This window comes from Affinirhizobium capsici (assembly GCF_977018625.1).
On record NZ_CDRNXD010000004.1, the window covers coordinates 627,926 to 854,737 of the forward strand.

218 protein-coding genes, 4 tRNA genes and 1 other RNA gene (2 of these 223 only partly in view) are annotated in these 226,812 nt (G+C 55.9%); 106 read left to right on the forward strand and 117 right to left on the reverse strand.

Annotated features, from left to right (window positions below):
* On the forward strand, positions 1–255 hold the final stretch of the coding sequence (locus tag AC0JZ1_RS06380) for a cytochrome c1 (RefSeq protein ID WP_471881578.1). Its footprint begins 624 nt before the window's first position; 255 of the gene's 879 nt are visible here — the last part of the coding sequence; the start codon falls outside the window, past its left edge; its stop codon occupies positions 253–255.
* A gap of 126 nt (positions 256–381) precedes the next feature.
* Positions 382–924, forward strand: coding sequence for an adenine phosphoribosyltransferase (locus AC0JZ1_RS06385; RefSeq protein ID WP_471881579.1), 543 nt, complete (start codon positions 382–384; stop codon positions 922–924).
* 77 nt (positions 925–1,001) lie between these two features.
* On the opposite strand, the gene AC0JZ1_RS06390 is transcribed toward AC0JZ1_RS06385, so the two are convergent.
* The 3 genes from AC0JZ1_RS06390 to AC0JZ1_RS06400 form a co-directional block, all read right to left on the reverse strand.
* Positions 1,002–1,469: a MaoC family dehydratase gene (locus AC0JZ1_RS06390; RefSeq protein ID WP_471881580.1), complete on the reverse strand. Its 468-nt coding sequence runs from the start codon at positions 1,467–1,469 to the stop codon at positions 1,002–1,004.
* The gene (locus AC0JZ1_RS06395; RefSeq protein WP_471881581.1) at positions 1,466–1,936 is read right to left on the reverse strand and encodes a MaoC family dehydratase; all 471 of its coding nucleotides are present in this window, start codon (positions 1,934–1,936) and stop codon (positions 1,466–1,468) included. The genes AC0JZ1_RS06390 and AC0JZ1_RS06395 overlap by 4 nt, the downstream gene beginning before the upstream one ends.
* Positions 1,937–2,008: 72 nt before the next feature.
* On the reverse strand, positions 2,009–2,917 hold the full coding sequence (locus tag AC0JZ1_RS06400) for a LysR family transcriptional regulator ArgP (RefSeq protein ID WP_471881582.1): 909 nt from the start codon (positions 2,915–2,917) through the stop codon (positions 2,009–2,011).
* 90 nt (positions 2,918–3,007) lie between these two features.
* Here AC0JZ1_RS06400 and AC0JZ1_RS06405 point away from each other — a divergent pair, with 90 nt between their 5' ends.
* Positions 3,008–3,616: a LysE/ArgO family amino acid transporter gene (locus tag AC0JZ1_RS06405; RefSeq protein ID WP_471883374.1), complete on the forward strand. Its 609-nt coding sequence runs from the start codon at positions 3,008–3,010 to the stop codon at positions 3,614–3,616.
* A gap of 57 nt (positions 3,617–3,673) precedes the next feature.
* Here AC0JZ1_RS06405 and ychF read toward each other — a convergent pair whose 3' ends face one another.
* A complete protein-coding gene (gene ychF / locus AC0JZ1_RS06410; protein WP_471881583.1) occupies positions 3,674–4,777 on the reverse strand; it encodes a redox-regulated ATPase YchF in 1,104 nt (367 codons plus the stop codon).
* 201 nt (positions 4,778–4,978) lie between these two features.
* Between ychF and clpS the strand changes: the two genes are divergently transcribed.
* Positions 4,979–5,287 carry an ATP-dependent Clp protease adapter ClpS gene (gene clpS, locus AC0JZ1_RS06415; RefSeq protein ID WP_471881584.1) on the forward strand — a complete coding sequence of 103 codons (309 nt, stop codon included), beginning with the start codon at positions 4,979–4,981 and terminating at the stop codon, positions 5,285–5,287.
* 2 nt (positions 5,288–5,289) lie between these two features.
* Here the strand turns inward: clpS and pth are convergent, their stop codons facing one another.
* The 4 genes from pth to AC0JZ1_RS06435 all read right to left on the reverse strand — a co-directional run bounded on the left by pth (position 5,290) and on the right by AC0JZ1_RS06435 (position 10,100).
* Positions 5,290–6,012, reverse strand: a complete 723-nt coding sequence (gene pth, locus AC0JZ1_RS06420; protein WP_471881585.1) for an aminoacyl-tRNA hydrolase — start codon at positions 6,010–6,012, stop codon at positions 5,290–5,292.
* A 90-nt stretch (positions 6,013–6,102) separates the two neighbouring features.
* Positions 6,103–6,831, reverse strand: a complete 729-nt coding sequence (locus AC0JZ1_RS06425; protein WP_471881586.1) for a substrate-binding periplasmic protein — start codon at positions 6,829–6,831, stop codon at positions 6,103–6,105.
* Positions 6,832–6,866: 35 nt separating this feature from the next.
* Complete coding sequence (locus AC0JZ1_RS06430) at positions 6,867–9,242, reverse strand: putative bifunctional diguanylate cyclase/phosphodiesterase (RefSeq protein ID WP_471881587.1); 2,376 nt, start codon at positions 9,240–9,242, stop codon at positions 6,867–6,869.
* Between the two features lie 246 nt (positions 9,243–9,488).
* Positions 9,489–10,100: a 50S ribosomal protein L25/general stress protein Ctc gene (locus AC0JZ1_RS06435; RefSeq protein WP_471881588.1), complete on the reverse strand. Its 612-nt coding sequence runs from the start codon at positions 10,098–10,100 to the stop codon at positions 9,489–9,491.
* A 274-nt stretch (positions 10,101–10,374) separates the two neighbouring features.
* On the opposite strand from AC0JZ1_RS06435, the gene AC0JZ1_RS06440 reads away from it, so the two are divergent.
* A complete protein-coding gene (locus tag AC0JZ1_RS06440; protein WP_471881589.1) occupies positions 10,375–12,462 on the forward strand; it encodes a putative bifunctional diguanylate cyclase/phosphodiesterase in 2,088 nt (695 codons plus the stop codon).
* Between the two features lie 87 nt (positions 12,463–12,549).
* Here AC0JZ1_RS06440 and AC0JZ1_RS06445 read toward each other — a convergent pair whose 3' ends face one another.
* The 6 genes from AC0JZ1_RS06445 to lgt all read right to left on the reverse strand — a co-directional run bounded on the left by AC0JZ1_RS06445 (position 12,550) and on the right by lgt (position 18,543).
* Positions 12,550–13,482, reverse strand: a complete 933-nt coding sequence (locus AC0JZ1_RS06445) for a ribose-phosphate pyrophosphokinase (protein WP_471881590.1) — start codon at positions 13,480–13,482, stop codon at positions 12,550–12,552.
* A gap of 133 nt (positions 13,483–13,615) precedes the next feature.
* Positions 13,616–14,353: a hypothetical protein gene (locus AC0JZ1_RS06450; protein WP_471881591.1), complete on the reverse strand. Its 738-nt coding sequence runs from the start codon at positions 14,351–14,353 to the stop codon at positions 13,616–13,618.
* A 76-nt stretch (positions 14,354–14,429) separates the two neighbouring features.
* The gene (locus AC0JZ1_RS06455; RefSeq protein WP_471881592.1) at positions 14,430–15,581 is read right to left on the reverse strand and encodes a M24 family metallopeptidase; all 1,152 of its coding nucleotides are present in this window, start codon (positions 15,579–15,581) and stop codon (positions 14,430–14,432) included.
* Between the two features lies 1 nt (position 15,582).
* Entirely contained in the window at positions 15,583–16,374 is a 792-nt protein-coding gene (gene pgeF, locus AC0JZ1_RS06460) for a peptidoglycan editing factor PgeF (protein ID WP_471881593.1), read from the reverse strand.
* Between the two features lie 206 nt (positions 16,375–16,580).
* Positions 16,581–17,681, reverse strand: coding sequence for a class I SAM-dependent methyltransferase (locus AC0JZ1_RS06465; RefSeq protein WP_471881594.1), 1,101 nt, complete (start codon positions 17,679–17,681; stop codon positions 16,581–16,583).
* 19 nt (positions 17,682–17,700) lie between these two features.
* On the reverse strand, positions 17,701–18,543 hold the full coding sequence (gene lgt, locus AC0JZ1_RS06470) for a prolipoprotein diacylglyceryl transferase (protein WP_471881595.1): 843 nt from the start codon (positions 18,541–18,543) through the stop codon (positions 17,701–17,703).
* A gap of 222 nt (positions 18,544–18,765) precedes the next feature.
* Between lgt and AC0JZ1_RS06475 the strand changes: the two genes are divergently transcribed.
* From AC0JZ1_RS06475 to AC0JZ1_RS06490, 4 genes are all read left to right on the forward strand, one after another.
* Positions 18,766–19,026 (forward strand): accessory factor UbiK family protein, encoded by a 261-nt coding sequence (locus tag AC0JZ1_RS06475; RefSeq protein WP_471881596.1) that lies wholly within the window; start codon positions 18,766–18,768, stop codon positions 19,024–19,026.
* A gap of 422 nt (positions 19,027–19,448) precedes the next feature.
* Positions 19,449–19,949, forward strand: a complete 501-nt coding sequence (locus AC0JZ1_RS06480; RefSeq protein WP_471881597.1) for a type III secretion system chaperone family protein — start codon at positions 19,449–19,451, stop codon at positions 19,947–19,949.
* Positions 19,949–20,767 (forward strand): pyrroline-5-carboxylate reductase, encoded by an 819-nt coding sequence (gene proC / locus AC0JZ1_RS06485; protein WP_471881598.1) that lies wholly within the window; start codon positions 19,949–19,951, stop codon positions 20,765–20,767. Before AC0JZ1_RS06480 ends, proC begins: the two co-directional genes overlap by 1 nt.
* A 6-nt stretch (positions 20,768–20,773) precedes the next feature.
* Positions 20,774–21,112 (forward strand): tRNA-binding protein, encoded by a 339-nt coding sequence (locus AC0JZ1_RS06490; RefSeq protein WP_471881599.1) that lies wholly within the window; start codon positions 20,774–20,776, stop codon positions 21,110–21,112.
* 125 nt (positions 21,113–21,237) lie between these two features.
* On the opposite strand, the gene AC0JZ1_RS06495 is transcribed toward AC0JZ1_RS06490, so the two are convergent.
* From AC0JZ1_RS06495 to AC0JZ1_RS06505, 3 genes are all read right to left on the reverse strand, one after another.
* On the reverse strand, positions 21,238–22,539 hold the full coding sequence (locus tag AC0JZ1_RS06495; protein ID WP_471883375.1) for an ATP-binding protein: 1,302 nt from the start codon (positions 22,537–22,539) through the stop codon (positions 21,238–21,240).
* A gap of 157 nt (positions 22,540–22,696) precedes the next feature.
* On the reverse strand, positions 22,697–23,401 hold the full coding sequence (locus AC0JZ1_RS06500; RefSeq protein ID WP_471881600.1) for a response regulator: 705 nt from the start codon (positions 23,399–23,401) through the stop codon (positions 22,697–22,699).
* A gap of 1 nt (position 23,402) precedes the next feature.
* Entirely contained in the window at positions 23,403–23,936 is a 534-nt protein-coding gene (locus AC0JZ1_RS06505; RefSeq protein WP_471881601.1) for a MarR family winged helix-turn-helix transcriptional regulator, read from the reverse strand.
* Positions 23,937–24,207: 271 nt separating this feature from the next.
* Between AC0JZ1_RS06505 and AC0JZ1_RS06510 the strand changes: the two genes are divergently transcribed.
* Positions 24,208–24,399, forward strand: coding sequence for a hypothetical protein (locus AC0JZ1_RS06510; RefSeq protein ID WP_471881602.1), 192 nt, complete (start codon positions 24,208–24,210; stop codon positions 24,397–24,399).
* Between the two features lie 70 nt (positions 24,400–24,469).
* Positions 24,470–25,117 carry an MBL fold metallo-hydrolase gene (locus AC0JZ1_RS06515; protein ID WP_471881603.1) on the forward strand — a complete coding sequence of 216 codons (648 nt, stop codon included), beginning with the start codon at positions 24,470–24,472 and terminating at the stop codon, positions 25,115–25,117.
* Between the two features lie 205 nt (positions 25,118–25,322).
* On the opposite strand, the gene AC0JZ1_RS06520 is transcribed toward AC0JZ1_RS06515, so the two are convergent.
* The 3 genes from AC0JZ1_RS06520 to AC0JZ1_RS06530 form a co-directional block, all read right to left on the reverse strand.
* Positions 25,323–25,538 (reverse strand): cold-shock protein, encoded by a 216-nt coding sequence (locus AC0JZ1_RS06520; protein ID WP_046633016.1) that lies wholly within the window; start codon positions 25,536–25,538, stop codon positions 25,323–25,325.
* A gap of 417 nt (positions 25,539–25,955) precedes the next feature.
* Positions 25,956–26,855, reverse strand: a complete 900-nt coding sequence (locus tag AC0JZ1_RS06525; protein WP_471881604.1) for a DMT family transporter — start codon at positions 26,853–26,855, stop codon at positions 25,956–25,958.
* A gap of 153 nt (positions 26,856–27,008) precedes the next feature.
* Complete coding sequence (locus tag AC0JZ1_RS06530; RefSeq protein ID WP_471881605.1) at positions 27,009–27,335, reverse strand: hypothetical protein; 327 nt, start codon at positions 27,333–27,335, stop codon at positions 27,009–27,011.
* A gap of 309 nt (positions 27,336–27,644) precedes the next feature.
* Here AC0JZ1_RS06530 and AC0JZ1_RS06535 point away from each other — a divergent pair, with 309 nt between their 5' ends.
* A complete protein-coding gene (locus AC0JZ1_RS06535) occupies positions 27,645–28,847 on the forward strand; it encodes a pyridoxal phosphate-dependent aminotransferase (RefSeq protein ID WP_471881606.1) in 1,203 nt (400 codons plus the stop codon).
* 60 nt (positions 28,848–28,907) lie between these two features.
* Here the strand turns inward: AC0JZ1_RS06535 and AC0JZ1_RS06540 are convergent, their stop codons facing one another.
* Together AC0JZ1_RS06540 and AC0JZ1_RS06545 are read right to left on the reverse strand one after the other, a co-directional pair.
* On the reverse strand, positions 28,908–30,134 hold the full coding sequence (locus AC0JZ1_RS06540) for a PQQ-dependent sugar dehydrogenase (RefSeq protein WP_471881607.1): 1,227 nt from the start codon (positions 30,132–30,134) through the stop codon (positions 28,908–28,910).
* 212 nt (positions 30,135–30,346) lie between these two features.
* Entirely contained in the window at positions 30,347–31,486 is a 1,140-nt protein-coding gene (locus AC0JZ1_RS06545; RefSeq protein WP_471881608.1) for a calcium:cation antiporter, read from the reverse strand.
* 161 nt (positions 31,487–31,647) lie between these two features.
* Here AC0JZ1_RS06545 and AC0JZ1_RS06550 point away from each other — a divergent pair, with 161 nt between their 5' ends.
* A complete protein-coding gene (locus tag AC0JZ1_RS06550) occupies positions 31,648–31,896 on the forward strand; it encodes a DUF2188 domain-containing protein (RefSeq protein ID WP_471881609.1) in 249 nt (82 codons plus the stop codon).
* Positions 31,897–32,007: 111 nt separating this feature from the next.
* On the opposite strand, the gene AC0JZ1_RS06555 is transcribed toward AC0JZ1_RS06550, so the two are convergent.
* The 4 genes from AC0JZ1_RS06555 to trxB form a co-directional block, all read right to left on the reverse strand.
* Positions 32,008–33,129 (reverse strand): alkene reductase, encoded by a 1,122-nt coding sequence (locus AC0JZ1_RS06555; RefSeq protein WP_471881610.1) that lies wholly within the window; start codon positions 33,127–33,129, stop codon positions 32,008–32,010.
* A gap of 35 nt (positions 33,130–33,164) precedes the next feature.
* Positions 33,165–33,461 (reverse strand): ArsR/SmtB family transcription factor, encoded by a 297-nt coding sequence (locus AC0JZ1_RS06560; protein WP_471881611.1) that lies wholly within the window; start codon positions 33,459–33,461, stop codon positions 33,165–33,167.
* Between the two features lie 563 nt (positions 33,462–34,024).
* On the reverse strand, positions 34,025–34,927 hold the full coding sequence (locus tag AC0JZ1_RS06565) for a LysR family transcriptional regulator VtlR (RefSeq protein ID WP_471881612.1): 903 nt from the start codon (positions 34,925–34,927) through the stop codon (positions 34,025–34,027).
* A gap of 2 nt (positions 34,928–34,929) precedes the next feature.
* Positions 34,930–35,904, reverse strand: coding sequence for a thioredoxin-disulfide reductase (gene trxB, locus AC0JZ1_RS06570; protein ID WP_471881613.1), 975 nt, complete (start codon positions 35,902–35,904; stop codon positions 34,930–34,932).
* 249 nt (positions 35,905–36,153) lie between these two features.
* On the opposite strand from trxB, the gene AC0JZ1_RS06575 reads away from it, so the two are divergent.
* Complete coding sequence (locus tag AC0JZ1_RS06575) at positions 36,154–36,621, forward strand: Lrp/AsnC family transcriptional regulator (RefSeq protein ID WP_377403643.1); 468 nt, start codon at positions 36,154–36,156, stop codon at positions 36,619–36,621.
* 22 nt (positions 36,622–36,643) lie between these two features.
* Here the strand turns inward: AC0JZ1_RS06575 and AC0JZ1_RS06580 are convergent, their stop codons facing one another.
* Together AC0JZ1_RS06580 and greA are read right to left on the reverse strand one after the other, a co-directional pair.
* Positions 36,644–37,702: a glycosyltransferase family 4 protein gene (locus AC0JZ1_RS06580; RefSeq protein WP_471881614.1), complete on the reverse strand. Its 1,059-nt coding sequence runs from the start codon at positions 37,700–37,702 to the stop codon at positions 36,644–36,646.
* 16 nt (positions 37,703–37,718) lie between these two features.
* Positions 37,719–38,195, reverse strand: a complete 477-nt coding sequence (greA, locus tag AC0JZ1_RS06585; protein ID WP_471881615.1) for a transcription elongation factor GreA — start codon at positions 38,193–38,195, stop codon at positions 37,719–37,721.
* Between the two features lie 242 nt (positions 38,196–38,437).
* Here greA and AC0JZ1_RS06590 point away from each other — a divergent pair, with 242 nt between their 5' ends.
* Together AC0JZ1_RS06590 and AC0JZ1_RS06595 are read left to right on the forward strand one after the other, a co-directional pair.
* Complete coding sequence (locus AC0JZ1_RS06590) at positions 38,438–39,670, forward strand: putative DNA modification/repair radical SAM protein (protein ID WP_471881616.1); 1,233 nt, start codon at positions 38,438–38,440, stop codon at positions 39,668–39,670.
* Positions 39,670–41,130, forward strand: a complete 1,461-nt coding sequence (locus AC0JZ1_RS06595) for a UdgX family uracil-DNA binding protein (RefSeq protein ID WP_471881617.1) — start codon at positions 39,670–39,672, stop codon at positions 41,128–41,130. The genes AC0JZ1_RS06590 and AC0JZ1_RS06595 overlap by 1 nt, the downstream gene beginning before the upstream one ends.
* Before the next feature lie 29 nt (positions 41,131–41,159).
* Here the strand turns inward: AC0JZ1_RS06595 and AC0JZ1_RS06600 are convergent, their stop codons facing one another.
* The gene (locus AC0JZ1_RS06600; protein WP_471881618.1) at positions 41,160–42,368 is read right to left on the reverse strand and encodes a DUF2235 domain-containing protein; all 1,209 of its coding nucleotides are present in this window, start codon (positions 42,366–42,368) and stop codon (positions 41,160–41,162) included.
* A 152-nt stretch (positions 42,369–42,520) separates the two neighbouring features.
* Positions 42,521–46,003 carry a carbamoyl-phosphate synthase large subunit gene (gene carB, locus AC0JZ1_RS06605; RefSeq protein ID WP_471881619.1) on the reverse strand — a complete coding sequence of 1,161 codons (3,483 nt, stop codon included), beginning with the start codon at positions 46,001–46,003 and terminating at the stop codon, positions 42,521–42,523.
* A gap of 260 nt (positions 46,004–46,263) precedes the next feature.
* Here carB and AC0JZ1_RS06610 point away from each other — a divergent pair, with 260 nt between their 5' ends.
* The 3 genes from AC0JZ1_RS06610 (at position 46,264) to AC0JZ1_RS06620 (ending at position 49,802) form a co-directional block, all read left to right on the forward strand.
* Positions 46,264–47,343, forward strand: coding sequence for a phosphatase PAP2 family protein (locus AC0JZ1_RS06610; RefSeq protein ID WP_471881620.1), 1,080 nt, complete (start codon positions 46,264–46,266; stop codon positions 47,341–47,343).
* Positions 47,344–47,359: 16 nt separating this feature from the next.
* Positions 47,360–48,268 carry a KPN_02809 family neutral zinc metallopeptidase gene (gene ypfJ, locus AC0JZ1_RS06615; protein ID WP_471881621.1) on the forward strand — a complete coding sequence of 303 codons (909 nt, stop codon included), beginning with the start codon at positions 47,360–47,362 and terminating at the stop codon, positions 48,266–48,268.
* 145 nt (positions 48,269–48,413) lie between these two features.
* Complete coding sequence (locus AC0JZ1_RS06620; protein ID WP_471881622.1) at positions 48,414–49,802, forward strand: MATE family efflux transporter; 1,389 nt, start codon at positions 48,414–48,416, stop codon at positions 49,800–49,802.
* Between the two features lie 63 nt (positions 49,803–49,865).
* Here AC0JZ1_RS06620 and carA read toward each other — a convergent pair whose 3' ends face one another.
* Positions 49,866–51,071, reverse strand: a complete 1,206-nt coding sequence (carA, locus tag AC0JZ1_RS06625; RefSeq protein ID WP_471881623.1) for a glutamine-hydrolyzing carbamoyl-phosphate synthase small subunit — start codon at positions 51,069–51,071, stop codon at positions 49,866–49,868.
* Positions 51,072–51,375: 304 nt separating this feature from the next.
* On the opposite strand from carA, the gene AC0JZ1_RS06630 reads away from it, so the two are divergent.
* The 6 genes from AC0JZ1_RS06630 to AC0JZ1_RS06655 all read left to right on the forward strand — a co-directional run bounded on the left by AC0JZ1_RS06630 (position 51,376) and on the right by AC0JZ1_RS06655 (position 58,808).
* Positions 51,376–51,828: a GatB/YqeY domain-containing protein gene (locus AC0JZ1_RS06630; protein WP_471881624.1), complete on the forward strand. Its 453-nt coding sequence runs from the start codon at positions 51,376–51,378 to the stop codon at positions 51,826–51,828.
* Between the two features lie 478 nt (positions 51,829–52,306).
* Complete coding sequence (gene dnaG / locus AC0JZ1_RS06635) at positions 52,307–54,325, forward strand: DNA primase (RefSeq protein ID WP_471881625.1); 2,019 nt, start codon at positions 52,307–52,309, stop codon at positions 54,323–54,325.
* Positions 54,326–54,727: 402 nt separating this feature from the next.
* A complete protein-coding gene (rpoD, locus tag AC0JZ1_RS06640) occupies positions 54,728–56,773 on the forward strand; it encodes an RNA polymerase sigma factor RpoD (RefSeq protein ID WP_471881626.1) in 2,046 nt (681 codons plus the stop codon).
* A 122-nt stretch (positions 56,774–56,895) separates the two neighbouring features.
* Positions 56,896–57,930, forward strand: a complete 1,035-nt coding sequence (locus AC0JZ1_RS06645) for a DUF930 domain-containing protein (protein ID WP_471881627.1) — start codon at positions 56,896–56,898, stop codon at positions 57,928–57,930.
* A 13-nt stretch (positions 57,931–57,943) separates the two neighbouring features.
* Positions 57,944–58,366, forward strand: a complete 423-nt coding sequence (locus tag AC0JZ1_RS06650; RefSeq protein ID WP_471881628.1) for a secondary thiamine-phosphate synthase enzyme YjbQ — start codon at positions 57,944–57,946, stop codon at positions 58,364–58,366.
* A gap of 112 nt (positions 58,367–58,478) precedes the next feature.
* Positions 58,479–58,808, forward strand: coding sequence for a hypothetical protein (locus AC0JZ1_RS06655; protein WP_471881629.1), 330 nt, complete (start codon positions 58,479–58,481; stop codon positions 58,806–58,808).
* 118 nt (positions 58,809–58,926) lie between these two features.
* On the opposite strand, the gene AC0JZ1_RS06660 is transcribed toward AC0JZ1_RS06655, so the two are convergent.
* Entirely contained in the window at positions 58,927–59,685 is a 759-nt protein-coding gene (locus tag AC0JZ1_RS06660) for an SIMPL domain-containing protein (RefSeq protein WP_471881630.1), read from the reverse strand.
* 193 nt (positions 59,686–59,878) lie between these two features.
* On the opposite strand from AC0JZ1_RS06660, the gene AC0JZ1_RS06665 reads away from it, so the two are divergent.
* Positions 59,879–59,954 (forward strand) — tRNA-Ile (locus AC0JZ1_RS06665).
* 169 nt (positions 59,955–60,123) lie between these two features.
* Here the strand turns inward: AC0JZ1_RS06665 and AC0JZ1_RS06670 are convergent.
* From AC0JZ1_RS06670 to AC0JZ1_RS06855, 38 genes are all read right to left on the reverse strand, one after another.
* Positions 60,124–60,699 (reverse strand): hypothetical protein, encoded by a 576-nt coding sequence (locus tag AC0JZ1_RS06670; protein ID WP_471881631.1) that lies wholly within the window; start codon positions 60,697–60,699, stop codon positions 60,124–60,126.
* On the reverse strand, positions 60,647–61,495 hold the full coding sequence (locus tag AC0JZ1_RS06675) for a DUF4747 family protein (protein ID WP_471881632.1): 849 nt from the start codon (positions 61,493–61,495) through the stop codon (positions 60,647–60,649). The genes AC0JZ1_RS06670 and AC0JZ1_RS06675 overlap by 53 nt, the downstream gene beginning before the upstream one ends.
* Before the next feature lie 239 nt (positions 61,496–61,734).
* On the reverse strand, positions 61,735–62,649 hold the full coding sequence (locus tag AC0JZ1_RS06680; RefSeq protein WP_471881633.1) for a DNA cytosine methyltransferase: 915 nt from the start codon (positions 62,647–62,649) through the stop codon (positions 61,735–61,737).
* A complete protein-coding gene (locus tag AC0JZ1_RS06685) occupies positions 62,624–62,821 on the reverse strand; it encodes a Com family DNA-binding transcriptional regulator (protein ID WP_471881634.1) in 198 nt (65 codons plus the stop codon). Before AC0JZ1_RS06685 ends, AC0JZ1_RS06680 begins: the two co-directional genes overlap by 26 nt.
* A gap of 146 nt (positions 62,822–62,967) precedes the next feature.
* Positions 62,968–63,522, reverse strand: coding sequence for a hypothetical protein (locus AC0JZ1_RS06690; RefSeq protein ID WP_471881635.1), 555 nt, complete (start codon positions 63,520–63,522; stop codon positions 62,968–62,970).
* A gap of 12 nt (positions 63,523–63,534) precedes the next feature.
* Positions 63,535–64,905 carry a DUF2793 domain-containing protein gene (locus AC0JZ1_RS06695; RefSeq protein WP_471881636.1) on the reverse strand — a complete coding sequence of 457 codons (1,371 nt, stop codon included), beginning with the start codon at positions 64,903–64,905 and terminating at the stop codon, positions 63,535–63,537.
* Positions 64,905–65,501 carry a YmfQ family protein gene (locus AC0JZ1_RS06700; RefSeq protein WP_471881637.1) on the reverse strand — a complete coding sequence of 199 codons (597 nt, stop codon included), beginning with the start codon at positions 65,499–65,501 and terminating at the stop codon, positions 64,905–64,907. The genes AC0JZ1_RS06695 and AC0JZ1_RS06700 overlap by 1 nt, the downstream gene beginning before the upstream one ends.
* A 14-nt stretch (positions 65,502–65,515) precedes the next feature.
* The gene (locus AC0JZ1_RS06705) at positions 65,516–66,667 is read right to left on the reverse strand and encodes a baseplate J/gp47 family protein (RefSeq protein WP_471881638.1); all 1,152 of its coding nucleotides are present in this window, start codon (positions 66,665–66,667) and stop codon (positions 65,516–65,518) included.
* The gene (locus tag AC0JZ1_RS06710; protein ID WP_471881639.1) at positions 66,667–67,128 is read right to left on the reverse strand and encodes a phage GP46 family protein; all 462 of its coding nucleotides are present in this window, start codon (positions 67,126–67,128) and stop codon (positions 66,667–66,669) included. The genes AC0JZ1_RS06705 and AC0JZ1_RS06710 overlap by 1 nt, the downstream gene beginning before the upstream one ends.
* A 53-nt stretch (positions 67,129–67,181) precedes the next feature.
* Positions 67,182–67,697: a phage baseplate assembly protein domain-containing protein gene (locus AC0JZ1_RS06715; protein WP_471881640.1), complete on the reverse strand. Its 516-nt coding sequence runs from the start codon at positions 67,695–67,697 to the stop codon at positions 67,182–67,184.
* A complete protein-coding gene (locus AC0JZ1_RS06720; RefSeq protein WP_471881641.1) occupies positions 67,694–68,899 on the reverse strand; it encodes a phage baseplate assembly protein in 1,206 nt (401 codons plus the stop codon). The genes AC0JZ1_RS06715 and AC0JZ1_RS06720 overlap by 4 nt, the downstream gene beginning before the upstream one ends.
* Complete coding sequence (locus tag AC0JZ1_RS06725) at positions 68,899–70,146, reverse strand: DNA circularization N-terminal domain-containing protein (protein ID WP_471881642.1); 1,248 nt, start codon at positions 70,144–70,146, stop codon at positions 68,899–68,901. Before AC0JZ1_RS06725 ends, AC0JZ1_RS06720 begins: the two co-directional genes overlap by 1 nt.
* Entirely contained in the window at positions 70,146–72,686 is a 2,541-nt protein-coding gene (locus tag AC0JZ1_RS06730; RefSeq protein ID WP_471881643.1) for a phage tail tape measure protein, read from the reverse strand. The genes AC0JZ1_RS06725 and AC0JZ1_RS06730 overlap by 1 nt, the downstream gene beginning before the upstream one ends.
* A gap of 87 nt (positions 72,687–72,773) precedes the next feature.
* Complete coding sequence (locus tag AC0JZ1_RS06735) at positions 72,774–72,911, reverse strand: hypothetical protein (protein WP_471881644.1); 138 nt, start codon at positions 72,909–72,911, stop codon at positions 72,774–72,776.
* Positions 72,911–73,378 carry a hypothetical protein gene (locus tag AC0JZ1_RS06740; protein ID WP_471881645.1) on the reverse strand — a complete coding sequence of 156 codons (468 nt, stop codon included), beginning with the start codon at positions 73,376–73,378 and terminating at the stop codon, positions 72,911–72,913. The genes AC0JZ1_RS06735 and AC0JZ1_RS06740 overlap by 1 nt, the downstream gene beginning before the upstream one ends.
* Positions 73,375–73,740 carry a phage tail tube protein gene (locus AC0JZ1_RS06745; protein ID WP_471881646.1) on the reverse strand — a complete coding sequence of 122 codons (366 nt, stop codon included), beginning with the start codon at positions 73,738–73,740 and terminating at the stop codon, positions 73,375–73,377. Before AC0JZ1_RS06745 ends, AC0JZ1_RS06740 begins: the two co-directional genes overlap by 4 nt.
* A gap of 12 nt (positions 73,741–73,752) precedes the next feature.
* Positions 73,753–75,240, reverse strand: coding sequence for a phage tail sheath subtilisin-like domain-containing protein (locus tag AC0JZ1_RS06750; protein WP_471881647.1), 1,488 nt, complete (start codon positions 75,238–75,240; stop codon positions 73,753–73,755).
* A 2-nt stretch (positions 75,241–75,242) separates the two neighbouring features.
* Complete coding sequence (locus AC0JZ1_RS06755; protein ID WP_471881648.1) at positions 75,243–75,461, reverse strand: DUF2635 domain-containing protein; 219 nt, start codon at positions 75,459–75,461, stop codon at positions 75,243–75,245.
* On the reverse strand, positions 75,458–76,045 hold the full coding sequence (locus tag AC0JZ1_RS06760; RefSeq protein ID WP_471883376.1) for a hypothetical protein: 588 nt from the start codon (positions 76,043–76,045) through the stop codon (positions 75,458–75,460). Before AC0JZ1_RS06760 ends, AC0JZ1_RS06755 begins: the two co-directional genes overlap by 4 nt.
* Entirely contained in the window at positions 76,045–76,479 is a 435-nt protein-coding gene (locus AC0JZ1_RS06765; RefSeq protein ID WP_471881649.1) for a gp436 family protein, read from the reverse strand. Before AC0JZ1_RS06765 ends, AC0JZ1_RS06760 begins: the two co-directional genes overlap by 1 nt.
* A 30-nt stretch (positions 76,480–76,509) precedes the next feature.
* Complete coding sequence (locus AC0JZ1_RS06770) at positions 76,510–76,944, reverse strand: hypothetical protein (protein ID WP_471881650.1); 435 nt, start codon at positions 76,942–76,944, stop codon at positions 76,510–76,512.
* Between the two features lie 127 nt (positions 76,945–77,071).
* Positions 77,072–77,965, reverse strand: a complete 894-nt coding sequence (locus tag AC0JZ1_RS06775) for a Mu-like prophage major head subunit gpT family protein (protein ID WP_471881651.1) — start codon at positions 77,963–77,965, stop codon at positions 77,072–77,074.
* A gap of 11 nt (positions 77,966–77,976) precedes the next feature.
* Positions 77,977–78,372 carry a hypothetical protein gene (locus AC0JZ1_RS06780; protein WP_471881652.1) on the reverse strand — a complete coding sequence of 132 codons (396 nt, stop codon included), beginning with the start codon at positions 78,370–78,372 and terminating at the stop codon, positions 77,977–77,979.
* Between the two features lies 1 nt (position 78,373).
* The gene (locus tag AC0JZ1_RS06785) at positions 78,374–79,408 is read right to left on the reverse strand and encodes a phage protease (RefSeq protein WP_471881653.1); all 1,035 of its coding nucleotides are present in this window, start codon (positions 79,406–79,408) and stop codon (positions 78,374–78,376) included.
* Between the two features lie 63 nt (positions 79,409–79,471).
* Positions 79,472–79,975: a phage virion morphogenesis protein gene (locus tag AC0JZ1_RS06790; RefSeq protein ID WP_471881654.1), complete on the reverse strand. Its 504-nt coding sequence runs from the start codon at positions 79,973–79,975 to the stop codon at positions 79,472–79,474.
* Positions 79,976–80,080: 105 nt separating this feature from the next.
* The gene (locus AC0JZ1_RS06795) at positions 80,081–81,289 is read right to left on the reverse strand and encodes a phage minor head protein (protein ID WP_471881655.1); all 1,209 of its coding nucleotides are present in this window, start codon (positions 81,287–81,289) and stop codon (positions 80,081–80,083) included.
* The gene (locus AC0JZ1_RS06800; protein ID WP_471881656.1) at positions 81,286–82,854 is read right to left on the reverse strand and encodes a DUF935 domain-containing protein; all 1,569 of its coding nucleotides are present in this window, start codon (positions 82,852–82,854) and stop codon (positions 81,286–81,288) included. The genes AC0JZ1_RS06795 and AC0JZ1_RS06800 overlap by 4 nt, the downstream gene beginning before the upstream one ends.
* Entirely contained in the window at positions 82,854–84,527 is a 1,674-nt protein-coding gene (locus AC0JZ1_RS06805; protein WP_471881657.1) for a hypothetical protein, read from the reverse strand. Before AC0JZ1_RS06805 ends, AC0JZ1_RS06800 begins: the two co-directional genes overlap by 1 nt.
* Complete coding sequence (locus AC0JZ1_RS06810; protein WP_471881658.1) at positions 84,520–85,158, reverse strand: phage protein Gp27 family protein; 639 nt, start codon at positions 85,156–85,158, stop codon at positions 84,520–84,522. Before AC0JZ1_RS06810 ends, AC0JZ1_RS06805 begins: the two co-directional genes overlap by 8 nt.
* Positions 85,155–85,475 (reverse strand): VpaChn25_0724 family phage protein, encoded by a 321-nt coding sequence (locus AC0JZ1_RS06815; protein ID WP_471881659.1) that lies wholly within the window; start codon positions 85,473–85,475, stop codon positions 85,155–85,157. Before AC0JZ1_RS06815 ends, AC0JZ1_RS06810 begins: the two co-directional genes overlap by 4 nt.
* The gene (locus AC0JZ1_RS06820; RefSeq protein WP_471881660.1) at positions 85,472–85,807 is read right to left on the reverse strand and encodes a DUF2730 family protein; all 336 of its coding nucleotides are present in this window, start codon (positions 85,805–85,807) and stop codon (positions 85,472–85,474) included. Before AC0JZ1_RS06820 ends, AC0JZ1_RS06815 begins: the two co-directional genes overlap by 4 nt.
* Positions 85,804–86,019 (reverse strand): TraR/DksA C4-type zinc finger protein, encoded by a 216-nt coding sequence (locus AC0JZ1_RS06825; protein ID WP_471881661.1) that lies wholly within the window; start codon positions 86,017–86,019, stop codon positions 85,804–85,806. Before AC0JZ1_RS06825 ends, AC0JZ1_RS06820 begins: the two co-directional genes overlap by 4 nt.
* Positions 86,009–86,197, reverse strand: coding sequence for a hypothetical protein (locus tag AC0JZ1_RS06830; RefSeq protein ID WP_471881662.1), 189 nt, complete (start codon positions 86,195–86,197; stop codon positions 86,009–86,011). Before AC0JZ1_RS06830 ends, AC0JZ1_RS06825 begins: the two co-directional genes overlap by 11 nt.
* A 13-nt stretch (positions 86,198–86,210) precedes the next feature.
* Entirely contained in the window at positions 86,211–86,576 is a 366-nt protein-coding gene (locus AC0JZ1_RS06835; RefSeq protein WP_471881663.1) for a hypothetical protein, read from the reverse strand.
* A complete protein-coding gene (locus AC0JZ1_RS06840) occupies positions 86,573–86,824 on the reverse strand; it encodes an NAD(P)+ transhydrogenase beta chain (RefSeq protein WP_471881664.1) in 252 nt (83 codons plus the stop codon). The genes AC0JZ1_RS06835 and AC0JZ1_RS06840 overlap by 4 nt, the downstream gene beginning before the upstream one ends.
* Positions 86,824–87,330 (reverse strand): M15 family metallopeptidase, encoded by a 507-nt coding sequence (locus AC0JZ1_RS06845; RefSeq protein ID WP_471881665.1) that lies wholly within the window; start codon positions 87,328–87,330, stop codon positions 86,824–86,826. Before AC0JZ1_RS06845 ends, AC0JZ1_RS06840 begins: the two co-directional genes overlap by 1 nt.
* Positions 87,331–87,414: 84 nt before the next feature.
* On the reverse strand, positions 87,415–87,786 hold the full coding sequence (locus AC0JZ1_RS06850) for a hypothetical protein (RefSeq protein WP_471881666.1): 372 nt from the start codon (positions 87,784–87,786) through the stop codon (positions 87,415–87,417).
* A complete protein-coding gene (locus tag AC0JZ1_RS06855) occupies positions 87,783–88,418 on the reverse strand; it encodes a regulatory protein GemA (protein WP_471881667.1) in 636 nt (211 codons plus the stop codon). Before AC0JZ1_RS06855 ends, AC0JZ1_RS06850 begins: the two co-directional genes overlap by 4 nt.
* 71 nt (positions 88,419–88,489) lie before the next feature.
* Here AC0JZ1_RS06855 and AC0JZ1_RS06860 point away from each other — a divergent pair, with 71 nt between their 5' ends.
* Positions 88,490–89,290: a hypothetical protein gene (locus AC0JZ1_RS06860; RefSeq protein ID WP_471881668.1), complete on the forward strand. Its 801-nt coding sequence runs from the start codon at positions 88,490–88,492 to the stop codon at positions 89,288–89,290.
* Positions 89,291–89,401: 111 nt separating this feature from the next.
* Here AC0JZ1_RS06860 and AC0JZ1_RS06865 read toward each other — a convergent pair whose 3' ends face one another.
* The 10 genes from AC0JZ1_RS06865 to AC0JZ1_RS06910 all read right to left on the reverse strand — a co-directional run bounded on the left by AC0JZ1_RS06865 (position 89,402) and on the right by AC0JZ1_RS06910 (position 95,848).
* The gene (locus tag AC0JZ1_RS06865) at positions 89,402–90,058 is read right to left on the reverse strand and encodes a DUF3164 family protein (protein ID WP_471881669.1); all 657 of its coding nucleotides are present in this window, start codon (positions 90,056–90,058) and stop codon (positions 89,402–89,404) included.
* Positions 90,059–90,060: 2 nt separating this feature from the next.
* Positions 90,061–90,300, reverse strand: a complete 240-nt coding sequence (locus AC0JZ1_RS06870; RefSeq protein WP_471881670.1) for a hypothetical protein — start codon at positions 90,298–90,300, stop codon at positions 90,061–90,063.
* Positions 90,297–90,599, reverse strand: a complete 303-nt coding sequence (locus tag AC0JZ1_RS06875) for a hypothetical protein (protein WP_471881671.1) — start codon at positions 90,597–90,599, stop codon at positions 90,297–90,299. Before AC0JZ1_RS06875 ends, AC0JZ1_RS06870 begins: the two co-directional genes overlap by 4 nt.
* Positions 90,596–91,615, reverse strand: a complete 1,020-nt coding sequence (locus AC0JZ1_RS06880; RefSeq protein ID WP_471881672.1) for an AAA family ATPase — start codon at positions 91,613–91,615, stop codon at positions 90,596–90,598. The genes AC0JZ1_RS06875 and AC0JZ1_RS06880 overlap by 4 nt, the downstream gene beginning before the upstream one ends.
* A gap of 116 nt (positions 91,616–91,731) precedes the next feature.
* The gene (locus AC0JZ1_RS06885) at positions 91,732–93,729 is read right to left on the reverse strand and encodes a transposase domain-containing protein (RefSeq protein WP_471881673.1); all 1,998 of its coding nucleotides are present in this window, start codon (positions 93,727–93,729) and stop codon (positions 91,732–91,734) included.
* The gene (locus AC0JZ1_RS06890; RefSeq protein ID WP_471881674.1) at positions 93,729–94,187 is read right to left on the reverse strand and encodes a hypothetical protein; all 459 of its coding nucleotides are present in this window, start codon (positions 94,185–94,187) and stop codon (positions 93,729–93,731) included. The genes AC0JZ1_RS06885 and AC0JZ1_RS06890 overlap by 1 nt, the downstream gene beginning before the upstream one ends.
* Positions 94,187–95,026, reverse strand: a complete 840-nt coding sequence (locus AC0JZ1_RS06895) for a ParB/RepB/Spo0J family partition protein (protein WP_471881675.1) — start codon at positions 95,024–95,026, stop codon at positions 94,187–94,189. Before AC0JZ1_RS06895 ends, AC0JZ1_RS06890 begins: the two co-directional genes overlap by 1 nt.
* Positions 95,026–95,385, reverse strand: a complete 360-nt coding sequence (locus AC0JZ1_RS06900) for a hypothetical protein (protein ID WP_471881676.1) — start codon at positions 95,383–95,385, stop codon at positions 95,026–95,028. The genes AC0JZ1_RS06895 and AC0JZ1_RS06900 overlap by 1 nt, the downstream gene beginning before the upstream one ends.
* The gene (locus AC0JZ1_RS06905; RefSeq protein WP_471881677.1) at positions 95,382–95,510 is read right to left on the reverse strand and encodes a hypothetical protein; all 129 of its coding nucleotides are present in this window, start codon (positions 95,508–95,510) and stop codon (positions 95,382–95,384) included. Before AC0JZ1_RS06905 ends, AC0JZ1_RS06900 begins: the two co-directional genes overlap by 4 nt.
* Positions 95,511–95,512: 2 nt before the next feature.
* Positions 95,513–95,848, reverse strand: a complete 336-nt coding sequence (locus tag AC0JZ1_RS06910) for a helix-turn-helix domain-containing protein (protein WP_471881678.1) — start codon at positions 95,846–95,848, stop codon at positions 95,513–95,515.
* A 137-nt stretch (positions 95,849–95,985) separates the two neighbouring features.
* On the opposite strand from AC0JZ1_RS06910, the gene AC0JZ1_RS06915 reads away from it, so the two are divergent.
* From AC0JZ1_RS06915 to AC0JZ1_RS06925, 3 genes are all read left to right on the forward strand, one after another.
* A complete protein-coding gene (locus tag AC0JZ1_RS06915) occupies positions 95,986–96,666 on the forward strand; it encodes an XRE family transcriptional regulator (protein ID WP_471881679.1) in 681 nt (226 codons plus the stop codon).
* Positions 96,667–96,860: 194 nt separating this feature from the next.
* On the forward strand, positions 96,861–98,687 hold the full coding sequence (locus AC0JZ1_RS06920; protein ID WP_471881680.1) for an AAA family ATPase: 1,827 nt from the start codon (positions 96,861–96,863) through the stop codon (positions 98,685–98,687).
* Positions 98,684–99,757 (forward strand): hypothetical protein, encoded by a 1,074-nt coding sequence (locus AC0JZ1_RS06925; RefSeq protein WP_471881681.1) that lies wholly within the window; start codon positions 98,684–98,686, stop codon positions 99,755–99,757. The genes AC0JZ1_RS06920 and AC0JZ1_RS06925 overlap by 4 nt, the downstream gene beginning before the upstream one ends.
* Positions 99,758–100,673: 916 nt before the next feature.
* Here AC0JZ1_RS06925 and AC0JZ1_RS06930 read toward each other — a convergent pair.
* Positions 100,674–101,363, reverse strand: coding sequence for a hypothetical protein (locus tag AC0JZ1_RS06930; protein WP_471881682.1), 690 nt, complete (start codon positions 101,361–101,363; stop codon positions 100,674–100,676).
* Between the two features lie 385 nt (positions 101,364–101,748).
* On the opposite strand from AC0JZ1_RS06930, the gene AC0JZ1_RS06935 reads away from it, so the two are divergent.
* The gene (locus AC0JZ1_RS06935; RefSeq protein WP_471881683.1) at positions 101,749–102,174 is read left to right on the forward strand and encodes a winged helix-turn-helix transcriptional regulator; all 426 of its coding nucleotides are present in this window, start codon (positions 101,749–101,751) and stop codon (positions 102,172–102,174) included.
* A gap of 140 nt (positions 102,175–102,314) precedes the next feature.
* On the opposite strand, the gene AC0JZ1_RS06940 is transcribed toward AC0JZ1_RS06935, so the two are convergent.
* Positions 102,315–103,259 (reverse strand): aromatic alcohol reductase, encoded by a 945-nt coding sequence (locus AC0JZ1_RS06940; protein WP_471881684.1) that lies wholly within the window; start codon positions 103,257–103,259, stop codon positions 102,315–102,317.
* Positions 103,260–103,794: 535 nt separating this feature from the next.
* On the opposite strand from AC0JZ1_RS06940, the gene AC0JZ1_RS06945 reads away from it, so the two are divergent.
* The gene (locus AC0JZ1_RS06945; RefSeq protein ID WP_471881685.1) at positions 103,795–105,480 is read left to right on the forward strand and encodes a methyl-accepting chemotaxis protein; all 1,686 of its coding nucleotides are present in this window, start codon (positions 103,795–103,797) and stop codon (positions 105,478–105,480) included.
* A gap of 306 nt (positions 105,481–105,786) precedes the next feature.
* Here the strand turns inward: AC0JZ1_RS06945 and AC0JZ1_RS06950 are convergent, their stop codons facing one another.
* On the reverse strand, positions 105,787–105,990 hold the full coding sequence (locus AC0JZ1_RS06950) for a hypothetical protein (RefSeq protein ID WP_471881686.1): 204 nt from the start codon (positions 105,988–105,990) through the stop codon (positions 105,787–105,789).
* A 286-nt stretch (positions 105,991–106,276) separates the two neighbouring features.
* Here AC0JZ1_RS06950 and AC0JZ1_RS06955 point away from each other — a divergent pair, with 286 nt between their 5' ends.
* Entirely contained in the window at positions 106,277–107,092 is an 816-nt protein-coding gene (locus AC0JZ1_RS06955; protein WP_471881687.1) for a polysaccharide deacetylase family protein, read from the forward strand.
* 166 nt (positions 107,093–107,258) lie between these two features.
* Here the strand turns inward: AC0JZ1_RS06955 and AC0JZ1_RS06960 are convergent, their stop codons facing one another.
* Positions 107,259–107,492, reverse strand: coding sequence for a hypothetical protein (locus AC0JZ1_RS06960; protein WP_471881688.1), 234 nt, complete (start codon positions 107,490–107,492; stop codon positions 107,259–107,261).
* A gap of 428 nt (positions 107,493–107,920) precedes the next feature.
* On the opposite strand from AC0JZ1_RS06960, the gene AC0JZ1_RS06965 reads away from it, so the two are divergent.
* From AC0JZ1_RS06965 to AC0JZ1_RS06975, 3 genes are all read left to right on the forward strand, one after another.
* A complete protein-coding gene (locus tag AC0JZ1_RS06965) occupies positions 107,921–108,130 on the forward strand; it encodes a hypothetical protein (RefSeq protein ID WP_471881689.1) in 210 nt (69 codons plus the stop codon).
* Between the two features lie 88 nt (positions 108,131–108,218).
* Complete coding sequence (locus AC0JZ1_RS06970) at positions 108,219–111,101, forward strand: hybrid sensor histidine kinase/response regulator (protein WP_471881690.1); 2,883 nt, start codon at positions 108,219–108,221, stop codon at positions 111,099–111,101.
* Between the two features lie 99 nt (positions 111,102–111,200).
* The gene (locus AC0JZ1_RS06975) at positions 111,201–111,818 is read left to right on the forward strand and encodes a DUF2799 domain-containing protein (protein ID WP_471881691.1); all 618 of its coding nucleotides are present in this window, start codon (positions 111,201–111,203) and stop codon (positions 111,816–111,818) included.
* Between the two features lie 46 nt (positions 111,819–111,864).
* Here AC0JZ1_RS06975 and AC0JZ1_RS06980 read toward each other — a convergent pair whose 3' ends face one another.
* Positions 111,865–113,112: an AGE family epimerase/isomerase gene (locus AC0JZ1_RS06980; RefSeq protein ID WP_471881692.1), complete on the reverse strand. Its 1,248-nt coding sequence runs from the start codon at positions 113,110–113,112 to the stop codon at positions 111,865–111,867.
* A 158-nt stretch (positions 113,113–113,270) separates the two neighbouring features.
* On the opposite strand from AC0JZ1_RS06980, the gene metH reads away from it, so the two are divergent.
* Positions 113,271–117,041, forward strand: coding sequence for a methionine synthase (gene metH / locus AC0JZ1_RS06985; protein ID WP_471881693.1), 3,771 nt, complete (start codon positions 113,271–113,273; stop codon positions 117,039–117,041).
* 264 nt (positions 117,042–117,305) lie between these two features.
* On the opposite strand, the gene AC0JZ1_RS06990 is transcribed toward metH, so the two are convergent.
* From AC0JZ1_RS06990 to AC0JZ1_RS07025, 8 genes are all read right to left on the reverse strand, one after another.
* Positions 117,306–117,602 (reverse strand): HigA family addiction module antitoxin, encoded by a 297-nt coding sequence (locus AC0JZ1_RS06990; protein WP_471881694.1) that lies wholly within the window; start codon positions 117,600–117,602, stop codon positions 117,306–117,308.
* Between the two features lie 20 nt (positions 117,603–117,622).
* The gene (locus AC0JZ1_RS06995) at positions 117,623–117,904 is read right to left on the reverse strand and encodes a type II toxin-antitoxin system RelE/ParE family toxin (RefSeq protein WP_471881695.1); all 282 of its coding nucleotides are present in this window, start codon (positions 117,902–117,904) and stop codon (positions 117,623–117,625) included.
* A gap of 100 nt (positions 117,905–118,004) precedes the next feature.
* Positions 118,005–119,048, reverse strand: coding sequence for a zinc-dependent alcohol dehydrogenase family protein (locus AC0JZ1_RS07000; RefSeq protein WP_471881696.1), 1,044 nt, complete (start codon positions 119,046–119,048; stop codon positions 118,005–118,007).
* Positions 119,049–119,104: 56 nt separating this feature from the next.
* Complete coding sequence (locus AC0JZ1_RS07005) at positions 119,105–120,163, reverse strand: ABC transporter ATP-binding protein (protein WP_471881697.1); 1,059 nt, start codon at positions 120,161–120,163, stop codon at positions 119,105–119,107.
* A gap of 13 nt (positions 120,164–120,176) precedes the next feature.
* A complete protein-coding gene (locus AC0JZ1_RS07010) occupies positions 120,177–120,959 on the reverse strand; it encodes an ABC transporter permease (protein WP_471881698.1) in 783 nt (260 codons plus the stop codon).
* The gene (locus tag AC0JZ1_RS07015; protein WP_471881699.1) at positions 120,956–121,846 is read right to left on the reverse strand and encodes an ABC transporter permease; all 891 of its coding nucleotides are present in this window, start codon (positions 121,844–121,846) and stop codon (positions 120,956–120,958) included. Before AC0JZ1_RS07015 ends, AC0JZ1_RS07010 begins: the two co-directional genes overlap by 4 nt.
* A gap of 99 nt (positions 121,847–121,945) precedes the next feature.
* A complete protein-coding gene (locus AC0JZ1_RS07020) occupies positions 121,946–123,049 on the reverse strand; it encodes an ABC transporter substrate-binding protein (protein WP_471881700.1) in 1,104 nt (367 codons plus the stop codon).
* 143 nt (positions 123,050–123,192) lie between these two features.
* Entirely contained in the window at positions 123,193–124,080 is an 888-nt protein-coding gene (locus AC0JZ1_RS07025) for a MurR/RpiR family transcriptional regulator (protein WP_471881701.1), read from the reverse strand.
* Positions 124,081–124,248: 168 nt separating this feature from the next.
* On the opposite strand from AC0JZ1_RS07025, the gene AC0JZ1_RS07030 reads away from it, so the two are divergent.
* The 6 genes from AC0JZ1_RS07030 (at position 124,249) to AC0JZ1_RS07055 (ending at position 131,749) form a co-directional block, all read left to right on the forward strand.
* A complete protein-coding gene (locus AC0JZ1_RS07030; RefSeq protein WP_471881702.1) occupies positions 124,249–125,019 on the forward strand; it encodes an N-formylglutamate amidohydrolase in 771 nt (256 codons plus the stop codon).
* 105 nt (positions 125,020–125,124) lie between these two features.
* Positions 125,125–126,699, forward strand: coding sequence for an amino acid permease (locus tag AC0JZ1_RS07035; RefSeq protein WP_471881703.1), 1,575 nt, complete (start codon positions 125,125–125,127; stop codon positions 126,697–126,699).
* A gap of 69 nt (positions 126,700–126,768) precedes the next feature.
* The gene (locus AC0JZ1_RS07040) at positions 126,769–128,139 is read left to right on the forward strand and encodes a glutamine synthetase family protein (protein WP_471881704.1); all 1,371 of its coding nucleotides are present in this window, start codon (positions 126,769–126,771) and stop codon (positions 128,137–128,139) included.
* A 103-nt stretch (positions 128,140–128,242) separates the two neighbouring features.
* Positions 128,243–129,622: an aldehyde dehydrogenase family protein gene (locus tag AC0JZ1_RS07045; protein ID WP_471881705.1), complete on the forward strand. Its 1,380-nt coding sequence runs from the start codon at positions 128,243–128,245 to the stop codon at positions 129,620–129,622.
* Positions 129,623–130,774 carry an iron-containing alcohol dehydrogenase gene (locus AC0JZ1_RS07050; protein ID WP_471881706.1) on the forward strand — a complete coding sequence of 384 codons (1,152 nt, stop codon included), beginning with the start codon at positions 129,623–129,625 and terminating at the stop codon, positions 130,772–130,774. It begins immediately after the preceding gene.
* A gap of 258 nt (positions 130,775–131,032) precedes the next feature.
* Complete coding sequence (locus tag AC0JZ1_RS07055) at positions 131,033–131,749, forward strand: AAA family ATPase (RefSeq protein WP_471881707.1); 717 nt, start codon at positions 131,033–131,035, stop codon at positions 131,747–131,749.
* 66 nt (positions 131,750–131,815) lie between these two features.
* Here AC0JZ1_RS07055 and AC0JZ1_RS07060 read toward each other — a convergent pair whose 3' ends face one another.
* Positions 131,816–133,201 (reverse strand): L,D-transpeptidase, encoded by a 1,386-nt coding sequence (locus AC0JZ1_RS07060; RefSeq protein ID WP_471881708.1) that lies wholly within the window; start codon positions 133,199–133,201, stop codon positions 131,816–131,818.
* Between the two features lie 188 nt (positions 133,202–133,389).
* On the opposite strand from AC0JZ1_RS07060, the gene AC0JZ1_RS07065 reads away from it, so the two are divergent.
* From AC0JZ1_RS07065 to AC0JZ1_RS07075, 3 genes are all read left to right on the forward strand, one after another.
* Complete coding sequence (locus tag AC0JZ1_RS07065; protein ID WP_471881709.1) at positions 133,390–134,223, forward strand: DUF4432 family protein; 834 nt, start codon at positions 133,390–133,392, stop codon at positions 134,221–134,223.
* An 85-nt stretch (positions 134,224–134,308) separates the two neighbouring features.
* On the forward strand, positions 134,309–134,647 hold the full coding sequence (locus AC0JZ1_RS07070) for a protein tyrosine phosphatase family protein (RefSeq protein ID WP_471881710.1): 339 nt from the start codon (positions 134,309–134,311) through the stop codon (positions 134,645–134,647).
* Between the two features lie 51 nt (positions 134,648–134,698).
* Complete coding sequence (locus AC0JZ1_RS07075) at positions 134,699–135,040, forward strand: RidA family protein (RefSeq protein ID WP_471881711.1); 342 nt, start codon at positions 134,699–134,701, stop codon at positions 135,038–135,040.
* Between the two features lie 72 nt (positions 135,041–135,112).
* Here the strand turns inward: AC0JZ1_RS07075 and AC0JZ1_RS07080 are convergent, their stop codons facing one another.
* Positions 135,113–135,703: a TetR/AcrR family transcriptional regulator gene (locus tag AC0JZ1_RS07080; RefSeq protein WP_471881712.1), complete on the reverse strand. Its 591-nt coding sequence runs from the start codon at positions 135,701–135,703 to the stop codon at positions 135,113–135,115.
* 112 nt (positions 135,704–135,815) lie between these two features.
* Between AC0JZ1_RS07080 and AC0JZ1_RS07085 the strand changes: the two genes are divergently transcribed.
* Positions 135,816–136,214: a RidA family protein gene (locus tag AC0JZ1_RS07085; protein ID WP_471881713.1), complete on the forward strand. Its 399-nt coding sequence runs from the start codon at positions 135,816–135,818 to the stop codon at positions 136,212–136,214.
* 46 nt (positions 136,215–136,260) lie between these two features.
* Here the strand turns inward: AC0JZ1_RS07085 and AC0JZ1_RS07090 are convergent, their stop codons facing one another.
* The 3 genes from AC0JZ1_RS07090 to AC0JZ1_RS07100 all read right to left on the reverse strand — a co-directional run bounded on the left by AC0JZ1_RS07090 (position 136,261) and on the right by AC0JZ1_RS07100 (position 140,146).
* Positions 136,261–137,910: a thiamine pyrophosphate-binding protein gene (locus tag AC0JZ1_RS07090; RefSeq protein ID WP_471881714.1), complete on the reverse strand. Its 1,650-nt coding sequence runs from the start codon at positions 137,908–137,910 to the stop codon at positions 136,261–136,263.
* Positions 137,907–139,112 (reverse strand): succinate--glutarate CoA-transferase, encoded by a 1,206-nt coding sequence (gene caiB / locus AC0JZ1_RS07095; RefSeq protein WP_471881715.1) that lies wholly within the window; start codon positions 139,110–139,112, stop codon positions 137,907–137,909. Before caiB ends, AC0JZ1_RS07090 begins: the two co-directional genes overlap by 4 nt.
* Before the next feature lie 95 nt (positions 139,113–139,207).
* On the reverse strand, positions 139,208–140,146 hold the full coding sequence (locus tag AC0JZ1_RS07100) for an alpha/beta hydrolase (RefSeq protein WP_471881716.1): 939 nt from the start codon (positions 140,144–140,146) through the stop codon (positions 139,208–139,210).
* Between the two features lie 212 nt (positions 140,147–140,358).
* Between AC0JZ1_RS07100 and ettA the strand changes: the two genes are divergently transcribed.
* From ettA to metF, 3 genes are all read left to right on the forward strand, one after another.
* Positions 140,359–142,008 carry an energy-dependent translational throttle protein EttA gene (gene ettA, locus AC0JZ1_RS07105; RefSeq protein WP_471881717.1) on the forward strand — a complete coding sequence of 550 codons (1,650 nt, stop codon included), beginning with the start codon at positions 140,359–140,361 and terminating at the stop codon, positions 142,006–142,008.
* A 143-nt stretch (positions 142,009–142,151) separates the two neighbouring features.
* Positions 142,152–143,171, forward strand: a complete 1,020-nt coding sequence (locus AC0JZ1_RS07110; protein WP_471881718.1) for an ArsR/SmtB family transcription factor — start codon at positions 142,152–142,154, stop codon at positions 143,169–143,171.
* Positions 143,168–144,073 carry a methylenetetrahydrofolate reductase [NAD(P)H] gene (gene metF / locus AC0JZ1_RS07115; protein WP_471881719.1) on the forward strand — a complete coding sequence of 302 codons (906 nt, stop codon included), beginning with the start codon at positions 143,168–143,170 and terminating at the stop codon, positions 144,071–144,073. The genes AC0JZ1_RS07110 and metF overlap by 4 nt, the downstream gene beginning before the upstream one ends.
* Before the next feature lie 516 nt (positions 144,074–144,589).
* Here metF and AC0JZ1_RS07120 read toward each other — a convergent pair.
* The 4 genes from AC0JZ1_RS07120 to AC0JZ1_RS07135 all read right to left on the reverse strand — a co-directional run bounded on the left by AC0JZ1_RS07120 (position 144,590) and on the right by AC0JZ1_RS07135 (position 148,794).
* A complete protein-coding gene (locus AC0JZ1_RS07120) occupies positions 144,590–145,822 on the reverse strand; it encodes a lytic murein transglycosylase (protein ID WP_471881720.1) in 1,233 nt (410 codons plus the stop codon).
* Positions 145,823–145,952: 130 nt separating this feature from the next.
* Positions 145,953–146,768: a glycoside hydrolase family 25 protein gene (locus AC0JZ1_RS07125; protein WP_471881721.1), complete on the reverse strand. Its 816-nt coding sequence runs from the start codon at positions 146,766–146,768 to the stop codon at positions 145,953–145,955.
* A gap of 113 nt (positions 146,769–146,881) precedes the next feature.
* Complete coding sequence (locus AC0JZ1_RS07130) at positions 146,882–147,550, reverse strand: class I SAM-dependent methyltransferase (RefSeq protein ID WP_471881722.1); 669 nt, start codon at positions 147,548–147,550, stop codon at positions 146,882–146,884.
* Positions 147,547–148,794: a BtaA family protein gene (locus AC0JZ1_RS07135; protein WP_471881723.1), complete on the reverse strand. Its 1,248-nt coding sequence runs from the start codon at positions 148,792–148,794 to the stop codon at positions 147,547–147,549. The genes AC0JZ1_RS07130 and AC0JZ1_RS07135 overlap by 4 nt, the downstream gene beginning before the upstream one ends.
* Positions 148,795–148,944: 150 nt before the next feature.
* Between AC0JZ1_RS07135 and AC0JZ1_RS07140 the strand changes: the two genes are divergently transcribed.
* Complete coding sequence (locus AC0JZ1_RS07140; protein ID WP_471881724.1) at positions 148,945–150,294, forward strand: serine hydrolase domain-containing protein; 1,350 nt, start codon at positions 148,945–148,947, stop codon at positions 150,292–150,294.
* Positions 150,295–150,353: 59 nt separating this feature from the next.
* Here the strand turns inward: AC0JZ1_RS07140 and AC0JZ1_RS07145 are convergent, their stop codons facing one another.
* The 3 genes from AC0JZ1_RS07145 to AC0JZ1_RS07155 all read right to left on the reverse strand — a co-directional run bounded on the left by AC0JZ1_RS07145 (position 150,354) and on the right by AC0JZ1_RS07155 (position 153,447).
* Entirely contained in the window at positions 150,354–151,442 is a 1,089-nt protein-coding gene (locus tag AC0JZ1_RS07145) for a transglycosylase SLT domain-containing protein (protein ID WP_471881725.1), read from the reverse strand.
* A gap of 101 nt (positions 151,443–151,543) precedes the next feature.
* Positions 151,544–152,173 (reverse strand): hypothetical protein, encoded by a 630-nt coding sequence (locus tag AC0JZ1_RS07150; RefSeq protein ID WP_471881726.1) that lies wholly within the window; start codon positions 152,171–152,173, stop codon positions 151,544–151,546.
* A gap of 62 nt (positions 152,174–152,235) precedes the next feature.
* Entirely contained in the window at positions 152,236–153,447 is a 1,212-nt protein-coding gene (locus AC0JZ1_RS07155) for a pyrophosphate--fructose-6-phosphate 1-phosphotransferase (RefSeq protein ID WP_471881727.1), read from the reverse strand.
* 327 nt (positions 153,448–153,774) lie between these two features.
* On the opposite strand from AC0JZ1_RS07155, the gene AC0JZ1_RS07160 reads away from it, so the two are divergent.
* The 16 genes from AC0JZ1_RS07160 to murB all read left to right on the forward strand — a co-directional run bounded on the left by AC0JZ1_RS07160 (position 153,775) and on the right by murB (position 171,433).
* Entirely contained in the window at positions 153,775–154,515 is a 741-nt protein-coding gene (locus tag AC0JZ1_RS07160) for a tellurite resistance TerB family protein (RefSeq protein WP_471881728.1), read from the forward strand.
* The gene (locus AC0JZ1_RS07165) at positions 154,512–155,285 is read left to right on the forward strand and encodes an N-acetylmuramoyl-L-alanine amidase (protein ID WP_471881729.1); all 774 of its coding nucleotides are present in this window, start codon (positions 154,512–154,514) and stop codon (positions 155,283–155,285) included. The genes AC0JZ1_RS07160 and AC0JZ1_RS07165 overlap by 4 nt, the downstream gene beginning before the upstream one ends.
* Positions 155,286–155,404: 119 nt before the next feature.
* Positions 155,405–156,595: an NAD(P)/FAD-dependent oxidoreductase gene (locus AC0JZ1_RS07170; RefSeq protein ID WP_471881730.1), complete on the forward strand. Its 1,191-nt coding sequence runs from the start codon at positions 155,405–155,407 to the stop codon at positions 156,593–156,595.
* 54 nt (positions 156,596–156,649) lie between these two features.
* An RNA gene (gene rnpB / locus AC0JZ1_RS07175) (RNase P RNA component class A) lies at positions 156,650–157,079 on the forward strand.
* A gap of 506 nt (positions 157,080–157,585) precedes the next feature.
* Positions 157,586–158,026, forward strand: a complete 441-nt coding sequence (gene mraZ / locus AC0JZ1_RS07180; protein ID WP_471881731.1) for a division/cell wall cluster transcriptional repressor MraZ — start codon at positions 157,586–157,588, stop codon at positions 158,024–158,026.
* Positions 158,027–158,040: 14 nt separating this feature from the next.
* A complete protein-coding gene (gene rsmH, locus AC0JZ1_RS07185) occupies positions 158,041–159,069 on the forward strand; it encodes a 16S rRNA (cytosine(1402)-N(4))-methyltransferase RsmH (RefSeq protein WP_471881732.1) in 1,029 nt (342 codons plus the stop codon).
* Between the two features lie 2 nt (positions 159,070–159,071).
* Positions 159,072–159,542 (forward strand): cell division protein FtsL, encoded by a 471-nt coding sequence (gene ftsL, locus AC0JZ1_RS07190; protein ID WP_471881733.1) that lies wholly within the window; start codon positions 159,072–159,074, stop codon positions 159,540–159,542.
* Positions 159,542–161,281, forward strand: coding sequence for a peptidoglycan D,D-transpeptidase FtsI family protein (locus AC0JZ1_RS07195; protein ID WP_471881734.1), 1,740 nt, complete (start codon positions 159,542–159,544; stop codon positions 161,279–161,281). Before ftsL ends, AC0JZ1_RS07195 begins: the two co-directional genes overlap by 1 nt.
* A gap of 6 nt (positions 161,282–161,287) precedes the next feature.
* A complete protein-coding gene (locus tag AC0JZ1_RS07200; protein WP_471881735.1) occupies positions 161,288–162,802 on the forward strand; it encodes a UDP-N-acetylmuramoyl-L-alanyl-D-glutamate--2,6-diaminopimelate ligase in 1,515 nt (504 codons plus the stop codon).
* Positions 162,799–164,232 carry a UDP-N-acetylmuramoylalanyl-D-glutamyl-2,6-diaminopimelate--D-alanyl-D-alanine ligase gene (locus AC0JZ1_RS07205; protein ID WP_471881736.1) on the forward strand — a complete coding sequence of 478 codons (1,434 nt, stop codon included), beginning with the start codon at positions 162,799–162,801 and terminating at the stop codon, positions 164,230–164,232. Before AC0JZ1_RS07200 ends, AC0JZ1_RS07205 begins: the two co-directional genes overlap by 4 nt.
* 22 nt (positions 164,233–164,254) lie before the next feature.
* Positions 164,255–165,355: a phospho-N-acetylmuramoyl-pentapeptide-transferase gene (mraY, locus tag AC0JZ1_RS07210; protein ID WP_471881737.1), complete on the forward strand. Its 1,101-nt coding sequence runs from the start codon at positions 164,255–164,257 to the stop codon at positions 165,353–165,355.
* 4 nt (positions 165,356–165,359) lie between these two features.
* Positions 165,360–166,766 carry a UDP-N-acetylmuramoyl-L-alanine--D-glutamate ligase gene (gene murD, locus AC0JZ1_RS07215; RefSeq protein WP_471881738.1) on the forward strand — a complete coding sequence of 469 codons (1,407 nt, stop codon included), beginning with the start codon at positions 165,360–165,362 and terminating at the stop codon, positions 166,764–166,766.
* A 1-nt stretch (position 166,767) separates the two neighbouring features.
* Positions 166,768–167,922: a putative lipid II flippase FtsW gene (gene ftsW, locus AC0JZ1_RS07220; RefSeq protein WP_471881739.1), complete on the forward strand. Its 1,155-nt coding sequence runs from the start codon at positions 166,768–166,770 to the stop codon at positions 167,920–167,922.
* Positions 167,923–167,925: 3 nt separating this feature from the next.
* Positions 167,926–169,050 (forward strand): undecaprenyldiphospho-muramoylpentapeptide beta-N-acetylglucosaminyltransferase, encoded by a 1,125-nt coding sequence (murG, locus tag AC0JZ1_RS07225; RefSeq protein WP_471881740.1) that lies wholly within the window; start codon positions 167,926–167,928, stop codon positions 169,048–169,050.
* On the forward strand, positions 169,047–170,459 hold the full coding sequence (gene murC, locus AC0JZ1_RS07230) for a UDP-N-acetylmuramate--L-alanine ligase (RefSeq protein WP_471881741.1): 1,413 nt from the start codon (positions 169,047–169,049) through the stop codon (positions 170,457–170,459). Before murG ends, murC begins: the two co-directional genes overlap by 4 nt.
* A complete protein-coding gene (gene murB, locus AC0JZ1_RS07235; protein ID WP_471881742.1) occupies positions 170,459–171,433 on the forward strand; it encodes a UDP-N-acetylmuramate dehydrogenase in 975 nt (324 codons plus the stop codon). Before murC ends, murB begins: the two co-directional genes overlap by 1 nt.
* Positions 171,434–171,867: 434 nt before the next feature.
* On the opposite strand, the gene AC0JZ1_RS07240 is transcribed toward murB, so the two are convergent.
* Positions 171,868–173,172, reverse strand: a complete 1,305-nt coding sequence (locus tag AC0JZ1_RS07240; protein ID WP_471881743.1) for an MFS transporter — start codon at positions 173,170–173,172, stop codon at positions 171,868–171,870.
* Between the two features lie 271 nt (positions 173,173–173,443).
* On the opposite strand from AC0JZ1_RS07240, the gene AC0JZ1_RS07245 reads away from it, so the two are divergent.
* The 7 genes from AC0JZ1_RS07245 to recN all read left to right on the forward strand — a co-directional run bounded on the left by AC0JZ1_RS07245 (position 173,444) and on the right by recN (position 182,474).
* Entirely contained in the window at positions 173,444–174,370 is a 927-nt protein-coding gene (locus AC0JZ1_RS07245) for a D-alanine--D-alanine ligase (RefSeq protein WP_471881744.1), read from the forward strand.
* A 17-nt stretch (positions 174,371–174,387) separates the two neighbouring features.
* Positions 174,388–175,287 (forward strand): cell division protein FtsQ/DivIB, encoded by a 900-nt coding sequence (locus AC0JZ1_RS07250; protein WP_471883377.1) that lies wholly within the window; start codon positions 174,388–174,390, stop codon positions 175,285–175,287.
* Positions 175,284–176,615, forward strand: coding sequence for a cell division protein FtsA (ftsA, locus tag AC0JZ1_RS07255; RefSeq protein WP_471881745.1), 1,332 nt, complete (start codon positions 175,284–175,286; stop codon positions 176,613–176,615). Before AC0JZ1_RS07250 ends, ftsA begins: the two co-directional genes overlap by 4 nt.
* Before the next feature lie 86 nt (positions 176,616–176,701).
* The gene (gene ftsZ / locus AC0JZ1_RS07260; RefSeq protein ID WP_471881746.1) at positions 176,702–178,528 is read left to right on the forward strand and encodes a cell division protein FtsZ; all 1,827 of its coding nucleotides are present in this window, start codon (positions 176,702–176,704) and stop codon (positions 178,526–178,528) included.
* 251 nt (positions 178,529–178,779) lie between these two features.
* Positions 178,780–179,733 (forward strand): UDP-3-O-acyl-N-acetylglucosamine deacetylase, encoded by a 954-nt coding sequence (gene lpxC, locus AC0JZ1_RS07265; RefSeq protein WP_471881747.1) that lies wholly within the window; start codon positions 178,780–178,782, stop codon positions 179,731–179,733.
* A gap of 210 nt (positions 179,734–179,943) precedes the next feature.
* Positions 179,944–180,786, forward strand: a complete 843-nt coding sequence (locus AC0JZ1_RS07270; RefSeq protein ID WP_471883378.1) for an outer membrane protein assembly factor BamD — start codon at positions 179,944–179,946, stop codon at positions 180,784–180,786.
* A 17-nt stretch (positions 180,787–180,803) separates the two neighbouring features.
* On the forward strand, positions 180,804–182,474 hold the full coding sequence (recN, locus tag AC0JZ1_RS07275; protein WP_471881748.1) for a DNA repair protein RecN: 1,671 nt from the start codon (positions 180,804–180,806) through the stop codon (positions 182,472–182,474).
* Between the two features lie 2 nt (positions 182,475–182,476).
* Here the strand turns inward: recN and AC0JZ1_RS07280 are convergent, their stop codons facing one another.
* Positions 182,477–183,040, reverse strand: a complete 564-nt coding sequence (locus tag AC0JZ1_RS07280) for a cytochrome b (protein ID WP_471881749.1) — start codon at positions 183,038–183,040, stop codon at positions 182,477–182,479.
* Positions 183,041–183,271: 231 nt separating this feature from the next.
* On the opposite strand from AC0JZ1_RS07280, the gene ligA reads away from it, so the two are divergent.
* A complete protein-coding gene (gene ligA, locus AC0JZ1_RS07285) occupies positions 183,272–185,428 on the forward strand; it encodes an NAD-dependent DNA ligase LigA (protein WP_471881750.1) in 2,157 nt (718 codons plus the stop codon).
* Between the two features lie 34 nt (positions 185,429–185,462).
* Here the strand turns inward: ligA and AC0JZ1_RS07290 are convergent, their stop codons facing one another.
* Positions 185,463–185,996, reverse strand: a complete 534-nt coding sequence (locus AC0JZ1_RS07290) for a GNAT family N-acetyltransferase (RefSeq protein WP_471881751.1) — start codon at positions 185,994–185,996, stop codon at positions 185,463–185,465.
* A gap of 270 nt (positions 185,997–186,266) precedes the next feature.
* Here AC0JZ1_RS07290 and AC0JZ1_RS07295 point away from each other — a divergent pair, with 270 nt between their 5' ends.
* Positions 186,267–186,758, forward strand: coding sequence for a CreA family protein (locus AC0JZ1_RS07295; RefSeq protein WP_471881752.1), 492 nt, complete (start codon positions 186,267–186,269; stop codon positions 186,756–186,758).
* A gap of 15 nt (positions 186,759–186,773) precedes the next feature.
* Here AC0JZ1_RS07295 and AC0JZ1_RS07300 read toward each other — a convergent pair whose 3' ends face one another.
* Genes AC0JZ1_RS07300 through topA form a run of 3 tightly spaced genes read right to left on the reverse strand, consistent with a single transcriptional unit; the run spans position 186,774 to position 192,345 of the window.
* Positions 186,774–187,241: a DUF983 domain-containing protein gene (locus tag AC0JZ1_RS07300; RefSeq protein WP_471881753.1), complete on the reverse strand. Its 468-nt coding sequence runs from the start codon at positions 187,239–187,241 to the stop codon at positions 186,774–186,776.
* A 59-nt stretch (positions 187,242–187,300) separates the two neighbouring features.
* A complete protein-coding gene (rnr, locus tag AC0JZ1_RS07305; protein ID WP_471883379.1) occupies positions 187,301–189,628 on the reverse strand; it encodes a ribonuclease R in 2,328 nt (775 codons plus the stop codon).
* A 29-nt stretch (positions 189,629–189,657) separates the two neighbouring features.
* Positions 189,658–192,345: a type I DNA topoisomerase gene (gene topA, locus AC0JZ1_RS07310; protein ID WP_471881754.1), complete on the reverse strand. Its 2,688-nt coding sequence runs from the start codon at positions 192,343–192,345 to the stop codon at positions 189,658–189,660.
* Positions 192,346–192,492: 147 nt separating this feature from the next.
* Between topA and AC0JZ1_RS07315 the strand changes: the two genes are divergently transcribed.
* Entirely contained in the window at positions 192,493–192,795 is a 303-nt protein-coding gene (locus AC0JZ1_RS07315; protein ID WP_471881755.1) for a hypothetical protein, read from the forward strand.
* Here the strand turns inward: AC0JZ1_RS07315 and dprA are convergent.
* Genes dprA through AC0JZ1_RS07335 form a run of 4 tightly spaced genes read right to left on the reverse strand, consistent with a single transcriptional unit; the run spans position 192,775 to position 196,811 of the window.
* The gene (gene dprA / locus AC0JZ1_RS07320) at positions 192,775–193,926 is read right to left on the reverse strand and encodes a DNA-processing protein DprA (RefSeq protein ID WP_471881756.1); all 1,152 of its coding nucleotides are present in this window, start codon (positions 193,924–193,926) and stop codon (positions 192,775–192,777) included. The two genes, AC0JZ1_RS07315 and dprA, sit on opposite strands and share 21 nt — an antisense overlap.
* Positions 193,927–193,934: 8 nt before the next feature.
* Entirely contained in the window at positions 193,935–194,552 is a 618-nt protein-coding gene (plsY, locus tag AC0JZ1_RS07325; RefSeq protein ID WP_471881757.1) for a glycerol-3-phosphate 1-O-acyltransferase PlsY, read from the reverse strand.
* Positions 194,553–194,565: 13 nt separating this feature from the next.
* On the reverse strand, positions 194,566–195,858 hold the full coding sequence (locus AC0JZ1_RS07330; protein WP_471881758.1) for a dihydroorotase: 1,293 nt from the start codon (positions 195,856–195,858) through the stop codon (positions 194,566–194,568).
* The gene (locus AC0JZ1_RS07335; protein WP_471881759.1) at positions 195,855–196,811 is read right to left on the reverse strand and encodes an aspartate carbamoyltransferase catalytic subunit; all 957 of its coding nucleotides are present in this window, start codon (positions 196,809–196,811) and stop codon (positions 195,855–195,857) included. The genes AC0JZ1_RS07330 and AC0JZ1_RS07335 overlap by 4 nt, the downstream gene beginning before the upstream one ends.
* A 123-nt stretch (positions 196,812–196,934) precedes the next feature.
* Between AC0JZ1_RS07335 and AC0JZ1_RS07340 the strand changes: the two genes are divergently transcribed.
* Together AC0JZ1_RS07340 and AC0JZ1_RS07345 are read left to right on the forward strand one after the other, a co-directional pair.
* Positions 196,935–198,587: an acyl-CoA dehydrogenase family protein gene (locus AC0JZ1_RS07340; protein WP_471881760.1), complete on the forward strand. Its 1,653-nt coding sequence runs from the start codon at positions 196,935–196,937 to the stop codon at positions 198,585–198,587.
* A gap of 300 nt (positions 198,588–198,887) precedes the next feature.
* Entirely contained in the window at positions 198,888–199,214 is a 327-nt protein-coding gene (locus AC0JZ1_RS07345; RefSeq protein WP_471881761.1) for a DUF6105 family protein, read from the forward strand.
* Here the strand turns inward: AC0JZ1_RS07345 and ruvX are convergent.
* Positions 199,157–199,645 (reverse strand): Holliday junction resolvase RuvX, encoded by a 489-nt coding sequence (ruvX, locus tag AC0JZ1_RS07350; protein WP_471881762.1) that lies wholly within the window; start codon positions 199,643–199,645, stop codon positions 199,157–199,159. The two genes, AC0JZ1_RS07345 and ruvX, sit on opposite strands and share 58 nt — an antisense overlap.
* Before the next feature lie 128 nt (positions 199,646–199,773).
* On the opposite strand from ruvX, the gene AC0JZ1_RS07355 reads away from it, so the two are divergent.
* From AC0JZ1_RS07355 to AC0JZ1_RS07420, 14 genes are all read left to right on the forward strand, one after another.
* Complete coding sequence (locus AC0JZ1_RS07355; RefSeq protein ID WP_471881763.1) at positions 199,774–200,478, forward strand: metal-dependent hydrolase; 705 nt, start codon at positions 199,774–199,776, stop codon at positions 200,476–200,478.
* A gap of 117 nt (positions 200,479–200,595) precedes the next feature.
* Positions 200,596–200,883 carry an Asp-tRNA(Asn)/Glu-tRNA(Gln) amidotransferase subunit GatC gene (gene gatC, locus AC0JZ1_RS07360; protein ID WP_471881764.1) on the forward strand — a complete coding sequence of 96 codons (288 nt, stop codon included), beginning with the start codon at positions 200,596–200,598 and terminating at the stop codon, positions 200,881–200,883.
* 60 nt (positions 200,884–200,943) lie between these two features.
* Positions 200,944–202,425, forward strand: coding sequence for an Asp-tRNA(Asn)/Glu-tRNA(Gln) amidotransferase subunit GatA (gene gatA / locus AC0JZ1_RS07365; protein WP_471881765.1), 1,482 nt, complete (start codon positions 200,944–200,946; stop codon positions 202,423–202,425).
* Between the two features lie 160 nt (positions 202,426–202,585).
* Positions 202,586–203,092 (forward strand): GNAT family N-acetyltransferase, encoded by a 507-nt coding sequence (locus AC0JZ1_RS07370; RefSeq protein WP_471881766.1) that lies wholly within the window; start codon positions 202,586–202,588, stop codon positions 203,090–203,092.
* Positions 203,093–203,197: 105 nt separating this feature from the next.
* Positions 203,198–204,700, forward strand: coding sequence for an Asp-tRNA(Asn)/Glu-tRNA(Gln) amidotransferase subunit GatB (gene gatB / locus AC0JZ1_RS07375; protein ID WP_471881767.1), 1,503 nt, complete (start codon positions 203,198–203,200; stop codon positions 204,698–204,700).
* Positions 204,701–204,728: 28 nt separating this feature from the next.
* The gene (locus AC0JZ1_RS07380; protein ID WP_471881768.1) at positions 204,729–205,229 is read left to right on the forward strand and encodes a GNAT family N-acetyltransferase; all 501 of its coding nucleotides are present in this window, start codon (positions 204,729–204,731) and stop codon (positions 205,227–205,229) included.
* 24 nt (positions 205,230–205,253) lie between these two features.
* Positions 205,254–205,721, forward strand: coding sequence for a GNAT family N-acetyltransferase (locus AC0JZ1_RS07385; RefSeq protein WP_471881769.1), 468 nt, complete (start codon positions 205,254–205,256; stop codon positions 205,719–205,721).
* A gap of 98 nt (positions 205,722–205,819) precedes the next feature.
* Complete coding sequence (locus tag AC0JZ1_RS07390) at positions 205,820–206,218, forward strand: NADH:ubiquinone oxidoreductase subunit NDUFA12 (RefSeq protein ID WP_471881770.1); 399 nt, start codon at positions 205,820–205,822, stop codon at positions 206,216–206,218.
* A gap of 142 nt (positions 206,219–206,360) precedes the next feature.
* Complete coding sequence (locus AC0JZ1_RS07395) at positions 206,361–206,726, forward strand: DUF2155 domain-containing protein (RefSeq protein ID WP_471883380.1); 366 nt, start codon at positions 206,361–206,363, stop codon at positions 206,724–206,726.
* Between the two features lie 462 nt (positions 206,727–207,188).
* The gene (locus AC0JZ1_RS07400) at positions 207,189–207,650 is read left to right on the forward strand and encodes a chemotaxis protein CheW (RefSeq protein WP_471881771.1); all 462 of its coding nucleotides are present in this window, start codon (positions 207,189–207,191) and stop codon (positions 207,648–207,650) included.
* A gap of 159 nt (positions 207,651–207,809) precedes the next feature.
* Entirely contained in the window at positions 207,810–208,307 is a 498-nt protein-coding gene (locus AC0JZ1_RS07405) for a putative pterin-binding protein (protein ID WP_471881772.1), read from the forward strand.
* Positions 208,304–210,529, forward strand: coding sequence for an ATP-binding protein (locus tag AC0JZ1_RS07410; RefSeq protein ID WP_471881773.1), 2,226 nt, complete (start codon positions 208,304–208,306; stop codon positions 210,527–210,529). The genes AC0JZ1_RS07405 and AC0JZ1_RS07410 overlap by 4 nt, the downstream gene beginning before the upstream one ends.
* 12 nt (positions 210,530–210,541) lie before the next feature.
* A complete protein-coding gene (locus tag AC0JZ1_RS07415) occupies positions 210,542–211,603 on the forward strand; it encodes an HD domain-containing phosphohydrolase (RefSeq protein WP_471881774.1) in 1,062 nt (353 codons plus the stop codon).
* 69 nt (positions 211,604–211,672) lie between these two features.
* The gene (locus tag AC0JZ1_RS07420) at positions 211,673–212,074 is read left to right on the forward strand and encodes a response regulator (protein ID WP_471881775.1); all 402 of its coding nucleotides are present in this window, start codon (positions 211,673–211,675) and stop codon (positions 212,072–212,074) included.
* A 16-nt stretch (positions 212,075–212,090) separates the two neighbouring features.
* Here AC0JZ1_RS07420 and AC0JZ1_RS07425 read toward each other — a convergent pair whose 3' ends face one another.
* Positions 212,091–212,966, reverse strand: coding sequence for a TrmH family RNA methyltransferase (locus AC0JZ1_RS07425; RefSeq protein WP_471881776.1), 876 nt, complete (start codon positions 212,964–212,966; stop codon positions 212,091–212,093).
* 193 nt (positions 212,967–213,159) lie between these two features.
* Here AC0JZ1_RS07425 and AC0JZ1_RS07430 point away from each other — a divergent pair.
* The 13 genes from AC0JZ1_RS07430 to rpoC form a co-directional block, all read left to right on the forward strand.
* Positions 213,160–213,244 (forward strand) — tRNA-Tyr (locus AC0JZ1_RS07430).
* Positions 213,245–213,271: 27 nt separating this feature from the next.
* Positions 213,272–213,345: transfer RNA gene (locus tag AC0JZ1_RS07435), tRNA-Gly, on the forward strand.
* A gap of 177 nt (positions 213,346–213,522) precedes the next feature.
* Entirely contained in the window at positions 213,523–214,698 is a 1,176-nt protein-coding gene (gene tuf / locus AC0JZ1_RS07440; RefSeq protein WP_471881777.1) for an elongation factor Tu, read from the forward strand.
* 176 nt (positions 214,699–214,874) lie between these two features.
* Positions 214,875–215,648: a glycosyltransferase family 2 protein gene (locus tag AC0JZ1_RS07445; protein WP_471881778.1), complete on the forward strand. Its 774-nt coding sequence runs from the start codon at positions 214,875–214,877 to the stop codon at positions 215,646–215,648.
* 173 nt (positions 215,649–215,821) lie between these two features.
* Positions 215,822–215,897: transfer RNA gene (locus tag AC0JZ1_RS07450), tRNA-Trp, on the forward strand.
* A gap of 185 nt (positions 215,898–216,082) precedes the next feature.
* The gene (secE, locus tag AC0JZ1_RS07455) at positions 216,083–216,283 is read left to right on the forward strand and encodes a preprotein translocase subunit SecE (protein ID WP_471881779.1); all 201 of its coding nucleotides are present in this window, start codon (positions 216,083–216,085) and stop codon (positions 216,281–216,283) included.
* A 16-nt stretch (positions 216,284–216,299) separates the two neighbouring features.
* A complete protein-coding gene (nusG, locus tag AC0JZ1_RS07460) occupies positions 216,300–216,830 on the forward strand; it encodes a transcription termination/antitermination protein NusG (RefSeq protein WP_377400835.1) in 531 nt (176 codons plus the stop codon).
* 134 nt (positions 216,831–216,964) lie between these two features.
* Positions 216,965–217,396, forward strand: coding sequence for a 50S ribosomal protein L11 (rplK, locus tag AC0JZ1_RS07465; protein WP_471881780.1), 432 nt, complete (start codon positions 216,965–216,967; stop codon positions 217,394–217,396).
* A 2-nt stretch (positions 217,397–217,398) separates the two neighbouring features.
* A complete protein-coding gene (rplA, locus tag AC0JZ1_RS07470; protein ID WP_471881781.1) occupies positions 217,399–218,091 on the forward strand; it encodes a 50S ribosomal protein L1 in 693 nt (230 codons plus the stop codon).
* A 349-nt stretch (positions 218,092–218,440) separates the two neighbouring features.
* Positions 218,441–218,959 carry a 50S ribosomal protein L10 gene (rplJ, locus tag AC0JZ1_RS07475; protein ID WP_471883381.1) on the forward strand — a complete coding sequence of 173 codons (519 nt, stop codon included), beginning with the start codon at positions 218,441–218,443 and terminating at the stop codon, positions 218,957–218,959.
* A 60-nt stretch (positions 218,960–219,019) separates the two neighbouring features.
* On the forward strand, positions 219,020–219,397 hold the full coding sequence (gene rplL / locus AC0JZ1_RS07480) for a 50S ribosomal protein L7/L12 (RefSeq protein ID WP_471881782.1): 378 nt from the start codon (positions 219,020–219,022) through the stop codon (positions 219,395–219,397).
* A gap of 256 nt (positions 219,398–219,653) precedes the next feature.
* Positions 219,654–223,793: a DNA-directed RNA polymerase subunit beta gene (gene rpoB / locus AC0JZ1_RS07485; RefSeq protein ID WP_471881783.1), complete on the forward strand. Its 4,140-nt coding sequence runs from the start codon at positions 219,654–219,656 to the stop codon at positions 223,791–223,793.
* A 181-nt stretch (positions 223,794–223,974) separates the two neighbouring features.
* Positions 223,975–226,812 carry the 5' portion of a DNA-directed RNA polymerase subunit beta' gene (gene rpoC, locus AC0JZ1_RS07490; RefSeq protein ID WP_471881784.1) on the forward strand. The gene runs 1,374 nt beyond the window's last position, so 2,838 of the gene's 4,212 nt are visible here — the first part of the coding sequence; the start codon lies at positions 223,975–223,977; its stop codon lies beyond the right edge, outside the window.

A 226,812-nucleotide genomic window follows, 5' to 3' on the forward strand; every position in this document is an offset into this window, starting at 1 on the left:
AACCCTTATTTCGCCAGCGCGATTGCCTTGAAGATGGCGCCGCCTCTTTCGGACGGTCAGGTGACCTACGACGATGGTGCGCCGCAGACGCTCGATCAGTATGCGAAAGACGTTTCCGCATTTTTGATGTGGGCTGCAGAGCCGCATCTGGAAGAGCGCAAGCGTACTGGCTTCATGGTGATGGTGTTTCTCGCTATATTCACAATCCTTGTGTACCTGACGAAAAAGTCGGTTTACGCAAACAAGGAACATTGAGCATAGCGCTCATGATCTGTAGAAAGGCGGCTTCGGGCCGCCTTTTTCAATTGTGTGCCTGTTACCGCCAGAGTGGCGCCGGCTTTCCGATTGCTGCTCCCTCACACCTACACTGCGGAAGCTTCTATGTCAGACATTGCAAAAACCCTTGCCGCGTCCATCCGTGCCATTGAAAACTATCCAAAGCCCGGCATCATCTTTCGCGATATCACCACCATGCTGGGGGATGCGAACGCCTTCCGCACCGCTGTAGACGAGCTTGTTCGCCCTTACGCCGATCTGGCAGTAGATCAGGTGGCTGGTATAGAGGCACGTGGCTTCATTCTGGGTGGCGCCATGGCGCATCAACTGGCGTCAGGCTTCGTGCCTATCCGCAAGAAGGGTAAGTTGCCGCATACCACGGTGCGCGTCGCCTACAGCCTGGAATACGGCGTCGACGAAATGGAGATCCACGTCGATGCCGTGAAGCAGGGCGACAAGGTGATCCTCTGTGACGATCTGATTGCAACGGGTGGCACTGCAGAAGGCGCAGTGAAACTGCTTCGCCAGATGGGTGCGGAAGTCGTCAGTGCCTGTTTTGTGATCGATCTGCCGGAGCTGGGTGGTCGCAAGAAGCTTGAGGCGCTCGGCGTCGAAGTGCGCACACTGGTGGCCTTCGAGGGGCACTGATTGCTGTGCAACTTGACGAAGCACCTCTTCCATCGGCGGAAGGAGGTGCTTCGAGAGAGTGTGCAACAGCGGCAGTCTTATGCGAATTCGAGAACGCCACTTTCAAAGCGAATAACCGTATCGCCGTTCTGATTGATGCCCTCGTTCAATGTGGTATTGAGCCAAGTGCCAGGTCTGGAGGCTAGTTCCCGACTATCCAGAAGGGTCACGAAATAGGTAATGCTGTCGCCTGCGAAGACGGGTCGCAGCCATTGAAGTTTCTTGAAACCGGGTGAGGGGCCAAGGCGTGGCGGTTGCTGGCCCTCTGCCGCCAATCGCTTGCACTCGCCCTTCCAGAAGGACAGAAACATTTTCATCCAGCCAGCACTGGTGTGCCAGCCGGATGCGCACAACGCGCCAAACACATAGTTCTTCGCAGCTTCCGCATCCAGATGGAAGGGTTGCGGGTCATACTTGCTGGCAAACCGAATGATGTCCTCTGCCGCAAATTCCAAAGTGCCGGTCTCGAGGCGTTGGCCGATTGCGTAAAGTTCCGCCATCCTCATTGTGCTGCCTCCTGTACGCTGCGCATCCGAAACATGATGATCTGCTCTGCCATGCACACCGTCTCGCCTTTCTGATTGTCGATTTCGGTGCGCATGCGCACCAAACCGATACCGGGTTTGCTTCGGAGGGAGCGGGCATCCAGAACAATAGCGCGGCCAGAAAGAGTATCTCCCGCGAGAACTGGTTTCTTCCAATCCATGAACTCTACGCCGGGTGCGCCTTGGCAGGTGGAATTGAGAATGAAGCTGTCGATGATCATGCGCATATGCATGGAGGCTGTGTGCCAGCCGGAAGCCGCGAGCCCGCCCAAAATGCTGGCCTTTCCAGCCTCTTCATCAAGGTGCATCGGCTGTGGATCAAACTCGGCTGCAAACTCTATGATCTCATCGGCGGTGACTGTTTTCGGCCCCAGCGGGAACACGCGCTCTGGCGTGAAGTCTTCATAGTGAAGCTTCTCTTCTGCCATTCTCAATTCCTTCATGCCATTCATCATTGCAGCAGTTATGCAATTATTTGGCGCGACGGTCCACGCCAATGCCTATGCTGATGGACCGTTGATGGTGCGAAGTGCGAAGGCGGCAACGCAATCTGTCAGTTTCTTGAGTTGCTGCGCTGCGGAGCTGCGGATCTGCCAGTAAAGCGGCACTTCCACCACATGGTTCGGCGCAAGATCAATCAGCTTGCCCGTGTCGAGATAGGGTCGCAACAGGTATTCCGGGTTCAGGCCCCAGCCAAGGGAAAGAAGGCTGCCATCAATAAAGGCTTGGCTAGACGGAATCCAGTGGCCTGGTAATCTCACCTTTTCTCCGGTTACCTGACGGACCCACTCGTCTTGCAAATTGTCCTTTCGGTTGAAGATTAGCGCCGGGGCTTGCGAGAGGGATTGAGCCGTCGGCCCCGAGGGAAACCAGCGTTTGGCAAATTCCGGCGAGGCCGCGGCGTGGTACCGCATGTGGCCCAGATGCAGGCTACGAAAACCTTGCACAGGTTCAGCACTCGCCGTCACTGCCGCAAGCGCCCGTCCGCTTTTCAAAAGTTCCGCCGTATGTTCCTGATCATCAACCATCAAGTCCAGCAGATGGCCGCTCTCAAGGCAGTAATCACGCACGGCAGGCAGGAACCATGTGGCAAGGCTATCCGCATTGACTGCAATTGGCAGTGTGAGACGCCCCTCGCTCGAACCATTAAGGGGCAGCGCCGGCAGATCACGCGATAGTTCCTCCTCCAAAAGAAGGACATCCTCGACATGCCGAATGATTTTCTGTCCTTCAATGCTCGCCGTGCAGGGCTGGCCGCGAATGATAAGAATGGTTCCAAGCCGTTCTTCAAGGGCTTTGATGCGCTGTGAAATTGCGGATGGCGTGACGCCTAGCACTTGGGATGCTTTCTCAAAGCTCCCCTCACGAATTACGGCGGCCACCGCGCGGAGTGCTGCGTAATCAAACATGATTTAGCTATCCTAATCTTACGTTAGGAAGCTTAACTGGACTAAATTTCCTGTGCAACCTAAGTGTGGTCGCATCGGAAGGGTGGTGTGATGATTTCAGCGGCTTACACAACGGGTTTTAGTGTGGGGTTCAGTCTGATCCTGGCTATTGGCGCTCAAAACGCTTTTGTTCTGCGGCAGGGTTTGCGCAACGAATATGTGCTGGCTGTTGTTGTCACATGTGCGCTGTCCGATGCAGTCCTGATCTTTTTCGGTGTGAGCAGCTTTCGGCAGGTTTTAATGTTCGCCCCCTGGATCGATCCGCTGATGCGCTATGGCGGAGCGGCGTTTCTGGCGTGGTATGGCACGCGTAGCCTCATTTCCGCTGCGCGGCAGGGAGATGGTATGCTGGTGGCGGAAAGCGGGGGCCTGCCGTTTTCCAGCGTCATCGGCACCTGCCTCGCCTTCACCTGGCTCAATCCGCATGTCTATCTGGATACGGTGGTGCTGGTTGGGACCATTTCTACCCGCTTTCCAGGTCAAGAACTGATTTTCGCTGCTGGTGCCAGCACGGCATCCTGCGTTTTCTTCGCCTCACTCGGATATGGTGCGCGGTTGTTGAGGCCGGTTTTTGCCAAACCTCAGGCGTGGCGCGTTCTGGATCTGCTGATCGGCGTCATCATGTGGGCTATTGCCATCAGCCTGTTGTTGCGGCTCTAAACAAAAAAGCCGCCACTGCGGGGCAGGGCGGCTTCATATTAGCAATGGAAATAGTGCTTAGGTGTTGAAGCGGAAGTGGATGACGTCGCCGTCCTGAACCACATATTCCTTGCCTTCATCGCGGCCCTTGCCCGCTTCCTTGGCGCCCACTTCGCCCTTGTAGGCAATGTAGTCATCATAGGAAATGGTGAAGGCGCGGATGAAGCCGCGTTCGAAATCGGTATGAATCACGCCAGCCGCCTGCGGTGCCTTGGTGCCACGAACGATGGTCCAGGCACGGCATTCTTTCGGGCCGACGGTAAAATAAGTGATCAGGTCGAGCAGCTGATAGCCAGCGCGGATCAAGCGGTCGAGACCGGCTTCTTCCAGTTCCAGCGCCGACAGAAACTCACGGGCTTCTTCTTCCGGCAGCTGCGCAACTTCCGCTTCGATGGCCGCGGAAATGACCACGCATTCCGCACCCTGTTCCTTGGCCATGGCGGCAACGGCTTTTGTGTGCTCGTTGCCGGTGGCAGCATCGCCTTCCGCCACGTTGCAAACGTAGAGAACCGGGTGCGAGGTCAAGAGGTTCAAACCCTTCAGGATCTCGATCTCATCAGCAGCCAGCGTCTTCAGCAGCAAGCGGGCGGGCTTGCCTTCGTTCAACAGCTTGATGACGGCTTCCATAACAGGCAGCTGCGCAACGGAATCCTTGTCCTTGCCGGTGGCACGTTTACGCGTCTGTTCCACGCGGCGTTCCAAGCTCTCCAGATCGGCGAGCATAAGCTCGGTCTCGATGGTTTCAGCATCGCCGACCGGGTTGATGCGCCCTTCGACATGCGTGATGTCATCGTCTTCAAAGCAACGTAGAACGTGGACGACAGCATCCACTTCGCGAATATTGGCCAGGAACTTGTTGCCGAGACCTTCACCCTTGGAAGCGCCACGCACCAGGCCTGCAATATCCACGAAGGAAATGCGGGTGGGAATGATTTCCTTGGAGCCGGCAATGGACGCAAGCTTTTGCATGCGCGCGTCAGGCACCGCCACTTCGCCGGTATTCGGCTCAATAGTGCAGAATGGATAATTGGCCGCCTGTGCCGCAGCAGTCTTGGTCAGCGCGTTGAAGAGGGTTGACTTGCCAACATTGGGCAAGCCGACGATGCCGCATTTGAAGCCCATAAGGGTTCACCCGTCCTTGAGTTCGAATTTGTTTCGGCTATGGGGGAAAGAGACCCAAGGGTCAAGGGTGAGCGACAGAATACGCGCAATCACTTGTCGGAAAAGCCTGCATCCTCTATTATATGAGCGCTGGGCAGAGCCCTTCCTGTTCCCCTGATCGTCGAGATTGATCGTGCCGATGGCAGCGCACGGAGATGTGGCATGAGCGAAAACACCACCATCAAGCCGATTGTGAAGTCCAAGCCTAAGCTGGATAGACCCAAACTCTACAAGGTGCTGCTGCATAACGACGACTACACGCCGCGCGAATTCGTGGTGCTGGTTCTCAAGGTCGTATTTCGCATGGGGGCGGATGCCAGCCAGCGGGTCATGATGACAGCCCATCGCATGGGTTCCTGCGTCGTTGTCGTCTGCACCAAGGATGTGGCTGAAACCAAGGTCAAGGAAGCCATGGATCTGGCCAAGGACGCTGAATTTCCGCTTATGTTTACGGCTGAGCCTGAGGAGTGAGCCTACTCCTTACCGCCAAACATCTTTTTAAGCATATCTGCCATGGGTCCGGTTGTCGGCAGCGAGGGCTTGCCCTGGCTCCGTGCTTGCCGAATGTGGGATTGGCCTGACGCGGGCTTGGCGGGCTTAGGTGCTTTTTCGGGTTTATCTGCCGATTTATCGCCGGTTGCCAAGGCAATCTTGTTCATGAATTGCGAATCTTCACCCTTGACCAGCATTTCGGCATTCGCGGCGATGGCATCCAGCAGGGTTTCGAGCCAGCTTGAGTCCGCCTTGGCGAAATCGCCCAGAACGTGGTTATGCACCAACTCCTTTGCGCCAGGGTGGCCGATGCCAAGCCGCAGACGCCGGTAATCCTTGCCGCAGTGGGCATCAAGGGACTTTACGCCATTATGGCCACCATGACCGCCACCGATTTTTATACGTGCCTTGCCGGGTGGCAGGTCCAGCTCGTCATAGATGGCGATGATGTTCTGCGGACCTAGCTTGTAGAAACGCATGGCTTCACCTGCAGATTCACCGGAGAGATTCATGAAGGTTTGCGGTTTCATCAGCAACACCTTCTCACCGGCTAGTTCACCCTCGGAAATTTCCGCCTTGAACTTCTTCGACCAAGGGCCGAAGCTCGGCAGTCGCTGCAGGGAATCGACAGCCATGAAGCCGATATTGTGGCGGTTACCGGAATATTTGCTGCCGGGGTTGCCCAAACCTACGATGATAATCATGCCCAATTCCTAAACTTGATACTGCTTTCCCACTCTGATTGGGGCTGTAAGTCAAGTGGAGGCTGTTATCTGCAAAGGGTCTTTTCCCGTTTATCGACCGGGTAAAAGCCCGTATTTCTGAAATATGGCATCCCTTATTCCCGCGCCGCGTAAGGTATCCAAGGCTGCTTGCATGCGCGCGATGAGCGGTGACGGAATAAGGCGGTTACATGCAATGCCCAGTTGTTCATCGGCGAAGGGCAGGACCTTTTTGAGTTCTGCACCGTCATTCACCAGCTTGTTGAACACGCTTTCCGACATCGGCATCAGGTCTACGCGTGCGGCCAGAAGCTTGTTCAAAGACGTTTCGAATGTGTTGCTAACATCAATTCGCCTAAAGCCCTGTCGCTTGAGAAGGCCTTCGGTAAAATCACCGCGTTGTGTGGCAACGCTAAAGGCCGTCGCCTGTTGAAGAGTTTGCGCATCAATGTTTGCATCTCGACGTGAAACTAGAAAATTCACATCCGCGATCAATGGCGCAACCCACTGAAACCGGTTTTCTCGATCTGTGGTTCGGGCTGTGGCGAAGACGCAATGATTCGGTTGTGTTTCTGCGAGGGCTAGCGCTCGTGCCCAAGGCATCAACTCAATCGTATAGCTTGCCTCCTGCCGCACTTCCCGCATGATCAGCCTGACAACTTCGACGCCAGCGCCAGATGGCTGACCATCCGGAGCAATAAAGCTGTAGGGAGGATAGGGTTCTGTCGCGAAGACGATGTTTATCGCCCAAGCCGGCGTGCTTATCAGAAGTAAAACGCTTGCGAACAGGAACTGCTTCACCCCCACCACTCCCCCTTAAAGCCTGTAGTGAGCCCTCATGCGATTTTGATTTCTGCCGTTTGACGGCTGAACGTCATGTCTTTCATCAGCTCAGGCACGAAGCGCGGCTTGGAGAAAAGATATCCCTGCGCGTAATCGATACCCAGTGTTTGCAGCAATGCGTATTGTTCAGCTGTTTCTACACCTTCTGCCACAACTTTGCAGTTCATTTTATGCGCTATAGCCGTAATGCTTTCCATCAGCATCCGGTTTTTCTGTGCGACACTGATTTGATCCGTCCCTATCGAGCGTACGAAGGACTGATCGATTTTGATGATATCGACCGGAACCCGGCTCAAATAGCTCAGCGATGAATAGCCAGTGCCAAAATCGTCCAAGGCGATCTGACAACCGAATTCATGGATCTGGTCCAAGATCTTTCGGATTTCCGGGTTGTCGTGAAGCAGAACTGCTTCCGTGATTTCGATAACCAACTGATCCGGGCGAAGACCGAAGCGATTAATCTGCGCCGCGATGCGGATTGGAAGCCCGGGTTCAAATTGAAGCGGGGAGAAATTCACCGCTACATAAGTGTGATCCATTTCCGGCAGCTTGGAGATGGCCGCGAGGCTTTTCAGCGCATCCTCCAGGATTTCGTTACCGATCTGGCCGATGACGCCAGTTTCCTCAGCAACCGCGATAAATCCGCCTGGTGGTAACAGGCCTTTTGAAGGATGGCGAAGTCGCATGAGTGCTTCATAGCCACACGGCTTCTGCGTCAAGACATCGATAATTGGTTGGAAATGCGCTTCAAACCATTCATGCTCCAAGGCTTCGGCTATGTCGTTTTCGATTTCCGCTCGCTGGCGCGTTCGGTCCGAGATTGCCTCGTCATAAACGCTCGCTCCATTCTTCCCATCCCGCTTGCGCGCATACATGGCCATGTCAGAGCGCTGCAACAATTGGGCAGCACTGGAGGCATGCCGCGGATAGCTGGCAAGTCCAATGCTGGCGCTCAGGCGCACGTTTGAGCCTTCCACATCGAAAGCGCTCTCGAAGACGCCAACAATTTTTTCGCAGATTTTCGCAGCCCGCTCTTCTGCCTGTGCGCCGGTGATCAGCAGGGCGAATTCATCGCCGCCCAGGCGTGACGCGCAATCTGCGGGGGCGATAAAGGGTTTGATGCGCTCCACGAATTGCCGCAGCACACAATCACCGGCAGCATGACCCAGCGTATCGTTGATGGCCTTGAAGCGGTCGAGGTCGATGAACAGGCAAGCAACCTGGGTTTGATCGTGATCCGCCTGGGCAATCTTCTGATCCAGCATCGCCTCAAAGCCTTGCCGGTTTAGGAGACCTGTCAGATGGTCAGTAATTGCCTGCTGGTGATTGCGCAGTTCAGACTGTTTCAGTTCGGTCACGTCCGTCATGACGCTAAGGGATGTGGGAAGCTCCGCCGAGGATGATTTCAGCAGCGTTTCCATGATCAATACGTCAATGATGCGCCCGTTCGCGCACTGGAATTTCACGGTCACACCGCGTGTCGTGCCTTCATAACCCGGTTGCGCCTTGCGGTTCAGGTAAAGCGGACGATCTTCCTCTACGATGAGATCGACAAAGGGGCGACCGAGAACATTTCGGCGACTATAGCCGCTGGCAAGAAGCCAGTAATCGCTGACCGCCCAGATAAGATCTTCCGCATCCAGCGAAAACAGCATGGCCGGTGTGAGGTTGTAAATTTCCGTCGTCTGCTGGTGAGCGCGCTTCAGTTCCCGTTCTTCGCGGTCGAGCTGCGTCTGCATGTCGTTGAAGCTTTTCGCCAGCCGTCCGATTTCGTCGTTTGACCGCCAGTTCACATGATGGCGCGAGCCGAGGCGGCGCGTTGCTTCCACAGCTGCGGTCAGGCGCAACAAAGGACGAATGACCATCAATCTGTTGCCAATGATGGCTGCGATGAAAACGACAAAGATGGCGACGGCGAAAATGGAAATCAGCGTGATTTCCATTCTGTTCAGCGTCGAGAACAATCCAACCTTGCTATAGTGGATCGTTAGAGTGCCGATAGTTTGAATGCCGTCTGGCCCGCGATACACAATGGGGCGCGCGATCCGCTCAAGATCTTCGCCACTTTCGCGCAAATTGCTTTCGGTGACATCAAATTTGCCCAGCGTGTCGGTAACCCGAACCACGCGGATCGCGCTTTCTGCCACCATGCTCTCGGTGACAAGGCGTATGCTTTCGATATCCAGATCCCAGAGCGGCTTGGAGAGCGCCTGTGAATTGGCTCCGATGAGCACCTGCATGTGATCACGCAGGCTTTCCGCAGCCTGGCGAGAGGACAACGCTAGGAACAGTGTGAACAAAGGAACGACGACAATGAGCAGCGCACCGGAAATAATTGCTATGAAACGACTTTCAACAGACCGTGTCACTGCATCCCCCATATGCCGCTAGCAGAGCGTTGTTGTTCTACCGCTCTTGCCGCAAAGTCACATGGATTAATTAATCCCGTCCTAATCGGGTTCAGACCAATTGAATTGTCCTTGGTTTAAAAACCCGCTCTGCCTCAAAATGAGGTAGAGGCCACCGTCATTTTTAAATAGCGATTAAATAAAGGTAAAAAGAAACCCGCCCTGGAAACCAGAGCGGGCCGTAATCGAGTCGCTAAAGGCAGAAGCTTATTCAGAAGCTTCTGATGCAGCTTCTTCAGTTTCCTCAACGCCAGCAGCCGGTGCTACGATGGAAGCGATGGTGAAGTCGCGATCGGTGATCGTCGGCTCAACACCCTTCGGCAGCTTGACGTTGGAGATGTGGATGGAATCGCCAACCTGGAGACCGCTCAGGTCTACAGTCAGGAATTCCGGAATGTCGTTTGCCGGGCAAGCCAGTTCAACGTGGTGACGAACAACGTTCAGAACGCCGCCGGTCTTGATGGCAGACTTTTCTTCGTTGACGAAGTGAACCGGAACTTCAACCGTGACGCGGCTGTCTGCGGAAACGCGCAGGAAGTCGACATGCATGGTGAAATCGCGAACCGGGTCGCGCTGGTAATCCTTCGGCAGAACCGAAATCTTCTGACCGTTGAGGTCGATCGTCAGCACGGTGGTCATGAAGCCGCCAGCGTGAATACGCTTGGTCACTTCGTTCGTGGACAAAGCGATAGAAATCGGGGCCTGCTTGTCACCGTAGATGACGGCAGGAATCAAACCGTTGCGGCGAAGTTCACGGGAGGACCCCTTACCAGCCCGTTCGCGCGCCTCGGCCTTGAGCTCGTAAGATGCGTGGCTCATGGCATTTCCTTTCGAGGTTGTTGGAGAATCCGTTTTGGCTTTAAGCCTCAAAACGAATTTGAAGGGCATCATCCGATACGCTTCATCCGCGTTGCCTCCAAGGGTGTCTACGCGGACGTGGGCGCTATAGCGCATCGGCAAGAGCAAGGCAAGAAGGCGGCAGCCTATCCATTTCAAGATACGGCGAATTAGCATCCTGTTTACCGCTTAAGCCAAGCAAATCTACACTTTGCTTGTTTAAGCTGATTGGTCTGTTCCGAAGGTGCCTGGCTCGATGCTGACTATTTACCAATGTCTCGTTCAAGATCACGATCTGCGTTACGTCTTTATTGCCGCAGCCGTGTGTCTCATGGGATGCTATCTTACTATGCGGCTGTTTGCCCGTTCATTATCCGCATCGGGACGAAGTGAGAAGCTTGTCTGGAACTGCCTGGCTGGGTTGGTTGGTGGCGGCGTCATATGGACAACACACTTTCTCTCCATGCTCGGTTATGCTCCCGGATATGCATCGGGATATGCCATTGACCTCACGATAATTTCCCTTGGTATCGCAATAGCAAGCTGCGTCTTCGGATTTGCGGTGGCAAGCTTCAGCAACAAAACGCTGCTGGCGGAGGGAGGCGGGCTTATTGTGGGTCTTGGCATTGGTGGCATGCACTATACCGGCATGTCAGCTTTCAATGTGCCTGGTACGCTAGAGTGGAACAGCACGTTTGTTTGGGTTTCTCTATTGCTTGGCGTGGTGTTTGCCATTGTTGCAACCAATCGCGTGATCCGCCCCCTCACGCGCTATTGCCGGCACGGCGGAACTGTAGCCTTCATTCTTGCAATCGTGAGCACTCACTTCACCGGCATGTCGGCGGTCAGTATTACGCTGGATCCCTCAGCGGCATTGTCCTCAATCGCGGCTCCATCCTCGGTGCTGGGCATTAGCGTGCTGGGTGTCATGCTTGTTCTCTTGGCTCTCGCAGCTTGCACTTACGTGCTTGATGCCCATACGACCCAAGCGGCGATTGAAAGGTATCGCCATCTTTCTCTTCATGATCCTTTGACCGGGCTGCCAAACCGGGCTGCCTTCCAGGAGGAGCAGCGCGAACTTGTGAAGAGCAGCTTTTTGAACAGCGGCAAGGTGGCAGTGCTCTCCTTCGATCTTAACCGCTTCAAAGAGATTAACGATGTTCATGGTCATGCGGCAGGTGATGCTGTTTTGCAGGCCATCGGCGGCCGAATTTCATCGATAGTCGGAGCAGGTGAATTTCTGGCCCGCATAGGCGGGGACGAATTCATCGCTTTCAGCCGCAGTTATTTTGGAAGGAATGATGGGCTTTCTCTGGCGCATCGCATTCTGGCAGAAATTGCAAGGCCTATTGAATGGAGCGGCAATCGCTTCCTAGTTTCCTCAAGTGTCGGAATTGCAACTTGGGATAAGCAGAATGGCGAGGCTTTGGAAAACGTGATCGCTCAGGCTGATGTGGCCATGTATCGAGCCAAAGCGACGGGGCCGAACGCAGTGTGTTTTTATGAGGCTTCAATGGATGAGGCTTCGCGACAACGCAACGCACTTGCAATTGATCTGCGGCGCGCACTAAGCGACGACGAACTTGAGATCTATTACCAAGTGCAGCACGATACACAGAGCGGGGAACTGATTGGATTTGAGGCGCTATTGCGCTGGAACCATCCGCTCCAGGGGCGCATTTCGCCTGCGGAGTTTATCCCCATTGCTGAACGCTCCGGCCTGATCATCGAGATTGGTGAATGGGTTCTGAACCATGCGTGTCGCGAAGCTTCGCAGTGGAAGAACCCCTATTCGGTTGCCGTTAACGTCGCTGCTCAGCAGCTGTCAGACGTTAGCTTCCCCTCAAAGGTGAAAGCAATTCTCCAGAGAACCGGACTTGCGCCTCAGAGATTGGAACTGGAAATCACAGAGTCCGGGCTTATCAAAGAGCAGGAGCGCGCTTTGGTCACCATTCGCCAGTTGAAGGAACTCGGCGTGAAAATTGCCATGGACGATTACGGGACCGGCTACTCCTCACTTTCTACCTTGATGAGTTTCCCCTTCGACAAGATCAAGATCGATCGTTCGTTCATAGACAAGGTTCATGCGGACAAGCTATCGGCGGCGATTGTTCGTTCCACCTTGATCCTGGCCCACAGTCTGAACATCCCCGTTCTAGCCGAGGGGGTGGAGACCGAAGAGCATGTAGCGTTTTTGCGCAGCGAAGGCTGCGAGCAGTTGCAAGGTTACTATTTCGGACGTCCGGTGCCACTCGCCGAAATTGATGGTTTTGTGAACGGTATGAGCAGCACGACGGGTTCGGAGGTTTCTGCTTCCAGCAACAGTCTGCGTGATGTCGCCTGATTATTTTCATTGACTGTTGAATCAAAAACCCGCCCTGCTGAAAAATCAGGGCGGGTTTTCTTATTGTTCAATAGCAGCTTTGGAACATCAATCGAATAGGCTGGAAACGGATTCTTCCAGTGCCGTGCGGTTGATTGCTTCGCCAAGCAGGCTGGCTGTCGTCACGACACGAATGTTCGGTGCAGACTGCACTGCCGTTGTTGGCTGGATCGAATCCGTAATCACCAGTTCCCGCAGTTTGGATGCGCTGACACGAGCGACCGCGCCACCGGAGAGAACACCATGGGTGATGTAAGCCGTGACGCTGGTTGCTCCATTCTTTAGCAGGGCTTCCGCCGCATTGCAGAGCGTGCCACCGGAATCCACGATATCGTCGATCAGCAAACAGTCCTTGCCGGTCACATCGCCGATGACGTTCATGACTTCTGATTCACCGGCACGTTCGCGACGCTTGTCCACGATAGCCAGTTGGCAATCGAGCCGCTTTGCCAGCGACCTGGCGCGCACGACGCCACCGACATCCGGAGAAACGACCATGACGTTTTTCAGATCGTAGTGATCTTTGACGTCACGGGCCAGGATTGGCACGGCATAGAGATTATCGGTCGGGATATCGAAGAAGCCCTGGATCTGCCCGGCATGAAGATCAAGGGTCAGAACGCGGTCTGCCCCGGCCTCGGTAATCAGGTTTGCCACGAGCTTTGCCGAAATCGGCGTGCGGGGCCCGGCCTTGCGGTCCTGTCGTGCATAGCCGAAGTAGGGGATGACTGCTGTGATGCGCCGCGCGGAAGAGCGCCGGAATGCATCGATCATGATGAGCAGTTCCATCAGATGATCGTTCGCCGGGAACGAGGTGGATTGAACCACGAATACGTCTTCGCCGCGAACATTTTCCTGGATCTCTACAAAGATTTCCTGGTCCGCGAACCGTCTGACGCTGGCTCTTCCGAGGGGTACATTAAGGTAGGAACAGATCGCGTCGGCCAGATGCCGGTTCGAATTGCCTGCGAAAACCTTCATTTGGGTCCGCCTATTTTGACGCTGGATGCGGGCCTTTTACCGACGCTACTCTCGAATGCAATAGAGTTCCGCCCGATCTGCCTGTTTTTTCTGATAGCTCCATTCGAGGTGGTAAATTTACCTCAACCTTGGGTCAATCATTATTCTGGTTTCGCCACTCAAGATAGCTGTTAATGGTGTTTTGCCCAATGGTTTGCATTAATTCTGCCGGAACCGATGCCCAAGCGTCGCCACCACGAGATGGTGTGGATAACTGCCCCTGAATGCGGTTCAAACGGCTGCCAGCAGGATCGAGCACATCCCAGACATAGACGACCGTGACATTTGAACCGCTTTGAAAGGCAGAGAGATAGCCCTTCAAGATGTGAGCCGCGGTCGTATCCGTGGACGACCTGATGGTCAGCCCTCCGGCGCGGGCCGAATCTCCCAATTGGCGCGAGAGGGGCGTGACGGCTTCAACCGGTGCCCCAATGATGGGGAGAAAACGGATTGTGTCACTGTCCGAAATGGTAGCGGTCTCTGCCGGTTGTGGCGAGGGAGTTGCGGCTGGAGCAGAAGATTGGCCGGGCGGAGGAGGAAGGGGTTCACTCTCAATCGGGGCGTCAGCGCCAGACAAAGCCCTGCTTTGCGCTTCCATTCGATTTTGTGGGCCGGTTCTGTCGGGCTGCGGCGGTGGTGGATAGTAGCCGCGCTGGCTTTCGTTACCAGTATCGCTGCTGGCCAACCGTTGCGCCTCTGCCTGGCTGACCGGGGTGGAAGGGTAAAGCCCGCCGCCAACATCGACTTTCGGCGTCAAAGCATCTGATGTGTTGCAAGCAGAAAGAAGCAGGGCCGCAAGAGGTCCCCATAATTGCAAATGGCGTTCGCCCATTCCTGTCCCCCGCCCATTTTCACTGGAAAGACTAGGGGTCAGGCCTTGCCTGTGTCAACGCGAAACAAATACGCTCTTACCTGATGAGGAGGTCGAGGCTGTGTCGAGACAGGTTGCGGGGTGCATCTTCCGTTGTCAGGTAAGTCTGCCCAAGGGTCATGGCGGCACCAGTATCGCTGTCCATGATGATCATGTGAACGAAGAGCGACATATCCGGCAGGATTTCTTGTTCATTACCCGCATGGAACATCTGATGCTCCATCCATGAGGGTGAGAAGCGAGCACCGAGAGAGTAACCGCAGGCATTCAGGCGGTGACGGGTAAGGCCACGCTCATCTATAATGCGGGCATGGGTATCAAACACTGTACCGAAACTGTTGCCAGGTCGCAGAACCTCTTCAATGGCCAGGAGTGTCTCGCGGCAGGCATTATAAAGCTCCTGATGGCGGCTGGACACCTCGCCGACTATAATGGTGCGCATCATGGCGGCATGATAGTGGGCTGAGACACCTGCCCATTCCAGTGTCAGTTGATCCTGGGCATCCAGTCTGCGGCGGCCAGCCTTGTAACGGCAGAGCAGGGCGTCCGCTCCAGAGCCGATGATGAATTCGTTTGCGGGATAATCGCCGCCACCGGCGAAAACAGCGGCTTGCATACCGGCGAGAATATCCGCCTCATCTGCGCCTGCCTTCGTCAGAGACAAGGCTGCATCCAGTGCGTCATCGGCAAGCTCTGCAGCACGCATGACATGCACAATTTCGGCGGGGCTTTTGCGAAGACGCAACCGGCTGACGATATGGGATGCATCGCTGAGGGAGCCAAAGGACGAAAGTTGATTGTCCAGGAGCTTGGCTATCCGCCCTGTCATGCCGTGCGTATCGTATTCGACGCCAATCTTCGCGCCGAGAAGATCCATATCGCTGAGGAGGTTCTTCAAATCCAGCGTCGGGTCCGCATTCACCCGGTCCACCCAGACATGGATATCTTCCACGATGGATGTATGCCTTGCTTGGCGAAGATCTGCCGAGCGCGTCAGCAGGGAGATGGCACCATCTGCTTTCACGATCATGCACTGAAAGAAGCAGTAACCAAAGGTGTCGTAGCCTGTCAGCCAATACATGCTTTCCTGCGCGAAAAGCAGCAGTGCATCCAGTTTTTCCGCTTTCATCGCTTCCGTCAGGCGCAAAAGGCGATCGGCATATTCGCTTCGTTCAAAATGAAGGGCCATGTCAGGTCTCCATGATTGCGATGGCTGAAATCTGTCGTCCGTAATCCGGTTCGCCCGCATGGGTGGTGCGACGATAGGAGAAAAACCTGGCGCGATCGGGATAGGTATCGATGCTGAGGTTTTCGGCGCGGATACCGGCATCGAGAAGTCGCTTTGTCGTCAGTGATGGCAGATCAAACATGAAATGATCAGCCTTTAGCGAGGGTGTGAAATAGCGCTGATAGTCTTGCGCTTCGCTCAGGAAACGATCTCGATAATCAGGCCCAACTTCGTAGCTTGCCGGCCCAATCGAAGGGCCAAGGGCCGCAACAATATTCTCAAGCTTTGCACCAAGAGAAATCATTGCGCCAATGGTGTTCTCGGCCACGCCGAACAGGGCACCCTTCCAGCCTGCATGGGCAGCGCCGACAACGCCTGCCTGTGGATCGGCAAAGAGGATGGGCCCGCAATCAGCGGCCAAGACGCCGAGGATCAATCCCGGTGTGGCGGTGACCATGGCATCCGCCTGCGGGCGTTCACCATTATACGTGTCATCCATTACAACCACTGTTGGAGAATGGATCTGGTGAACGGTTGCGAGCTTCTCAAGCGGCTGGTTAAACCATTGGGCTACTCTGCGTCGGTTTTCTGCAACGCAAGTCTTGTCGTCATTTGAGCCAAGGCCGACATTCAGGCCAGCATAGATGCCTTGCGACACGCCGCCCTGACGCGTGAAGAAACCATGCTTGATATGCGTGCCGCCAACAGACGACAGCAGGGGGCTCTCAATAGGCGTCGGCAAATCTTGCTGCATGACTATCCGCAATTTGATGAGGGAAAAGTGCCCTAAACCGTTTCAGCGTTTTATCGCCATTCCGAACGCGAAACCGGTTTCTACTTTCGCTGGAATTGCTCTAGTCCGCCAGGCGCGATGAATGATAGCCCGTGTGATCGGGTCATCGGTGCTTCGTTTTTCGCGAATGTGGACCGGCAAATAGCAGCCTGTCAACCGTTTGACGATCAGACCGGCGGACGAAAGGGAGTGAGTGTCACCTTTGGAGACGAGACGGCCATGACCTTGAAAAGCTCGCCCATCTTGCCTTCGCCAGCGCCCGCAAGGCGATCTGCCGCCAGCGCGATGGCACGCTGCTCAGGTTCAGCCTTTCCATTGGCAAGCGCCTCAGCGCGTTGCGAAAGCCCGAGACCGTAAAGGAAATCGCCCTGATGCAGGCATCCATTGATTTGGACGCCCGAGGCACGCGCCACACGAGCAAGATCCTCAAAATCGACGTGGCTGGTGAGGTCCGCTTCACCAGGATGGGCGAGTGGCGGATCATATTCATGGTGCAACACGGCCTGCAGCGTATCACCAAAGCCCGTGACCATATGGCCGTAATCGATGATCAGTGCTGTGCCGCCAGACTGGCGAAGACGCTCGCACAGTGCCTGCATAACAGCTTGCCGCGCAGGCGCGATCTCATAAACCGTTCCGTCCGGTTCGCCGCCGCTGTTTTGCGGCAAGAGAGCGGGATCAATGGTTGCGACGCCGATGCCAAAAGCCAACTCGTCTTCCGCATCCAGTCCCACAAGGCGTTCGCGGAAGCCCTTTGGTGTTTTTACAAACTGGCGAATGGGAATGGCATCGAATAATTCGTTGGCGGCAATCAGTGTGAAGCCATTCGGCACTTCATCAAAGCCGCGATGCCAGCTTACCTTGGACGAGAAGGCTTCGAGCGTCACTCTTTGAACACCGCGCAGCCGGTCGCTGGTTTCCACCAAATGAACACTGAGCGCTTCAAAAAGATCGGGCGCTAAACGGCGGATCACGCGGATCATATCCAGCATCATCGTGCCGCGACCGGGGCCGATCTCAACAAGATTGACCGGCACGGGACTACCGTGTTGCTGCCAGGCATGGACAAGGAATACGCCGACCATTTCACCGAACAACTGGCTAATTTCAGGCGCGGTTATGAAATCGCCGGATTGGCCGAAAGGCTCGCGCGTTCGGTAATAGCCATGCTCAGGATCTGCGAGGCACAGGGCGAAATAGTCCGTTACGCTTAACGGACCGCTCATTCGAATGAGGTTTTTGATTTTCTCCGCAAGTGGCGTGGTCATGGCTTCACCCGTCCTCGCGTCAGATTGCTTCGGTGGCTGTGCGGGCTCTGATGATCGCCCAAACGCCAATCAGGAACATCGGAATGGATAAAACCATGCCCATGGTGAGCCAGCCAAACGCCAGATAGCCGAGCTGGGCATCGGGTTCGCGGAAGAATTCCACAAAGATGCGCGAAAGCGCATAGCCGCACACGAAGACGCCGGAGACGATGCCTGGCTGCCGCAGTGCCTTGACATGATGAGTCATGATGCGCAGCACGAGAAACAAAACGAGGCCTTCCAGCGCCGCTTCATAAAGCTGGCTTGGATGACGGGCAAAGGGGCCGCCAGTGGGGAACACCATGGCCCAGGGCGCATCGGTGACCCGGCCCCAAAGTTCACCATTCACGAAATTGGCGATACGTCCGAAAAACAGGCCAAATGGCGCAACGGCTGCCACAGTATCGAACAGGCTCCATACGGGAATGCTATTGCGGCGCGCAAAGATGATCATGGCAAGCGTGGTGCCGATCAACCCGCCATGGAAGGACATGCCGCCATTCCAGATCTGGATGGCGCGGATCGGGTTTTCGATAATGGCGCCGAGATCATAAAACAGGATGTAGCCTATGCGTCCACCAAGCACGATGCCAGCAGCAACCCAGACGAGAAAATCATCGAGTTTCTCGGTCGACATGGGGGATTGCGCATTCGGCCACAATTCGGCGCGGGCAACCATGCGCTTGGCATAGAACCAGCCCAGCATGATACCGGCGACATAGGCAATACCATACCAGTGAACGGCAAAGGGGCCGATGGAAAAGGCAATCGGATCAATGGCCGGATAGGGCAGGATGGCGAGGAGACCAGGTGCTGAATACAAAGTTGAATATACCTCGGCCGGACGTCTCAATTATGGCCCGGAAGATGACTTTCCGTTCTTGCAGGGTCAAGGTGAATCTCGTCAAACGTAAGGTCATCCTCAAGGAAATGCAGGAATTTCTCATGCACCGGGGCAAAAATCTTGCAAGCTGAGCGCTCAGGGCCTACCTCAGGTGCAGGAAGTTGACGCAGCCCCTTTCGGGCAAGCTGGAGTTTGGAAACAATGACCACTGGCACGAACCGCATACTGGACGAATTCGCACGCCTCATGACCGACGCAGCGGGTGCAGCGCAGAACGTGCGTAAAGAGGCAGAAACCGCCATTCACGCGCAGATGGAGCGGTTCATCAATACGCTTGATGTGGTGAAGCGCGAGGAATTTGAAGCCGTGCGCGAAATGGCCATCAAGGCTCGCGATGAGAACGATGCCCTGAAGGCGCGTATCGATGCGCTGGAAGCAAAACTGGCATCACAACAGGGCTGATAGCTCGCGACACACCTCGAATCCCGAAACGGCGCACCCAATGAACCGGGGATGCGCCGTTTTTGTTATTGACGCCCTGCTGAACCATTAACGCCGCTTAACTAATTTCAGCCTGTGGACACTTGCCAAAAACACAAGCGGCAGAGTCAGTTAATCGTCTTCGCTGAACCCGCGCGGGAGATTGAAATCTGAGTCGTCCCCGCAAAAATAAGGCGAGGGGCTGGTGCTGTGAATCTGTCTCTATACACTGATTTTAAATGATGATTCGAAACGGCGCTCGCAAGGTCCAGACAGGGCACACAGCCTACCTTCGACGCGCTGCGGGGATCATCGAGAGAATGTGTTTCCGGTTCATTGTTTGCGTCGGTTGGTGCGTAGCCCTTGCACAGATCTCGCTTTCATTCCGGTTAAGAAGGTGCCGCATGAGCCTAGTAGAATTGCAGACGGAACGTCATTCAAACCCGGTCGATATGATCGAGTTCGTTGCCGCCTCGAATGACTGGACGTTCGAGCGGTCTGGCGAGGATGAAATCGCCATGACGGTGGAAGGTCACTGGACCGATTACCACGTCTCTTTTTCCTGGATGGAAGAGTTCGAAGCTCTGCATCTGGCCTGCGCCTTCGACCTCAAGGTTCCTGAAGTGCGGGCGAATGAAGTGATAAGGCTTCTTTCGCAGATCAATGGCCAGGTTCTGATGGGGCACTTCGACCTGTGGCGTCAGGAAGATGTGGTGATTTTCCGCCAGTCCCTGCTGCTTTCAGGCGGCGCGGAGCCCACCAACCAGCAGGTGGAAGTGCTGCTATCCAACTCACTGGAAACCTGTGAGACCTATTATCAGGCCTTCCAGTTCGTTGTGTGGTCTGGCCTTGACGCGAAATCGGCTATGGAAGCCGTCTTGTTCGAAACTGTTGGAGAGTGCTGATGCAGCCTGGTGCCGATCGTCCCGTCGTTCTGGTTGGCGCGGGCAATATGGGCGGTGCCATGCTGTTCGGCTGGCTAAAGAGCGGCTTTGAGGCAAGCGCCATTCTGGTCGTTGACCCACAGCCCTCCGAGGCCACTCAAGCCAAGCTTGCGCAATTTGGTGTACGCCACGCGCCGGAGGCGCCTGAGGGCTTGAAGGCTGCCATTCTCTTTCTGGCAGTGAAGCCGCAGGTGATGGACAAGGTGCTTGCGCCGCTAAAGTCCTTGATCGATGAGAACACAGTGGTGGTGTCTGTCGCTGCCGGCAAGACGCTCCGTTTTATGGAAAGCGTGCTGGGGGAAGCGGGCATGGTTCGCGCTATGCCGAATACGCCTGCCACGGTGGGCCGGGGTGTAACCGGGGCTTTCGCCAATGCACGCGTTTCAGAGGCTCAGCGCCAAATCGTGACCAACCTGTTGAAGGTGAGCGGCCCCGTTGAATGGGTGGCGACTGAAGCGGATATTGATGCCGTCACAGCCGTTTCCGGCAGTGGTCCGGCTTATGTGTTTTATCTGGTAGAATGCATGGCTGAAGCTGGACGCAAGCTTGGCTTGCCCGCTGATCTTGCCATGCGGCTGGCGCGGGAAACCGTTGCCGGTGCAGGCGAACTTCTGCATCAATCCAGCGAAGAAGCGGCAAGGCTTCGTCAAAACGTGACTTCACCCGGCGGCACAACCGCAGCTGCGCTTTCGGTTTTGATGGCGGACGATGCGATGCAGCCGCTGTTCGACAGGGCCATTGCCGCAGCGCGGGACCGCGCCGAGGAGTTGGGACGCTAAAAATTTATGGCTGAGATTGTTTGGGACGATTTTGAGAAGGTAGATATCCGCGTCGGTACCATTGTCGAGGTGGAAGATTTTCCGGAAGCGCGAAAGCCTGCCTACAAGCTGCGCATCGACTTTGGGCCTGAGATCGGCGTGAAGCGATCATCGGCGCAGATCACCGTTCATTATACACCGCAAACGCTTCTCGGCAGGCAGGTTTTGGCCGTAGTCAACTTCCCGCCGCGCCAAATCGGTCCAGTCCGCTCTGAGGTTTTGACGCTGGGCTTTGCCGATGAGAACGGCGCGATCGTTCTTGCAGGCGTCGAACGCGGCGTGCCCAATGGCCAGAAAATGATGTAACGTTGTAAGTAGGGCGTCTGCATGTTTGACGGAAATGCGCAGCCGCTCTAACGCTTCGTTTTACCCATTTCTGGACAGAAAACTGGGTTTCACTGTCCTGAAAATGCCTTGACAGTTTGTCCCAATCAGGCTGGCACGCGCACCACCGCTCGCAATCCGCCCATAGGACTATCCGTCAGGGTCACGTTGCCGCCATGGGCACGGGCGATATCCCGCGCGATGGCAAGGCCAAGTCCAGTGCCGGACGCGTTGAGATTTCTAGCCTCATCCAGACGATAAAACGGCTTGAACACGTCCTCTCTGGATTTCTCTGGAATGCCAGGGCCATCATCATCGAACGTCAGTGTCAGCCAGCGGGCACTATGGCGCGCGTCGATACTGAGTTTGTTGGCATATCGCTGGCTGTTGGAGGCCAGATTGCCGACAAGCCGGATGAAGGCGTTGGGCCTTACGGAAAGCAGGTCTTCCCCTTCAATCTTGTAGGCCATCTGCTTGCCATGCAGATCGAAATCAACCTTGATCTTTTCGAGAAGTTCGCTGAGGCGCAGTTCACCAAAATCCTCCTCCGCCTCTCCGCGTGCGAAGGCGAGATAGCCCTCCAGCATGCTCTGCATGTCTTCAACGTCTTCGCTCATGCCCTGAAGGTCAGGGTTGTTGCCCGCCAGTGCCAGTTGCAGCTTGAAACGAGTGAGGATGGTGCGAAGATCGTGACTAATGCCCGCCAGCATCGCCGTGCGTTGCTCGATTTGGCGCTCAATGCGCTCACGCATCTGGATAAAGGCGATACCGGCGCGGCGTATTTCGTCAGCACCCCGCGGAGTAAAGCCCGCATCATTGCCGCGTTGACCCTTGCCAAAGCTTTCGGCCGCATCGGCAAGAGCCAGAATAGGACGGATCTGACCACGCAGGAAGAGAACCGAGATACCGATCAACAGCAGTGACGTGCCGAACATCCACACAAGGAAGATATGCGTGTTGGACGCATAGGTCTGGTTTCGCAGCGCAAACACCCGCAGCACCTTTTTGTCGAGGAGAATGCGGATTTCCACCAGTCGACTGTCACCAACCGTGTCGATCCAGTAGGGCAGGCGGATCTGCTTGTTGATCTGGTCCGCCAGAATATCGTCCAGAATAGAGAAGAATGGCTTGGACCGGGGCGGCGGCAGCTGTGCATCGGGCAGGACCGAAATGTTCAGCGAAAGCTGATCGCGGGCGATGCGCGTAATCTCGGAATAATCGCCATTTGCCGGGGGATAGGTACGAATGATCTCGATGATGGCAGCGATATCCCGGGTCACTCCTTCGGAGAGACGCTCAGTCACATTGCGCCAGTGCCGTTCCATGAAGACAGCCGAAACAACTGTTTGCAGCAAAAGCATGGGAATGATGACAATGAGAACGGAGCGGGTGTAAAGCCCTGTCGGCATACGACGCTTTAGCCACCGCGCCACAATGGCCCAGCCAGGTGGTCTCGCCTTGTGGACCTGCCGGGGAAAGCGGCGCTGTAGGCGCGTTGCGGCGACGACAGTTTTCCCCGCGATGTCTTTAAAGCCAGTCAGATGGCGTTTGAGTGGTGTTTGCAGCTTAATCAATGCTCAACCGATAGCCGATGCCGCGTACAGTCTGGAGATAGATGGGGTTGGCCGGATCGTCCTCGATCTTCCGTCGGAGACGATTGATCTGGACGTCGATAGTGCGCTCACCCACTTCGGCGTCATCGCCAATCAGTTCGTGCCGTGGAATGGTGTCACCTGCACGAAGTGCGAAGAGAAGCATGATTTCCTGTTCGCGGTCGGTCAGGCGTATGGTTTCTGCAGCCTTGCGCAGTTCCTTGCGGGCAATGGAGAAAGTGAAGGGGCCGAACATGACCTGATCGATCTTCGGCGTATCGGCATTCGTGTTTCGTCGCAAAATATTATTGATGCGAAGCACCAGTTCGCGGGGATCGAAGGGCTTGGGAAGATAATCTTCCGCCCCTGCCTCCAACCCCTCAATACGGGATTCGGCTTCAGCGCGTGCAGTCAGCAGAATGATGGGGATCGAGCGCTTTTCCCGCAGGGACTGAGTGAGTGAAATACCGGTTTCGCCAGGCATCATCACATCCAGGATAATCAGGTCGAAATCCAGACCTTCGAGTTTCCGCCGCGCCTCGGCGGCATCGCCAGCCACGGTGACACGGAAACCTTGTTCCATCAGATAGCGATTGAGCAGCGCACGAATGCGTGCGTCATCATCCACCACAAGCAGGTGGGCTGCATCATCGGAAAGGGACACAATACTATTACCCATTTCAATCGACCTCGGTTTCGATCGCTTCCAAACCTGCTTCTCGTCCACGCATTGCCTTCAGGAAGGAAATGACCCCCTCTTTTTGCGCCGGGGTCAGATCATCCATTGCCTTGGATATACGGCAGGACTGCGGCTGCGAGAGTGCCAGCGCCAGTTCCCGCCCTGCGAGTGTGGGATAAAGCCTGCGCTGGCGACGATCTTTCGCGCCAGCCATTTGCCGAATATATCCGCTATCGATCAACTGCTTGAGAACGCGGGCCAGACTTTGCTTCGTAATTTGCAGCGTTTCCAAAAGGTCGGTCACCATCATTCCTGGCTGACGGCATACAAAGTAGACGACACGGTGATGCGCACGGCCCATGCCGATCTTGGACAGGATTGCATCGGGATCGGAAACGAAATCCCGGTATGCGAAAAAGAAGAGTTCGATTGTGGCAAAATCGATCTCCGCCTCATCCACCGCAGGCATGGGGGGCTGAACCTTCGGGGCGGCTTTGCCAGACGAGACCGGTGGCACCTGTCGTAATCCTCTCATGCATTCATCTGCGAGGCGCGCCTTAACCATTGGCGCGGTGCAAAGCAGGTGCTTTGCTCATCTTCTGATAAAGCGCGAAGCTCATGAACAATCAACTGCATTGTGTGCCGAAAGCAACATCCATCCCCATGCAAGGTGCAGACTGTATCGGAACGGTGCAACCTGCACGATCCGTGTGTGAGAATTGCAACATGTTCCTTCCAGGTGAATGCGGATGAGGAACTTTCCGAGGGCAGGGCTCGTTACTGGGCAGACTAAAAGGAGAGCGACCATGACCATGATGACCAGTGATTTTGCCGAAGACCTGCCGGGCCGTGAGCGTTCAGTGGCCTCTGCAAATCCATTGCGTCCGGTTATGATTACTGTTTTTGCAGCAAAGCTTGCCGTGGCCGCCGTTTTGGTGAGCTGTGCCGCTTTCGCGCCGACTGTGTCGGCAGAAACGAGCTATTTCCTCAGCCGCTGATCTTTTTGATGCGCATCGGCTGCATGCCCGTTATACCCGGTTTCGGCTTTCTCGATCTAAGGGTATTTTTATGGGGCAGTTGCAGGCAGGGATTATTCCCGTCACTCCATTTCAGCAAAATTGCACAATCCTGTTCGACACAGACACCAAAGATGCGGTCGTGGTAGACCCAGGCGGCGATGTCGCGCGCATCGTTGAGGTGATCGAGCAACAAGGGCTTTCCGTTCGGGAAATCTGGATCACCCATGGGCATATCGATCACGCCGGCGGTGCAGACGAGTTGCGCGAAAAACTTGGCGTGCCAGTGGTTGGTCCCCACAAAGATGATGCCTTTCTTCTCGACGCGCTGGAAAGCCGGGGCGCTGCCTTTGGCTACGAGGTTCCCGCGAGACGTCTCGTGCCCGACCGTTGGCTGGAAGAGGGCGATGTGGTAACGCTTGGCGACCACAGGTTCGAAATCTTCCATTGCCCAGGCCATGCGCCCGGCCATGTTATTTTCGTCAATCGCGCCATGAACTTTGCCATTCTGGGCGATGTTCTGTTCAATGGTTCAATTGGTCGCACGGACCTGCCCGGCGGCAACCATGAACAGTTGCTCGCCTCCATCCGCGATAAGGTTCTGCCGTTGGGAGATGAGGTGGGCTTTTTGTGCGGCCATGGTCCGGGAAGCCGTATTGGCGATGAGCGGCGCACAAACCCTTTCCTGCAGGGCATCTGATTTAGCTGATAGGGCGGGCGACTAAGCGTGCCGCGATCTTTCAGATTGGCTCATCACGCTTTAAGTCTTTGTTTTCTCGCATGTCGTTTTCGCAAAACCGCGGCACACTTTTGCGCGACAGGATCAAGTTGTTGCCTGAGGCCTGAGCACAAAAAAACCCGGCAGTGATGCCGGGCTTCAACTAGAAGATAAAACCGAAGCGGTTTTAGCCAGAGATCTGCAGGTTTACAGCCTTCGGGCCCTTGCCGCGACGATCCGGTTCCGTGTCGAAGCTGACTTTCTGGTTTTCAGACAGACCGGACAGGCCGGAAGCCTGTACAGCGGAGATGTGGACGAAGATATCGGCGCCGCCGTTATCTGGCTTGATAAAACCAAAGCCCTTGTCCGTATTGAAGAATTTTACAGTGCCAGTCTCGGCCATGCATCAGGTCCTTTTTCCTCTGTCCGTGTTCAGCGGCGGACAGCATATGATAGTGCCCACAAGGGGCTTGGCGGCAGGCATTTCGAAGTTAGAGGAAAGGGGCCCGTATTTACCGCGTTCGATGAGGAATAGTTGTTGAACAACCTGTCCCACATTCTCCCGCCCGGAAGTTTTGGCGCTCCCGAAACGCTTCATTATAGCTCTTCCCATGCTCGTAATTGCCCGAACGGCGACAGATTGCTGTGTTTGTCGTCGGTTGGCAAGAAAAACTTTTCTTCAACCTATTAGTCACAGTTGAACTACAGTGTTTCCACCCGGAAATGCGGGCTTTTCCACCTCAACCTGTGAGAGAATTAAATTTATCTTTACCATCTTCGCGAATAGAGATGTGCCAAAACGGAGCAACCTCTCAGAGAATCAGCTGGTTTGGGCGGTGGGCCGCCGCCGTTTCAACACCTCTGGCACAATCTCCATGACAAGCATCGCTATGAATATCAGCGCGCAACCAAGATAACCTATTGCCGGCAGTGTCTCGCCGAGGAATATCGCGCCAAAGAACGAGCCGAACAGGGCTTCCGAGGACAGGAAGATCGCAGCTTGCGGTGCTGTTGTGTAACGCTGGCCGATGACTTGCAGAACGAAAGCGAGGCCAGAGGAAACAAGGCCGACGTAGAGGATTTCAAACAGCGAATTCTCAATGGCTGTGAAGGAGATTGGCTCTAATGCCGTGCCCATCGCCATGGCGAGCACGGCGCATGTGGCAAACTGTGTTGCGGAAAGAGCAAGCGGCCGGTTCGAGCGACTGACAAAGTGTCCCGCAAGCACAATCTGCATTGCCCAGAAAACGGCGCATAGAATGCTCCATGCATCGCCCTTGGAAATCTGTGTGATGCTACCCCCGCTCAACAGGAAGATGCCGAGGAGAGCAAGAAGCGCGACAGGCCAAATGAGCCAGTGCGGAAGCTTGCGAAACAGCACAACGGAAATGACGGGCACGAAAATCACATAAAGACCCGTCAGGAAACTTGAATTGGTGACCGTCGTTGTTTCAAGACCAATCTGCTGGGTGATCGCGCCCCCGAACAGGGCAAGTCCCACAAGAATAAAAGATCCGAAATCGGATTTGGCCGCTGGCTTCCCGATCCGTTTATGTTCCATCAAGGCAAAGGGAAAAACTGCAAGAGCAGCAATGGCAAAGCGGATGCCGACGAACCAGAATGGCCCAATCGTATCCATCGCCGTTGCTTGCGCGACAAAGCCGCCGCCCCAGATGGCGGCAGCAAGAAGAAGAACGAGATTGGCTTGTACGCGGGTCATGGCGGGCCTGATTGATTAGACCCAGCCACATCATCATTGCAGTCGGACCGGAATACCGGTTGATGCATCGAACTTAACAAATGCCGGGATTTGAGATTGCTAGGCTTTAGCAGTGCCTCAAATCCCTTTCAAGTGCCATTGTTGTACAAACGTTCAACAAGTGCTGCTTTTTGCCGGTTTTGACGATTTGCCTTGTGCCGGCATGCGGAAGCTGACGCGCCAGAAGCCTGCAGCAACGACGGAGGAGAGGGCGATGAAGCCACCGTAAATCAGGCGCGTGTGGCTATCAGCAGGTTCCGCCAGAAGGAGCTGCGGGGTCACCACTTGTGAAATGCCGGGAAGTTCAGAGGCGCTGGCATTGCCCACAACTGCAAATGTGGTGAGAAGCACAGCAAAGAATACCGTCCCGGCTACAAGCAGGCTGCTGCCTGCACGCCGGTTCCGGATTTCGACGGTGTTTTGCTCGTCATCCAGAAACATCTTCACAACTCCTTCCAAGCCCTTTCGATGCCTGTAAAAAAGCGTTTGAAAGCGACGCCAAGGAGACCGGAATAAGGCAGTCGACGGCATTTATTGTGGCAAAATCAAGACATTGGTTAACGGGCCGGAAACCATGATCGTGGGGCGCGCTCAGCTCAGGACAAACCGGGCCCGAATGTATTTCAGTTCATTCTGATTTGTTGGCGTTTCTGCCGTTTGTGCTTGAAACAGCCAGCCAGTTTCTTCATAGAAAGTCTTGGCAAAACCGATCTGGCTTGCCGTTCTCAACAGCCTTAGGATCTACTCATTATGGCCTTCCTTGCCGATGCACTTTCCCGCGTGAAGCCGTCCGCCACTATCGCCGTCTCGCAAAAGGCACGCGAACTCAAAGCTAAAGGCCGCGATGTGATTGGTCTTGGTGCTGGTGAGCCTGATTTCGATACGCCGGATAATGTCAAGCAAGCTGCCATCGACGCGATCAATCGCGGCGAAACCAAGTATACCCCTGTTGCTGGTATTCCGCAGTTGCGTGAAGCGATTGCCGCGAAGTTCAAGCGCGAGAATGGATTGGATTACACCGCCGCCCAAACGATTGTCGGGACGGGTGGAAAGCAGATCCTGTTCAACGCATTCATGGCTACGCTAAACCCAGGCGATGAAGTCGTCATCCCAGCGCCGTATTGGGTTTCCTACCCGGAAATGGTATCGCTGTGCGGTGGTACGCCGGTATTTGTTTCCGCTACGCAGGAAGCGAACTTCAAGCTTCAGGCTGCTGATCTGGAAAAGGCGATTACTCCGAAGACCAAGTGGTTCATCTTCAATTCTCCTTCCAACCCATCTGGCGCTGCTTATACCCATGATGAATTGAAGGCGTTGACCGATGTTCTGCTCAAGCATCCTCATGTCTGGGTGTTGACGGACGACATGTATGAGCACCTGACATTCGGTGACTTCAAGTTCGTGACGCCTGTTCAAGTGGAGCCAAAGCTCTATGACCGTACCTTGACGATGAATGGCGTTTCCAAGGCCTATGCCATGACTGGCTGGCGTATTGGTTACGCGGCAGGCCCGCTGGAGCTGATCAAGGCCATGGACATGATCCAGGGCCAGCAGACGTCGGGCGCTTCCTCCATTGCGCAGTGGGCAGCTGTCGAAGCCTTGAACGGCCCGCAGGATTTTGTGGCCAAGAACAAGAAGATTTTTGAAGGTCGTCGTGATCTGGTCGTATCCATGCTGAACCAGGCCAAGGGCATTTCTTGCCCCAACCCGGAAGGCGCTTTCTACGTCTATCCCTCCTGCGCCGGTCTGATTGGCAAGACGGCTCCATCCGGCAAGGTCATTGAGACGGATGAGGATTTCGTGACTGAACTTCTGGAAACGGAAGGCGTGGCCGTCGTTCATGGCTCGGCATTCGGTCTTGGCCCGAACTTCCGTATTTCCTACGCCACGTCGGAAGAGCAGCTTGAAGAAGCTTGCCGCCGCATTCAGCGCTTCTGCAACAACTGCAAGTAAGCCGGATTTACATCAGACTAAGGGCTCGTCAGCGATGGCGAGCCCTTTTTCTTGCAAAGCTCAGGCCTTTGTCAGCTTTATAATGCTGGATTGGCCGCCGCCGCGTTGTTCCGTCACCGCATAAATCGCTCCATCCAGTCCAACTTTGACGTCGCGGATGCGTGCTTCCAGTGGCACCCGCTCTTCGTATTTCACTTTGTCACCATCCATGTGAAGTACGACAACACCTTGGCTCACAAGGCCACCAATCAAGAAGGTACCTTTCCATTCGGGAATGGCATCTGCGTTGTAAAAGGCCATGCCGGAAGGGGCGATGACGGGGTCCCAATAGTAAAGCGGTTGCTCTGTCTCAGCCATCTGAGTCAAACCTTTGCCGACAGGGTCGCCGCTGTATTCCACGCCGTAGGTGACTTCCGGCCAGCCGTAATTTTTGCCAGCAACAGGGCGGTTCAGCTCATCGCCGCCCTTCGGGCCGTGTTCTACAGTCCAGAGCCTGCCCTGATCATCTACCGTTGCGGATTGCAAGTTGCGATGGCCGAGAGACCAGATTTCCGGTAGGGCATCTTTCTGGTCCACGAAGGGGTTGCCCTCAAATGGCTTTCCATCGCGGGTAATGCGGAAGATTTTGCCAAGCCCGCTGGAAAGCTGCTGTGCTTGCACACGCGGTTCCGTATCGGAGCGCTCACCCACTGTTACGTAAAGCTCGTCATTGGGGCCGAATACGAGACGAGAGCCGAAGTGCTTGTTTCCATCATAGCTTGGCATCTGGCGGAAAATGACGTTGACGTTCTCAAGCTTGCCGCCCCCATTGCCATCGGGCACCAGCTTGGCAGAGGCAACCGAAGTGCCATTTCCATCCTCCCGCTCTTCAGAAAATGAGAAGAAGATCATGCCGGATTGCGCGTAGTCGGGAGCGAGCGCCACATCCAGCAGGCCGCCTTGCCCAGCAGCCAGCACCTTCGGCACGCCTTCCAATGCCGGGCCGGGCTTCCCGTCAGCTGAGATGATGTGCATCTTACCAGCCTTGGCGGTCACCAGCATTCGTCCATCAGGCAAAAACTCCATGGCCCAAAGGTGAGGCAGACCTTCGGCGACGACCTGCTTTGTCACGCTGAGGGGTTGGGACGGTTGCGGGGCTCGGGTCTGGCCTGCAAATGCGGGCGTCTGGTTCGCAGCGTTGGCAGCTTTCGTTTCTGCTGGCTGGCCTTGTGCAAAGGCAACGAGGGGCAGGGCGGCTGCGCCGAGGCTCAAAAACGTGCCAGCGATCAATCGTCTCACATGCTTCATCAGGATCTCCCAAACAGTGGCTCGCAGCAAGCGTGCGGTAACCTCGTTGACCATCGCTCCCACGACGGCATGATCCTGATCTAGGGTCGCTTTGTGCAGACCGCCTCACACGCTTCGTTCAAGTTTGCTTTATCACGTAACTTTATCTTCAAAACTTGATTCAAGCACTTGCCAAGCCGATTCCATATTCCCTGCTAGCCCTTTGAATTCGTTTATAATCCCAGAAACGTCAGCATAATGAAGGTGGCGAACAGCACGAAATGCGTCATGCCCTCAATGGCATTGGTTTCACCATCATTGAGGTTTATGGCCGCTGCGATCAGCGTGATCGTTACCATCACGGTCTGCACAGGCGTCATAGCCATGACGAATGGCTGTCCGGTGTAGAGTGCAATGCTCTCCATGACCGGAACCGTGAGTATGACGGTGGACAGGGATGCGCCCATGGCAATGTTGACCGTTGCCTGCATGCGATCGCGAAGCGCGGCGCGCAGGGCTGTGAGGATTTCCGGTGCGGCGGAAATAGCAGCCACGATAACGGCCATGAGGGCAGGAGGAGCGCCGCTGCCTTCCAATCCGAGGCTGAGGAATGCGGACATGAATTCGGCCAGTACGCCGATCAGCACCACTCCGACCAGAATGATGCTAATTGCGAAGGCCGCAGATTGTTCAGGTTCTTCCTCTGTGTTCGCTGTGCTTGCTGTTCCGGCGGTTGCAGCAGCATTGGGTCCACTGCCTCCTGAAGCCACCGGTTTGGTGCGTGGATAGCTGTAGCTGAAAAAATAGCTGTGCGGCCCCACCTGCATGCGCAGGAATAGGGCATACAGCGCAATCATCGCAAAGATGGTGAAAGCGGAATAATAGTGCCAGCGGTCCATGGGAATAAACTCAGGCACGATCATGGAAATACCCATGGCGGTCAAAATCATGACGCCATAGGTTTTGCCGGAATTATCGTTATATTCCTGCTCTCCGTGGCGCAGGCCACCAAGAAGCGCTGCAAGGCCTAGAATGCCGTTGATATCCAGCATGACCGCCGAATAGATCGTATCGCGCACCAAAGTCGGCGATTCTGAATTGTTCATCAGGATTGCCAGGATAAGCACTTCGACGGCAACTGCGGACAGTGTCAGAATCATTGTGCCATATGGATCGCCAACCTTATGCGCCAGAATTTCTGCCGCGTGTGCCACACGGGTAGATGCCAGAACAATGATCGCAATGAATGCGATGGCGGCTATAATGGCCGCGAACTTGCCCATTTCCAAAATAGAATGTTCGAAGAAGAAGCCGCCAAGTGCAACAATAGCGGCGAGCACAAGAAACTTTTCCTGCTTCAAAAGTGATGGCATTCTAAACTTAGCCCCCGTTGATCGGGAGCTATTTATCGCGCTGTGCTTACGCATCAAGCGCTGGTGCCCACAGTCTTCGCAAGAAGAGGGGAACCGACAGCCGTCTTAACAATTTCCATGACTGAGCCACATAATTCAACAGGACGCACAGGAGGAAATCTATGACCAAGGTTGTTTATCAGGTTGTTGAGCATGACGGTGGATGGGCGTACCGCCTCGGGGATGTCTATTCCGAAACTTTTGCCTCTCATTCCGATGCCCTCCAGGCAGCGCGCATCGTGGCTGCGGAACAGCAGGTGGGCGGTGATCCGGAAGAAATCAGCTGGCAGGATGAAAAGGGCGTTTGGCACGTCGAATATAGCGATGGCGGTGACAGGCCTGAGGCCGAAGTGGAAGATACCGCACGCTAGAGAATTCCAGTGAACTTGCTCGGTGGTTTTCCTTCCGGATATCCGTAGAAATAAATCCGCTGAAAAGCCTGAAGGCCCGCTTTGATGGCGGGCCTTCGCAGATTTAGCCGCTTATTCGGCTGCCGCAAGCGTTGGGTAGTCGGTGTAACCTTCAGCGCCGCCGCCATACAGCGTGCTTTGGTTCACCTCATTCCAGGCCGCGCCATCCTTGATGCGACGGACCAGATCAGGATTGGCGATGAAGGGTTTTCCGAAGGAGACGAGGTCCGCATGGCCTGTTTCCACCGCTTTGGCCGCGCTTTCTGCTGTATAGCCATTGTTCACCATCCAGGCACCCTTGCCCCCGGCATCCATATAGGCAGCCTTGAAGCTGGCGTAATCGAAATGCGCGCCTTCATATTGGTGGTCACGCGGGCCGCCGGTTGCACCTTCAATCACATGGATGAAGGACAGGTTCCGCTTCGCCAGTTCTGCAACGACATAGTTGAAGACGGCCTGTGGATCGGAGTCGCTCACGTCATTGGCAGGCGTGGTTGGCGAAAGGCGGATACCGGTTTTGCCAGCACCAATTTCCTTTGCCACCGCATCCACCACTTCCAACGTCAGACGGGCGCGGTTTTCGATGGAGCCGCCATAGGCGTCTGTGCGCTTGTTGGCCCCGTCCTTCATAAACTGGTCCAGCAGATAGCCATTAGCCGCGTGGATTTCCACGCCATCGAAGCCAGCATCTACTGCATTGCGTGCGGCTTTGCGGAAGTCATCGACAATACCCGGAAGCTCTGCGAGTTCGAGTGCACGGGGCGTGGAAGTTTCGGCAAACCCGCCGGTGCCATCATCGTTGAGAATATATGTCTTGGACTTGGCCACCAAAGCCGATGGGGCAACAGGGGCGCCGCCATTCGGCTGCAGGGATACGTGGGAAATACGACCGACATGCCAAAGCTGTGCGACGATCTTGCCACCGCGTTGGTGCACGGCATCTGTCACCTTTTTCCAGCCAGCCAGCGCCTCTGGTGTGTAGAGGCCGGGAACATCTGCGTAACCTTGGCCTTGATGTGTGATGGCAGTGCCTTCGGATACGATCAGGCCAGCTGTTGCACGCTGTTCGTAGTAGACAACGTTAAGATCATTCGGCACGGCCTTAGGCGAGCGGTTGCGCGTCAAGGGAGCCATGACAATGCGGTTGCTCAGGGAAAGGTCGCCGAAAGTGGCGCTATCAAAAAGAGTAGGCATTTAAAACCTCATGTTTGGGGGAGGGGGGGAGGAACTCACAGTGAGTTCTTGAGGTGATCGATGAAGCGGCCAATCGCCTCTTCATCACGATGGTAAAAGGTCCACTGACCAACCTTGCGGGTTTGAACCAGACCCGCCTTTTCAAGCGTAGCAAGATGGGCGGATACGGTGGATTGGGAGAGGCCGCAGCGCTTCTCAAACTGGTTGGCGCAAATGCCCATTTCCAGCGGATGTGCCTGCGATGAGAAATTTTCCTGCGGTTGGCGCATCCACTCCAGAAACTCGACGCGCATAGGATGGGAGAGCGCTTTCAAGATCTCGTTCCTATCCATGTCGCCTCCTTGCTAACCTTAAATCGCCTATGAACGATATATAGATCGAGAAAATTCGATTTTAAGGAGCAGGTCAAAAAAAAGGACCCGTCGATCCGGGTCCTGAAGATGCGAAGGTTGAGAAACCTCCAGAGGGGAACAGCCAGTGCGCAGAGGAAAATTGAACCAAACACCAGCTATGTCTCAATATGGGAGCCTGTGCCAAAATAGGCAAGGGATCTGGGACAACTCATGGATGAATATTTCTCAACAAGAGAAACAGAAAGTAAAAAAAGAGGGCCGCCGGATTGCTCCAGGGCCCTGTAAAGTGTGAAGGTCAAATAACCTCCAGAGGGGAACAGCTGCTGCGGTGGAACTGGGAGGAAAGCCACCATGTGCATCAGCTGAGTGCGATATGGTGCTTTATTGGGCAGCAAACAATGCTTTTTTGTGCAGGGCAGCCATGTTTTTTCGCAAGGGTAGCAGTATTCGCAAACAAAAATGGCGCTGCCTGCCCGACAACGCCATGAAATTGTTCAACAAATTTTGTTATTGCGCATAGCGGCTTTAGCGGCGAGGCTGTGTCAAAAATTCCAGTTTCGTGCCTTGGCAACAATAAAATCGCGAAAGACCTTCAACTTCGCAGCGTTCTTCATTTCATCGGGGTAGCAGAAATAGGTGTCGAAAGAAGGTATATCTGCGTTGATGGCGAGCTGGATAAGGCCTGGATCTCGCCCGACGATGTAATCTGGCAGCACTGCTATGCCTATGCCAAGCAAGCAGGCCCGCTTGATCGACGTCTGACTGTTGATCTGCAAATGCGGAAGGCGAGGGTTGTCGGATGAACGACCCGCATATTCCAGCCAGTTTACATCCAGCAGGTAGTTCGGTGCAGGCTCACCAAAGGTGATGATGCGATGCGTATCCAAATCCTCAATCGTTTGTGGTTCGCCAAAGCGATTGATGTAGGACGGTGCCGCATAAACATGCATGTGCACCGTGAACAGCTTGCGCTGAATAAGATCTGACTGCTGCGGCTGACGCAGACGGATAGCGCAGTCTGCATGGCGCATGTTCACATCCAACTCCTCATTATCGAGGATGAGCTGGATCGACATTTCCGGGTAAAGCTGGAGGAATTCCTGTACTTTATCCGTCAACCAGCCCTGGCCCAGACCAACCGTTGTGGTAACGCGCAGCTTGCCGCTTGGCTTCTCGGTGGTTTCCGTCAGCTGAACCTTTACGGTTTCAAGCTTGAGCAACACGTCATGTGCTGTGCGGTAGAGCAATTCGCCCTGTTCGGTCAAAATGAGGCCGCGCGCATGGCGATGGAACAGCTTGACGCCGACATCCTGCTCAAGCGCGCTGACCTGACGGCTGATCGCGGACTGGGAGAGGTGCAGCTTATCTGCCGCATGGGTAAATGAGCCAGCCTCAGCCGCTGCGTGGAAAATGCGCAGTTTATCCCAGTCCAAAGGTACGCCCATGATTACTCCGCGGCCTCAGCCATTGGTTGGATGCCGGCAAGAAAACGCTCAGCTTCCAGTGCTGCCATGCAGCCCATGCCAGCCGCCGTAATGGCCTGACGGAACGTATCATCGGTTACGTCACCGGCAGCAAAGACACCTGGAATATTGGTGGCTGTCGAATCCGGCGCAGTCCACAAATAGCCGTTTGATTTCAACTTCAATTGATCTTTGAACAGTTCAACGGCAGGCGCATGCCCGATTGCAACGAAAACGCCATCAATTGTCTGTTCGCTGATCTCACCTGTCTTCGTGTTGCGAAGCCGCACGCCTGATACCGATGGCGGCATAGGCGGCTTGGCCGGTTCGCCGGTGATTTCGGCAATTTCAGTGTTCCACATCACATTCACATTCGGACGTTGGAACAGGCGTTCCTGCAGGATCTTTTCAGAGCGGAAGCCATCGCGGCGATGCACGACGGTGACCGTTTTGGCGATGTTCGACAGGTAGAGCGCTTCTTCCACCGCAGAATTGCCGCCACCGACAACGATGACATCCTTGTTGCGATAGAAGAAGCCATCGCAGGTGGCGCAGGCAGAAACGCCGAAGCCCTGAAAGTGCTGCTCGCTTTCAATGCCAAGCCACTTCGCTTTGGCACCGGTTGCGATCACTAGCGTATCGGTCGTCCATACCTGGCCTGAGTCAGTCTGGATCGTGAAGGGGCGGCTGCCGAGTTTAACTTCGGTGACGAGATCATTGACGATTTCGGTGCCTACGTGTTGAGCCTGCTTGAGCATTTGCTCCATCAGCCATGGCCCTTGAATGGGGTCTGCAAAGCCCGGATAGTTCTCCACATCCGTGGTAATCATCAGCTGACCACCCTGTTCCATACCCGCTATCAGCACTGGCTTCAGCATGGCGCGTGCAGCATAGATTGCGGCTGTGTAGCCAGCGGGGCCGGAACCGATAATAAGAACCTGCGTATGACGGGCAGACATGATGGTAATCCTTCAGGAATTCAGCAGTGATGGCTATATGTAGCCATGGCAATCCGGAGACTGCAAAAAAACTTGCCCTCATTTATGATTGAACCATGCACCAATTCAAGGGCAGCCTTGCGCCAGCGTCACGACTTGGCGCTTTACGCACAATATAAGTAAAGCTTCGGGCCGGTTTTCCGGCGAATTCCTTGCGTTCGCCAGCGCATTGTCTAAAAGGCGAACCAAACGACATTACGGGAGTTTCGCGTGCTGCGAGTCGAACTCGATGCTACCGACATTAAGATCCTGCGCGAATTGCAGCGGGATGGCCGCATGACCAACGTAGAATTGGCTGAGCGCGTGGGTATTTCCGCGCCGCCATGCCTGCGGCGCGTGCGCAAGCTGGAAGAACTGGGCGTAATCGAAGGATATGCGGCCATTTTGAATGGTCCGAAGCTGGGTTATGATCTGGTTGCTTTCTGTCTGGTTGGCTTGAAACATCAATCCGAAGCCAATCTGAAAGCTTTTGCCTCTCTGGCGGAAAGCTGGCCAATCGTGCGCGAAGCATGGATGGTCTCCGGCGACAGCGATTTCCTGCTCCGCTGCACGGCCGAAAACCTCACCAAGTTTCAGGATTTCGTCATCGAAGTTCTGGCGGCCAATGAGCATGTGGATACGGTGCGTACCATGCTGACAATCCGTCAGGTGAAAAAGCTCGGTCTCGTTGAGATTTGAGGAGAGGGGGATCTTTCCCCCTTCAATCGGCTTTTAAAAGTCTGTTGTAAACCTGGCCGATTGCCGTTGCCTCTCGTTCAATAGAGAAGTTTTGGCGCGCGTGGGTGAGGGCGGATGTAGCCGAAGCGCTCAAAAGCCCATCATCCTGGAGATAGGGTTCAGCCGCTTCGACAAACCGATCAACAGAACCGCGACCGACAATTCGGCCTGTTTGACCATCGACGATAAGCTCTGGAAACGCGCCGACATCCGATGCGATGACCGGTATACCGGTTGCCATGGCTTCTAGCGGTGTGAGGCCAAAGCCTTCCCAGCGTTGCGGCGCGATGAAGAGATCGAGCGCACGATACCATTCTGGAATGTTTGTATGTTCGCCGACAAACAGGATGCGCTCGGAAAGACCGGCGGCCTTCACCTTGGCCTTCAATTCCTCTTCGAAAGCGGCATGTTTTGCCGTGGCCCTGCCTGCAATCACTGCCTTCCAGTGCGGATGGGCGGGCAGGAGCCGCAGCATCGTGTCGACAAATATATCGGTGCCTTTTTGATGGCGCACGCGGCCAAAGCAGCCGACATAGTTGAAGGCGGGATCAAGCCCCACCTTCTGTTTCGCTTCCTGCCTATTCAAGGGTGGAGAAAAGCGCTCAAGGTCAATCCCGTGAAGAATGACCGTGCTCTCGCGCTCAAGATAGGTCGCAGTTTTCGCGGAAACTGAAATAACGTGATCCATGCGGGAGATCAGCCATTTCGTCCAGCCGGTGTGGTGCCGCTGCGATGCGGAGGTAAACAACAGACTGAACGGCATGCGCAAGACATCGCGCAAGATGATGCCGGGTAGCATTTCGATGTTTCGCCGCGCATGCCAAACGCGTCTCGCTTCGCCCTCGGGGGGGCGCCAAAGCCTGGGAAGTTCAAGCCAGCCCATGGAGGGCAGGGACGCCGGAAGGCCCGGCCCGAGGGTTGTAACCCTCTGGCCAAGCCGATTTTGGATGGGAACGAGCTGAATGACAGTGGAGGTCACACCGGACAGGCGGCGCTTGAAATGCGGCGCGATGACTGCGACCTGATCGAGACGCGAAGGCACTGTGACCCCTATTATGTCAGCCCCAGGAGATGGCCAGGATTTCGTAGGCCTTCGAGCCGCCAGGCGCGTTGACCTCAATGGAATCGCCTGCTTCCTTGCCAATCAAGGCGCGTGCAATAGGGGAGGAAATGGAGATCTTCCCGCTCTTAACATCGGCTTCCTGATCTCCAACGATCTGGTAGACCTTTTCCTCTTCGGTATCTTCATCGACCAGCTTGACGGTGGCGCCGAACTTGATTTTCGAGCCCGACATCTTCGAAAGGTCGATAACCTCCGCGCGTGTCGTCAGGTCTTCAAGCTCCGTAATGCGGCCCTCATTGTGGCTCTGCGCTTCCTTGGCAGCATGGTACTCGGCGTTTTCCGAAAGGTCGCCATGGGCGCGCGCTTCCGCAATGGCCTCGATGATGCGGGGACGTTCCTCCTGCTGACGCCAGCGCAGTTCCTCCTGCAATTGGGCGAAACCGGATTGCGTCATCGGTACCTTTTCAACCATTTGTCCTTTTCCTCAGTATCATGCCTGCTTGCTGCGGACACAAAAAGAAACAGGTCCCGGAGCGAAACTCCGGAACCATGTGAAAACTCGTTAGCTCCACGACCATAGCAGAGTCGTTGAGCGGATTGCCAGAAAATTCGAAATAGGGCGCTTTGTGAACTTGCACAGGTCAAAGCGAAAAAGCTTTTTCTAATGTTCCCTGGGTTGACTCGGAAGGCTGGAACATATAGTGAACATAACTGATGAAGAAGTCGCTGAAAGAACGTTTGGCAATCCTCTCTGATGCTGCAAAATACGATGCGTCCTGCGCATCCAGCGGCACCACAAAGCGGGATTCAGCCTCAAGTGGGGGCCTTGGTTCAACGGAAGGGTCTGGCATTTGTCATGCCTATGCGCCGGATGGCCGATGCATTTCGCTTCTGAAAATATTGCTGACGAACTTCTGCATCTACGATTGCGCCTATTGCATCAACCGCTCCTCCTCCAATGTGGAGAGGGCGCGGTTTACGCCGGAGGAGGTGATCTGGCTGACAATGGAGTTCTACCGCCGGAACTACATTGAAGGACTTTTCCTCTCCTCCGGCATCATTCGCTCATCCGATCACACTATGGAAGAGATGGTGAAAATTGCGCGTGATTTGCGCACGGTTCATGGGTTTCGCGGTTACATTCATCTCAAGACCATCCCGGAAGCTTCGCCAGCTTTGATTGAGCAGGCGGGTCTTTATGCTGATCGTCTGTCTATCAATATCGAGCTTCCAACTGATTTGGGTATCAGCCAGTTTGCGCCTGAAAAACGGCCCGACGGCATTCGCCGTGCCATGGGCGATTTGCGACTGAAGATTGAAGATGCCTCCGAACCGACCCTGAAGACAAAACGCAAAAAACGCTTCGTGCCTGCAGGTCAGAGCACGCAGATGATTGTGGGTGCTGATGGTGCCAATGACGCCACTATTCTTGGCACGAGTGCGCGCCTTTACGGCAGCTATGGTTTGAAGCGCGTCTATTATTCGGCCTTTAGCCCCATTCCGGATTCGTCAACCAAGTTGCCTTTGATCAAGCCGCCACTGATCCGCGAGCATCGTCTTTATCAGGCGGATTGGCTCTATCGATTTTATGGATTCGATATCGGGGAAATCACCTCTGTCGCGTCTGACGGAAATCTCGATCTTGAGCTTGATCCGAAGCTTGCCTGGGCGCTGGCGAACCGAGACCATTTTCCCGTCAATATCAACCGGGCACCCAAGGAGATGCTGTTGCGGGTGCCGGGACTGGGTACGAAAACGGTCAAATCCATCCTGTCATCGCGTCGTTTCCGCCGTCTGCGATTGGAAGATTTAGGACGGCTTGGCGTCTCCCTCCGCAAGATCCAGCCATTTATCGAAGCCGAAGGCTGGACGCCGAAACGCATGCTGGAGCGTTCCGATCTGCGGCAGATGTTTTCTCCGCAACCTGAACAATTGACCCTTTTCTGATGTTGACGATCAAGCTTCAGGGGCGCGGCGACTTGGAGGAGTGGCGTAGTGCCGCCCGCTCGCTTCTTATGGCCGACATTGCCCCGTCGGGGATCAATTGGAATGTGGAGGCTGATAGCAATCCTGTTCTTGGATTTGGCGAGGATGCTCTTCCCACGCCCAAGCCTGGCGTTCAGCCCATTCACGTTCCACAAGCCTTTGTTGATTTGGCACAGACTGTCCTTTGCCATAGTGATCCAACCCGATTCGCGCTCCTGTATCGGCTGTTATGGCGTATCCGCAGCGAACGTCAGTTGCTTGGGGTGATTTCGGATCCCGATGTGATTGAAGCACGTCAATTGGAAAAGTCCGTGCGACGAGACAGCCACAAAATGAAGGCGTTCGTTCGCTTCAAGGAAGTGCCGTCTCGCGATCCGTTGGGTCAGCGCCGGGCGTTTATCTCTTGGTTCGAGCCAGATCATTTCATCGTGGCTCGGATGGCGCCTTTCTTCAAGCGGCGCTTCTTCGACATGGATTGGGTGATCGCGACGCCGAAGGGCTCTGCCGCCTGGGACGGAGAGGAGCTGACTCTTTCCGATGAACCAGCCGAAAAGCCGGATATCCGGGATGATGCCGATGATCTGTGGCGCATCTATTATGCCAATATCTTCAATCCGGCACGCCTGAAGATCAAGGCAATGACGGCGGAAATGCCGAAGAAGTATTGGAAGAACCTACCCGAGGCAGAACTCATCCCGGATTTGATCGCCAATGCCGAAGCCAAGGTGCGGGAAATGGCGGAGCGGGCTGCGTCTCAACCACCTGCGTTTCACCAACGTTTGCAGGAGAGGCTGGCGGCAGAGGTGCAGGTTGAACAAGCGGTGGAAGCAGGCAGTCTGGCCGCGCTTCGTCATCAGGCACGAAATTGCACACTGTGCGATTTGCATTGCAAGGCGACGCAAACTGTATTTGGCGAAGGGCCGGTAGATGCCTCAGTCATGTTTGTCGGCGAGCAGCCGGGGGACCATGAGGATTTGGCAGGTCGTCCCTTCGTAGGCCCTGCGGGCAAGGTGTTCAATCAGGTGCTTGGCGAAGTGGGGCTGGATCGCGATGCGCTCTACCTCACCAATTCGGTCAAGCACTTTAAATATGAGCCACGGGGAAAAAAGCGCATCCACCAAAAGCCGAACCAGGCTGAGATTCAACAGTGCCGCTGGTGGCTGACGCGTGAGATTGAAATGGTAAAGCCCAAACTGGTGGTGGCCATGGGGGCGACGGCCTATTTTGCGCTAACCGATGGGCGGGAAAAGCTACAGGATGTGCGCAGCCGCTTTTTGCCCATGAGCAGCGGCTGCATGCTGTTCGTCACCGTGCATCCTTCCTATTTACTACGCATCCCGGATGAGAGCCGAAAAGCGGCAGAGCTGGCGCGCTTTGTCGAGGATATGAGCCAGGTCAAGCGCTCTATGCTCTCGTTGTAGAAGATCGATGGGCGGTCACCATACATAGGTCAGGACGTAAAGTTGGGGTTTGTCGGCAGGTTGGGCGGAGAATAGCCGCCAGCTTGTAGCCTTGTTCTGACAGTTTCGTGGATAGCGGCGTCCTGTGCGATCCACCGGTAATCGGAGCGCGGAATATACCATCCGCCTGCCTTTCCTCCATTGCGCCAGGAGCTTTTGGGAATGGGACGAGGAAACCATTCAACGATGGGCCAGATTTTGCGCATCGAATTGTGCAGAGGCGCCAAAGCGTCCGGCTCGACATATTTGCCGCCTGTTTTGCCCATCACGAGGTTGTCGATAGATCGCTGCGAATAGGTGAGGCCGGTCGAGCGCGTCTCATCAATCATCCAGCACAGCGGGATCTTGATCTGTGCACTTTCTCGTTCCGGGTAGCCGCCACCCACATCGCCATGCACGCCTGCAAACCAAACCTCCCTGGCATCCTGCTTCTGGGGCTCCTTGGGTCGAAACGGCCCACCCCAATAGGGTTGATCAAGCGTCCAAAGCTTAGGTTGAAACATGGTGCGGCGCTCATCGATAGCGACCGCATGACGGACGACTTCCACGCTTGGATTGCGATTCGTAAAGGGATGCGTTTTGAATTGAGGGAAGAACTTGCCCGGTTCGATGACAGAAGCCACCGTATCGAAAAGACCGAGCAGCTTGATTGGCGGTCTGTCGTTTCGCAGCGTTCGCTCGTAAAGCCGCATGGTGCGAAACGCAGAAGGTGCTTCTCCACGCACGTCGTCCGATTCCAGCATCTGCTCCTCGTCGGTAATGCCCTTGAATGTGCGATAGGCATAATCGACGAGATTCAGATGTATTTTCTTCGTGAGGCCGAAGGCATGGATAAAGCCAGCCAGAACGCGCGCTGTATAAGCCCCGCGGCTGAAGCCGAAAATGTAGATGCGATCTCGGTTGCGGTGTTTTCCATCTGCTCCCACTGGTCCCGCATCGTAGTTTTCCACCAGCATACGGTAGGCTTCTTTGACGTTCTGATCGAGGCCCCAGCCGGTCGCCAGCCCCCAGACTTCGCTCGCGTGCCGCTGTAGCTTCGACCAGGCATTGGGTGACCCGAAGGTGCCGACGCCCGGATCGTAATAGACCAGTTGAGTTTCGGAACGTTCGAGGCAACCAAACAGGCGCAGTATGTTTGTGCGGTCGGCTGAAATCTCATTGGATGTGCCATCAAATAAAATAACGATGTTCTTTGCCACGAGCTCCTCCAAGACCGCTGTTCTTCGACAGACTGACGTGTTCGCAGGTTGGCTTCAAGCTGTCAGATTTTGGGATGAGACGATTGTCCAAATAGAAATGGCGACCCTGCAGGGGCCGCCATTTTTGATGCGAAACTCGGTGGAGTAGACGATCAGAAGTAGCTTTGCAGTGGCTGGACTTCCAATTGCCCCTTCTTCAGAGCCTCGATGGCTTCGGCAGCCGCCATGGCTCCAGCCATTGTGGTGTAATACGGCACCTTCTGCATCAGTGCTGCGCGACGAAGAGACTTGGAGTCCGAGATCGCCTTGTTGCCATCGGTCGTGTTGATGACCAGCTGAACCTGACGGTTGCGGATGGCATCCTCAATATGCGGACGACCTTCCAGAACCTTGTTCACCTTGACGGCGTCAATCCCGTTTTCAGCCAGATAACGCTGCGTGCCACCGGTGGCGAGAACACGGAAACCGATTTCGACCAGCAGCTTGATGGCTGGAAGAACGCGAGTCTTGTCTTCGTCACGAACGGATACGAATACGGCACCATCACGTGGCAGTTCCACGCCTGCACCGAGCTGGCTCTTGGCGAAGGCAACCGCAAAATTGCGATCCAGACCAATCACTTCTCCGGTGGAGCGCATTTCGGGGCCGAGCAGAGTATCGACACCCGGGAAGCGGGCGAACGGGAAGACCGCTTCCTTGACCGCGATGTGCTTCAAGTTCCGCGGATCCGGCTTTTTGCCGTAGGCGGCGATTGCTGCATCCAGTTTTTCACCGGCCATGACGCGGGCTGCGATCTTGGCAATCGGTGCGCCAATGGTCTTTGCCACGAACGGCACGGTGCGCGAAGCGCGTGGGTTCACTTCCAGAACGTAGATCGTACCATCCTTGATGGCGTACTGAACGTTCATCAGGCCGCCGACATTCAGCGCCTTGGCAAGGGCGGTCGTCTGGCGTTCCAGCTCGTCCACGGTTTCCTTGGATAGCGAGCGGACGGGCAAGGAGCAGGCGCTATCACCGGAATGAATGCCGGCTTCTTCGATATGCTCCATGATGCCAGAAACGAACACGCTTTCACCATCGCAAAGCGCATCCACATCCACTTCGATAGCGTTGGTCAGGTAGCTATCGAACAGAAGTGGGTTCTTGCCGAGCAGGGTGTTGATCTGGCCGGTCTTGTCGTTCGGGTAACGCTGCTTGATGTCTTCCGGCACCAGTTCCGGAACGGTGTCCAGCAGATAGGTCTGCAACATGGTTTCGTTGTGGATGATCTGCATGGCGCGGCCACCCAGAACATAGGATGGGCGCACGACCAGCGGGAAGCCGATTTCAGACGCAACGAGGCGGGCCTGCTCGACGGAATAGGCAATGCCGTTGTTCGGCTGTGCCAGATCGAGCTTCATCAAAAGCTTCTGGAAACGATCACGGTCCTCCGCAAGGTCGATGGCATCAGGTGCCGTACCAAGAATCGGAATGCCATTCTTTTCCAGCGCTTCCGCCAGCTTCAGCGGGGTCTGGCCGCCGAACTGGACGATGACGCCGACGACTTCACCCTTCTCTTGCTCAGCGCGGAGAATTTCGATCACGTCTTCAGCCGTCAGCGGCTCGAAGTAGAGGCGGTCGGAGGTGTCGTAATCCGTTGAAACCGTTTCTGGGTTGCAGTTGATCATGATCGCTTCGAAACCAGCATCCTTCAGCGCGAAAGCGGCATGGCAGCAGCAATAATCGAACTCAATGCCCTGGCCGATACGGTTCGGGCCACCGCCAAGGATAACAACCTTCTTACGGTCGGAGACTTCCGCTTCGGAGCGCGCAGCGCCAACGAAGGGCGTCTCATAGGTCGAGTACATATAGGCGGTTGGCGAGGCAAACTCAGCCGCGCAGGTGTCGATGCGCTTGAATACCGGGCGCACGTTGAGGCTGTTGCGCAGCATTGCAACATCCTTCGGCTTGCCATTGGTGAGCGAAGCCAGACGCGCATCGGAGAAGCCCATGGACTTCAACATACGGAGGTTCTCGGCATCCTGTGGCAGGCCGTGCTCGCGCACGCGGGCTTCCATGTCCACAATCGCCTTGAATTGTGCGATGAACCACGGGTCGATCTTGCACGCTTCGTGAACTTCCGCTTCGCTCAAGCCCAGGCGCAGCGCTTGAACCACCATGCGCAGGCGGTCTGGCGTTGGCGTGCCGATGGCGGCGCGAATGGCATTTTTGTCGTCACCCTGACCGAGACCCGGGATCTCAATTTCATCAAGCCCCGTAAGGCCGGTTTCCATGCCGCGAAGCGCCTTTTGCAGCGATTCTGCAAAGGTACGACCAATCGCCATGACTTCACCGACCGACTTCATGGCTGTGGTGAGTGTCGGTTCTGCACCGGGGAACTTTTCGAAGGCAAAACGCGGGATCTTTGTGACGACGTAATCGATGGAGGGCTCGAAAGATGCCGGAGTTGCGCCGCCGGTGATGTCATTTTCCAGCTCATCCAGCGTATAGCCGATGGCGAGCTTTGCCGCGACCTTGGCAATCGGGAAGCCTGTTGCCTTGGAAGCCAGCGCCGAGGAGCGCGAAACGCGCGGGTTCATTTCGATGACGACGAGGCGTCCGTCCGCTGGGTTTACGGCGAACTGAACGTTGGAGCCGCCGGTTTCAACACCGATCTCGCGCAGAACCGCCAGCGAGGCGTTGCGCATGATCTGATATTCCTTGTCCGTCAGCGTCAGGGCAGGGGCGACGGTGATGGAGTCGCCGGTGTGAACGCCCATCGGATCGATGTTTTCGATGGAGCAGATGATGATGCAGTTATCCGCGCGGTCGCGGATAACTTCCATCTCGTATTCTTTCCAGCCCAGAACTGATTCTTCGATCAGCACTTCGGTGGTTGGAGAGGCATCGAGACCGCCATTGACGATATCGAAGAATTCCGAGCGGTTATAGGCGATGCCACCGCCGGTGCCGCCGAGCGTGAAGGATGGGCGAATGATGGCTGGCAAGCCAACGTGATCGAGTGCTTGCGCGGCAATGGCCATGGCATGGGCCATGTAGCGCTGCTTGCGGTCTGTCTCACCCAGGTTCCACTTGTTTTCCAGCGCATCGAGAGCCTTGTCCAGCTCGTCGCCGGACAGAGTTTCGCGCAGCTTGGCGCGCTCTGCCTCATGCGCCTTGCGGTCCTGTTCCTTGATTTCCGTGGCATTGGCCAGCATGGAGCGTGGCGTTTCAAGGCCGATTTTGGCCATGGCTTCACGGAAAAGCGCGCGGTCTTCGGCCTTGTCGATGGCTTCCGGCTTTGCGCCGATCATTTCCACATTGTAGCGGTCGAGAACGCCCATGCGCTTCAACGAAAGTGCTGTGTTAAGTGCCGTCTGGCCACCCATGGTGGGCAGCAATGCATCCGGCCGCTCCTTGGCGATGATCTTTGCCACGACTTCCGGTGTGATCGGCTCTACATAGGTTGCATCCGCAAGGCCCGGATCGGTCATGATCGTGGCTGGGTTGGAATTGACCAGGATGACGCGGAAGCCTTCTTCCTTGAGCGCCTTACAGGCCTGTGTGCCAGAATAATCGAATTCGCAGGCCTGACCGATAACAATCGGTCCTGCTCCAATGATGAGAATGGACTTAATATCTTGGCGCTTCGGCATCGGCTCAATTCCATAAACAGCTTGCGCGAAAAACCGGCCAAGGTGAGGCAACACCGGCCGGGCGCAATGGATGGGTCTTTTCAGGCTAGAAGCGGCTTATAGGGAATAGTTGCCGCAGAAGGAACCCCAAATCTTTTGAAATTTTGGCCAGATGGATGTGATCCCCAGCTGCATTCGCAATCTTAACACTTTATCCGTTTTTCCCCGGCCTTATACCTCCATTGATTGATTATTGAATGTGTTGGTTGTGAGATTAATCTATGTCATTGCTGATACATGAGGTTGCTTACATTCTGTTGCGGCGGCTTAAATCGGACCGCTGGATTTACGCGTTCATTCTTGGCTACGGGCTGTTTGCGCTTCTCCTCGCCAGCGCGACAGGGCAGAGGGATAAACTCTCTTACGCCATTTATCTGCCGACCTGGCTTTGGTGCTTTACAATCGTAATGCCTATAGCGTTGTTCGGCTTGCAGTTCTGCTACGTGGTTCACCGCTTCGATTACCGGCGAAGGCTGGCCTTCCGCCGCATTTTTGCGCCTCGGCAATGGGCAAACCTGTTTGCGGGCATCCTGCTTGTCAATCTGATGGTCGTTTTTCAAGCATCGTTCACAGGCATCAAGAACCTTCTTCTGGTTTTCGATGGCGGCTTCCAAGGCGATCTCTTCTATGCCGAGATTGACCGAAAGCTGCATTTCGGGATCGATCCATGGCGCATTCTCTACGCCTACGGCCAAAGCGCCGTGGTTCGAAGCGTGGTCGAACTCAATTATAATGCAGTGTGGTTCCTCATCTGTTTTGGCACACTATTCTATGTTGCGACTTGCTTGCGAGAGGCGAGCAAACGCAGCCGCTATATGCTGGAATTCATGATCGTTTGGGTGGTTCTGGGAAATGTGCTGGCGGGGCTATCGCTCTCCGCAGGTCCAGCATTTTATGGGTTCATAACGGGTGATTTTGCGCGTTTTGCCGATCAGATCGCTTTTCTGGCGCAAAGTCGGGGCGCTCATTCCGCCAGTCTCTATCAAGCCTATCTGTGGCAATTGCAAAGCCTGGGCACAACCGGCATGGGTGGCGGCATCGCCGCCTTTCCCAGCGTGCATGTCGGCCTTATCACCATGAATGCACTTTATCTTTTAGAGCATTCGCGAAAATGGGGCGCTGTTGCTGTTGTCTATATGCTCTTCGTGCTGGCAAGCTCTGTTTATCTCGCCTGGCACTATGCTATCGATGGATATGCCGCAATCGTTGTCGTTATGCTCATTCATGGGCTGATGAAATGGCTGTTTTCTCTTTCGGGAACTGCGGAGCCGGGTGCCGCGTTGCAGGCGGTGGCCACATAGCGAGAGGGTAGCTGACATGAGATGGCGCGGTCGCGAACAGTCGGACAATATTGAGGATCGTCGCGGCAGCGGTGGTGGATTTGGCTCCGGTCCGGGTTTTCGCATTCCGATTGGCGGCGGCGGGCGCGGTGGCGGTATCGGTATTGGCGGCCTGATCTTTATTGTCATCGTTTGCTTCATGCTGGGCATTAACCCGCTGACGTTGCTTTCCGGCGGCGATATCAGCGGCGGTGATGGGACGACGACCCGCCAGCAACAGAGCCAGCCTTCTGCCCGCGATGACGAGATGAAAGCCTTCGTCAGCACCGTCCTTGCAGATACGGAAGACACCTGGAACCGGATTTTTCAACAGACTGGTGGCCAGTATCAAGAGCCGAAGCTCGTTCTCTTTTCTGGCCGGATCGATTCGGCTTGTGGCATGGCCTCAGCCGCCACAGGTCCGTTCTACTGTCCGGGCGACCGCAAGGTGTATCTTGATACGAATTTCTTCCAGCAGCTTTCCGGTCAGCTCGGAGCGTCCGGGGATTTCGCTGAAGCCTATGTCATTGCGCATGAAGTGGGCCACCATGTACAGAACCTGATTGGTGTTTTGCCGCGCTTCAACCAGATGCGTCAGGGCATGAGTGAGGCAGATGCCAACCGCATGTCCGTGCGCGTTGAGCTGCAGGCGGATTGCTTTGCCGGTGTCTGGGGTAAATACACGGATCAGAAAGGCATTCTGGAGCAGGGCGATCTGGAGGAGGCGCTCAATGCCGCCCAGCAGATTGGCGATGACACGTTGCAGAAGCGTTCTCAGGGCTATGTCGTGCCGGACAGCTTCAACCATGGCACCTCGGCGCAGCGCGTCAAATGGTTTCGCACTGGCTTCACCAGTGGCAAGATGAAGGCTTGCGACACCTTCTCACCTAACTATCAGCAGCTTTAAGACATTGCCCGCTGTGACGGGTTCTATCAATAAATCTTCTATGTTGCTCATATAACTTGCCTAAAGGGGAAGCGTTCAGTAGTGCTTGATGCGGCCGACTGCCCTTTTTCCGTGCAGCGGCCGTTTTCTTTTCCGGAGCATGGTCATGTCCACCGTCTTTGCATCAACGCAGGCAGCGTCGATATCGAACAATTCGTGGGGCTCCCATGTGAAATCCACGATTGGCCTTGGTATTCCGCTCGTCGGTGCGCAACTGGCGCAGATGGCCATCAACACCACCGATGTGGTGATGGTGGGCTGGCTTGGCACAACCGAGCTCGCCGCTGTTGTCCTTGCAAGCCAGATGTTTTTCGTTGTCTTCATTTTTGGCAGTGGATTTTCCAACGCCGTTGTTCCGCTCGTGGCACAGGCTGTTGGGCGAGGGGATCAGAAGCAGGCTCGCCGTTCTGTCCGCATGGGCATGTGGGTGGTCATTGCTTACGGTATCGTCACGGCTCCCATTCTGTTCTTTTCCCAGACCGTGCTGCTCAAACTGGGACAAGCACCCGATGTTGCCGCCTTGGCGCAATCTTATCTGCGCATTTTACAATGGGGTATTTTTCCGGCGCTCCTGATTATGGTTTTGCGTTCTTTCGTCAGTGCATTGCAGCGTGCGAGCATCGTTCTTTATGTCACGCTCGGCATGTTCGCCTTTAACGCACTCGTGGATTATGGCCTGATCTTCGGTAACTTCGGAATGCCGAAGCTTGGATTGAATGGCGCAGCCATAGCCTCATTGAGCGCCAACCTTATCGGGCTTGGTTTGTTGATCGCCTACATTGAAAGCCGCAAGGAGATGCGAGGCTACGAAATTTTCGTCCGCTTCTGGAGGCCGGACTGGAGCGCTTTCCGTGAGATCTTTACCGTCGGTCTGCCAATCGGTTTCACCATTTTGGCCGAAGCGGGCTTGTTTACGGCCGCGTCCTTGCTGATGGGCATGCTGGGTAAGCTGGAACTTGCAGCCCATGGCATAGCTCTTCAACTGGCTTCCATTGCCTTTATGGTGCCCTTGGGGCTTGCCCAGGTGGCCACTGTGCGCGTGGGGCTTGCCTTTGGTGCTGGCGATCATTTAGGCGTGAAGCGGGCAGCCGCGACAGTTCTAATTGTGGGGCTTGGTTTTTCGATGATCGGCAGCACCATGTTTGCGCTCATGCCAGGCGCGCTCGGGCGTCTGTTTCTGGATACGAGCCTGCCGGATTCGCAAAATGTTCTGGCGCTTGCCGTGCCGCTCATCATGCTGGCGGGTGCCTTCCAGCTATTCGATGGGCTTCAGGCTGTGGCAGCAGGTTTGCTGCGTGGGCTGAAGGATACGCAGGTTCCCATGATCCTTGCCTTGATTGCCTATTGGCCTATCGGCTTCGTGTTTGCCTGGGTTTTTGCATTCCCGCTGGAATGGCGCGGTCCGGGCGTTTGGATCGGCTTCGTAACAGGCCTGTCGGCGGCGGCCATCATGCTGTGCGTTCGGTTCAAAATATTGTTGAACCGCTGGGGATGATTTCTTTCATTCAATGAAAATGGCCCGCACGAAGCGGGCCATTTTCAATTTATCAATCAGCGATCAACGCTCGGCAAGTGCTGGTTCGCCCTTGCGCTCGCGTACCATGTTGATGAAGCGGCGGAACAGATAGTGGCTATCCTGTGGTCCGGGCGAAGCTTCCGGGTGATGCTGTACCGAGAAGACCGGCTTGCCGCTGAGACGCAGGCCGCAATTGCTGCCATCGAACAACGAGACGTGCGTTTCTTCCACATTGGCTGGTAGCGACTTGGAGTCGATAGCAAAGCCGTGGTTCATGGACACGATTTCCACCTTGCCGGTTGTGTAATCCTTCACCGGGTGGTTCGCGCCATGGTGGCCCTGATGCATTTTCTCTGTCGTTGCGCCGAGAGCGAGGCCCAACATCTGGTGGCCGAGGCAGATACCGAAAGTCGGCGTGTCGGTCTCGACGATCTGCTGAATAACAGGAACAGCATATTTGCCGGTTGCGGCAGGATCGCCAGGACCGTTGGAGAGGAACACGCCATCTGGCTTGAGTGCCATGATATCTTCCGCAGAGGTGCTGGCAGGTACAACCGTCACCTTGCAGTCCAACCCGGCAAAGAGGCGCAGGATATTGCGCTTCACACCATAATCCACGCAAACAATGTGGTATTTGGCGTCTTCCGGCTTCAGATCTTCAAAGCCTTCATTCCATACCCAAGGCTTTTGGCCCCATTGCGAAGACTGCCCAGACGTTGCTTCCTTGGCAAGATCAAGACCAAGAAGACCGCTCCAGCTGCGTGCTTCGGCCTTCAGCGCCTCGATATCGAATACGCCGTTTGGATCATGCGCAATGATGGCGTTTGGCGCGCCATGTTCGCGAATCCAGGCGGTAAGGGCGCGGGTATCGACGCCTGACAGGCCGATGATACCGCGAGAGGCCAACCAATCATTCAGGTGCTTGGCAGCGCGATAATTGGACGGTTCGGTAATATCAGCCTTGAAGATGGTGCCCACTGCGCCGCGACGTGCCGCAGGCGTCAGGTCTTCGACATCTTCGTCATTGGTGCCGATATTGCCGATGTGGGGGAATGTAAACGTAACGATCTGGCCGAGGTAGGAAGGATCAGTCAGGATTTCCTGGTAACCGGTCAGTGCTGTGTTAAAGCAGACTTCCGCAGTCACCTTGCCTGTCGCGCCGATCCCGACGCCTTCGATAACCGTCCCATCGGCGAGAACGAGCAGAGCCGTGGGCTTACGGGTCGTCCAGGGTGCAGTTTGAGTCATATCAGTTTGTCTCCGCCCGTTGCCCGGTCGCGTTTCGCAACAGAGCCATGGGGCCATCTATGGTCGCAGAAAAGGGCGCGCGGAAGGTCGCGCCTCGCTTTAAAGTGCAATTGTCGTGCGAGTGCCGGAAAATAAAGTAAGGTATTGCCAAGGTCAATGACGCGATACGCCATTCCATGCCGATTTGAACAGTCTCCATAGAACTATTTGTGCGGCGAATTGATTGCCATTGGGCGCTAGTCTATCAGAGACCCAACGAGACGGCGGGGTTAGCTGTCGATTGGCCCGCTCAAGGAGATGAACGATGATGCGCGATACACTGACAAATGCCATGAAAGAAGCCATGAAGGCGAAGGATAGCCGTCGCCTTTCCACGATCCGCATGGTTCAGAGCGAAATCAAATCTCGCGATATCGCCAATCGTGGCGTCGGCAAGGATGAAGCCAGCGATGAGGACATCCTGCAAATCCTGCAGAAGCTGATCAAGCAGCGCGAAGAATCCGCCAAGATGTATGAAGATGGCGGTCGCGCAGAGCTTGCGCAGCAGGAGCGCGAGGAAATCGAAGTCATCCGTTCTTTCATGCCAGCTCAGATGTCCGATGAAGAAGTTCTCGCCGCAGCCAAGGCCGTGATTGCGGAAATCGGGGCGGAAGGCATGCGCGATATGGGCAAGGTCATTGCCGCTTTGCGCGAACGTTATGCCGGACAAATGGATTTTGGTAAGGCTTCCGGCTTTGTGAAGGACCTGTTGAAGTAACCTCAAGTCAGTCAACATGAATAAGGGGCTGGTACCGGTTCGCGGCGCCAGCCCCTTTGACTTGGAGGTCTTGAATTTCAAGGCAAGCGAGGCAGGGTTTTGGGGGTTACCCTGCCTCTTTGTGCCTGGACATGCGCGAGCGGCTTAGGGATTAACCGCTGCTGGGAAGGCGAGGGAGCGGGGGGCTGCTATCGCCTTCGATTGTCGCGCCTTCCCGATGGAGAGTGGGACGTCGAGAAGACAGGTGCAGAAAATCCCGATTAGTGACGATAATCAAATTACAAAAACATAATTTTTGACACTTCCTGCGTGCCTTAAATTCGTCACAAGCTGAGCCAGAAGTCTCTGGTTAGCCGGAATCTTCCTTAGCGTGCTTGTGGATTGCGGGGGCTGCTGCTCCGCTCGCCTCATCGCTGCTGGCGTCTCAAGCCTTGGCACCTTATATTGTGTGATCGATAAAGAGGTCTTCAGCTCCCCCATGCGCTTTTCCCCCACTTTTCTCGACGAGATACGCGACCGCGTGCCAATTTCGGCCGTTGTGGCGCGGCGTGCGACGTGGGATCGCAAGAAGACCAATGTGGCCCGCGGGGATTACTGGGCTTGCTGCCCTTTTCATGGCGAGAAAAGCCCAAGCTTTCATTGTGAGGACCGGAAAGGCCGTTACCACTGCTTCGGCTGTGGCGTTTCGGGCGACCATTTCCGCTTTCTACAAGAACTGGAGGGGATGAGTTTCCCCGAATCAGTTCAGACCATTGCAGATATGGCGGGCATCGCCATGCCGCAGCCGGATGTGCAGGCTGAAAAGCGGGAAAAGGAACGCGCCACCCTTATCGATGTCATGGAAATGGCGACCCGCTTTTTTCAGGATCAATTGCAAAGTGCCGTCGGTGCAAAGGCAAGGGCTTACCTGCGCGACCGCGGCCTGACGGCCCGGACGATTGAAACCTTTCGGCTGGGTTATGCGCCGGAGAGCCGAAATGCATTGAAGGAGCATTTGGCCTCAAAAGGAATTCCAAAAGATCAGATCGAGGCCTGCGGTCTGGTGGTTCATGGCGAAGGCATTGCCGTCTCCTATGACCGCTTTCGTGATCGCATCATGTTCCCCATCCTGTCTTCGCGGGAAAAGGTCATCGCCTTTGGGGGCCGTGCCATGTCGCCCGATGCTCCAGCGAAGTACCTCAACTCCAATGAGACAGAGCTTTTTCACAAAGGAAATGTTCTTTACAACTTCACCCGTGCCCGTCGTGCGGCCCAAACGGGGGCGCGAGGCCAAGGGGAGCAGGGTGTCATCATTGCCGTCGAAGGCTATATGGATGTCATCGCGCTGCATCAGGCGGGTGTGGAAAATGCCGTTGCACCGCTTGGCACCGCTCTGACGGAAAATCAGCTTGAACTTCTGTGGCGTATGACGCCGGTGCCCGTTCTGTGCTTCGATGGCGATGGCGCAGGTATTCGCGCTGCCCATCGCGCAGCGGATCTGGCGCTTCCGCATTTGAAACCGGGAAAGTCTGTCAATTTCGCGCTCCTGCCGGATGGTAAGGACCCGGACGATCTGGTCCGTCAGGAGGGAAGGGAGCCGTTTGATAGGGTGCTGGCGCAGGCAAAGCCTCTTTCAGACCTCCTCTGGATGCGTGAAGCCGGCTCGGCCAGTTTCGATACGCCGGAAAAAAAGGCAGAGCTTGAGGCGCGGCTGAAACAGATCACCAACGTGATTGCGGATGAAAGCGTGCGACGCCTTTATCAGCAGGAGATGCGCGACAGGCTGAATGCTCTCTTCCGCCCGCAATATGGCGGTGGCAATGGCTTTACGACGCGGGGCGGCAAGCAACAGGGTCGTCGTCAAGGCGGGAGCGGAGATCGTTTCGGTCAATCATCAGGCCCCAATGCCTCGTCACGGGGCTTGAACATTTCAGATCGGTTGGCACGTTCGGGCCTCGTGCGCGGTTACCAGGAACTTCCGGCACTTCGCGAAGTGGTTCTTGCCATCACCATCGTCAATCATCCACAACTGCTGCTGGATGAATATGATGAAATTGCCGCCATTGATTTCGAAAACAAGGATTTGCAGCGCTTCTGGGCAGCCATGCTGCCCGTTGCGGCAACTGCCGGCCCACTTCTTTCCCGTGAATACCTTATGGAACGGCTTGAGGTCCAAGGTTTTGCCTCGCTGGTTGCCATGCTGGATCAACAGGTGCGCAATGCCAGACTGTGGATCGCAACGGATAAGGCGGCCCCTGAGGACGCGCGGGAAGGCTACCGGCAGGCGCTTTCTCTTCATAAACGTACGAAAGCGCTTCGTTTCGAAAAGATGGAGCTGGAGCGAGAAATCGCTGCTGCCACGGAGGCGGGGGATGAGACAAGTATCGAACCTTTGCTCAGAGCCCTATCAGAGGTACAACTAGAAATCGCGAGAATGGAGAATCAGGAGGCGATTATTGATGGATTTGGCGTGATGTCGGGTCGCGTGAAGGGCGCGGCTGTGGGGCACGGAAAATGAAAAGCCTACAAAACAGGGCATTTTGCCCGAAATTCAGGTCTTGCCATATGAAAATTCATCACCACTTAAGCGTCAGCTGCGGTTGTTGAGGAAACACAGCTATCCGACGCTTTTTCCACTTTTAACGCGGCGAAGCCCTGATAAAGGCTTGACGGGGAGGAAAATTGTGGGAATCACCGTCCTATGCATTGATAGGCGGGACGATGCTCATCAACAATGGGATAATGTGCGCTCTTGTCGCCACGTTATCTCGGTGTATGTAGCAGAAGACCGCGTTGGTTAATCGGGAATTAATTGTCCACCCGGTACGTGTTCTGGTGCGATTCGTAGCGCTGCCCAGCTGGCGTTGCGGGCGGCGATAAGGCGAAACGCCGCGAATGACGTCCAAGGAAAGACGAATACATGGCAACAAAAGTCAAAGAAAACGAAGAAGCTGAAAACGAACGCGACGGCGCGAGCGACGGTCCGCTTCTCGATCTTTCCGATGACGCGGTCAAAAAAATGATCAAGCTCGCGAAGAAGCGCGGCTATGTGACCATGGATGAGCTGAACGCGGTCCTGCCTTCCGAGGAAGTGACTTCGGAACAGATCGAAGACACCATGGCCATGCTCTCCGACATGGGCATCAATGTTGTCGAGGAAGACGAAGCTGAAGAGCAGTCTGCCGAAGAAGACAGCGATGACGATAACGAGAGCGAAAGCGGCGAGCTGACAACGACGACCGGAACGGCTGTCGCGACCGCCAAGAAAAAAGAGCCGACTGACCGTACGGACGATCCCGTTCGCATGTACTTGCGCGAAATGGGCTCGGTCGAGCTTCTGTCGCGCGAAGGCGAAATTGCGATTGCCAAGCGCATCGAGGCTGGCCGCGAGACGATGATCGCAGGCCTCTGTGAGAGCCCGCTGACCTTCCAGGCTCTGATCATCTGGCGTGACGAGTTGAACGAAGGCACGACTTTGCTTCGCGAGATCATTGATCTCGAAACGACCTATTCCGGTCCGGAAGCCAAGGCTGCCCCGCAGTTCCAGAGCCCGGAAAAGATCGAGGCAGACCGCAAGGCTGCTGAAGAGAAAGAAAAGACCCGCCGCTCCCGTTCGGCCAATGACGACGACATCACCAATGTCGGCGGCGATATGCCGATGCCGGAAGAGGAAGAGGAGGACGACGATGAGTCGAGCCTGTCTCTTGCTGCCATGGAAGCGGAACTGCGCCCGCAGGTCATGGAAACGCTCGATCTGATTGCCGATACCTACAAGAAGCTGCGCAAGCTTCAGGATCAGCAGGTTGAAGCGCGTTTGTCCTGCACAGGTACACTGTCTTCGGGCCAGGAGCGTCGCTACAAGGAATTGAAGGATCAGTTGATCACGGCGGTCAAGTCGCTGTCACTGAACCAGAACCGCATCGACAGTCTCGTCGAGCAGCTTTACGACATCAACAAGCGCCTCGTTCAGAACGAAGGCCGCCTGTTGCGTCTGGCCGAATCCTACGGCGTGAAGCGTGAAAGCTTCCTGGAGCAGTACCAGGGCGCTGAACTCGATCCACACTGGATGAAATCCATCTCCAACCTCTCAGCGCGTGGTTGGAAGGAATTTGCCAAGTCGGAAAACAATACGATCCGGGAAATCCGTCAGGAGATCCAGAACCTTGCGACGGAAACCGGGATTTCGATCTCTGAATTCCGACGTATCGTGCACATGGTCCAGAAGGGTGAGCGCGAAGCGCGCATCGCCAAGAAGGAGATGGTCGAAGCAAACCTTCGCCTCGTCATTTCCATTGCCAAGAAGTATACGAACCGCGGCCTTCAGTTCCTGGATTTGATTCAGGAAGGCAATATCGGCCTCATGAAGGCGGTTGATAAGTTCGAATATCGCCGCGGCTATAAGTTCTCGACCTATGCGACTTGGTGGATCAGGCAGGCGATCACCCGCTCGATTGCTGACCAGGCCCGTACGATCCGTATTCCGGTGCACATGATCGAAACGATCAACAAGATCGTTCGTACATCGCGCCAGATGCTGCATGAAATTGGTCGCGAACCGACGCCGGAAGAACTGGCCGAAAAGCTGGCCATGCCGCTGGAAAAGGTGCGCAAGGTTCTGAAGATTGCAAAGGAGCCGATCTCCCTCGAAACGCCAGTGGGCGACGAAGAAGATTCGCACCTGGGCGATTTCATCGAAGACAAGAATGCGCTGCTGCCAATCGATGCAGCCATTCAGGCCAACCTTCGCGAAACGACCACCCGCGTTCTGGCTTCGCTGACGCCGCGCGAGGAACGCGTTCTGCGCATGCGTTTCGGCATCGGCATGAACACGGACCACACTTTGGAAGAAGTTGGCCAGCAGTTCTCAGTGACCCGCGAGCGTATTCGCCAGATCGAAGCGAAAGCGCTTCGCAAACTGAAGCATCCAAGCCGCAGCCGCAAACTGCGCAGCTTCCTGGATAGCTAAGAGCTGTCCAGTGAATCGTTTAGAAACCCGGCGGAAGAAATTCCGCCGGGTTTTTTCATGTCGTTGTGATTTGATGGTCTCGCCCTCTCGATCCGGCGTGCCTTTACGCCTACATGTGAGCCATGCAGGATGAGCCTGAGCTTTCGCAAGCAGAGCCTGGAGAGGCACCGCCGCGCACGTTGCGGTTTACCAAAGTTGCAACCATCTCGGTCGCGCTTCACGCTGTCGTGCTTGCGCTTTTGATCTTTGGCCTGCCGCAGTGGCAACTGCCCAAGCCGGAGGAGGAATCGATTTCAGTCGAAGTCGTGCCGCCACCAGAAAAGCCGCCAGAGCCGAAACAGGAGGAGCCGAAGCAGGAGGAGCCACCGCCGCCTCCACCCCCGCCGCCTGCGGAGCAAAAGCCTGAGCCTGAAAAGCCTGAGGCTCCAAAAATGGAAACGCCTGTGCTTAAACCCGCCTTTCAATTTGGCGAAAAAGATGCGGGCCAGGAAAAAACGCCAGAGGGTGACGGCGCAGAAACCGGTGCGCCCAAGCCTGAACCTGCCGAACAGACGCCGCCGGAAGCCGAGCCAGAGGCTCAGCAGGCGCAAGCGACCCCACCACCTGAAATGAAGCCGGAAGAGCGGCCTGAAGAACAGGCTAAGCTGCCAGAGCCGGATATTGCCTTGCCGGAAGTGGCACAGGAAGGGCAGGGTGGCCAAGGGGAGCTTGCGGCCGTTCCAACTCCCAAGCCTCCACCGCCGAAACCGGATCAAGCGAAGGAGGCTGACAGCAAGGAAAGCCCATCCGCGCCCACCCTGCGCGAGGCGAAGAAGATTTATTCCACGGCAGCATCTGGCGAGATGATTGCTATGATGGCCATGGCTGGCGTGCCGAGGGAGCAGCGGGCGTCCCAGTTATGTGCCACCGAGCTGCGTGAGCAATTGAAGCATAACAGCCCACGCTATGCTGCCGAGTATCTGCCGAACATCCGCCTGAGCCAGGGCAATGTCATGGACGTGGGGCTGGCAGCTTTCCGCGCTTCCGGTCTCTGGTACGATATCAGCTTTCGCTGTGAGGTGGATGGAAAGGCAACCAAGGTTACCAAGTTTAGCTACACGGTAGGCAAGCAGGTGCCGAAAAGCGAATGGGCGGAACGACGGTTTCCTCTGCACTGAGAAAGGATCTGACATGCCGCAACAAATGCTGACGATGACAACGCGGGGGCAGGGGCTCTACGAGTTCACGGATAGAGCGGAAGCTTTCGTAAGTCAGTCAGACATTGAGACCGGCTTGCTGACCGTCTTTGTGCGGCACACCTCGTGCTCGCTCATCATTCAGGAAAACGCTGACCCGGATGTGCAGACCGACCTGAAGAACTTCTTTTCAAGGCTGGTGCCGCCAAGCAATGACCCATCAATGCGCTGGATGATTCACACGACTGAGGGGCCGGATGATATGCCCGCGCATATAAAGTCTGCCTTGACGCAGGTATCCCTCGGCATTCCCGTTGTGGGCGGACGGCTTGCGCTTGGCACCTGGCAGGGCCTCTATCTTTTCGAGCACCGGGAGAGAGCGCATCAACGCCAGATCGTGCTTCATCTGTCGAGCTGACATATGCAAACATGAATCTATTCTGAATAACCTATTTTGTGGTCGTTCAGCAAAACTCCCCTAAATCGTGTCATCGCCATATCGGCAAACCTACGAATTTGAGGGACTACCCATGACGACGTTTCTTGCAAAAGCTGGTCTTGCTCTGGCCGTCGCTGCAACAGCAGCCATTGCGCCGCTCGCCAGCGCTTCAGCCTTTGATGATGTACGTGTTCAAGTTCAATATCGTGAAGATCATCGCTGGGGCGGTCCCGACCGCGGCCGCGATCGTGATCGTTGTGCGCCTTGGCTGGCTGAAGAAAAGGCGTCGCGCATGGGCCTTCGTCGCGCACGTGTAATTGACGTCAATCGTCGTGTCGTCGTGGTTGGCGGCTTCGACCGTGGTGGACGTGACCGCATCGTGTTCGCCAATGTTCGCGGCTGCCCGGTTGTGCGTCGCTAACATTTCGATCCTCCACCTCCTTCGCCCGAGGTAGGACAAGGACCGCCGCCGAACCGGAGACATCCGAATTCGGCGGCGGTCTTTTTGCGTGAATGAGTCTGAGTTTATTCCCGAGACATCAAGGCTTGATGTCGAATCGCATGTTGACGACCACCGTGTAGGTGTTCTCGCCGCCAGCCAGAGGCACGCTATCGGCCTCCTTCGCCATCGCCATGCGCATCATGGGCACAGGTTGCGGCTGAAGATTATTCTCCTGAATGGTTAGAATTGGACCCAGAGCCACGCCAGCCGCTTCCGCCAGCGTTTTTGCTTTCTCCATGGCATCTGTCACCGCCTTGCGCCGCGCATCTTGCAGGGCCGCCTTTGGATCGTGGTTGGTGAATGTTATCTGGCCGCCTTGGTTCACGCCGAGCTTCACTGATTTGTCGATCAGGCCGCCGAGCTTTGCCAGATCTCGAACGCGAACTGTGAGGGAATTCGTCACCTGATAGCCGTTGATCTGAGGCTGGGTGTTGCCATCCTTCTGGTTCGTCTGCGGGTCACTGTAGCGAGGGAAGATGGAGAACTCACCCGTTTGCACATCGCGCTCAGCAACGCCATCGGCCTTCACGGCATCCAGAACGCCCCGCATGGCCTCGTTATTTTGTGCAAGAGCATCAGCTGCGGTGTCGGCAACACGCGTAACGGAGAGCGAAACCACCGCCATATCCGGCGCCACCATCGCCGTTCCTTCGCCGTTCACATCGATAGAGCGCGGCTGTGCATGAGGCGGCGGTGGCGGAGCCTGGGCAAAACTGGTTGCCGGGGTGAGGAGACTTGCCGAAAGCAAGAAAGCGGAGAGCGAGACTTTGGATGAACGGATAACTGATATGAGCATTGAGCTTCCTCCGCCTATTGGCATTTGCATGTAGATGGGCATTTCGCCCCTGGGCATTGCAACCCGTTGGGCATAGCTGCCTGTAGATTGTGAAGCCAATACGGCGGCGCTTGAAGCGGAAGAGAAATTACGTTACAGCCCTTCGCGAAGACAGGCGAACCATTGCGCCTCTCTTGCCTCCGTTCAGGAGGTTGGGCCTGTAGCTCAATGGTTAGAGCCGGCGGCTCATAACCGCTTGGTTGGGGGTTCGAGTCCCTCCGGGCCCACCATTTCGTTTAAAATCAATTGTAGCCGGACGCGGATTTCCGGAATTTTGACACTGTTGTAGCCGGACGCGGATTTCCGGAATTTTGACACGCAAAATCGGAATTTTGAAATTTCCGAATTGCATGTCAAGGAAGCCTTGATCTCGATAGTGCAATTTGAAGATCTTCGGTCTCAGTCTTCCGATTGTTCCTGATTCTGCGTTTTCTTGGTGTTCAGCGATCCACCCGCATTGAAGACCTGCGCTGTTCGTAACAGTTGGCCTGCTGTTGCAACACCTACCAGCAATGCATAGCTAAATGAAAAGTACCCTACAGCGGACAACCAGTGGCTTGAATACGCCTTGCAAGCTATCGCCAACAAGATGGCAACTGTTTGAGCTAGGATGAAGTGGAAGAAATTCGCGACCACTTTCAGGAAGAATGAGTCTGGTTGGCCTTGTTGAGTTAGGGCGCGAAAGATGCTGGCATTTGAAAATGCGAGCATTATCGCCATACCTCCCATGGAGAACCCGAGCATGCTCGGGATCGTATCGATAGCTACTTGGGTCCAGGGTTTGCCGTCGGAATCCGTACGAAGCCAAAAACCATTTGTCAGCAGCGTAAAGATTAATGCAAACCAGAGGTACGGTGACCTTAGGAGGGCATTCATGCCCCCGTATAACGTCCAATAAATCCGAAACGTTTTGCCAGTTGGGCTATCTAACAAGCGTTTCTTTTGCGATTCGTAACGCGAGCGCAATGTAGCCACTTACCCCTCCAAGAGTGGAACTGATCACCCGCGGGTAAGCCTTGGTGCTCAGAGAAATTTTCTGACCGTGGGCGTCACGACCATTTCCTTCGACAAAGCCGTTATGCTCCGCAACTTCGGCCTGCATCTTGGTCCGAGCATTTGGCTCTAGACCATTGCCATTTGTGTCCGCGACCAGAATTACATCTTGGCTCCGTGCGCCTTGCGCCACGAGCTCATTCAACACGGCTTCTGGGTCTATATCATCGGCATTGGGTCGAACAATGTGAATTTTAAGCTTTCGCAAGTTGGCAATTTTCCAAATGCGTTGAAGAGCGTCGTCTTCAGGTATCACTGTGACTTCGACACTGCTCTTCAAATTGTTGCCTTGGATATCGGCGGAAAAAAGCATCCGCATAATTTTGGCAGCACGATCAGGTGAAAGCGTTTTGCCGAACTCGTTCCGCACTTCCACAAACATCATGTGGTCCTTTAGCCGGAATGTGTAATTGAAAACTTTCCCGTTGAAACCGACGTTTGATGGCAGTGAAATGCCAAGTTCGTCGAAGTTTACGGGATCCAACTCATCAAGCTTAATTGCGGGTTCCGTTGTGTCAATCTCAACCCAAGTAACCAGTCGACCCTGATAAAAGCCAGTCTCAGCTTCTCTAGGGGGCGAAATAGTCGCGAAGTTAGAACCAAAGTATTTCACTTTCTGATTAGCTGCAGTTTGTAGGAGCTGCAGATAGATGCCTGTCGGATGAGGATTGGCTGCGACATTCAGGATTGCGTACTTTATGGTTGGATCCGTGCTCATGTTGTTCCCCCTTCAGTTGTAGAAGCAAAACATGAGTCGCGTCCTGTAGCCAATACGGGCTTTTGAATTGTCTACGATTCTGGGTAATCAAGTTAACCGTGGTCTGGGTAGTCTCGACACATCGGGCAGCTTGCTATTTCTATTCTCGGCCTAAAGCTCATGTCCCTCGACGACTTCCATCTTTTCGAGGCGGCCTTAAAGCCGCCTCAAAGCCTTCTCGAACACCTTTCGAAGTCCTCTCAAACCCGCTTCACGAAGTGGGCAGCCTTGAGAGTTCGCCACGCATACGCCGCAGCCAGGCTGACCACCCCGTTACCGGCTGCATGGGATCGGTCCACCCAATTGGCCAGCCCATGACCCAATCGGAAAAGTTCGGGTTGAAGGTGAGGGTGCCGGTCGAGGATCGGGGCCCAGCGTTCAAACTGAGATGGAGCGGGTGGGAAGAGGGGAAGCTGAAAGGCTTGGTCGGCGTCGCACCGCAGGCTTTCATCAGCAGCCAGATTTGCGTCCACACCCTTGCTGCCTTCCCAATCCCGAACTGAGATCCGCCCGCATCCGCATCGTCCCGAAACCGCAGCCGGTTGTTCACCAGCTCCAGTTCGATCTTCGTGCAATAGAGGGATTTTGTCGGCGTGGGCCACAATGAAGAGCCGCCGACGCTGGTGGGGTGCGCCAACTTCTGCCGCGCTGAACAAGCCCGCTTTGACGCTAAAGCCCAGTCCTTGAAGCTCCCGGATAACAGTGTCGGCTCCCAAGGACATATGGCCTTCGACGTTTTCGAAGAAGCACCATTCCGGATCGAGTTCCCCGATGATTCGCCGGATATGCGGCCAGAGATGGCGTGGGTCGTGTTCTCCAAGTCTTCGGCCTGAGAAGGAGAATGGCTGGCAGGGATAGCCGCCAGTGAGGATATGAACCTTGCCACGCCAAGGGCGGCCGTCGAAGGTGGTAACATCATCCCAGAGAGGCGCGTGATCCAGGGCCGCGTCAGCCATCCTCGCCACGATGGTGGCTGCAACGAAGGCTTCCCGCTCGACGTAACAAACAGTGCGGTATCCGGGTTCTGCAATGTGGAGGCCGAGCTCCAGTCCGCCAACTCCGGCGCAGAGGGCAATTCCATTGAGGCTATCATTTTTGAAGGTACGTAGAGCCACACAAGTCGGTCCTTTGCGGTCGCTGATCGCGATCGGGTGCGGGCTCCTCGGATGGCCTCAGGTGATTGATGGTGCCACAGCGGCGGCACTTGATTTCGATGGATACGGCAAGGCTGCCGGTTCCGGTTTTGAACAGCAGAGCGCGGCAGCTGCCGCACCTGACTTCCTTCATTGCGCTTGGTCCTCGACTCAGTCACAGAGGCGTCCTCGGCTTTGCCGGGATCGGATGTGACGGTTGTCGGCTTGCGCTGTCGGTGGGTTGGATCTGCAAACTTTGGCCCACCTCGGAGCCCTTGGCTCCGGCATCCGGTAACTGTTTTACATAGCTGGCCAGCTTGCTCCTTCGAATGCGTTTTGCGCTTCTTCAGTCGTTGCCGCCCCATCGATCGCAGCCTTTGTTGCAAGCCGCGTCTTCTCGATCACCGCGCCGATGATCTGCCATTGTGTGAAGGCGGCATTCACGACCTGGGCAACGCCAGCGAGATCCGCTGCGGTTATGCCGACCTCGGCCGACAGAAGAGGATAATCGTCAGCGTCGGGATCTGATGATGCCAGATAACGCTTCGCCTCATCAGACTTTTGCTGATAGGTCATGGCCTGACCGGCACCAGCTGTGATGTACTTCAGGCGCTCGGCCTCTGCGGCTTGATCGATTGACGCCTTGAGTTGCCGCTTCAGCGCATCAAAATTGATGCCTTCGACGATTGGCGGTGAGTAGCTGTTCCCGTTGAATTGCCACCCGGCTTCCACATTGCTCGGGAGCTCCCGAAACTGAGAGGCGACCGCTGGATGAAAAGCGTCTGCTATTGAGACGCCTTCAGGAAGGTCCAGAGTTTCCACGACAAGACTATTTTCAAGACGTCCCACACGCATTCTCATCTCCCTTCAGTACTCGATGATCACGCGGCCGCGCGCGCCACTGGCACCAGAAAGACCGCCTGCACCAGCCGCGCCACCGCCGCCACCGCCTGGCACCAGTCCCAGTGCTGGTCCCGTTGGCGTATTGCAGGCACCCGCACCACCCATAGGGCTGTCGCCACCTGCACCCCCAATAGCCGCTGAGGTTCCGCTAGGAACGATCACGTTGCCAAAACCGCCCGACATATTGAGATCGCCTCCCGTTCCTGACCCTCCTGTTCGTGCGAAGGTGCTTGCCATATCTGCAAACCGCCCCGCCTGACCTCCGGTCGCAGAACAGTAAGAGCCGAGAGAGCTCGTGCCTCCGTTGGTCCCTGGCTGTCCTGGCGCGCCTCCCTGGCCACCGGATCCGACGGTGATCGGAATGACCTGTCCAGGTGTCACCGTGAACCAGCCCTCGGAATATCCGCCTCCCGCGCCGCCTTCGCCCGCGTAAACACCGGCTGCGTTGAAGCCACCGCCACCACCGCCGCCGCCGTCCCAAACGCGACCAAAGATCTGATAGACGCCATCTGGGACCGTCCAGCTCGTCAAACCAACGGCATCGAAGAGCGCCTGGTTAGCGCGACGTTGCGGGTTGAGGTTCAAGACCTGCCATTTTGCGCCGTCGTAGCCGAATTTCATCATCGCACCCGCTGGCAGGTCATTTTTCAGGAGAGAAGAACCGCCAAGACGAGTAATGGGTTTTGCACCGCTTCCGTTGACATCAAGCGTAGCGGCGCCGGTGTTGGTCGTCGTGATTTTGATGCACACAACCATGCCAATCGACGGGCTTCCGGGATTGGGTACGAGTGTGGCCGTCAGGGCGTTCGCAGTTCCGGCAGCTTGTGCGTACGACCATTTTCCCGACTGAGCATCGATTGCCAGCTTCTCGACATAGCTGCCGCCTATCCGTTCAAAAACACGCCCGTCGGGAAGTGCGATGCCATGGCCGTCGGTTGGATTAAAATATGTCCAGGAGGAACCGGTCCACTCGGCAATTTTGCCGACCTGGGCGGCCCATATGCCGGTTGCTCCGACCGGTATCAAATAGGCGTCACCTTCAACGGGCGCGCCTGGGGCGCTTGAAAGCGTGATAGAGACGACTGCCATCCAACGACGGCTGCGCGATCCGGATGACAATCCCATGCCTTTTAGAGCTTGCCAAAGCTGAGACCAGTCTCCCGCATTCGGCACTATTCCCGCTTCGGTCACCACGCGCAAAAGCTCTTCCTGAACGCTGTTCAGCCAGTCAGCAGTGACTTCTGTACCGGCGACACCAGCCACAAGATTTTCGGCGCGAAAGCCGCGCTTGCCGCCGCCGATATCGACGGTATCCGCACCATTGATGCGATCCATCAGGTCTCTCCATACTTAAAGACGACATGCGTGTGAGCGGGCTTCAGCCGCCGCAGTTCGCATTCGATTGAGGAAATCTCGAAGGTGCCGAGACGATGACCGGCGCGGCTGACACCGGCACGGAACTTCACGACGGTGAGTAGGCCGGGAATGTTGACGCGCCAGACGAACTGGCAACCCTCTGGCCGAAGGCGTTGACCGGCGCGAAGCACGCCCGCTTTCGATGGCCAGAACTCTTCGACCGTGATCTCGACACCGAGCGAGCGGGCAATCGAGACGAAGAAGGGGATGGATTGACCGCCGCGTGCCGTCCAGCGCTGATGCGCCAGGCGCTGGCGCTGCTCCACCGACAAAGTGGCGCTGTCGCGGCCGCAAGGGTCCGGGCCGAGACAGCGCTCAAAGTCTGCCAAAAGAGCATTGGCAGCGCGGGGATCTGTTTCCCGCATCAAGGCTTCAGCGCCGGTTTCCACATCCTGAAGCGCGACGGCAACCGAACAGAGGACGGCATCGATGACGCCGCCGCGCTGGCCGAGCGCCCAGCCGGGGATGAGCTTGCCGAGGAGGCTTTGAAGGATGTTTGAAACGGTTCTCGCCATGCTTCAAAGACCTCTCAAGACAGCCACGTGATCGGCCCGGCAAAGGGGCATTCAGCGGCTGCGAGCTTATAGCGGGCGGCTGGCACGACAAGGTCATGTCCATATTCCGCCGTGGCCGATGATATGGCTTCGGAGATCCTGGACGGTTCGATGATCGCACCGATCGGGCCTGCATTCTGGTCGTCGTCTTCGTCGCCAATCGTCAGCACAAAGCGGAGGAATGCTGCTTCGACTGCTGCCCGTGTCAGGGCCGTGTCTGGACGCAGCCGAACAGAGATCGGAATTGGCACGAGTGTACCGGCAACCGGGATTGTTCGCGCGGTGACAGGTCGAACGCCGGTCTGGCTACCGGAAACGCCGAGATGCGTGCCAACCGTTCCCAGTTCTTCAGGCGTTGCTTGGCGGGGAGTGCCATCGGCGTTCTTCATGACGACGACCACACCGAGAGAGCCGCGGCCGATCCAGTCTTCGACGGTCGCCACCGCATAAGGTGAGGCGACGTCGGACACCCATGTAAAATAGTCCTGGGCGGCTCCACCCATGGGAGGCATGCGGATGCGGCGAAGATAGGATGCCTTGATCTCCTCTGGCGTCTCGGCATCCAGACCCCCGGCAAAGGAGGCAGACACGGTGAAGCGGCTCAATCCATCCGGGCTTGCGTCTGCGGTGAGAATGATCCCGGCCGCGAGATTGCTCGCCGCACCTGCATTGACCGCCTCGGCCGTCACGATCAGAGATCCCCCGGCATCCAGCGTGCCGCTAGAAGTCGTGACATAGGTTTGGGCATTACCTGCCGAGAGGATCAATCCTGATGCGACGACAGTTCCTGCCGTCCCATCGATCAGGACGGCACCTTTCGCCTTGACGGCTGCACGCCCTTCGACGCCCCAAATCCCTGCATGGCGCAGGATCATTTCCTCATCGTCGGCGCTATCCGGCATGTATTGCCGTCCCCACCACGCCTGATGATCATGCAGCGAGCGGATTTCGCCAGCGATGGGCGCAAACAGGTTGGAGATGACGCCTTGCGCGGATCGCACCGCAAGCGAGATCCGGGAGACAGATGCCGTCAATCCCTTGGCTGCGGTGAGCAGGATCAGGTTCTGCTCCATGGCGGACGCCATGCGATTGAAGATCGAGCTTGCGGGTGGGATCGGCCAAGGCATCAGTCAGCCACCTTCTTCGTGAGGGAAAGCGTCTCGTCGCCGACGCGGATACGGTAGCCGAGCACGCCGTCACGGACCCATTCGACCTCGATTTCAGCGGGCGTGCCTGTTTCTTCCTCGACCCAGGCAAATCCTTCCTGAAGCCAGTATTCGGCAAGCTGTCGGGTGGTCTCGGTTTGTTTGGCGCGATCCAGAAGCCACATTTTGCAGCCACCACGACGCCCGAACGCATCGAGCGCATCAATGATGCCGCCCCGGCGTTCGGAAAAGCTGGCGGGTGCAAGAAACTGTGAGCGGCCTTCCGGCAGTTCGTCGTCAGGATCTGCGCGACGATCAAGGCCAGCAGAGGCCAGCATGGCCGGAACAGGCGAGGCATCGAGCACGAGATCGAAGTCGTCGCCGAGTGCGAGATCGCAGCGGCGTGTCAGTGGATCAAACGTGAGGCCAAGATCGAGAAACATGGCGCGAGATTATCGCGCGCGCGTGACCCTGTTCATGCCCGCCAAGGCGGGCATTACCCGACGGGTGGATTAGTGTTTGCGCCACCTCGGACGATCCCGCTATGCACATGCGTCTTGTCGATCGGCACGCCGTCGTGCCAGATCCCGCCGCCTGAGAAGTGGAAACCTGCTGCATCCACGGTGAGGGAGATCCCGCCAACCTTCAGTATAATGGAGGAGGCAGCCGAGACTTCGATGGTGCCATTGGCCTTGGCAATGATCCTGTCGCCACCCTTGTTGGCAAGGCCGACATCGCCTTTCGACAGGCCACCCATGCGTTGCGATGGATTGGACGGCGGCAAGAGCCAGAGATCCCCTTCATCGCCACCGATGGCAATGGCGACACTGACAGCGCCATCGGTGTCCGGTACGCCGACCAGGCCGTAGGGCTGCCAGACTTCCACGTTTTTGCGGGTGACGCCTTCTGCCACTTCCACATTCGCCGTCTGCATCTCGCCGCTATCGTCAATCGATTTGACGACCACGCGCCGAACCATGCCCCGCATCTTGTCCCAAAGTTCCTTGCTCATAATGCGCTCGCTGTTCCATCCAGCGGGCCGGAGCCCGACTTCTTCTTGCCCTTGGTTTTGGCCTTGCGGTTGGTGCGCCGTTTGCCGGTGGGCTCCTTGTCGAAGGCTTCCGGGCTGCAAACAGAAATATCGGTTGAGCAGCCTGAGGCATCTTCCAGGTAGGAGACGCGCGAGATCAAAAGCTCGCGGTGCACATCAAGGTAATTGTCACTGACATCGACCAACTGGTTGACGGTCCAGAGCGCACCGTTCGCCTCATGACCCTTGACCGTCAGCGTGAACTCCTCGCTTTCGCCGCGCGCCGTGCGCATGCGCCAGTCGGCCTCATCCTTCGCGGAGGTCTTGTCGGCCTTCGAGCGCGCCAGATGGACAACGGGCCGATGCCTGCGGATCTCGTCATCCTTTGCTTCCCCGGTTGCAAGAATGCCCCGACCTTCCTTCGTGGTGGCACTGCCGTCGCCGCCCTGGCGACTGTCCGAACCAAGCGGCTCGGCCGTGGCATCAAGTGCTGCCTTGCCGCGCTTCTTTCCAGCCCCTTCCGACTGGCCACGCACCACGGTTTTGGAATGGCGGTTGCTGTAGTCGAAGGTGCCGCGTGAGCGCAGCACGTTGCCGGGCAGTATGAGCGCAGCCGGTGCCCTGGTCTTGCCGGTGCGGGTGATCACAATGCCGCCGACGCCATCTGAGAGCACAAGTGCGTGGCGGCTTCGCGCACCTTTCTCGATGGCTGAGAATGCGGTTTCGGAGAGGTCGAGCGAATAGCGCTGGAATGGTTCGCCCGTGTCGATCTCGCTTCGAACCGACAGGCCATAGGGTTTGGCAATCCTGGCAGCTGCATCTTCCAGCTTGACGTTCTCGAACTCGGCCTTGTCATCGATCGCGGCGCAGTCAATCAGGTCATTGGCCTTGTCGCGACCGGAAATCGTCACGCTGGCCTGTCCTTCGCCAACGTCCGGCTCCACCTTATCGATCCAGCCTTTCAGCACGATTCGACGCCCGATCCTGATGGTGACTTCCGGTCCGGGCTTCAGCTTCAGCAGCGGACCAATCGTGGCGAACTGGAAGGATGCATCGGACCGCGCCTTGTCGCGAAACGTAAAGCTGAAGGCACCGGAGAAATCCTTCAGATCGCGCGAGACTTCGCCGGAAAGCCACTGGTCATGTTCAAGGCCATCGATGAGCAGCCGAATACTCTTCGCCATCAGGTCAGTTCCCGAACTTCAACGATGGGTTTGTCAAGGTATGACGGGTGGCGCGGATCGTTTCGCGCGACGATATCGGCATAGACCTCTTCGATGCGCGACGGATTGTCTCCGGCAATGTGCTGCGCAAGGGTCCAGGCATCGACCGGCATGGAGGGCCGGAATGTCTGGACGGTAGGCAGTGCGCCGATCAATTCGCTGAGATAGCCAACGATCGCGGCCGAGCTGCTCGACAGAGCGCGGATCAGGTTGCTGGTCTGCGCCTGGAACGACCGCTCCCCGAAAACTTCCAGATGCTCGTTCAGGCGGGCGGCGCGGGTGGCGTAATCCGTGCGGATGCCGATGGCATCCTTGCTGCTCGTGAACTGGGCATAAGGAAGCTGCACGGCACTTGCCGCCCAGAAATGCGTTGAGGCTACCAATAGAAGGATTGCGTCTGCCGATGCCGGTGCTTTCGCCGCCTCTGTCGATAGCATAGAGGCAAGCGTGAGGCCGATTCTGATCAGGCCGGTTGGATTGGGGCCTGTCTCTGGTAAGGCTGCCGGTGCGACAGCCGGAACCTCTGCCACTGTCTGCAACGGGGCTGCAGCGTTGAGAAGCCAGAGACTGAATTCTCCTGGTGCTTCTGGAGATGACGCTGCAAGGTTCGAGCGGATTGCCGTCAATGCCTGTCCGCTATCGCGCGGCGGCTGGGCAGATCCGGCCGCAGCTGTGACGATGCGACGCGAACGACGCACGGAAGATGCAATGGAGAGTGTGACGGCGAGATCCGCGACAGTCGAGGCAAGCGCGGTTGCCGCGGAAATAACATCATTGATGCCGGACAGAAGATCCGAAAATCCGCCAGCGCTGAAGCCGCCGATCGACAGGCCCACCCGCTTGAAGCGAGCGCTGATCCGCACCATGCGAAGCTCACGCGAGGAAAAGCTGATCCGCGCCGGTTCCTCCATGATGACCGAGATCGGCCCAAGCCAGGGATGGATGAAAAGCCCTGTTCCAGGCGTCTCAAAGACCCTTTGAAGACGCTTTGCCTGTGCCCGGTAGTCGTCGGCCAGGATGAAGGCTTCGACATCGATGGCAGCGGGCAAGAGACCAAAGTCGTCATAGGCGGCCTGATCGACGCCGGGAAACAGATATTCCAGCACGCGGCGGCCGACCTCGGACGAGGTATCGAGAACATTAATCGCGACGCCGCGATATTGGCCGGGCAAACAGCCGGGCAGAGCGTTGAGGCTTTCGAGGATCATCAGTTCCTCCCCAAGACCCGGCCTGTGTTGACGTTGGGCGATGGGGAAGACACAGACGTGTTCTCCTCAACCACACGGCCTGGACCATCCACTTTCACGGTGCTGGTGGCATTCACATTGATTTGCTGTGGCGATGCCTGGGCGGGAACCGGAGATTGGGCAGCTGCAATCGGGTTCGGGCTATTGTCATTGGCACCCTTTGGGCCGCCGCCGAACATCCACGTCCACCAAGCTGGAGGCTCTGGCCATTTGATCATGCTTGAAAAGTCAATGTTGCCGATCGCGCCCGTTATGCGGCTTGGCAGGCTTTTGAACCATTCGACAAGCTCATCGATCTTCCCCTTGACGCCGTCCACCATCTGCTCTCCCGCCTGGACGCCAGCGGAATAGAGCTCGCCCGGCATCGCTTTCGCTGCTGCGATGAAATCATTGAGCGCCTGGGAGCCATCCTTCCATGCTTCGGCCAAACCTTTGGGCACTAGCGCTTCCCATGTCTTCTTGCCTTCGGCGACATCGGCGATTGTGTTCACGAGCTGGGAGAGTGCCTCATAGAAAGTGCGAAGGGTAAAGGTCGCAGCCTCAATTGTGCCGCCTGCAAAACCACCTATCCATTTGGCGACGTCTCCAGCTTTTGAAAGATCGAGGCCGACGAGTGTCGTGAGGGCTCGTGCAAGCCTCAGCATGCCGCTTGCGATTTCGCCGATGGCCTTGACCGAACCACCAACATTCTCGCCGATCTCTGACAGATGCGTGGCAAAGCCGGACCCGAAATCCTTCAGCGTATTCCAGGCGGCCGAGATCCCGGTCATCGCCATTTCGAGCGCGCTGAAGGCTGCAAGTTTTGCGTTGTCGATGGTGAGACCTGAAAAATCGATCTTCAGATCGAGCCCCTTCATGAAGCCATCGAACAGGCCTTTCAGGTTCTGGAAACCGGCCTTGATGTCGGTCCAGGCACTCATCAGACCGGCGCGAATGGTAGGGCCATAGCGGTCTGCCATCTCGCGACCGGCTGCAATGATGCGCCCGCCTTTCTCGGCCACACCTTCGGCAAAGCGGGAATAGGTGTCCTTGGCGCGGTCCCACAGGCGCGTTAGATGCGGGCCATAGGTACCCCAGTTCTTGTAGATGTAGTAAGCGCCAGCCCCGACAGCCGCGAGTGCAAGCCCTACCGGGCCAAGCAGAACGCCGAGCGCACTGAGGCCCGCGCCAATGGCGGGCAGGATGAAACCGAGCGCGCCGATGCCTGCTGCAACGAGAACGCCAGCGCCAGCAAACGACAGCATCTTGCGGATCATGCCGCCCGTTGCCTTGTCCGTCTCACGAAGCCAGAGAAGCATTGCCGAGAGGTTCTCGTTGATCATTGGCAACCAGCTGCCAAAGGCGAAGCCGACTTCGCGGCTTGCTTGCGTTCCGATCTCGCCGAAGATGATCAGTTGCCGGTTGAGGCCCTGCATCTGGGTCTCGAAATCACCGTCAATGACGGCTCCGGTTGCCTTGGCAACTTCCTCCTTGATCCGCTTGTACTCGTCAATGTTCGACAGCATGGGGATCAGGAAATCCATGACCTGCATGTCGCCAAAGATCTCGCCAAGCTTGCCAGCGCCATAGATCTGCTGGAGCTGCTCGCGCACGGATGCAAGAGCCTCGGCTCCTTCAAGCCCGTTAGCCTTGGCCTTCTTCATCAGGCCCTCGATCTCCTTGCCGGAAACCCCGGTCAGTTTGGAGATCTTCTGCACCACGGCTTCGATCGGGTTGACGCCCTTGGTTGCGGCATCCTTCATCACGGCTTCGATGTCGACGCCCGCTTCCTTGAAGTTCTTGATGGTGACGGGTGCGAGGATCTTCGAAAGGAAGTTCTTCAGATTGTTGGCGGCTTCCGCAGGATCGGCGGTTCCCTTGCGTGCAATCTGAAGCGCCGCGCCAAGGGTGTTGACCGCTTCGCGTCCGGTCACGCCGAACTTCGCCATCTGACTGGTGAGTGTCGGGAAGTAGCGGGCCATGTCCTTCAGTTCGAAGGCACCTTCCTTGCCCGCTACGACCAAGCCGCCGAGCGCGCCGTCCAGTTGGTCAGCGGGGACGCGCAGCGTTTGAAGAAGCGATGTCGCAACGCCCGCCATATCGTTGAACTCGGCATTGGCAGCGGTTGCTGCCCTGCCGATCGAGCGGATCGAGCCGTCAACCAGCCTCTGATCGACGCCAGCGGCAATCATCTGCCCGGCACCCTTTGAGATGGTGTCGGAATATTGTCCGACCTGGAGGGCGAGCGCCTCATACTGAGACTTTGACTTTTCAACGAGATCGAAGGCAGCTTGGCCCGTCAGGTTCGCCGTGCCTGCTATGTCGAGAAGCTGCTGCTGGAAGGCTGCGGCCTCCTTGATCGGTCCCATGAAGGAGATCGCGGCAATCGCGGTGCTGACAAGCCCGATCTTGCGGGCAGCGCTGCCAATGCCATCCAACGTGGAACGGAGGCGGCGTAGCGGTCCGGTCAGAAGATCCTTCAGCCGGACAACAACATCCAAGGCCATGTTACGATTGGACATGGAAAACGCGCCGCCTCGTTGAATATGAGGCGCAAACTATCGCGCGCGCGCAAACGATATCATGCCCGCCGAGGCGGGCATGAGATTTCAAGTCGACGAATTGAGGTCGGAAACTTCCTTGCGCCAGATCATGACGCAGTTCCACCAGAAGATCACGCGGCGGGCGTCGAAGCTGTCAATTTCGGCGGCGCTGAAGCCGGTTCCATCGGCCAGCGCCCCCAGCATTACCGGCCAGTTTTTTGGCCACTCGTCAAAAAATGGTTCAGCACCCGCCCGCCATCGGCAATGTCGGCGGCATCCATCTTGTCGAATAGCGCATTCATGACGGCCTGGTTGAGCTTGGTCGATTGCGCGAAGGCAACCACGCTCATCATCTCTTCACTGGCGGCGGAAATCGCCCGTTGGTCCGCACCCGTCAGCCGGTGGAAGGTCAGTTCCTTAAATTCGCGTTCCTTGACCTTGCCGTCTTTGCGGGTGTGGAGCGTGCGGGGGTAAAGCAGCGGCAAAGTGACAGTGCCATTGTCATTCTCAACCGCGCGTTTCGGCAGCTTGTCGAGAACAGAACCGTCCTCATCGATTATCTCGTCGGCGTGGTGGTTTCCGTCTTCGGAAATAATGCCGTCCGCTTTCGCGTTGGACACTTCTTCGATCAGGACATCTTCATCCAGATCGATTCTCGTTTCCCGCTTCATGCCAGGATCTCCTCTGCCGCACTGCCCATCCACTTTAGCTGGATCTTGCCACCTTCGCCGCCCGTGATGACCGGACGGTCACCTTCAAGGAAAGCATCGGCAATGACGAAGGTCTGGCCGGTATCGCAAACGACCTGCAACTCGCCTTCCGTCTCAAGGAAGATGTCTGTTGCCCGCTGGCCGCGTTCCAGATTGGTGGTGGCGTTCACTTCCGTGCCCTGAAACTCCTGGGCGCGGCCGACCTTGCGTCCATAGGTGACGCCGGTATTCTTCAAGCCGCCGAGGCGGATCGTGGCACCTTTTTCAACGGACATCGTGCGGCCACGCCAGACGATATCCACGATGCCGAGGACCTGTGTCATCGGTTAAACCTCCTAAACCTGAAATTCGAGAGCGCCCGCAAGCACCATCAGATTGCCGACGACGCGGATCTGCTGGCGGCTTTCAAGGCGATTGCGGTCATCGGTCGAACGCTGGAAAACGCTTTCCCTGACCGTGCGCGAGACATCTTCGATCCAGACCTTCTCGCCATAGAGCTTGCAGCGCGCCGCCCAGGAGGCATGCATGCGATCGGCTGTGACAACAGCCGTGCCCGGATCGGTGTCGTCGTCGCTGCGGCTGACAAAGGCCGCAACCGCTGCATCATCCACGAGCTTTGCGCGCGGATACATCAGCGACACGTAGAGCGCCCAGTCATAGCGGATACGCGAGAGTGTGACCGGCACCATGATGTCGAGCCAGGCGCGATCGGCGACACCAAGGTTACTTGTCTTGTAGGTCGTGATCATGCGGCTGATCGTCGTCGTGCCGTCCGACAAGTGCTCGAAAGTCGAGATCCCGCGATTGAGAAGCAGGTTCTTTTCCTCGTCCAGGAACTGATCGGCAGGTGCAGGTGCCTCGACCCCTGGCAGGACCAGCGAACGCAACTGGCGTGCCGGATCATTGGTGAGATGAAAGGCTGCAATACCCATGGCTGCGGCTGCAATTGCATAGGCAGGTGTGGGTGAGGACTTCAGGCCACCGCAGGTGAGGAACGGGCAATTCGTCAGGCTGCCGAAGGTGGAAAGCTCGCCGAACGTGCCGCGCTTGAAGACGAAGCCATGCGCGTCGAGCTTGGACATCGCCGTGTAGCGTGATGCAAGCCATGTCGCGAACTTCGGAACGTTGGTCGCATCAGCCCAGGGCATGACGATCTTGGTGATCCATGTATTGGTCAGAAGATCGAGAACCGGCTGGATGTCAGGATTGCCAGCACCTGCCGACATGGCCGCAACCGTGACGGTAAGACCCGAGGGAACCGGCTGCACCGCCGTATCGACACGAAGATCGATTTCGTTGCCGACCTCGCCACCATGGCGGGCCGTGCAGGTGACGACGCCCGCGGCTGCTGTCGCTGTCACTTCCATGTCCGGATCTGCGTTGATCGCAGCGGCAAGCTTGGTTGCCATGGCCGAGACGTTGTCGGCGGCAAGTGCGGTGAAGCGCACCGGCCGTCCGCCGATCTTGAAGCGCAGGACCGCAGCCGAGACGACAGCACCAACGAAGGTGAAAGAGCCGGTTGCCTTGACTGCGCCGCCGGCATCGGCAAGGGCGGTGACGAACAAGGGCGTGGTGCGGTTGGCATCACGGAAGGCCTTCACCATCTTTGCGCCAATCGAGCCGCGGCCGAAAAGGGCAATACCTTCATCGGCGCGGGTGATTTCCACGATAGCGCCGGGTGCAAGCGTGCCGGTTGCCAGCTTCTGCCCCGCGATCAGCGCCTTTTCCGGCCATGCGAAGACACCGGTGTTGCGATAGTTCGGCTTGACTTCGAGGAAGGTGCCGGGCTCCAGCCAGTCGTAAGGGATTTCATCGAAATCCATGGTCATTTGCCTCCTTTGGGCTTTTTGGCGTCGGCCGTGTCGGAGGCCGGTTCAATGGGGTCAGGTTGAAGGGCCGATGGTCGTTCGGCTGCAATCAGATCGCCATCTGCGATCCGGCGACGGACAAAGAGGCTGTCCTCGAGATCCATCCCCTCGCTCGGGAGAGGTGTGCCGTCTGGCAGATCCACGGTGCGGCCCTCTGCCGCTTTGAGAAAAGTCATGGGGTTGGCTCCTCGGGAAGTTCGTCCGTGACCGGGATTGCGTCGGGAGCCGGTTCGACCATCCAGTCGACGGCGAGCGCCCGAAAATCTTCCGGCGTGATGAGGTTGAGATTTGCGGGCGAGACGGCGCAAAGGATCTGGAAATCCACCTGGGCGATCACAACGTCGTCGTCGCTCCAGCCATCGGCGATCACGCTGTTTGCCCCAGTGACCTCGACGTGGCCGGTCATCGGGATCGTCCAGCCGTGCAGCAGCGCCACCGAGACATCAATCATGGCATCCAGGCCAAGGCCTCTCGCATCGCCTTTGAAACGGGTTTGAAGACCGTTCGAAGCCTTGAAAATGAGGATGAGCCGCCAGAGCATATAGCCCTTCAAAAGCCGCCCGCTGTCACTGGCCGCGCGAAAGCCCACCCATGCGAGACCGATGAAAGGTGAGAGCTGCGAGAGCCTTCCGAACTCCTTCACCGTCATCACCTGGGGCACGCGCTCAATGGCGAAGGTCTTTTCGGGAAAGGCGAGCCGCAGGCGTTCCGTCAGCATCGGCTCCATCTTGCGGATGTTGGTGTACTGGATATCGAGCATCAAAAGCCCCTCAGACTATCGAGCGACATGATGCGCGGGCGGTCGGACATGCGCGGGCCGGAACCAACGGCCGGGCCGGAGGGGAGCGCTGCGGGCACATCGAGATTGATCAGTTCCTTCGAGATGTTTTCAAGCCAGGTGATCGTTTCCTTGCGCGCCTTGCTCATCTCCTCGGACGGTTCCATGTGTTCGCCCTGGGCGAGCTCGTAGCGGGCAAGCACGCAGGCAGCGCGGACGATCTCGGCGGGCGGGCTGGCGATCGGCACGAGGTAACGTCCGCGGATATAGCCGTCGATCACGCCGGAAATGTCGCTCAAGGCCCGCTCTATCTTTTCCGCATCGACGGTATCCGCCTGGCGATCTTCGGGGCGGGAGAGCCGGATCATGTGCGTCTCGCCGAAGCGGGCAATCATGTCGGTAACGGTGGCGTACATGGCTCGAATCTTCCGGCGTGTCTGTCGGGGTTACTTCTTGGCTGGCTGCTTTTCGGCTGCTTTCTCAAGCGTCGCGACCTTGGCTTCCAGCGTCTTGACCTTCTCCTGCTCGGCACTCAGTGCCTTGTCCGCCGTATCGATCGCGTTGTCATGTTCCGCCTTCAGTGCAGAGGTTCGATCGGCCACCGCATCGCTCACGGCCTGGTCGAAAGATTTGGCGAACTCATCAACCTTGGCCTGGACGCGGGCATCAACTTCCGCCTTCACGCGGGCCTCAAAATCGTCGGCTGTCTGCGTGTTTTCGTTTTCATCTGCCTCGCGAACGGTGAAGTTCGGGTCAGAGCGGAAGGCGGCGATCTGCGCCTCGCTCCATTGGCCTTGGTCGTAGAAGGCGGTTGCCGGGTGAGCGATCCCGTTGCGGCGCATGCCAGGCGAGGTGCAGATGATCTGGATTTTCTTCGACATCGTGTTCTCTTTCTTGCGGGCTTCTGGAAAGAGGCTCGGACTGGAGCCGCTTTCTGAAAGCCCGCCGCCAGTGGGAGGAGGAGACCGGCGGCGGGTTGGGGCATTGCTGCCCCCTCCGGAGTTCTGGTTAGGCGAGGTAGGGAACCTTCACGACGGAGACCATTTTCGCCATGACGTTGGTTTCGCCGCCATTGGTCAGTTCGGCTTCCACCAGCTTGCGGGCCGTGACTTCCAACGCTGGCGGCACGAGCAGCTTCTTGGCGGAAATGTTCAGCACCTGACCGGAGCGGCGGCGGATGGTGCTCATGGCGGTCAGCGCCGTCGTCAGGTTGGCTTCGTTCAGCGTGGCCTTCGATTTGTAGGCGGTCTGCCAGAGGCCTAGGCCCGCATTCGAGCGGCCATCCACGCCCCAGATGAACTTGCCCTGGAAGAAGACGTTCGGATCGTCGGGGCTTTGCAGCGGTGTCAGCGTGAAGGGCTTGCGCGTCTGGTAGACCAGCGGTTTCAGCACCTGGGCGTCATCGACCAGATACCAGGCCGGACCCGGTCCATCCTGAAAATTGGCAACCGAGATCTGATTGCCCTGCTCATTGTAGCCGGGATGGTCGGTGTCGAAGAAATACTGGCCATCGTAGCATTTGAGCGTTTCGCCGTTCTTGAACAGCGGCCAGCAGAGGAGATCCGGGAACTCGGCTGCATCCTGTCCCATCTGGCCAGCCACCGGCGTGAAGATGCCAAGCTGATCATCTTCGATCTGTTCGCGCTTGATGGCGATTGTCTTCTCAAACGTCTTGTTGCGGATGACATAGGTCTGCGCACCAAGGTCATGAACGACGCGGTCGCCAAGCCATTCGCGAAAACCCGGAAGATCGTCCAGGCGCGGGTATTCGTTCATGGCCGTGGTGGAAGGAACGGTCATGGCGACGGTCTGATAGAGCGACTGGACAGAGCCAAAGCGCTGATTGAAGGCCGTAGACAGGCCGGTATAGATGGCGCGCAGCGTGCTGGCGTTGATATCCATGGATCAGATCCTCAGAGGGTTTTGAGCCAGACGCCGTCCGCGTCGATGGCGTCGATGGTGCCAAGCGCCAGAAGCGAACCGGCGGTCAGCGTGAACGTGTCGTCGGCCGAGGCGTAGACGGTGGCACCGATGTTGGCGCCGGTTGCACCGGCAAGCGGGATCAGGCGCACATCCTTCTCGACCGTCACCGACAGATCGCCGGTCGCGCCGCCCGAATTGTCGGCGCGCTCCTCGGCAAAGCCGATCAGCTTGACGGCAGAGGCATGACCGGCAGGCACGGCTTCTCTATTGGCGGTGATGCCGACCGCAGCACCGCCAAAGATCTTCTGTCCGCCCAAGACAGAATAGGCGTAGCGACGGCCAAGGCCGGGTTTCTTGCGCGCACGAATGTCGTCAGTTGCAGCCATGTCAGTTGCCCTTTCCGTGAAGTGCCTTGGACCGCTCGGAAAAGGTCTTCTCGTCCACGCCCATCATGGCCGCGACCTGACGATCTTCCTCCGACAGTGCGCCATCGCCTTCAGTCTGACGGTGGCCACCAAGACCGCCCGCGTTGAGCGATGGCATGAGCTTGATCTCGGCTTCGACCTCTTCCGGGTTCTTCATGTGCCGGGCAATCATGTGATCTTTGAGCGCGGGCACGATCTTGCCGCCCTGGATCGCAGCCTCGATGGCGGTGGTTGCCTTATCCTTCGCCGTCTGGGTGGCAAGGGTTGCCAGTTGGCTTTGCAAGGAAGTGACCTGCTGAAGAAGGTCGGCATTCTCAGCCTCGGATGGCGCGGGCTTGGTTTTGGCCTGAAGCGCCGTCACCAGTGCGTCGCCGGTCGCATCAGCTGCCACGCCGACAGTGGTGCGGATCTTGCCCATCAATGCGGTCTGTGCCTGATGGGCGGAATGCATGGTCGAGACGGCGCTGAGGACTTCGGCCTCGGTCGCGGTCTCGGGAAGGCCAAGCGCCTTCCGGAGCTGTTCGAGCATATCGCTCTCCTGTTGGTGGTGGAGGGAAGTCAGAAAATCGAGATTGGGATCATTGGTGAGCGCCACGCGCAGCACCTTGCCGATGCGGTACGGCTTTGCCGCCGAGTGCATGAAAACCGGCGAGAGGTAGCCATAGGATTTGCCCTTCACGAGGCTTTCGCCTTCAGTCGTCCATTCGACGCGGCCATAGAGACCGTCGCCGCGCGCCTGCAATTCCACGATCCAGCCCCGCGCAGGCGAAGGATGGCCGGACTTGCCCGCCAGATCGATCGAATGGTTTTCATCGACCGGAAGTTTGCGGCCTTCGGAATTGAAGGTGGCAATCAGCGCCGCCAGATCCGGGGCGGCATATGGCCCGCGACCGTCCACGCCCTTGAACTCAGAGGACGGCAGAAGGTGCAGCCATTCCGGCACCTGGCCGTCAGCGGAATGAAGAGCAATGAGGAGGGCGTTGATGATCTTTGGCATGGCCGGAAAGTGCCATGCGGGCGCGTTTCATATCATGCCCGCCTTGGCGGGCATGAAGCCGGATCATCGCGGGAGATAGCGCTCGACGAAGGAAAACACGATCTCGGCGACCGACGCTTCGTCTTGCACAGATATACCGAGGAAGGGGCGCGGCGGCAAGGTGACGCTCTTTGCCTTGACCAGATCTCCGCCGATGAAGAAGACGAGCGCGGAGGCATCCTTCGGGCGAATGGTGGCACCCTCTTGGTGGACGCGGGCGTAAATCACATTCGTGCCGACGCGAACCTCATCCTGCCCGGCTTTTGCATTGATGCTGTCGCGCAGCCGTCCGCTTTCGGTGAGGATGCGGCTGTTGCGCTTGGTGGCCGCATAGGACCGGTTCAATGCCATCCAGGCATTGCCGTCGGGATCTTTTTGCGACACGAACCGCATATGTGTGGAGGCGACCAGTTCGGTTCCGATCGCGGCCATGACGGGCCGCGTGTCGCCCATGCGGAAGGCGAGTGTGCGGAACGCTTCGCGCACTGCCTTATCCTGAACTGTCACAGAAATGGAAACGCCGCTCATATTTGCCTTTCCGCGAAGTTGCGCTATGATTGCAGTCAGACGCGCCGACCAGGAAGGACCGCCTTCAGGCGGATTGGGATTTGCATTTCCGGCTCCCCGGCGCGTCTATTTCCCAAACTCTCTGGCAACCTGGTTGATGTTGGTGCGTCGAAGTGACGTGAGCCAGATCTCCTGGCGGTCTCCCTTGGTGACCGTTTTAATTGCTGCGCGGTAGAGAACGCCGTCATATTCTCCCACGAACGACCACCGTCCGGCCTTGTCTCGCATCAGCTTACCATGCTCGGTCAGCCACTTCGGTAATACGCCGTAGGCATCTGGTGTGGCGATCTCGTGCTTGACGTGACTGCGGATCGTATCGGCCGAAAGACGCACTTCCGTTCCTGTCGCCACTTCCAACGTCGAGGCCATTGTCTTGTCGGCCACGGCAACCGGCGTCCACGAGCCATCCGGCCATTTGCCTTTCAGCGCCGAATTGACGAAGGCGGCGATATTAGCCTCGGTTGCGGAAACCGCCTTCGGGCCGGGAGCCGTCTGCTTCAGCCAGGCCATGCCCGGATTGTAGGCAAAGCTTGGATCAACGCCGAGCGGCTGATCGGTGCCCAGCTGGTCGAGTTCCGGAGCCCGATCAGGCCCGCTTTTGCGCAGCCGCTTCAGCCTCGAGGCAGAGATCGGAATGACGAAGCAGCCACAGCCAAACCCGTTCGGCGGATAGGCCGTCACCCAGAATGGATCGTTGGCGGGATAGATCTTCTGGTCCCATGCCTTGTGCTGAAGGCGAGGGTGCAGCGCGCCCGAATGATTGTATTGCCAGTAGGGGAAGGTCGCGAGCGTGTCCGGCTCGGTCATCTGGGCATAGCGGCCCGCTGCATAGGCGGTGCGCAGATTGGTTTCAAAGATCGTCTTCGTCCGCCAGCCGCGTTCGCCCTTATAGGACCAGCCGTGTTTCTTGACGATCTGGTCGAAGCCCTTGCGGAACTCCTCTAGCGTCGTGCCTTGCGTCAGCGCCTTGTCGATCTCGGCGCGGAAATCGTCCACGATGGCCTTCGAGTTGGCACCGGCCACCATGAACATCTTCGAATGGGCCGCGTCCCACACGTCACGCCAACTTTCAGTCGGCGTAGAGACTTTGTCCCGAAAGAATGCTATAGCTTCATCAAATGGCAGGTCGAGCGCCGCTCCCGCCGAATTCATCCGAGCAATCAAAGTTGAGATCGATTTCGAAGCCGCTTCAAAGGCCACAGGCGCGTGTTTGCCCCTTAAGTGCGTCGATGTTACCTCAAGACAGGCAAAACGCGCCAGAGGGCCGTAATTCATGATCGGCCCTTGATGTCATCGATCAGCGCTGCCTGACCTGCCAGATGCGCCAAAGCCATGCCGCGTGCCATGGCCTCGGCCAGAGCATCGGGCGAAAGTTCCAGCTTTGCCAAACGGTCAGCAGCATCGCGAAGATCCGTTGCGTCAACCAGGGCTTTGCGGACATCATCGAGCATTCCATCCAGCGCTTCAGCGGCCTCCTCTTCAAGCCGCTCGGAGAGCGCTTCGACGTCATCCTTGCCGCCGGCCGCATGTGCAGAGGTGAACAGGCTGTTGAGCGCCGCCTTGGCCGAAGTGTCTCTTGGTGGCTCTGGCGCACGGCCGCCAATCAGGATGGAGCCAGGCTGCGGCGTCGGAATGCCGAGCCGGTCGCGCATATAGGTTTCTTCAGCAGTGAGGCCGTGCTTTGCCAGCTTGTCGAAGGCTTCCGCAAAAACGCCGAGCGGCACTTCATCAGGGCGGCCGACCATCAGCGTCGGATAGACCTCCTGAGGGCCGAAGTTGAAATCGATGATCAGCGGCACGAGCTGCTGCTGCAAGGTGTCGGTGACCATACCGGCATCGTCGGTTTCAATGTCTTCCTGGACGAGACGATGTTCCTGACTGACGGCATGACCACCGGAGACGGCATCCGTGGTCGTGGTCTGGCCGAGAACGAGCTTGGATGTCTGGCGGTCCAGCCAGTCGGCCCGGCGCTCGTACATGTCAGTCGAGCTGCTCTTCGATCCGACCTCGTGAAACTCAATCAACATTTCTCGTGGCACGATGGCGGCGCAATCACCGGCAATGCCGGAGACTGCCCGCCACAGCACATCCTTTTCGGCCTCGGTCGCACCGCGTCCGTATTTGCCGATGCGGATCGGCTGGCCGTAATTCTGGCAGAAGATCGCCCAGTCCTTCGTCGTGAAGCTCTTGAACATCCACGCCCAGAGCGCCACGCGTGCAATGCCGGAGCGGATGGTGAGGCCGGACTTCGACTTGTGCCGATGGATGACGAACTTGTGGGGAACGAGCGGAATACCCGCCACTCCGTCACGAAGCAGCACGGTTTCGCCATCGGCCCTGTCGAAGGTGAACCAGCGCTGCGGCCGCCAGATCAGTTGATGGGGCAGCATGTCGCCACCCTGGTATTTCCAGTCGATTTCGAGGATGGACAAGCCTTTGCCGATGGCGTCAAGCATATCGAAAAGCGAGGCGCGCAAGACGCGCTTGTCCACCCATCTTTGCAGAAGGGCGGCGTGCTTCTTATGCTCGGTGCTATCGGATGCGGGCTTTACCGTGATCGGCAGTTGCGACACCGAGCGTCGGCGGGTGGCAAGCACCGAGAGGTAATGCGGATCACGCTCCTCGATGTCTTCCGCCAGTTCGAAATAGGCTTCCGGTTCGCCTTCGGCTGCGGCGCGAAGAATGCGCGCCAGGCGCTGCGGCGTCATCCCATCGGCGGGATGGCCGGACACGACCTGGCGCACGCCACCCACCTGCGGCGTGGCGACCTCGTCCATGATCGGCGTGGCCAGCTTGCTTGTCTCAGCGCGGTTCAGGCTCTTGTTCTTCTTCTTGCCCATCAGAGCGATCCCCTCAGGTAAACATCCATGCTGCGGCCACGCCGGTCCTCGTCCAGCGGCGGGCCGCCATTATGGCCCATGGCGTTCGAAGCGGTCTTGCGGTTGGTCTGGTACTCGTATGCGATTGCATCCTGGCAGGAGGCAAACCACGCAAGCGCGCCTGCAGGTGCCGTGTCACCGTGCCGGTCATAGCCATCGACACCCTTGCTAGAATGTTCGTCCGGAACCTTGATGATGCCGTTCACGTAGGCGAGCGCCTGGTGGTCAGCCAGCACGTCGGCATCGAAGGGCAAGAGCAGACTCTTGTCCGTGAAAGCCTCGATATAGGCGGGCATGCTCAAGGCGTACCACTTGGCCGACAGCATCACTTCATGGATGCATTCGCCCCAGCGCTGGCGGGCCTTTTCCGCCAGATACTGACCGTTGCCACGCGCATCGAGCGCACCACCGGCAAGGCGGGGCAGGCCGTCACCGATAAAGAACAGGATGTCGCGCTGCTGATCGAAGGGAATGTTCTTCAGTTCCACGACGAGGCGCGCGCGGCGGATCAGATCGGAGCCGACTTCGAAGACAACGACGGCGGTCTTGTCGCCGGAACGGGCAAAGTCTTCCCCGAAGACGTGTTCGAGATCGGGATTGAGAGCCTTTAGAAGTGGTCTCAAAATGCCTTCACAGAACTCTTGAGCCTGTTCCTCGCGCTCGAAATCTTCCAAATTCTTGAATTCGTCGGGCCTATCCCAGCGCACCACGGCGGGCAGATCCCGGCTCATGCAGCTTTCGATCAGAACGCGGGTGAGTGCTGCACCTTCCGCCTCGGCCGGGATCGCATACAGCTCCTGCTTCATCTTGGCGGTGCGGCTGCCATAGGATTTGCGGATCTTTGCTTCCCAGGCTGCTTCTTTATCTGCCGTCCAGTCTTCGCCTTTGATCAGGCAGACGCGCTTGAACAGGCCATTGGTGACCGCATCACCGAAGGAATAGGTGTGAACCGCAAAGCCGTTCTTGCCTGCGCGGGCTTCCTTGATCAACTCGTTGAACGGGCTGTTGATGCCGTTGTGGGAGGAGATCACGCGGATGCGACCGCCCCAGATCAGCAAAGCGTTGACGGCATCCAGCACGTCGCGCACATCCCGGTGAAAGGCGGCTTCGTCGATAACTACAGTGCCCTGAAGGCCGCGGATGTTTTCTGGTCGTGACGAGAGGGCTTCGATGCGAAAGCCGGAGGCAAAGCGGATCACGTAGCTGGCAATTGCCCTGGTCGTGCCATCCTCTTTGACATCGAAGAAGATCCCGTCTTCGATCGTCAGCATTTCCTTGGCAACAACCTTGGCGAAATGGGCAGCGTAGCCGATGAACTCGCGGCCCTTCGGCTTGGTGTCGCCGATGTAGAAGACATTCTGCCCGCCTGCCGAACGCTTGGCCGCTGCAATCAGGGTGCAGTCCAGCGCCTCGGCAAAGGTAATGCCGGTGCGTCGGCCTTTCTCGCAAACCTTCAGGTCGCTCTCATCGGCCAGCCATGCCGATTGGTGCGCCATCAGAACGCCCTCCGCCAAGGGATCGAGATCGTCCGGGATCTCGCCACCACGCGGCAGTTCTGACGGAAGATCCTCGGGATTGCGCCCGAGGACCGGAGGATCGACCCATGCGCCCTGGGGAAGCGTCACTTCAGCCATCGGCCTCGTCCTTCTTCTTGGGACGAACGCCGAGGAACTCACGGCGTGCGCGCGCAATGGCTTGCCTGGAAATGCCGGGCTCATTCGAAAGCACATCAAGCGCCTTCTCGGCCTTCGCCCTCATGTCGGCTTCCACCTGGCGGGTGCGCTGTTCGGCTTCCAGCTTCAGGCGGCGGTTCGATGAGGAGATCTGTGCGGACGAGGCAGCGCGCAGCGCGTTCGCCAGTTCCATGGCACCCTTCGGCGAGATCCCGCCTTCACCGGCATCCTGAAGCACTTCGAAGATCAGCGTCTTGATGGCTTCCGCCGCAATCAGCGTCAGATCGTCAGAGCCTGCCGCGTCCATCCGTTCCGATAGGGTCGCAGCGATTTCGCGGGTTTGTTCCAAACGGCGCGAGACCATGGCGAGCCGCACGCTGTAGCGGTTGAAGGCCGAGAAAGACGGAATGTCAAAATCAATGCCTTGCTCGCCCTGAATGGCAATCAGCTTCTGTTTGAACTCGCCATAGATCTCGACCTGTGTGCGTGTGCGGTCGGCAAGCTCTTGAGCCGCCCAGCTGACGATCGGCTCGCACTCATCCGGCAACTGGTCAATGGCAGTCAGGCGACCGCGACCCTTGGCCATGGTCATTCTCCCGAAAGCGAAGGACGGGTTACGCCTTCAAGAACAAGCCCCTCGGCGCGGTCGATGTGCCGCTTGCCCGTCAGCGTCAAACTCGCGACCTTTACTGTGCCAGCGGTGACGACAGACACAGCGCCAAGGTTTGCCAGATAGTCGATTTGCTGATGCACCCAGGCGCGATCCTGCCGGATACCGAAAACCGGCAACACGATGTCCTGAAGGACGTTGCTCGCCAGCGTATCGTTTGATTGTTCCGAAAGTGCGCGAAGGATGATCAGGCGCGCGTCTTCGCGGATTTTCTTTGCGTAGTCGATGCCAAGGGTCATTTCTTCGCTTGCTCCACCAGAAGTTCGTTCATGCGCTCGGTCGTGGCGCGGATGGGTTTCAGCGTTTCGGCCATGGTGTCGAGGCGACCGCTCATCTTCTCGACGGCCAGTTCCAGCCGGTGCGCCATGTCACGATCGGGAAGGTGCTTCAGCTCGCCTTCGATCGCCTGCACGCGACGATCGTGATCGATCAGCTTGCTTTCGATCTTCGAAACGCGCTCATCGAGCTTCTTCTCGCCCTGGCTCATCATGGTGCGGATATGAGCAATCAGGTTGAGGACGGAGACGGCGAGCGCGACAAGGCCACCGGTTACGGCAAGATCGAATGTCATCTGAGTAAGGCTTCCTGTTCGGCGATCTCCTGACATTCCAGGCAACGCATGGCGGAGGGGCAGGCACGGCGACGTGCCAGTGAGATGGTCGCGCCGCATTCGCACTCGTCGCGGCCCTCTTGCTTCAGCGCGGCGCGTGCCGCATCGATCCTTGCCTGTCGTTCTTGCTCGACGCGCAACTCGCCGATTTCCCGGTCGAAATCACTGTACATGCGCGCCTCTGACGGCTGCGGCACGGCGGGTTTCGCAAACGCGCAGCGCACGCCGATCGGCACCCCAGAGCGGCGTTGCTTCGGCTTGGGTGAGGTCACGATCAGGAAGCGTGACGGGTGCGGCGCAGGGGTTCTTGGCTTCTGCCGGGATTTCCGGTGTCACGATAACGGTGCGCACGGTCGACTTCGGCTCACTGTCTGTTGAGCAGGCGGACACGATCGCGGCCAAGGCCACAAGCATCAGTGGTCGGCAATGCCGCATTGTCATTCTCCAACTGGAAAAATTGGGCCTCGACTGCCGCCACATGCGCGCGGGCGGCCTGATCGGTGGCCAGAGTATGTTTGAGGTTTTCGGCAATCTGCTTTTGAACCGCGGCTTCTGATTTCGAGATCTCGGCCTGCCAGTGCGCATCCCGTTCGCTGATGGCCGAGGCGCGCGCATCCGAGACCATGACCTCGACTGTGCGCAGGGCCAGCAATCCCAGCAGCGCAGCAAACCCCGTCATCACCGACAGAATGACCAGCGGCGTGGCCACTTTCTGAAACAACGCGATCATGGGTGGTCACCGTCCGGCTGATCGCGCGCCCGGTGGTTTGCTGCCCGGTAATCCAGCGAACCGAAGCCGCGATGGATGCCGAGAAGGGCGGCAATCAGCGCGACCATGCTCGGCACGGCGATCGTGCCGAACTCAACAGCCTGTCCATTGACTGCCGCGCCGATCGCAAGCGCAAGGATCACCGCCCAGGCCATGCCGAGCGAGATCCAGAGCGTTTGCTTCGAGGTGGTGTAAGAGGGCTTTTGCATCAGACAACAGCCGCCTGAAAATGCATGCCGTCACGCCGCTGGACCGACCAGCGCCCGCCCCAGATCCAGCCTTCAGCCTCAAAAGCTGCAACCACACGCGGGTCCATGGCGGGTGTCGGATCGCCAAGGCCATTGTGGTCCGGATCGAAATCGACGGCGCAGCCATAGGCATGCATGGAAAGGCGGGCGATGCCGCGCATCTGCCGCCAGTTATAGCCGCCGCCGATCAGATGCAGATTGGCAGCTTCAATAGCCTTCTGGTCCCTCCCGAAATCCTCCCAGATCCGGTTCAGGATGCGGGAGAGGCTTTCAGCAACGAGGCGGTGAACCCGGAAGGATTTGAGCTTGAGGGACTTATCCCAGGCGGCAACCGCCTTCCACGGGATTGCGACAAGAACGAGGTTCGCCCGTTCCCACGCCGGATCGGGTCCGGCAACGCCTTTCGAGGTGCGGATATTGCGGCCGAAGAACTGTTCGGCGTTCGACTGAGCGGGCCAGCTCGACATAAAAAAGCTCCAGCGCGAGTTGCGATCTGGAGCGAAAATGCCTGTTTTGGTTTCAGCTTATCATGCCGCCCAAGGACGGTATCATCAGAACATCTCGATTTGTCGGGGATCTTTGCGGGTCTTTTTGTCGACCAGCTTTTTCGAACGCGCCCGCTGAAGGAGGCGGTCGATCCCGCCTTCGGTCAGACCGAGATGCCGGGCAATCTCGCGGTTCGTTGCACCTGCCTTGTGGTATCGGATGGCGCGAAACTCTCTGGCGAGTGGTACCCGTACATAGCCGCCCGCAAACATTTTGGAAAGACGGTGTGCCGCATCGTCGCCAATGGTTGACGGTAACTCGGATCGGCCCGGATCTGCCGGAACATAAAGGCGCATCCCAGCATGGGCTTCCACAAGGCGGAAGAAGCCGTCTTCGCCGAGCGTATCCAGCAGTTCCCGGGTCAGATCCTCGCTCATGGCTTCGCCTTGCGGATCTCTCGGCCGAGATCGTTCATGACGATCTGCCACTGGCTGGCGGCCACGCTCGCCAGATAGATGGTCTGCTCGCCTAGCAAGCGGCTCACGCGCTGGTCGAACCCTTGGCAGGCGATGAAATCCGCCTCTGGGTGCAGGATCTTCCACTGCGCCCAGGCAATCTTTGCGCCGTCCTTGGCAAGCCAGTCGTAACCGTTGGTGTTGCCAAACATCACGCCAGTTTCGCGCCGCAGCCAGCCTTTGAGGGCTTCAACTGCGGCTCGTGCATCATCCGCGTAATGAAGAAAGCGCGTGTGGTCGATGCCTGTCTGCCGCTTTACGAAGGCGAGCAAGGCCGCATCACGCCGGTCGCGAACCACACCGAGATTGTAACCGGCGATCCAGAGTGCCTGAAGCTTCTTGGCGTATTTGCCCTGAAGGAGCTTTTTTGAAGGCTTCGAAGTGGGTTCGAAGCCTTCGCTACAAAACACCGTCAGCACCTTCTGCCGCTCGGCCTCGGTCATGTCTTTGGCTGATGATTTGCCGGTGATGTTGGCGAGCTTTGCGCGGTACGTGTTCTCATCCAGGCCAAGCATCTTTTTTGCTATGTGGAGAGTCGTAAGCGATGAGGTCATGCCACTTTACCTCTCACGAGGGTTGCGCCATCAATCCGTGAGAGCAACAAGCGAGAAGAAGGGGCTAATGAATGAGCAAAGATGAGTGGCAGCCAAGTCCCCTCACCATAGTAGCTACTGTGTTTTTCATGGCTGTTTTGATCGTGGTGTTTATAGCCTTCGAACCTACACGAAATCTGCTGTGTGAGAGATATAGACCTCAAGGATTGAGTGGGGTGATCGAAACATGGCTCGGCAGTAGTGGTAGTTGCTCGCAAGATTTCTTTTATGATTATCAGACGTTGGTGACCGGCGTGCTTGCCGTGCTTGCCGCAGGGGTTACAGTGGGAGTCATGATCCGAACTGATCAAAGAGCGCAACAGCGCCATGAGCAGTTGATAGATCTGACATTGGGCGCGGATACTCTCAGAGTGGAACGACTGCTTCGGATCTGGGGAGGTGAGTTGTCGAAGCTTCCGGAGGATGCCGATTTGGCTATTAAGGAAGCCGAAGAACACCGTGATAACCCCAGCAATGGTATATACGATCCCGAAGCACGTGGCTCTGTTCCAGCGCGGATCAGTCGGATCATCAACGAGCCCGTGTTCGGACAGACAAGTGACCTTTTTAGCGCAGAATTGACTCTTGCTATCGCGAGCATGAGAGAGTCGCTGGGAACCATAAGTGGCGCTTCGATGAGCATGAAACGCTGGACCACATTTGAACAGGACGGACAAGAAAAGGAGCCGATCTCTGCGATCTGCGAATCCCTTGTTCAATTGCGTACTTGCCTTCGGAAGGCCAATGTGGAACTTGAGCAGATGGCTAAAGCTTACAAACTGCCTAGCCCTAGCAAAATGTTTGAGCTGGAGCTCAAAGAGGCGGGTGACTAATTGGTGACTTGCGGAAAACTGATCGCGAAATAACACGCGAGCCACACTCGCATGCTTACATACTACAGTGATCGTGAAGCGGAGGTTAGGTTCTTTCATCTCCTATATCTCTCACACCCTCGCCAGATCGATCGTAACCGCCTGCCAGCCATCTTCCGGCGTCTGGCGCGTATAGAACCGAACATATTCCTTTGAGCCGGTCACGCGCATGGCGTCGCGGATTGCGTCCATTGCCCGCTGCCAGCGTTCGTCCTCAATGGCGTGGCGCAGCAGCATGAAAATCTTTGAGCGGTTGATCTTGCCTTCCTTGTCGGTGTCGAAAGCATCCGTCACCAGCGCCTGAATTTCCGGGCGGCTATCGGCAGACCATTCATTCAGGCACTCGTCGATGAGCTTCTTCGCAATCTGAAGCTCCGGCCCGAAGTCAACGAGATCCGCGACCTGCACCTGAACCTTCATCAACCCGTCAAGCGTCTGATAGGTGCGGTTGCCCTTCGCGCCGCCGATCTTTGCGCCGTATTCCTGCTGGAGCAGGGCGTCGAAGGTGCCAAGGTCAACCATGGTGTGATCCCGAAAGCGGCGGATCTGGGCGTTCAGATCCAGCGCATAGCTCATGATCTTGCGCACCGTTTCGTCTTCAAGCTTGTGCTGTGGCTTGACCAGATTGAGCGGGATAAGGCTGCCCTTCGCGTCAGGCATGTATTCGCGGCCGTTGATGATGATCACGCCATCAGTCCGGTTGGTCTGTTCAATGAGTACGGCTTCCATGGTCAGTTCTTTCTGTTTGGGGAGTTGGGGATCAGCTTCAGCCTTGGCTTGCCGACTTTGCGGGCCTTCAGGGCAAGATCCAGCACGCGCCGCTCGTCCTCGGTTTCGCGAACAAGCTCAATGGCTGTGTTCAGCTTGGCGACCAGCACCACGGTGTCTTCGCTGGAAAGGCGAAGCCCGCCATGCACAGCCGGTTTGATGCGATCGCGGATCTCGACCAGTTCCTGCACAGCTTCGATCATCGGCGTGGCCCCTTGGTGAAATCCGGGCGGATCACATTGCCTTCGGCGGCAAGGATGAGGCTCCCGGTGACTTCATCCGTCAGGCTCTCGATAATGCCCATCTGGTTGCGGCTCGCCTCGGTCAGGCGGTGAATGGAAAGCTCCGTTTCCAGGCTGCGGGAGAGTTTGGAAAGCAGCGAGATCCGGCTGGCCAGCCGCTTCACTTCAGGTCCATCAAGGTGAATGCCGGTCTTCGCGAACGGCTGAAACTGGCGCTTCAGTAGATCCAGTTCGAAGGAAAGCGATGCTGCGGAGGTCATGCCATGTCCTCCACGTCGCGGTTCTTCCAGGCGGCTTCGATGTCCTTCACCGTCACTTCGCGCTCCTCGCCGATGGCGATCATGGTTGCGAGCTTCATGGTCTTGTCGATCTGGCCGAGCGCGCCGCCTTTGAGGCCAATGCCGGTGAGCAGCTTCACGCTATCGCTGTCGGTCACGCCCCATGCGTTGATGTAGGCTGCGATGTCTTCGGTGTAGGGCTTCTGGCGCTTCAGGTGCTTGCCGATGCGCCGTTTCAGTTGGGCGTAGGAGCGACCACGCACCTGCGCGACAAAGCGGGAATAGATTTCCTCGTTGCCCACCAGCGCAATGCCGCACTGGTAGATGTCGGAAAAGTGCCGCAGCTGGTTGATTGCGTCGTCTACAAGGTTCTGCGCCTCATCCACGATGAGGAGGGAGCCGCCGCCGATCCGTCCGAGCTTGGAGCCGATGGCGCGAGTGAGGCGGGCAGGGTTGTTCTCATGCACTTCCAGTTCTGCCGCCAATTCCACCAGCATCCCGTGAACCGTCTTCGTGTGAGGGCTTACAGTCGCGTGGTACACATGGGGGTGTGTGGCCCGGTAATGGCGGCAGGTCATCGTTTTGCCGTTGCCAGCCGCAACCGTGATGATCACGAGATCCGCCGTCAGCTGCGCCCATTGCAGGGTCTGGGCAATCTCGCTGGCAATGCGTGTGCGCACGAAAGCGGGTGAGGTGGGAATGGCCGGCATGGCGGCCGCTTCCAGAACTGCAGTCACCCATTGGCGCATCTGCCGGTTCATATTTTCCAGACGGCCCAGATAGGTGCCGGAAAACCATTGTGAGAAAGTGCCTTCCTTCATACCGCTGCGGCGGGTCACCTCCGCCTTCGACCAGCTATTGGCAATCGCGATTTCCGCGACCTGGGCGCGGATCTGTCGCCAATCGTCAATTTCGTCGGCATGCTTTTCAACGAAGGCAGGGTCGGGCTCTTGTTGCTCCCACCCGGCATAAGGTCTTGTGTCGATGTGCTTGTTCATGCAAAAAGGTTCCGTTGTGATGCCCTTAGGGCGTTTGTCGGGCGGGTTTTCCCGCCCGTTTTTTTTGGTGGAACCGGACTCGGTACTTCACGGCTCTGCTGTGCGGTCCAGGCGCACTACTTCCGGGACCGATCCCCTTGCGGGAATGGAATGACCGCCTGCGCCCCGGAAACTCTGGAAAGCGCGCGGGAAAAACTGTCTTCGAAATCACCGTCCTCGATGGGCTGAGGCTTCGGCGCGAGGTTGCTGCGAACGAGGCGCGTTACCTTCGGCGGCTTGGGCGCTGGTGCGGGTGCTGCCCGCTCAACCTTGCTGTAAAGATCCGCCAGCTGCTGGGCGGAAAGCGCGACATGTGCGGCCTTCTGGGCGTTGATGGCCTTGGTGTAATCGCCCAGCACCTTGGCCTGCTGGCGGGCCGCTTCAGCGTCGTGAAAGCCCACATCCTCAACGCATGGCGCATCGCAGATCAGCACATTGTTGAGGTCGTAAACCTTGATGTCGTTATGCAACTGATCCGGATCGAAGCGAATGATCACCTTCTTGCCGACATAGCCAGTGAGGGCCGGAGCCCAGTAGCGGTTGCCATGCAGGTGAATTTCCCCGTTCGGCTTGCGCGCCTTGAAAGCTTCCGACGCCAGCAGCCAGAGAGAGCGCTGGGCAGCGGTTGCCGTGCGGATAATGGTGCCCGGTTCAGCAAGGCTCTCCTCGAATGTCTGGTCGAAGCTGCGGCCATTGCAGTTGCCGCCCTTGCGGCCCACACGCGCGTTATGTTCAGCAATCTGTTCGTTCACATGCTCGATGAAGGTCGCAAGCGGAACCGCTCGTTCGCCGTAGTTCTCGGGCTTCGCGTCCGGCTTGTTGCCCGTGTAAGCGCCAGCGCAAATCGGGTGCCTCGCCACATCGTCGGTCAGATCGCGAAAGGCGCGTTCGATCGGTTTCGACTGGCCCGAGAATGGCTTTGTGAACTGTAGCTCGACGCCAAGCGTCGTCAGCAGACCGCGCGGATCTTCTTCCTTGATCTTGAAGCGATAGCGGGTCTTGGAGCCGCCGGTGATCCACTTGCTGGTAAAGGCGCGGCCGTTATCCAGCGTGATCATGTCTGGAATGCCGTAGCGCTCCACCATGTCACCGATGGCGAGGCGAACGGTTTCCTTGTTCTCGCTGTCGGAAATGCGCCAGGCGACGAACTTGCCGGAATAGAGATCCTGCAAGGCGATCATGTAGACGCGCCCGACGCGATTGTCTGGGAAGCGCACGAACACGTCGAAGCGGTGACCGTCCATGTTCACCGCCTGCATGGCATGCAGGTGCGAACGGGTGCGGCGCTGTGGCGGGTAGAGCGCTTTCAGTTTCTGGCGGCCTTCACGCGCCGCAATCTGCACGGCTTCCGGCACTTCATGATCGAAGCGACGGCGCAGCGCCCGTTCGCTTGGAATGGGTGACCACTTCTTTGATTTGGCCAGCTTCACCACACGGCGATAGCAGGCGGAAAAGCTTGGCCGTTCCGGGCGCAGATAATCGCTTTTCAGCGTTTCCCAGGCGTCATCATGGCATTCGGCAAACTGGCTCTCAACGCGGTTGTAGGATGGCGCAAGCGCCGCCAGCCAGTCCTCGCGGGCAATGCCTGCCACCATCTTGCGCCACTCATAGAGCGCGGATTTGGCAACGCCCACCTGACGGCAGGCCATGGCAACGGCAGCCTTCGAGGTCAGCCCGCTGCGCTCCAGATCCTCCGCCGTTTGAAGCGCCTTCAAACGGTCTTCACAGATGGATTTCTGGTCTTTTGAAAGCGTCTCAAAGGTGTGCCAAAGCTTCGCCCGCGTCTCGCGTTCGATGTTGCGGTCATCATTGGCCGGAGCCATGTGAACCACCAGCAGCCGGGTTTGCGCCGCCTGCGGCAGAAGGGAATAATGATACTCCCAAACAGGCTTGGTCTTGCCGGGCACACGACGCGCCAGCTTTTCGTTTGCCCGCCAGTTGGCACGTGCCAGTCTGTCGATAGCGGAAGCATCGCGCGGCAGACCGGGCAGATTGGCTTCAGCCAGTTCGGCGGCAGAGAAGAACTCTTTCACCACCACGGCTGGCGCTGCTTTGGATTTCCTCCCGCCTGCCATCACAGCCCCCGCCGCTTGATGTTGATGGGCGTGGCGCGAAGGGTCTTTAGCCGGTTTTGAAGCTCGCGCTGCTCCTGCTGAAGACGAGCGATTTCGGCAAGCCGTGCCTCGTCACCTTCCAGCAACGTCAAACCGTCTTCGGAAACCACAAAATCCCAAAGCCAAACCGCGCCGGTGGCCCGCACGAACGCCTTGAAGCGAACGAGGCTCACATCATGGCTGGCCTTGCTTTCTGCGGTGTAGGCGTCAAGCGTCGTCTTGGAGAGGTTCGGCAAGCCGAGATAATGCGCCATGCGCACGGCCACGATCTCGCGGGAATAGGGGCATTCGCGAATAGCGCGGGCCATCTCCCGCTTCAGCCGGGAGCGGAAGCGGTCGAGATCGATGGAGGTGACAGGCGAGCGAACCGGAAAGAGCGGTTCAAGAAAGAAATCCAGTTGGGCAGGGTGCTTTGCCATCACGCCGCCTCGCTCTTGATGTCAGCCATCATCTGCTGAAGATCAGCAGAGCCGCTGAGGCCGATATGTTCGAGAAACTGCGCGCGCGTTTCTTCGCTGGCGTCTTCCCAGGCGGTGACAAGGCGCGAGAGAAGCGTGGCCTGATCCGCCTGCGCCTTCGTCAGGCGAGGGGCAGGGTCCACAATGGCCAGCGCCTTCTTCACATCAGGCTCGGCCTTCAGCGCAACGGCAACCTGCCGCTGCTTCTGCGGTTCCAGCTTGGCGAGGGCGAGCAACTGGGATTGGTTATCCGCAGCCGGGGAATCTTGCAGGGAGGCCCGAAGATCGGGATGAAGCTTGCTGCTAATAAATCCTAGACGTTTTGCCGAGGGCGCTGATAGTCCAAGCTTGTCCGCGACGGCTTGCGTGAAGCCGTTGGCTTCTTCTGGTGAGAATTGGATCAAGTTGATCCTATTTGTCCGTCCCGGACTGACTTTGCCGTGCTTGCTCTCCCACAGATCGCGATAAGCCTGCACGAAATAGGCGCGATCCAGAACGGAAAGATCCCGACGGTGCAGGTTTTCCGCCAGTTCCAGCATCTGCGCCTCAGCGCTGTTGGCCTTCACAACAATGGCGTCCAGCGTCTGGATCTCGTGGATCTCTGCGCCGGTGCAGCGGTGCCCGCCAATAACGAGCGTGTAAGGCCGCTGCGCAGCTGGTGTGGAACGCACGACAATAGGCTGAAGCTGGCCGTGCTCCTTCATGGAAGCGCCAATCACGGCCGCATAATCGCGGTCAATAGGCCGCTGCCTGGGGCCAATCAGGATCTGGGAAAGCTCAAGCTGCTTTAAATCAGGCATCACGCAATCTCCCGCTGTTCTTCCGTTTGCAGGAAGGCAAGGGAATGCGCCCGTGCAGCCATGGCGCGGTAATGGGTGCTGAAGCGTGGGTTTTCCAAACGCCGATCGATCGTGCGCAGCGCGCGGTTGATGGCTTCGCGAGAGCGATCCTCAACCTCGACAATCCGCCGCTTCGGCCACTTGAACTCCGTCACCATCAGATGAATGACGACCTGCCGCGCAAGCGCCGCATCAAACCACTGGTGCGGCGGCTCCACGATGTCGCGGATTGCCAGATGCGGAAAACCTTCGCGCACCGCGGCATAGCAGGAATGCAGATGCGCTTCATAAAGCGCCTTGTGATCGTGCCGGTTGATCATGCCGTCACCTGTAAAAAGAGAGCAGAGGCAACAGCGATCAATCCAGCAATGACAACGGAGAGGATCATGAACCAATCTGCAATCACGCAGGCGGTAGAACGAGAGGGAATGAGCGGGCTTTCCATGTCTAAGCGCTCGCTTCGATTTGGCGTTGCGCCATGGTGGCGGGCCGGACATAGTTCTCGCGGGGTTGAGGTGATTTCCGCAGACCGGAGGCGTGGTAACGCGACCGCCAGAGAAGTTCTGGCCTTGTGCCGAGAGCTGCAGCAATCGCCCGCTCCCCTTTCACATTGGGCTCCCGAAGGGTCGTTCCTGCGGTGCCTCTGGGAAGCTGATAATCGCGGTCGATCTGGAGGAGGGTGATACCCACCGCATAGAGCTTGCTCTTTATAGTGGTGATTTCACGAATCTTTCTGTCGACCACGGTTGTGGTCTGCTTGTCGGCCTGCTTGTGCCGGTGCATAGTAGATCCTCGTTGTGATGAGGGAGGCCCTGTCCGGCCTCCCTTTTCATGGGTGTCTTGGTCCGTATTTATGGAGAAGGTATCGCAGAAATTTGTGATCGTCAAATCTTTGATCGCAAAAAACTGTGATTTTGCGCATGGTCGTCACGTTTGACTACGAAGGCGTCATTGCGCGCCTGCTATCCATGAAAGGCGAGGGGAGTGAGGGCGATTTTGCGTCTCGCTTAGGGATCTCTGCCAATACCTGGACCGCTTACAAGAAGGGTCGGCAGTCGTTTGGCCTCCACCAAATCGCAAAAATCTGCGATGTCCTTGGCGTCGATCCGCATTGGCTTCTGTTTGGAGAAGGTGATTTTGGCTCTCCCGGGAGGGAAGTCGCCCCAGTTGACCTAGTTAGGCTGCCTAAGTTTGACGCCAGAGCATCTGCCGGAAACGGACTGATTGCCGTCGATCAAATGCCTGTAGGCGAGGTGAGTTTCGGCCGCGAGTTTCTCCGTAACCTCGGCGCAAATCCCGAATACTGCTACATCCTGGAAGCCCGCGGCGATTCAATGTGGCCGACTATCCCGGACGGTGCACTCCTGATCATCGACGCCTCAAAAACAGACGTCGATGACGGCCGCATCTACCACTTCAACGTCATGGACAAAGTGCTCGTAAAGCGCGCCCGCTGGTCAATGGACGGCAAGCTCTACCTCACCTCAGACAACCAGGCCGCAGGCTACCCACCCGAGGTCTTCACTGCCGATCGCGTCCACGAGCTGAATGTGGGTGGCCGTGTGATGTTTACGGGCCACGCGCCAATGCCGGTGCGATGAATGACGGAATGCAGGTCTACTAAATGCAACTTCCCGCAGCGCTAAATCTCAAGGCATCCTGTTGATAAACAGGTTTATATCTAACGCGGTTTGAAGGAGGCATAGGCCAAAGATCGACTTGAATTAATGAGTAGCTCACTTTCTGCCTTCACATACACCCTTAATGATGATCATCGCGAGATATAGAGCCCTAAATGTTCAAACACTGGAAAATCCAGAATTTTAAGTCGTTCAAAGGGGCTCCGTCCCTACCGATGAGCAAGATCAACATACTTGCGGGCGCCAATAGCAGCGGGAAAAGCACAATAATTCAAAGCATGTTGCTACTTAAGCAAACCGTTCAGTATGGTTCACCAGAGAGAGGGGTTGCATTAAATGGTCCATTGCTTCGACTGGGCGAGTTCGTTGACGTCAGAAATTTCGACTCAGAAGGAGCGAACGTTTCCTTAGAGTTCGAACTAGAGCCTGATAATTCTGTTGAATTTCGTGAGTGGAGCGGCAGTGGAGTAGTCCCTATGCACACTACTGCTACCGAAGATATTTCATCTGTCAAAATAGAAATGGAGATTGGTCAAGACTTTATCCAAGAGTCGGACGGTTCTGTTAAAGCGAAAATTTCTTTAAGGCGTACTCGTACAGAGGTATTTTTTGAAGACGAGCGTGTTCAAAAATCACAATTCATTGATATGCAAACAACAGGAAGATCCTCTGAGAGGCATTTCGGCGGATTCTTTGTAGAAGTGGACGAAAACAGCAAGGAGCAACTCGCGGCCTCGCGTCCGCGGATGGAGGTCGTGGGGGGGAGCACACGACATTTTTTGCCAGAGTATCTATTGCTTAGGTTTGATGCTGCCGCCCAGAAAGCAACGGAGTTGGTGGCTTATTTGTGTAGCAACCCTGCTGCAGGCCTTTCTGCACGCAGCATCTTCAGTGATCAGGAAGTGTCTGACACCACGCTAAAGGCGGTCAATTACTGGTTATCTAACAAGAATCAAAGCGCCATTGATTTCAAAGTTCCGGTCACGGCTAGCGCTCTTCGCCAGCACATAGCGCGCCGGCTCTACGGAGACGCCCCAGGTTTAGCCGGTCTGCTTTTTAGGTCGGAGGAACAGCGAAATGATGAAACGGTGCTGCGGGCACTGCTACTAGAGACGATGCTAGCTGAAACTCAGTCAGATACGACTTTTGATTTGGGCATGCCGCGTGCATTAAAACTGTCTACGGACTATCTGAGAGAGTTTTTCCGCAAAGGCGTCCGATACCTCGGGCCGTTACGTGATGCACCACGACCAGTATATCCACTTGAAGCATTAGAGAGCGGTACTGATGTTGGATATAGAGGTGAACACACTGCTGCTGTATTCCAAATGAATCGCGGTGTCGGGATTTCTACCCATTTACCTCCACACGACGATTTTCAAGACGACTACTTTCTCTACGCCGAAAAACTAGATACAAATCTACGTGAAGCAACGTCTAAGTGGCTAAATTATCTTGGAGTTGCTGATGATGTGAATGCGATCGATAGCGGTGTGTTTGGAAATCGGCTGCAGGTTTCCAACGGCAAAATGAATCGCATGCATGACTTAACCAACGTGGGAGTAGGTGTTAGTCAGGTTCTTCCATTGGTTGTGACATCTTTGCTTGCTCCTTCCGGCAGTGTCCTGATCTTCGAACAACCAGAACTGCATCTTCATCCACGGGTACAGGCGCGGCTAGCGGATTTCTTTATCGCGCTCGCGCTGGATGGGAAGCAGATGATTTTGGAAACTCATAGCGAGTACTTAATTGATCGACTGCGTCTCCGGATTGCTCTATCTAGTGATGCCGGTATAGGGCAACTTGTAAACATCTTGTTTACCGAAAGGCAAAGTGGCGAAAGCCAGATCACGCCCGTACAAGTTACAGAATACGGGGCGATATCTAATTGGCCCAAAGATTTCTTTGATCAAAGTCAACAGGACGTTGCTCGATTGCTCAAAGCTGCAGCAGTCAAGAGAGCAAGAAACATCAAAAAATGAACAAGATATACATTGATACGGCGCTATTCGCCGTGCCCAATTATGCTGTCGATGCCCAAACCGGACAGGAGATAATTGACCGGGTTATCCATTTTTCAGAAATCGTAGCCCCTGAGTTTCCATTAATGCTGATTGTTGCTGATGAAGCAGAAATACTACTGTGGGGCAACAATCTTGGTCCCGATTTTGATCAAATCGATCAGTTTTTGGAGCTTATGGAGCTAAAGCATATCTATTCAACCAATGATCTGCTTCAGAGGTATCAGCTGCTTTTTCAACACTGTGCGCGAGCGTCAGAAGTAAATATTTTGGAGGTGCTTGATGTTGCCAGCGTTGTTGCTGAACCTGCACTGCCCGAGGTCGCGCCTGCTGATTTGCTTAGAGAGACGCAAAGAGTGTTTGCTACTGCGGCTGCCTTAAGTGCTGTCCAACGGCCCCTTTTCGTTGGGTCAGCTTTTTATTCCTGCCCCCATACGGCATATAATGTGACGTCAACCCTGACTGCAACTGGTGGTAAGACTCCAACTCTTTTTGATCCATTGCCTGCGCAAGTTCAGGCACCCGTATCAATGTTTACGCATCTTAAGGACCTCATATCTGCAGATGTTGCAGATGAGCTTTGGTACGGAGCAGAGACAGCGCATGATCTTCACCTGTCAATCACTCTGGGTGCTCTTGCATTGCAGAGACAGGCTGGTGAGGTAAGTGACTTCTATGCTCTAGCAAAATTTTCCATCGGTTCTGAGTTTTTGAATAGTTTGAAGCAGGTAGAGTGCTGGGGACATGGTCGATATTCAGCCACTACTCGTGACCTATGCAGTCAAATTATCTCTGGAAAATGCAATCGGCAAATAAATCCTTTTAGCCTAAAAGACCAGTATATTAGAGGCTTTGACGGCGCGAGAGCTTGGAGAACACATGTCACCAACAGCGGTTTGGCCCTGCGACTGATGTATTGGCAGGGAGTTAAAGGAATAGAGTTCGCCACCGTTGATGTGAAAGGCGGCGAGCGCATCGACACCGGCTCTGAAGTTCCGGCTTCGGCCATCGACTTTCGCGGTCTCTTTTGATGAACCATGCTGGCTAGGCTGGTCGATGAAGCATACGGCCAAGTGTTCCCCTGGCTTCACTATCAAAGTGACGGGGGGACATACAACAACAACCATGTATGGCCACAGGAAGAGAGCTTCTGCGCCTTCTTCGCCAGTCTCTACGAAAGCGACGCGGAGGAAGGCCGTGAGTTCTGGGATGTGCCCAGGAAGAGAGGAATGGAAAGTCGAGTTCTAGTTTGGCGAGTTCGGGCCGATTGTCGCCAGGCAATGAGAGAGAATTGACGCGGGTGGCCTCCCAATATCTTTTCGCCCGACTCAGTTCCTCAACTCACTGATTTTATTTAGTTTTTCGCAAATTTTGTCGTTTTGCCGCAAATTCCAAATTCTCAATTGGCCAACACGTCGCAAAGAGCCGGTTTCGGGGGCTGGGCGGTTGCCGCTCGTCGGTGACTGTCATCGTTTGTTTTCAAGGGTTTGAAGGCTCGCCCGGCGAGAGTACCGGTTTTTGAAGGCTTGCGCGGTGCAGGCCAGGATCGCATAAGACCCAATTATGAAACCGTCGTCAAACGGGTCTGGGGCTGTTTGTGCTGCCTGGCGATAGAGAAGGCGGATAGCCCGGAAAACCAGCCCTTCTCGCGTGTTCTCAGATTATCCTGTCTGTTCCCACAAATTCTGGTTCATAGTGGCAAACAACAGCCGCTAATCTTCACGTCCGCGAGAAGAGATATTCTTATCTTGATCGCCCGTCATCCAGACATAGGGAAGTCCGCAGTACGTATCCATGAATTCGCAGCCTGGTTAACTTGTCATTCAGGGCGCTTTAGTAAAGCCGTAAGGGTGTTGCAGCTGTTGACGACGTGATCGAAAAGTCAAAATCGAGACTTGATAAACGGAAGTTGCGTGGCTCGAAGAATTCCTGCCAGGTTCGTGCAAATCAGGTTTTCTTGAATTTATCAGGCACAAGTTCAAGGATCTCATCGGCGAGCGTGTTGGCGACAGAGATCTTGCCGACAACGATACTCAGCACCGATTTAAAGAGGTTACGAAGGGGCGTTAAAGGAAGTGCGCTGTTGCAGTCTTTCGCCGAGTAGGTGTAGCTCTCAGAAATCTCATCGATGCCTTCGACATACTTATCGTATCCAGGCACCACGACCTCAGTGAGGATATCGGCGTAATTGGCCGTCAAATTGTCCACCACCGTATTCATTTTTTCCCAGTAAGCCGCGTCGCGAACCCTTCCTTCGTAGGACGCCTCCAGGATTCTCAGACTCCTATTTTGGCTCCTCATTGCATTCGTCGCGGATCTATTGGCTGCGTTCAGCGCGGCTCTGGCTTCCTCCAGCTTTTTTCTCGCACTATCAAGTTCCTTGAAAATATCTTTGAAAAACACGCTCCAAGTGCCGCGCTGGCATTGCCGCACCAATCTGCTAGCTGCCTGATACCTTGAGGCAGCAGCAGTGTATTTCCGTTCCACCCGCGGCCAGGTGTTTTCTAGCCTTTGAATTTTAGCCAGCTCGCGTCGTATCTCCCGCTCCACCGATGCAAATTGCAGCGAAGTCTGGCCGAATGCCGTGACAGGTAGTGTGACACTCAAGAGTGCCGCTAGGCATGCGGACTTGAACATTATTCCCCCCAATGTTGAATTCCGAGTTCAGATTAAACAAAAACGGGAAAACGCCAAGGGAGATTCGCTTGGGACTGGTCATCCACTTGCAAGCTTGCTGAGAAGAGGGACTAAGGGTTTTGCATTCTTGCGGCGATATCGTCTAAATCGGAATTATGCAGCGTGGCGTTCGTTTTTGCTGTTTTAACCGCATCAGGAATGGCTGCTTTGCGTCAAAAGGTGACATGAAGTGCTTAGAGATGCCGGCTGTGGTCGGCCAAGCGCTTTGCCTTCTTGCTTACTACAACAAATCCTCATTTCAGCCTATGAAGGTCCCAAGCACCTGAAGCTATCGATGTCATTCGCGCGATGCTCATGAGATAAATGCCTACCGGAGGCAGAAGTGATGAACAGAGAAGAGATGCTTTCCTATTCTCAGGCAGTTTGTGACGGCCTTCGCGAGGATGAGGATGGCGTGAGGCGCGAGGTTCTGACCCACGCGGGAAACAGGTGGTCGCTCGGCGTCATTCATACTCTCGGCGTTTATGGAAGGCTTCGCCACGCAGATATAGGAAGGCGGATGCACGGCGTGACGCAGCGTATGCTCACTCGCACTCTGCGCCAACTCGAACGAGATGGTCTGGTCGCGCGCCACGATCTCGTGGAGATGCCACCACGCGTGGAATACGAACTGACAGAGCTGGGGATGGGTCTCCTCATTCGGATGATCCCATTGTGGACATGGGTCGTCGAAAATTCCGAGGCTTTTCGCAAGTCGCGCGAGAATTACGATTCCCGTCCGCCGGAAAAGCCTTCCTGGCAGAGCTTCTGACGCTGAATGCATGCCGAGGGATCGCCAAAGCGGCTCTGACACACCTGGAACTGAAACTGGCCGATTGTCCCAAAGAGTGAGCGCCAAGACACGGCGCTCACCAAACTCATCTCGTGCGCTCAACACTGTGTTGAGAGGGGTCAATTGCTACTCAGGTTGGCGTTAATCCAATCAGACACGTCCGTCACCTTGATACCCTCGCGAACGTTGAAGGTGCCGGCTTTATCCCAAGCCATGCCGCGCCCGATCCCGAAGGCGGCGCGATATTTGCGCATCATGTTTTGCGGGTCGTCTGCCAGTTCTTCCATCAGAACCGGAACCGTCCATTCCGATCGACCCAATGGCCTTTTCAAGCCTGCTTCAAGCTTGTCTGCAAGCTCTCCATACGTGACCGTATCACCCGCCAGGAAAACGATCTCGTTGCTGATGGTCGGCTCGAAGAATACGATTTCAGCGGTAAGCACACCGATATCGTCAGGCGTCGTCACCGTGACCGCCGTGTCGTAGCTGCCGAGTGCATTAACCGTGTCATTCTTCAAGTCGACGACACCGAACTCTGGCTCGAAGAGGTAGCTCATGAACATGCCGGTGGAGATGATGACCCATTCGGTCTTGGTTTGGGAGCGCAGGAGTTCGCGCACATCGAGCTGAGCGTCGAAGATATCCTGCGGACCGCCTCGACCAATGGCCTCGAAATCGACGCCGAACTGCCACGGGAAATAACGGGGAATGCCCGATTGCAAAGCAGCTTTGGCAAGCTTCATTGGGGTGTTGATCCCAGCCGCGTAACCCGTGCAGCCGATCACCGTATCATACTGTGAGAAGAGGCTCGCCAAGCCATCGATTGAGCTCTTCACCAGATCGCCAAGGACGATTTTTATACCAAGATCGCGGATTTCCGCGACATCGCGCTGCTTGGCTGGCACATCGGATTCGACAGCGCTGGCACGCAGCAATACGCTGATTTTTGCTCCATCGATCGCCTTCGCGCGACGGGCCAAGTTGCGCAAGACGGGCATGCCGAGTTCTCCCGCGCCAAGCACGAGAACGTTCCGTGACTTCACATTGGAAACTGTTGTGGTCATTTATTTCAGTCCTTCACCAATCCTGTGTTGCCGCTATTTGGCAAGGCAGAAGCGCGAAGAAAAGAAGGTACACGGGTGATACTGCTGCGGCTCAGATAGCTGCGAATTCCAAGATCGCTGTCTGCCAGCGTCCGGTTTCCGAAAGGGAATTAAAGGACAGTATCCCAAAATATTTTGGCGGTCAGATTTTTCGCAACTATCCGATCTGCTTGTGTTTTTCGAAAAATTTTGTCGCTTTGCGGCAAATCCCAAGTTCTCAATTGGCGACCACGTCGTCCAAAGCCGGTTTCGGGACGCGGTGGTTGCCGCTCGTTAGTGAAATGCCCGTTCTCGGCCTGAAGGTTCTAGCCATCCTCGGAAGGATTTTGAGCGGGTGCTCTTCAGATCGCATAGCTTTGCGCAATTGACGAAAAACTATGAATTTCGTCAGCTTGGACCTGCAAAAAATAGTGAGTGATTCTTGTTGGTCTCTCTCAATGGTCCGTTAAATCGCAGATGCGAATATCCTTTTAGTTGTATGGGCGAGGAGATCCCAATGGGTATTCGGAATATTATGAGCGCGGATCGTATGGCTGAAGATCTCGGCGCTATTTCGAATTCTCAGGCCATGATCTGGTTTAAGCCTGACGGCACGGTCATTGATGCCAATGAGAACTTCTGCAAAACCTTGGGCTACCGTCTAGATGAAGTCGTGGGCAAGCATCACCGGTTGTTCTGTGAGGATGCCATCCGCAATTCTCCTGAATATGGCCAGTTTTGGATTGATCTTGCTCAAGGCAAAGCCAAGTCCGGTCAATTTCGAAGACAGACGAAAGACGGGCAGGATATTTGGATCGAAGCCACCTATAATCCCGTTTTCCACGGCGGTAAGGTGACTCGTATATTGAAGCTGGCTTCAAATATTACAGTGACCAAGATTGCTGCGCTACATGATAATAATCGGCTTCGCGCGATTGACCAGTCTCAGGCAATTATCGAGTTTTTACCTGATGGGACCGTGCAAGCCGTCAACGACCAATTTTTACACGCCATGGGTTACACTGCGGCGGAAGTTCTTGGAAAACATCATAGTATGTTTTGTGAGCAATCCCTGCGGGACAGCGCGGAATACAAGAGATTCTGGGAACGCCTGCGCGCGGGCGAATTTATTGCCGACAACTTCGTACGTGTAGGTAAGAATGGCAAACGTGTCTGGATACAGGCCGCTTATACACCTGTCTTCAGCTCTCGCGGCATTGTGTATGCCGTGGTGAAAGTTGCGACTGACATCACCTCTCGTATGGAAGCTGTTACCAAGCTGAGCTCGGGCATAGGATGTTTGGCGAAAGGCGATTTTGCCATTCGTATCAATGATCCGGTCGACCCGGCACTCGAGCAAACACGACAGGATTTCAATGAGGCTGCAGGTGCGCTTGATCAGATTGTGACGACTATCCAGAGCTCGGCCGAGCTGCTTTCAACGAATGCCAATGTTATTCACAGCGTTTCGGAAGACATCGCTAAAGGTGCTGAGCGCCAAGCGGCCGCGGTTGAAGAAACCGCTGCTGCTCTAGAAGAAATACGAACAACGGTGAAGGACTCAAGTCAGCGCGCCAAAGACGCAAAAGATCTGGTGGCAAAGACAAGAAACGCGGCAGAGACATCTGGAGAGATCGTCGGACAGGCTACGACTGCGATGGGCAATATCGAAAAATCCGCGCGCGAGATTGAAAATATCATTAGTGTTATCGATGAGATCGCCTTCCAGACAAACTTGCTGGCGCTGAACGCTGGCGTTGAGGCTGCCCGTGCGGGCGAAGCGGGTAAGGGTTTTGCTGTCGTTGCCCAAGAAGTTCGCGAGCTTGCGCAACGATCCGCCAATGCTGCGAAAGAAATCAAGGCCCTTATTGCGACATCATCGACTAGCGTCGGACAAGGTGTGGCCCTCGTTCAGAAGACAGGGGAAGCTTTGAATGAGATAGTGCAGCAAGTGCAGCAGGTTGATATCAATGTCGCTGCAATCGCTACGGCCAGCCAGGAGCAGAGCCTCGGAATTAATGAGGTCTCTTCCTCCATCAACTCGCTCGATCATGGGGCCCAGCGGAGCGCGGCGTCAATTGAAGAGGCAAATGCCGCTTCGCAAAACTTGGCGCAGGAAGCCTCGAAGCTGTTTGAGTTGATCTCGCATTTCAAAGTGTCGAGTTCGAACCGAGCGGCTCAGAGGCCGGCGAGGGCAGCCTGACAGAGTGAGCGAATGTGGCGCTTCGTCGTTGACCCAATCGGCTGTCATAAGGGGTGAAGCGCCCACTCTTGGGAAGGTCTTGCACCTTGTGTTACCCCATTTATTCAGAATACCGGTCACCAAGGTCGGTTTTGCAATGTCCAGCCGCTCGGCAGTCTCAAAACGTTGCTCGGTCTAAGCCCATCTTGCAGTGAGTTTTGGTTGTCGCTGTGGAAGCGGTTTCCTGAAAAAGTGCTGTTGAAAGTAAGCAACGGTATCTCGACGCAGAGTGGCCGCGTCGAGGTCATCCGGCAAACTGCTACGCATTTATGAAGCGAAAAGCACTTTTAGCTTTTCTTCGTCCCGCAAGCCCCGGCGGTAGAGATCAATCATGGTCGTAGCGAGGATGCGTGCTTCGACCCCGTTCTTGCAATAACCAAAGCGCTTTACCGAGCCATCGAATATACCTTGAAGCATATTCAGCTCGTGCGGCATCAAAACGCTTTCTGTAACTGAAAAATCCATGAGCATTGGTACACTCCGCTTGCTCTATCGATCGCCCCCGTTTTGGTCGCAGACTTCATTCTGCTAATGCTCCAAAATGAGACATATTAAAAATGTTTACCTCACGCACGGTCGAGGATGAACAACTCTTATACGAGTATCGCATCAATTTGGAGGGCGTGCATGATAAATAATTATGAACATTAGGTTTTGTCCCAAAATGGAACACTTTAAGAATTCTTTAAGACGTATTTCCGCCATCATGGTATGGCGACCAGGGCGAAAAGCGTTACTCATTAAAGTTCGGCTCAAAATGAAGACCAATCTTGCCGCCATAATGCTGATGCCCATGATTATGTTCCCGGCCTTAGCGCAAGAGATTTTGCCTGCTACAGGCACGCCTGCTCAGTCTATTGGTGGTCGGGTGTCGTTGCCCGTTGAAAAGGCAGGTTTGCCCCACCTCGTAGAGCCAAAATTGCGGTTGAAGCTGCCAGCTGCATCGCTGCGCCCGCGAATCGCGCTAACCTTTGATGCCTGTATGGGGCAGGCCGATGAGCGAATACTCTCATTCCTCGTGGAGCAACGAATTCCGGCCACTCTTTTTGTGACGGCAAGATGGCTCAAGCGGAATGGCCCTGCCATTGGCGTGTTGAAAGCTCATCCCGATCTTTTCGATATCGAGAACCATGGCGAGAATCACATACCGGCCATTGATATTCCCGTATCGGTTTACGGTATTGCATCGGCGGGTTCGCCGGAGGCAGTGAACAAGGAAGTTGCCAATGGAGCCGCGGCCATTGTGGCGGCTGGCTTTGCGCCGTCTCAGTGGTTTCGTGGGGCAACTGCGAAGTATGATGCAGGTTCCATACGCCAGATCAGAGCAATGGGCTTCAAAGTCGCGGGATACTCAATCAATGGAGATGGCGGCTCATTGCTTGGAGCGAGTATGGCGGAAAAGCGCTTCGCGGCAGCCAAGGATGGAGATGTCATTATCGCGCATATCAACCAGCCGACACATGAGGCGGGTGCTGGCGTGGTAAAGGGTATTCAAGCCCTGCAAAGGCGCGGTGCTCAGTTCGTCCGCCTGCAAGATGTGGATGAGACCGGCGAGGCAGGGACGACAAATTAGAATACCGGACGTAAACCTTTGGATCGGTTTGATCCAATCAGACGAACGTGCAGCTTGTGCCAAATTAACCGGGTGCTCTCGCGCCAAGTGAATGAGCTAAAAGCCTTACCCTCTAAGGCGAGTTGGCCACCGATGCAAAACGGGCTTGCGTTGCAATTGCAAGCACTCAGGTCAGTGCCTTACGCGCCATGTGGCGTGCGACTAGGGATTGATCCAATCTGCGATAAAAATCATCTGCATGAGATTTTTGCAGTGCCGTCTGCAATTCCATGAGCTTCCGCTCTGTTGCCCGACGGCGCAGCTCGTCCAGATCTTCCAGCGCGACCCCGTCTGCCTGCATCAGTAGTGCGATCAACGGGTCGCTTTTTAATTCCTGATATGTCATTTCCCGTTCCATCATCGTGTCCTCCTATCACGCGAATCATCATGACCGAAGATTGCGACAAAAATTCTTTCGCCGTGCGTTTTCTCCGCTTCGTTCTTCTTCGGTTTATCCCCCATGTTCTGAATAGCACTTTATCTACATGCTGCCGTGAAAGTGCGCATCTATCATTTCAGAACAAAGACTTCACAGAGTTTTCATATGTGTACGCTACTGTGGAGAAGCTGTGGATAAAGTTGCGGCAACCAAAATCAGTTTCTGGTTTGTACGCGAATGTTCCGCATATGAACAAAATTGCTAATTCAGTTGCTTCGAATTAGCTACGGCAACTTTGGCACGAATTCGCTTCGTTGACTATGGTTAACATTAACTATTTTTGAATGGAGTGGAACGTAACCTGATGGCGGCCGTTTCTGGCGGCGGAATTCGTTGAGGAGGGCGCGTTAATGATGAAGTTTCTGCACACTCTCATACAAGAGGTCGATATCGCTGCGGAGGAGGGTGACGCTGTTGCCACCGGAACTTACGCAGACGGCCTGTTTCACCTCAATCGTTGTGGAATTGATGCTGAACGCTGTGAACGCAAGCGACTCTCCTATGGAAGGGATTTTCGTGCTGCGGCGCATCTGGCTGAGCAGCCCACACTGGCCGTCTAAACTTTCGCTATCTCCAGATACTCGCTTGTATAATAGCTGCTGCGCACTATAACCTTGTGCATCAGTGAATGCGGGCAGGGGACAGTGAATGTTTCGGCAGATCGGGCTGGCCGGGAGCGATATCGAGCAACTTTTCAACTCATCGCCCAATCCATATGTGATCATAGACGCCGAGTTGACAATCGTCGGTATGAATGACGCCTATCTGGCGGCGACGATGCAAACCCGTGACGCTTTGCTTGGGCGAAATATATTTGAACCTTTCCCTAGCGACCCTGACAGCGACAACGGTCGGATGCTGCGCCAGTCTTTTGCAAAGGTTATAAGCACTAGGCAGGTCGATCATCTTGCGCTCATTCCCTATCCCATCGCGTCGCCAGATGGCACGATGGAAGAACGCTATTGGAGCGCGACGCATACGCCGCTTCTCGATGAACAGGGCCGCGTCAAATTCATCCTTCAGTACACGGTGGATGTGACTGAACTGCACCAGTTGCGCCAATCCAACCAGCAATCAGGCTTCGATATTCAAACCGGTGTCATGCGTCGCGCAGATGCCGTTTCAGGCGAAAATCTGGCGCTGGGTGAGGAGCGCGAATATCTGCGCAGCCTGTTTGAGCAAGCGCCGGGGTTTATGGCCGTTTTGCGGGGCCCAACTCATGTGTTCGAAATTGCCAATGATGCATATCAAACGCTTGTGGGTCGCCGAGATCTGATCGGCAAATCCGTACGAGACGCGCTGCCAGACATTGATGGACAGGGCTTCTACGAGCTCCTTGATGATGTCTATCGAACAGGCAACGGTTATAGTGCCTCCAGTGCCCCGGTTCAGTTGCAGCGTGGCGCTGGAGTGGCAGATGAGCTGTATGTCGATTTCATTTTCCAGCCGCTGCTGGATCGTGACGGTGCTGTAACCGGGATCTTCGTACAAGGCCACGAAGTGACCGATGTGAAGCGAGCTCAGGATGCTGCGCAGGAAAGCGAAGATCGTTTCCGCACTTTGGCGGAATCTATTCCAAACCATGTCTGGACTGCCACACCATCGGGCCAGATGGATTGGTACAATGTTCAGATGCAGACCTACCTGGGATTCGATGAGCCAGCGCTGCGCGAAGGCTCAATTTCCGCATCGTTTCATCCCGATGATATTGAAAGGGTGCGTAGCGCCTGGAATAGTGCCGTTACAGGTGGCGAATTGTTTCAGGCAGAGCTTCGCCTGAAGTGCGCTAAGGGCAATTACCGTTGGTATATTTCACGCGCCGTGCCCATTCGCAATTCGTTGGGCGATATTGTTCGCTGGGTTGGAACCAACACCGATATCGAAGAGCAGAAGAAAACCGAAAGCCGGCTCGAAAATCTGGCCACGACGCTGGAAACGCGTGTTGAGGAGCGTACGGCTGAACTGCTCAAAACACAGGAAGTCCTGCGCCAGAGCCAAAAGATGGAAGCTATTGGCAATCTTGCTGGTGGCATTGCGCACGATTTCAACAACCTCTTGCAGGTGATAACCGGCAATCTTCAGCTGCTGCAGCGCGATTTCTCCGGGCAGGAAAATGTGGAGCGGCGCATGAACAATGCGCTGGCCGCAGCGTCTCGTGGAGCGCGGCTTGCCTCGCAGCTCCTCTCCTTCGGCAGGCGGCAGCCACTTGCGCCAAAGGTCATCAATCTTGGGCGGCTGGTGCGCGAGATGGATCATCTGATCCGCCGCAGCTTGGGTGAGGCAATCGAGATCGACACCATTGTGGGGGGCGGGCTTTGGAACACGCTGGTCGACCCGTCCAACGTGGAAAATGCGCTGCTCAATCTGGCCATTAATGCCCGCGATGCCATGGATGGCCGTGGACGCCTGACCGTTGAACTCGGCAATGCCTATCTGGATGACCGCTACGCGCAAAACGCGTTCGACGTTGAGGCAGGTCAGTATGTGATGCTGGCGGTCAGCGATACTGGCTGCGGCATGCCGCCGGATGTGCTTGCCCGCGCCTTCGATCCGTTCTTTACCACCAAGCCGGAAGGCAAGGGAACCGGCCTTGGCCTTTCCATGGTGTATGGCTTCGTGAAACAGTCGGGCGGCCATATCAACATCTATAGCGAACTGGGCAATGGGACCACGGTGCGTATCTACCTGCCCCGTTCCATGCAGGCTGAAGATGTTCTGGCAGAAGATACAGCAGGCGAGATTACCGGCGGCAGCGAAACCGTGCTTGTGGTAGAGGATGACGATGCCGTTCGCGACGTGACTGTCGCCATGCTTTCTGACCTTGGCTATAACGTGTTGAAAGCGCGGGATGCGGATGCGGGGCTTGCGATTATTGAAAGCGGCGTTCCCATCGATCTTCTGTTTACCGATGTGGTAATGCCCGGCAAATTGAAAAGTGGTGAGCTGGCCCGAAAAGCCAAGGAGCGGCGACCGGAACTGGAAGTGCTGTTTACCTCCGGTTACACAGAAAATTCCATTGTCCATGGCGGCAGGCTGGACCCTGGCGTGAACCTGCTGAGCAAGCCTTATGCGCGTGAAACGCTGGCTCGCAAGATCCGCATGTTGCTCGACAAGGCAAAAGACCGCGCCGTTCAGTCAAAAACGCCAGTCTCGACAGAACAGGCAATGCCAGCTTCCATTCGGGTATTGTTGTGTGAAGATGAAGCGCTGATCCGTATATCGACAGCCGACTATCTGCAGGATTTCGGAATGGTTGTCGTGGAAGCGGGAACAGGTCGCGAAGCCATGGATGCCATCGACGGTGCTGCCATCGATATTCTCGTCACCGATGTGCATTTGCCGGACATGAACGGCCTGGACCTGATCCTCAAGCTTCGGGAAAACCACCCCACGCTTCCCGTGATCTTCGCGACTGGAGATTTGCACGTACCGGGCTCTGAGGCGCTCGATCAATCCAGCCTCGTTACGAAGCCATATGATTACGATGAACTTGCAAAGCGTATTCGCGAAATGGTGCGAGGAAGACGGTAAATCCTAACCAGTTGTTGATGATTTTGGCTGATGCGCCAGGCCATCTGGCAGTCTTCCTTAATTCCTGCTTAGTTCTCCGGCAGATTGCCGGGGGGTATCATGCGAAAACTTGCACTTATTGTTTCTGGGATGGCTGTCCTTTGCGCACTGCCTTCCTGCTATTCATTGTCGAAAGAAGAATGTATCGCCGCCAATTGGAAAGTGATTGGCGATACAGACGGCGCAGCGGGGCGCGATCCGCAAAGCCGCTTTGCCGAGCATGTCAAATCCTGCGAGCGCGTTAAGATCGTGCCGGACCAATCGACCTGGTATCAGGGCTTCCAGGAAGGGGTTAAACGCTACTGCACACCGCTTAGCGGTGCGCAGCATGGGGAGGCAGGTGATGGCTATAACAATGTCTGCCCGCCACAAACGGCCACTGGCTTCATGCAGGGCTATGCATTGGGCAAGCGCGTTCATGACATTCGCCAACGCAAGGATTCAGTTGATTCTAGTATTAGCTCTCGACAGTCTGAAATCGATCAGGCCTATTTTGCGTTGAAGTCAGCCAAGGATGATGAACGTCGTGACCTGCAACGCCGTATCGACGACAACGATTTTGAAATCCGCCGGCTGCGGCGGGATTCCGACGATCTGCGTTACGAGCTGTCAGATGCAGAGGCCGAACTGAGCGACTTCCGCATGAGCCCGATGGCGGCTGGAAGGCCCGTTCGGTAATGATTGTGACCCTCAGGCCACACCCGCCTGAGGCTCACAAATTCAATTATAGCGAACCACCGTGTTCGGCCACGACTTTGGTAAGGCTGCCTGTTGCCGGGAACAGCGGGATGAGGCAAGCCTGCATGGCGTGGTAGATATCGCCCTTGCCAGGAAAGAGCGTGTTTGAAGGCTGAAGGTCTTCGTTCGTCTCTTCAAACCAGCCGCCATTTTCCCGATCGATAAAATGGGCCGCGATGGTAGACCAGATCTGGCGATAGCTGGCTTCATGAAACGTGCTTGGCGCATGGTGGTTCAGGAAGTGCGCGGCTCCAGCCGCTTCGCACATGGGCCACCATAGCTTTGAGCGCTTCTCTGGCTTGTCCTGCCAATCAAGAGTGTAGAAGAAGCCGCCTTTCTCGGCGTCCCATCCGAGTATCATGGAGCGCTCGAAAAGAGCCGTGGCGGCTTCCGGCATCCAGCTGTGCTTGTTGCCGCCCAATGCATAAAGCTGCAGCAGCAGCCTTGCCCATTCCAGCCAATGGCCGGGGGTGGTGCCAGCCGGGCGGAACATTTCATTCGGGTGGTAATAGTTGCGGTCGACCACCCAATTCTCATCGAAGTGTTCAGCGACCCGGAAACCTTCTTCCCGTGCGCGACGGTTGATCAGAAGGTCCGCAATGCGTTCTGCCTTGGAAAGGTAATGGGTTTCGCCGGTGACCTCATAGGCTGCCATCAGGCTCTCGGTGAGGTGCATGTTAGAATTCTGACCGCGATAGCCGGGAACAGGCTGCCAATCTTGCGAGAATTCTTCCGCTATTGCCCCGTGCTGATCCTCCCAGAAGTGCGTTTCCAGCACTTCGGTAATATCTGCCAGCATGGCATCTGCCAGCGGATGGCCAACTGTCTTGGCTGAGGATGCTGCCAACAGGACAAAGGCGTGGCCGTAACCCTGCTTGGAGGCATCGGCGGCCCCTTCATCATTGGCCTGCCAGAAATAGCCGCCATATTTCGTGTCGCGATGCTTCTCCCAAAGATAGCGCATTCCATGATCGACTACATCGGCGGCACCGGGACGGCCCAAGAGATCCGCAATAGCAAAGCAATGCACCATGCGGGCGCTGGCATGAATCCCGCGGGCGGGGTTATTGGGATCAAGCGCCTGACCTTTTGGGTCCAGATCGTAAAACCCGCCTTTTGGATTAACGGCCCGGTACTGGAAGAAATCCATCAAGCTTTCCGCCTGAGAGAGAAGCCATTGGCGGTGATAAGGGCGACCTGCCCAACGCGGCGGATTGTTACCGGACGTGACCATTAAGATCTCCTCGCAAGCGAAACAGAATGTATTGTTATTGGTTCGCAGGTTAGAACTCAGAGGGCAAGAGCTTGATAAGTTTCAAGCGATTGAATTGACATAAAGATATCTTTATGTGATTAAACGTTGTGGTTCGCGGTGAGTGTGAGGAGATGCCAATGTTCGATCATCTATTTGGCCCAGAGGGCGCAAATCGCAATGGTAGCGAGATTTTCGAAGCGCTGGCAAAGGCGGCACGCGAACGCATTCTTATTCTCGATGGTGCCATGGGCACTCAGATCCAGGGACTTGGCTTTCAGGAAGAACATTTTCGCGGCGATCGCTTCTTCAATTGTGCGTGTCACCAGCAGGGTAATAATGACCTTCTGATCCTCACACAGCCGCAAGCCATCGAAGATATCCACTATCGCTACGCCATGGCCGGTGCGGATATCATCGAAACCAACACCTTCTCATCCACGCGTATCGCCCAGGCCGACTACGAGATGGAAGGCGCCGTTTACGACCTCAACAAGGAAGGTGCGCAAGTGGTGCGCCGCGCCATTGAGCGCGCGCAGCGGGAAGATGGTAAGCGCCGGTTTGTGGCGGGTGCCATTGGCCCCACCAACCGTACGGCCTCTATCTCGCCGGATGTGAACAATCCGGGCTTCCGTGCTGTGAGCTTCGATGACTTGAGGCTGGCCTATGCCGAGCAGATTGATGGTCTGATCGATGGCGGCGCCGATATCATCTTGATCGAGACCATTTTCGATACGCTGAATGCGAAGGCGGCGATCTTCGCGTGTGAGGAGCGTTTTGCAGAGAAAGGTATTCGCCTGCCGGTCATGATCTCCGGCACGATCACCGATCTTTCAGGACGTACGCTCTCCGGCCAGACGCCAACAGCCTTCTGGAACTCCGTTCGCCATGCCAATCCATTTACGATTGGCTTTAACTGCGCATTGGGTGCTGACGCCATGCGCCCACATTTGCAGGAAGTTTCCGCCATTGCGGATACGTTTGTCTGCGCTTATCCGAATGCTGGCCTGCCAAACGAATTTGGCCAATACGATCAGTCGCCCGATGATATGGCCCGTCAAGTGCGGCAGTTCGCCAAGGAAGGCCTGGTCAACGTGGTTGGTGGTTGCTGCGGCTCCACCCCGGAGCATATTCGCGCCATTGCAGAAACCGTGAAGGAATTTGCACCGCGTCAGGTGCCGGAACACCGTCCCTTCATGTCGCTTTCCGGCCTTGAGCCATTCGAACTGACCAAGGAAATTCCTTTCGTCAACGTTGGTGAGCGCACGAACGTGACAGGCTCTGCCAAGTTCCGCAAGCTCATCACCGCTGCTGATTACACCTCTGCCTTGGTGGTTGCACGCGACCAGGTGGAAAACGGTGCCCAGATCATCGACATCAACATGGATGAAGGCCTGATCGATTCTGGCCGCGCCATGGTGGAATTCTTGAACCTCATTGCTGCCGAGCCGGATATCGCTCGGGTTCCGGTGATGATCGATAGCTCGAAATTCGAGATCATTGAAGCTGGCTTGAAGTGTGTCCAGGGCAAGGCAATTGTGAACTCCATCTCACTGAAAGAGGGTGAGGAAAAGTTCATTGAACAGGGCCGGTTGATCCGCCGCTTCGGTGCCGCTGTTGTGGTCATGGCCTTTGATGAACAGGGGCAAGCCGATAGCTATGACCGCAAGGTGGAAATCTGCCGCCGCGCCTATAAGATCCTGACGGAACAGATCGGCTTCTTACCGGAAGATATTATCTTCGACCCCAATGTCTTTGCCGTCGCAACGGGCATTGAGGAGCACAATAATTACGGCGTGGACTTTATCGAAGCCACGCGCACCATCCGGCAGGAAATGCCCCTTGTGCACATTTCTGGTGGTGTCTCCAACCTGTCCTTCTCTTTCCGCGGCAATGAGCCGGTGCGCGAAGCCATGCACGCCGTCTTCCTATATCACGCCATTCAAGTGGGCATGGATATGGGAATCGTGAATGCGGGTCAGCTGGCGATCTATGAAAACATCGATCCTGAGCTGCGCGATGCCTGTGAGGATGTTGTTCTCAATCGTCGTTCGGATGCGACGGAGCGGCTTTTGGAAATCGCAGAGCGTTTCCGTGGCGCTGGCGCACGCGAAGCAAAGGCGCAGGATCTTTCCTGGCGTGAGTGGAGTGTTGAGAAGCGGCTGGAACATGCGCTGGTCAACGGCATTACCGATTATATCGAAGCCGATACGGAAGAGGCGCGCCAAAGTGCTGCCCGCCCGTTGCACGTCATCGAAGGTCCGCTGATGGCAGGCATGAATGTGGTCGGTGACCTCTTCGGCTCCGGCAAGATGTTCCTGCCGCAGGTGGTCAAGTCCGCACGCGTGATGAAACAGGCGGTGGCTGTTCTTCTACCTTACATGGAGGAAGAGAAGCGCCTGAACGGCGGCACCGAACGTCAGGCCGCTGGCAAGGTGCTGATGGCCACTGTAAAGGGCGACGTACATGATATTGGCAAGAACATTGTCGGGGTCGTTCTCGCCTGTAACAATTACGAGATCATCGATCTCGGCGTGATGGTTCCCGCCACCAAAATTCTCGAAACTGCCATTGCGGAAAAGGTCGATGTCATCGGGCTGTCAGGCCTCATCACGCCGTCGTTGGATGAAATGGTGAACGTGGCTGCGGAAATGCAGCGACAGGGCTTCGAGGTTCCGCTTCTCATCGGTGGGGCTACAACGAGCCGCGTCCATACGGCGGTGAAAATCCACCCGCAATATCAAATCGGGCAGGCGGTTTATGTGACCGATGCCAGCCGTGCTGTCGGTGTCGTGTCCAACCTTCTGTCGGAAACGGCGCGGGAAGATTACGTGGCCGGTATTCGTGCCGAATATGCCAAGGTAGCCGCCGCCCATGCGCGGGCAGAGGCGGAGAAGGTGCGTCTGCCGCTGGCTCGCGCGCGCGCCAATGCGCAACAGGTGGATTGGGCGGTCTATGAGCCAACGCGTCCGAGCTTCCTTGGAACCAAGGTGTTTGACAATTATTCCCTCGAGGAACTGGTGCCCTACATCGACTGGACGCCATTCTTCCAGACCTGGGAATTGAAGGGGCGCTATCCTGCTATTCTGGATGATGAGAAGCAGGGTGAAGCGGCACGCCAGCTCTATAGCGATGCTCAGGCCATGCTGGCCAAGATCGTTGAAGAAAAGTGGTTCCGTCCTCGCGCTGTCATCGGCTTTTGGCCCGCCAATGCTGTTGGGGACGACATTCGCGTTTATGCAAAAGAAGACCGCAGCGAAGACCTGGCCACCTTTTACACGCTGCGCCAGCAGCTTTCAAAGCGCGATGGTCGCCCGAATGTGGCGCTTTCGGATTTTGTAGCACCCATAGATAGCGGCAAATTGGATTATGTCGGCGGCTTCGTTGTGACTGCGGGCATAGAGGAAGTAGCCATTGCTGAACGTTTCGAACGCGCGAACGATGACTATTCATCCATTCTCGTGAAGGCGCTAGCCGACCGTTTTGCCGAAGCCTTTGCCGAGCGGATGCATGAGGAAGTGCGCCGCAACTATTGGGGCTATGCCAAGAGCGAAAACTTCTCAAACGAGGAGTTGATCCATGAGAACTATGCGGGCATTCGTCCTGCACCGGGCTATCCCGCCCAGCCAGACCACACAGAAAAGCGTACCCTTTTCAACATTCTTGATGCAGAAAATACGACAGGTGTAACGCTGACGGAAAGCTACGCCATGTGGCCGGGCTCATCCGTCTCTGGTCTTTATATCGGTCACCCTGATAGCTATTATTTCGGCGTTGCCAAGGTCGAGCGCGATCAGGTGGAAGATTATGCGGGCCGCAAGGGCATGGATATCGCAGAAGTAGAGCGTTGGCTTGGCCCCGTGCTGAACTATGTTCCGGGCGGCGCACAGGAATCGGAAGAGGCGGCCTGAGCCGCCTCCAGAGATCAGTTCTTTTTGATCCCCTCACATCGCAACTGATATGATCCTGCCTCATATCGACGGCGATTTCCCGCTTGCATGTCGACATGGCGTGGGCAGGAGCCGTTTGCCTTATGAGGTTTGCACATCAAGCAACCGGCGCGACGGTTCTTGGGACGCTTACGTTTATAATGCATAATATTTCTCCGTGTCCCGGCGCGGCCTCTCGCCGCCCGGCCATTTTGGAGAAATTTTGGCTTATGCTTCGATAGTTGATCATGCCGCTCTGAATTCCGATATATTCGCCAGCTGATCCTTCAACGCTTCGGCCTGTATTTCCAGATCATAGTGTGATTGCAGGTTCATCCAGAATTCCGGAGATGTCCCGAAGAACTTGGCAAGGCGAAGTGCCGTGTCGGTCGTTACCGATGTCATTTCCTTGGCAAGCCGTTCAATGCGTGTGCGAGGAACGTCCAATTGCTTTGCTAATCGGCCTGTGCTCAAGTTCAGTGGAACAAGATATTCTTCCCGAAGTATTTCACCCGGATGTACTGGGTTAAGTTTTTCAGTCATATCCTCACCTCTTCAGCGCTTCAGTGGTAATCAACGATTTCAATGTTATCTGCGCCACCATCTTTCCAGATGAAGCAGATCCGCCACTGATCGTTGATGCGGATCGAATGCTGCCCATGTCTATCGCCTTTTAGCGCTTCAAACCGATTTCCAGGCGGTGAGCGAAGGTCTTCAAGTCGTACGGCAGCATGCAACATAGTCAGTTTTCGCAGTGCAACCTTCTGTATGTTGGTTGGCAAACCTTTCGCTGCTTTGCGATGAAAAAGGGCTCCTGTTCGTAAATTACCAAAGGTTCGGATCACACAAAATGAACTTTCTGTATCGTGTTATGATACATAGTACGGAAGAAATGAAAAGCAAAAAGAGGAACTAGGAGGCGGCCTGAGCCGCCTCACCACTAAACTATTCAAATTGATCAATGATGCTGATGCCGTTTTCCTGGAACTTGTCCATAGCGGGCAGGGCGGTCGCGGCATCGGACAATGTGATGTGGCGGCCGATCAGCTTTTCCGGTGCAAGGCTGCCAGCTTCGATCATGGCTAGCATATCATCGTAGCGCCAAGCCTGCATGCCGTGGCTGCCGTAAATTTCCAACTCATGGCCGATCACGCGAGCCATGGGGATTTGTGGCATGGCATGGTCCGCCAGCATCAGGCCTACCTGAACATGGCGACCACGACGACGCAGGTTTGAGATGGAGTTGCAGCAGGTTTGGGGGTGGCCAAGCGCATCGACGGAAACATGTGCGCCCCCACCCGTGGCATCGCGCACGGCTTCTGCCACATCAGCCACACTGCGGCTGTTGATCAGCACTTCCGCGCCAAGCGATTTGGCCATTGCGAGCTTGTCTTCCGCGATATCGATGGCAACGACGCGTGCGCCCAGGCCCTTGGCAATCATGATGGCGGAGAGGCCAACGCCGCCGCAGCCGTGAACTGCCAGCCACTCGCCACCCTTCAATCGTCCTTGATCCACCACGGCGCGGAATGAGGTGGCAAAGCGGCAACCAAGGCTGGCTGCCGTGGCATAGCTCATGCTCTCCGGCAGGTGTACGAGGTTCTGTTCTGCGTGGTTGATGGCCACATATTCTGCAAACGACCCCCAATGGGTAAAGCCGGGTTGGAACTGAGCCTCGCAAACCTGCTGGTTGCCGGAGCGGCATTCGTGGCAATGGCCGCAACCGGATACGAAAGGTACGGTGACCCGATCACCAACCTTGAAGCGGCGAATGTCCTTTCCGACGGCAGAGATGACGCCAGCGAATTCGTGACCGGGCACATGCGGCAGGCGGATGTCTGGATCGTGACCCATCCAGCCATGCCAATCGCTGCGGCAAAGGCCGGTGGCTTTCACCTCTATGACCACGCCGTCCGCCGTGGGTTCCGGGTCCGGCAGGGTTGCTACTTTCGGTGCCTCGCCAAAAAGTTCATAAAATAATGCGCGCATGAATGCCTCCTGAGATGAGCTTGCAGTAGTGCCTTTTCTCAGAAGGAAACAGCGGTCTACTCTGCTAGAATCATCAAATCTTCTGATGCAAATCTGAGGTTGATCTGCTCACCGGGCGCGGGTGGTGCAGTGCCGGGATCGTTGAACATATCGAACGACAGTGTCGTACCGCCCACATCCAATCGCGTACGGATGACAGAGCCGAGGAAGTGGCTTGATGTGACGACGCCAGAAATCTGTACATCTCCCTTGAAGCCTTCGCTGAGCGATCCTGCTTCCGGGCGCAGCGCCACGGTGATTTTCTCACCATCAGGCTTGTTGAGCGGCTTCTTCAGCAAGATCTGTTGGTTGCCAATGGCAATGCGATTTTCGGATGCGTCGAGAACTTTGGCTTCGATGAGGTTTAATGTACCGACGAAGGACGCGACGAAGCGCGTGGTCGGATTATTATAGATCTCGAAAGGCGTGCCGATTTGATCTGCCTTGCCTGCATTCATAACCACGATACGGTCGGATATTGAAAGCGCCTCTTCCTGATCGTGAGTAACGAACACCGTTGTGATGCCGAGCTTGCGTTGGATCTGACGGATTTCTTCGCGCAGAGAAACGCGGATTTTTGCGTCGAGCGCTGATAGTGGCTCGTCCAACAACAGAACCTGAGGGGCTGGGGCAAGGGCACGCGCCAGTGCCACGCGCTGCTGCTGCCCTCCAGACATTTGGTAAGGATACCGGTCCGCCAGATGCTCAAGGCCGATGAGTTTCAGCATTTCATCCACGCGGCTCTTGATCTCAGCCTTGGATTTTCCCGCCACCTTGAGGCCGAACGCAACGTTGTCGAAAACATTCATGTTCGGAAAAAGTGCATAGGCCTGAAACACCATGCCGATGTTGCGCTGGTTCGGGCGAAGGTTCGTCTGGTCCTTTCCACCGATCATGATGCTGCCGTTCGATGGCGTTTCGAAACCAGCAATCATGCGCAGTACGGTCGTCTTGCCGCAGCCGGAAGGGCCAAGGAAGGAGATGAACTCGCCTTTTTCGATGGACATGGTGAAATCATGCACAACCCGGACCGAGCCGAAGGACTTTTGCAAGTGAGAAAGCGTGAGAAAGCTCATGTAAATACTATCCTCAAACCGGGCGCTGCGCGGATTTTTGCAGGCGGGAGACCAGCTGGATCAGGCCAAGGCAGCCCCAGGTGATGGCGAAGGCGATAACGGCAAGGGCGGCGGGTTCATAAGCACGGTTTGCGCCCAGGAGCTGCATGTACGGACCGAAAGCCGGGCGGTTCAGCAGCGCCGCCATGGTAAATTCGCCAATGACGATGGCAAAGGTCAGGAAGGCGCCGGAAAGTACGGCGATGAGCACATTGGGCAGAATGATACGCGCAATAATGGTGAACCAGCCTGCACCCAGGCTTTGGGCAGCCTCCGTCAAAGTCGTCACATCGATTGTGCGCAACCCGGTGTCAACCGCGCGGTACATATAAGGCAGCGCCAGAACCGTATAGCCGCAGACAAGCAGGAAATCCGTTCCGAAGGCGCTTCCGGTCAGCGGCAACCAGCTTGATGTGTTGTAAAGCCGGATGTAGCCGAAGACCACAACGATGGCCGGAATAACCAGCGGCAGCAGTGTGATGAATTCGATGTAGGGACGAAGAAAAGGCAGCTTGAGCCGAACCCAATAGGCTGTCGGTACCACGAGAAAGACACCGAGAAGGATGGTGAACAGCGCAAGCGTGATGGAGTAGGTGAAGGTTGCGCTGAAGCGGTCGTCGGCAAATACCTTCATATAGGCGTCGAAAGAATATTCGCCGCGGCGCATTTTCAGTGAGAAATTCGTCATGCCGATGAGTGGCAGGATGAAATAGAGAAGGCCGACGATGAGAGCGGCCCAAGCCCAAAGACGTTTCATTTCATCCACCTTTCACTGCGCGCCCGCAGCAAGATGTAAACCGTGTTAGCAATGCCGGTGACGACAATCATGCCGAAGGCAAGCGCATAACCAAGATGTGGATCGCCCAGCACATCGCCGCGAATTTGCGCAAACAGCAGGATCGGCACGATGTTGAGAGAGGAGCCAGTAAGCGCAATGGCGGTTGCGACCGCCCCGAAGGCGTTCGCGAAAAGCAGCGCGAAAGTGCCAAGGATTGCGGGTGTGAGAACAGGCAGGGCAACCATCCGCCAATATTGAAAATTAGTGGCACCAAGAATGGATGCCGCTTCCCGCCACTCTTTCTTCAGACCATCGAGCGCGGGTGTGATGATCAGCACCATCAACGGGATCTGGAAGAAGAGATAGGTGAGGGTAAGACCCCAAAAGGACAGAAGGTTGAAGCCCAGCGCGCGAAGGTTCACGCCGAACTGTTGCTGGAGAAAAACGGTAATGAAGCCCAGTGGCCCAAGCGTTGCGAGGAAGGCAAAGGCCAGGGGAACGCCAGCGAAGTTTGAGGCAACGCCTGAGAAGGTAAGCAAAGGGCCGCGAATCCATCGCGGCAAGCCACCCAGCACCACGGCTGCTGCAACGCCAAAGCCAATCAGACAGCCGAAGAAGGCGGAAGCAATGCTGATGCGGATGGAAATCCCGTATGCTGCCATAATGGAGGGGGTAAACAGGTTCAGCACGTTTTCGAAACTGAAGCTTCCATCCGGCCTTTGAAAAGCACCAACGACGATCTTCAAAGTCGGCATAATCAGAAAAAGGATAATGAAGGCGGCGAACGGCACGATGCCCAGCCAATGCAGGGGCAGGCGCATTTTGCGCGCCAGTGCAGGCTGTGCCGGGTGTGTATCTATCGTCATTCCCCTCGTTCCCGCTCGTTGTCAAGCAACGTTATTGTTTTATGTCAGTTTGCGATGCTGTCCCGGCCAATGCAACCGGGACAGCACGTTTTCAAGCGCTTACTTTACGTTCGCGCCAACCACCTTGTCCCAACCGCCGGTGACGGCTGCCTTGTTGGCGTCCACGTCTTCGAGTGTCGGGAAGATTGCCTTTTCATAGGCCGCAGCCGGTGGCAGAGCGTCGATCAGTTCCTTCGGAACCTTGTTGGCCTTTACCATGGCATTGAAGCGGATCGGGTGGCAGTAACCCTTCAGCCAGCCGATCTGGCCATCGTCGGAGTACAGATGTTCCATCCAGAGCTTGGCAGCATTTGGATGTGGCGCGTAAGCAGAAATACCCTGTACGTATACGCCAGCCAGAACACCCTTTTCTGGCACGACAACATCGGTCGGCGGGTTGCCGTTCAACGTCTTTGCCCAGCCAAGAGCGTTATAATCCCAAGCGATGACGATTGGTGTTGCGCCCTGTGCCAGTGTGCCAGCCTTGCCGATGACCGGAACGAAGTTGCCAGCCTTGTTCATTTCGGCGAAGTACTTCAGGCCAGCTTCGCCAGCTTCCTTGCCATCCTTCGCGCCGGTCGAGAGGCCAGCAGCGAGAACACCGAGAATTGCCTGGTTGGACGCGCGCGGATCACCCGCGAGAGCAACCTGACCGGCATATTCAGGCTTCAAAAGATCAGCCCAGTCTTTCGGCGAGTTCTTGACCAGGTCCTTGTTCACGAACATGGACATGACGCCGTAATAATCGCCATACCAGTAGCCTTCGGCGTCCTTCACGTTGTCTGGAATTTCCGACCATGTGGAAACCTTGTAAGGCTGAAGAAGGCCTTCCTTCTTGGCCTGTGGACCGAATGCCAGGCCAACATCGATCACGTCAGGAGCCTGCGGGCCCTTGTTGTCCTTGTTGGCCTTGATGGCTTCGATTTCGTCAGCCGAGCCGGCATCCGGGTTCAGTTCGTTGACCTGAATTTCCGGGTACTTCTTCTTGAAGGCACTGATGACTTCGCCATAGCCGCACCAGTCATGCGGAAGAGCAATCGTCGTCAACATGCCTTCCTTCTTGGCGGCAGCGATCAGTTCTGCGCTTGGCTCCGCGAATGCAAGGCTGCTTGATGCAACCATGATTGCGGTCGTCAGCGACAGGAGTCTCTTGGTCTTGGTCATCACGATGTCCTCCGTTTGGTCTGTTCGTGTGGGCGCAACTCGTAGTGCCACTTCATGAATGGCATGTGACAGTTTTCGTATGTAGCCTGCCTTGGCCTATGCTTGTTGTTGTACGACAGGTTTCCTATTGTTTTCGCTCGTGTTTACCGCTCCTTCTCGCCAGCCGTCCGACGAAAAAGGCGGCTGCGTTCGAAGAGTTCTTCCAGCGAATTCATGCGCTCTCGGGTCTTGTCCCAGCTTGCGCTTTGTACGGCCTCAATCAAGGCCTCAACAGTGAAGAGAGTGACAACGGACGAGTCCCAAGCGGAAGGTGCTTCTATACGGATCTTGAAGATGTGAGATGCATGTCGCGCAACCGGAGACGCCCAGATATCCGTAAAGAGGATGATCACCACGCCGTTTGCCGCAGCCGCTTCCGCCAGTGTGGCAAGCTCTTGCTCGTAACGGCGGATGTCGAAGATTACGATCACGTCACCGGCGCTCATGTTCAACAAATATTGCGGCCAGGAACTGCGATTGGTGGAAATCAGTGTGGTGCGCGGTCTGATGACCTGCATGTGGGTGAAGAAATATTCCGCCAACGAACCGGTAATTCGGCCACCGACGAAATAGATGCTGCGCTTTTCATCCCGCAGAAGCGAGGCCACTTGATCGAAAGTGGCCACATCCATGGATGTCAGCGTATCGCGCAGATTATCGGTAATTGCCTCTGCAAAACGGTTGAGAATGTGGGCTGTTGGCGCGCCAGCCGCCCAACGGTCATGCTTGGCAATCGGGCTGGAAATCGTGGCTTCCAACTCCTGATGCAGATGAGACTGAAACTCTGGGTAACCCTTGTAGCCAAGCTTCTGCACCATGCGGGCAACGGTGGGGGTAGAGACGCCCGCATTATCGGCGGTCGCGGTGATGCTTCCCAATCCGGAGACCGGATAGTTCTCCAGAAGGCTATCAGCGAGCCGTTTTTCAGCCGGGGTCAACCCGTCATAGCGTTGACGGATAACCTCCAGCACGGTGTGCGATGGAGAGGTCACTGCTTACCCATTCCCCTTCCGGTCTCTTGCCGGTTTAGCGTTAGTTAACATTTGTGACAGGCTCCGAGTCAATCCGGGTCCTGAAAAGAATTTTTCAAATGGCAGTTGACGATGACGTGATGATGAAGAATTCTCTTCTCAACCTCAGGCATGATGCTGGATGGAGCGATGCTGGCTCAAACGGACTTTCTCAACGAGCGCGACGGAGATCCTGTCGCCGTGGAAAATGCGCAAGGCCGCAGCCCGGTGCTCTTGGTGTGTGAGCATGCCTCACTGAAGCTGCCGGAGAGGCTGGGAAACCTCGGCCTGTCTGACGATGCGCTATCTTCGCACATCGCTTGGGACCCAGGTGCGCTGGCCGTATCGCGGCTGATGTCGCGAAGCCTGGATGCAACTTTGATCCATCAGCGGTTTTCGCGCCTGATTTACGATTGCAATCGCCCGCCGGAATCGCCTGCCGCCATTCGCGATGTCAGCGAAGTATTTCGTATTCCTGGCAACGAGAATCTGAGCGCAGAGGAAAAGACCGCCCGCGCCGAAGCTCTCTATTTTCCATTTCAGAACCGAATTCGAGACGAGATTGTCCGTCGTAGAGGTGAGGGGCAATCGCCTGTTCTTGTGACGATGCATTCTTTCACGCCGGTTTACTTCGGTAAGCCGCGGGCGGTGGAAATCGGCATTCTGCACGATAGCGATAGCCGTCTGGCGGACCGGATGTTGAAGGCTGCAGAAGGCACGGTGCTATATCGTGTGGAACGTAACGAGCCTTACGGACCTGCTGATGGCGTGACGCATACGCTTGAGCTTCATGCCCTGCCAAACGGTCTTTTGAACGTAATGATCGAGGTGCGCAACGATTTGATTTCAGATGAAACCGGCCAAGGGGTCGTGGCCGATTTCCTGACGGGGCTTCTAAGCGAAAGCTTGCAGCCAAACTAACAAAAGAGACCTCGGGGAAACAGTTGTTGGCGTGCCGTGGCCGTGAGGTTGCGGGAAAGAGAATTCGAGGCCGTGCTGGCGGCCATTCGATGACAGGGGAACGTCATGTCTGATTATAGTGAGAATGACAAAAAGCAGGATATTCAAATCCTGCACTCCATGGGTTACGCGCAGGAGCTGGAGCGCCGCATGAGCTCCTTCTCCAACTTTGCCATTTCCTTCTCAATCATCTGCATCCTTTCGGGCGGAATCAATTCGCTCGGTCAGGCCACATCAGGCGCGGGAGGTGCTTCGATTGGCATTGGCTGGCCACTTGGCTGCCTGATCTCCGGCATTTTTGCGCTCGGGTTGGCGCAAATCAGCTCGGCCTATCCAACGGCGGGCGGGCTCTATCACTGGGGTTCGATCCTCGGGAACCGCTTTACCGGCTGGCTCTCCGCCTGGCTCAACCTGCTTGGGCTGGTCACGGTTCTGGGTGCGATCAATGTCGGCACGTTCTACTTCTTCTTTGGGGCCTTTGGCTCCACCTTCGGCATCGAAGACACCCTGGTTCATCGCGTTCTCTTCGTGGCAATCATTACTGCGGGACAGGCGCTGATCAACCACTTCGGGATTGGTTTGACGGCAAAGCTTACAGACTTCTCCGGTTATCTCATTCTCGCAACAGCAGTGATTGTGACGGCAGTATGCCTGATCAGCGCCCCATCTTATGAGTTTGCGCGTCTGTTCACCTTTGGTAATTATACGGGCCAGCCAACTATGGCTGCTGACGGCAGCCTGACGGGTGCCGCCGTTTGGCCGACCGCAGTTTCTGGCGGTATGGCATTCCTGCTCGGGCTTCTGCTGCCGATCTATACGATCACGGGCTATGATGCCTCTGCCCATACCTCCGAGGAAACAGTAAAGGCGGCGGTTGCCGTGCCAAAGGGCATGGTTTCCTCCGTGATATGGTCCACCGTGTTTGGCTATATCATGCTGTGCGCCTTCGTACTGATGTTGCCCAACATGGACGATGCAGCCAAGCAGGGCTGGAACGTGTTCTTCTGGGCCATGGACACGCAAGTCAACCCGACCGTGAAGAACGTGGTCTATGGGCTGATCTTTGTATCGCAATTGCTCTGCGGCTTGGCGACAGTCACATCAGTCTCGCGCATGATCTTTGCCTTTTCGCGTGATAAGGGCTTGCCTGCATCTTCGGCCCTGGCAAAGGTCAGCACCAAATACCGCACGCCGGTTGCCGCCATCTGGACCGGTGCCGTTTTAGCCGTCCTCTTCGTGTGGTTCACCTCCGCTATCACCATTGCCGGAACGCCTGCCTATTCCATTGTGGTGTCTTGCACGGTCATTTTCATATTTCTGTCTTTCGTGCTGCCTATTGCTCTCGGCTTCCTGGCGATTGGTACTTCGAAATGGCCCGCCATGGGTCCGTGGAATATGGGTGTCGGTGCCTACAAGCTGGTGGCAATTTTGGCTGTCATATCGATGGCAATCATCTTCTACATTGGTGTGCAGCCGCCGAATGATTGGGCGCTGGAAATCACTGTCGGCTTCCTGGTGCTGACAGCCATCGTCTGGTTCGGCTTCGAGAACCGCCGCTTCATGGGGCCACCGATTGGCGATGCTATTGCCAAGCGCAAGGAGCAGATTGCGGCGGCGGAAGCTGCTGTCGGTGAGGCTTGATGACCGCCTGAAATCTCAGCCGCCACGCGGGAGGCGTGGCGGTTCTTCTTATACGAACGGATACGGAAAATGACCTCACCCTATACCTTTGACGACCTGAAGATCGATGTGGCCGCCGGGCGGATAGACACGGTCATCGCAGCCCAGATCGATATGCAGGGCCGCTTGATGGGCAAGCGCTTTCAGGCAGAGTACTTCGTTGATAGCGCCTGGAAAGAAACGCATAGCTGCAACTATCTGCTCGCCACCGACATGGAGATGGAAACAGTCTCCGGTTACAAGGCAACCAGTTGGGAAACGGGCTATGGCGATTACACCATGAAGCCTGACCTCTCTACGCTGCGCAAAATTCCTTGGCTGGAAGGTACCGCGCTTGTGCTTTGCGACGTGCTGGACCATCACACCCATGCGGAAGTGCCGCATTCGCCACGCGCAATACTGAAGCGTCAGGTGAAAAAGCTGGAAGACATGGGCTTTACCGCCTTCATGGCGACCGAGCTTGAATTCTTCCTGTTTGATCAGAGCTTCGAGGCTGCACGCGAAAGCGGTTATCGCAATCTGAAGCTCGCTAGCGCCTATAACGAGGACTACCACATCTTCCAGACAACCAAGGAAGAAGAAGTGATGCGGGCCATCCGCACCGGCCTCCAGGGAGCCAGCATTCCGGTGGAGAACTCCAAGGGCGAAGCCTCTGCCGGTCAGGAAGAAATTAACGTGCGCTATGCCGAAGCGCTGACCATGGCGGATCGGCACGTCATCATCAAAAACGGCGTGAAGGAAATTGCCTGGGCCAAGGGCAAGGCGGCGACCTTCCTAGCCAAGTGGCATTATAATGCAGCCGGATCATCCTCCCACGTGCATCAGTCACTGTGGAGCCTGGACGGCAAAACGTCAGCCTTTTTCGATGAAAAGGGCGAGGCCGGCATGTCAGAAGTGATGCGCCAGTATGTAGCCGGTCTGCTCACCTATGCTGCCGAATATACCTACTTCCTCGCGCCTTACATCAACTCCTATAAGCGCTTCGTGGCCGGCACGTTCGCGCCGACAAAGATCGTGTGGAGCAAGGATAACCGCACCGCCGGTTTCCGCCTTTGCGGTGAGGAGACCAAAGGTATACGCATCGAATGCCGCATCGGCGGCTCCGATCTCAACCCCTATCTTGCCATGGCGGCTTTGCTTGCTGCGGGCATTGAAGGCATCAAGAACAAGATGCAGCTTGAACCGGCCTTCGTCGGTGATGCCTATGGTGGCAAGGGTGTGAAAGAAATTCCGCGCACTCTGCGCCATGCCACGGAAACGTTGCGAAACTCCGCCATGCTGCGCGAAGCATTCGGCGATGAGGTGATCGATCATTACGTGCGCGCTGCCGAATGGGAGCAGGAGGAATATGACCGTCGCATTACCGATTGGGAGGTCGCGCGCGGTTTTGAGCGGGCGTGACGATTACCGTTATTTCGTGACCTTGTTCACGGCTCTATAGATTAAGAAAACGGGTGGCGGCTATGGCCGCTATCCTCAGTTAAAGGGTAACAGGAAAACGATCATGACCATGATCCAATGTATCTCGCCGGTGGATGGCTCGGTTTACGCCGAACGTCCTGCCATGAGCTTCGAAGCGGCGTCCGAGGCCGTTCAGCGTTCACGTCGGGCGCAGAAGGACTGGGCGAAGCGTCCGCTTGAAGACCGTGTTCAACTCGTCATGAAGGGCGTGGCGCGCCTCAATGAGATGGTGGATGAGGTTGTGCCGGAACTGGCTTGGCAGATGGGCCGCCCGGTGCGCTATGGCGGTGAGTTCAGGGGTTTCAACGAACGGTCAAACTACGTTGCCAATGTTGCGGCGGAAGCCCTGGCTCCCATCAAGATCGAAGAGAGCGCTGCCTTTACCCGCCGCATTGAGCGCGAACCGCACGGCGTTGTTTTCGTTATCGCGCCATGGAATTACCCTTATATGACGGCGATCAACACGGTTGCCCCGGCGTTGATGGCTGGCAACACGGTGATCATCAAGCATGCGGCGCAGACACTGCTGGTAGGCGAGCGCATGGTGCGCGCCTTCGTGGAGGCTGGCATGCCGGAGGATGTATTCCAGAACATTTTCCTTGATCACCAGACTTCCGAAAAACTCATTGCTGCAGGTTCCTTCAACTTCATCAATTTTACGGGCTCCGTTGCCGGTGGCCGCGCTGTCGAGCGGGCAGCGGCCGGCACTTTCACCGGAATGGGGCTGGAGCTTGGCGGCAAGGACCCCGGTTATGTAATGGAAGATGCCGATCTTGACGCCGCTGTCGATACGCTCATGGATGGCGCGACTTTTAATTCCGGTCAGTGCTGCTGCGGCATAGAACGCATCTATGTGCATGAAAGCCTCTATGATGCCTTCGTAGAAAAGTCCGTTGCCTGGGTCTCCAACTACAAGCTTGGCAACCCGCTGGAGCAGGAAACGACGCTTGGTCCGATGGCCAATGCGCGTTTTGCCAAGGTGGTGCGTGAGCAGGTGGCAGATGCTGTGGCCAAGGGCGCAAAGGCGCTGGTCGATCCGAAGCTGTTTCCGCAGGATGATGGCGGCGCCTACCTCATGCCGCAGGTGTTGGTGGATGTAGACCCCTCGATGGACTTCATGCGCGAAGAAACCTTTGGTCCGGCAGTCGGCATCATGAAGGTGAAAAGCGATGCCGAAGCCTTGCAGCTGATGAATGATTGCAAATACGGGCTGACGGTTTCGCTTTGGACCAAAGATGAGGAGCGCGCATCCCGCTTGGGCGCAGAGCTGGAAACCGGCACGGTGTTCATGAACCGCTGCGATTATCTCGATCCGGCATTGGTCTGGACAGGTGTGAAGGAAACCGGAAGGGGCGGTTCCCTCTCGGTACTCGGTTTCCATAACCTGACCCGACCAAAGTCCTACCACCTCAAGAAGGCGTAAATGACCATGAACATCACCGCAAACTGGAGCTATCCAACCGCTATCAAGCTGGGTCGCGGGCGCATCAGGGAACTGGCGGATGCCTGCAAATCACTGGGAATGAAAAAGCCTCTGCTGGTTACCGATCGTGGCCTTGCCAATATGGCAATCACGCTTGGTGCGCTGGAAGTGCTGGAGGAGGCGGGCCTTGGTCGCGCGATCTTCGCCGATGTTGATCCGAACCCGAACGAGAAGAACCTCGAGGCTGGCATCAAGGCTTTCCGCGATGGCGGGCATGATGGCGTCGTTGCTTTCGGCGGCGGCTCCGGGCTCGACCTTGGCAAGTGCGTTGCCTTCATGGTTGGGCAGACACGGCCCGTATGGGATTTTGAAGACATTGGTGACTGGTGGACCCGGGCCAGCGTAGAGGGCATTGCACCTATCGTTGCAGTGCCGACCACCGCGGGCACGGGCTCGGAAGTCGGTCGTGCGTCCGTCATCACCAACTCGCAAACCCATGTGAAGAAGATCATATTCCACCCGAAGTTCCTGCCCGGCGTCGTCATTGCCGATCCTGAACTGACCGTGGGGATGCCAAAGGCCATTACCGCCGGGACCGGCATGGATGCTTTTGCGCATTGCCTTGAAGCCTATTGCTCGCCCTTCTTCCACCCCATGAGCCACGGCATTGCACTGGAAGGCATGCGGTTGGTGAAGGAATTCCTGCCACGCGCTTATCATGAAGGTACGGATATTGAAGCACGCACCAACATGATGGCCGCAGCCGCCATGGGTGCTGTGGCTTTCCAGAAGGGTCTTGGTGCAATTCACGCACTCTCTCACCCCATCGGTGCCGTCTATAATACACATCACGGCATGACCAATGCTGTGGTGATGCCGCCGGTGCTGAAGTTCAATCGCGCTAAAATCGAAGAGAAGATCGAGCGTGCAGCGGCCTATCTTGGAATTTCCGGAGGTTTCGACGGTTTCTATGATTATGTCCTGAAGCTGCGGGCAGAACTGCATGTGCCTGAAAATCTGACTGCCATGGGTATCCAGCCTGATCGCATTGATGAGCTCGCGGCAATGGCGATTGAAGATCCATCCTGCGGCGGCAACCCTGTGGAGCTGACACTGGAAAACACCAAGCAGCTTTTCCGAGATTGTTTCTAGTTTCGCTCTCTCGTTAATAACTGAAGCCCGGCATTCGCCGGGCTTTTGATTTAATCACTTGAGGTAACAAACTGAAATCTTGCGCTTTTACAAATTTCAGGGTGAGGAGAATTAGCGTCTGCAATTTCTATTAGGTAAAATTAACGGCTCGTAAATTTACTCCTCGTTAACCATGATTGCTCAGAATTGTAGCATTAGCACAATGTAGCGGTGCTTGGTTGAGCGATGCGGCTCAAACACCGACGGGGACGCAAATAGATGCCAGTGATTTCTTTCGCAAATGCCAAGGGTGGTGCCGGCAAAACGACTGCGGCTCTTCTTCTTGCCACGGAACTCGCCCACCAAGGTCATCGCGTGACCCTGATCGATGGTGATCCGCAGCGTTGGATCAGCCAGTGGCACGACCTTTCGGGCGCGGTGCGCAATATCAACATCATTACCGAAGTCAGTATCGCTTCTCTGCACTGTCATTTGCGCGAGATGGCAAGCCAGACGGATTATTTTATCATTGATCTTGCAGGCGCCCGCGATGCGCTGGTGACCACCGCGCTTGGCCTCTCCGATCACGTCTTCATCCCCGTGCAGGGCTCTGCCATGGACGCCAAGGGTGCAGCACAGATCCTCGATCTACTCGCCCAGATGAAGCAAAAGGGTGGTCTGGATATCGCGCACTCCGTTGTTTTGACGCGGGTCACGCCAATGGTCACTACGCGCTCGCTCGTGGCCATCAAAGGCTTGCTGGCACAACGCGGTGTGAATGTATTGAACACCCCGATTGGCGAGCGCACTGCTTTTCGCGAATTGTTTGAGACCGGCGGCACGCTTTACACGCTGGATGCAGCGAAGGTTTCCAACCTCGACAAGGCCCGCGAGAATAGCCGCGCTTTGGCCGACGAGGTAAAGCGCCTGATGCCGATGCGCGTCGTGCGTTCTGGCATGGGCCGCGTATTAAGCTTCAATCGCTCGGCTGCTTGAGCGTCAATTCCAGCATACAAAAAGGGGCGCCCGCAGCGCCCCTTTTTCGTTTCCAAATCACGAACCTCAATCGACAAATTCAACTACCGTTCCAGGCTTCACCATCTTGGCCAATTCCGTTGCGTCCCAATTGGTCAAGCGAATGCAACCGTGGCTGTTCGTCTTGCCGATCTTGGAAGGTTCCGGCGTGCCGTGGATGCCGTAGGTGGGCTTGGAAAGTGCAATCCAAACTGTACCGACAGGGCCGTTCGGACCTGGCGGGATTTGCAGGATCTTGTCGTTGGCGCCCTGCTGGAAGTTGATCTTTGGGTTATAGGTGTAGCCCGGGTTCAGCGCGATGCGCTGAACGGTATGCGTTCCAGTAGGCGAAGGCGTGTCGGACGAGCCGATCGTTGCAGGATAGGCCGAAACGAGTTTGCCGTCTGCACCATAGGCGAAGACTTGCTTCTTAGCCTTGTCCGCGACGATGCGTACGACTTCACCCGTTTTCGGCTGGCCTGGATTAACAACCTTGATGATCGTGCCGGGTACCGTGAAATCCTTGCCCTGGTTCAGCGACTTCAGGAAGCCCTCGTCCATATGAAAGCGCTCGGCGAGAGCTTCGGTAACGGACGTAAAGGACATCGCTGGAAGCTGCGCCTTATGGGCATAATCTTCCGGAATAGCGGCCACATATGGGCCTGCCGCATCGGCAGGAGTGATCGTGTAATCCACCATCGGCAGACCGCCTTCGTAGGTCAGGCGCTGCATGATGTCTTCGGAATTATTCGGATCGAGGGTATCGCCTGTCATTTCCTGCCAAGCCGCGATAGCCTTGTTGACGTTGTCGCCAAGGTGACCATCGATGACGCCTGGGGAAATGCCTTGACGATCCAGAAACACCTGGAGGGCTACAATTTCCGCAAGTGGCTTATTGGTTGGCGTAATGACAGCCTTGTTGCTGTGTGGCACGATGTTTGGCTGTGGCAAGGGCTGTTCGAGGTTGCCGGTTTCGCCGCCGTCATCCAGAATCATACCGTCATCGTTCAGCGGAAGACGTTCGATGGATGCATCGCGCCGGATTGTGCCGGTTACATCCCCGGGCTCACCTTGCCGATATTCGCGGTAATCCTGATATCCACGAGCATTCGCCTGGCCGTATGGGTCATAGCCACGTTGCGCCCCGCGTGGAGCAGGCGGGTAACCACCGGGAGAGCGTCCATAGGAATCGCCGCGCATTTCAGTGGCAATCACATTGCCCCAGCGATCAATGAAGACCCTACGGCCCATATTATCACGGCTAATGGCAATATCACCGCTATCGGGCATGTAATCGAGAATAGCGCCATCCGGGGCAACCAACACGGTGTCGGACGGCGCGCGGGCATAGCGCCCCTGGGCTGCGGCTGGCGTTGCCAGCTGCGTTCCAATGAGAGCCATGATACTCAGGCTTGTAATTAAGAAGCGCTTCACGTTATCACCGTTTTCAGAACTAAACGAAGAACGGCGAATCTGCCGTCCCGTTCCCCCAGAATTTTCGCGTTTTTGTCAGACAAGCGGATTTTGACGCAAGTATGGAAAAATAGAAAGTTAGGGTGAACGAAGGCTTAAATTCGTGGTTTCATGACTGTCTTGGCAAATCACGGATCAGGGAGAAGATCGTGAAGGCTTTGTTCGCAGCCCGTGGCCCAAAGATTTTTCTCGATCCCACCAGCGTTCTCGATATCGGGAGCTGCATCGTCAACGGCACGGATATTGCGCCGGGGCGAGCCATTCCCGATGATGGAGACCCGCGCATTGATCACTCGCTGGAGGGCTTCTTGTTCACGTGTGGCCCGGACCATATCCGGCACCCTGAGCCAATTGCGGGTGGGAACGGACGCTACCCTCTGCATGGTTCCTACTCTTCCCATCCCGCCGAGATTTTATTCTGGGATGCTCAAGGCGATGATGCCGAATGTGTCGCGCGTGTTCCGGTGAAAACGGCTGAGGGTGGCGAAGCGTTATTGGAGCGGCGTTGGCGCATTGATGGCGAGACCGGTGAAGTGTGCCTCAGCGACAAGGTGACGAATGTTGGCAGGATCGCGTTTGCCAAGGTACATATGTACCACATGAATATTGGCGCCTGGCTGTTTGATGAACATGTGCGGCTATCGGGCGCGATGCTGCAAGGTGGCAGCCTGCCGTGGAATTTTGGTGACGAACCAGGGGGTGTGTTCTGCGTACCTGCGCAGCGAGACGGGGAGGAATGGGCGGAGGTGGCGCTTGGGCCTATCGCCTCGCTCGGAGGGCTAACGCTGCGTCTCCGCTTTGCGACTGCCTCGCTTCCTCACCTGCAGGTTTGGCGCAATCAGAAGGCACCTGCCCATGTCCTGGGCATAGAGCCGGTTTCCCACCGTTGGGTGAGCCGGGCAGAACTACAAAAGACCGGCGAGTTGGCAATGTTGAACCCTGGTGAAAGCGCTGAATATGGCCTGCGTTTCTGTTTCGTATAACGTCAGCGCATCAAGGCGCGATTGACGCGACTGCCGCCCCGTCGTAATTGGAACTCCTCGATTTTTCAGAGCCGGAGGCCGAACTATGGATATCCGCCAGATCAACGACGAATATTCCGTCACGGGGCAGATTACGCCCGCCGATCTCGATGACATCAAGGCCATGGGTTTCAAATCCATCGTCTGCAACAGACCGGATGAGGAAGAGCCAGGCCAGCCGAGCTTTGCTGAGGTTTCCGCCCGCGCCAAGGAGTTGGGGCTTGAAATCGCGTACGTTCCAGTCGGTCGTATGGGCGTGGATGCCGAGGCAGTACGTGGCATGGTGGATGCGCTGGATGATTTTCCGCGTCCGATGCTTGGCTATTGCCGCTCTGGTGCCCGGTCAACGGCCATTTATGAGAAGAGCCTGCATCTGCGCGGCTGATCCTTTGATTTCATCTATTTCCTGAAGCTCAATTCATTGGGGAGATTTTCCATGAGCATTAAGCGTATCGAACCGGGCAAGCGCATGAGCGGTGCCGTTGTCCATGGCAACACCGTTTACCTTGCTGGTCAGGTTGGCGAAGGCACGACTGTTACGGAACAGTCCAAGTCTGCCCTGGCAGAGGTTGATCGCCTGCTGGCGCTGGCCGGCTCGGACAAGTCCAAGATCCTCCAGACCATCATCTACCTTTCCGATATGTCCACTTTTGCGGAAATGAATGCTGTCTGGGAAGCCTGGATCGATCCGGCAAACCCGCCAGCGCGCGCCACGAGCGGAGCCCCGCTTGCCACGCGCGATTACAAGGTCGAGTTCATCGTGACCGCGGCGATCTAATCATCGCCTTACAGATTGATTAAGAGCCCGTCGGATCGTGTTGATCCGGCGGGCTTTTTGATGAGGGCGTTGCTATTGTTTGGCTAGCAGCCCTTCAGCCAGTGCCTGGAATGCCTCAATGGCTTGCGGTAGCGCTTCTTCAGGATTGTCCTTGGCGGCAACCCACATCGCGGCGTTGAGGGCCGCGCCGCTGAGAAGGCGTGAAGCAGCCTCGGCATTCATGGGACGGAGGATACCGTCGCAGATGAGGCCTTCCACAGTCTGTAGAGTGGCTTTCAAGCAGCTGCTCTGGCTCGGCCAGCGCGATGGATCTCCCAAAATGGCCGGCCCATCACGCAAGACGATCTGTTGAACTTCTGGCTCCAAAGCCATCTGGATATAAGCCGTAGCCTCCAGCAGCATCGCGTCCCAGGCTGTTTTTGCGGATGCGGCGCTCTGTCTCGCTTTTTCCGCCATCTCGGAATCAATCTGGTCCACGACAGCAGCCAAAAGGCCGCGCTTATCACCAAAGCTGTGATAAAGGGCGCCACGGGTAAGGCCAGCTTCAGCGGTCAATTCATCCATTGAGGCGTCGGAATAGCCTTTTTCCGCAAATGCTTTTCTGCCTGCGGCTAGTAATTTCTTACGGTTTTCTTCCGCTTTTTCCGCACGCGTTACGGCCATTTCCATCTCCTTCACATACGAAGCGTATTTGAATTGACATACGTATCGTATGTGATTAGGTTTTCACATACGATACGTATCTGAAAATGCATTCTACGGCAAGGAGACCAAGATGATGAAACGTGAAGCTATTTTTCCTGAAGATAGGCATGCGCTTTATGAAGAGCACGGCTATTCCGCGGCAATCCGTTCAGGTGATCTATTGTTTGTCTCAGGGCAGGTCGGCAGCCGCGGCGATGGTACACCTGAGCCTGAGTTTGAAGCGCAAGTGCGCCAGGCCTTCGCCAATTTGGAAAACACCCTGAAAGCGGGTGGCTGCACGATGGAGGATATTGTGGATGTCACGACGTTCCACACCGACCCGGAAAAAGAGTTCCCGACCATTATGTCGGTCAAACAAGAGGTGTTTCCGACCAAGCCATACCCCAACTGGACCGCAGTGGGCGTGAACTGGCTGGCAGGCTTTGATTTCGAGATCAAGGTTATCGCCCGGGTACCGAGCGATAACTAGCGGGATAGGCTGTGGCTTTGCAGAAGCCGCAGCCTTCGTTCATCAGTTAAGCCTTTTCGCGAATCTGCGTTAGCGTGCGCGTCGGGGTGATAGCTTCTGGCGACAACATGACTTCGATGATTGCGGGTTTCCCAGATGCACGGGCGCGCTCGAAGGCGGGGCCGAATTCTTCCGTTTTAGATACGCGCTCCCCGTGGCCGCCATAGGCGGCGGCGAAGGCCACGAAATCCGGGTTCACCAGGTCGGTGCCGCTGACGCGTCCCGGATAATCACGCTCCTGATGCATGCGGATGGTGCCATAGGTGCCGTTGTTCACCAGCACGGTGATGATAGGCAGGCCATAGCGCACGGCGGTGATGAACTCCTGACCGTGCATCATGAAACAACCGTCGCCTGCAAAGCAGATCACCTCACGCTGCGGAAACAATTGCTTGGCGGCAACTGCTGCTGGCAGGCCATAACCCATGGAGCCGGATGTTGGTGCAGACTGCGTGTTGTAAGCCCGGAAGCGATGAAAGCGGTGCACCCAGGTCGCGTAATTGCCTGCGCCATTGGTGAAGATGGCATCCTGAGGAACGTTTTCTTCGATCCAGTTCATGATCGGTCCCATCTGCACATCGCCGGGGCCGGTTTCGGGCGGCGTGGACCAGCGCAAATAGGCATCGTGCATGGCGGCGCTGCGTTCGGCCCAGATAGGCAGGGCAGGTGGCTCAAGATCGGCAATCGCTTCAACGAATTCTGCCGGTGCTGCAACGATGGCAAGATCGGGACGGTAGATGCGGCCAAGCTCTTCCGGGTCTGGATAAATGTGGATCAGCTTTTGTGAAGGATAGGGAATATCAAGCAGCGTATAGCCGGAGGATGGCATTTCCGACATGCGCGCACCCAGGAGGACGATCAGGTCAGAATCCTTGATTTCCTTGGCAAGGGCTGGATTAATGCCAATGCCGACGTCGCCCGCGTAGCAGGTGTGCATGTGATCGAACAGCATCTGGCGACGGAATGAGCAGCCCACCGGAATGCGGAACTTTTCCGCGAAGGCGCGGAAATCGTCCACGGCTTTCTCGCTCCAGCGTGTGCCGCCGAGAATGAACATGGGACGCTGTGCTTCGCGCAGCATTTGTTCAAAGGCTTTGACCTGCCCCACACCGGGATGGCTTTCCACCGGTGTGTAAGGCTTGGCATCCACTGCCTCCACCGCATCGCGCAGCATATCCTCAGGCAGCGTCAACACCACAGGGCCGGGGCGGCCAGAGGTGGCGACGGCAAAGGCACGGGTGACGAATTCGGGAATGCGGCGGGCGTCATCAATTTCTCCAACCCATTTTGCAAATTCCGTAAACGCACGGCGATACTCGACTTCCTGGAAAGCTTCGCGCTCGCGTGCATCGCGCTGAACCTGGCCGATGAACAGGATCATTGGGATGGAATCCTGCATGGCGACATGCAAGCCTGCCGCGGCATTGGTGGCACCCGGGCCGCGTGTGACCATGCAAATTCCGGGTTCCCCCGTCAGGCGGCCCCAGCTATCGGCCATCATCGCAGCGCCACCTTCCTGGCGGCATACCAGCACATCGATGCCGCTTTCATAAAGCGCATCGAGAACGGCGAGATAGCTTTCTCCCGGTACGCAGGACACGCGCTTTACGCCATTCGCCTTGAGGGCTTCAACAATCAGTTGGCCGCCGGTTTTCATGCCTCTTTCCTCTTCTGATCCCGCGCCTCAAGCTCGGCGAGAACTTCATCTGTGTGCTGCCCCAAAGCCGGGCTCGGTCTATGATAGGTAAGCGGTGTTTCGGACAGCACGATGGGTGTGCGGACACCGGGAATGATCGTGCCATCTTCAGCCTCAAGATCAATGCGCAGTTCACGCGCTTTGACCTGTGGGTCATCAAACATTTCATGGATGGCATTGATGGGGCCAGCGGGTACGGCATTTTCGCCGCAGGCGGCGAGCAGGTCTGCCTTTGTCCACTTTGTCGTCTGTTCTGTGACGATGGCGCGGACTTCTACCCGGTTCGCCACGCGGGCCTTGTTGGTGGCATAGCGCGGGTCTTGCACAACAGCGTCAAGGCCTAGAATTTTGCAGAGGCGTGCGAACTGACCATCATTGCCAACCGCCAGAATGAGGTGGCCATCCGCTGTTGGTACCACTTCATAAGGGCTGATATTCGGGTGTGCATTGCCCAGCCGGACAGGGGACTGGCCGGAAATCAGGTAGTTCATGTTCTGATTAGCCAAAACGGCTGACATGACATCGAGAAGCGCCATATCCACATGCTGGCCCTGGCCTGTGCGCATGACGTGGATGAGGGCTGCCTGAATGGCGGTAACGGCATAGATGCCGGTGAAGATATCGGCAATCGCAACGCCTGCCTTCATCGGCTCGCCATCCGGCGCGCCGGTAATGGACATGAAGCCGGACATGCCTTGCACGATGTAATCATAACCTGCGAGCTGCGCATAAGGCCCGTTCTGTCCGAAGCCGGTGATGGAGCAGTACACCAGACGTGGATTGATGGCCCGAAGGCTCTCGTAATCCAGGCCGTATTTCTTCAGCCCGCCAAGCTTGAAGTTCTCGATAACGACATCAGCGTCTTCCACCAGCTTGCGGACAATGCCCTGGCCTTCAAGGCTGCTGAAATCCACCGCGACGGAGCGCTTGCCACGGTTGGTAGAGTGGTAATAAGCGGCGGAGAGGTTTTCTCCCTCGTTACTCTCCACGAAGGGAGGGCCCCAGGCGCGGGTATCATCGCCGCCGTTCGGGTTTTCAACTTTGATGACGTCGGCCCCCAAATCCGCCAGCATCTGTCCCGCCCACGGACCCGCCAGAACCCGTGCAAGCTCAATAACCTTGATGCCCTTCAAGGGAGCCTGTTTGCCGCTCTCGTCTTTCATGATGCCCCATCCTGCTGGTGTTCCGCCAGGCTATTTCTTAGCGGTGCATCCAGCGCTCGGCACGTGAATTAAAATCATGGCGCTATTCCAGCACGTTAAGAGCCCTGCGAGGCGACAACACCGTCCGCCCATTGGAGAAACTCTTCCATCGCACCTTCCCGGCCAATCTCATTCAGAGTTTCATGCCGCATTTCGGGGTATATGCGCTTGTGAACGTTGGACAGACCGGCCTGCACCAGCCGGCGGGAGAGCCAGGCCGTGGCTTTCGCTTTGTCCGTTGCCGGATCTTCCCCGCCGCCGACAAGATGAAAGGGGAGCGCCTTCGGCAGGCGCGAAAGTCTCTCGCTTTCCGTGCCACGAAAGGTGAGGGCGAATACATCCAGCCACATGGAGATGCTGATATCGAATCCGCAGAGTGGATCCCGCTCATAAGCCTCAACCTCACTGCGATCGCGACTGAGCCAATCCGCCTGACTTTTGAAATTCGGCATGGAGCGGCCCCAGGTCTCGAAGGTCAGCTTTGGCAGGATGAGGCTTGGAACATCTGAGCCCTTGAGCGCCCTTTCTGTTTTCAGCACAACCTGTGCCACGCGCCCAAGCGCACCGACGGCGAAGTTTGAATTCCATATGGCAACAGCAGAATATTGGCGAGGCTGATCCACCGCAGCATTGAGGGCAATCAGCCCGCCCATGGAGTGGCCGAAAAGAAGGATTGGTAAGCCAGGATGCCTGCTCTGCGCGTGATCGGCCACGGCTTTGACATCCGCCAATACTTTCTCGACGCCTCCGCGTTCCGCAAAGCGACCCTGCACCGCATCTGGTGCCTTTGTCAGGCCATGGCCACGATGATCATGGGCATAAACTTCATAGCCATTCGCCGCCATGAAGGAGGCAAAGCCCGAATAGCGAGCAGAATGCTCAGCCAATCCGTGGCAGATTTGCAGAATCGCTTTGGGCGCTTCCAGCGCAGGCTGATGGCGAAGAGCAAGTGTCGCGCCCGTTGGGCTCTGCAGTTCCTCGACTGTCGAAAACATACTTCCTCCCGCAAACCCTAAACCAACGAAACTAGTGACGTGACTGACTCCAATTTGCAACGGCCTCCATGGGGCGCCACGTCACGAACTGCTAGCTTAAGGTTGTTCGTATTGATCACACAAAGTTTCGATAGGGTTTGATGGTTGCCCCGAACGGTGGATTCGCCTAAATAGCGGCAACTTTCCCATTCGACGCCGGAGCAATTGTCCCTATGGCACGTCAATTCATTTATCACATGGCCGGTCTGAACAAGGCTTACGGCAACAAGAAGATTCTTGAGAACATCCATTTGTCTTTCTACCCGGACGCCAAGATCGGTATTCTGGGTCCAAACGGTGCCGGTAAATCGACCGTCCTGAAAATCATGGCTGGTCTGGACAAGGAATGGACCGGCGAGGCATGGCTGGCTGATGGCGCAACGCTTGGCTATCTGCCGCAGGAGCCGCAGCTCGATCCTACCAAGACTGTTTTCGAAAATGTCATGGAAGGCGTTGCTGACAAGACTGCGATCCTAAATCGCTACAACGAATTGATGATGAACTATTCCGACGAAACGGCGGAGGAGGGCGCAAAGCTTCAGGACATCATCGATAGCCAGAACCTGTGGGATCTGGAAAGCCAGGTTGAGATGGCCATGGATGCGCTGCGCTGCCCGCCCGGCGATTCCGCTGTCGATAACCTTTCCGGCGGTGAGCGTCGCCGCGTTGCGCTCTGCCAGCTTTTGCTGCGCAAGCCCGACCTGCTGCTGCTCGATGAGCCGACCAACCACCTCGATGCCGAGACCATTGCCTGGCTTGAAAAGCACCTGCGCGAATATCCAGGTGCCATTCTGATGGTCACTCACGACCGTTACTTCCTCGACAACGTGACGGGCTGGATCCTTGAACTCGATCGCGGTCGTGGCATTCCTTACGAAGGCAACTATTCCGCCTACCTCCAGGCCAAGGCCAAGCGTCTTGCACAGGAAGAGCGCGAAGAAGGCAGCCGCCAGAAGGCACTTTCACGCGAGCAGGAATGGATTGCTTCATCGCCGAAGGCACGTCAGGCAAAATCGAAGGCGCGTATCCGGGCCTATGATGAACTGGTCGCTGCGGCTGAAAACCGTCGTCCAGGCGAAGCGCAGATCATCATTCCGGTTGGCGAGCGCCTCGGCAACGTGGTGATTGAAGCCGAAAACATCAGCAAGGCTTATGATGGCCGCGTGTTGTTCGAGAACCTCTCCTTCAAACTCCCCCCTGGCGGTATTGTGGGTGTGATCGGTCCGAACGGTGCCGGTAAATCGACGCTCTTCCGCATGATCACCGGGCAGGAAAAGCCGGATTCAGGTGATATTCGTATCGGTGACACTGTGCATCTTGGTTACGTGGACCAGAGCCGCGATTCTCTCGATGGTTCCAAGAATGTCTGGGAAGAAATTTCCGGCGGCAACGACATCATCAAGCTCGGCAAATACGAGATGAACTCCCGCGCCTATTGCGGTGCGTTCAACTTCAAGGGCGGCGATCAGCAGCAGAAGGTCGGCAATCTCTCTGGTGGTCAGCGTAACCGCGTACACCTGGCCAAGATGCTGAAAGCTGGCGGCAACGTTCTGCTGCTTGACGAACCGACAAACGACTTGGATACCGAAACTCTGGGTGCGCTTGAAGACGCGCTGGAAAACTTCGCTGGCTGCGCTGTTATCATCAGCCACGATCGCATGTTCCTGGACCGTCTTGCGACGCATATTCTGGCATTTGAAGGCGATAGCCACGTTGAATGGTTCGAAGGCAACTTTGAAGACTACGAACAGGACAAGATACGCCGTCTCGGTGCTGACTCGGTCAACCCGAAGCGCGTGACCTACAAGCGCCTGACGCGCTGATCGTTACCGACCTTTACGATTGCGGCGCCGCCCTTAGGGCGGCGTTTTCATGTGTCAGCCATGATGAAGATGATTTAAGCCTTGCCAAGTGCATTTCCATCACATAAAGATATCTTTATATCTTGATTGTGATGGATGCGCGGATGACGCTGGTTCTCGATAAGCTGGTGGATGTTTTGAAGACAGCGGGTGAAACCACCCGTTTTCGTCTGCTCATGCTGCTTTCCGCCGGCGATCTGACTGTGAGCGATCTGACTGACATTCTTGGGCAATCCCAGCCACGTATTTCCCGTCACCTCAAATTGCTGTCTGAAGAGGGGCTCATTGAGCGTTACCAGGAAGGGGCTTGGGCCTTCTTCCGTCTTCAACGGGAAGGAGATGCCTCCACTCTCGTTCGCCAGTTACTGGCCGCGACGGATCAATCCGATCCCGTTCTTGTTAAAGATGGCGAGCGTCTTTCCGAGGTGAAGAAAAACCGCGCAGAGAGAGCGCAGGCCTATTTTAGTCGGAATGCAGCAGAGTGGGACGAGCTTCGCCGCCTACACGTCAGTGACGAGCAGGTGGAAAAGGCGCTAAGCGGTTTAATTGGAAGCGAAGGAATCGACTCCCTGCTGGACCTGGGCACCGGCACTGGCTGGATCTTGCAACAGTTTCAATCGCTCTATCGCCGTGCAGTGGGCATTGATGCCAGCCGCGACATGCTGTCTGTTGCCCGCGCTAATCTGGATCGCGCCGGCATCCTCAAAGCTTCCGTGCGCCACGGCGATATTTTCAATATCCCGGCAGAGGCGGGTGACTTCGATCTGGTGACAATCCATCAGGTGCTGCATTTCCTCGACCAGCCCGAGCGCGCTGTATATGAGGCGGCCCGCGTTCTGCGGCCGGATGGGCGCCTGATCATCGTTGATCTCGCTCCCCACAGCCTTGATTATTTGCGGGAAGAGCATGCACATGTGCGGCTCGGCTTCTCCCATCAAACCGTTCAGGACTGGCTGGAAAAGGCGGGTCTTAATGTGGAGAACCTTCTCGATCTCAAACCGGCAGGTTCGAAGGGCTCTCCCTCCCTGACCGTCTCCATCTGGGTTGCACGAGCGCCAGCCCAAGCGAACTTGGCCGACCAGCGCATATTACATGACACACTGATTACGGAAGCCGTTTCATGACCAACCCGTCCGCCGCCAAAGAGCCATTTCGTATCTCGTTTGAGTTCTTTCCGCCCAAGTCTCCTGAGATGGAGGAGCAGCTTTGGCAGACGGTTGACGAGCTTGGCCGTTACCAGCCAGATTTCGTTTCTGTAACCTATGGCGCTGGCGGTACGACCAAACGCCCAACCTTTGCGACTGTCGAGCGGCTGATTTCTCAGACCAACATGCCGACCGCCTCGCATCTGACTTGCGTTGATGCTGACCGTGATGAGACGCATGATGTCATCCGGGAGCTTCGCGCACTCGGCGTACGCCACATCGTCGCGCTGAGGGGTGACCCGTCCAGTGGCATCGGCACGGCCTATGTGCCGCATCCGCATGGATATGCCAATGCGGCGGAACTGGTGGCTGCCTTGAAGGAAGAGGGTGGGTTCGAAATTTCCGTTTCAGCCTATCCGGAAAAACATCCAGAGAGCCGCGATGCGGCCGCCGATATCGAAATGCTGAAGCGAAAAGCGGATGCTGGCGCTGACCGTGCACTAACCCAGTTCTTTTTCGATAACGAAACCTTTGACCGGTATATGGAAAAAGTTCGGGCTGCGGGCATCAAAATACCTGTGATACCGGGCATCATGCCGATCCAAAACTTGACGCAGCTCAAGCGTTTCGCCGGACGTTGCGGCGCTGTTATCCCTTCTTTTCTTGATGAACGCTTTGAAGGCTTGGACGACAAGCCGGATGATCGCGCCAAAGTGGCTGCGGACCTAGCAGCAGAGCAAATTGAGGATCTCATTCGCCGTGGGTTCCATGAGTTTCACCTTTATACGATGAACCGGACGCCACTGGTTGCTGCAACCTTGGCCCGTCTTGGAAGAGAGCCCGCGGCAGCCGAACGCACGGTCGAGCGTGCTATTGTTTGAAATGCAGATAAAGACCCAATCCGTGTCTACGGATTGGGCCATTGATGGAAACTTCTAAGGCATATGACGGAGTCTTGACTGCGCATCGGCTCCCGGTGCCTTCCGTCGCGTGAACCCTATCACTGTTTAAATGAACAGCATGGATGCGACGAATACGAACGCTGCACCGACGAGAAGGACATTAAAGGAATGTGTTCGTCCCATGTCTGCCTCCTTGCGTTGACAAGGAGAATGTGGGGCATTTAAACATTATTGGAAAGTCCATAAATGTGCTGCGCTGCAGCGTGAGCCATGCTCACTTTAGCGGTAATACCTATGTAAGTATCTGAATTCCATCAATTTTAATGGTTTACAATCAAGATGAACAGAAGATGAATTTTCTGCTGAGCCTTGTTAATAACTGTTATATTTTGTGATGAATTGCTGCGTTGCAGCGACCCATTTCATAAATATTCACTACACAAGTTCATTAAAAAGCGCGGCTCTCACCGCGCTTTTTTGGGAAGGAAAAAATGCTCAGAGCGCATCAAGAAGCGCCTGGGTTGGCCAACCATCGGCAGCCATTCCCAACCGCTTCTGTTCCTTTTGAACGGCAACGCGCGTGCCTGAGCCAAGGATGCCGTCGATCTTGCCGACGTTATGCCCATGGGCTTCAAGCTTTGTCTGCAAGGCTTTCATGCCAACGTCATCCAGGCCTGGCTCTGGCATGCCCTTGGCATAAGGGGGCGCGCCAGAAAGGCGGGTGGCGAAGTAGGCTGCCGAAGTGGTGTAGATGAAGGACTGGTTCCACTTCAAATACACGCCAAAGTTCGGGTAGGTGAGGAAGGCTGGGCCTTTACGGCCCTGCGGCAGTACCAGGGCAGCAGGCAAGTTTCCGAACTTGGTCTCGCCGTCGCGCGGCTTCACTCCGAGAGCGAACCATTCTGAGGCGGGCATCTCATTGCCAAGGCCAGACTTTTCCCACGGGAGATTCTCTGGAAGTTCAACTTCCTGAAGCCAGGGTTGACCTGCCTGAAAGCCCATCCCCTTGATGAAGGCCGCGGCGGTGAGAACCGCATCCGCCGAGCTTGTCTTCACATTGATATGGCCGTCGCCGTCGCCATCGGTGCCATATTCGATGATATCCGCAGGCAGCATTTGTACCTGGCCAATTTCACCCGCCCATGCGCCCGTGTTGGTGGCAGGGTCGAGATCGCCGTGCTGCACCATCTCGGTGAGGGCAATCAGCTGCTTGCGAAAGATTTCTGGCCTGCGGCAATCATGAGAAAGCGTCACCAGCGCATTGCGCGTATTGAAATCGCCTTGCACAGCGCCAAAATCTGTTTCCATGGCCCAAAAGGCAGTGACGACGCCTGGAGCAACGCCAAATTCCTTTTCTACCCGTTCAAAGACAGGCGCCAACTGCTTCAACTTCTGGCGGCCGATATCCAGGCGCGCCTGGCTGACAGTGCGCTGGGAAAACTCAAGGAAGGTTTGGCGAAATACGCCTTGCGCGCGGTCGCGTGACAGTACCTTCTGGTCTATCTGCGCGCCTTCCAGCGCCTTGTCGGCAGCAGCCGCTGGTACACCTTTGGAAATGGCTTCCGCTTTAACACCAGCCAGAAACTCAGCCAGACCGCCGCCACACGCCACGGCGGGCGTGGCAGGCGCGGGCGCAGCGGGTGCTGGCTGTTGGGCAAGTGCGGTTGAGCTGAGAAGCGTAGGCAAGGCGAGGGCAAGCGCGACACGGCGCAGAAGGGCAGCAGACATCCGGTAATCCTTTGACGGACAGACAGGGTCATTCAGCAATTCATGATGGCCGAATGGAGGCGTTAAGAATGGCTGCGTTACACCAGTTCACAGGCAAAGATGCAAGCCAAACCAAACCTCTCTGCGAGAATCAGTTCGCAGCAACGACACTTGTATCTGCTGCGGGTTTCGATACGGACGCCAGCCACTGCTGCCAGTTCTTCCTGGAGCCAGCAAAAACGTTGATATCCGTACCGCCTTTGATGCCGGGGACGATGCCGGTGGACGTATATTGCCAGAAAGCCCAGCGACGGGATTCATATATTTTTTGCGGATGAGCGGCGACCGATCGGACCCAGAAATGATAATCCGGGAAGTGGCCGACCAGATTGTCCCGGTGGAAATCTACCGAGGTATAAACGATTGGCCGCTTGCCGTAATAGGCCTCAAGACGATCCATAAAGCGCTTCATTTCGGAGCGCACTGTTTCTGCATCCGGCTTTGCCTTGCAAGTCTTGGAGGAGTGGTTCCACTCCACATCGATGACCGGCGGCAGGCGCGACGCGCTTTTTGGCACGTTCTGGATGAACCAATCCGCCTGCTCATCTGCAGTCGAGCAGAAATAGTAGAAATGATAGGGGGCGTAGGGAATGCCTGCTGCCATGGCATTTCGCCAGTTCGCATCGAAGGTCGGATCAATCATATCCTTGCCTTCGGTTGCCTTGATGAACACAAAGGCAATCCCCGATTTGCGAACCGTCATCCAATCGATATTGCCATTCCACTTCGATACATCGATGCCGTGAATTTCATGGCGATCCGGATGGTTGGGGCCAAAGTCCTGCGGGTCCGTATCCTGAAACTTCGGCTTGCGGATGGAGGCAGTTTCCATGAGGTCGAAACTCGTGGACGTGCATCCGCTGATCAGCATGCAGGTGGCAATCAATGCGGCGAGAAGGCGAGGCATGCAGATCCCGTTAAGTTAGCGTGAGGAAACGGCTTGCAGGCCATGCAAGGCGGTAACTTCAACGTTAACCATAACGTCGTAAATAATCCGTTAGAGCAAGCGAAAATCGTGGTTCAAGTAGCGTATGCATGCAAAGGCTTACGAAGGATAGCCCGCCAGGCATAGCCGCAGTAATGCCGCTGGAAGGTCAGTTCATAACCTGACATGGCTGCCTTCTGTTTCAAAACCTCTTCCAGATCCGCGCGCGGGGTCACATGAAAGCGGGCAAGCCAGCCTTGTAGCAAAGCCCTGAACCATTTCGGCAACTCTTCCTGCTGGCCGAAATCCACGACATGCAGTGAACCTCCAGGCGACAACGCGGCGAGCGATGCATCAATGGCACCTGTCCAGCCGGGAATCATGGAAAGTGCATAGGAAATGAGAATGCGATCAAAGCCTGCAACAGCAAAATCACTGGCAAGAAAGCCTGTTGCGTCGGCTACGCGCAATTCAACCTTGGCAGATGTGCCAGAGAAGTTTCTGCGCGTGCTTTCAAGCATCTGCGCCGAAATATCGAGACCATAAAGCGCGGCTTGGGGATAGTGCTTGTGGGCAAGCAAAAGATTACGACCCGTGCCGCATCCAACTTCCAGAATCGACTGTCCGGGGCGAAGTTGCAAATCGGCAATCGCCTTATCGCGCCCAAGCAGATAGTATTTGCGAGTAAAATCATAAATGTGCCGCTGGTAGCGATACATACGATCCATGCGCTCTGCATGTTCGAGTGCTTCTATCCGGCTCATCCGCGCTTCTCATAGATGTGGAAGCCGCCGTAGATCGCGGAACGATCCTGCAGGTTCAGCTCTTCCGAACGCGGCTGAAGATAGATCCACTGCTCCCGCAAGGCGGAAGAGATGCGCCCTTCGATGATGCTCTTTTCCGCAGCGGTTCTGAATATGACGCGAGCGCCTGGCGCAGCGGTGCGGGTTACTTCGCTCCACAACTCATTCAGTTGCTGGTCGTTCATCCAGTCCTGTGCGTCGAGCAGCACGTAGCGATCCACTGTACCAGCGGACTTGCCTGCCAAGAGCTCCGTAAATGTCGCATGGTGAACCTGCACGCGATCAGCGGAAGTGCGAATAGCGTCATAATGCTCGCGGCTGAGATAGGCAGGCAGTACACCTTCATGGGGCCTTGGGTATCGCCGCATGAAAGCCTGCCAGGCGAACGGGTTCTCCTTCAGCGGGAAATGGCAGGCCAGCTTTTCCAATCTCTGCCGCAGAACGGGCGCAATGGAACCATCTGTGGCAAGGCTTGCCAGTTCATCATATTGTTGCGGCGGAATACCAAGCCCGAAAAGTGAGCTTTTGCGACTGGTGAGCCAACGGATCAAAGGCTTATCGAACAGTGGCGCTATGCGGGTATCGAAGAACTGCCGCTGTTCGCGCAAAGACCGCGCCCGAGATAGATCAGACAGGCGCACGCCATGGAGCCGGGCCAGGATATGACCCATTGTGATGAAGCGGCCAAGCAAGCCTGTGCGATAGATATTGCGATTGAAGACCGTAATACGCTGACGCCCGGAAAGTCCGCGCTTCTGCCAATAGGCACGCGTCACGGGATCCAAAGTTGGAGCAATAGAGTGCTTGAAGGTGTTGCTGTTGCTGCTTTCCTGCTCCTGTGCCAGGAAACGCACGACCTCCTCGTGGGAGGGCAGGGCCTGGAAGGCGGCCAGCTTCAGCTTGTTCAGCGCTATGTGGTGAGGGTTAAGATCCACGACGTCGATGGAAGTGGGAGAGCGTGAGAGATAGGCCAGCATGTTGCAACCACCCGAGCCGATGCACACGATGTGATGCCCGGTCGAGAGGTCCATGGCATCCATATCCACCTGTGGGTCTTCCCATATCTGCGGATAGACAAGCCCGGAAAACAGCAGGCCGAATAACCGCTCGGATAGCCAGCTGCTGGAAAAGCTCTGGTGTTGAAGCAGCGCTGTCTTGAGTTTGCCGTTTCGAAGGAAGCCAGCTTCCGATGCAATTTCAGCCATAGACGAATCCCCGCCATTTCTGGAGCTTCAGAGGCTGTAGCCGCCGCCTGCTACAGTTTCATGACGCTGAAACCGGTGACCAAATTTCGATTGGTTCTTCCCACAGAAAGCAAATGCTGCTTGCATGCCCGCCTAAACGGAGAGGTTAGAATGCGTTGGTTGAAGCGTTTGATGAAGCTTGTGCTGGCAATTGTCATTGCTGCCCTCGTGGCAATTCCCACTTGGCTTTATGCGGCGCCGCCGGAATTGCTGCGGGTGGCCAGCGGCTATGCCGCCAAGATTGTTTGCTCCAATGTCTTTCTTGCAAACCGGGATGCGCAAAAGGTGCTGGCGGATGACGTGCAGGCTCCGGGGCATCCTTTGCTCAAATATATGAAGCTTCATGTGGACGACGCGCAGCACCGGGTTACCGCAGGTTTGCTGGGAGGCATCGCCAAACGGACGGCTGTGTTGCGCCCCGGTTATGGCTGTACGCTGCTTGGTGATGATGGGTCTACTCCACCGTCCTTGGCCGCTATAGATCAACCGGTTGCTGCCTTCGATGCCTCGAAACCTTGGCCGGAAGGCGAGGCCGCTATCCTCGATCCTTCCATCCAATCCTTAATCGGAAAAGACGATTTGGCCGGTCCAAATGTTCGTGCCATTGTCGTGGTAAAAGATGGGCACCTGATCGCAGAACGTTACGGGGAGGGCTTTTCCGCTGCGACGCCGCTTCTGGGTTGGTCGATGACCAAAACAGTAAACGCGATGTTGATCGGCACGTTGTTGCGGGATGGCAAGCTCTCTCTGAATGATGACCATCTGGTCACTTCCTGGCAGAACGACCCGCGCTCCACCATCCGGCTTCGGGATCTGCTGGCCATGGAGGACGGTCTGACTTTCAATGAAGACTACGGAACGGTGGATGATGTCACTCGTATGCTGTTTCTGGAGCCGGATATGGCTGGATATGTGGCAGGACAGCCCGCAGCGCACCCGCCGGGAAAAAGCTTTCATTATTCCACTGGCAGCGCCGTTCTCCTCAGCCGCGTCTGGATGCAAAAGCTCGGGAATAATGCGCAGGCCGTGACTTACCCCCAAACGGCACTCTTCGCGCCTTTGGGCATGCGTTCCGCTACGATCGAAACCGATGCTCGCAATACCTTGGTGGGTGGTTCTTATATGTATGCCTCCGCAAGAGACTGGGCACGGATCGGTCTATTCCTGGTGCAAGATGGGGTTTGGAACGGCCAACGCCTGTTGCCCGAAGGATTCGTTGGGCAAATGGGCGAGGCGAATGCCACCTCCGGTGGACGCTACTCCAAACTTCAGACTTGGTTGCCGAAGAACATGAACCTCGACCTGCCAGCCGGAAGCTTCCAGTTGGAAGGGCACGATGGCCAGAGCGTCGCCGTTATACCGTCCAAGGGGATTGTCATCGTGCGTATGGGGCTTACGCCTTCCAAGCTGAAATACCGACCGACGAAGCTTATTGAGGCTGTTGTGAACGCTGCAAAATGACGACAAAAGAAAGCCCGCCAATGGGCGGGCTTTGCTTGTAACCTTCAAGGCAAATATCGTTACTGGCTGATAACGTCCAGCATGTCCTTGCGTTTGGCGTCGTAATAGTAGCCACGAGCATAAAGCTTAACGGCATTTTCAGGCTCATTATCGGCCACGAGCCAAGCGCCGCGCAGATACTTGATCGCGTATTTGAGGTTGGTCTCGGCATCCAGCAAACCTTCCGGCGTGCCGGTATAGCCCATGGATTTGGCTGTGGAATATTTGATCTGCATGAGGCCGAAGAAACCGCGCTTGTTGTAGGCCTGCGGATCATATTTGCTTTCGCGGTGAACCACACGATGAACCAGCGATTCAGGTACGCCATAAAGACCGGCATACCGCTTGATCAGCTTGTTCAACGTAGGCGAGCTCATGGACGCCGTATCAGGCAAAGGTGCGCCAGGTGCTGGCGGAAAGAAATCGCCTGACATGGCCGAAACAGGCTTCGCGGGACCGGCATAGGCCACCATATTGGATGTGGCAGTCGGTGCTATGCGCGGACGTGGCGTTGGTATTGCTGTGTAGGCGGCGGCCATTTCCTGCGGCAAAGCCGCCGTCTGCGCCGTGCCAGGTGCGGCCAAAGCCGAAGGTGCTATGGCCGGTGCTGCGGCCTTGGACGTTGCCGTGGCCATGTTGATCGCCTGAAGACCGGCATTCTTATCGATAGCCGTGGATGCGACAGCAAGCGCTGGTGTCTGCGTTCCCGGAGCTGCCGGTTGCTCCTTGCCCGCCAGAGACGCAATGACTGCATCATTCTGTGCGCGGATTGCGGAGCTACCTGTGGGTAGAGCCAGGGTATGAACGCGTCCACCTTTTTCAGCCACTTGCGTGACAGAGCCGACAGGGACCGCGACCGGACCTGGGACGGCGGCCATTTCAGGAGATGCGGCACCGGCTAGACGGCCCGTTTTTGCGGCAGCGCCGCCCGCTTCTGTGGAAGCCACCTCAGTTGTAGCAGCGCTCGTCCCGTTTTGGGGCTGAACCGATGCGACATTCGCCTTGGCAGGCGTATTGGATGCTGTTTGAACGCTAGAGCAGCCAGATACCGCTCCGCAAATCGCAGCCGCCATGACCGCATTCGAACCGATCAATCGGGTTATCGCCATCGTCTCACTTTCATGAAGATGAATGTTTCCGCCCGCCGGTCCAGGACCGCACAGCCACATCCATTAACGTAAGTTCACAATTGCGGCAAGCGCCAAAGATTTCATGCCGCAATTCTGCGATAACCAGCCGTTACCGCTCTGCTGGCGATAAATCGCGTAGGAGGCTTTCGCGAAGCTTGAATTTGCTTGCGAAACGCCTTGGCCTTGAGCACAGAGCGTGACGAAAAAATAACCTGCAAAATAGGCGCTATGAAAGCGGCGAAACCCATGGACGGCAGCAGGTTTCGAACCAACTCGCCCCCGGAAGAACGCGAATCAACCACCTGGAGAAGGACGGCGCAGAGCGCAATAATGAGCGCTGGCCGGATAGCTCGTTGCGCCATATGGATGACTGCGCGAACTGTTCCGTTTTGAGCCAGATTGTCGTTATCTGCTATGCGTAATCTCAAACGCTGCGCCTGCGTTCGCAGCACGTAAATGAAAAAAAACGCCATCCCGATCCAGGAAAGTGTCTGCTGCATGGCGGGCAGACCTATGCGAAGAAATAGCAGCGCACTGAACGCTGTGCCGCATGCGATGAGATAGCCAAGCCAGAGGCCAGGTAAAAGCAAAAGCGCGCGGGTTTTCCCGCGCGCATTGCAATAATCTCGAAGGGAATGTCCTGCTGCTGAAGGCAGCAGGAAAGTGAGCAGGGACAAGGCTGCGGTGATCAGCATGGTCTCAGTGCTCATGTGTCTCTCCCGAACCGGAGAAGATCATTCTCTCCGGTGAAGCTGTGAAGAATTGTCTTCGATCAGGCGGGACGGAAGGACTGTCCGATGTAATCCATCGTATCCTTGAACCAGCCAGCCGATAGATCGAAGTGTTTACCCCCCTTGATACGCGGGAATTCGATCGTGCGCAATTTCCCATTCTGGTCCTCGTCATGCCCGGTCACGCCGGAGACCTTATTGAGGGCACTCTCGACAGCCAGATCAACCATGCTTTGGATCAGGCGCAGATCATCCCCGTTCGCAGGTGCTGAACGAGCATAATAACCCGATTTCTGCACCATCGAACGTTCTGCCTTCAGAAGGGTTGCAAAATGTTTCTGGAACCAGTTTCCAACGTTGATGGTATCGATCTTCACGTGGCCAAAGGCATCGCGCTTGATGGTCTCGCCTGCCGCTTCACGCTCTGTAACAATTGTGTCGAGCCCAGCGCCTTCGGAAACGAACAGCGTCACATAGCCACATTTATCCATGACGGCGCGCAGACGCTCTGCCTCCGCTTCCAGATCGAAAGCCATCTCGGGCAGGTAAAGCCCGTCGATGTTTTTCATCTGGGTGTTCATCATGAAGCCTTCGACATATTCGTTGTGCTTCGTGTCCTGAATATAAGCCCGTGCAGTTGCTGCCGTCAGCCAGCCGCAGTGACGGCCCATGACTTCATGGATCACCAGCGTGCGCGGCGCAGCGCTCTGTTCATTGCTGACGTGATCGAAGAAATGCGCGCCCACTTCAGCCGCAGTCCATGCGCCAAGTGACTGACGAATGGGAACCACATCATTATCGACAGTCTTTGGAAGACCGACGACAGTGAGATCGTAGCCGTTTGCACCCAGATAGGCAGCGAGATCGGCAGCCGTCGTGTTGGTATCGTCCCCACCGATGGTGTGGAGTATCGTGATGCCATCGGAAGCCAGGCGTTCAGCCGCAACTTGCAGCGCATTCTGGCCTTCCTTGATCAACCCGCGCTTCACGCAGTCTGCCGTGTTGGTCAGCTTTACGCGGCTGTTGCCGATTGGCGAGCCACCGTAACGATGAAGCAGATGCGCACGTTCACGCATATCGGAATTGATCTCGATGCGATCAGACAGAAGCAACCCCTGATAGCCGGAACGATAGGCAACAAGCTCAATTTCGGGGGCGATGTCGCTGTAACGCTCGATTAATCCTCCTACGGCAGAGGAAAGACATGGGGCCAATCCGCCCGCCGTCAGCATCGCAACCTTCTGTTTGGCCATCGAACCTCCTTTGCACCTGTTGTGCACATTGCGTAAAATCCGCGAATGGATGCGACACCGCGCCGCGCCTGTAAAGTGAATTTCTCAAGAAAATCCGATATTTCGCTGAACTACTCTATTCAATCGGTTCAAATTACTCGGAGGTTTTGTCTCGGATTGCGCAAAGTGAATGGCAATTGTGGGCAAGCCGTTCAGGAACGATTTGGGATGACACGACTTAGCCCTTGCAGATCCGAGCGAATCTTCGTCACGTAAAATGACGAAAGATTAATCGAGCACGCGCCCAGTGTAGCTTGCCAACGGCGATTTAATTTGGTCAGGTGAGTCATGATTTTCGATTTTGCATGCCTTCAGCTGACTTCGCTTTGGGACCGCCTGCTCAGCAGCGTGGGCGATGCCGCGCATAATGCGCTTTCCCGCGTGGTCGAAGCTATTCGCACTCTCTTTGAGGGTGATCCAGAAACGCGTCGGCAGGTATCCTTCTCCGTAGCTATCATTGCTCTTTCCGCAAAGATGGCGAAGGCCGATGGTGCGGTGGTTGCCTCCGAAGTCGAGGCTTTCCGGCAGATCTTCGACTTTCCTGAGGAAGAAGCGCGTAACGTAGCGCGTCTCTACAATCTGGCGCGTCAGGATGTTGCGGGTTACGAAGCATATGCGGAAAAGCTCGCAAGCCTCTGCGGTTCTGGGGAATGCAATTGCCCCATGCTGGAAAACGTCATTGATGGCCTGTTCCACATCGCCAAAGCAGATGGGATGGTGCATGAGAAGGAACTGGCTTTCCTTGCCCGAATTGCTGAAATCTTCCGCATTGATGAAGACCATTTCCGCCGGATCATGGCGCGACATATCGAGATGGAGGGCGGCAACCCGTACCTCGTTCTTGGCGTTTCGCCTGAGGATGATTTCTCGGAAATTCGCAGACGTTATCGCAAGCTGGTGGCCGAGCATCACCCTGACAAGCTGATCGCGCGCGGCGTGCCGGAAGCGCTTCATGCTGCCGCCAATGAGCGGATGGCCGCGTTAAATGCAGCTTATGCAGCGATTGAAAGAGAACGCAAAGCAGCATGAAACTGGTGCCTGATTATGCGGGAGCGCGGGTTGAGCCGTCCCCAAACCATGGCGAGCGCAAGGATTGCGATGCGCCGGATATGATTATCCTGCACTACACCGGCATGCCGGATCATGGGCAGGCGCTTTCCTGGCTTAAGAATATCCAGAGCGAAGTCTCAAGCCATTATTTCGTCTGGCCTGATGGACGCGTTGTCCAACTCGTACCCGAAGAGCGGCGCGCCTGGCACGCGGGCAAAAGCAGTTGGCGCGGGGAAACGGATATCAATTCACGCTCCATCGGCATTGAAATTGCAAATGCCGGTCATCCCGGCGGCCTGCCGGATTATCCATCAGAGCAAATCGAGGCCGTGATAGCGCTGTGCCGCGATTGCGCGACGCGGTGGCAGATCAGGTCGGAGAGGGTGCTTGCTCATTCCGACATCGCGCCGAAGCGCAAGGTCGATCCGGGTGAGCGCTTTCCCTGGCAAAAACTGCACGAGGCGGGCGTTGGACATTGGGTAATGCCAAGCCCCATACGTAGCGGTCGCTTTTTTCAACGAGGCGAGCAGGGCCAGCCGATAGAGGCGCTGCAAGGCATGTTGGCGCTGTACGGTTACGGCGTTAATATCAGCGGTGAATTTTGTGAAAAGACTGAAGGGGTTGTTGAAGCCTTTCAACGTCATTTCCGACCGGAGAAAGTCGATGGCGTGGCCGACATGTCGACCATCGAAACATTGCACAGGCTTCTGGCAGAGTTGCCACGTTTTCAAGGCACTGATGAAGCTTGATGAAAGCATGCCGCGCGAGACTGTACGCGGTATGCTCAAACGACATTTAAGATCAGGACTTAAAACGTAAGCGCGAAGCCGACAGATCGCGATACGTTATAGAACAGGCGATTTTTGCAGTGTCTCATGTTTTCAAATTCATTGTCGTTGGCCGTGGAATGATGGGTTCTGCCGCTGCCAAATACCTCTCGCAAGCCAGTGACGGCGTCGCGCTGATCGGCCCTGATGAGCCGAAGGATAAAGTTACCCACCAAGGTGTCTTCGCCAGCCATTACGATGAGGCGCGCATTACGCGAACGATTGATCCTGATCCGGTCTGGGCGCTGCTCGCCAATCGTTCCATCGCTCGTTACGCTGACATTGAACGTGAAAGCGGCTTTCCATTCTACAAAGAGGTGGGGTGCCTCATGGTGGGGCCAAAGCGTGCAAGCGGTGATCCCTATATCGACGGTATCCTGAGCGCGGCAGGTCAGCTTGGCGTTCAAACGGAACTTTTGGGCAATGAAGCTTTGGCTGACCGCTTCAGTTATTTTGGGTTCGAGACCGAAAGCGAAGGCGTGTTTGAACCGAAAAATGCGGGTCACATCAATCCCCGAGGCCTCGTGGCTGCGCAATCCGTTCTTGCTGAAAATCAAGGCGCAAAGCTCGTAAACGAATCTGTTCACTCCATACGTCGAGAGGGCGTGCATGTGGTGGTTCGAACGGATCAAGGCGAGGAGTATCGCGCCGAGCAGGTGCTGCTTGCTGCGGGCGGTTTTTCCATTGCGGAGAATCTGTTGGCGCGATCGGTTCAGATGTCAGTTCATGCACGAACCGTAACCTTCTTTGAGGTGCCGGATGATGAGGCGGCGGAATTTACCAATATGCCATCTCTCATCTACCAGCCGCGCGATGTGAAGAAGCATATTTATCTGCTGCCTCCGGTTCGCTACCCGGACGGCAAGCTATACCTGAAGATCGGCGGAGACCCCGATGATCTGCGTGTGAAAACCAGGGATGAGATGATCCGATGGTTCCAATCGTGCGGCAGATCCAGTGTGCGTGACCATCATGTGGACATTGTTAGGCAATTGGTGCCGAAGATTAACGCCGAAAAAGCCAGCATGGCTGCTTGCGTCGTTGCCCAGACAGCGACTGGCTATCCGTTCATTGCCAAAAGCCATGATGCCGCCATTGCCGTTGTCACTGGTGGATGTGGTGCCGCGGCAAAAAGCTCCGATGAGATTGGGCGGCTTGGTGCTCAATTGCTGCTGAATGGCTCATTGAGTGATGAGGGCTATCCTGTCAGCTTCGCTGCCGAATTTGCTTGAGTAGGTGCAATAAAGCTGTGGCGTCAGATTGGCAAACCGTCTAAGGAGGCGCTGCCAGTTGGCCGGGCAGCCGCGCTTTACCAATGCTGAAAGGCGGTAGGGTGAGGAAAGTCCGGGCTCCACGGAAACACGGTGCCGGATAACGTCCGGCGGGGGTGACCCCAGGGATAGTGCCACAGAAAGAAAACCGCCCCGCCTTTTGTTGCGCTCTTTGAGAACGCAAGAGGTGGCGGGGTAAGGGTGAAAGGGTGGGGTAAGAGCCCACCGCAGTTCTGGCAACAGAGCTGGCAAGGTAAACCCCACCGGGAGCAAGACCGAATAGGGATGACGCGGGTCGCGTGAAAACGCAGCCACAGCCTGTTTCTGGGCCAGTCATCCGGGTGGGTTGCAGGAGGCAGTGCGCAAGTGCTGTCCCAGATGAATGGCTGCCACGTTCCGGGAAACCGGAGCCATACAGAACCCGGCTTACAGGCCAACTGGCAATTACATTTTCTTCTTGATTTCAATCCTGGGGCGGTTTCGAAACAGAGGCTGTCTTGCCTGCTGCCACACAGGTTGGTGCGGCGTATTTATGCGCACATACTCTTTCAGGTTGCGTAGCTCGCCTTGGTATGGCGATACGAAACTCCACCTTATGCATGAACTTACAATGGCTTAAGAGAACGGGGTGGTCTTTTGACTTGACGAAAGACAGGTGGAGCGAAACCGCCTTTGCTAACCCTTTGTTAAACTTAACGGCTTATAAATATTTGGCGTTGTGGTTCTGCCGTGGAGCCACTTCCCATTGACGCCCATAGGGTCCCATGATATCCCAAACCCACACTGCGAAGGGGCAAATTCTTGCCCAATTATCGGACAGAAACGGGTCGCCTTCTTCGGAAGGTCGCGGGCAGAGAACTTCGTGCCTTAACGGCTGGGTTGTGTCTGTGGATGCGTTTGAAGTGGGGCGTGTAATCGTCTCACGCGTCATGGGAGCGGATGTTTGGCGTTATGAACCGCTTCTTGTCCAATGCGACGAACAAGATCGATACGAAGGGGCGGGTTTCCGTTCCTGCGTTGTTTCGATCTGTCTTGGCGCAAAGGGATATCCAGGAGCTTTATTGTCTCCAGGATCTGGTATTTCCGGCGATCAGCGTCGGCGGTCCCGAGTTGCTCGAGCGGTACGAGCGGCAGATCGCCAGCGTCGATCCTTTTTCGCCGGAGGCAAATCAGATGTCGCTGCTTGTTCACGGCGGCGGCGTCTACATGCGGCTCGACCAGGAAGGCCGGTTGATGGTGACGGATTTTATCCGCAGCTTCACCGGAATTACCACGGAAGTCACTTTCGTGGGGCGGTCGGATCATTTTCAGCTTTGGCAACCGCAGGCGTTTCACGAGGCGCAGCGGCTTGCCCGGGAAGGTCGCGCGCTGACTGGGGTGCGGCCGACGTAAGACAGGGGACCGGAATGGCGGCGAATCTTGTTGGCGACGGAAATTCCGAGGCCGATGGCGGACCGATGCGCCACATTCCAGTCATGCTGAACGAGGTGCTGGAGACATTGTCTCCGGCGCCTGGAAAAACCATTCTCGATGGCACATTCGGCGCTGGCGGATATACGCGCGCCATTCTCAATGCAGGTGCCAACGTCATTGCGCTTGATCGTGATCCGAATGCGATCGCCGCGGGTCAGCCTATGGTGGCCGAGTTTTCAGGACGATTGAAGCTTATCCCGTCCCGCTTTTCGCAACTTGCGGACCATGCGCCGTCTGAGGGGCTGGATGGTGTGGTCCTGGATATCGGCGTGTCATCCATGCAGATCGATGAGGCAGAGCGTGGCTTCTCGTTCCAGAGGAATGGTCCTCTCGATATGCGCATGTCCTCGTCGGGCGTTTCGGCGGCCGATGTTGTCAATCGGGCCAAGGCGGGCGACCTTGCGCGAATATTCGGATTTCTTGGTGAAGAAAAGCAGGCAGGACGCATTGCGCGTGCAATCGAAAAGCGTCGTGCTGCGGAACCTTTTGTCACCACCCGTGACCTTGCTAATCTGATCGAAAGCGTCAATCCGCGTAAGGCCAAGGATAAAATTCATCCGGCCACCCGCGTATTTCAGGGCTTGCGCATTTTCGTGAATGACGAATTGGGCGAGCTTTCACATGCGCTTTTTGCGGCAGAGCGGGCACTAAAGCCCGGTGGGCGTCTGGTCGTCGTCAGCTTCCATTCCCTGGAAGATCGGCTGGTGAAGCGCTTCCTCTCTGATCGTTCCGGCAAGGCCAGCGGTTCGCGCCACCTGCCCATGGTGGAGGATAAACCAAGTATTTTTGAGCCAATTGGCAAAGGATTGCTGGCCGCGACCGATGACGAAGCGCGTATCAACCCTCGCGCAAGGTCTGCCAAGCTACGTGCTGCATTTAGAACGGCTGCTCCGGTGGGCGCGTCGGACTATTCGATTTTCGATCTGCCTGATTTGGCAAGCCTGGAAAAGATGGGAGCCTGAACATGCTGCGGAGCTTCGATCTGGTTTTGATCGGTGTCATGACGGCGACTGCCGTTGTGACCTACACGATCAAGCACAAGGCTGATTTGAAATTGGAGGAGGTTCGCCGGCTGGAATCGGAGATCAAGCTGGAGCGCGATACCATTGATCTTTTGAAAGCGGACTGGGCCTTGCTGACACAGCCAAACCGTTTGCATCGTCTGATCGGACAATATCAGGCAGAGCTTGAGTTGCAGTCCACGCAGCCGACGCAGCTGGCCCTGCCGCAGGAACTGCCGATGTTCAAGGCGCAATTGCCGCAGCCTGAAACCACCATCGAACAGCTGATTGCTGAGGTGGACCCGGAAGTTGCAGCGGCCCTGAAGGGTGTCGATGCCGCCAAGGCAAAGCCGCCAAAAGCGAAAATCCCAGTGCCTCAGGCGCGGGGAAAAACCAAAGTTGACGTGATTTCAACCGGATCGGTGGACGACTGATGGCTTTTCTTTCCCGTGTTATGGTCTTGAAAAGCCGGGCTCACTTTTCCGCCGGCTCCAAACGTCCCGGATCCTCCTCCGGGAAGTTCGAAGGTTCTCGCAAGCGCAAATCCTCACAGGCGCGTAACCGCGTTGCAATCATCATCGCCTGCTTCATCGGTTTTTACGGTGTTATTGGCACGCGTCTTGCCATGTACGCCATGCGCGAGCCGGAAGCGACCTCCAGCATCATGCCTGCCGATCGTTTGATGGCCTCGAGGCCAGACATTCTTGATCGCAATGGCGAAGTGTTGGCGACCGATATTCGCACTGTCTCGCTGTTTGCCGAGCCCCACAAGATCGTCGATCCCGATGAGGTGATCGAAAAGCTGCGTACCGTCCTGCCTGACATTGATTCCAAGCAGATCTACCATAAGCTCTCGTCCAGCTCCCGATTCCAGTGGTTGCGCCGTCAGCTGACGCCAAAGCAACAGAGCGAAATCCTGGCGCTAGGCATTCCCGGCATTGGTTTCCGTCCAGAAAAACGCCGATTTTATCCAGGTGGTGCGACCGCAGCGCACATTGTCGGTTACGTCAACATTGATAACCGCGGCGTTGCGGGGATGGAGCGGTATATCGACACCCAGGGTCTGGCTGATCTGGCAGCCGTTGGCATGACCAGCGATCAGCCGCTGGAACCTGTTCGCCTTTCCATCGATGTGCGGGTGCAGGCCATTTTGCGTGATGTGCTCATGTCGGCCATCCAGAAATTCCGTGCCAAGGGTGCTGGCGGCGTTGTCCTGGACGCTAATACTGGCGAAGTTCTCGCCATGGCTTCCGCGCCGGACTTTGACCCGAACGATCCGGCTGCAGGTGGTGAGGAAGGCTGGTTGAACCGCATGTCGAACGGCACGTTCGAAATGGGATCGACCTTCAAATCCTTCTCGCTGGCCATGGCGCTCGATTCCGGCAAATTCTCGATGAATGATAGCTTCGATGCCCGCTATCCTATTCGCATCGGTGGCTTTACCATCAAGGACTTCCACGGCAAGGGCCGCTTCCTGACCATGCCGGAAGTGTTCCAGTATTCCTCCAACATCGGTACTGCCAAGATGGCAGATGCGGTGGGAATTGAAGGCCACAAGGAGTTTCTCACGAGGCTCGGTCTCTTGAGCAAGATGAAGACGGAGCTTCCGGAGGTTGCGACACCCTCCCAGCCTCGTACCTGGAAGAAGATCAACTCGATCACGATTTCCTTCGGCCATGGTGTGTCAACCACGCCGCTGCAGACAGCGGTTGCAGGTGCTGCACTGGTCAATGGCGGGCGGCTGATTGAACCCACCTTCCTGCCGCGTTCTCGCGAAGATTCGGATTTGGCGGCGACGACCGTGATCAAGAAGACCACGAGTGACAACATGCGTTGGCTCTTCGAGTGGAATGGTACGCAGGGTTCCGGCAAAAGTGCGCTGGTTGAAGGTTTCGATGTGGGTGGCAAGACCGGCACCGCCGATAAAGTCATCAATGGCCGCTATAACCACGATCACAACTTCAACGCCTTTCTGGCTGCGTTTCCGATCTACAAGCCCCGATTTGTTGTTTTGACTTTCATTGATGATCCGCGCAGCGAAACGGACCGCGCAGTGCTGGCCGGTAATAGCGCCGCGCCCATGGTGAAGGACATCATCAGCCGGTCTGCTGCGATTCTCGGTGTAAAACCAAGATTTGGTGAAAACGGCTCCGCCATGCTTGTGTCCTATTAGGCCATAATGAATGAGCGCGACGATTCGCGGCTCATGAAAAGCCGTCTCGCAGAGAGGGTAGCGATGAAACTGAGAGATTTCTCCGGGGTATTCCCGGAGGCTGCTGCTGACCTTACCGGTGAAGCTGGCAATATTGTTGTGACAGGGATTTCCGCAGATAGCCGTGCTATCAAGCCGGGTATGATTTTTGTCGCTATTGCTGGCAACAAGGCAAACGGAGCGGCATTTGCGCAGGATGCCGTGGCGCGAGGCGCTTCTGCGATTGTTTCCGCCGAGGCTATTGAGGCGCAAGTTCCGACGATCCGGGTTGAAAATGTACGCCGCGCGCTGTCTCTTGGAGCGGCAAGCTTTTATGCTGGTCAGCCGGAAACTATGATTGCTGTCACCGGCACGGCTGGCAAAACTTCAGTTGCCTCTTTCACACGCCAGATTTGGGCGCATGCAGGGCTTGCCGCTGCTCAGATCGGCACCACGGGCGTGATATCGCCCAAGCGTAATGATTACGGCTCTCTAACCACGCCTGATCCTGTTGCGCTGCACGTGCTTCTTGCGGAATTGGCGGCAGAAGGCGTGACCCATGCTGCCATGGAAGCCTCAAGTCACGGTCTCGACCAAAGCCGTTTGGACGGCGTGAAGCTTTCTGCTGCAGGATTCACAAATCTCGGTCGGGATCACATGGATTACCACTCGACAGTGGATGAGTATTTCGCCGCGAAAATGCGCCTGTTCGATACTCTGCTGCCGAAGGGCAGTCCGGCGGTGATTTTCTCGGATGATGTTTGGTCCACTAAAGCTGTGGATGCGGCAAAAGCGGCTGGGCATGATGTGCGCACCGTAGGTCGTGCCGGATCGTTCCTCACCCTCAAGCGCGTCGAGCATTTCCGGCATAAGCAATTGGCGGAAATCCATATCGACGGCCAGATCTTCGAAGTGCATATTCCGCTGGCGGGTGATTTCCAGATTTCCAATGCCCTTGTGGCAGCAGGCCTGGCTATCTCAACCGGTGTTGCGCCGAAGCTTGCCATGTCTGCGCTGGAAAGGCTCGTCGGTGCTTCAGGGCGGCTCGAACTGGTTGGTCAGACCAAGCAGGGCGCACCTGCTTATGTCGATTATGCCCACAAGCCGGAAGCGCTTGAACATGTTCTCACATCCGTGCGTCCCTTCACGACCGGCCGCGTGATTGTTGTGTTCGGCTGCGGCGGAGATCGCGACAAGGGCAAGCGTCCGATCATGGGTGAAATCGCAAGTCGGCTTTCTGATGTGGTCATCGTCACGGACGATAATCCTCGCTCCGAGGACAGCGCCACGATTCGCGCTGAAATCATGGCTGCAGCGCCTGGCGCTACCGAAATTGGTGATCGGGCAAAGGCAATCCGTCATGCTGTAGCTTTGATGGAGGCTGGCGATACGTTGATCGTGGCAGGCAAAGGGCATGAAGAGGGGCAAACGATTGGCACGACTGTGCTTCCCTTCTCCGATCATGTGGAAGTGCGCAAAGCTTTGGAGGAGTTGAAGCAGTGAGCTGGTTGTGGACGACGGCAGATATGATTGCCGCCATGGGGGGGCGTCCCATTGGCTCGCTACCGGAAGGCATAACCGGTATTTCCATCGATAGCCGAAGCATTGCTCCGGGCGAAGCATTCTTCGCCATCAAGGGTGATCGAGTTGATGGCCACGATTTTGCGACCATCGCGGTTGCCAATGGTGCGGCACTTCTTGTGGTGGCGGAAGGCAAGCTACCTGCCATGGGCCGCATCACCACGCCGCTTATCGTTGTGGAAGATGTACTTGTTGCACTTCAAAAACTGGCGATTGCTTCTCGCCTCCGAAGCAGGGCGCAAATTGTCGCGGTTACCGGTTCTGTCGGCAAAACGACAACCAAGGAGATGCTGCGCTCGGTTTTAGCGCCTTCCGGCAAGGTGCACGCCGCTGTAGCCTCTTTCAACAATCACTGGGGCGTGCCACTCACGCTTGCACGCATGCCCGAAGATGCGGATTTCGGTGTCTTCGAAATCGGCATGAATCATCCCAATGAAATCAGGCCACTGGTGAAAATGGTGCGGCCTCAGGTGGCGGTGATCACCACGATTGGGGCGGCTCATCTGGGGCATTTCAACAGCCTGGAGGAAATCGCCGCTGCCAAGGCTGAGATTTTTGAAGGGCTTGAGCCAAATGGTGTGGCCCTCCTGAATCGAGATAACAAGCAGTATGGCTTCCTGGAGCGGGTGGCGCAGGACCTTGCCCTGCCGCACGTATTGACCTTCGGTCAGCATGCGAAGGCTGATTTTCGCCTGGCGGATTTCGAAGGCACTGCTGACGGTTCTACCATCTGGGCGGTGCTGAATGGTGAAACGGCCGAGGTTCACATCGGCGCGCCGGGCCGTCACATTGCAGAAAATGCGCTGGCAGCCCTTGGCGTAGTTGCGCTTTTCGGAGCCAATCTGGATGCTGCGCGGGAGGCGCTGGCCTCTCTTCGGCCCGTGAAGGGAAGAGGCGAGAAACATCGGCTTCAATTTGGTGACGGCGTCCTCACGGTCATCGACGAAAGTTATAATGCCAATCCAGCCTCCATGCGTGCTGCCATCGCGCTATTGGCCTCGACGGAGCCCGAAGGGGCAGGGCGGCGTGTAGCTGTGCTGGGCGATATGTTGGAGATGGGCGCTTTCTCCCAACGGGTTCACGAAGAACTGGCGGGCCCGCTACTGTCTGCTGGAATAGCTCACGTCTGGCTTGCCGGGCAGGAAATGGCGGCATTGCGTGATGCCCTGCCGGAAAGCGTCCATGTGGGATATTGCGCTACCACTGCGGAACTCATCGATTATGTGCAGAGCCAAATTGTTCCCGGCGACGTGCTGATGGTGAAGTCCTCTCTCGGCATCGGTTTTGGCAAGATCATATCTGCGCTTATTGACAAGTACCCGGCCTTGCCTGACAGGGAGCGCCATACTTGATCCTCCATCAGAAAGACAAACCATGCTGATTTGGCTTGTGGAACTCGCGAGCAGCTTTCAGATCTTCAATCTGTTTCGCTACATCACGTTCCGGACAGGCGCTGCTCTGTTCACATCCGCCCTGATCGTTTTCTTGTTCGGCCCGCGTATGATCGCGTCGCTGCGTATTCGCCAGGGCAAGGGGCAGCCAATCCGCGCTGATGGGCCACAGACCCATTTCAAGAAAGCCGGGACGCCCACCATGGGTGGCTTGATGATTCTGGCGGGCATTGTTGGCGGGTCGCTGCTCTGGGCTGATCTTTCCAACGTTTATGTTGTCGCGACGTTGCTCGTAACACTGGGTTTTGGCGCCATCGGATTCTATGACGATTATCTGAAGGTGACGAAGCAGACGGAAAAGGGTTTTTCAGGCAAGGCGCGTCTTGGTATCGAATTCGTCATTGCTTGCATCGCTGTCTATTTCATGATGCGAACATCCGTTGCCAATAGCCCGAATGGCTCACTGCTCGGAACATCGATTTCTTTCCCGTTCTTCAAGAGTGTCCTGCTCAATCTCGGCATCTTCTTTGTGCTGTTTGGTGGTTTTGTGATTGTGGCGGCAGGCAATGCCGTCAACCTGACGGACGGCCTTGATGGCCTCGCCATCGTGCCGGTCATGATTGCAGCCGCCTCCTTCGGCATCATTGCTTATCTGGCTGGTAACGCCGTTTTTGCCGATTATCTGCAGATCAATTTTGTACCCGGCACCGGGGAACTTGCTGTTATCCTAGGTGCGGTCATCGGGGCAGGTTTGGGCTTCCTCTGGTTCAATGCACCGCCAGCCGCCATCTTCATGGGTGACACGGGATCGCTGGCCCTTGGTGGCCTGATAGGTTCGGTTGCCGTTGCCACCAAGCATGAAATCGTCATGGCCATCATCGGCGGCTTGTTTGTGATGGAAACACTCTCTGTCATCATCCAGGTTGGCTTCTTTAAGCTAACCGGGCGCCGCGTTTTCCTGATGGCGCCGATCCATCACCATTTTGAAAAGCTGGGTTGGACGGAGAGCCAGGTGGTTATCCGCTTCTGGATTATTGCCGTAGGTCTCGCCATGCTTGGCCTCTCAACCCTGAAACTGCGGTAAGGCCATGATACCGGTCACGACATTTGCGGGGCGAAAGGTTGCTCTCTTTGGCCTCGGCGGCTCCGGACTTGCTACGGCCAAGGCACTGGTTGCGGGTGGCGCAGATGTCACTGCTTGGGACGATAACCCAGATAGCGTGGTTAAGGCGCGGGCAGACGGTGTGCACACGGCTGATTTGCGCAGCATTAATTGGTCAGCACAGGCAGCGCTTGTGCTCGCGCCAGGCGTTCCCTTGACGCACCCAAAGCCGCATTGGAGTGCAGATCTTGCGCGGGCAGCGGGCGTGGAAATCATCGGTGATGTGGAATTGTTCGTGCGTGAGCGTCGCGCCCATGCTCCAGATTGCCCGTTCATTGCGATTACCGGCACCAACGGTAAATCTACGACGACCGCGCTGATTGCTCATATTCTCAGCGCCAGCGGTCGAGATACACAGTTGGGCGGAAATATCGGCACCGCGGTTCTGACGCTCGATCCGCCACGCAACGATCGCTTCTATGTTGTAGAGTGCTCATCTTACCAGATCGACCTGGCACCCACCATCAATCCTACCGCCGGTATTTTGTTGAACCTGACACCAGACCATCTGGATCGTCATGGAACGATGCAGCACTACGCCGATGTGAAAGAGCGTTTGGTGGCTGGAAGCAGGACGGCCATTGTTGGCGTGGACGATAGCTATTCCACCGTTATCGCGGACCGCATCGAGCGAGCAGGCGTTTCGGTCAAGCGCATCTCGAAACGCACGCCGGTTTTGGATGGATATTATCTTGCCGGAAGCGATATTGCCCATGCGCATAACGGGGAGGTTTCTTCGCTTTTTACGTTGCTCGGTATCGAAACACTGAAGGGCTCGCATAATGCGCAAAACGCTGCGGCTGCCATTGCCGCCTGTGTTGCGGTTGGTGTTTCCGTTGATGACATCCGCGCTGGCTTGAAAAGCTTCCCAGGCCTGAAGCATCGCATGCAGCCGGTTGGCCGCAAAGGCAAAGTGGTTTTCGTCAACGATTCCAAGGCAACCAATGCCGATGCGGCAGCACCTGCGCTTTCCAGCTATGAACGCATTTTCTGGATTGCTGGAGGTTTGCCAAAAGCTGGAGGCATCGCAAGCCTCGCGCCACTCTTCCCACGTATCGTCAAAGCCTATCTGATCGGAGAAGCTGCGCCGGAATTCGCCTCAACGCTTGGTGAGGCAGTCCCTTATGAAATCTCGGGCACACTGGATCGCGCTGTTGCCCATGCGGCAACGGATGCTGAGGGCGATGGTGGTGAATGCGCGGTGATGCTCTCACCAGCTTGCGCGAGTTTCGATCAGTTCAGAAATTTCGAGATCAGGGGCGATCAGTTCGTTTCCCTGGTTGCAGACCTCGGCGGCATTTCCATGCTGATCGAGCCGGAGAAGGGAACGTGAGATGGTAAGTCGCGCCGATCGAGGGGCACTCGCAGACTGGTTCTGGACGATTGATCGCTTCTTTCTGGCGACGTTCATCCTGTTGATGGGCATTGGCTTTATGCTGTCCTTTGCGGCATCGCCGCCGGTGGCGGAGCGCATTGGTTTGCCAAGCTTCCACTTCGTTGAGCGTCATGCAGTCTTCCTTGCCCCTTCGATCATTGTGATGATCGGGCTTTCTTTCCTGACGCCGCGTCAGGTGCGCCGGGCCGCTATCATCCTTTTGGCGCTCTCTATCGTCATGATGGTGCTCGCACTGTTTTTTGGTGCTGAAATCAAGGGCTCGCGCCGCTGGTTCTCCATCGGCAGCTTTTCCATCCAGCCATCAGAATTCCTGAAGCCTGCCTTTGTTGTGGTGTGCGCCTGGTTGTTTGCCGAGCATGCCCGCCAGCCAGAAGTGCCGGGCAATCTGTTTGCCATCATTCTGTTCGGCATTGTTGCTGCACTTCTGGTGGCTCAGCCAGACTTGGGCCAGACGATTCTTACGAGTGCAGTGTGGGGTTCCATGTTCTTCATGGCCGGAATGCCGTGGCTCTGGATCATCGTGCTCGGCGGGTTGGGCGCGGGCGGCCTCGTCAGTGCCTATTACATCTTCCCGCACGTTGCCGGTCGAATCGACCGCTTCATCACGGGTGAGGGCGATACCTTCCAGGTGGATACGGCGCGTGAGGCCATTATTCGCGGCGATTGGTTCGGGCAGGGGCCGGGCGAAGGCATCGTGAAGCGCATTCTCCCGGACAGTCATACAGACTTCATCTTCTCAGTGGCTGCCGAGGAATTTGGCATCATCTTTTGCATGGTGTTGGTCGCAATCTTCGCGTTCATCGTAATCCGAGGCCTCAGCCACGCCTATCGCGAAAAGAATGATTTCAACCGCTTTGCGGTCGCAGGCCTGGTGCTGCAAATCGGCATTCAGTCGATGATCAATATCGGTGTTAATCTTGAATTGATGCCGGCAAAGGGCATGACGCTGCCGCTGATTTCCTATGGTGGCTCTTCCATGATTGCGATCTGCATCACAGCAGGTTTTATTCTGGCCTTGACGCGCCATCGACCTGAAAAGCGAGCGCAGGAGCGTAGCCTCTTCCGTGTCTCACACGGCGTTCCCGCGGAGTAAATCATGAGCAAAGGCATTATCATGCTTGTCGCCGGTGGTACCGGCGGCCATCTCTTTCCGGCAGAAGCGCTTGGGCACGAATTGAAGGCGAGGGGCTGGTCGGTTCACCTGATCACGGATAAGCGGGCTGAACGCTTTGCTGGTACCTTTCCTGCCGATGAAATTCATGTCGTCCCGAGTGCAACTTTGGGATCAAAGAACCCGATTGCGGTCACACGCTCCCTCTTGACGCTCTGGAGGGGTATGCGCACAGCACGTAAGCTGCTCTCGCGCGTTCGTCCTGCTGCAGTGGTTGGGTTTGGTGGCTACCCCACTATTCCGCCACTGCTTGCCGCTACGGGAATGGGCGTTCCTTCGCTTATCCATGAGCAGAATGCTGTCATGGGTCGTGCCAACAAGGCGCTCGCCAATCGGGTGCAGGCCATTGCAGGAGGCTTTCTGCCAGATGATGGCGGGAAATATAGCGCGAAGACAGTGATCACCGGCAATCCGGTGCGACCGGCTGTTCTGCAGGCATCACACATTCCTTACCGGCCTTCGCGAGGGGACGAGCCGTTCAACCTCGTCGTGTTTGGTGGCAGTCAGGGTGCGCAGTTTTTCTCTGGTGCAATTCCGACTGCTCTCGCCCTCTTGAGCGATGAGGAGCGTAATCGCTTGCGCTTGACCCAGCAGGCCCGGCCCGATGATCGCGCACAGGTCGACTCCTGCATGATGAAACTGAAGATGGATGCGGATGTATCGCCTTTCTTTGGTGATATGGCTGCCAGGATTGGTGCTGCGCATTTTGTGATCAGCCGGTCTGGAGCCTCAACCGTTTCTGAACTTGCCGTCATTGGTCGACCGTCTCTGCTCGTGCCATATCCTCACGCGCTGGATCACGATCAAGCTGCCAATGCGGAAGCGCTTGTGAAAGCGGGCGGCGCGAAGGTGGTTCCACAGAGTGAACTCTCGGCGGAAAAGCTCTCCAAGATCATCTCAAGTGCAATGCAAGATCCTGATCGGCTGGAAAAAATGGCGCAAGCGGCGAGGCAGGCCGGGCATCCCAATGCTGCGGCCTTGCTTGCAGACCTCACCATCGCTATCGCAGGCAGACAAGATATTGCGACATATAAAGGAGTAGGTGCATGAAGATGCCGAAGGCAATTGGCCTCGTCCACTTCATTGGCATTGGCGGGATTGGCATGAGCGGCATTGCCGAAGTGCTGCATAACCTTGGCCATCGCGTACAGGGCTCCGATCAGTCGGATAGCGCAAATGTTCAGCGCTTGCGTGACAAGGGCATTCCCGTGTTTGTTGGTCAACAGGCCGATAATTTGGGTGATGCCGAAGTGGTGGTTGTGTCGACAGCCATTAAGAAAAATAATCCTGAGCTGATTGCCGCACGCGAAAGATCGCTGCCTATTGTTCGTCGTGCAGAAATGCTGGCGGAATTGATGCGCTTCCGCAATGCCATCGCCATCGGCGGCACACATGGAAAGACAACCACGACATCCATGGTCGCCACTTTGCTTGAGGCGGGCGGGCTCGATCCCACTGTTATCAACGGTGGTATCATCAACGCATATGGCACCAACGCCCGCATGGGCGAGGGTGAATGGATGGTTGTTGAGGCGGACGAATCAGACGGCACGTTCCTGAAGCTGCCTGCCGATGTGGCTGTGGTTACAAATATCGATCCGGAACACCTGGATCATTACGGCAGCTTTGATGCCGTTCGCGCGGCGTTCCGCCAGTTTGTCGAAAACGTTCCCTTCTACGGCTTTGGCGTACTCTGCATTGACCACCCGGAGGTGCAGCAGCTGGTCGGGAAAATCGAGGATCGCAAGATCGTCACCTATGGCGAAAACCCGCAGGCGGATGCGCGGTTCTCCAACATCCGTATGGATGGCACCCGAGCGATTTTCGATGTGGAGATTCGCCGTCGACGCACGGGTCGCGTGTTTCAGTTCAAGGATTTGAGCCTGCCGATGCCCGGCCGCCACAACATCTCTAACGCAACTGCGGCTGTGGCTGTGGCCAATCGTCTTGGGATTTCCGAAGACGATATTCGCAAGGGCCTTGCCGCCTTCGGTGGTGTGAAGCGCCGCTTTACCCTGACCGGCACCTGGAATGATGTTTCGGTCTTCGATGATTACGGGCATCATCCTGTCGAGATCAAAGCGGTATTGAGAGCTGCTCGTGAAAGCTGCCAAGGGCGGATCATTGCAGTTCATCAGCCACATCGCTATTCGCGTCTCTCCAGCCTGTTTGAGGATTTCGTAACCTGTTTCAACGATGCCGATAGCATCATTCTTGCCCCGGTGTATGCGGCAGGTGAAGATGAGATTGAAGGCATCAATTCTGAAGCGCTCGTGTCACGTATCCGGGCAGGCGGCCACAGAGATGCACGTTACATGCCTGCGCCCAGTGCATTGCCGGGTATCATTTCCAGCATTGCAAAGCCGGGCGATTTCGTGGTTCTTCTGGGGGCTGGCAATATTACGCAGTGGGCAGCAACCCTGCCCAAAGAACTGGAAAGCATTTCGGGGCAATCTTGATGAAGCAGGTGAATGGGGAAAAGCTTCTGGCCTCTCTGGGGCCGGGGGTCAGTGAGTTGAGGGGCCGGCTAACGCCGGACGCACCGATGGACCGGGTGACCTGGTTTCAGGCAGGTGGTCTTGCTGAGTTGATGTTCCAGCCGCATGACACGGAAGACCTCATCACCTTCCTGAAACTGCTGCCGGAAGAGGTGCCGTTGACGGTTGTGGGCGTGGGCTCCAACCTTCTCGTGCGCGATGGTGGCATTCCAGGCGTTGTTTTGCGCCTATCCGCCAAGGGCTTTGGCCAAGTAGAACTGGCAGGTGAAAATCGTATTCGCGCGGGCGCGATTTGCCCCGACAAGCATATCGCAGCCATGGCTATGGACCATAATATCGGTGGCTTTGCCTTCTATTATGGCATTCCAGGTTCGATCGGTGGCGCACTGCGCATGAATGCTGGCGCCAATGGCGGCGAAACGGCTGCGCGCGTTATCGAAGTTCACGCGGTAGACCGCAAGGGCAACCAGCATGTGCTCTCGAATGCTGATATGGGCTACACCTACCGTCATTCATCTGCTGCCTCCGATTTGATTTTCACGCATGCCGTTTTTGAGGGCTATGCGGACGAAAAGGCAAAGATCCGTACCGAGATGGACGCTGTACGCCATCACCGCGAAACGGTGCAGCCAGTGAAGGAAAAGACAGGCGGCTCTACCTTCAAGAACCCTCCCGGTCATTCCGCTTGGGAACTGATCGATCAGGCAGGTTGCCGTGGGTTGATGAATGGCGGTGCACAGATGTCATCGCTGCACTGCAATTTCATGATCAATATCGGCCATGCATCAGGTTATGATCTCGAATATCTAGGCGAACTTGTGCGCCAGCGCGTGTTCGAACATTCGGGCGTAAAGCTGGAGTGGGAAATCAAGCGGCTTGGCATTTTCATGCCAGGACGTGAGGTCAGACCATTTCAGGGCGCAACGAACGAGTGAGATTGAAGCGGGGCGGTCATGAGCCTCGTTCACGATGAACGTACGAAGCTTTTGGCCAATGCTTGGACAGGTTTCCACGGCTTGTGCTGCCGCCGGGTTCATCGCACCCCGCAACTTTGCTCTCTTCAGGCAATGGGAATATTTCCGTTGCCGTTGCACTTTCGATTTTGACTTGGCTTTTTGCAGCGGCGCTATTTCATTTACTGGCAAGACGGACGCTCGGAGGTGTGAGGCCATGAACGGAGCAACACTGTTTTTTCTCTATAGTTTGCCGCTACTGATCGTGGCTGGTGCTCGGGCTGCTGTTGTTCTCAATGAACGAACTGCTGCCAAGCAAAGAATTGGTCTCAGAAAATAGGTCGCGTATTCATTAAAAAAAGCCCGCGAAACCAGTGGCTTCGCGGGCTTTTTTGTTGCTCAGAATCTGATTCAACTCAGACTTCGTGTTTGCCCGACAGCAGAATGCAAATGAGCGTGATCACCGCCGAAACGCCGAGATACAAACCTACATAAAACATGCCGTAGCTGGCTTGCAGCCATGTGGCGATATAAGGCGCAAGCGACGCGCCAAAGATGCCTGCAAAATTAAAGGTGATCGAAGAGCCAGTGTAGCGCACAGCCGTGGGGAAGGGTGCGGCGAGAGCTGTACCAATCAAGCCATAGGTCAATCCCATCAGGGCCATGGACGACGCTGAGAAGATAAAGATGGCCGTTTCGCCACTGGTCATCAGCTTTGGCAGCAGGAACGAGAAAAGACCGATCATCACGGTGACTGCAATGAGAAGTTCACGCCGACCGACCCGGTCTGCCAGCTTGCCCGCAATCGGAATGAACAGGCCGAATACTACCGATCCCAAAAGCTGTACTTCAAGGGCGTCAATGAATGAGATTTTCAGGACCTTGACGTTGTAGGAGAGGAGGTAGGCAGAGCCGATGTAGAAAAGCACGAAGGTCGCAAGGGCAACGAAGGTACCGAGAACGAGGCTGCGCTTGTGATTGCGGAAGAGTTCCGCCACGGGCACTTCGACGCGTTCCTTCTTCTCGATAGCCTTCTGGAATGCAGGCGTCTCGGTGATCGATAGACGAACCCAAAGCCCGATGGCAATGAGAATGATGGAAGCGAGGAAAGGCACGCGCCAACCCCAGCTTAGCAATGCTTCTTGCGAAATCACATGCAGAAGCAGCCAGAATATACCGGAGGAGAGGAAGAGGCCGATGGGCGCTCCCAATTGCGGGAACATGCCATACCAGCTGCGTTTGCCGGGAGGTGCGTTTTCTGTCGCCAGAAGAACCGCGCCGCCCCATTCGCCGCCGAGACCAAAGCCCTGGCCGAAACGGCACAGCGCGAGCAGCAGGGGCGCGATGACGCCGATCTGCTCATAAGATGGCAGTAGACCGATGATGACGGTTGAAATTCCCATGGTCAGCAGGGCTGCAACAAGCGTCGTTTTGCGCCCAACCCTATCGCCGAAATGTCCAAAGACGATTGCACCGAAAGGCCTCGCGAAGAAGGCAATCGAGAATGTAGCGAAGGAAGCCAGAAGCGCTGTTGTGGGATCGCTATTCGGGAAGAATAGCGTAGGGAACACCAAAACCGCAGCCGTGGCATAAACATAAAAGTCGAAGAATTCGATTGTCGTTCCGACCAGACTGGCTGTGAGAACTCGTGCAGGAGAATTCAATGCAACGGGCTTCAACGGCTCCTGGGCCGGCGACGCGGAGGGCATCGCGTTGGTCATTTTCTTGTCCGATATCTTGCTAAGGCAAACTTAATATAAGGCCTTGAGCCGCTTTAGGGCAATTTTCATAAGGGGGAAAGCCCATGGTTTAATTTTTCCCGTATGTCTTTGTCCCACTTAAACGGCCTGTTGTGCAACGGTTTCCCGCGGTTTGTTAACGAAAGTAAACGATTCATTAACCATATTGGCGCTCTAATGGAGCGGCGAGAGGAATCAGTCTCGCGCAAGTTTCGAGCCGTAGTGCGCGGCTTTTAAGGGTAGAGGTGTTGTAATGAGTGGCAAGCATGTGGCGGTTCTGATGGGTGGTCTTGCCGCAGAGCGTCCCGTTAGCTTGTCTTCCGGCAATGCCTGTGCCGACGCTCTTGAAGCGGAAGGGTACCGGGTGACCCGCGTTGATGTCGGACGCGATATCTCTGCTGTATTGGCTGATCTGCGCCCTGATGTGGCTTTCAATGCTTTGCACGGTCCATTTGGTGAGGATGGCGCGGTCCAAGGCGTTTTGGAATATCTCGGAATTCCTTACACCCACTCCGGCATTCTGGCTTCAGCTCTCGCTATGGACAAGATGCGCGCGAAATCGGTCGCGGCGGCGGCGGGCATACCAGTTGCTGCGGGGCGTGAAATCAATCGTTTCGAGATCGGTAACAAGCATCCGATGGAGCCGCCATACGTCGTGAAGCCGGTGAGCGAAGGATCTTCCTTTGGCGTGGTCATCGTGCGTGAAGGGCAGTCGCATCCTCCGCAGGTTATCGGTTCATCCGACTGGCGCTATGGCGACCGCGTGATGGTTGAGCGGTACATAGCTGGGCGGGAGCTGACCTGTGGCGTTATGGATGGTGTCGCCCTTGGAGTCACCGAGATCGTGCCGCTTTCTGGAGCCTTCTACGATTATGATGCGAAGTACGCATCGGGTGGCTCCAAACATGTCATTCCCGCGGAAATTTCACCAAATATTTACCAAAAAATTCAAACACTGGCAGTTAAGGCGCATCAGGCGATGGGGTGCCGTGGTGTGAGTCGCTCGGACTTCCGCTTCGACGATACCGTTTCCGAAGAAGGTGAATTGATCTGGCTGGAAATCAACACGCAGCCAGGCATGACGCCAACCTCTCTGGTGCCTGAAATGGCTGCGCATGCTGGTCGCAGCTTCGGTGAACTCGTCCGCTGGATGGTGGAGGACGCTTCGTGTTCTCGGTAAACGGTAAAAAGGCATCTGTGCAGGCTGGCCGATCCAGTGCGGGCTTCGGTGGCGAGGAGCGAATCGTGCTTCCGCGCCCTATGCGCCGCATTGTCCGCTTCTGTGTCAGCCTTGCCACTGGGCGGATCAATGTTCCCCGTCATACCGGCACGGTATCCGTGTTTCTTTTCTTCGGCGCTGTCGGGCTTTACGGCATGTCGATGGGTGGACACTCTGCCGATGTCGCTCAGGCGACAACTGCCGCTGCCGGTTTTGCCATCGAAAACGTGCGCGTTTCGGGTAATGTGGAAACATCCGAGATCGATATCCTGCAACTGCTCGGCCTTGATGGCACGACTTCGCTTGTGGCTATGGATGTGGATGCGGCCCGCCAGAAGCTCTCCAAGCTGCCTTGGGTCGAGTATGCGGAAGTTCGCAAGGTCTACCCCAAGACCATCGAGGTCACGCTGAAGGAGCGTGAGGCTTTCGGGATCTGGCAGCATGGTGCCGATCTTTCTCTGATTGAAAAGAACGGCAGCATCATCGCGCCGCTGCGTGACAACAAGTTTGCTTCGCTGCCGCTTTTTGTAGGGCGCGGCGCGGAAGCGGCTGCAGAAGACTTCCAGGAAGAGCTGGCGAAGTGGCCGGATATCCGCTCGCGTGTGCGGGCTTATGTTCGTGTGGCCGGTCGTCGTTGGGACCTTCATCTCAACAATGGCGTCGTCATCAAGCTGCCGGAAGAAGGCGTTGAAGAGGCGCTCGCGTTCTTGACGAAATACGAAACGACGCAGGGTGTGCTGGAGCGAGATATCGCTGCCATCGATCTGCGTTTGGCGGATCGCACCACCGTTCGCCTGACGGAAGGTGCCGCAGCGCGCCGCGCTGATGCGCTGGTTGCAAGGGCAAAGGCATTGAAAAAGGCTGGAGGTCAGACGTGAGTTTGTTCGGTTCTTCCGGATTGGGTCTGCCGCGCTTGAAGCCGCTTTCTTCCAAGCGGTCTCATGTCGTTTCAGTGCTGGACATTGGTTCAAGCAAGGTCGTTTGCATGATCGCAAGGCTGACGCCGCGCGAGGAGAGCGAAATCCTGCCGAACCGCACCCACAGCATCGAAATCATCGGTCTCGGCCATCAACGTTCGCGTGGCGTGAAGTCGGGCGTCGTATCGGACCTCGATGCTGTCGAAAGCGTTGTTCGTCTTGCTGTCGACGCAGCAGAGCGCATGGCGGGCCTGACCGTCGACAGCTTGATCGTCAATATTTCTGCCGGTCGTTTGACCAGCGATGTCTATACGGCGAGCATTGATCTGGGCGGACAGGAAGTCGTGGGTTCGGATCTTCGCAAGGTGCTTGTCGCGGCCAGCCAGCAGTCTCTGCGTCAGGATCGCGCCGTTTTGCATTCCCTGCCGACGGGCTTTTCGCTGGATGGTGAGCAGGGCATTCGTGATCCCCTCGCCATGTATGGTGATTTGCTGGGCGTGGACATGCATGTTGTGACGGCAGAACGCGCGGCGCTGAAGAATATCGAACTGTGCGTCAACCGCGCCCACCTCTCTGTCGAAGGCCTTGTTGCCACACCCTATGCCAGCGGACTTGCGGCTTTGGTGGATGATGAAGTGGAATTGGGCTGCGCTGCCATCGACATGGGTGGCGGCACCACGACGATTTCCGTCTTTGCAGAAGGCAAGCTCGTTCACACCGATGCTATTGGAATCGGCGGCCATCACGTAACCACTGACTTGGCGCGCGGTTTGTCCACCCGAATCGAAGACGCGGAGCGGCTCAAGGTAGTGCACGGTTCTGCAATCGCATCCGCAGCCGATGAGCGCGATCTCATTTCCGTGCCTCCGATTGGTGAAGACGATCGCGACCAGCCGACTCAGGTTCCGCGTGCCCTTGTCACCCGAATCGTCCGAGCCCGGCTGGAAGAGACACTGGAACTGATTCGTGATCGTATCCAGAAATCAGGTTTCAGCCCCATCGTTGGGAAGCGCGTGGTGCTTACAGGCGGTGCAAGCCAGTTGACTGGCCTGCCAGAGACGGCTCGCCGTATTCTTGCCCGCAATGTCCGCATTGGTCGCCCCATGGGGGTTTCCGGTTTGCCGACTGCTGCAAAGGGGCCGGCATTTTCGACAGCGGTAGGGCTTCTGATTTATCCGCAGGTTGCGGATATGGAAACACATGCAGGCCAAAACGGTCTGTTATCCGCCATAGGTGGCGGGAGTGGCCGAATTGCCCGGGTTGGGCAGTGGCTCAAGGAAAGTTTTTGACGCTTTAGCTTCGGGCAAGGGTGTCAGCGTAATTGAACGGATCGGCGCGCTTGGCGAGGCGGCCAGAGAAAGAAGGAACGGTTCATATGACCATCAAGCTGCAAAAGCCGGATATCACCGAGCTGAAGCCTCGGATCACCGTCTTCGGCGTTGGCGGTGGCGGCGGTAACGCTGTCAACAACATGATCACCGCGGGCCTGGAAGGCGTCGATTTCGTCGTTGCCAACACAGACGCGCAAGCTCTCATGATGTCCAAGGCTGAGCGCATCATCCAAATGGGTGTTCAGGTTACGGAAGGTCTTGGCGCAGGTTCGCAGCCGGAAGTCGGTCGCGCCGCTGCCGAGGAATGCCTCGACGAAATCATGGATCATTTGAGCAGCACGCATATGTGCTTCGTCACCGCAGGCATGGGCGGCGGTACGGGCACTGGTGCAGCTCCAGTGGTGGCTCAGGCCGCTCGCAGCAAAGGCATTCTCACGGTTGGCGTAGTCACCAAGCCGTTCCACTTCGAAGGCGGTCGCCGTATGCGCCTTGCCGAACAGGGTATCCAGGAACTTCAGAAGTCCGTCGATACACTGATCATCATTCCGAACCAAAACCTGTTCCGTATCGCCAACGACAAGACGACCTTTGCCGATGCTTTCGCGATGGCAGACCAGGTTCTTTACTCCGGCGTAGCCTGCATCACCGACCTTATGGTGAAAGAAGGTCTCATCAACCTCGACTTCGCAGACGTCCGTTCTGTCATGCGCGAAATGGGCCGCGCAATGATGGGTACGGGTGAGGCTTCCGGTGAAGGTCGCGCAATGCAGGCTGCCGAAGCTGCTATTGCTAACCCGCTTCTGGACGAAACCTCGATGAAGGGCGCTCAGGGTCTCCTGATCTCCATCACCGGTGGTCGCGACCTTACCCTGTTCGAAGTGGACGAGGCTGCCAGCCGTATCCGCGAAGAAGTCGATCCTGATGCGAACATCATTCTCGGCGCAACCTTCGATGAAGCGCTTGAAGGCGTTATCCGCGTTTCTGTCGTGGCAACCGGCATCGACCGCGCCCACAACGCAAACGATGGGCGCGATTCTGACATGCGTTCCACTCAGAAAATTATCCGTCCTTCCGCGGCCGTTGCTCCGGCTCCGGCCGCAGTTCAGCCTGTCATGACACAGGCACCCCGCACGACCCCGGTTGATCCGGTTGCTGAAACCATCCGTCAGGCTGAAGCCCAGATGGAACGTGAGCTTTCCATCCCGGCTCCACAGGCTGTCGCTCCGGCACCACAGCCCGCACCGGCACCAATGGCAGCGGCGGCACCTGCTGCTGATGAGTTCCGTCCGCAAAGCCGCCTGTTCCAAGCCTCTGCTCCGGTCGAACCAGTTGCACCGCGCGTAGCACCGCTTCAGCCATCTGCTTCAGCATTTGCTGCGGCACCGGCTCCGAACTTCACTCAGGCTTCGGCACCAAGCTTTGCGGCACAGCCCGCAACTCAGCCAATGGCGGCAGCTCCGGCACCACGCATGGCACCGCAGCCAATGGAACCTGCTGCTCCTATCATCCGCCAGTCGGTTGAACAGGTTCGCATGCCGAAGGTCGAGGATTTCCCGCCAGTTGTTAAGGCAGAAATCGACCAGCGCACCCAGCCTGCCTATCAGCCTCAGGAAGAGCGTGGCCCAATGGGTCTTCTAAAGCGCATCACCAACTCGCTTGGTCGTCGCGAAGAAGAAGAATCAGTTGCCTCTGAGATGACCTCTGCTCCTGCAGCGGCTTCCCAGCAGCGTCGTCCTCTCTCGCCAGAGGCAAGCGTTTACGCACCGCGTCGTGGCAATCTGGACGATTTGGGACGTCCTGTTGCTGCATCGCATCATCACGATGACGACCAGCTGGAAATTCCGGCCTTCCTACGCCGCCAGTCTACGTAACGGTAACAAATTTCTAACAATGAGGAACCCGAGCATGCTGCTCGGGTTTTTCTTTATCTTCAAGTACCTTGGCGGAATCTCCTCAAGTGGCTTCGAGTGGAGATTTCGTAACAATTCGAAATGAACAGTGATTTGGATTGTGGCGGCTACCGCCGTATCTACAAGATCAGAACTGCCCACAGAATCGCATGAGGATGTGGGACGACAGAACAGACTTCCGCTGAAGAGCGGGAGATAAGAAGGCAAACACAATGACTATCGGACTCCTGGGTTTTCAGACAACGATCGCTGCACCGGTTAGCCTTTCCGGAATTGGCGTTCATTCGGGTAATCCGGTGTCAATTACCTTCCAGCCAGCGGAAGCCGGAACGGGCATCGTATTTAGCCGCGGCTTTGCTGATGGTTCCACGGTAGAATATCGCGCCGTATCGTCTCAGGTTGGTAATACCGATCTCTGCACGGTCCTTGGTACTTCGCTCTCGCGCTCTGTCGCTACTGTTGAGCATGTTATGGCTGCGCTTTACGCGCTCGGTCTCGATAATGTTGTTGTCGATGTCGACGGTGCGGAAATGCCGATCATGGATGGCTCATCCTTTCCTTTCATCGAAGCGATCGAGAGCGTAGGCATCGTCAATCTTGGTGAGAAGCGCCGATACATCCGAGTTTTGAAGCCAGTTCGCATCGAATCAGGCGCATCCTGGTCCGAGTTTCGCCCACATGACGGAACGCGCTTCGAGGTGGAAATCGACTTTGATTCTCCGCTGATCGGTCGTCAGTCCTGGAAGGGTGATCTGACGGCTCAGGTTTTCAAGGACGAATTGTCTCGTGCCCGCACATTCGGCTTCATGCGCGATGTTGAGCGTCTTTGGGCTGCGGGTTTCGCACTGGGTTCATCGCTTGAAAATTCGGTTGTAATCTCCGACGACGATACAGTGGTCAATGTTGAAGGCCTTCGTTACGTGGATGAATTCGTTCGCCACAAAACGCTTGATGCCGTAGGTGATCTGGCCATGGCTGGTGCACAGTTCATCGGCTGCTATCGTTCGTATCGCGGTGGTCACAAGATGAATGCCAACGCCTTGAAGGCGTTGTTGAGCGATCGCACGGCCTATGAAGTGGTGGAAGCTCCGGTTCGCAGCCAGCGGGTTCGCGCTCGCGAGTTTGTGGCGGTTAACGTGCCGGAATTCGCACCTTGGGTTGGTTGATCCGATCACAATGTTAATTTCTTGAAGCCGCCTGCCTTGGGCGGCTTTTTTGTTTTGAGAAGCTGTTGTGATTGCCACAAAATTGCGTCAAAGCAGCATCATTGCGTTGGCCTCTTGCTTCTTATATGGCTAGAACGCCAATTGGGGCGGTCGCTATAATAGCGCGTGGCAATCGGGAACTGTCGAATGACTGAGTCTATATCTGTTGGAATGAGGAACACTGCGCGGGTTGCATTGGTGTCCCTGACTTTGCTAAGCACAGCATCGCTGATAACCTCATGCCAATCAGACCCAGATATCGATATCACAAAGCTTGGTCTCGCAACCGATCCGCCAGAGCAGCTCTATAATCAGGGTCTCGCCAACATGAAGGCGGGAAATCTTGCCGAGGCAAGCCGGAAGTTCGATTCCATCGACAAGCAAAACCCATTCACGGAGTGGGGCCGCAAAGCGCTTGTGATGAGCACCTTCACCAAATATCGTCTTGGACGGAACGAAGAAGCCATCGCCACGGGTAATCGTTACCTGAAGCAGTACCCGGCCTCCGAGGATAGTGCTTACGTGCAGTATCTTGTCGGTCTTTCCTATGCCAAGCAGATTCCGGATGTGACGCAGGACCAGAAGCCGGCTCGCAGCACGATTGAGGCCATGCAGAAGGTCATCGATAATTATCCGAAGTCGGAATATGTCGAAGACGCACAGGCCAAGATTCGCTTTGCCCGCGACCAGCTGGCAGGCAAGGAAATGCAGGTCGGTCGTTATTATCTTGAGCGCAAGGAATATCTTGCTGCCATTCAGCGTTTCCGTACGGTCGTTGAAAATTACGGTAATACGAATCAGGTTGAAGAGGCGTTGGCGCGTCTGGTGGAAGCCTATTACGCCATGGGTGTTCAAGAAGAGGCGCAAACGGCTGCTGCCGTTCTGGGCCAGAACTATCCAGACAGCAAATGGTATGCCGATTCGTTCAAGCTGCTGAAGGGCGGTGGCCTTGAGCCTCGTGAAAACAGCGGCTCCTGGATTTCCCGCGCGGGCAAGAAGCTTATTGGCGCCTGATCTGAAATAGGAAGACCATGCTCATTCAGTTGTCGATCCGCGATATCGTTTTGATCGAGCGGCTTGACCTGTCCTTCGAAAAGGGGCTGTCCGTGCTGACGGGTGAAACCGGCGCGGGCAAATCCATTTTGCTGGATAGCCTCTCGCTGGCTTTGGGTGGTCGTGGCGATGGCGGTCTTGTTCGGCACGGCATGGACAAGGGGCAGGTGACGGCCGTTTTCGATGTGCCGGCCCATCATCCTGTACGTCTGCTTCTACGAGAAAATGGCTTGGACGACGATGGTGACCTGATTTTCCGCCGCGTTCAGTCTGCGGACGGACGCACCAAGGCGTCCATCAACGACCAGCCTGTAAGCGTGCAGATGATGCGGCAAGCCGGTCTGCATCTCGTCGAAATTCATGGTCAGCATGATGACCGTGCTCTGGTTGATATCGACGCACATCGTGCTTTGCTGGACGCTTTCACCGGCTTGACGGATGAGGTGTCAAAGGTTGGCGAGCTTTATAAAAGCTGGCGTGAGGCTGAGCGAAGCCTGAAGACACATAAGGCACGTGTTGAAGCTGCAGCCCGTGAGGCGGATTACCTCCGTGCCTCGGTTGAGGAATTGGAAGCTTTAAGCCCTCGCGATGGGGAGGAAGACGAGCTTGCCGAGCAACGGTCTCGCATGCAGAAGTCTGAACGGATTGCAGGTGATATTGCAGAAGCCTGTGATTTCTTGAATGGAAATGCATCGCCTGTGCCACTGATTGCCTCTCTCGTGCGCCGTCTTGAGCGCAAAAGTCATGAGGCTCCGGGTCTCCTGGAAGAGACGGTGCAGCTGCTGGATACGGCGCTCGACAATCTTTCCAATGCTCAAATGGAAGCTGAAGCTGCGCTTCGTCGCACGGAGTTCGATCCGCGCGAATTGGAGCGGGTTGAAGAGCGGTTATTTGCATTGCGAGCCGCGGGCCGGAAGTACTCTGTTGCGGTTGCGGATCTCCCCGCTTTGGCAGAAAAAATGGTGGCTGACCTTGCTGACCTCGACGCGGGAGAAGAGCGCCTCGGCAAGTTGGAGAAAGCAGCAACTGCCGCCAATGCTGCTTTTGATCAAGCTGCGAATGCACTTTCATCCAAGCGCCAGAAGGGTGCAAATGTTCTGGCTGATGCGGTCATGGCAGAGTTGCCGGCGCTCAAGTTGGAGCGGGCGCGCTTCATGGTCAATGTCACGGCTGATGCGGCTTCGGCCAGCGCCGAAGGCATCGATGTGGTGGAGTTCCACGTTCAGACTAACCCCGGCACACGGCCTGGGCCAATTATGAAAGTGGCTTCCGGCGGCGAACTCTCACGTTTCCTGTTGGCATTGAAGGTTGCCCTTGCTGATCGTGGCTCTGCACCCACCCTGGTCTTCGACGAGATCGATACGGGTGTGGGCGGTGCTGTGGCAGATGCGATTGGTCAGCGGTTGAAGCGGCTTTCCGATAAGGTTCAGGTGCTTTCCGTTACCCACGCGCCGCAGGTGGCAGCGCGTGCCGCAACGCATCTGCTCATCTCGAAAGGCCCAGTTGATGGCTCGGATAAGATTGCCACACGCGTAGCAACCATGTCTCCGGAGCATCGCACTGAAGAAATCGCGCGTATGCTGGCGGGGGCTTCCGTAACGGATGAGGCGAGGGCAGCTGCCGCTCGCCTGCTGGCAGGAAGTGTCTGATCTTATTCAGCTGCTGTGAGTGACCGGCCTGCCATACGCGCCAATACATCGTCCTTCCAAACATGGCGGTGAACAATGACCATGGCGATGTGGCCGCCGACGAGGGCCAAGAGCGTCCATGCAAGGAGCCCATGGGCAGCATTGCCGAGAGAAACCATCCACTCAACCTTCTCAGGTGCCCCTGGAATGATGGGAATGCCAAAGAAGCCGGCACCGCGCTGCGAGCCATAGGCGCGCAAGTTGGCAAGGACAGGCACACAAAGAATGAGTGCATAAAGCGCCAAGTGGCCGAGGCTTGCAGCGGTTCCGATAAGACCGGCTTCGTGGGCGGGTCGGTTTCTCAGGTTAAGCAGCCCCCAGATAGCGCGCGCGACAGCCAGAACCATCAAGAGAAGGCCAATAGACGCGTGAGTGCCGACGAAAAAGCCCACCAGCGGAGTCCGGCCGAGCATAAGTTTCAAGCCCATGCCCAAGAACTGCCACGCGAAAAGAGCCGCCATGGTCCAGTGGAGGAGCCGCGTGACTTTCCCATAATGCAGGCCATTATCGCGCCAACCGATCGCCATATCCTTCTCCAATCTTTGTCCTCAATATAGAAAAAGGCTTAGTTGCTGCATCGCACAAATGTCTAGCAACCATTGTGAGATCGGGACAATTTTTCAAAAACAGTTTGGTGATCGCATCTGGGAAAGTTTGTGAAACGGATGCGGCGATATCTGTGAATCCGTTTTGGCTGCTCCATAGTTTGCGGTAATAGCGATAGAAAATTCGCGGTGCGTCAGGCAGTGGAGTGGGACATGTCGGCTGAACAAATTGCTGTGGAAGCGTTAACCGAAGAGCAGGCAAAGGCTGAGCTCACTTTCCTTTCTGCAGAATTAGCGCGGCATGATGTTCTCTATCATGCGGGGGATCAGCCGGAAATTTCGGATGCGGATTACGATGCCCTTAAGCGACGCAATGATGCGATCGAGGCACGCTTCCCGGCTCTCGTGCGCGCAGACAGCCCGTCTCAGCGCGTTGGGGCCGCACCCGCTTCTGCCTTCGCACAGATCACTCACGCCCGGCCCATGCTTTCGCTGGACAACACGTTCTCTGACGAAGACGTGCAGGATTTTGTGGGTTCTGTGTACCGCTTCCTTGGCCGCCTGCCGGATGATTCAATCGCCTTTACTGCGGAACCCAAAATTGACGGGCTTTCCATGTCCATCCGCTATGAAAACGGCAAGATGGTCAGCGCTGCAACGCGTGGTGATGGCACCACCGGTGAAAATGTGACGGCCAATATCCGCACCATTAAAGACATCCCTCAGCAATTGCCTGCGGGCGCACCGGCAGTGGTCGAGGTGCGCGGCGAAGTCTACATGTCCAAGAGCGATTTCTTTGCATTGAACAAGCAGATGGAGGCGGAAGGCAAGCAGACCTATGTGAACCCGCGTAACACGGCGTCCGGTTCGTTGCGCCAGCTTGATCCCAAAGTTACTGCCAGCCGCAATCTTCGCTTCTTCGCCTATGCCTGGGGCGAGATGTCGGAAATGCCTGCGACCACGCAAATGGGCATGGTTGAAACCTTTCGAGACTGGGGCTTTCCGGTAAATCCGCTGATGAAGCGGCTGAGCAGGGTTTCAGATGTTATTGATCACTATCGGGACATCGGACTGAAGCGGCCCAATCTGGATTACGATATCGATGGCGTTGTCTACAAGGTAGATGAGCTCGCGCTGCAGGAGCGGCTTGGCTTCCGTTCCCGTAGTCCGCGATGGGCCACAGCCCACAAATTTCCGGCCGAACAGGCTTTCACCACGGTCGAGAACATAGACATTCAAGTGGGCCGCACAGGAGCATTGACGCCAGTGGCGCGTTTGACGCCTATTACCGTGGGCGGCGTGGTGGTGACGAATGCTACCCTTCATAATGAGGATTATATAAAAGGCATTGGTAATTCCGGCGACCGCATTCGACCGGAGGAGCATGACATACGTATTGGGGATACGGTGATCGTACAGCGGGCAGGGGACGTGATTCCCCAGGTATTGGACGTGGTGCTGGAGAAGCGGCCCTCTGATGCCAGGTCTTATGAGTTCCCCAAGAAGTGCCCGGTTTGCGGTAGCCATGCGGTGCGTGAGCGCAACGAGAAGACTGGGCGACTAGACTCTGTCACGCGCTGCACGGGCGGGTTTGTTTGCCGTGCGCAGGCAGTCGAGCATCTGAAACATTTCGTCTCGCGCAATGCTTTCGACATTGAGGGGCTTGGCTCCAAACAGATCGATTTCTTTTTCGAGGCCGAAGACCCAGCGCTGCAAATTCGCACTGCACCTGACATTTTTACGCTTCAGAAGCGTCAGGAACAGTCACTCACGAAGTTGGAGAATATCGAAGGTTTTGGTCGGGTCAGCGTTCGCAAGCTCTATGAGGCAATCGATAATCGTCGTGAGATTGCACTGAATCGCTTCATCTTTGCACTTGGCATTCGCCATGTAGGCGAGACTACCGCGAAACTTCTGGCCAGATCCTATGGCAGCTATGAAACTTTCGCGGATGCTATGCAGCAGGCAGCGGCCTTGAAAGGCGATGCCTGGGAAGACTTGAATAGCATTGAAGGCATAGGCGAGGTAATGGCGCGGGCTATCGTCGAATTCTTCAAGGAGCCTCGCAATGTAGAGGTGATTTCCCGCCTTTTGCAGGAGGTGCGCCCACAGGCGATGCAGCAGGCTGTAGCCGCTGATAGCCCGGTGGCGGGCAAGACGGTGGTCTTCACTGGCTCGCTGGAGAAATTCACGCGGGACGAAGCAAAGGCAAGAGCAGAGAGCCTTGGCGCGAAGGTAGCTGGGTCCGTTTCGAAAAAGACGGACTACGTGGTCGCGGGGCCGGGTGCCGGATCAAAGCTCGATAAGGCGCGGGAGCTGGGTGTTGCCGTGATGGACGAGGATGAGTGGCTGGCGCTGATTGCGGGGTGATAAGACGAGATCGCCACAAACAGCGCCGCGAAAACTATCGAAAACGTGCCATGGAATAGGCGTCCACGAACCGTCCGTCGCGAAAGGCAAAATCCTGCATTGTCCCTTCGATGGCGAAACCAAAGCGTTCATACAGGTTGAGTGCTGGCTTGTTATCCGTGAACACGGTCAACTCCAAACGTTTCAAGTTCAGCCAGTTATCCGCAATGGAAATAGCTTCACCAAGAAGTGCCGTGCCGATGCCGCGTGCAACATAATGATCATGAACGCCCATGCCGATGCTGCCGACATGGGCCCTGCGGTTGGCGAAGGGTGTTAAGCCAAGATCACCCACAATCCGTCCGTCGATCAGCGCGACAAGGTAATAACCATTACTGTTCTGCGTCTGGATCGCTTTCGCGACATCTTCGGGACTGTGATAGGGCGTGCGAAGCGTTCCGTAACGATAGCCTGGCAGGTTATGCAACCAAGCAATTTCAGGGGCATCTGTAAACACACGTGCGCGTATCGATAGCCCTTCTGGCCATATCAGGTTCGCTGAAATTGTTGTTAGGTTTATGTTTTGCACGTTAGCTCTCCTTGGAAATGAACAGGCAGAGCGTGTGCATAAAGCCCTGCCGGTGGTGGCAGGGTTGGCGAGGAATGATCAGGCCAAGCGGCACTCATTCTCGCGCCCTGCTGGACAAACAAGATGGGTCATCACAAGGCTGGTGAGGTTTCTGATCATGGTGTGAGGCTCCCTCAAATATTGAGGCACGTCAACTGAGCTGTTGCGAAAACTTGTAAACATTGAGGCTGTGCTTATCTCAATAGCAGATCACTCAGTCGGGAGACTTTCATGCGCCGTATTGCTCTATGTGCCGCTGCTCTGGCCTTTGCGGGGATCGCTGCTGCGCCTGCGATTGCAGATGTTGTTGGTAAGGTCGGCGTGGACTGGATGGGCAATGACATCATCGTGGATGCCATGACGGACCCAAAGGTAAAAGGTGTTACCTGCCACGTGACTTATTTTGACCGCGGAATGCTCGACCGCCTGAAGAACGGCAATTGGTTTGAAGACCCATCGAACAACTCCATCGCCTGCCGCCAGACGGGCCCGATCGAGATCGGTGACATTGAGCTTTCAAAAGGTGGCGAAGAGGTTTTCAAACAGGGCATGTCGCTGATCTGGAAGAAGCTGGTGGTTAACCGGATCTACGACAAGGAAAACAATACACTGGTCTACCTCGTGCATTCGAGGCAGGTTGTGGATGGTTCAGCCAAAATGGCAATTTCGACCGTGCCACTCTTCAACCAGAATGTTGTCTGGAAAAACGGCGCGCCCAAATGATGCAGCGACGGCGGTTCAATCAATCGGGCCGCCGCGTCCATCATCGATAGTATCATCCTTGCCGCCAAAGCCATGCATCTTTGCCGCCCATTGCAGGCCGATAACACCGCCTTTAATGGGTTGGATCATCAACAGGCTCATGATGATGGTGATTGGCACCCAGATGGCGAGGTGCGTCCACATGGAAACCTGCCACTTCAGATCTGTCAGCATAAATCCTGCAAGCGCCACGTGGCCCACAATCACGATGACCAGATAGGGCGGAAGGTCGTCTGCCCGCTGATGGCTGAAGTCTTCTCCGCAAACGGCGCAGTGATCGACAGGCTTCAAGAATGCCCTGAATAATTTGCCTTCGCCGCACTTGGGGCAGGTGCAGCGCAAACCCCGCTTGATCGAACGGCCGAGGTTGCGCTCATTGTCGTCAGAGCCGCCGAACCGCAAGGTGTCGGTGGGCTGAGCAGAACCGTTTTGACCATTCATCATTCTATCTCCAACCGCTATGGGCAAACTTAATGTCAACCGCCAAGTTCCCCATGTCTGGCTTAGCGGCCTCTGCGCGGCGGGCGAGTGCCAGGCTTCTTTGGTGCGGAACGTCCGCGTCTTCCGGATTTGTGGAAGGATCGCATGGCCGAACTCATTTTCTGGCCTTCGCTCAACATTTCGAAACGAAGCGAGCCAGCAAGTGGAATAGCCTCTGCAAGGCGCACATCCACGGAATCACCCAGCTGATAGCCAAGGCCGTGTTTTTCACCTATCAGCGCCTGCCGTGCTTCATCATAGACGAAATAATCCGTACCCAGAGTAGATACGGGTACGAACCCATCTGCACCATAGGTTGGCAGCGCGACAAAAAGTCCCGCCTTGGTAACACCTGACACTCGGCCTTCAAATTCCTGCCCGACACGTTCTGCCAGATGGTGAGCGATCAACCGGTTGATGGTATCGCGCTCCGCTGCCATGGCACGGCGCTCGAAGGTGGAAATCTCAGCCGCAATATCGTCCAGCTGAGCTTCCTCTTCCGGCGTAATGCCGCCCTCACCGAAGCCGAGAGAGCCAACGAGTGCACGATGCACAATCAAATCGGCATAACGGCGAATGGGCGAGGTGAAGTGCGCATACTTCATGAGGTTCAGGCCGAAGTGGCCAATATTATCGGGGCTGTAGACGGCCTGACTCTGGCTTCGCAAAACCATTTCATTGACCATAACCTGGTGCGGCGTATCGAAGGCTTTTGCGAGAATGCCGTTGAAGGAATTGGCGCGTACCTGTCCGCCCTTCACAAGAGGGATGTTGAGCGTTGCAAGAAACTCGCGCAGTACCTCCTGCTTGGCCAACGATGGCGCATCATGCACGCGATAGATCAGAGGCTGCTTTTTCTTTTCCAATGTTTCGGCAGCCGCAACGTTCGCCTGGATCATCATCTCTTCGATCAGCTTGTGTGCGTCGAGACGTTCCGGGATGATGACCTTATCCACCGTGCCATCCGGCTTCAGCAGGATTTTGCGTTCTGGCATGTCCAGTTCAAGCGGCTGGCGGCGGTCGCGCCCGCGTTTCATGATCTCATAGGCATGCCAGAGGGGCTTGAGAATGGGTTCCAGAAGCGGTCCAGTCTTATCGTCCGGCTTGCCATCAATCGCGGCCTGCGCTTGTTGATAAGAAAGCTTGGCAGCACTCTTCGTCATAATGCGGTGGAAGGTGTGACCCGCTTTGCGTCCTTCCTTGGAGAAGGTCATGCGGACCGCCAATGCCGGCCTGTCTTCGCCTTCGCGCAAAGAGCAAAGATTGTTGGAAATCCGCTCTGGCAGCATAGGCACGACGCGATCGGGGAAGTAAACCGAGTTACCGCGCTTGACGGCTTCGCGATCCAGGGGCGAGCCGGTGCGCACGTAATACGAGACGTCTGCGATTGCGACGGTGACGATTACCCCGCCCGGATTGTCCGGGGATGGGTCGTCTTCCGCATAGACGGCATCGTCATGGTCCTTGGCGTCCGCCGGATCGATTGTGACGAGCGGCACGTGACGCCAGTCTTCCCGCTTGACCATACTGGCGGGTTTTGCCGCTTCCGCTTCATCCAGCACCGATTGCGGGAAAATATGGGGTATGCCGTGGGAATAAATGGCGATCATTGATATCGCCTTTTCGGATGCCACGGAACCGATAACAGAAAGAACCTTGGCACGGGTGAGGCCGAAGCGATTGCCCCGAATCACATCGGCTTCGATCAGGTCGCCATCCTTTGCATCGCCCATATCCGACGCGGAAATCTGCATCTCTTCGCCGCGTCTATCGATGGGCAGGAGCCGCGCGCCGCCCTCCGGCATTAGCCGGATGACGCCGAGCGCTGCGTTGCGCTGCTTATCGATGATCTTCACCACCCGGGCCGTGTAGGCCGGGCCGCTGCGATCCTTGTTCGGAAAAATCTTGGCAAGTACCCGGTCTCCCAGGCCCGCTGCCGGGGCCTTACCCTTGCCACGCTGGTCGGAAGATTGGCGGATGAGAACGGCAGGCGCCACGCCTGCATCTTCCAGCCACTCGGAAGGGCGCGCAATAAGTTCGCCATCCTTATCGCGGGTGGTGATGTCGAGCACCGTCATTGGAGGCAGGGCGCCTGGACGAACAAGAGACTTGCGGCTCTTTTTCAAAAGGCCGTCCTCTTCCAGATCGCGCAACACATCCTTCAGCTCAATGCGGGTTTCACCCTTCAGGCCGAAAGCCTTGGCGATCTCGCGCTTGGAGGCGCGATCCGGGTTGTCGGCAATGAATTGAAGCAGGATTTCCCGCGGGGGAACAACACCCTGTACGATAACCGACGGGTCACCCGAGGCAGCAAGTTCCGCGCGAAGGGCAGCCTTTCGGCTGGGAGGCATGGATTTTCTATCTTCGCGCGGTTTTTTGCTCACGTATCGGTCTTCTTCTTTTTAGCAGCCGCCTTGGGTTTGGCGGAGGTTTTGGCTTTGACAGCAGTCTTCTTTGCGGGCTTTTCATCGCCTTCGCTGGCTGATGCCTTTGCCTTGGTAGATTTCGCCTTTGCGCCACCCTTGGCTGCCTTGCCCTTGGCTGCAGGGGCTTTGCCAGCCTTCTCCGTAATCAGTGCTAAGGCCTCTTCCACGGTGACGCTCTGCGGATCTTTGCCCTTAGGCAAGGTGGCATTTACCTTGCCCCAGTTCACGTAAGGTCCATAGCGACCTTCGCGCACCGTAATGGCGCCACCAGCATCGGGGTGTTCACCCAATTCCTTGAGAGCAGCAGCGGCAGTCCGGCCACGAGCTGGCCCCTTGCTCTGCTTATCTGCCAGCACGGTCACGGCGCGGTTGAGGCCAATGCTGAACACATCCTCAATGCTTTCAAGATTGGCATAGGTGCCATCATGCAGGAGGAAAGGTCCATAACGACCGAGACCGGCGGAAATCATCTTGCCGGATTCAGGATGCTGGCCCACGTCGCGCGGCAGGTTGATGAGCGCCAGCGCCTTCTCATGATCAATATCTTCCGGCTTCCAGCCACGCGGTAGCGACGAGCGCTTGGCTTCCTTGCCATCGCCGCGCTGGATATAGGGGCCAAAACGACCGGAGCGAAGCGTCAATTCCTCGCCCGTCATCGGATCTGCGCCCAAGGCCTTCGGTTCATTGAGTGCTGCGGCCTCCGTTTCCGCACCATCGGAAGAGAGCTGGCGGGTATAGTTGCATTCCGGGTAATTGGAGCAACCGACGAAGGCTCCGTATTTTCCGAGCTTTAGCGAAAGATTGCCGGTGCCGCACACCTGGCAGATACGCGGATCGCTGCCATCTTCACGCTTGGGGAAAACGAGAGGAGCCAGCGCTTCGTTCAGGGCATCCAGAACATTGGTGACCCGCAGTTCCTTGGTTTCCTCGATCTGCGAGAAGAAATCCTGCCAGAAATCGCGAAGCACCTGCTTCCAGTTCAGCTCGCCAGCCGAGATGCGGTCCAGCTTTTCTTCCAGATCAGCCGTGAAATCATATTCCACATACTTCGTGAAGAAGTTTTCCAAGAAGGCGGTGACGAGACGGCCCTTGGAATGCGGCAGCAGCTTGCGCTTATCGACCACTATATATTCGCGGTCGCTCAGTGTTTTCAGCGTGGCAGCATAAGTGGACGGGCGACCGATGCCCAACTCTTCCATCTTCTTGATGAGAGATGCTTCGGAATAGCGTGGCGGAGGCTCGGTGAAATGCTGGCTTGCATTGACCTTGGATTTATCCAGCTTTTCGCGAGCGTTGATTTCCGGCAAGCGACCATCATCATCGTCCTCGCTGCTTTCGCCCTCTTCACGTGCATCCATATAGGCAGCCAGGAAGCCGTCGAAACGAACGACGGAACCCACGGCGCGGAGGCCGGCGCGGTCACCACCATTAGCCGCGGCGATCTCAACAGTTGTGCGCTCCATTTCGGCAGAGGCCATCTGGCTGGCGATGCCACGCTTCCAGACGAGTTCGTATAAGCGAAGTTGGTCGCTATCGAGGAATCGGCGCACTTTGTCCGGCGAACGATTAAAATCCGTCGGGCGAATGGCTTCGTGTGCTTCCTGCGCGTTTTTCGCCTTTGTAGAATAGAAGCGCGCTTTTTCCGGCAGGTAGCGATCACCGAACTGCTCTCCGATGGCGCGACGTGCGGCATCGATGGCCTCCGGTGCCATTTGCACGCCGTCGGTACGCATGTAAGTGATCAGACCAACCGTCTCGCCGCCAATATCGACACCTTCGTAGAGCTTCTGTGCGACCTGCATGGTGCGCGAGGCTGAGAAGCCGAGATTGGACGAGGCTGCCTGCTGGAGCGTGGAGGTTGTAAACGGCGGGCCAGGGTTGCGCTTGACAGGCTTTGCTTCCACTGATTCGACCGTATAGGCCGCACCTTCCAGAAGGCTCTTCAGGCGGCTTGCATCCTCACCGTTTTTGACGCCACGGTTTTGCAGGCGCTTGCCACCGGCAGAAACGAGCTTTGCCTCGAAAGCATCACCGCGCGGCGTCTTCAAGAGCGCGGAAATATTCCAATACTCTTCCGGGACGAAGCGTTCGATTTCCGACTCACGGTCGCAGACGAGGCGCAGTGCCACAGACTGTACGCGACCGGCGGACCGAGCGCCCGGCAGCTTGCGCCAAAGGACTGGCGATAGATTGAAGCCAACGAGGTAATCAAGCGCGCGACGTGCGAGATAGGCATCAACCAGCGCAATATCGATATCGCGAGGATTGGCCATCGCGTCGAGCACAGCTTTCTTCGTAATGGCGTTGAAGACAACGCGCTTTACGGGTTTGTCACCAATCACCTTCTTTTTTTTGAGAAGATCCAGCACGTGCCAGGAAATGGCTTCGCCTTCGCGATCAGGGTCGGTTGCGAGAAACAGTCCATCCGAACCCTTCACCGCATCGGCAATGTCCTTCATGCGCTTGGCGGACGCACCATCCACCTCCCAAGACATTTCAAAGTCCTGATCAGGCAATACCGACCCATCTTTTGCAGGAAGATCCCGCACGTGGCCGAAAGAAGCGAGAACCTTGAAGCCTGACCCAAGATACTTGTTGATCGTCTTGGCCTTGGCAGGAGATTCTACGACAACAACATTCATTTTTTCTCTCTGAAAAGCACGAGGAGGGCGGAAAACCTAAGCTCCGCCTGAATCTGACCTCCCGACATGGAGGGCCTTTTGTCTGCGGTCAAGAGGTAAGATGTATTTTTACAGCTTTGAAAAATACAACCTGAAAGAGCTTATGAGATGGTTGCAATCTGGGATAAACAATGTCATCTTGCGTGTGCATATATTTTTGCACACCTAAAAGATGTATTTAATTTATTGAAATTTGGTGAGGTTGGAATGAATCAGCGCTCTCGCAAGCAAGAAGAAAGCGACGAAGCTCAAGCGAACATCGTCTATATCCGGCAGATGCTGGGGCAATTGCAGCAAGTAGCGAGAAAGGAAGGCGCTGAGATGCTCTCCTACCTCATTGAAATGGCCTATTTGGAAGCGGGAGATCTGCAGACTGGTCGCAAACAGCTTTCACGCAAGCATCGAGATTGAGACCATTCCACCTGGGTGCCGATGAAGGCGGCCCGCCAGATCCAGTTCTAGTAGAACCAGGTAGACAGTGGACGCAGGAAGTTCTGTGTGACGAATGATATCGTCAATCTCCACGGGCGTCGGTCCAAGTGCCGCCGCTATGCGTGTGCGGTCGCTTTCATCCAATGGCTGTATCAATGGCGATAGACCTTCTTCCGTCGGCTCCTTGATGGAAGGTTCATCAAAGAGATCAAGCTGTGAGATGGGCGCGAGAGCTTCCAGAATATCCTGAGAGCCGGTGGTGACGATACAGCCATTCTTCAGCAGGTCATTGGTACCGTGGCAGCGTGGGTCGAGTGGGGAGCCGGGAACCGCGAAAACAAGCCGTCCGAAATCGCCTGCCATGCGTGCCGTGATAAGTGAACCAGAGCGTTGCGCCGCTTCAATGACAACCACACCGAGCGAGATACCAGCAATGATGCGATTGCGTCTTGGAAAGTCTCTGGCGCGAGGCTCCCAACCAAACGGCATCTCGCTCACGGCCAAGCCGCAGCCGCCGGTGATTTCGCTTAGCAATGGAATATTTTCTGGCGGATAGGGTTGGTCCAAGCCGCCCGCCAGTACAGCAATGGTGCCCGTATCGAGGCTGGCACGGTGGGCAGCCGTATCGATGCCGCGTGCCAGGCCAGAGGTGATGGTATAGCCTGCTCGTCCGCAATCGCGCGCAAACATGGCTGCAATTTTGGCCCCGCTGATCGATGAGTTGCGCGAACCGACGATTCCGACAGAGGGCCGCGAGGCCGCGCCAAAATCACCTCTCATGGCAAGAAGCGGCGGCGCACCATCAATCTGGCGAAGGGCGGGCGGATATTCCGGCTCGCCGATACCCACCAGTTTTGCCTTGAAGCGATGCGCAAATTCCAGTTCACGCTCCGCATCTTCAACGCTTGCGATACGGATTGCGCGGGAAGCACCGCCACGGCGAGACATTTCTGGAATGGCAGCCAGCGCCGCATCTGCTGAACCAAAATGATTGATGAGGTCACGGAAGGTTGACGGACCAACGTTATCGCTGCGGATCAGCCTCAGCCAGGCGATCCGTTGAGCGTCCGTCAGTGCAACCCCCCTCCGAATGGCGCTGCCGGAGGACACGGTGCTTTTTATCCCTTCTGGCCGATCTTGCTTTCTGTTCCGTTGATCAGACGCTCGATGTTGGCCTTATGCTTCCAATATGTAATGAGGGTCATGATTGCCATGACCAAAGCAGTTTTCGGCTCTCCCGTAAGCCAGAGCACAACCGGGATCAATAGGGTAGCGACAAGCGCCGAAAGCGAAGAATAGCGGCTGAGCTTGGCAACCGTCAGCCATAAAAATGCGAAAACAAGCACCATGCCTGGGGCAACGCCGAGCAGCGTTCCAATATAAGTGGCGACACCCTTGCCGCCCTTGAAACCAAGCCAGACTGGAAAGAGGTGGCCAATAAAGGCTGCAAAGCCGCCCAGAAGGGCAGCCTCAGGGCCCCAAAATGCGCCGGCAAGCAATGCGGCGGCCGTCGCTTTGAAGGCATCAAGCAGCAGGGTGGCAAGTGCCAGCTTCTTGTTACCGGTGCGCAGCACATTCGTTGCACCAATATTGCCAGAGCCAATGGAGCGGATGTCGCCCATGCCTGCGGCCTTGGTCAGCAAAAGGCCGAAGGGGATGGAACCGAGCAGATAGCCCAGCGCTAAGGCGCTTAGGGCGAGGGGAAGCGTAATTTCCCAGCTGAACAGTTCCGACATGCGCGTGTGCTCCTCAAACGGAATGGACGAGACGCCCGGCAACATAGGTGGCAATGGCCCGACCGCTGAAGCGCGCATCCTCAAAAGGGGTGTTCTTTGATCTCGATAGAAGCGATTCTTTCGCCACGATCCAGGGCTCATCCAGATCGATCAACACGATATCTGCTTTCGCGCCGGGCTTCAGTGTCCCGGCTTCAAGGCCGAAAATGGAAGCCGGTCGCGTGGACATGGCATCGATCAGGCGCATGAGCGAGACACGCTCTGCATGATGAAGCCGCAAGGCAGCGGGCAACATGGTTTCCAACCCGATTGCCCCATCAGCGGCATCGGCAAAAGGCAGCCGCTTGGTGTCCACATCCTGAGGGTCGTGAGATGATACGATGATGTCGATCGTCCCATCGGCAAGCGCATCCACCATCGCTTGGCGATCATCCTCCGTCCGCAGCGGCGGCGTGAGTTTGAAGAAGGACCGATACTCACCAATGTCGTTTTCATTCAGCGACAGATGGTTGATGGAGATGGCCGATGTTGCGTTGACGCCCCGGGCGCGGGCAAGGCGAATGGCTTCAGCCGATTCCGGTACAGAGATTTTCGCAGCGTGGTAAGCGGATTTGGTAAGCCCAGCGATGCGCAAATCCCGTTCCAGCGGAATGAGTTCTGCCTCGCGCGGCGAACCGGAAAGGCCGAGCCAGCTTGCGAAAAGCCCCTCGTTCATCACGCCATTGACGGCGAGGTAGGGGTCTCGCGCTTCGAGTGCAACGACGGCGGAAAACTCACGGGCATATGTCATGGCGCGGCGAAGAACCTGCGTATCTGCCAGCGCATGCCTTCCTTGTGTGAAAGCGACGGCACCTGCATCCCGCAACAGGCCGATTTCCGTCATTTCCTCACCCTTCAAGCCGCGTGTCAAAGCAGCTGCCGGGTGAACGTTGACGATTGCCTTGTCGCGCGCGGTCTTCTTGACGAATTCAATAAGCGCGATGTCATCGAGTACCGGATCGGTGTCCGGCATCATGATAAAGCTGGTAACGCCACCGGCAGCGGCAGCGCGGCTTGCGGATTCGATCGTTTCCCGATGCTCGGCGCCGGGTTCTCCAACGAAGACGCGTGCATCGACCAGACCCGGTGCGCCAACAAGGCCGGAGCAATCGCGAACATCTGCCGCTTCCGGCACACCCTGATTTCGGCCATCGGCACCGGCGGCGAGAATGCGACCGTCTTCACCGATTATTATGGTGCCGGTTTCATCGAGATTGCGTGACGGATCGATAATCCGGAGATTCTTCAGAACAAGCGGCTTGCTCATGCGCCCACTCCCTCGCTTCTCGGACCCTGATTTTGCGATAGCAGCAGCACTTCCATAACGGCCATGCGTACGGCTACACCCATCTCCACCTGGCTTTCGATCACGCTTTGCGGGCCGTCTGCGACTTCTGAAGCGATTTCGACGCCGCGGTTCATGGGACCAGGATGCATGACGAGCGCATCTTCCTTCGCTGCCTTCAACTTTTCAGAGTCGAGCCCGTAAAAATGGAAATATTCCCGCACCGAAGGCACGAAGGAGCCGGACATGCGCTCACGCTGAAGGCGCAGCATCATCACCACATCGGCATCCTTGAGACCTTCTTCCATGGAATGGAACACCTCGACACCCATCTGCGCAATGCCGGATGGCAGTAGAGTGGAGGGCGCAACGACGCGGACGCGCGCACCCATGGCGTTCAGCAGCAGGATATTGGATCGCGCCACGCGGGAGTGCAGAACATCGCCACAGATCGCCACGATGATTCGGGACAGTTTGCCCTTGGCGCGGCGAATGGTCAGTGCGTCAAGAAGTGCCTGGGTCGGGTGTTCATGCTGGCCATCACCGGCATTCACCACGGAGCAGGCCACTTTTTGTGCGAGAAGGGCTGCAGCACCGGCGGAAGAATGGCGAATGACAAGCACATCCGGGCGCATGGCATTGAGCGTCATGGCCGTATCGATGAGCGTTTCGCCCTTTTTGACCGACGAATTGCCCACCGACATATTCATGACATCTGCGCCAAGGCGCTTTCCTGCCAGTTCGAATGAGGATTGTGTGCGCGTTGAGGCTTCAAAGAAAAGATTGATCTGCGTGAGACCCCGCAAGGTCGATGTTTTCTTTTCTCTTTGACGGCTGATCTTGACCGCCTCGTCGGCTTTGTCGAGAAGGAACGTGATATCCTGCTCGGTCAGGCCCTTGATCCCGAGGAGATGGCGGTGGGGAAAGAAGACCACGAAAACATCCTCCGCTTGTTTACGGGGTCTATAGAGATACAGGGCTCTGCGGGCAAGCACATGCTTGGCTGGAGATTTTCTGATCCCCATGCAATTTTGTCGGAATTGGATTAGAAGCAGCCCATGAATCAGATGACCCGGACCGACGACAATCATAACGAGCTGAACCAGCCAAGCCTCTGGTCCGGTATCAACGCCTATCGCACAGATCCCCTGATGGTGGATTTGACGGCTGGGCTGCATCGTGCATTGCGCGAGGAATTTGATGCGCTGGGCCGTTACGTGACGTCGCCGGAAGCGCAGGAGTTGGCCCGTATGGCCAATGAGAACCCGCCGAAGCTCAAAACGCACGGGCCACGCGGTGAGCGGCTGGATATCGTGGAGTTTCACCCGGCTTGGCACGCTATGATGCGGCGGTCGATGTCTTCCGGGCTTCATTCCTCGATTTGGGAAAATGCACCGGAAGCGCGCAACAATCAGCATCGGGCCAGAGCTGCGCGGTTCTACCTGACCTCTCAGCTGGAATGCGGCCATCTTTGTCCGTTGACGATGACCAGTGCATCCGTCGCTGCGATGATGGCATCGCCGCGCGTACAGAAGGAATGGGCTCCGCGGATCCTTTCGCGCAAATATGATTCGTCCAACAGACCGGCGCAGCAAAAGAGCGCGATCACCGTTGGCATGGGCATGACGGAGAAGCAGGGCGGCACGGATGTGCGTGCCAACCGCTCCATTGCGGAACGAGTGGGTGAGGGCGTCTACCGCCTTTCGGGCCACAAGTGGTTCATGTCCGCGCCTATGAGCGATGCGTTTGTCATGCTTGCACGAACCAATGAGGGGATTGGCTGCTTCCTCGTTCCACGCTTGCTGGAAGATGGTACGCCGAATGGCCTCCAGCTTCAGCGGCTGAAGGATAAGCTTGGCAACCGTTCCAATGCTTCCTCCGAGGTCGAGTTTCACGATGCGTTTGGCTATCTTCTGGGTGAACCCGGCGCTGGCATTCGTACAATCCTCGATATGGTGACGCTCACGCGCCTGGATTGTGCGTTGGCGAGCGCAGGTATCATGCGCGCCTCTCTTGCTGAAGCGGTGCATCATTGCCGGGGGCGTAGTGTCTTCGGCAAAAACCTTATCGACCAACCGTTGATGACGCGTGTGCTGGCGGATATGGCGCTGGATGTGGCCGCGGCCACCGCTCTTTCCTATCGTCTGGCGGAAGCCTTCGATAAAGCCAGCACCAACCCTCAGGATGCCGCCTTCGCTCGCGTGATGACACCAGTCATCAAATACTGGGTCTGCAAGATGGCTCCGCCCTTGATCTACGAGGCGATGGAATGCCTGGGCGGCAATGGCTACGTTGAGGAGCGGCCGTTGGCCCGCCATTACCGGGAGGCTCCGGTCAATGCGATCTGGGAAGGTTCCGGCAATGTGATGGCGCTGGATGTGCTGCGGGTCTTGAGTCGTGGGCGTGACCTGTTCGAATCGGTCCTATCCGGCATTGAGCGCGATCTTGGACCGAGTGGGCGCAAGACGACGGATGTGCTTCGTGCCGCCATGGCGCTTGCCGAACGCGATGAGGGTGCAGCGCGGCTGTTGGTGGAGCAACTGGCGCTGGCTGCGGGCGCGGCGGAGCTCTTTCGCCTTGGCGCAGGAAAGATAGCCGATGCATTCGTGGAAACCAGATTGGCCGGTGGCTGGCGCGCTACCTACGGAATGCTCGATTCCCGCTTCGACGCCGCCTACATCGTTGATCTGCTTTATCCTGCGACCCACTGATCGCTGTATTCATTCCCCGTTTGGTTCTACCCACAGCCCGCGTTAACCATAACGCGGGCTTTTCATTGCGTTTTGGGCCCTGAGGCCTAGGTTGCTGTTAACGCTTTGTTAACCAATTCCTTGTGGACCGAACGTGATTGGAAACCGATTTTACAATTTTGGGTTACTCTTCACAGCGCTCGGCTTCTTTGCGGTTTTGGCGCTCGATATCACCGTGCCAGCATTTGCATTGAGCATTATGGCTCTCATGCGCTGGCTCATCGCACCGGCAGGATTGCCGGGAATGGAAGGGGAGGCCGCATGAAGTGGTTTCTGATTCTGTGGGCAGGTCCGGTTGCGCTTTTGGGTGCCTGGTACTTCCTGTCCCTGCATGACATGAGCTTTGGTTTCTTCATGCTCACGCGCCAGACGCATGACCTTGTTTTTGAAATCTACGGCAATATTCTGGGCATCGCGCCTGAAAAGCTTCCGCCCTTGGTGGCGCGTGCAATTGCTGTGGATAGCCTGATTGTGATGGGCATCATTGCGTTGAGAAAAAGGCGCCAGATCCTCGCCTGGTTTCGCAACCGTTATGGTTCGCCAGTATCTGATCTCGCCAAGGACGCGAGCCTATCCAGCGCGCCTTGAAGAATGAAGCTTGCCGCAGCCGAATCAATTCGCTCGGCACGCTTGGCGCGTGACACATCCATCTCAAGCAGGGCCCGTTCAGCCGCGACTGTCGAAAGACGTTCATCCCAATAAATAAACGGGATATCCGTCTTCTCACTCATGCTTCGCACGAATGCCCGTGTTGCCTGAACGCGTGGACCCGCTGACCCGTCCATATTCATGGGCAAACCGATGATAAAGGCTGCGATGCGCTCTTTCTGCGCGAAGGCGAGAAGCACTTCTGCATCCTGTGTAAACTTCGTTCGTTTGAGCACGGGGCGCGGTGAGGAAAAACGCCGTCCAATATCAGAAATCGAAAGGCCAATGGTTTTCGTGCCAAGATCCAGTCCAGCAACCGGTTGACCTGGCAGCAGAACTCCGCTCAATTCCTCTATCGTCAAACTTGCCAATGCGGCACCCTTTCATCGAACATAATCCGGCTGTCATCTTGTTGCGTATTATGCCACGGCATAACACCCGCAACGAATGATCCTTCCGGGATCGTTACCCCTCCCTAACACGAACAAGGAGATTTTCCATGAAGATCACTTGGCTTGGCCACGCGGCCTTCCGTATTGAGACGGCCAACGCAAAAATTTTGATAGATCCCTTTTTCAGCGGAAATCCCTCGTTCGCGGATCAGGACCGTAAAGATGTGGCGGAGGGAATAACTCATATCCTTCTCACCCACGGTCACGGAGATCATGTGGGCGACACGATTGCCCTCGCACAGGAAACCGGTGCCGTGGTGCTTGCAAATGCCGATCTGGCCGCTTGGTTGGGTTCAAAGGGCGTTTCGAAGCTGGAAATGGGCAATACTGGCGGTACTGTAAACTTTGGCAGCTTCACCGCCACCTTCACACAGGCTCTGCACTCATCCGCACAAATTACAGAAGATGGCGTTTCGCATGCGCTCGGTAATGCCAATGGCCTGATGATGCATTTTGAAGGTGAAGCTTCGCTTCTCCACATGGGCGACACCGATATTTTCACCGATATGGGCTTGATCAATGAGTTGCATCAGCCGGATATCGGCCTCGTTCCGATTGGCGACCGCTTCACCATGGGCGGTGCCGTCGCAGCGCTCGCCTGCCAACGATTCTTTGATTTCAAGCATGCAATTCCCTGCCATTACGGCTCTTTCCCGATCATTGATCAAACGCCGGATAAGTTCGTGAAAGGCATGGAAGGCTTGAAGACTCGCGTTGAGACGCCGAAGGTGGGCGTGACGCTCAGCATCTAAGTTTACCTCGAGAGGCGGCACACGCTGCCGCCTCTTTCGGAGATCTTGCTGCCAAAACCGTTGCGAAGGAGACACGCGGACATTATAGCGGGAGGAAATTCCATCCGGAGAAGTCCCATGTCCGTTGATATTGCCACCGTAAAGCGCGTTGCGCGCCTTTCCCGCATCGCTGTTTCCGATGAAGAGTTGGAGCGTATGACCGGGGAATTGAATGGCATTCTCGGCTTTGTTGAGCAGCTGTCCGAGGTGGATGTGTCCGGCGTTGAGCCTATGACCTCCGTGACGCCCATCACCATGCGTAAGCGCGAAGATGTGGTGAGTGATGGGGACAAGGCCGCAGACATTGTGGCGAATGCGCCGAACTCCGACCAGAATTTCTTCCTGGTGCCCAAGGTTGTTGAATAAGCCGCGAGTTGACCGCTGCGCCAACCTTCCCCTGCATCTGCGAACGAGCCCGAGATAACCATGACCGAACTGACCAGCCTGACCATTTCCGAAGCGCGCGAAAAGCTGAAGGCGCGTGAATTCACTGCGGTCGAACTGACCGAAGCCTACATCTCGGCTATCGATGCCGCCAACGGTGCACTCAATGCCTATGTCACGGCAACGCCGGAAAAGGCGCGCGAGATGGCGAAAGCGTCCGATGCGCGCTTGGCTGACGGTAAGGGCGGTGCTCTGGAAGGCATTCCGCTTGGTGTGAAAGATCTTTTCGCTACCCGTGACATTCACACGCAGGCTTGCAGCCACATTTTAGATGGCTTCAAGCCGAAATACGAATCGACGGTCACGGAAAATCTCTGGAACGCGGGCGCCGTAATGTTGGGCAAGCTCAACATGGATGAGTTCGCCATGGGCTCCTCCAACGAGAATTCCTATTACGGACCTGCCGTAAACCCTTGGAAGGCAGAAGGTTCTGATGAAAAGCTTGTTCCAGGCGGCTCATCCGGCGGTTCTGCTGCAGCTGTTGCCGCGCATCTATGCGCCGGTGCGACGGCTACGGACACGGGTGGCTCCATTCGCCAGCCGGCGGCTTTCACAGGTACGGTTGGTATCAAGCCGACCTATGGCCGCTGCTCGCGCTGGGGCATTGTTGCCTACGCATCCTCGCTTGATCAGGCCGGTCCCATTGCACGCGATGTTCGCGATGCGGCTATCCTTCTGAAGGAAATGGCAAGCGTCGATAAGAAGGATACGACCTCTGTCGATCTGCCTGTGCCGGATTACGAGGCTTCTCTTGGTCAATCGATCAAGGGCATGAAGATTGGTATTCCGAAGGAATATCGCATCGAAGGCCTGCCTGAAGAAATTGCAAAGCTCTGGGATCAGGGTGTTCAGTGGCTGAAGGATGCCGGTGCGGAGGTCGTTGAGATTTCGCTGCCACACACGAAATATGCTCTGCCGGCCTATTACATCGTTGCTCCTGCCGAAGCTTCGTCGAACCTCGCCCGCTATGATGGTGTGCGTTACGGCTTGCGCGTGGACGGCAAGGATATCGCTGACATGTATGAGAAGAGCCGTGCAGCGGGCTTCGGAAAGGAAGTTCAGCGCCGCATCATGGTGGGCACCTATGTCCTTTCCGCCGGTTATTACGATGCATATTACCTGAAGGCGCAAAAGGTGCGCACGCTGATCAAGCGGGATTTCGAGGACGCATTCCACGCTGGCGTGGATGCAATCCTTGCACCGATCACCCCATCGTCCGCATTTGCCATTGGCGATAAGGAATTGGCTGCGGACCCTGTGAAAATGTATTTGCAGGACGTTTTCACCATCACTGTCAACATGGCGGGCCTGCCTGGCCTTTCCGTTCCTGCTGGATTGGACCACAAGGGGCTTCCTCTTGGACTGCAACTCATTGGCAAGCCCTTTGAGGAAGACACACTGTTCAAGACTGCCCATGTTATCGAACAGGCCGCAGGCAAGTTTACGCCGAAGAAGTGGTGGTAAGACATCCCCGCTAAACAGAGTGAGAGCCGGTCCAAGAGGCCGGTTTCTTTTTTGTTTGCCTTTTCCGTGAATTATTCACGTTAAAGCTGCTCTATCAAAGCAAAGCGACTTGGAATAATTTCGCACTGGTGTTCTAGTTTCTCCGACCCCGGGGAACACCATGCACCACATCCGTAATGCGCGCGAAGATGAGATTGCCATTCTCACGAATATTGGTTTGCGCGCCTGGGCACAGGCGGTCGGGCCTATTGGCGCGAGCGATGAGTTGCAGGAAAATGCGGCGCGTGCTTTTTCTGATTTCGTCCGGTCATCCTGGTTGAAGATCACCGTGGTGGAAGATGACGGCGTGGCGGCTGGCTGGGCCTCCCGCGAAGCACTGGATGACAAGCTTACCGATTTCTGGATCGACCCACTGCATCAGCGGCGAGGGCTGGGCTCGGCACTGCTGGAAGCGGAAGAGGAAGAGGTGCGCCATAGCGGCTTCCCGTCCATCCAGCTGGAAACACATGCCCATAACACAGATGCTGTCAGCTTCTTTGAGAAGAATGGCTATCGCATCCACTGGCTCTCCATCGCTTATGCGCCAAAGCTTGATCAGGATGTTCAATCGGTCGGTATGACGAAGGAATTGGAGACCTCGACCAAAGCCTATGGCGCGGAATTCTAGCTGTCGTTCATCAGTTCCGTTGCTTGAGTGGTCAAAAGCTTGCGCCGCCTCGCCATTTGTTCTACCTGACGTTCAACCAAACGACAGCATGAAGAGCCATTTGAGATGACCATTGTCGATGTTCGCACGCCTGATCCGAAACGCCTGATTCCCGGTGCTACCGGCGATTGGGAAGTCATTATCGGTATGGAGGTGCATGCGCAGGTTCTATCGAACTCGAAGCTGTTTTCGGGCGCTTCGACCGCTTTCGGCAAAGCACCCAACTCGAATGTTTCTCTGGTCGATGCGGCCATGCCCGGCATGCTGCCGGTGATCAACGAAGAATGCGTTAAGCAGGCGGTTCGCACGGGGCTTGGCCTCAAGGCACAGATTAACAACCGCTCCATCTTTGACCGTAAGAACTATTTTTATCCCGATCTGCCTCAGGGCTATCAGATCTCGCAGTTCAAGGACCCAATCGTCGGCGAAGGCAAGATCGTGATTTCGCTCGGCCCGGATCGTCAGGGCAATTTCGAAGACATTGAGATCGGGATTGAGCGCCTGCACCTTGAACAGGATGCTGGCAAATCCATGCACGACCAGCACCCCACGATGTCCTATGTCGACCTGAACCGCTCCGGCGTCGCACTCATGGAAATTGTTTCCAAACCGGACATGCGCTCGTCAGATGAGGCAAAAGCCTACATGACAAAGCTGCGCTCCATCGTGCGCTATCTCGGCACCTGCGATGGCAACATGGACGAAGGCTCTATGCGCGCCGACGTGAACGTTTCTGTTCGTCGTGTTGGCGAACCCTTCGGCACGCGTTGCGAAATCAAGAACGTCAACTCCATTCGCTTTATCGGTCAGGCTATCGAGTACGAAGCGCGTCGTCAGATTGCGATTCTCGAAGAAGGCGGTAGCATCGACCAGGAAACGCGCCTGTTTGACCCGAACAAGGGCGAGACGCGTTCCATGCGCTCCAAGGAAGATGCGCATGATTACCGTTATTTCCCGGACCCCGATCTGCTGCCTTTGGAGTTCGACGATGCTTTCGTAGAAGCGCTGAAAGTCGATCTGCCAGAACTGCCGGACGACAAGAAGGCTCGCTTTGTGAGTGAACTTGGTCTCTCGGTTTACGATGCCTCCGTTCTCGTTTCGGAAAAGTCCATCGCAGATTACTTCGAAGCAGTTGCGGAAGGTCGTGATGGCAAGACTGCTGCCAACTGGGTCATCAACGATCTGCTGGGCGCATTGAATAAGGCCGGCAAGGGTATCGAGGAAACGCCCGTTTCTCCGGCGCAACTCGGAGGCATTATCGACCTCATCAAGGCGGAAACCATTTCCGGCAAGATTGCCAAGGATCTTTTCGAAATCATCTGGAACGAGGGTGGCGATCCTGCAGAAGTCGTCGAAAGCCGCGGCATGAAACAGGTGACGGATACCGGCGCTATCGAGAAGGCTGTGGATGACATTATCGCTGCCAACCCCGATCAGGTTGCGAAGGTTCAGGCCAAGCCGACGCTTGCAGGTTGGTTCGTCGGCCAGGTTATGAAGGCAACGGGCGGTAAGGCTAACCCTCAGGCGGTTCAGGCGCTGGTCAAGTCCAAGCTGGGTCTTGAGGAGTAAGCTGCCGAGGCGGTAGCAGGAGAGTGCCATGTATTTCGTCAGGACAGCCAGTGACCGGGACGTGGAGGCGCTTCGCGCTCTGCTTATCGAGACGTGGCACGCGACCTATGATGACCCGCATGGTGCCGATAAAATCGCGCAGCTAGCCGAGCAACTGCATCGGCCAGAATCCATTCGTGCAAACATCAGCAAGAAGGATGGCGAGTATCTGGTTGCCGATAATGGCAAGCAGCTTGGCGGCATGGGCTTTGCGTCGATGTCTCCAACCATGACCAAGACCGCCATTCTGCATCAGCTTTACGTGCGTCCGGGATGTCAGGGCGAAGGCATCGGACGCGATATATTCGCGGAGCTGGAAACCTGTTTCCCCGATGCTGAAATTTTGCGGTTGGAGGTTGATGCCGCCAACGAACGCGCAATCTCCTTCTATTCGCGGCTCGGCTTTATCGAGGTTGACCGTACGAAGAACTGCGGCGGAACTGAAAGCGGCATTGAGGCCGTCATTATGGAGAAGCCGCTCGCGCAATAGGGGCTTGCCCCAAGGGAGGTTCGAATGACGGAAGCCACGGTTTCAATTCGCCGCGCAAGGGAAGAGGATCTGCCGCAGCTCATCGCTCTTTTCGAGCAGGATGATCTTGGAGGTCACGGCGATACCAGTCATGAAGACGCCTTCAGCGATTACCTTCGTGCCTTCCACGTCATCGATCAATCTCTCAACGAATACATCTATGTTGCAGAATTGGAAGGTGAGGTGGTTGCCAGTTTCCAGCTTGCCTTTTTGCGCACATTAAGGGGGCGGGGTGGTCTTACTGGCATCATCGAAGCGGTGCATACACGCCCTGATGTGAGACGGCAGGGCATTGGGCTGAAGCTTCTGGATTTTGCTGTGGCCGAGGCGAAACGACGAGAATGCCGGTTGGTGCAGATCACGCATCGGGCAGACCGGGAAGAGATCCGAAGCTTTTATGAGAAAGCAGGCTTTTCAGCCGACTACATCGGCTTTAGAAAGCACCTCAAATAATGGTGGTTCAGCCTGCAAAGACTGGACATTCGTGAGCCGAGATTGCATAAGCGGGATAAGGAAACATTCCTTGTCTCTCGCGAGGACGTTGGAAAAACATGAAGAATCTCCTCCTTCAAATCTTCACCTGGTGGAATGGCCAGACGCTTGGAACGCGCTTCTTTACGTGGCGCAATGGCAAGCGTGTTGGTGAAGACGAATTCGGCAACGTGTATTACGAAGGTGGTATGACCTCCTTTGGCTTGCCGCGTCGCTGGGTCATCTACAAAGGCTATGCTGAAGCCTCCGCTATTCCGGCTGGCTGGCATGGATGGATGCATTACCGCACCGATGTGCCGCCGAGCAAAGAAAGCTATGTTGTGCGTGAGTGGCAAAAGCCGCACCACGAGAATCTCACGGGGACGCCTTTTGCCTACCGCCCCAAGGGTTCGCTGGATGCGACGGGCGAACGCCCGCGTGTGACGGGCGATTACGATGCTTGGACGCCAGGTTCGTAAGCGGAAGCTCCGCTTTCACGCCACATTTCCCGGCTAACGCCACTTGGTCCCGACATTGATCGGGACCATTTGTTTCAAGGTGATTCATCCCATGCATCTTGCAGGTTTTCGCGCGGTACTACTTGCGACGGCTGTTTGCGCCATGACAGCGATCTCAAGTCCCGTTGAGGCTGCCCGTATAGAGAACCCGGTGGCCGAATTTTCAGGTATCGACAAAATCACCGGGCGTATCACGCGCTTCGATGTTTACGTCAATGAAACCGTGCAGTACGGCGCTTTGCAGGTGACGCCGAAAGCTTGCTATTCCCGCGACGATACCGAGGCACAGAAGATCGACGGCTTCGTGGAAGTGGATGAGATTACTCTCGATCGGAAAATCCGCCGCATTTTTACTGGTTGGATGTTTGCCGATAGCCCTGGTCTCAATGCTCTTGAGCACCCGATTTATGATGTATGGTTGACTGGCTGCAAACAAAAATCCGATGTGCCGCCTCCCGCCAAGAAGTAAGACAACGCAAAGCTGAACAGACCACAATGCTTATTGCCGGATGAGCGAGTCGATTGCATCATTGGTAAAAATAGTTGCGGCAAGGTGCAGCATATCGCAGGGTTGTTGCGACAGCATAGGATGTTTCATCCTTGTTCATTTTCCTGGCTGTGAGGCTGGAAAATGGGAATATGAGCAAATTGAATCATCGCCTTCAATGTCCCTTAGGGCGTTTCGCCTAGAATTGGGATATCGGGCGATGCGGTAGCATCTCCACCGAAATGAACGCGGTCCCGACCGGATGAAACGTTAAAGTGCTGGCGGCATGGCCGATCCGGCAATTGCAATTCGTATCGCAGGTCACAAACGGGCGCAAATCCCTTCGCCGACACTATGGCGCTCCTCCGGCACTAGAACTCAGCTCTCAAACGCCGTTCGTTAGATATCGCGCGTATGAGCAAACCGGATAAACGGGGATTTTCCATGGCTTCTGCAAACAGCGCGAACTCGCTTGAGATTATCGCTTTTCGGCTCGGTGAGCAGAATTTCTGCATCCGAACAACAGCCGTTCGCGAAATTCGCGGATGGGGGCCATCAATGCCTGTGCCGAATGCGCCAGACTTTATGGTCGGTGTCATTAACCTGCGCGGCAATGTGATCCCGACGATCGATCTGGCAAGACGACTGGGTATGATGCCAGCAGAGCGAACTGAACGCAGCGCAATTGTTGTGGCGGAGGCTGGGCCGACGGTCATGGGCCTTATTGTCGACCACGTCACAGACATGCTGACCGTCCCGGCAGACCAGCTTCAGCCTGTTCCACAGGTCTTCCATTCCTTCGATAGCCGTTACTGTGACGGCATCCTCACCCACGACGACGGGATGATTTGCTTCCTTAATCTGGAGCGTTTGTTCGAAAATGATCAAATTCCGGAAGCGGCGTGAGCAGCCGACCATCTCGTCACAGGGGCGCCCACGCTTAAAGCATTTCGCCTCAGAGCGGGATGCGCAGAAATGCACTAACCACTTGGTGTTACGGCGTCTGGCTGCAAAGGCGATAACGCACTTTCTGGACGCGTTCTAGATCGCGAGGGACTTTCGAGCATGAGACTCTTCAGCTTTTTGACTGCAGCAATCATTTTCATCGCACCTTCGGCTTTCGCTCTGGACGCTCCAAAAGGGCCAGTTATCCTAACCATCAAGGGTAATATCACCCAAGCCAATGCTGGCAAGGATGCGCAGTTTGACCTTGCGATGCTTGATCAACTTCCAGGCAGACAAGCAACCATGCGCACGCCATGGACGGAAGGCGATACCAGTTTCTCCGGTCCGTTGGTGAGAGCCATTTTGGAAGCCTCTGGTGCGAAGGGTAGTAAACTTCTCGTTCGCGCGCTCAATGATTACTTTGCTGAAGTGCCGATGGAGGACGTCGATAAGCTCGACACCATACTTGCAACACACCAAAACGGAAAGTTGATGTCTGTGAGAGATAAGGGGCCATTATTTCTTATCTATCCATTCGATAAAGATCCGGCATTGTATAATGAGAAATATTTCTCTCGGTCCGTTTGGCAGATCAAGGAGATCGAGGTAAAGCCGTGATAAAGAATGAGCCATTCGGTGGAGATATTTTGAGGCGTGCGAGCCGAACGACTGCCGCGCTTCAGATATTTGCTGTTCTACTTCTTGCTGGTCTCGTTTCTATCTATTTTGACATCTCGAACCGGCAAAGCAGTCTGCAGGACGCTGTGCGCGAAAATGCTATGTGGTCTGTCTATCAGTTAGATCGTGAAGCCAACGAATTGCGGCGCGGCTTGGAGGCCTCTGCTCTTTCTGGGCAATTTACATTGGCGAGTTTGCAGGATTCCTCCCTTCGCTACGATATTATCTACTCGCGACTGGCAATCCTGACGAAATCAAAGTTCGAAGAGAGCTTCTCTCTCGATGACGAGGTGCGCCAGAAGTTGAAGCTGGTGCAGGATATTGTGGAAAGCGCCCAGCCCACCTTCGATGTAATCGCTGCTGGAAGCCTACCCTCGGACGCCGCCATTAAAAGCGTCATCGGCAAGATGAAGGAGCTTTCAACCACGACCGGTGATTTGCTCATTTATACGAACAGTACGACAAGTATGGAAAGAGCCAAGGGTCGCCTCGAGATTGAGCGTTTGCAACGCAATGCGATGATCATCATCGGATTGTTGGTGGTATCGGTCGCTTTTCTCATTGTTACTCTACGCCGTCAGCTGCGCACCGTGCAGGCTGCGGGTGTGAGCCTGGAAGCCATGGCCAAAGAGCTGACCGTTTCCTATCAGGCCGCGGAAGCTGGCAACCGGGCAAAATCTCAGTTCATGGCCACCATGGGGCATGAGATACGCACGCCGCTGAATGCCATCCTCGGAATGGTGGAACTAATTGAACTCGACCGTCCGCCGCAAAATACGCTTTCTAAAATCGTGACGATTCGCAGGTCCGGCGAAGCCTTGCTTGATGTGATCAATGAGATTCTAGATTTCGCAAAGATTGAGCACGGAAAGCTGGAGCTCGAATCCCGCGCGGTTGACCTCCAGAACCTTGCGGAAAGCTCTGCCGAAATGATGCGCGGACGCGCCGTTGAGGGGAAGAACAGGATTGAGGTCGATTTACCTGATCGCTGGCGTGCTCAATGGGTTCAATCAGACCCTACTCGTCTACGCCAGGTCATACTCAATCTCATGAGCAATGCCGTAAAATTTACGCATGATGGCACTGTGACATTGCGGATGCGTCAACTCTTGCGGAGAGAGCAGGTTTGGCTGCGTGTCGAGGTTCAGGATACCGGCATCGGAATCAGTGAGGAAGGCCGCGATAAACTCTTTCGGCCGTTCTCCCAGGTCGATTCGAGTATCAGCCGCAAATATGGTGGCACTGGCCTTGGCCTTACCATTTGCAAGGAAATTATTGATCGATTTGGTGGACGCATAGGCGTCGATAGTGTGCCGGGTTTTGGCAGCTTGTTTTGGTTCGAAATCCCTGTCGAGCAGGCTAGAGAAGGTACCGCCGAAACAGTTAAGCACTCGCATTCTCAGCATGTGACTCGTCGTCTGAAGATCCTTGTGGCTGAAGACAATAAGATCAACCAACAGGTAATTCTCGGTTATCTCACGCATCTGGGTCAGGACGTCACCATAGTCGATCACGGCGAGGCGGCGGTTCAGCGGGCGCGCCAGGAGCAATTCGACCTCATTCTGATGGATATGCAGATGCCCGTGATGGATGGGATTGAGGCAACTCTCACCTTGCGTTCTGAGGCCGGTCCCGCGCAGACGACGCCAATCATTGCCTTGACGGCCAATGCTTCTGATCAGGATCGGGATGCCTGTGAAAAAGCAGGCATGAACGGCTTCCAGTCGAAACCGATCACGCTTGCCGTTCTCGCCAGCTTGATCGAACGAACGGTGCCAGTTCCGCATCGCGATGAAGTGCCTGTCCTTGAGCGCGGTGGTGAGGTTTCCCAACATCAATCGTCTGCGGCGGCGCAAGACCCGGTCAGCGCAAGACGTCAGGAAATTGAAGACATTCTCGGGCCGGAAGCATTTCAGGAGTTGTTGGATGCGTTTTTCGACGATGCATCACAGGTACTTTTTAGCCTAAATGATGCATTAGCGAATGGGCGTAAAGAGAATTTTGACTCGCTTCTGCACAATCTAAAGGGAGCGGCATCCAATATCGGACTAGCGGAACTTGCAGACTTTGCACAATCACTTCGGCAAAAAGAACCCACGGCAGCCGATATTGAGCATCTATCAGAAACTGTACTTGCTGCGCGAACAGCTTTGGCTGCCTAAAAGAGGGTAAACATGAATATTCTCGTAGTTGACGACAACAAGACAAATCTTGTTCTTTTAAAAAAGCTCGTTTCTACTGTCGAAGGCTGTGCGGCCATAGGCTTTTCCAGCCCGGAAGAAGTATTGCAATCGATGCCGGCTTTGGATTTTGATATCGGCGTCATCGATTTTCAGATGCCCGTTTATAATGGGGTCGATCTCCTCGTCGAGATCCGTCGCTTTGATAAATATCGCGACAAACCCTTCGTGGTGGTCACGGCCGACGATGATACTGCGACGAGAATGACCGCGCTGAACGCCGGCGCGATCGATTTCCTCACGAAACCAATCAATCCTATGGAGTTTCAGGCACGTATCCGCAACCTTGTTGCGCTTACCAATGCCCGTAACCAGCTTGCAGAACGCGCTGATTGGCTGCGTAACGAAGTGGAAAAGGTTGTCACAGAATTGCGGGAACGCGAAAAGGAGATCATCTATCGCCTCACACTGGCTGCAAGCTATAAAGATCCTGAAACCGCCATGCACACATTGCGGGTGGGCGCTTACTCAGAAGCAATCGCGCGAGCCTACGGTTTTCCGGATGACATTTGCGCGGATATCAGGCTTGCTGCTCCCATGCACGATATCGGCAAGGTGGGAATACCAGATGCAGTGTTGCTCAAGCGTGGTTCCTATACAGAGACCGAACGAGAGCAGATGCAGGTACATACCTCCATCGGCAGCCATATCTTGGGTCAGTCAAGATCCAGCCTTCTGCAGTTAGCGGCTGAAATTGCTGGTGCGCACCATGAGCGGTGGGATGGGCAGGGATATCCGCAGCGCCTGGCTGGCGATGACATTCCGCTGGCAGGCAGAATCGTGGCGGTTGCCGATAGCTTCGATGCACTGACGACGGCGAGACCTTATAAGGATGCTTGGACGCTTGAGCGCGCGATTGCCCATATTCAGGATCGAAGCGGAAGCCAATTTGATCCCAAGGTAGTGGCGGCTTTTACATCGGCGCTTGCTGATATTCGCAAAATCATGACAGCCCCGCTGGAAGGCGACCCATCAATGCCCGAAGTTGCAGCGTAATGATACGCAAAAGAAAGGAACAATCCTAGCCAACTGGCGTTTCAACCGCTGGATGACGGGCAGAGGGCTATGAGCTATCGAATTTTGATCGTTGAAGATCAGTTACTGATCGCGCTTCATATTGAAGATGCGGCGCTTGCGCTTGGGCATGAGGTGGTTGGCATTGCGGCCAACAGAGCCGATGCGATGCGATACGTGGATGACTGCGATATAGCATTGGTCGATGTTCAGCTGCAGGATGGCATTACGGGACCACAGATCGGATCTCGTCTCGCCGAATCCGGAGCAGCTGTTGTTTTCATGACAGCTAATCCCGATCTGTTGGGCGAGGGCGTGCTGGGTACGCTCGGTGTCATTTCCAAGCCGCTATTTGATCTGGAGCTCATTGGCTCTATCCAATATGCAGCGGATATCAAGGCAGGGCATGAGACCCTCCCGCCCGAGCGTTTCCGCGCATTCCCCCAACACTAACCGAACTCGCGAAGCTTCAACGCTTCAGGTGAAGTCCTGCAGCGTAGAGAGCAATGGCAGCGGCGTTGGAAACGTTGAGGGACTTGATCTCCCCAGGCATATCCAATCTCGCGAGAGCATTCACCGTATCGCGCGTTTTCTGCCGGAGGCCTTTTCCTTCAGAACCAAGCACCAAAGCAATCTTGCTGCCGGAAAAAGTGCCTTCCAGTGGTTGTGGACCTTCCGAATCAAGCCCAATTGTCTGGAAGCCCAGTTCGTGCAGTTCGTTGATTGCGTCAGCGAGATTTGTGATCTGAATATAGGGGATCATCTCCAGAGCACCTGACGCGGACTTGGCCAGTACGCCTGATTCTGTGGGACTGTGCCGTTGGGTCGTAATGAGCGCTCCGGCATTAAATGCCACCGCAGAACGCATGATGGCGCCGACATTGTGAGGGTCAGTCACCTGATCCAGTACGAGAATCAGAGGGCTATCCTTGAGGGCATTCAGCCGCCGCACGGGCAGGGGGCGCGTCTCCAGCATGACCCCTTGATGGATAGCCTCAGGCCCCAGGATTTTTTCTATATCTTGTGGTGAGACGAAATCTACAGGGCAGGGTAAGGCCTCTGGCTGTGCAATGTCCAAGCGCGCAAAAGCATTCTGAGTGACAGACAGGCGGACCAGCTGACGGGCAGGGTTCGCAAGGGCGGCGCGTACGGTATGAAGGCCATACAAGAACACCTGCTCTGGCGCCAGTTGGGGCGGCGACCAATCTCCTGAACCCTTTCGCTTGCGTTGAAGGGTCGGCGTTGGAATTTCGCCACGTTCGCGCTTCGCATCGCGTACCTGTCTACGCAAAGTGGCGTAGTGCGTGTCGCGGGCGGATCTATCTTTGGTGTTATCCTTGCTCATGCTGCCTTATAGCCACAGGCGCTGGCGGGCGAAAGCCCCACGATAATCCACAGGCGGAAGAACAGAATTGAATTTTCCCAAAATTTTCGTTTGAGGCCGTGTTGACAGCAGCCAATCTCACAGTCATATAGCCGCCGTGACTGCAAAACACGAAGCGGTTCACAAGCTTGGACTTCGATCCGGACGGAATACTGGAGGGATGCCCGAGTGGTTAAAGGGGACGGACTGTAAATCCGTTGGCTCAGCCTACGTTGGTTCAAATCCAACTCCCTCCACCATTCTGCTCCATGATCGAACAAGCCCCCGCGGGTATAGCTCAATGGTAGAGCAGCAGCCTTCCAAGCTGAATACGCGGGTTCGATTCCCGCTACCCGCTCCAATTTAATCCATCCAGATTACCAAGCTCGTACACTAGTTTACCAACGACGAGCGGTACCTTGCCCCGGCTCGGGCGTCGCCCGCATTTATATCTTGCGCATCGAGCCGGAAAGTCTTAAACGGCGTCACCAAATCCGCACGCGCGGATCGACCAATCTTTTGATCACAGGAAGCATCAATGGCAAAGAGCAAGTTTGAGCGTAATAAGCCGCATGTGAACATCGGCACGATTGGCCACGTTGACCATGGCAAGACGTCTCTGACGGCAGCGATCACGAAGTACTTCGGTGAATTCAAGGCGTACGACCAGATCGACGCTGCACCGGAAGAAAAGGCTCGTGGTATCACGATTTCGACGGCGCACGTTGAGTATGAGACGCCGAACCGTCACTATGCTCACGTTGACTGCCCCGGCCACGCCGACTACGTCAAGAACATGATCACGGGTGCCGCACAGATGGACGGCGCGATCCTGGTTTGCTCTGCAGCTGACGGCCCGATGCCTCAGACGCGCGAGCATATCCTTCTGGCTCGCCAGGTTGGCGTTCCTGCGATCGTTGTGTTCCTCAACAAGGTTGACCAGGTTGACGACGCCGAGCTTCTCGAACTCGTAGAACTGGAAGTTCGTGAACTTCTGTCTTCTTACGACTTCCCGGGCGACGATATTCCGATCGTCAAGGGTTCTGCTCTTGCAGCTCTTGAAGATTCCGACAAGAAGATCGGTGAAGACGCAATCCGCGAGCTGATGGCTCAGGTTGACGCCTACATCCCGACGCCTGAGCGTCCGATCGACCAGCCGTTCCTGATGCCGATTGAAGACGTGTTCTCGATCTCTGGCCGTGGTACGGTTGTAACGGGCCGCGTTGAGCGTGGTATCGTGAAGGTTGGTGAAGAAGTCGAGATCGTCGGCATTCGCGCTACCTCCAAGACGACTGTTACGGGCGTTGAAATGTTCCGCAAGCTGCTCGATCAGGGCCAGGCTGGCGACAACATCGGCGCACTGGTTCGCGGTGTGAACCGTGACGGCGTTGAGCGTGGTCAGATTCTCTGCAAGCCAGGTTCTGTCAAGCCGCACAAGAAGTTCAAGGCTGAAGCCTACATCCTGACGAAGGAAGAAGGCGGCCGTCATACGCCGTTCTTCACCAACTACCGTCCTCAGTTCTACTTCCGCACGACGGACGTGACGGGTATCGTTACGCTTCCGGAAGGCACGGAAATGGTTATGCCAGGCGACAACGTTACCGTTGACGTCGAGCTGATCGTTCCGATCGCTATGGAAGAAAAGCTGCGTTTCGCTATCCGCGAAGGCGGTCGTACGGTTGGCGCCGGCATCGTCGCCTCCATCGTCGAGTAATGACATAAAAGGCGAGGGAGAAATCCCTCGCCGTTTTTTAGAAGATCCGGATGATTGAGTTCGTCCGGGTCTTTTTTTATGCCTGCAAATGAAGCGGCATTATAAAACAGTTTGCTTGCGCAAATCTCGGCGCGCATAGCGGCTGCGTAGTCGGTAACATTCTTGAAGGATTTCAGATGTCAAACCTTACAGTTGTCCTCACCAGTTGCCGCCGTCATGATTTGCTCGCAAAGACACTGGAAAGCTTCTTTGCAACCAATACATATCCCATCCATGAATTTATCATCATTGAAGACTCGGATCAGGAGCAGGTGCGGGAACTGGCTACCCTTTTTCCTGACCAGCCGATTCGTATTATTGTCAATTGCGAGAACCTCGGACAGCATCGCTCAATCGATAAGGCGTATGCTGAAGTTCACACCCCCTATATTCTTCACTTGGAGGACGATTGGCAGTTTCCGGTTGGGGGTGTCATTGAAAAAGGCATGGCAGTCATAGAAAACTGCTCTGACATATTCATGGTCTTGTTGCGCACCGATTCGGACATGCCGCGTGATTTTGCCAAACTACCGCGTCTACTGCAGCCTGCACCCTTCCGCCGGGTCGATGCGACAGCGCATCGTACGTGGTACAGTTTTACTTTCAATCCCACGATCAAGCGTTTGGAGGATTATCGTAAGCTCCCCCGTGGCTATTCTGGCTTTCATGGGGAAGTGGCTCTCAGTCTCTATTACAAAGATCAAGGCGCTGTTCTTGCCTGGTTGGAAGGCACAGGCATTACCCATCTTGGCTTTGGCCACAGCAATTTTGCGCGGAAACGGAGAAGCGGTCTCGGTGGTAGTGTGGAAAGCATTCGAAGGCTCTTTTCACTGGCGACCCTAAGGAAGTGGAAGACCTCAATTGGTCGTCGAATCGAGCACCGCAAGCGCCGCCGCAGGCTCGAAAAGTAGTAACGCCTGAGCGCTGGCTCTCGGCATTCCTGCTAATTACATGTCATCGGCCGCATATTTGACATGCTGAGACAGAAAAACCTGCACAGGCTGTAAAAGGGGCTTGCCAATCCTCCTGGACCATTTTAAAGCAGCGCCATGCTTGATGAGGGCAACCTCAGAAGGCGGGATTTAGGGGTATAGCTCAGTTGGTAGAGCGGCGGTCTCCAAAACCGCAGGTCGGGGGTTCGAGCCCCTCTGCCCCTGCCATCCCGCTTGTTGAGTGCAGCTGGATTGGATTTTATCTGACTGCGCTGACCTTGTCGGTAACATAGATGATTGCTGTTTTTCCCCTTGTCAGGGGTGAATATGGCGTTTATGTAGGGTTCAAACAGACACGCGGTGCGTGGGGCTGAATAGTGTCAGCTTTACGTGCCGTAATTGCGTGGGCAGATATGGCATCCAAAACGAATCCATTTACGTTTCTCCAGCAGGTGCGGGCAGAGACGGCGAAAGTAACTTGGCCATCTCGTCGTGAGACGATGATCTCCACGGCCATGGTTCTTGTAATGGTTGTTTTTGCTGCTCTTTTCTTTTTTGCGGCAGATCAGCTTATTGGTTGGCTCATTGGCCTTGTGCTGACGGTTGGCGCTTGAATTTGTGGAGATGAAGATGGCGGCACGTTGGTACATCGTCCACGCTTATTCGAATTTTGAGAAGAAGGTTGCGGAATCGATTGAGGAGAAGGCTCGCCAGAAGGGGCTGGAGCATCTTTTCGAGAAAATTCTGGTACCTACAGAGAAGGTGGTTGAGGTTCGTCGTGGTCGCAAGGTCGATAGCGAACGCAAGTTCTTCCCGGGCTATGTTTTGGTTCGTGCGAACCTGACGGACGAGGCTTATCATCTGATCAAGAATACACCGAAGGTCACGGGCTTTCTGGGTTCCGACAATCGCCCTGTACCGATTCCGGACCATGAAGCAGAGCGCATTCTCGGTCAGGTCCAGGAAGGTGTTGAACGTCCTAAGTCTTCCATCTCGTTCGAGATTGGTGAGCAGGTTCGTGTATCTGATGGCCCGTTTGCGTCGTTCAACGGCGTTGTTCAGGATGTGGATGAAGAGCGTTCACGCCTGAAGGTGGAGGTGTCGATCTTTGGTCGTGCTACGCCTGTTGAGCTTGAATACGGTCAGGTCGAAAAGGTCTGATCAATCGGGAGAGATCCCGTCGCGTGGGAGGAGGGTGCCTGTAGCCGGGCAACAAAAGTCCTAACCACGCAACCGCAGCCGCCGATTTGATCGGCAATTTGATCGGGTAACCGGTCGTAACGAAAGGCAGAGAAATGGCTAAGAAAGTTGCAGGCCAGCTCAAGCTTCAGGTCAAGGCAGGGTCCGCTAACCCGTCCCCGCCAATTGGTCCTGCGCTTGGTCAGCGTGGCATTAATATCATGGAATTCTGCAAGGCGTTTAACGCTGCTACGCAGGAAATGGAAAAGGGTATGCCGATCCCGGTCGTCATTACCTATTACCAGGATAAGTCCTTCACCTTCGCGATGAAGCAGCCGCCGGTTACCTACTGGCTGAAGAAGGAAGCAAAGATTCAGTCCGGTTCCAAGACGCCCGGTAAGGGGTCTAAGGCTGGCACCATCACCAAGGCTCAGGTCCGTGCGATCGCTGAAGCCAAGATGAAGGATCTGAATGCCGCTGATATCGAAGGCGCAATGCTGATGGTTGAGGGCTCTGCCCGCTCCATGGGCCTGGAAGTGGTAGGTTGATCATGGCCAAGGTTGCAAAGCGTATTCAGAAAACTCGTGAAGGCATCGACCCAACAAAGTTGGTCGCTCTTACGGATGCTATTTCGCTCGTTAAAGAGCGTGCAACGGCTAAGTTCGATGAAACCATCGAAATTGCCATGAACCTCGGTGTTGATCCCCGCCATGCTGACCAGATGGTTCGCGGTGTTGTGAATCTGCCGAACGGCACTGGCCGTGATGTTCGCGTTGCTGTTTTCGCACGTGGTGCCAAGGCTGATGAAGCCAAGGCCGCTGGCGCTGACATCGTTGGCGCAGAAGATCTGCTGGAAATCGTTCAGGGCGGCAAGATCGATTTTGATCGTTGCATCGCTACTCCTGACATGATGCCTCTCGTCGGTCGTCTCGGTAAGGTTCTCGGCCCTCGTGGCATGATGCCGAACCCTAAGGTCGGTACGGTCACCATGGACGTAACCGGTGCGGTGAAGGCTTCCAAGGGCGGCGCTGTTGAGTTTCGCGTCGAGAAGGCTGGTATTATCCATGCCGGCATCGGCAAGGCTTCCTTCGACGCCAAGGCTCTGGAAGAAAACATCAAGGCTTTCGCAGACGCCGTCGTCAAGGCAAAGCCAGCTGGCGCCAAGGGCAACTACGTCAAGCGCGTCGCTCTCTCCTCGACCATGGGTCCAGGTGTGCGTGTAGAGCCGTCAACGGTTCTGTAAGTTTCGAAGGGGCGGGTATGCCCCTTCAGCAATGTTTTCGGGCCTTTGGGCCCGAAAATGTCAGGGTGACCTGACATTCCTGTCCGAGATTGCGGGTGGTTTCGACCTTAATCGTATGACCTGCATGAGACGGGTAAGATCTGGATTATCGACAGGCGCGCGTGATGCGCCCCTGAGGGTTCCGGTTCGAACCTGATGTGCCTTGGCCGCAAGTTCCTTTGGGTTCTGCGTGCAGGGGGACAGGATCCTCGAGCGCTGCTTGGGATCTTTTTTTGAAAAGGTTCCTTGTGGCAAAGGCAACCCGGCAGGTTCCGATCCCATGATCGGTCCTGTCAACTGGAGACAGACAGTGGAAAGAGCGGAAAAACGCGAATTCGTCACGGAACTGAACGAAGTCTTCAAGGCTTCCGGTTCGGTTGTCGTGGCCCACTATGCTGGTGTCACAGTTGCGCAAATGAACGACTTCCGTTCGAAAATGCGCGCTGCTGGCGGCACCGTCAAAGTCGCGAAGAACCGTCTGGCCAAGATCGCTCTTCAGGGCACGGAGTCGGAAGGGATGATCGATCTCTTCAAGGGCCAGACGCTGATTGCATACAGCGCCGACCCAATTACGGCTCCGAAGGTCGTCATGGATTTCGCCAAGACCAACGACAAGCTCGTTGTTATCGGCGGCACCATGGGTTCGACCACGCTTAACGCGGAAGGCGTCAAGTCGCTTGCGACCCTGCCTTCGCTGGACGAACTGCGCGCAAAGCTGCTGGGTATGATTCAGACCCCGGCAACTCGCATCGCAGGCGTCGTTCAGGCACCAGCAGGTCAGCTTGCTCGCGTATTTGCGGCCTACGCAAAGAAGGACGAAGCCGCTTGAGGCGGTTTTTCGCTGTAACAAACAAACCAGTTCGAACCGAACACATAAGGAATTATCACAATGGCTGATCTCGCTAAGATCGTTGAAGACCTCTCTGCTCTGACCGTTCTGGAAGCTGCTGAGCTTTCCAAGATGCTCGAAGAAAAGTGGGGCGTTTCTGCAGCTGCTCCTGTAGCTGTTGCTGCTGCTGCTGGCGGCGGCGCTGCAGCTCCTGCTGAAGAAGAAAAGACCGAATTCGACGTAATCCTGGTTGACGCTGGCGCCAACAAGATCAACGTCATCAAGGAAGTTCGTGGCATCACCGGCCTCGGCCTCAAGGAAGCCAAGGACCTCGTTGAAGGCGCTCCGAAGGCTGTCAAGGAAGCCGTCTCCAAGGGCGAAGCTGCCGACATCAAGAAGAAGCTTGAAGACGCTGGCGCCAAGGTTGACGTCAAGTAATTCTGAAACTTTGGTGAGAGAGGGCAGTTCTGCCCTCTCTCATTACCTGTTTCTCTGAACTGATTACCCAAAAACCGGTGAAACGGTTTTTGGGTAATGGGTTCTTCAAGAGGATAGTTTCATTTCGTCGCATGCGGCAATCCGGCCGGTGGGACGAAAATAGAAACGAGATTGATCCACCCATTTATCGACGGGGCCGATTGGCCAGCGAGTCCCGTCCGTTGCAGGCCCGGATGCATTTTTTGAAGGAGCGACGATGGCTCAGACCCTTTCGTTCAACGGTCGCAGGCGCGTACGCAAGTTTTTCGGAAAGATTCCCGAAGTCACAGAAATGCCGAACCTTATCGAGGTTCAGAAGGCATCTTACGATCAGTTCCTGATGGTAGAAGAGCCAGCAGGTGGGCGCCCCGATGAGGGGCTTAACGCCGTTTTCAAGTCCGTGTTCCCAATCACGGATTTTTCTGGCGCTTCCATGTTGGAATTCGTTTCCTACGAGTTCGAGCCACCGAAGTTCGACGTTGAAGAATGCCGTCAGCGCGATCTTACCTATGCAGCTCCCTTGAAGGTCACGCTGCGTCTGATCGTATTCGATATTGACGAGGATACAGGTTCCAAGTCCATCAAGGACATCAAGGAGCAATCCGTCTACATGGGCGATATGCCTTTGATGACTGATAACGGTACGTTTATTGTAAACGGCACCGAACGCGTTATCGTGTCTCAGATGCACCGTTCTCCGGGCGTGTTCTTTGACCACGATAAGGGTAAGAGCCATTCCTCTGGTAAATTGCTCTTTGCTGCACGCGTAATTCCTTATCGCGGCTCCTGGCTCGACATCGAATTCGATGCAAAGGATATTGTCTACGCACGTATCGATCGCCGCCGTAAGATCCCGGCCACGTCTTTGCTCATGGCACTGGGCATGGATGGCGAGGAGATTCTGTCGACCTTCTACACAAAGTCCAGCTATCAACGTGATGGTGAAGGCTGGCGTATTCCGTTCCAGCCGGAAACTTTGAAGGGTGCAAAGACCCTTTCCGACATGATTGACGCCGATACAGGTGAAGTTGTTGTCGAATCCGGCAAGAAGCTGACGCCGCGCCTGCTGCGCCAGTTGACGGATAAGGGTTTGAAGGCATTGAAGGCGTCAAATGACGACCTCTATGGCAACTTCCTGGCTGAAGACATTGTCAACTTCGAAACCGGCGAGATCTATCTCGAAGCGGGCGACGAACTTGATGAGAAGACTCTTCAGATCATTCTCGACGCTGGCTTTGACGAAATTCCGGTTCTGAATATCGACCACATCAATGTCGGTGCTTACATCCGCAATACGTTGTCTGCCGATAAGAATGAGAACCGTCAGGACGCCCTGTTTGACATTTACCGCGTCATGCGCCCCGGCGAACCGCCGACCATGGAATCTGCGGAAGCCATGTTCAACTCGCTGTTCTTTGACGCTGAGCGTTATGATCTGTCGGCTGTTGGCCGCGTGAAGATGAACATGCGTCTGGATCTGGACTGCCCAGATACGGTTCGCACGCTTCGCAAGGACGATATCCTGGCTGTCGTGAAAATGCTCGTTGAGCTTCGCGATGGTAAAGGCGAAATTGACGACATCGACAACTTGGGCAACCGTCGTGTCCGGTCGGTCGGCGAGTTGATGGAGAACCAGTACCGTCTGGGTCTTCTGCGCATGGAGCGCGCGATCAAGGAACGTATGTCCTCGATCGAGATCGACACTGTGATGCCGCAGGACCTGATCAATGCGAAGCCTGCCGCTGCAGCTGTTCGCGAATTCTTCGGTTCCTCGCAGCTCTCGCAGTTCATGGACCAGGTCAACCCGCTGTCGGAAATCACGCATAAGCGTCGTCTTTCGGCTCTTGGCCCGGGCGGTCTGACGCGTGAACGCGCTGGCTTCGAAGTTCGCGACGTTCATCCAACCCACTATGGACGTATCTGCCCGATCGAGACGCCGGAAGGCCCGAACATCGGTCTGATCAACTCACTTGCCACCTTCGCACGTGTCAACAAGTACGGCTTTATTGAAAGCCCGTACCGCAAGATCGTCGACGGTAGCGTGACGAACGACGTGATCTACCTCTCCGCTATGGAAGAGGCGAAGTATTACGTTGCTCAGGCTAATGCGCCGTTGAACGAACGGGGTGAATTCCTCGAAGAATTCGTAGTTTGCCGTCACTCCGGTGAAGTTATGCTGGCACCGCGTGACAACATCAACTTGATGGACGTTTCGCCAAAGCAGCTCGTTTCTGTTGCTGCCGCTTTGATCCCATTCCTAGAAAACGACGACGCTAACCGCGCGTTGATGGGTTCGAACATGCAGCGCCAGGCCGTTCCATTGGTTCGTGCTGAAGCGCCGTTCGTCGGGACTGGCATGGAGCCGATCGTTGCGCGTGACTCTGGTGCTGCCATTGCTGCTCGCCGCGGCGGTGTCGTCGATCAGGTGGATGCGACACGTATCGTTATCCGTGCGACGGAAGATCTTGATGCTGGCAAGTCTGGCGTCGATATCTACCGCCTGCAGAAGTTCCAGCGTTCCAACCAGAACACCTGCGTTAACCAGCGTCCGCTCGTTGCTGTTGGCGACATCATCTCCAAGGGTGATATCATTGCTGACGGTCCATCGACCGATCTGGGTGACTTGGCACTTGGTCGGAATGCACTTGTGGCGTTCATGCCTTGGAACGGCTACAACTACGAAGACTCTATTCTGATGTCTGAGCGCATCGTCTCTGACGACGTGTTCACCTCCATTCACATCGAAGAATTCGAAGTGATGGCGCGTGATACCAAGCTTGGTCCTGAGGAAATCACACGTGATATTCCGAACGTGTCGGAAGAAGCGCTGAAGAACCTTGACGAAGCAGGTATCGTGTACATCGGTGCGGAAGTGCAGCCGGGCGATATCCTTGTCGGCAAGATTACACCGAAGGGCGAAAGCCCGATGACGCCGGAAGAAAAGCTTCTGCGCGCTATTTTCGGTGAAAAGGCATCCGACGTTCGCGATACTTCCATGCGTATGCCACCAGGTACCTTTGGTACTGTCGTGGAAGTTCGTGTTTTCAACCGCCACGGCGTTGAAAAGGACGAACGTGCGATGGCTATTGAGCGCGAGGAAATTGAGCGTCTCGCCAAGGACCGTGATGACGAGCAGGCAATCTTGGACCGTAACGTTTATGGTCGCTTGATTGACATGCTTCGTGGTCGGGTTTCCGTTGCCGGTCCGAAGGGCTTCAAGAAGGGTGTTGAGCTCACCAACGCTATCGTTTCGGAATACCCGCGTTCGCAGTGGTGGATGTTTGCTGTCGAAGACGAAAAGGTCCAGGCAGAAATTGAAGCTTTGCGTGGCCAATACGATGAGTCCAAGTCGCGGCTTGAGCAGCGCTTCATGGATAAGGTCGAGAAGGTTCAGCGCGGCGACGAAATGCCTCCTGGCGTCATGAAGATGGTGAAGGTCTTCGTTGCTGTTAAGCGCAAGATCCAGCCCGGCGACAAGATGGCGGGACGTCACGGTAACAAGGGTGTTGTTTCTCGCATCGTGCCTGTGGAAGACATGCCGTTCCTTGAAGATGGTACGCATGTTGACATCTGCTTGAACCCACTCGGCGTTCCTTCACGTATGAACGTCGGTCAGATCCTCGAGACGCACCTTGCTTGGGCTTGCGCCGGTATGGGCAAGAAGATCGGCGAGATGCTCGAAGAGTATCGCAAGACCATGGACATTTCCGAACTTCGGAATGAGCTGACTGAAATCTATGCGAGCGAATCGCATGATGAAGTTGCACGCTTCGACGACGAATCCCTGGTTAAGCTGGCCGAAGAAGCAAAGCGTGGTGTTTCCATCGCGACGCCGGTGTTTGACGGCGCTCATGAGCCTGACGTTGCTGCCATGTTGAAGAAGGCAGGCCTGCATGAATCGGGTCAGTCGGTTCTCTACGATGGTCGTACCGGCGAGCCGTTCGACCGTAAGGTGACCGTGGGTTACATGTACATGATCAAGCTGAACCACTTGGTCGATGACAAGATCCACGCTCGTTCGATTGGTCCTTACTCGCTGGTCACCCAGCAGCCGCTTGGTGGTAAGGCACAATTTGGCGGTCAGCGCTTTGGGGAAATGGAAGTCTGGGCGCTGGAAGCGTACGGCGCGGCTTACACCCTGCAGGAAATGCTGACGGTGAAGTCGGATGACGTGGCCGGTCGTACAAAGGTCTATGAGGCGATTGTTCGCGGTGATGACACGTTTGAAGCCGGTATTCCGGAAAGCTTCAACGTGCTCGTCAAGGAAATGCGCTCTCTGGGTCTTTCCGTCGAGTTGGAAAACTCGAAGTTGGATGCGACAGAAGCTTCTGGCGAACTACCGGACGCTGCGGAATAAGAAAAACGTGGCGCGCGCTTGTGATGAGCGCGCGCCGTTCCCGCCCGAGTTTGAGCTGGGGCAGGGGAATTCTGCCGCATTGTGCGGTTAAGACCGTTTTTTCGCGTCATATCGGCCTTCCCGGGTTTTGGGTCGGTACTGCACGCAAGTTGAGGGCTGATAGCCCCATAAGGAGATAGGCATGAACCAAGAGGTCATGAACCTTTTCAATCCGCAGGTGCCTGCGCAACACTTTGACTCGATCCGTATTTCGATCGCGTCGCCTGAAAAGATTCTTTCCTGGTCATATGGCGAAATCAAAAAGCCGGAGACCATTAACTATCGTACGTTCAAGCCAGAACGCGACGGCCTTTTCTGCGCGCGTATTTTTGGACCGATCAAGGACTACGAATGCTTGTGCGGCAAGTACAAGCGTATGAAATACAAGGGTATTATCTGCGAAAAGTGTGGTGTTGAAGTTACGCTGTCACGTGTTCGCCGCGAGCGCATGGGCCACATTGAGCTTGCCGCGCCGGTTGCTCATATCTGGTTTCTGAAGTCGCTACCTTCCCGTATCGCGACGCTTCTGGATATGACGCTGAAGGATGTAGAGCGCGTTCTTTACTTCGAAAACTACATTGTCACAGAACCTGGCCTTACGGCGCTCAAGGAAAATCAGCTGCTCTCTGAAGAAGAGTACATGCTGGCCGTCGATGAGTACGGTGAAGACCAGTTCACTGCCATGATCGGCGCTGAAGCCATCTACGAAATGCTCGCTTCGATGAATCTCGACAAGCTGGCAGGCGACCTTCGTTCGGATCTGGCGGACACCACGTCAGATTTGAAGCAGAAGAAGCTGATGAAGCGTCTCAAGATTGTTGAGAACTTCATTGAATCCGGCAACCGTCCTGAGTGGATGATCATGAAGGTCGTGCCGGTTATCCCGCCGGACCTGCGTCCGCTCGTGCCGCTGGATGGTGGACGTTTTGCGACGTCTGACCTCAATGACCTCTATCGTCGCGTTATTAACCGTAACAACCGTTTGAAGCGTCTTATCGAGCTTCGTGCGCCGGGTATCATCATCCGCAATGAGAAGCGCATGCTGCAGGAATCTGTGGATGCGTTGTTCGATAACGGCCGTCGTGGTCGCGTCATCACGGGTGCGAACAAGCGCCCTCTGAAGTCGCTCTCTGACATGCTCAAGGGCAAGCAGGGCCGCTTCCGCCAGAACCTGCTCGGCAAGCGCGTCGACTATTCCGGTCGTTCGGTTATCGTGACGGGCCCGGAACTCAAGCTGCACCAGTGCGGTCTGCCGAAGAAGATGGCGCTCGAGCTCTTCAAGCCGTTCATCTATGCTCGCCTTGACGCCAAGGGTTACTCCTCGACCGTCAAGCAGGCCAAGAAGCTGGTTGAAAAGGAAAAGCCGGAAGTTTGGGATATCCTGGACGAGGTCATCCGCGAGCATCCAGTGCTTCTGAACCGCGCTCCGACGTTGCACCGTCTCGGTATCCAGGCTTTCGAACCGATTCTGGTTGAAGGCAAGGCTATCCAGCTTCATCCGCTCGTTTGCACGGCTTTTAACGCCGACTTCGATGGCGACCAGATGGCTGTTCACGTCCCGCTTTCGCTGGAAGCCCAGCTTGAAGCACGCGTGTTGATGATGTCGACGAACAATATCTTGCACCCTGCAAACGGTGCACCGATCATTGTTCCTTCACAGGACATGGTTCTCGGCCTTTACTACCTCTCGATCATGAACCAGAACGAGCCGGGCGAAGGCATGGCTTTCTCTGACATGGGCGAGTTGCACCATGCGCTTGAGAACAAGGTTGTCACCTTGCATGCCAAGATCCGTGGTCGTTTCAAGACCGTCGATGCTGAAGGTAACCCTGTATCGCGGATCTACGAAACCACGCCTGGTCGCTTGATCATCGGCGAATTGTTGCCGAAGAACGTCAATGTGCCGTTCGAAATCTGCAACCAGGAAATGACCAAGAAGAACATCTCCAAGATGATCGATACGGTCTATCGTCATTGCGGTCAGAAAGACACGGTGATCTTCTGCGACCGGATCATGCAGCTTGGCTTCACGCATGCCTGCCGCGCTGGTATTTCGTTCGGTAAGGACGACATGATCATTCCTGAAACCAAGGCGAAGATCGTTGGCGACACCGAAACGCTGGTTAAGGAATATGAGCAGCAGTACAATGACGGTCTGATTACGCAGGGCGAAAAGTACAACAAGGTTGTTGATGCTTGGGGTAAGGCGACTGAAAAGGTTGCAGAGGACATGATGGCCCGCATTAAGGCCGTTGAGTTCGATGCGGAGACCGGTCGTCAGAAGCCGATGAACGCGATCTATATGATGTCGCACTCGGGTGCTCGTGGTTCTCCGAACCAGATGCGCCAGCTGGGCGGTATGCGTGGCCTCATGGCAAAGCCTTCGGGTGAAATCATCGAGACGCCAATCATCTCGAACTTCAAGGAAGGCCTGACCGTTAACGAGTACTTCAACTCCACCCACGGTGCTCGTAAGGGTCTTGCCGATACGGCGTTGAAGACGGCTAACTCCGGATACTTGACGCGTCGTCTGGTTGACGTTGCGCAGGATTGCATCGTCAACTTGGTCGATTGCGGCACGGACAAGGGCCTGACCATGACGGCGATTGTCGATGCCGGTCAGGTGGTTGCTTCGCTCGGTGCTCGTATCCTTGGCCGTACGGCGCTGGACGATATCGACAACCCGGTTACGGGCGAAAATCTGGTTCAGGCTGGCCAGATGATCCTGGAGCCACATGTTATCGAGATCGAAAAGGCTGGTATTCAGTCCGTTCGCATCCGCTCGGCTCTGACCTGCGAAGTGCAGACCGGCGTTTGCTCTGTCTGCTACGGTCGCGACCTTGCACGCGGTACTCCGGTGAACATGGGTGAAGCGGTCGGCGTTATTGCTGCTCAGTCCATTGGTGAACCAGGCACACAGCTGACAATGCGTACGTTCCACTTGGGTGGTACGGCGAACGTTGTTGACCAATCGTTCCTT

Bases quoted from the DNA above. Each gene is read 5' to 3' on its own strand.
- AC0JZ1_RS07145 (WP_471881725.1), bottom strand. From the start codon at position 151,442: ATGGCGATAACCCGATTGATCGGTTCGAATGCGGTCATGGCGGCTGCG.
- AC0JZ1_RS07015 (WP_471881699.1), bottom strand. From the start codon at position 121,846: ATGACGATAGATACACACCCGGCACAGCCTGCACTGGCGCGCAAAATG.
- rpoB (WP_471881783.1), top strand. From the start codon at position 219,654: ATGGCTCAGACCCTTTCGTTCAACGGTCGCAGGCGCGTACGCAAGTTT.
- AC0JZ1_RS06850 (WP_471881666.1), bottom strand. From the start codon at position 87,786: ATGAGCGAGGATCTGACCCGGGAACTGCTGGATACGCTCGGCGAAGAC.
- AC0JZ1_RS07140 (WP_471881724.1), top strand. From the start codon at position 148,945: ATGCGTTGGTTGAAGCGTTTGATGAAGCTTGTGCTGGCAATTGTCATT.
- AC0JZ1_RS06950 (WP_471881686.1), bottom strand. From the start codon at position 105,990: ATGCTCATGGATTTTTCAGTTACAGAAAGCGTTTTGATGCCGCACGAG.
- murB (WP_471881742.1), top strand. From the start codon at position 170,459: ATGAAGCAGGTGAATGGGGAAAAGCTTCTGGCCTCTCTGGGGCCGGGG.
- AC0JZ1_RS07425 (WP_471881776.1), bottom strand. From the start codon at position 212,966: ATGAGCAAGGATAACACCAAAGATAGATCCGCCCGCGACACGCACTAC.
- AC0JZ1_RS07390 (WP_471881770.1), top strand. From the start codon at position 205,820: ATGAAGAATCTCCTCCTTCAAATCTTCACCTGGTGGAATGGCCAGACG.
- AC0JZ1_RS07165 (WP_471881729.1), top strand. From the start codon at position 154,512: ATGAAACTGGTGCCTGATTATGCGGGAGCGCGGGTTGAGCCGTCCCCA.
- AC0JZ1_RS06510 (WP_471881602.1), top strand. From the start codon at position 24,208: ATGACCATGATGACCAGTGATTTTGCCGAAGACCTGCCGGGCCGTGAG.
- ligA (WP_471881750.1), top strand. From the start codon at position 183,272: ATGTCGGCTGAACAAATTGCTGTGGAAGCGTTAACCGAAGAGCAGGCA.
- AC0JZ1_RS06690 (WP_471881635.1), bottom strand. From the start codon at position 63,522: ATGCGTGTGGGACGTCTTGAAAATAGTCTTGTCGTGGAAACTCTGGAC.
- AC0JZ1_RS07300 (WP_471881753.1), bottom strand. From the start codon at position 187,241: ATGATGAATGGTCAAAACGGTTCTGCTCAGCCCACCGACACCTTGCGG.
- AC0JZ1_RS06740 (WP_471881645.1), bottom strand. From the start codon at position 73,378: ATGAAGCGGGAAACGAGAATCGATCTGGATGAAGATGTCCTGATCGAA.
- AC0JZ1_RS06735 (WP_471881644.1), bottom strand. From the start codon at position 72,911: ATGCTGGGGGCGCTGGCCGATGGAACCGGCTTCAGCGCCGCCGAAATT.
- AC0JZ1_RS07000 (WP_471881696.1), bottom strand. From the start codon at position 119,048: ATGCGCGCATTATTTTATGAACTTTTTGGCGAGGCACCGAAAGTAGCA.
- AC0JZ1_RS07135 (WP_471881723.1), bottom strand. From the start codon at position 148,794: ATGGCTGAAATTGCATCGGAAGCTGGCTTCCTTCGAAACGGCAAACTC.
- AC0JZ1_RS07415 (WP_471881774.1), top strand. From the start codon at position 210,542: ATGAATATTCTCGTAGTTGACGACAACAAGACAAATCTTGTTCTTTTA.
- AC0JZ1_RS07150 (WP_471881726.1), bottom strand. From the start codon at position 152,173: ATGAGCACTGAGACCATGCTGATCACCGCAGCCTTGTCCCTGCTCACT.
- ypfJ (WP_471881621.1), top strand. From the start codon at position 47,360: ATGAGATGGCGCGGTCGCGAACAGTCGGACAATATTGAGGATCGTCGC.
- AC0JZ1_RS06960 (WP_471881688.1), bottom strand. From the start codon at position 107,492: ATGATGGAACGGGAAATGACATATCAGGAATTAAAAAGCGACCCGTTG.
- trxB (WP_471881613.1), bottom strand. From the start codon at position 35,904: ATGTCTGCCCGTCATACGCAGGTTCTTATTATCGGTTCCGGCCCCGCT.
- AC0JZ1_RS06590 (WP_471881616.1), top strand. From the start codon at position 38,438: ATGAAGAAGTCGCTGAAAGAACGTTTGGCAATCCTCTCTGATGCTGCA.
- AC0JZ1_RS07020 (WP_471881700.1), bottom strand. From the start codon at position 123,049: ATGACCAAGACCAAGAGACTCCTGTCGCTGACGACCGCAATCATGGTT.
- carA (WP_471881623.1), bottom strand. From the start codon at position 51,071: ATGACTCAAACTGCACCCTGGACGACCCGTAAGCCCACGGCTCTGCTC.
- AC0JZ1_RS06675 (WP_471881632.1), bottom strand. From the start codon at position 61,495: ATGAGCACGGATCCAACCATAAAGTACGCAATCCTGAATGTCGCAGCC.
- AC0JZ1_RS07400 (WP_471881771.1), top strand. From the start codon at position 207,189: ATGGCTTCTGCAAACAGCGCGAACTCGCTTGAGATTATCGCTTTTCGG.
- clpS (WP_471881584.1), top strand. From the start codon at position 4,979: ATGAGCGAAAACACCACCATCAAGCCGATTGTGAAGTCCAAGCCTAAG.
- AC0JZ1_RS06645 (WP_471881627.1), top strand. From the start codon at position 56,896: ATGCAGGATGAGCCTGAGCTTTCGCAAGCAGAGCCTGGAGAGGCACCG.
- AC0JZ1_RS06655 (WP_471881629.1), top strand. From the start codon at position 58,479: ATGACGACGTTTCTTGCAAAAGCTGGTCTTGCTCTGGCCGTCGCTGCA.
- AC0JZ1_RS07085 (WP_471881713.1), top strand. From the start codon at position 135,816: ATGATGAAACGTGAAGCTATTTTTCCTGAAGATAGGCATGCGCTTTAT.
- gatB (WP_471881767.1), top strand. From the start codon at position 203,198: ATGACCATTGTCGATGTTCGCACGCCTGATCCGAAACGCCTGATTCCC.
- AC0JZ1_RS07160 (WP_471881728.1), top strand. From the start codon at position 153,775: ATGATTTTCGATTTTGCATGCCTTCAGCTGACTTCGCTTTGGGACCGC.
- AC0JZ1_RS06790 (WP_471881654.1), bottom strand. From the start codon at position 79,975: ATGAGCGGCGTTTCCATTTCTGTGACAGTTCAGGATAAGGCAGTGCGC.
- AC0JZ1_RS06555 (WP_471881610.1), bottom strand. From the start codon at position 33,129: ATGCCTACTCTTTTTGATAGCGCCACTTTCGGCGACCTTTCCCTGAGC.
- AC0JZ1_RS06910 (WP_471881678.1), bottom strand. From the start codon at position 95,848: ATGCACCGGCACAAGCAGGCCGACAAGCAGACCACAACCGTGGTCGAC.
- AC0JZ1_RS06845 (WP_471881665.1), bottom strand. From the start codon at position 87,330: ATGTCGAGCTGGCCCGCTCAGTCGAACGCCGAACAGTTCTTCGGCCGC.
- AC0JZ1_RS06725 (WP_471881642.1), bottom strand. From the start codon at position 70,146: ATGATCCTCGAAAGCCTCAACGCTCTGCCCGGCTGTTTGCCCGGCCAA.
- AC0JZ1_RS06650 (WP_471881628.1), top strand. From the start codon at position 57,944: ATGCCGCAACAAATGCTGACGATGACAACGCGGGGGCAGGGGCTCTAC.
- AC0JZ1_RS07050 (WP_471881706.1), top strand. From the start codon at position 129,623: ATGACCATGAACATCACCGCAAACTGGAGCTATCCAACCGCTATCAAG.
- pgeF (WP_471881593.1), bottom strand. From the start codon at position 16,374: ATGCAGCAAGATTTGCCGACGCCTATTGAGAGCCCCCTGCTGTCGTCT.
- AC0JZ1_RS07030 (WP_471881702.1), top strand. From the start codon at position 124,249: ATGCTGGCTCAAACGGACTTTCTCAACGAGCGCGACGGAGATCCTGTC.
- metF (WP_471881719.1), top strand. From the start codon at position 143,168: ATGACCAACCCGTCCGCCGCCAAAGAGCCATTTCGTATCTCGTTTGAG.
- ettA (WP_471881717.1), top strand. From the start codon at position 140,359: ATGGCACGTCAATTCATTTATCACATGGCCGGTCTGAACAAGGCTTAC.
- proC (WP_471881598.1), top strand. From the start codon at position 19,949: ATGCAGCCTGGTGCCGATCGTCCCGTCGTTCTGGTTGGCGCGGGCAAT.
- AC0JZ1_RS07395 (WP_471883380.1), top strand. From the start codon at position 206,361: ATGACAGCGATCTCAAGTCCCGTTGAGGCTGCCCGTATAGAGAACCCG.
- AC0JZ1_RS07280 (WP_471881749.1), bottom strand. From the start codon at position 183,040: ATGGCGATCGGTTGGCGCGATAATGGCCTGCATTATGGGAAAGTCACG.
- AC0JZ1_RS06465 (WP_471881594.1), bottom strand. From the start codon at position 17,681: ATGACCACGCCACTTGCGGAGAAAATCAAAAACCTCATTCGAATGAGC.
- AC0JZ1_RS07420 (WP_471881775.1), top strand. From the start codon at position 211,673: ATGAGCTATCGAATTTTGATCGTTGAAGATCAGTTACTGATCGCGCTT.
- AC0JZ1_RS06990 (WP_471881694.1), bottom strand. From the start codon at position 117,602: ATGACTGAAAAACTTAACCCAGTACATCCGGGTGAAATACTTCGGGAA.
- AC0JZ1_RS06710 (WP_471881639.1), bottom strand. From the start codon at position 67,128: ATGTTTCTCGATCTTGGCCTCACGTTTGATCCACTGACACGCCGCTGC.
- AC0JZ1_RS06595 (WP_471881617.1), top strand. From the start codon at position 39,670: ATGTTGACGATCAAGCTTCAGGGGCGCGGCGACTTGGAGGAGTGGCGT.
- AC0JZ1_RS07330 (WP_471881758.1), bottom strand. From the start codon at position 195,858: ATGAGCAAGCCGCTTGTTCTGAAGAATCTCCGGATTATCGATCCGTCA.
- AC0JZ1_RS07090 (WP_471881714.1), bottom strand. From the start codon at position 137,910: ATGAAAACCGGCGGCCAACTGATTGTTGAAGCCCTCAAGGCGAATGGC.
- AC0JZ1_RS06630 (WP_471881624.1), top strand. From the start codon at position 51,376: ATGATGCGCGATACACTGACAAATGCCATGAAAGAAGCCATGAAGGCG.
- AC0JZ1_RS06900 (WP_471881676.1), bottom strand. From the start codon at position 95,385: ATGATCAACCGGCACGATCACAAGGCGCTTTATGAAGCGCATCTGCAT.
- rplL (WP_471881782.1), top strand. From the start codon at position 219,020: ATGGCTGATCTCGCTAAGATCGTTGAAGACCTCTCTGCTCTGACCGTT.
- AC0JZ1_RS07315 (WP_471881755.1), top strand. From the start codon at position 192,493: ATGGTTGCAATCTGGGATAAACAATGTCATCTTGCGTGTGCATATATT.
- AC0JZ1_RS06750 (WP_471881647.1), bottom strand. From the start codon at position 75,240: ATGGATTTCGATGAAATCCCTTACGACTGGCTGGAGCCCGGCACCTTC.
- AC0JZ1_RS06885 (WP_471881673.1), bottom strand. From the start codon at position 93,729: ATGGCAGGCGGGAGGAAATCCAAAGCAGCGCCAGCCGTGGTGGTGAAA.
- AC0JZ1_RS06945 (WP_471881685.1), top strand. From the start codon at position 103,795: ATGGGTATTCGGAATATTATGAGCGCGGATCGTATGGCTGAAGATCTC.
- AC0JZ1_RS06495 (WP_471883375.1), bottom strand. From the start codon at position 22,539: ATGCCGACAGGGCTTTACACCCGCTCCGTTCTCATTGTCATCATTCCC.
- secE (WP_471881779.1), top strand. From the start codon at position 216,083: ATGGCATCCAAAACGAATCCATTTACGTTTCTCCAGCAGGTGCGGGCA.
- AC0JZ1_RS06405 (WP_471883374.1), top strand. From the start codon at position 3,008: ATGATTTCAGCGGCTTACACAACGGGTTTTAGTGTGGGGTTCAGTCTG.
- AC0JZ1_RS06955 (WP_471881687.1), top strand. From the start codon at position 106,277: ATGAAGACCAATCTTGCCGCCATAATGCTGATGCCCATGATTATGTTC.
- AC0JZ1_RS06770 (WP_471881650.1), bottom strand. From the start codon at position 76,944: ATGTCGAAGAAAATCCAGATCATCTGCACCTCGCCTGGCATGCGCCGC.
- AC0JZ1_RS07345 (WP_471881761.1), top strand. From the start codon at position 198,888: ATGAAGTGGTTTCTGATTCTGTGGGCAGGTCCGGTTGCGCTTTTGGGT.
- AC0JZ1_RS07125 (WP_471881721.1), bottom strand. From the start codon at position 146,768: ATGCCTCGCCTTCTCGCCGCATTGATTGCCACCTGCATGCTGATCAGC.
- AC0JZ1_RS06800 (WP_471881656.1), bottom strand. From the start codon at position 82,854: ATGGGCAAGAAGAAGAACAAGAGCCTGAACCGCGCTGAGACAAGCAAG.
- AC0JZ1_RS06700 (WP_471881637.1), bottom strand. From the start codon at position 65,501: ATGGCGAGAACCGTTTCAAACATCCTTCAAAGCCTCCTCGGCAAGCTC.
- AC0JZ1_RS06825 (WP_471881661.1), bottom strand. From the start codon at position 86,019: ATGTACAGTGATTTCGACCGGGAAATCGGCGAGTTGCGCGTCGAGCAA.
- AC0JZ1_RS07240 (WP_471881743.1), bottom strand. From the start codon at position 173,172: ATGACCAACGCGATGCCCTCCGCGTCGCCGGCCCAGGAGCCGTTGAAG.
- AC0JZ1_RS07075 (WP_471881711.1), top strand. From the start codon at position 134,699: ATGAGCATTAAGCGTATCGAACCGGGCAAGCGCATGAGCGGTGCCGTT.
- AC0JZ1_RS06880 (WP_471881672.1), bottom strand. From the start codon at position 91,615: ATGAACAAGCACATCGACACAAGACCTTATGCCGGGTGGGAGCAACAA.
- AC0JZ1_RS06805 (WP_471881657.1), bottom strand. From the start codon at position 84,527: ATGGCTGAAGTGACGCTTCCCCAGGGCGCATGGGTCGATCCTCCGGTC.
- metH (WP_471881693.1), top strand. From the start codon at position 113,271: ATGTTCGATCATCTATTTGGCCCAGAGGGCGCAAATCGCAATGGTAGC.
- gatA (WP_471881765.1), top strand. From the start codon at position 200,944: ATGACCGAACTGACCAGCCTGACCATTTCCGAAGCGCGCGAAAAGCTG.
- ftsL (WP_471881733.1), top strand. From the start codon at position 159,072: ATGCTGCGGAGCTTCGATCTGGTTTTGATCGGTGTCATGACGGCGACT.
- AC0JZ1_RS06930 (WP_471881682.1), bottom strand. From the start codon at position 101,363: ATGTTCAAGTCCGCATGCCTAGCGGCACTCTTGAGTGTCACACTACCT.
- AC0JZ1_RS07380 (WP_471881768.1), top strand. From the start codon at position 204,729: ATGTATTTCGTCAGGACAGCCAGTGACCGGGACGTGGAGGCGCTTCGC.
- AC0JZ1_RS06755 (WP_471881648.1), bottom strand. From the start codon at position 75,461: ATGACTTTTCTCAAAGCGGCAGAGGGCCGCACCGTGGATCTGCCAGAC.
- murG (WP_471881740.1), top strand. From the start codon at position 167,926: ATGAGCAAAGGCATTATCATGCTTGTCGCCGGTGGTACCGGCGGCCAT.
- AC0JZ1_RS06475 (WP_471881596.1), top strand. From the start codon at position 18,766: ATGACCACTGGCACGAACCGCATACTGGACGAATTCGCACGCCTCATG.
- AC0JZ1_RS06490 (WP_471881599.1), top strand. From the start codon at position 20,774: ATGGCTGAGATTGTTTGGGACGATTTTGAGAAGGTAGATATCCGCGTC.
- AC0JZ1_RS06780 (WP_471881652.1), bottom strand. From the start codon at position 78,372: ATGGCTGCAACTGACGACATTCGTGCGCGCAAGAAACCCGGCCTTGGC.
- ftsW (WP_471881739.1), top strand. From the start codon at position 166,768: ATGGTAAGTCGCGCCGATCGAGGGGCACTCGCAGACTGGTTCTGGACG.
- AC0JZ1_RS07035 (WP_471881703.1), top strand. From the start codon at position 125,125: ATGTCTGATTATAGTGAGAATGACAAAAAGCAGGATATTCAAATCCTG.
- AC0JZ1_RS06720 (WP_471881641.1), bottom strand. From the start codon at position 68,899: ATGGCGAAGAGTATTCGGCTGCTCATCGATGGCCTTGAACATGACCAG.
- AC0JZ1_RS06435 (WP_471881588.1), bottom strand. From the start codon at position 10,100: ATGAGCCACGCATCTTACGAGCTCAAGGCCGAGGCGCGCGAACGGGCT.
- AC0JZ1_RS06760 (WP_471883376.1), bottom strand. From the start codon at position 76,045: ATGCTCGATATCCAGTACACCAACATCCGCAAGATGGAGCCGATGCTG.
- caiB (WP_471881715.1), bottom strand. From the start codon at position 139,112: ATGAAAGACGAGAGCGGCAAACAGGCTCCCTTGAAGGGCATCAAGGTT.
- AC0JZ1_RS06525 (WP_471881604.1), bottom strand. From the start codon at position 26,855: ATGACCCGCGTACAAGCCAATCTCGTTCTTCTTCTTGCTGCCGCCATC.
- AC0JZ1_RS07295 (WP_471881752.1), top strand. From the start codon at position 186,267: ATGCGCCGTATTGCTCTATGTGCCGCTGCTCTGGCCTTTGCGGGGATC.
- AC0JZ1_RS06935 (WP_471881683.1), top strand. From the start codon at position 101,749: ATGAACAGAGAAGAGATGCTTTCCTATTCTCAGGCAGTTTGTGACGGC.
- AC0JZ1_RS06565 (WP_471881612.1), bottom strand. From the start codon at position 34,927: ATGGGCGTACCTTTGGACTGGGATAAACTGCGCATTTTCCACGCAGCG.
- mraZ (WP_471881731.1), top strand. From the start codon at position 157,586: ATGAACCGCTTCTTGTCCAATGCGACGAACAAGATCGATACGAAGGGG.
- AC0JZ1_RS06980 (WP_471881692.1), bottom strand. From the start codon at position 113,112: ATGGTCACGTCCGGTAACAATCCGCCGCGTTGGGCAGGTCGCCCTTAT.
- AC0JZ1_RS06865 (WP_471881669.1), bottom strand. From the start codon at position 90,058: ATGGAAGCCGTACTCATTGAACAGACCAACCGGACTGATGGCGTGATC.
- AC0JZ1_RS06975 (WP_471881691.1), top strand. From the start codon at position 111,201: ATGCGAAAACTTGCACTTATTGTTTCTGGGATGGCTGTCCTTTGCGCA.
- AC0JZ1_RS06610 (WP_471881620.1), top strand. From the start codon at position 46,264: ATGTCATTGCTGATACATGAGGTTGCTTACATTCTGTTGCGGCGGCTT.
- carB (WP_471881619.1), bottom strand. From the start codon at position 46,003: ATGCCGAAGCGCCAAGATATTAAGTCCATTCTCATCATTGGAGCAGGA.
- AC0JZ1_RS06765 (WP_471881649.1), bottom strand. From the start codon at position 76,479: ATGTACGCCACCGTTACCGACATGATTGCCCGCTTCGGCGAGACGCAC.
- recN (WP_471881748.1), top strand. From the start codon at position 180,804: ATGCTCATTCAGTTGTCGATCCGCGATATCGTTTTGATCGAGCGGCTT.
- AC0JZ1_RS06835 (WP_471881663.1), bottom strand. From the start codon at position 86,576: ATGATCGCGTTGTTTCAGAAAGTGGCCACGCCGCTGGTCATTCTGTCG.
- tuf (WP_471881777.1), top strand. From the start codon at position 213,523: ATGGCAAAGAGCAAGTTTGAGCGTAATAAGCCGCATGTGAACATCGGC.
- AC0JZ1_RS06965 (WP_471881689.1), top strand. From the start codon at position 107,921: ATGATGAAGTTTCTGCACACTCTCATACAAGAGGTCGATATCGCTGCG.
- AC0JZ1_RS06695 (WP_471881636.1), bottom strand. From the start codon at position 64,905: ATGGATCGCATCAATGGTGCGGATACCGTCGATATCGGCGGCGGCAAG.
- AC0JZ1_RS06895 (WP_471881675.1), bottom strand. From the start codon at position 95,026: ATGCCTGATTTAAAGCAGCTTGAGCTTTCCCAGATCCTGATTGGCCCC.
- AC0JZ1_RS06820 (WP_471881660.1), bottom strand. From the start codon at position 85,807: ATGACATTCGATCTTGCCGTAACCGGTGGCCTTGTCGCGCTCGCCGTC.
- AC0JZ1_RS06445 (WP_471881590.1), bottom strand. From the start codon at position 13,482: ATGAAGGTTTTCGCAGGCAATTCGAACCGGCATCTGGCCGACGCGATC.
- AC0JZ1_RS06775 (WP_471881651.1), bottom strand. From the start codon at position 77,965: ATGGATATCAACGCCAGCACGCTGCGCGCCATCTATACCGGCCTGTCT.
- AC0JZ1_RS07010 (WP_471881698.1), bottom strand. From the start codon at position 120,959: ATGAAACGTCTTTGGGCTTGGGCCGCTCTCATCGTCGGCCTTCTCTAT.
- AC0JZ1_RS06515 (WP_471881603.1), top strand. From the start codon at position 24,470: ATGGGGCAGTTGCAGGCAGGGATTATTCCCGTCACTCCATTTCAGCAA.
- ychF (WP_471881583.1), bottom strand. From the start codon at position 4,777: ATGGGCTTCAAATGCGGCATCGTCGGCTTGCCCAATGTTGGCAAGTCA.
- AC0JZ1_RS07200 (WP_471881735.1), top strand. From the start codon at position 161,288: ATGAATGAGCGCGACGATTCGCGGCTCATGAAAAGCCGTCTCGCAGAG.
- AC0JZ1_RS07445 (WP_471881778.1), top strand. From the start codon at position 214,875: ATGTCAAACCTTACAGTTGTCCTCACCAGTTGCCGCCGTCATGATTTG.
- AC0JZ1_RS07110 (WP_471881718.1), top strand. From the start codon at position 142,152: ATGACGCTGGTTCTCGATAAGCTGGTGGATGTTTTGAAGACAGCGGGT.
- AC0JZ1_RS06540 (WP_471881607.1), bottom strand. From the start codon at position 30,134: ATGAAGCATGTGAGACGATTGATCGCTGGCACGTTTTTGAGCCTCGGC.
- ftsZ (WP_471881746.1), top strand. From the start codon at position 176,702: ATGACCATCAAGCTGCAAAAGCCGGATATCACCGAGCTGAAGCCTCGG.
- AC0JZ1_RS06440 (WP_471881589.1), top strand. From the start codon at position 10,375: ATGCTGACTATTTACCAATGTCTCGTTCAAGATCACGATCTGCGTTAC.
- rplK (WP_471881780.1), top strand. From the start codon at position 216,965: ATGGCTAAGAAAGTTGCAGGCCAGCTCAAGCTTCAGGTCAAGGCAGGG.
- rnr (WP_471883379.1), bottom strand. From the start codon at position 189,628: ATGCCTCCCAGCCGAAAGGCTGCCCTTCGCGCGGAACTTGCTGCCTCG.
- AC0JZ1_RS06520 (WP_046633016.1), bottom strand. From the start codon at position 25,538: ATGGCCGAGACTGGCACTGTAAAATTCTTCAATACGGACAAGGGCTTT.
- plsY (WP_471881757.1), bottom strand. From the start codon at position 194,552: ATGTCGGAACTGTTCAGCTGGGAAATTACGCTTCCCCTCGCCCTAAGC.
- AC0JZ1_RS06550 (WP_471881609.1), top strand. From the start codon at position 31,648: ATGACCAAGGTTGTTTATCAGGTTGTTGAGCATGACGGTGGATGGGCG.
- AC0JZ1_RS07370 (WP_471881766.1), top strand. From the start codon at position 202,586: ATGCACCACATCCGTAATGCGCGCGAAGATGAGATTGCCATTCTCACG.
- AC0JZ1_RS07070 (WP_471881710.1), top strand. From the start codon at position 134,309: ATGGATATCCGCCAGATCAACGACGAATATTCCGTCACGGGGCAGATT.
- AC0JZ1_RS07405 (WP_471881772.1), top strand. From the start codon at position 207,810: ATGAGACTCTTCAGCTTTTTGACTGCAGCAATCATTTTCATCGCACCT.
- AC0JZ1_RS06480 (WP_471881597.1), top strand. From the start codon at position 19,449: ATGAGCCTAGTAGAATTGCAGACGGAACGTCATTCAAACCCGGTCGAT.
- AC0JZ1_RS06940 (WP_471881684.1), bottom strand. From the start codon at position 103,259: ATGACCACAACAGTTTCCAATGTGAAGTCACGGAACGTTCTCGTGCTT.
- AC0JZ1_RS06535 (WP_471881606.1), top strand. From the start codon at position 27,645: ATGGCCTTCCTTGCCGATGCACTTTCCCGCGTGAAGCCGTCCGCCACT.
- AC0JZ1_RS06385 (WP_471881579.1), top strand. From the start codon at position 382: ATGTCAGACATTGCAAAAACCCTTGCCGCGTCCATCCGTGCCATTGAA.
- AC0JZ1_RS07080 (WP_471881712.1), bottom strand. From the start codon at position 135,703: ATGGCCGTAACGCGTGCGGAAAAAGCGGAAGAAAACCGTAAGAAATTA.
- AC0JZ1_RS06730 (WP_471881643.1), bottom strand. From the start codon at position 72,686: ATGTCCAATCGTAACATGGCCTTGGATGTTGTTGTCCGGCTGAAGGAT.
- AC0JZ1_RS06715 (WP_471881640.1), bottom strand. From the start codon at position 67,697: ATGAGCAAGGAACTTTGGGACAAGATGCGGGGCATGGTTCGGCGCGTG.
- AC0JZ1_RS06785 (WP_471881653.1), bottom strand. From the start codon at position 79,408: ATGCCAAAGATCATCAACGCCCTCCTCATTGCTCTTCATTCCGCTGAC.
- AC0JZ1_RS06840 (WP_471881664.1), bottom strand. From the start codon at position 86,824: ATGCAAAAGCCCTCTTACACCACCTCGAAGCAAACGCTCTGGATCTCG.
- AC0JZ1_RS06925 (WP_471881681.1), top strand. From the start codon at position 98,684: ATGAACAAGATATACATTGATACGGCGCTATTCGCCGTGCCCAATTAT.
- AC0JZ1_RS06815 (WP_471881659.1), bottom strand. From the start codon at position 85,475: ATGACCCTTGGCATCGACTACGCAAAGAAAATCCGCGAAGACGCGCGC.
- AC0JZ1_RS06875 (WP_471881671.1), bottom strand. From the start codon at position 90,599: ATGACCTCCGCAGCATCGCTTTCCTTCGAACTGGATCTACTGAAGCGC.
- rplA (WP_471881781.1), top strand. From the start codon at position 217,399: ATGGCCAAGGTTGCAAAGCGTATTCAGAAAACTCGTGAAGGCATCGAC.
- AC0JZ1_RS06685 (WP_471881634.1), bottom strand. From the start codon at position 62,821: ATGAAGGAAGTCAGGTGCGGCAGCTGCCGCGCTCTGCTGTTCAAAACC.
- AC0JZ1_RS07040 (WP_471881704.1), top strand. From the start codon at position 126,769: ATGACCTCACCCTATACCTTTGACGACCTGAAGATCGATGTGGCCGCC.
- AC0JZ1_RS06745 (WP_471881646.1), bottom strand. From the start codon at position 73,740: ATGACACAGGTCCTCGGCATCGTGGATATCGTCTGGCGTGGCCGCACG.
- AC0JZ1_RS06860 (WP_471881668.1), top strand. From the start codon at position 88,490: ATGAGCAAAGATGAGTGGCAGCCAAGTCCCCTCACCATAGTAGCTACT.
- AC0JZ1_RS06560 (WP_471881611.1), bottom strand. From the start codon at position 33,461: ATGGATAGGAACGAGATCTTGAAAGCGCTCTCCCATCCTATGCGCGTC.
- murD (WP_471881738.1), top strand. From the start codon at position 165,360: ATGATACCGGTCACGACATTTGCGGGGCGAAAGGTTGCTCTCTTTGGC.
- pth (WP_471881585.1), bottom strand. From the start codon at position 6,012: ATGATTATCATCGTAGGTTTGGGCAACCCCGGCAGCAAATATTCCGGT.
- murC (WP_471881741.1), top strand. From the start codon at position 169,047: ATGAAGATGCCGAAGGCAATTGGCCTCGTCCACTTCATTGGCATTGGC.
- nusG (WP_377400835.1), top strand. From the start codon at position 216,300: ATGGCGGCACGTTGGTACATCGTCCACGCTTATTCGAATTTTGAGAAG.
- lpxC (WP_471881747.1), top strand. From the start codon at position 178,780: ATGACTATCGGACTCCTGGGTTTTCAGACAACGATCGCTGCACCGGTT.
- AC0JZ1_RS07130 (WP_471881722.1), bottom strand. From the start codon at position 147,550: ATGAGCCGGATAGAAGCACTCGAACATGCAGAGCGCATGGATCGTATG.
- AC0JZ1_RS06395 (WP_471881581.1), bottom strand. From the start codon at position 1,936: ATGGCAGAAGAGAAGCTTCACTATGAAGACTTCACGCCAGAGCGCGTG.
- AC0JZ1_RS07100 (WP_471881716.1), bottom strand. From the start codon at position 140,146: ATGTTTTCGACAGTCGAGGAACTGCAGAGCCCAACGGGCGCGACACTT.
- dnaG (WP_471881625.1), top strand. From the start codon at position 52,307: ATGCGCTTTTCCCCCACTTTTCTCGACGAGATACGCGACCGCGTGCCA.
- AC0JZ1_RS06400 (WP_471881582.1), bottom strand. From the start codon at position 2,917: ATGTTTGATTACGCAGCACTCCGCGCGGTGGCCGCCGTAATTCGTGAG.
- AC0JZ1_RS06505 (WP_471881601.1), bottom strand. From the start codon at position 23,936: ATGAGAGGATTACGACAGGTGCCACCGGTCTCGTCTGGCAAAGCCGCC.
- AC0JZ1_RS06970 (WP_471881690.1), top strand. From the start codon at position 108,219: ATGTTTCGGCAGATCGGGCTGGCCGGGAGCGATATCGAGCAACTTTTC.
- AC0JZ1_RS07055 (WP_471881707.1), top strand. From the start codon at position 131,033: ATGCCAGTGATTTCTTTCGCAAATGCCAAGGGTGGTGCCGGCAAAACG.
- AC0JZ1_RS07120 (WP_471881720.1), bottom strand. From the start codon at position 145,822: ATGTCTGCTGCCCTTCTGCGCCGTGTCGCGCTTGCCCTCGCCTTGCCT.
- AC0JZ1_RS07270 (WP_471883378.1), top strand. From the start codon at position 179,944: ATGAGGAACACTGCGCGGGTTGCATTGGTGTCCCTGACTTTGCTAAGC.
- AC0JZ1_RS06855 (WP_471881667.1), bottom strand. From the start codon at position 88,418: ATGACCTCATCGCTTACGACTCTCCACATAGCAAAAAAGATGCTTGGC.
- gatC (WP_471881764.1), top strand. From the start codon at position 200,596: ATGTCCGTTGATATTGCCACCGTAAAGCGCGTTGCGCGCCTTTCCCGC.
- AC0JZ1_RS06915 (WP_471881679.1), top strand. From the start codon at position 95,986: ATGGTCGTCACGTTTGACTACGAAGGCGTCATTGCGCGCCTGCTATCC.
- mraY (WP_471881737.1), top strand. From the start codon at position 164,255: ATGCTGATTTGGCTTGTGGAACTCGCGAGCAGCTTTCAGATCTTCAAT.
- AC0JZ1_RS07245 (WP_471881744.1), top strand. From the start codon at position 173,444: ATGAGTGGCAAGCATGTGGCGGTTCTGATGGGTGGTCTTGCCGCAGAG.
- AC0JZ1_RS06620 (WP_471881622.1), top strand. From the start codon at position 48,414: ATGTCCACCGTCTTTGCATCAACGCAGGCAGCGTCGATATCGAACAAT.
- AC0JZ1_RS06810 (WP_471881658.1), bottom strand. From the start codon at position 85,158: ATGACCATGGCCAAGGGTCGCGGTCGCCTGACTGCCATTGACCAGTTG.
- topA (WP_471881754.1), bottom strand. From the start codon at position 192,345: ATGAATGTTGTTGTCGTAGAATCTCCTGCCAAGGCCAAGACGATCAAC.
- AC0JZ1_RS07005 (WP_471881697.1), bottom strand. From the start codon at position 120,163: ATGAGCTTTCTCACGCTTTCTCACTTGCAAAAGTCCTTCGGCTCGGTC.
- AC0JZ1_RS06530 (WP_471881605.1), bottom strand. From the start codon at position 27,335: ATGTTTCTGGATGACGAGCAAAACACCGTCGAAATCCGGAACCGGCGT.
- AC0JZ1_RS07340 (WP_471881760.1), top strand. From the start codon at position 196,935: ATGAATCAGATGACCCGGACCGACGACAATCATAACGAGCTGAACCAG.
- AC0JZ1_RS06545 (WP_471881608.1), bottom strand. From the start codon at position 31,486: ATGCCATCACTTTTGAAGCAGGAAAAGTTTCTTGTGCTCGCCGCTATT.
- rsmH (WP_471881732.1), top strand. From the start codon at position 158,041: ATGGCGGCGAATCTTGTTGGCGACGGAAATTCCGAGGCCGATGGCGGA.
- AC0JZ1_RS07195 (WP_471881734.1), top strand. From the start codon at position 159,542: ATGGCTTTTCTTTCCCGTGTTATGGTCTTGAAAAGCCGGGCTCACTTT.
- AC0JZ1_RS06920 (WP_471881680.1), top strand. From the start codon at position 96,861: ATGTTCAAACACTGGAAAATCCAGAATTTTAAGTCGTTCAAAGGGGCT.
- AC0JZ1_RS06905 (WP_471881677.1), bottom strand. From the start codon at position 95,510: ATGGAAAGCCCGCTCATTCCCTCTCGTTCTACCGCCTGCGTGATTGCA.
- rpoD (WP_471881626.1), top strand. From the start codon at position 54,728: ATGGCAACAAAAGTCAAAGAAAACGAAGAAGCTGAAAACGAACGCGAC.
- AC0JZ1_RS06870 (WP_471881670.1), bottom strand. From the start codon at position 90,300: ATGATCGAAGCTGTGCAGGAACTGGTCGAGATCCGCGATCGCATCAAA.
- greA (WP_471881615.1), bottom strand. From the start codon at position 38,195: ATGGTTGAAAAGGTACCGATGACGCAATCCGGTTTCGCCCAATTGCAG.
- AC0JZ1_RS06390 (WP_471881580.1), bottom strand. From the start codon at position 1,469: ATGAGGATGGCGGAACTTTACGCAATCGGCCAACGCCTCGAGACCGGC.
- AC0JZ1_RS06450 (WP_471881591.1), bottom strand. From the start codon at position 14,353: ATGGGCGAACGCCATTTGCAATTATGGGGACCTCTTGCGGCCCTGCTT.
- AC0JZ1_RS06660 (WP_471881630.1), bottom strand. From the start codon at position 59,685: ATGCTCATATCAGTTATCCGTTCATCCAAAGTCTCGCTCTCCGCTTTC.
- AC0JZ1_RS06455 (WP_471881592.1), bottom strand. From the start codon at position 15,581: ATGGCCCTTCATTTTGAACGAAGCGAATATGCCGATCGCCTTTTGCGC.
- AC0JZ1_RS06705 (WP_471881638.1), bottom strand. From the start codon at position 66,667: ATGCCTTGGCCGATCCCACCCGCAAGCTCGATCTTCAATCGCATGGCG.
- AC0JZ1_RS07385 (WP_471881769.1), top strand. From the start codon at position 205,254: ATGACGGAAGCCACGGTTTCAATTCGCCGCGCAAGGGAAGAGGATCTG.
- AC0JZ1_RS06795 (WP_471881655.1), bottom strand. From the start codon at position 81,289: ATGAATTACGGCCCTCTGGCGCGTTTTGCCTGTCTTGAGGTAACATCG.
- AC0JZ1_RS07155 (WP_471881727.1), bottom strand. From the start codon at position 153,447: ATGGCCAAACAGAAGGTTGCGATGCTGACGGCGGGCGGATTGGCCCCA.
- AC0JZ1_RS07355 (WP_471881763.1), top strand. From the start codon at position 199,774: ATGAAGATCACTTGGCTTGGCCACGCGGCCTTCCGTATTGAGACGGCC.
- AC0JZ1_RS06890 (WP_471881674.1), bottom strand. From the start codon at position 94,187: ATGGCAAAGCACCCTGCCCAACTGGATTTCTTTCTTGAACCGCTCTTT.
- AC0JZ1_RS06500 (WP_471881600.1), bottom strand. From the start codon at position 23,401: ATGGGTAATAGTATTGTGTCCCTTTCCGATGATGCAGCCCACCTGCTT.
- AC0JZ1_RS07045 (WP_471881705.1), top strand. From the start codon at position 128,243: ATGACCATGATCCAATGTATCTCGCCGGTGGATGGCTCGGTTTACGCC.